At 38.6% G+C, this 225576-nt stretch carries 194 protein-coding genes, 1 tRNA gene, 4 pseudogenes, 2 CRISPR repeat arrays and 1 riboswitch (1 of these 202 cut by a window edge); of the genes and pseudogenes, 57 read left to right on the forward strand and 142 right to left on the reverse strand.

Annotated features, from left to right (window positions below):
• The 28 genes from ACLRYO_RS05030 to ACLRYO_RS05165 all read right to left on the reverse strand — a co-directional run.
• Positions 1-639: the 5' portion of a DUF3969 family protein gene (locus ACLRYO_RS05030; protein ID WP_101928549.1), read on the reverse strand. Its footprint begins 120 nt before the window's first position; only the first 639 of its 759 coding nucleotides appear in the window; the start codon lies at positions 637-639; its stop codon lies off the left edge, out of view.
• Positions 640-976: 337 nt separating this feature from the next.
• On the reverse strand, positions 977-2335 hold the full coding sequence (gene dnaB, locus ACLRYO_RS05035; RefSeq protein WP_004694701.1) for a replicative DNA helicase: 1359 nt from the start codon (positions 2333-2335) through the stop codon (positions 977-979).
• A gap of 69 nt (positions 2336-2404) precedes the next feature.
• Positions 2405-2851, reverse strand: a complete 447-nt coding sequence (rplI, locus tag ACLRYO_RS05040; RefSeq protein WP_004694699.1) for a 50S ribosomal protein L9 — start codon at positions 2849-2851, stop codon at positions 2405-2407.
• 2 nt (positions 2852-2853) lie between these two features.
• Positions 2854-4875, reverse strand: coding sequence for a DHH family phosphoesterase (locus tag ACLRYO_RS05045; RefSeq protein WP_155085848.1), 2022 nt, complete (start codon positions 4873-4875; stop codon positions 2854-2856).
• Between the two features lie 19 nt (positions 4876-4894).
• Positions 4895-5851, reverse strand: coding sequence for a DUF2232 domain-containing protein (locus tag ACLRYO_RS05050; RefSeq protein ID WP_156697311.1), 957 nt, complete (start codon positions 5849-5851; stop codon positions 4895-4897).
• Positions 5852-6028: 177 nt separating this feature from the next.
• Positions 6029-6508, reverse strand: coding sequence for a DUF4411 family protein (locus ACLRYO_RS05055; RefSeq protein ID WP_101928550.1), 480 nt, complete (start codon positions 6506-6508; stop codon positions 6029-6031).
• Between the two features lie 11 nt (positions 6509-6519).
• The gene (locus ACLRYO_RS05060; protein WP_156697312.1) at positions 6520-7635 is read right to left on the reverse strand and encodes an ImmA/IrrE family metallo-endopeptidase; all 1116 of its coding nucleotides are present in this window, start codon (positions 7633-7635) and stop codon (positions 6520-6522) included.
• A 160-nt stretch (positions 7636-7795) separates the two neighbouring features.
• Positions 7796-9964 (reverse strand): ribonuclease J, encoded by a 2169-nt coding sequence (locus ACLRYO_RS05065; RefSeq protein WP_083791382.1) that lies wholly within the window; start codon positions 9962-9964, stop codon positions 7796-7798.
• Positions 9965-10359: 395 nt separating this feature from the next.
• The gene (locus tag ACLRYO_RS05070; protein ID WP_156697313.1) at positions 10360-11436 is read right to left on the reverse strand and encodes a DUF805 domain-containing protein; all 1077 of its coding nucleotides are present in this window, start codon (positions 11434-11436) and stop codon (positions 10360-10362) included.
• A 12-nt stretch (positions 11437-11448) separates the two neighbouring features.
• The gene (locus tag ACLRYO_RS05075; protein WP_156697314.1) at positions 11449-12246 is read right to left on the reverse strand and encodes a uracil-DNA glycosylase; all 798 of its coding nucleotides are present in this window, start codon (positions 12244-12246) and stop codon (positions 11449-11451) included.
• 416 nt (positions 12247-12662) lie between these two features.
• On the reverse strand, positions 12663-13436 hold the full coding sequence (locus tag ACLRYO_RS05080; protein WP_287510659.1) for an ABC transporter ATP-binding protein: 774 nt from the start codon (positions 13434-13436) through the stop codon (positions 12663-12665).
• An 11-nt stretch (positions 13437-13447) separates the two neighbouring features.
• Positions 13448-14200, reverse strand: a complete 753-nt coding sequence (locus ACLRYO_RS05085) for an ABC transporter permease (protein WP_287501219.1) — start codon at positions 14198-14200, stop codon at positions 13448-13450.
• Positions 14201-14210: 10 nt separating this feature from the next.
• Complete coding sequence (locus tag ACLRYO_RS05090) at positions 14211-15164, reverse strand: ABC transporter substrate-binding protein (protein ID WP_287510663.1); 954 nt, start codon at positions 15162-15164, stop codon at positions 14211-14213.
• A 322-nt stretch (positions 15165-15486) separates the two neighbouring features.
• Positions 15487-17118: an ArnT family glycosyltransferase gene (locus tag ACLRYO_RS05095; RefSeq protein ID WP_287526070.1), complete on the reverse strand. Its 1632-nt coding sequence runs from the start codon at positions 17116-17118 to the stop codon at positions 15487-15489.
• A gap of 10 nt (positions 17119-17128) precedes the next feature.
• Positions 17129-17716, reverse strand: a complete 588-nt coding sequence (locus ACLRYO_RS05100) for a DedA family protein (protein WP_004698193.1) — start codon at positions 17714-17716, stop codon at positions 17129-17131.
• 251 nt (positions 17717-17967) lie between these two features.
• Positions 17968-18756 (reverse strand): ABC transporter ATP-binding protein, encoded by a 789-nt coding sequence (locus ACLRYO_RS05105; protein ID WP_004698266.1) that lies wholly within the window; start codon positions 18754-18756, stop codon positions 17968-17970.
• Positions 18753-19754 carry a FecCD family ABC transporter permease gene (locus ACLRYO_RS05110; RefSeq protein WP_008602154.1) on the reverse strand — a complete coding sequence of 334 codons (1002 nt, stop codon included), beginning with the start codon at positions 19752-19754 and terminating at the stop codon, positions 18753-18755. The genes ACLRYO_RS05105 and ACLRYO_RS05110 overlap by 4 nt, the downstream gene beginning before the upstream one ends.
• Entirely contained in the window at positions 19738-20721 is a 984-nt protein-coding gene (locus tag ACLRYO_RS05115) for an ABC transporter substrate-binding protein (RefSeq protein ID WP_413084697.1), read from the reverse strand. Before ACLRYO_RS05115 ends, ACLRYO_RS05110 begins: the two co-directional genes overlap by 17 nt.
• Before the next feature lie 123 nt (positions 20722-20844).
• Complete coding sequence (locus tag ACLRYO_RS05120; RefSeq protein ID WP_278457356.1) at positions 20845-22908, reverse strand: TonB-dependent receptor plug domain-containing protein; 2064 nt, start codon at positions 22906-22908, stop codon at positions 20845-20847.
• A 166-nt stretch (positions 22909-23074) separates the two neighbouring features.
• Positions 23075-23878 (reverse strand): TonB family protein, encoded by an 804-nt coding sequence (locus ACLRYO_RS05125; RefSeq protein WP_278457357.1) that lies wholly within the window; start codon positions 23876-23878, stop codon positions 23075-23077.
• Between the two features lie 8 nt (positions 23879-23886).
• Positions 23887-24291, reverse strand: coding sequence for an ExbD/TolR family protein (locus tag ACLRYO_RS05130; RefSeq protein ID WP_021148712.1), 405 nt, complete (start codon positions 24289-24291; stop codon positions 23887-23889).
• The gene (locus ACLRYO_RS05135; RefSeq protein ID WP_156697323.1) at positions 24288-24899 is read right to left on the reverse strand and encodes a MotA/TolQ/ExbB proton channel family protein; all 612 of its coding nucleotides are present in this window, start codon (positions 24897-24899) and stop codon (positions 24288-24290) included. The genes ACLRYO_RS05130 and ACLRYO_RS05135 overlap by 4 nt, the downstream gene beginning before the upstream one ends.
• A 313-nt stretch (positions 24900-25212) precedes the next feature.
• Positions 25213-25434 carry a DUF2922 domain-containing protein gene (locus ACLRYO_RS05140; RefSeq protein WP_021148713.1) on the reverse strand — a complete coding sequence of 74 codons (222 nt, stop codon included), beginning with the start codon at positions 25432-25434 and terminating at the stop codon, positions 25213-25215.
• 221 nt (positions 25435-25655) lie between these two features.
• Entirely contained in the window at positions 25656-25862 is a 207-nt protein-coding gene (locus ACLRYO_RS05145; protein ID WP_009352393.1) for a DUF1659 domain-containing protein, read from the reverse strand.
• A gap of 225 nt (positions 25863-26087) precedes the next feature.
• Positions 26088-26834, reverse strand: coding sequence for a serine/threonine protein kinase (locus ACLRYO_RS05150; RefSeq protein ID WP_021148714.1), 747 nt, complete (start codon positions 26832-26834; stop codon positions 26088-26090).
• Between the two features lie 495 nt (positions 26835-27329).
• Positions 27330-28205 (reverse strand): CoB--CoM heterodisulfide reductase iron-sulfur subunit B family protein, encoded by an 876-nt coding sequence (locus tag ACLRYO_RS05155; RefSeq protein ID WP_008602138.1) that lies wholly within the window; start codon positions 28203-28205, stop codon positions 27330-27332.
• Positions 28205-29167, reverse strand: coding sequence for a succinate dehydrogenase/fumarate reductase iron-sulfur subunit (locus ACLRYO_RS05160; protein ID WP_004698188.1), 963 nt, complete (start codon positions 29165-29167; stop codon positions 28205-28207). The genes ACLRYO_RS05155 and ACLRYO_RS05160 overlap by 1 nt, the downstream gene beginning before the upstream one ends.
• Before the next feature lies 1 nt (position 29168).
• Positions 29169-30887 carry an FAD-binding protein gene (locus ACLRYO_RS05165; protein ID WP_128114460.1) on the reverse strand — a complete coding sequence of 573 codons (1719 nt, stop codon included), beginning with the start codon at positions 30885-30887 and terminating at the stop codon, positions 29169-29171.
• Between the two features lie 887 nt (positions 30888-31774).
• Here ACLRYO_RS05165 and ACLRYO_RS05170 point away from each other — a divergent pair.
• Both ACLRYO_RS05170 and ACLRYO_RS05175 read left to right on the forward strand, forming a co-directional pair.
• Positions 31775-32449, forward strand: coding sequence for a response regulator transcription factor (locus ACLRYO_RS05170; protein WP_004698139.1), 675 nt, complete (start codon positions 31775-31777; stop codon positions 32447-32449).
• Entirely contained in the window at positions 32427-33842 is a 1416-nt protein-coding gene (locus ACLRYO_RS05175; protein ID WP_038150483.1) for a sensor histidine kinase, read from the forward strand. Before ACLRYO_RS05170 ends, ACLRYO_RS05175 begins: the two co-directional genes overlap by 23 nt.
• A gap of 184 nt (positions 33843-34026) precedes the next feature.
• Here the strand turns inward: ACLRYO_RS05175 and ACLRYO_RS05180 are convergent, their stop codons facing one another.
• The 4 genes from ACLRYO_RS05180 to ACLRYO_RS05195 all read right to left on the reverse strand — a co-directional run bounded on the left by ACLRYO_RS05180 (position 34027) and on the right by ACLRYO_RS05195 (position 37856).
• A complete protein-coding gene (locus tag ACLRYO_RS05180; RefSeq protein WP_413084698.1) occupies positions 34027-35325 on the reverse strand; it encodes a DUF445 domain-containing protein in 1299 nt (432 codons plus the stop codon).
• On the reverse strand, positions 35322-36557 hold the full coding sequence (locus ACLRYO_RS05185) for a DUF445 family protein (protein ID WP_413084699.1): 1236 nt from the start codon (positions 36555-36557) through the stop codon (positions 35322-35324). The genes ACLRYO_RS05180 and ACLRYO_RS05185 overlap by 4 nt, the downstream gene beginning before the upstream one ends.
• A gap of 96 nt (positions 36558-36653) precedes the next feature.
• The gene (locus ACLRYO_RS05190; protein WP_024061520.1) at positions 36654-37355 is read right to left on the reverse strand and encodes an MBL fold metallo-hydrolase; all 702 of its coding nucleotides are present in this window, start codon (positions 37353-37355) and stop codon (positions 36654-36656) included.
• Positions 37356-37499: 144 nt separating this feature from the next.
• The gene (locus ACLRYO_RS05195; protein WP_413084700.1) at positions 37500-37856 is read right to left on the reverse strand and encodes a winged helix-turn-helix transcriptional regulator; all 357 of its coding nucleotides are present in this window, start codon (positions 37854-37856) and stop codon (positions 37500-37502) included.
• A gap of 570 nt (positions 37857-38426) precedes the next feature.
• Here ACLRYO_RS05195 and ygiD point away from each other — a divergent pair.
• The gene (ygiD, locus tag ACLRYO_RS05200) at positions 38427-39221 is read left to right on the forward strand and encodes a 4,5-DOPA dioxygenase extradiol (protein ID WP_413084701.1); all 795 of its coding nucleotides are present in this window, start codon (positions 38427-38429) and stop codon (positions 39219-39221) included.
• Between the two features lie 174 nt (positions 39222-39395).
• Here ygiD and ACLRYO_RS05205 read toward each other — a convergent pair whose 3' ends face one another.
• The 5 genes from ACLRYO_RS05205 to ACLRYO_RS05225 all read right to left on the reverse strand — a co-directional run bounded on the left by ACLRYO_RS05205 (position 39396) and on the right by ACLRYO_RS05225 (position 44245).
• Entirely contained in the window at positions 39396-39938 is a 543-nt protein-coding gene (locus ACLRYO_RS05205) for a glutathione peroxidase (RefSeq protein WP_413084702.1), read from the reverse strand.
• 18 nt (positions 39939-39956) lie between these two features.
• Positions 39957-40760, reverse strand: a complete 804-nt coding sequence (locus ACLRYO_RS05210) for a hypothetical protein (protein WP_413084703.1) — start codon at positions 40758-40760, stop codon at positions 39957-39959.
• Positions 40761-41051: 291 nt separating this feature from the next.
• The gene (locus tag ACLRYO_RS05215; RefSeq protein WP_413084704.1) at positions 41052-41711 is read right to left on the reverse strand and encodes a DUF542 domain-containing protein; all 660 of its coding nucleotides are present in this window, start codon (positions 41709-41711) and stop codon (positions 41052-41054) included.
• A 263-nt stretch (positions 41712-41974) separates the two neighbouring features.
• On the reverse strand, positions 41975-42973 hold the full coding sequence (pta, locus tag ACLRYO_RS05220) for a phosphate acetyltransferase (protein WP_012864922.1): 999 nt from the start codon (positions 42971-42973) through the stop codon (positions 41975-41977).
• A 57-nt stretch (positions 42974-43030) separates the two neighbouring features.
• Positions 43031-44245 carry an ATP-binding protein gene (locus ACLRYO_RS05225; RefSeq protein ID WP_105087230.1) on the reverse strand — a complete coding sequence of 405 codons (1215 nt, stop codon included), beginning with the start codon at positions 44243-44245 and terminating at the stop codon, positions 43031-43033.
• A 345-nt stretch (positions 44246-44590) separates the two neighbouring features.
• Between ACLRYO_RS05225 and ACLRYO_RS05230 the strand changes: the two genes are divergently transcribed.
• Positions 44591-45268: a lactate utilization protein gene (locus ACLRYO_RS05230; protein WP_077707780.1), complete on the forward strand. Its 678-nt coding sequence runs from the start codon at positions 44591-44593 to the stop codon at positions 45266-45268.
• Here ACLRYO_RS05230 and ACLRYO_RS05235 read toward each other — a convergent pair.
• Together ACLRYO_RS05235 and ACLRYO_RS05240 are read right to left on the reverse strand one after the other, a co-directional pair.
• Entirely contained in the window at positions 45246-45521 is a 276-nt protein-coding gene (locus ACLRYO_RS05235; RefSeq protein ID WP_120055025.1) for a helix-turn-helix domain-containing protein, read from the reverse strand. The genes ACLRYO_RS05230 and ACLRYO_RS05235 overlap by 23 nt on opposite strands.
• 478 nt (positions 45522-45999) lie before the next feature.
• The gene (locus ACLRYO_RS05240; RefSeq protein WP_413084705.1) at positions 46000-47352 is read right to left on the reverse strand and encodes an FAD-dependent oxidoreductase; all 1353 of its coding nucleotides are present in this window, start codon (positions 47350-47352) and stop codon (positions 46000-46002) included.
• A 435-nt stretch (positions 47353-47787) separates the two neighbouring features.
• Here ACLRYO_RS05240 and ACLRYO_RS05245 point away from each other — a divergent pair, with 435 nt between their 5' ends.
• On the forward strand, positions 47788-48975 hold the full coding sequence (locus tag ACLRYO_RS05245; RefSeq protein ID WP_024061511.1) for a MalY/PatB family protein: 1188 nt from the start codon (positions 47788-47790) through the stop codon (positions 48973-48975).
• A gap of 217 nt (positions 48976-49192) precedes the next feature.
• Here ACLRYO_RS05245 and ACLRYO_RS05250 read toward each other — a convergent pair whose 3' ends face one another.
• The 7 genes from ACLRYO_RS05250 to ACLRYO_RS05280 form a co-directional block, all read right to left on the reverse strand.
• Complete coding sequence (locus ACLRYO_RS05250; RefSeq protein WP_413084706.1) at positions 49193-50839, reverse strand: DUF438 domain-containing protein; 1647 nt, start codon at positions 50837-50839, stop codon at positions 49193-49195.
• Between the two features lie 328 nt (positions 50840-51167).
• On the reverse strand, positions 51168-51797 hold the full coding sequence (locus ACLRYO_RS05255; protein WP_058948276.1) for a superoxide dismutase: 630 nt from the start codon (positions 51795-51797) through the stop codon (positions 51168-51170).
• Positions 51798-52156: 359 nt separating this feature from the next.
• Positions 52157-52696: a cysteine hydrolase family protein gene (locus ACLRYO_RS05260; protein WP_227037257.1), complete on the reverse strand. Its 540-nt coding sequence runs from the start codon at positions 52694-52696 to the stop codon at positions 52157-52159.
• Positions 52697-52909: 213 nt separating this feature from the next.
• A complete protein-coding gene (locus ACLRYO_RS05265; protein ID WP_316066530.1) occupies positions 52910-53422 on the reverse strand; it encodes a phosphatidylglycerophosphatase A in 513 nt (170 codons plus the stop codon).
• 13 nt (positions 53423-53435) lie between these two features.
• On the reverse strand, positions 53436-53828 hold the full coding sequence (locus tag ACLRYO_RS05270; protein ID WP_315308515.1) for a hypothetical protein: 393 nt from the start codon (positions 53826-53828) through the stop codon (positions 53436-53438).
• Between the two features lie 100 nt (positions 53829-53928).
• Complete coding sequence (locus ACLRYO_RS05275) at positions 53929-54273, reverse strand: zinc ribbon domain-containing protein YjdM (RefSeq protein WP_004698208.1); 345 nt, start codon at positions 54271-54273, stop codon at positions 53929-53931.
• A gap of 209 nt (positions 54274-54482) precedes the next feature.
• Positions 54483-54842 carry a MerR family transcriptional regulator gene (locus ACLRYO_RS05280; RefSeq protein WP_316066529.1) on the reverse strand — a complete coding sequence of 120 codons (360 nt, stop codon included), beginning with the start codon at positions 54840-54842 and terminating at the stop codon, positions 54483-54485.
• Between the two features lie 66 nt (positions 54843-54908).
• On the opposite strand from ACLRYO_RS05280, the gene ACLRYO_RS05285 reads away from it, so the two are divergent.
• Positions 54909-55286 (forward strand): carboxymuconolactone decarboxylase family protein, encoded by a 378-nt coding sequence (locus tag ACLRYO_RS05285; protein WP_316066527.1) that lies wholly within the window; start codon positions 54909-54911, stop codon positions 55284-55286.
• Positions 55287-55898: 612 nt separating this feature from the next.
• Positions 55899-55970, forward strand: a complete 72-nt coding sequence (locus ACLRYO_RS05290) for a putative holin-like toxin (protein WP_219565824.1) — start codon at positions 55899-55901, stop codon at positions 55968-55970.
• 167 nt (positions 55971-56137) lie between these two features.
• Here the strand turns inward: ACLRYO_RS05290 and ACLRYO_RS05295 are convergent, their stop codons facing one another.
• Together ACLRYO_RS05295 and ACLRYO_RS05300 are read right to left on the reverse strand one after the other, a co-directional pair.
• The gene (locus ACLRYO_RS05295) at positions 56138-56524 is read right to left on the reverse strand and encodes a succinylarginine dihydrolase (RefSeq protein WP_227037256.1); all 387 of its coding nucleotides are present in this window, start codon (positions 56522-56524) and stop codon (positions 56138-56140) included.
• 243 nt (positions 56525-56767) lie between these two features.
• The gene (locus ACLRYO_RS05300; RefSeq protein ID WP_316066525.1) at positions 56768-57265 is read right to left on the reverse strand and encodes an ECF transporter S component; all 498 of its coding nucleotides are present in this window, start codon (positions 57263-57265) and stop codon (positions 56768-56770) included.
• Positions 57266-57498: 233 nt separating this feature from the next.
• On the opposite strand from ACLRYO_RS05300, the gene ACLRYO_RS05305 reads away from it, so the two are divergent.
• Positions 57499-58065: an NAD(P)H-dependent oxidoreductase gene (locus ACLRYO_RS05305; protein ID WP_316066523.1), complete on the forward strand. Its 567-nt coding sequence runs from the start codon at positions 57499-57501 to the stop codon at positions 58063-58065.
• Positions 58066-58202: 137 nt separating this feature from the next.
• Here the strand turns inward: ACLRYO_RS05305 and ACLRYO_RS05310 are convergent.
• From ACLRYO_RS05310 to ACLRYO_RS05360, 11 genes and pseudogenes are all read right to left on the reverse strand, one after another.
• Positions 58203-58489 (reverse strand): annotated as a pseudogene (locus ACLRYO_RS05310) (DUF2695 domain-containing protein).
• A gap of 13 nt (positions 58490-58502) precedes the next feature.
• On the reverse strand, positions 58503-59009 hold the full coding sequence (locus tag ACLRYO_RS05315; RefSeq protein WP_316066522.1) for a YfbM family protein: 507 nt from the start codon (positions 59007-59009) through the stop codon (positions 58503-58505).
• Positions 59010-59112: 103 nt separating this feature from the next.
• Positions 59113-59700: pseudogene (locus ACLRYO_RS05320) on the reverse strand (hypothetical protein).
• Positions 59701-59729: 29 nt separating this feature from the next.
• Positions 59730-60536, reverse strand: coding sequence for a hypothetical protein (locus tag ACLRYO_RS05325; protein WP_077707791.1), 807 nt, complete (start codon positions 60534-60536; stop codon positions 59730-59732).
• Between the two features lie 25 nt (positions 60537-60561).
• The gene (locus ACLRYO_RS05330; protein ID WP_077707792.1) at positions 60562-61104 is read right to left on the reverse strand and encodes a hypothetical protein; all 543 of its coding nucleotides are present in this window, start codon (positions 61102-61104) and stop codon (positions 60562-60564) included.
• Between the two features lie 36 nt (positions 61105-61140).
• A complete protein-coding gene (locus tag ACLRYO_RS05335) occupies positions 61141-61647 on the reverse strand; it encodes a hypothetical protein (RefSeq protein ID WP_278605104.1) in 507 nt (168 codons plus the stop codon).
• 85 nt (positions 61648-61732) lie between these two features.
• Entirely contained in the window at positions 61733-62164 is a 432-nt protein-coding gene (locus ACLRYO_RS05340; protein WP_278605103.1) for a hypothetical protein, read from the reverse strand.
• Between the two features lie 20 nt (positions 62165-62184).
• The gene (locus tag ACLRYO_RS05345; RefSeq protein WP_278605102.1) at positions 62185-63000 is read right to left on the reverse strand and encodes a DUF2262 domain-containing protein; all 816 of its coding nucleotides are present in this window, start codon (positions 62998-63000) and stop codon (positions 62185-62187) included.
• Positions 63001-63119: 119 nt separating this feature from the next.
• On the reverse strand, positions 63120-63950 hold the full coding sequence (locus tag ACLRYO_RS05350; protein WP_413084707.1) for a DUF6630 family protein: 831 nt from the start codon (positions 63948-63950) through the stop codon (positions 63120-63122).
• Positions 63951-64199: 249 nt separating this feature from the next.
• Positions 64200-64276, reverse strand: a tRNA-Arg gene (locus tag ACLRYO_RS05355).
• Between the two features lie 48 nt (positions 64277-64324).
• Positions 64325-65317, reverse strand: a complete 993-nt coding sequence (locus tag ACLRYO_RS05360) for a 5'-nucleotidase, lipoprotein e(P4) family (protein WP_413084708.1) — start codon at positions 65315-65317, stop codon at positions 64325-64327.
• A 269-nt stretch (positions 65318-65586) separates the two neighbouring features.
• On the opposite strand from ACLRYO_RS05360, the gene ACLRYO_RS05365 reads away from it, so the two are divergent.
• Complete coding sequence (locus tag ACLRYO_RS05365) at positions 65587-66468, forward strand: hypothetical protein (RefSeq protein WP_413084709.1); 882 nt, start codon at positions 65587-65589, stop codon at positions 66466-66468.
• Positions 66469-66621: 153 nt separating this feature from the next.
• Here ACLRYO_RS05365 and ACLRYO_RS05370 read toward each other — a convergent pair whose 3' ends face one another.
• The 9 genes from ACLRYO_RS05370 to ACLRYO_RS05410 form a co-directional block, all read right to left on the reverse strand.
• Entirely contained in the window at positions 66622-68085 is a 1464-nt protein-coding gene (locus tag ACLRYO_RS05370) for a catalase (protein WP_012864949.1), read from the reverse strand.
• A 316-nt stretch (positions 68086-68401) separates the two neighbouring features.
• Positions 68402-68686 carry a hypothetical protein gene (locus tag ACLRYO_RS05375; RefSeq protein WP_004694573.1) on the reverse strand — a complete coding sequence of 95 codons (285 nt, stop codon included), beginning with the start codon at positions 68684-68686 and terminating at the stop codon, positions 68402-68404.
• Positions 68687-68774: 88 nt separating this feature from the next.
• The gene (gene dinB / locus ACLRYO_RS05380; protein ID WP_413084710.1) at positions 68775-70307 is read right to left on the reverse strand and encodes a DNA polymerase IV; all 1533 of its coding nucleotides are present in this window, start codon (positions 70305-70307) and stop codon (positions 68775-68777) included.
• Between the two features lie 2 nt (positions 70308-70309).
• Positions 70310-70654: an ArsR/SmtB family transcription factor gene (locus ACLRYO_RS05385; protein ID WP_004694570.1), complete on the reverse strand. Its 345-nt coding sequence runs from the start codon at positions 70652-70654 to the stop codon at positions 70310-70312.
• Positions 70655-71193: 539 nt separating this feature from the next.
• The gene (locus ACLRYO_RS05390) at positions 71194-72477 is read right to left on the reverse strand and encodes an adenylosuccinate synthase (RefSeq protein WP_278457822.1); all 1284 of its coding nucleotides are present in this window, start codon (positions 72475-72477) and stop codon (positions 71194-71196) included.
• A 74-nt stretch (positions 72478-72551) separates the two neighbouring features.
• Positions 72552-72824, reverse strand: coding sequence for a helix-turn-helix domain-containing protein (locus ACLRYO_RS05395; protein WP_012864952.1), 273 nt, complete (start codon positions 72822-72824; stop codon positions 72552-72554).
• Between the two features lies 1 nt (position 72825).
• Complete coding sequence (locus ACLRYO_RS05400) at positions 72826-73176, reverse strand: type II toxin-antitoxin system RelE/ParE family toxin (protein WP_278457824.1); 351 nt, start codon at positions 73174-73176, stop codon at positions 72826-72828.
• A gap of 267 nt (positions 73177-73443) precedes the next feature.
• Positions 73444-74607 (reverse strand): MFS transporter, encoded by a 1164-nt coding sequence (locus ACLRYO_RS05405; RefSeq protein WP_316708858.1) that lies wholly within the window; start codon positions 74605-74607, stop codon positions 73444-73446.
• A gap of 322 nt (positions 74608-74929) precedes the next feature.
• Positions 74930-75244: a winged helix-turn-helix transcriptional regulator gene (locus ACLRYO_RS05410; protein WP_119563262.1), complete on the reverse strand. Its 315-nt coding sequence runs from the start codon at positions 75242-75244 to the stop codon at positions 74930-74932.
• A 128-nt stretch (positions 75245-75372) separates the two neighbouring features.
• Here ACLRYO_RS05410 and ACLRYO_RS05415 point away from each other — a divergent pair, with 128 nt between their 5' ends.
• Positions 75373-76308 (forward strand): tRNA-dihydrouridine synthase, encoded by a 936-nt coding sequence (locus ACLRYO_RS05415; RefSeq protein WP_119563263.1) that lies wholly within the window; start codon positions 75373-75375, stop codon positions 76306-76308.
• Positions 76309-76452: 144 nt separating this feature from the next.
• Here ACLRYO_RS05415 and purB read toward each other — a convergent pair whose 3' ends face one another.
• Positions 76453-77748 (reverse strand): adenylosuccinate lyase, encoded by a 1296-nt coding sequence (purB, locus tag ACLRYO_RS05420; RefSeq protein ID WP_278606564.1) that lies wholly within the window; start codon positions 77746-77748, stop codon positions 76453-76455.
• A 293-nt stretch (positions 77749-78041) separates the two neighbouring features.
• Between purB and ACLRYO_RS05425 the strand changes: the two genes are divergently transcribed.
• Complete coding sequence (locus ACLRYO_RS05425; protein ID WP_278606565.1) at positions 78042-78452, forward strand: CAAX protease; 411 nt, start codon at positions 78042-78044, stop codon at positions 78450-78452.
• Between the two features lie 86 nt (positions 78453-78538).
• Here ACLRYO_RS05425 and ACLRYO_RS05430 read toward each other — a convergent pair.
• The 9 genes and pseudogenes from ACLRYO_RS05430 to ACLRYO_RS05470 form a co-directional block, all read right to left on the reverse strand.
• Positions 78539-80170 (reverse strand): annotated as a pseudogene (locus ACLRYO_RS05430) (malolactic enzyme); the annotation flags it as partial.
• A gap of 129 nt (positions 80171-80299) precedes the next feature.
• Positions 80300-81130 (reverse strand): hypothetical protein, encoded by an 831-nt coding sequence (locus ACLRYO_RS05435; protein WP_413084712.1) that lies wholly within the window; start codon positions 81128-81130, stop codon positions 80300-80302.
• A gap of 4 nt (positions 81131-81134) precedes the next feature.
• Positions 81135-81539 (reverse strand): ExbD/TolR family protein, encoded by a 405-nt coding sequence (locus tag ACLRYO_RS05440; protein WP_012864957.1) that lies wholly within the window; start codon positions 81537-81539, stop codon positions 81135-81137.
• The gene (locus tag ACLRYO_RS05445) at positions 81536-82141 is read right to left on the reverse strand and encodes a MotA/TolQ/ExbB proton channel family protein (protein WP_298715390.1); all 606 of its coding nucleotides are present in this window, start codon (positions 82139-82141) and stop codon (positions 81536-81538) included. Before ACLRYO_RS05445 ends, ACLRYO_RS05440 begins: the two co-directional genes overlap by 4 nt.
• A 253-nt stretch (positions 82142-82394) precedes the next feature.
• Positions 82395-82652, reverse strand: a complete 258-nt coding sequence (locus ACLRYO_RS05450) for a hypothetical protein (RefSeq protein WP_012864960.1) — start codon at positions 82650-82652, stop codon at positions 82395-82397.
• A 50-nt stretch (positions 82653-82702) separates the two neighbouring features.
• Positions 82703-83593: a DUF3829 domain-containing protein gene (locus ACLRYO_RS05455; protein WP_315307793.1), complete on the reverse strand. Its 891-nt coding sequence runs from the start codon at positions 83591-83593 to the stop codon at positions 82703-82705.
• Between the two features lie 330 nt (positions 83594-83923).
• Positions 83924-85177 (reverse strand): methylmalonyl Co-A mutase-associated GTPase MeaB, encoded by a 1254-nt coding sequence (gene meaB, locus ACLRYO_RS05460; RefSeq protein WP_004694551.1) that lies wholly within the window; start codon positions 85175-85177, stop codon positions 83924-83926.
• Positions 85170-87359: a methylmalonyl-CoA mutase gene (scpA, locus tag ACLRYO_RS05465; RefSeq protein ID WP_060919469.1), complete on the reverse strand. Its 2190-nt coding sequence runs from the start codon at positions 87357-87359 to the stop codon at positions 85170-85172. Before scpA ends, meaB begins: the two co-directional genes overlap by 8 nt.
• Positions 87360-87363: 4 nt before the next feature.
• On the reverse strand, positions 87364-89526 hold the full coding sequence (locus tag ACLRYO_RS05470; RefSeq protein WP_413084713.1) for a methylmalonyl-CoA mutase family protein: 2163 nt from the start codon (positions 89524-89526) through the stop codon (positions 87364-87366).
• 290 nt (positions 89527-89816) lie between these two features.
• Positions 89817-89993, reverse strand: a riboswitch (cobalamin riboswitch).
• A 160-nt stretch (positions 89994-90153) separates the two neighbouring features.
• On the opposite strand from ACLRYO_RS05470, the gene rarD reads away from it, so the two are divergent.
• Complete coding sequence (rarD, locus tag ACLRYO_RS05475; protein WP_008602040.1) at positions 90154-91050, forward strand: EamA family transporter RarD; 897 nt, start codon at positions 90154-90156, stop codon at positions 91048-91050.
• Between the two features lie 96 nt (positions 91051-91146).
• Here the strand turns inward: rarD and ACLRYO_RS05480 are convergent, their stop codons facing one another.
• Positions 91147-92046 (reverse strand): DUF3829 domain-containing protein, encoded by a 900-nt coding sequence (locus ACLRYO_RS05480; protein WP_287526002.1) that lies wholly within the window; start codon positions 92044-92046, stop codon positions 91147-91149.
• Positions 92047-92227: 181 nt separating this feature from the next.
• A complete protein-coding gene (locus ACLRYO_RS05485) occupies positions 92228-92875 on the reverse strand; it encodes a tetratricopeptide repeat protein (RefSeq protein WP_413084714.1) in 648 nt (215 codons plus the stop codon).
• Between the two features lie 118 nt (positions 92876-92993).
• Between ACLRYO_RS05485 and ACLRYO_RS05490 the strand changes: the two genes are divergently transcribed.
• A complete protein-coding gene (locus ACLRYO_RS05490; protein WP_229039624.1) occupies positions 92994-93068 on the forward strand; it encodes a type I toxin-antitoxin system Fst family toxin in 75 nt (24 codons plus the stop codon).
• Between the two features lie 263 nt (positions 93069-93331).
• Here the strand turns inward: ACLRYO_RS05490 and ACLRYO_RS05495 are convergent, their stop codons facing one another.
• The 10 genes from ACLRYO_RS05495 to ACLRYO_RS05540 form a co-directional block, all read right to left on the reverse strand.
• Complete coding sequence (locus tag ACLRYO_RS05495) at positions 93332-96154, reverse strand: FAD-binding and (Fe-S)-binding domain-containing protein (RefSeq protein WP_413084715.1); 2823 nt, start codon at positions 96152-96154, stop codon at positions 93332-93334.
• A gap of 498 nt (positions 96155-96652) precedes the next feature.
• Positions 96653-97447: a sulfite exporter TauE/SafE family protein gene (locus ACLRYO_RS05500; RefSeq protein WP_413084716.1), complete on the reverse strand. Its 795-nt coding sequence runs from the start codon at positions 97445-97447 to the stop codon at positions 96653-96655.
• A gap of 78 nt (positions 97448-97525) precedes the next feature.
• Positions 97526-99070, reverse strand: coding sequence for a ClC family H(+)/Cl(-) exchange transporter (locus ACLRYO_RS05505; RefSeq protein WP_413084717.1), 1545 nt, complete (start codon positions 99068-99070; stop codon positions 97526-97528).
• Between the two features lie 298 nt (positions 99071-99368).
• Entirely contained in the window at positions 99369-100520 is a 1152-nt protein-coding gene (gene fucO, locus ACLRYO_RS05510; RefSeq protein ID WP_413084718.1) for a lactaldehyde reductase, read from the reverse strand.
• Between the two features lie 253 nt (positions 100521-100773).
• Positions 100774-101922: a glycoside hydrolase family 3 N-terminal domain-containing protein gene (locus ACLRYO_RS05515; RefSeq protein WP_413084719.1), complete on the reverse strand. Its 1149-nt coding sequence runs from the start codon at positions 101920-101922 to the stop codon at positions 100774-100776.
• A gap of 284 nt (positions 101923-102206) precedes the next feature.
• Entirely contained in the window at positions 102207-102440 is a 234-nt protein-coding gene (locus ACLRYO_RS05520) for a (2Fe-2S)-binding protein (RefSeq protein ID WP_004694527.1), read from the reverse strand.
• A gap of 392 nt (positions 102441-102832) precedes the next feature.
• Positions 102833-103459 (reverse strand): site-2 protease family protein, encoded by a 627-nt coding sequence (locus ACLRYO_RS05525; protein ID WP_004698228.1) that lies wholly within the window; start codon positions 103457-103459, stop codon positions 102833-102835.
• Between the two features lie 9 nt (positions 103460-103468).
• A complete protein-coding gene (locus ACLRYO_RS05530) occupies positions 103469-104239 on the reverse strand; it encodes a carboxymuconolactone decarboxylase family protein (protein ID WP_413084720.1) in 771 nt (256 codons plus the stop codon).
• Positions 104240-104328: 89 nt separating this feature from the next.
• A complete protein-coding gene (locus tag ACLRYO_RS05535; protein ID WP_038125650.1) occupies positions 104329-104727 on the reverse strand; it encodes a hypothetical protein in 399 nt (132 codons plus the stop codon).
• A gap of 154 nt (positions 104728-104881) precedes the next feature.
• Positions 104882-105400, reverse strand: a complete 519-nt coding sequence (locus ACLRYO_RS05540; protein WP_024061573.1) for a MarR family winged helix-turn-helix transcriptional regulator — start codon at positions 105398-105400, stop codon at positions 104882-104884.
• A gap of 380 nt (positions 105401-105780) precedes the next feature.
• On the opposite strand from ACLRYO_RS05540, the gene ACLRYO_RS05545 reads away from it, so the two are divergent.
• Positions 105781-106371: a nitroreductase gene (locus tag ACLRYO_RS05545; protein ID WP_413084721.1), complete on the forward strand. Its 591-nt coding sequence runs from the start codon at positions 105781-105783 to the stop codon at positions 106369-106371.
• Positions 106372-106538: 167 nt separating this feature from the next.
• On the opposite strand, the gene ACLRYO_RS05550 is transcribed toward ACLRYO_RS05545, so the two are convergent.
• The gene (locus ACLRYO_RS05550) at positions 106539-108476 is read right to left on the reverse strand and encodes a heavy metal translocating P-type ATPase (protein ID WP_413084722.1); all 1938 of its coding nucleotides are present in this window, start codon (positions 108474-108476) and stop codon (positions 106539-106541) included.
• 514 nt (positions 108477-108990) lie between these two features.
• Between ACLRYO_RS05550 and pgtP the strand changes: the two genes are divergently transcribed.
• Positions 108991-110313 carry a phosphoglycerate transporter protein PgtP gene (gene pgtP, locus ACLRYO_RS05555; protein ID WP_123138213.1) on the forward strand — a complete coding sequence of 441 codons (1323 nt, stop codon included), beginning with the start codon at positions 108991-108993 and terminating at the stop codon, positions 110311-110313.
• A gap of 139 nt (positions 110314-110452) precedes the next feature.
• Here the strand turns inward: pgtP and ACLRYO_RS05560 are convergent, their stop codons facing one another.
• The 6 genes from ACLRYO_RS05560 to ACLRYO_RS05585 form a co-directional block, all read right to left on the reverse strand.
• Positions 110453-111226 carry a hypothetical protein gene (locus tag ACLRYO_RS05560; protein ID WP_413084723.1) on the reverse strand — a complete coding sequence of 258 codons (774 nt, stop codon included), beginning with the start codon at positions 111224-111226 and terminating at the stop codon, positions 110453-110455.
• Positions 111227-111634: 408 nt separating this feature from the next.
• The gene (locus tag ACLRYO_RS05565) at positions 111635-111988 is read right to left on the reverse strand and encodes a Spx/MgsR family RNA polymerase-binding regulatory protein (RefSeq protein WP_005384960.1); all 354 of its coding nucleotides are present in this window, start codon (positions 111986-111988) and stop codon (positions 111635-111637) included.
• An 86-nt stretch (positions 111989-112074) separates the two neighbouring features.
• Complete coding sequence (locus ACLRYO_RS05570; RefSeq protein WP_058948305.1) at positions 112075-112395, reverse strand: HigA family addiction module antitoxin; 321 nt, start codon at positions 112393-112395, stop codon at positions 112075-112077.
• Positions 112396-112797: 402 nt separating this feature from the next.
• Positions 112798-113514, reverse strand: a complete 717-nt coding sequence (locus tag ACLRYO_RS05575) for a DUF554 domain-containing protein (RefSeq protein ID WP_227037228.1) — start codon at positions 113512-113514, stop codon at positions 112798-112800.
• Between the two features lie 452 nt (positions 113515-113966).
• Positions 113967-114566, reverse strand: a complete 600-nt coding sequence (locus ACLRYO_RS05580) for a DNA-3-methyladenine glycosylase I (protein ID WP_227037227.1) — start codon at positions 114564-114566, stop codon at positions 113967-113969.
• A complete protein-coding gene (locus ACLRYO_RS05585) occupies positions 114566-115009 on the reverse strand; it encodes a hypothetical protein (protein ID WP_174892421.1) in 444 nt (147 codons plus the stop codon). The genes ACLRYO_RS05580 and ACLRYO_RS05585 overlap by 1 nt, the downstream gene beginning before the upstream one ends.
• Before the next feature lie 449 nt (positions 115010-115458).
• On the opposite strand from ACLRYO_RS05585, the gene ACLRYO_RS05590 reads away from it, so the two are divergent.
• Positions 115459-116793, forward strand: a complete 1335-nt coding sequence (locus ACLRYO_RS05590) for a hypothetical protein (RefSeq protein ID WP_278457854.1) — start codon at positions 115459-115461, stop codon at positions 116791-116793.
• A 205-nt stretch (positions 116794-116998) separates the two neighbouring features.
• Here ACLRYO_RS05590 and ACLRYO_RS05595 read toward each other — a convergent pair whose 3' ends face one another.
• Together ACLRYO_RS05595 and ACLRYO_RS05600 are read right to left on the reverse strand one after the other, a co-directional pair.
• Positions 116999-117535 carry a flavin reductase gene (locus ACLRYO_RS05595; protein WP_278457856.1) on the reverse strand — a complete coding sequence of 179 codons (537 nt, stop codon included), beginning with the start codon at positions 117533-117535 and terminating at the stop codon, positions 116999-117001.
• 899 nt (positions 117536-118434) lie between these two features.
• On the reverse strand, positions 118435-119694 hold the full coding sequence (locus ACLRYO_RS05600) for a hypothetical protein (protein ID WP_278618323.1): 1260 nt from the start codon (positions 119692-119694) through the stop codon (positions 118435-118437).
• 523 nt (positions 119695-120217) lie between these two features.
• Here ACLRYO_RS05600 and ACLRYO_RS05605 point away from each other — a divergent pair.
• On the forward strand, positions 120218-121636 hold the full coding sequence (locus ACLRYO_RS05605; protein WP_278618324.1) for a sodium:solute symporter family protein: 1419 nt from the start codon (positions 120218-120220) through the stop codon (positions 121634-121636).
• Between the two features lie 381 nt (positions 121637-122017).
• On the opposite strand, the gene ACLRYO_RS05610 is transcribed toward ACLRYO_RS05605, so the two are convergent.
• On the reverse strand, positions 122018-122749 hold the full coding sequence (locus tag ACLRYO_RS05610; protein ID WP_278618325.1) for a hypothetical protein: 732 nt from the start codon (positions 122747-122749) through the stop codon (positions 122018-122020).
• Between the two features lie 382 nt (positions 122750-123131).
• Here ACLRYO_RS05610 and ACLRYO_RS05615 point away from each other — a divergent pair, with 382 nt between their 5' ends.
• Both ACLRYO_RS05615 and ACLRYO_RS05620 read left to right on the forward strand, forming a co-directional pair.
• The gene (locus ACLRYO_RS05615) at positions 123132-124436 is read left to right on the forward strand and encodes a cytosine permease (RefSeq protein ID WP_278618326.1); all 1305 of its coding nucleotides are present in this window, start codon (positions 123132-123134) and stop codon (positions 124434-124436) included.
• A gap of 5 nt (positions 124437-124441) precedes the next feature.
• Entirely contained in the window at positions 124442-124606 is a 165-nt protein-coding gene (locus ACLRYO_RS05620) for a hypothetical protein (protein ID WP_278618327.1), read from the forward strand.
• Positions 124607-124739: 133 nt separating this feature from the next.
• Positions 124740-125624: direct repeats of the CRISPR family, unit length 36 nt; unit sequence GTTTCCGTCCCCTAATGGGGATTATTTAATTTAACT.
• A 316-nt stretch (positions 125625-125940) separates the two neighbouring features.
• Here ACLRYO_RS05620 and cas2 read toward each other — a convergent pair.
• The 17 genes from cas2 to ACLRYO_RS05705 all read right to left on the reverse strand — a co-directional run bounded on the left by cas2 (position 125941) and on the right by ACLRYO_RS05705 (position 149722).
• Positions 125941-126216: a CRISPR-associated endonuclease Cas2 gene (cas2, locus tag ACLRYO_RS05625; RefSeq protein ID WP_060919607.1), complete on the reverse strand. Its 276-nt coding sequence runs from the start codon at positions 126214-126216 to the stop codon at positions 125941-125943.
• 1 nt (position 126217) lies between these two features.
• A complete protein-coding gene (gene cas1 / locus ACLRYO_RS05630) occupies positions 126218-127213 on the reverse strand; it encodes a CRISPR-associated endonuclease Cas1 (protein WP_278618329.1) in 996 nt (331 codons plus the stop codon).
• A gap of 96 nt (positions 127214-127309) precedes the next feature.
• On the reverse strand, positions 127310-128629 hold the full coding sequence (csm6, locus tag ACLRYO_RS05635; RefSeq protein WP_278618331.1) for a type III-A CRISPR-associated CARF protein Csm6: 1320 nt from the start codon (positions 128627-128629) through the stop codon (positions 127310-127312).
• Positions 128626-129396: a CRISPR system precrRNA processing endoribonuclease RAMP protein Cas6 gene (cas6, locus tag ACLRYO_RS05640; RefSeq protein WP_278618333.1), complete on the reverse strand. Its 771-nt coding sequence runs from the start codon at positions 129394-129396 to the stop codon at positions 128626-128628. The genes csm6 and cas6 overlap by 4 nt, the downstream gene beginning before the upstream one ends.
• Complete coding sequence (gene csm5, locus ACLRYO_RS05645) at positions 129386-130576, reverse strand: type III-A CRISPR-associated RAMP protein Csm5 (protein WP_278618344.1); 1191 nt, start codon at positions 130574-130576, stop codon at positions 129386-129388. Before csm5 ends, cas6 begins: the two co-directional genes overlap by 11 nt.
• On the reverse strand, positions 130569-131567 hold the full coding sequence (gene csm4 / locus ACLRYO_RS05650; protein WP_278618346.1) for a type III-A CRISPR-associated RAMP protein Csm4: 999 nt from the start codon (positions 131565-131567) through the stop codon (positions 130569-130571). The genes csm5 and csm4 overlap by 8 nt, the downstream gene beginning before the upstream one ends.
• A gap of 9 nt (positions 131568-131576) precedes the next feature.
• Positions 131577-132260: a type III-A CRISPR-associated RAMP protein Csm3 gene (gene csm3, locus ACLRYO_RS05655; protein WP_060919601.1), complete on the reverse strand. Its 684-nt coding sequence runs from the start codon at positions 132258-132260 to the stop codon at positions 131577-131579.
• Between the two features lie 15 nt (positions 132261-132275).
• Complete coding sequence (csm2, locus tag ACLRYO_RS05660) at positions 132276-132800, reverse strand: type III-A CRISPR-associated protein Csm2 (protein WP_413084725.1); 525 nt, start codon at positions 132798-132800, stop codon at positions 132276-132278.
• Positions 132787-135342 carry a type III-A CRISPR-associated protein Cas10/Csm1 gene (cas10, locus tag ACLRYO_RS05665; RefSeq protein WP_278618348.1) on the reverse strand — a complete coding sequence of 852 codons (2556 nt, stop codon included), beginning with the start codon at positions 135340-135342 and terminating at the stop codon, positions 132787-132789. The genes csm2 and cas10 overlap by 14 nt, the downstream gene beginning before the upstream one ends.
• Before the next feature lie 1327 nt (positions 135343-136669).
• Positions 136670-138511, reverse strand: coding sequence for a DUF262 domain-containing protein (locus tag ACLRYO_RS05670; RefSeq protein WP_278618349.1), 1842 nt, complete (start codon positions 138509-138511; stop codon positions 136670-136672).
• A gap of 1654 nt (positions 138512-140165) precedes the next feature.
• Positions 140166-140821: direct repeats of the CRISPR family, unit length 35 nt; unit sequence GTTTCCGTCCCCTAATGGGGATCATTTAATTTAAC.
• Between the two features lie 364 nt (positions 140822-141185).
• Positions 141186-141794, reverse strand: a complete 609-nt coding sequence (locus ACLRYO_RS05675) for a hypothetical protein (protein WP_004694448.1) — start codon at positions 141792-141794, stop codon at positions 141186-141188.
• A gap of 319 nt (positions 141795-142113) precedes the next feature.
• Complete coding sequence (locus ACLRYO_RS05680) at positions 142114-142980, reverse strand: sigma-70 family RNA polymerase sigma factor (protein WP_278467397.1); 867 nt, start codon at positions 142978-142980, stop codon at positions 142114-142116.
• Between the two features lie 293 nt (positions 142981-143273).
• Positions 143274-144338 (reverse strand): AAA family ATPase, encoded by a 1065-nt coding sequence (locus ACLRYO_RS05685; protein WP_278467396.1) that lies wholly within the window; start codon positions 144336-144338, stop codon positions 143274-143276.
• Between the two features lie 406 nt (positions 144339-144744).
• Positions 144745-145893, reverse strand: coding sequence for a glycoside hydrolase family 3 N-terminal domain-containing protein (locus ACLRYO_RS05690; protein WP_278467394.1), 1149 nt, complete (start codon positions 145891-145893; stop codon positions 144745-144747).
• A gap of 489 nt (positions 145894-146382) precedes the next feature.
• Complete coding sequence (locus ACLRYO_RS05695; protein ID WP_156697369.1) at positions 146383-147813, reverse strand: [FeFe] hydrogenase, group A; 1431 nt, start codon at positions 147811-147813, stop codon at positions 146383-146385.
• 324 nt (positions 147814-148137) lie between these two features.
• Positions 148138-148512: a hypothetical protein gene (locus ACLRYO_RS05700; RefSeq protein WP_156697370.1), complete on the reverse strand. Its 375-nt coding sequence runs from the start codon at positions 148510-148512 to the stop codon at positions 148138-148140.
• 112 nt (positions 148513-148624) lie between these two features.
• Complete coding sequence (locus ACLRYO_RS05705) at positions 148625-149722, reverse strand: ArsR/SmtB family transcription factor (protein WP_123138232.1); 1098 nt, start codon at positions 149720-149722, stop codon at positions 148625-148627.
• 102 nt (positions 149723-149824) lie between these two features.
• Here ACLRYO_RS05705 and ACLRYO_RS05710 point away from each other — a divergent pair, with 102 nt between their 5' ends.
• The gene (locus ACLRYO_RS05710; protein WP_278467392.1) at positions 149825-151180 is read left to right on the forward strand and encodes an MFS transporter; all 1356 of its coding nucleotides are present in this window, start codon (positions 149825-149827) and stop codon (positions 151178-151180) included.
• A gap of 314 nt (positions 151181-151494) precedes the next feature.
• On the opposite strand, the gene ACLRYO_RS05715 is transcribed toward ACLRYO_RS05710, so the two are convergent.
• The 4 genes from ACLRYO_RS05715 to sfsA all read right to left on the reverse strand — a co-directional run bounded on the left by ACLRYO_RS05715 (position 151495) and on the right by sfsA (position 157024).
• The gene (locus ACLRYO_RS05715) at positions 151495-151866 is read right to left on the reverse strand and encodes a hypothetical protein (protein WP_038125617.1); all 372 of its coding nucleotides are present in this window, start codon (positions 151864-151866) and stop codon (positions 151495-151497) included.
• A gap of 79 nt (positions 151867-151945) precedes the next feature.
• Positions 151946-154414 carry a DNA gyrase subunit A gene (gyrA, locus tag ACLRYO_RS05720; protein ID WP_413084726.1) on the reverse strand — a complete coding sequence of 823 codons (2469 nt, stop codon included), beginning with the start codon at positions 154412-154414 and terminating at the stop codon, positions 151946-151948.
• Between the two features lie 170 nt (positions 154415-154584).
• On the reverse strand, positions 154585-155391 hold the full coding sequence (locus tag ACLRYO_RS05725) for a hypothetical protein (protein WP_413084727.1): 807 nt from the start codon (positions 155389-155391) through the stop codon (positions 154585-154587).
• Positions 155392-155761: 370 nt separating this feature from the next.
• Positions 155762-157024 (reverse strand): DNA/RNA nuclease SfsA, encoded by a 1263-nt coding sequence (gene sfsA / locus ACLRYO_RS05730; RefSeq protein WP_413084728.1) that lies wholly within the window; start codon positions 157022-157024, stop codon positions 155762-155764.
• Positions 157025-157416: 392 nt separating this feature from the next.
• On the opposite strand from sfsA, the gene ACLRYO_RS05735 reads away from it, so the two are divergent.
• The 3 genes from ACLRYO_RS05735 (at position 157417) to ACLRYO_RS05745 (ending at position 159698) form a co-directional block, all read left to right on the forward strand.
• A complete protein-coding gene (locus tag ACLRYO_RS05735; RefSeq protein ID WP_413084729.1) occupies positions 157417-158373 on the forward strand; it encodes a DUF1858 domain-containing protein in 957 nt (318 codons plus the stop codon).
• 1 nt (position 158374) lies between these two features.
• Complete coding sequence (locus ACLRYO_RS05740) at positions 158375-159040, forward strand: hypothetical protein (protein ID WP_295817300.1); 666 nt, start codon at positions 158375-158377, stop codon at positions 159038-159040.
• A gap of 370 nt (positions 159041-159410) precedes the next feature.
• A complete protein-coding gene (locus tag ACLRYO_RS05745; RefSeq protein ID WP_316691973.1) occupies positions 159411-159698 on the forward strand; it encodes a DUF1637 domain-containing protein in 288 nt (95 codons plus the stop codon).
• Positions 159699-159860: 162 nt separating this feature from the next.
• Here the strand turns inward: ACLRYO_RS05745 and ACLRYO_RS05750 are convergent, their stop codons facing one another.
• The 10 genes from ACLRYO_RS05750 to ACLRYO_RS05795 all read right to left on the reverse strand — a co-directional run bounded on the left by ACLRYO_RS05750 (position 159861) and on the right by ACLRYO_RS05795 (position 168689).
• Positions 159861-160382, reverse strand: coding sequence for a nitroreductase family protein (locus ACLRYO_RS05750; protein WP_413084731.1), 522 nt, complete (start codon positions 160380-160382; stop codon positions 159861-159863).
• Between the two features lie 88 nt (positions 160383-160470).
• Positions 160471-160929: an OmpH family outer membrane protein gene (locus ACLRYO_RS05755; RefSeq protein ID WP_004698051.1), complete on the reverse strand. Its 459-nt coding sequence runs from the start codon at positions 160927-160929 to the stop codon at positions 160471-160473.
• A gap of 280 nt (positions 160930-161209) precedes the next feature.
• Positions 161210-161587, reverse strand: a complete 378-nt coding sequence (locus ACLRYO_RS05760; RefSeq protein WP_004698027.1) for a GerW family sporulation protein — start codon at positions 161585-161587, stop codon at positions 161210-161212.
• An 83-nt stretch (positions 161588-161670) separates the two neighbouring features.
• Positions 161671-162810: a hypothetical protein gene (locus ACLRYO_RS05765; protein WP_316604328.1), complete on the reverse strand. Its 1140-nt coding sequence runs from the start codon at positions 162808-162810 to the stop codon at positions 161671-161673.
• A gap of 29 nt (positions 162811-162839) precedes the next feature.
• Positions 162840-163418, reverse strand: coding sequence for a cob(I)yrinic acid a,c-diamide adenosyltransferase (locus ACLRYO_RS05770; protein WP_004694402.1), 579 nt, complete (start codon positions 163416-163418; stop codon positions 162840-162842).
• 129 nt (positions 163419-163547) lie between these two features.
• Entirely contained in the window at positions 163548-164504 is a 957-nt protein-coding gene (locus ACLRYO_RS05775) for a peptidoglycan DD-metalloendopeptidase family protein (protein ID WP_413084732.1), read from the reverse strand.
• A gap of 9 nt (positions 164505-164513) precedes the next feature.
• Positions 164514-165035, reverse strand: a complete 522-nt coding sequence (locus ACLRYO_RS05780; RefSeq protein ID WP_004694397.1) for a DUF4446 family protein — start codon at positions 165033-165035, stop codon at positions 164514-164516.
• 207 nt (positions 165036-165242) lie between these two features.
• Positions 165243-166508 carry a [FeFe] hydrogenase H-cluster maturation GTPase HydF gene (hydF, locus tag ACLRYO_RS05785; protein ID WP_195213403.1) on the reverse strand — a complete coding sequence of 422 codons (1266 nt, stop codon included), beginning with the start codon at positions 166506-166508 and terminating at the stop codon, positions 165243-165245.
• Positions 166509-166809: 301 nt separating this feature from the next.
• The gene (locus ACLRYO_RS05790; protein WP_118091170.1) at positions 166810-167739 is read right to left on the reverse strand and encodes a ParB/RepB/Spo0J family partition protein; all 930 of its coding nucleotides are present in this window, start codon (positions 167737-167739) and stop codon (positions 166810-166812) included.
• A 179-nt stretch (positions 167740-167918) separates the two neighbouring features.
• Complete coding sequence (locus ACLRYO_RS05795; protein WP_004698040.1) at positions 167919-168689, reverse strand: ParA family protein; 771 nt, start codon at positions 168687-168689, stop codon at positions 167919-167921.
• A gap of 928 nt (positions 168690-169617) precedes the next feature.
• On the opposite strand from ACLRYO_RS05795, the gene ACLRYO_RS05800 reads away from it, so the two are divergent.
• From ACLRYO_RS05800 to ACLRYO_RS05810, 3 genes are read left to right on the forward strand one after another with little or no spacing between them, the layout of a single operon-like run.
• The gene (locus ACLRYO_RS05800) at positions 169618-170385 is read left to right on the forward strand and encodes a hypothetical protein (RefSeq protein ID WP_004698043.1); all 768 of its coding nucleotides are present in this window, start codon (positions 169618-169620) and stop codon (positions 170383-170385) included.
• A 47-nt stretch (positions 170386-170432) separates the two neighbouring features.
• Entirely contained in the window at positions 170433-172868 is a 2436-nt protein-coding gene (locus ACLRYO_RS05805; RefSeq protein WP_316596978.1) for a homocysteine S-methyltransferase family protein, read from the forward strand.
• Positions 172869-172889: 21 nt separating this feature from the next.
• Entirely contained in the window at positions 172890-173747 is an 858-nt protein-coding gene (locus tag ACLRYO_RS05810; RefSeq protein WP_004698072.1) for a methylenetetrahydrofolate reductase, read from the forward strand.
• A 298-nt stretch (positions 173748-174045) separates the two neighbouring features.
• Here ACLRYO_RS05810 and rsmG read toward each other — a convergent pair whose 3' ends face one another.
• The 8 genes from rsmG to rpmH all read right to left on the reverse strand — a co-directional run bounded on the left by rsmG (position 174046) and on the right by rpmH (position 180897).
• Complete coding sequence (gene rsmG / locus ACLRYO_RS05815; RefSeq protein WP_287529208.1) at positions 174046-174798, reverse strand: 16S rRNA (guanine(527)-N(7))-methyltransferase RsmG; 753 nt, start codon at positions 174796-174798, stop codon at positions 174046-174048.
• Positions 174799-174922: 124 nt separating this feature from the next.
• Complete coding sequence (gene mnmG, locus ACLRYO_RS05820) at positions 174923-176794, reverse strand: tRNA uridine-5-carboxymethylaminomethyl(34) synthesis enzyme MnmG (protein ID WP_278604943.1); 1872 nt, start codon at positions 176792-176794, stop codon at positions 174923-174925.
• Between the two features lie 50 nt (positions 176795-176844).
• Complete coding sequence (gene mnmE / locus ACLRYO_RS05825; protein ID WP_413084733.1) at positions 176845-178230, reverse strand: tRNA uridine-5-carboxymethylaminomethyl(34) synthesis GTPase MnmE; 1386 nt, start codon at positions 178228-178230, stop codon at positions 176845-176847.
• Positions 178231-178411: 181 nt separating this feature from the next.
• Entirely contained in the window at positions 178412-179209 is a 798-nt protein-coding gene (gene jag, locus ACLRYO_RS05830; protein WP_413084734.1) for an RNA-binding cell elongation regulator Jag/EloR, read from the reverse strand.
• Between the two features lie 9 nt (positions 179210-179218).
• Complete coding sequence (locus tag ACLRYO_RS05835) at positions 179219-179884, reverse strand: YidC/Oxa1 family membrane protein insertase (RefSeq protein ID WP_413084735.1); 666 nt, start codon at positions 179882-179884, stop codon at positions 179219-179221.
• 168 nt (positions 179885-180052) lie between these two features.
• Positions 180053-180274, reverse strand: coding sequence for a membrane protein insertion efficiency factor YidD (gene yidD / locus ACLRYO_RS05840; RefSeq protein ID WP_012865047.1), 222 nt, complete (start codon positions 180272-180274; stop codon positions 180053-180055).
• Positions 180275-180323: 49 nt separating this feature from the next.
• Complete coding sequence (gene rnpA / locus ACLRYO_RS05845) at positions 180324-180683, reverse strand: ribonuclease P protein component (protein ID WP_008601880.1); 360 nt, start codon at positions 180681-180683, stop codon at positions 180324-180326.
• 79 nt (positions 180684-180762) lie between these two features.
• Entirely contained in the window at positions 180763-180897 is a 135-nt protein-coding gene (gene rpmH / locus ACLRYO_RS05850) for a 50S ribosomal protein L34 (RefSeq protein WP_004692946.1), read from the reverse strand.
• Positions 180898-181943: 1046 nt separating this feature from the next.
• On the opposite strand from rpmH, the gene dnaA reads away from it, so the two are divergent.
• The 9 genes from dnaA (at position 181944) to ACLRYO_RS05895 (ending at position 191695) form a co-directional block, all read left to right on the forward strand.
• Positions 181944-183518, forward strand: coding sequence for a chromosomal replication initiator protein DnaA (gene dnaA / locus ACLRYO_RS05855; protein WP_021148805.1), 1575 nt, complete (start codon positions 181944-181946; stop codon positions 183516-183518).
• Between the two features lie 326 nt (positions 183519-183844).
• Positions 183845-184957, forward strand: coding sequence for a DNA polymerase III subunit beta (gene dnaN, locus ACLRYO_RS05860; RefSeq protein WP_413084736.1), 1113 nt, complete (start codon positions 183845-183847; stop codon positions 184955-184957).
• 251 nt (positions 184958-185208) lie between these two features.
• A complete protein-coding gene (locus tag ACLRYO_RS05865) occupies positions 185209-185442 on the forward strand; it encodes an RNA-binding S4 domain-containing protein (protein WP_205112587.1) in 234 nt (77 codons plus the stop codon).
• Positions 185443-185445: 3 nt separating this feature from the next.
• The gene (gene recF / locus ACLRYO_RS05870) at positions 185446-186546 is read left to right on the forward strand and encodes a DNA replication/repair protein RecF (RefSeq protein ID WP_302683019.1); all 1101 of its coding nucleotides are present in this window, start codon (positions 185446-185448) and stop codon (positions 186544-186546) included.
• Positions 186533-187435 carry a DUF721 domain-containing protein gene (locus tag ACLRYO_RS05875; protein ID WP_012863617.1) on the forward strand — a complete coding sequence of 301 codons (903 nt, stop codon included), beginning with the start codon at positions 186533-186535 and terminating at the stop codon, positions 187433-187435. Before recF ends, ACLRYO_RS05875 begins: the two co-directional genes overlap by 14 nt.
• Before the next feature lie 13 nt (positions 187436-187448).
• Positions 187449-187697: a hypothetical protein gene (locus tag ACLRYO_RS05880; RefSeq protein WP_058948347.1), complete on the forward strand. Its 249-nt coding sequence runs from the start codon at positions 187449-187451 to the stop codon at positions 187695-187697.
• A gap of 77 nt (positions 187698-187774) precedes the next feature.
• Positions 187775-189676 carry a DNA topoisomerase (ATP-hydrolyzing) subunit B gene (gyrB, locus tag ACLRYO_RS05885; RefSeq protein WP_302683018.1) on the forward strand — a complete coding sequence of 634 codons (1902 nt, stop codon included), beginning with the start codon at positions 187775-187777 and terminating at the stop codon, positions 189674-189676.
• Between the two features lie 10 nt (positions 189677-189686).
• Positions 189687-191168 (forward strand): amino acid permease, encoded by a 1482-nt coding sequence (locus ACLRYO_RS05890; protein WP_004698078.1) that lies wholly within the window; start codon positions 189687-189689, stop codon positions 191166-191168.
• Positions 191169-191377: 209 nt separating this feature from the next.
• Entirely contained in the window at positions 191378-191695 is a 318-nt protein-coding gene (locus ACLRYO_RS05895) for a YbjQ family protein (protein WP_004692937.1), read from the forward strand.
• 237 nt (positions 191696-191932) lie between these two features.
• Here the strand turns inward: ACLRYO_RS05895 and ACLRYO_RS05900 are convergent, their stop codons facing one another.
• The 3 genes from ACLRYO_RS05900 to ACLRYO_RS05910 all read right to left on the reverse strand — a co-directional run bounded on the left by ACLRYO_RS05900 (position 191933) and on the right by ACLRYO_RS05910 (position 197850).
• Complete coding sequence (locus ACLRYO_RS05900) at positions 191933-194995, reverse strand: efflux RND transporter permease subunit (protein WP_413084737.1); 3063 nt, start codon at positions 194993-194995, stop codon at positions 191933-191935.
• Entirely contained in the window at positions 194992-196056 is a 1065-nt protein-coding gene (locus tag ACLRYO_RS05905) for an efflux RND transporter periplasmic adaptor subunit (protein ID WP_413084738.1), read from the reverse strand. Before ACLRYO_RS05905 ends, ACLRYO_RS05900 begins: the two co-directional genes overlap by 4 nt.
• A 438-nt stretch (positions 196057-196494) precedes the next feature.
• Complete coding sequence (locus tag ACLRYO_RS05910; protein ID WP_004698061.1) at positions 196495-197850, reverse strand: hemolysin family protein; 1356 nt, start codon at positions 197848-197850, stop codon at positions 196495-196497.
• A gap of 306 nt (positions 197851-198156) precedes the next feature.
• Here ACLRYO_RS05910 and ACLRYO_RS05915 point away from each other — a divergent pair, with 306 nt between their 5' ends.
• The 22 genes and pseudogenes from ACLRYO_RS05915 to ACLRYO_RS06020 all read left to right on the forward strand — a co-directional run.
• Entirely contained in the window at positions 198157-198756 is a 600-nt protein-coding gene (locus tag ACLRYO_RS05915) for a class I SAM-dependent methyltransferase (protein ID WP_004698058.1), read from the forward strand.
• A 441-nt stretch (positions 198757-199197) separates the two neighbouring features.
• Positions 199198-200376: a hypothetical protein gene (locus ACLRYO_RS05920; protein ID WP_004698054.1), complete on the forward strand. Its 1179-nt coding sequence runs from the start codon at positions 199198-199200 to the stop codon at positions 200374-200376.
• A 354-nt stretch (positions 200377-200730) separates the two neighbouring features.
• Positions 200731-202764 carry an LTA synthase family protein gene (locus tag ACLRYO_RS05925; protein WP_004698035.1) on the forward strand — a complete coding sequence of 678 codons (2034 nt, stop codon included), beginning with the start codon at positions 200731-200733 and terminating at the stop codon, positions 202762-202764.
• A gap of 98 nt (positions 202765-202862) precedes the next feature.
• Entirely contained in the window at positions 202863-203831 is a 969-nt protein-coding gene (locus tag ACLRYO_RS05930; RefSeq protein WP_004698048.1) for a glycosyltransferase family 2 protein, read from the forward strand.
• Positions 203832-203846: 15 nt separating this feature from the next.
• The gene (locus tag ACLRYO_RS05935) at positions 203847-204605 is read left to right on the forward strand and encodes a glycosyltransferase family 2 protein (protein WP_004698090.1); all 759 of its coding nucleotides are present in this window, start codon (positions 203847-203849) and stop codon (positions 204603-204605) included.
• Positions 204606-204618: 13 nt separating this feature from the next.
• Positions 204619-205557, forward strand: a complete 939-nt coding sequence (locus ACLRYO_RS05940) for a VirK/YbjX family protein (RefSeq protein WP_413084739.1) — start codon at positions 204619-204621, stop codon at positions 205555-205557.
• A gap of 9 nt (positions 205558-205566) precedes the next feature.
• Complete coding sequence (locus ACLRYO_RS05945; RefSeq protein ID WP_004698020.1) at positions 205567-206787, forward strand: glycosyltransferase; 1221 nt, start codon at positions 205567-205569, stop codon at positions 206785-206787.
• Between the two features lie 46 nt (positions 206788-206833).
• Complete coding sequence (locus ACLRYO_RS05950) at positions 206834-208012, forward strand: O-antigen ligase family protein (RefSeq protein WP_004698081.1); 1179 nt, start codon at positions 206834-206836, stop codon at positions 208010-208012.
• Positions 208013-208261: 249 nt separating this feature from the next.
• A complete protein-coding gene (wbaP, locus tag ACLRYO_RS05955; RefSeq protein WP_004698041.1) occupies positions 208262-209701 on the forward strand; it encodes an undecaprenyl-phosphate galactose phosphotransferase WbaP in 1440 nt (479 codons plus the stop codon).
• A complete protein-coding gene (gene glf / locus ACLRYO_RS05960) occupies positions 209701-210798 on the forward strand; it encodes a UDP-galactopyranose mutase (RefSeq protein WP_004698093.1) in 1098 nt (365 codons plus the stop codon). Before wbaP ends, glf begins: the two co-directional genes overlap by 1 nt.
• A 57-nt stretch (positions 210799-210855) precedes the next feature.
• Positions 210856-211611, forward strand: a complete 756-nt coding sequence (locus tag ACLRYO_RS05965) for a DUF4422 domain-containing protein (RefSeq protein ID WP_004698019.1) — start codon at positions 210856-210858, stop codon at positions 211609-211611.
• Positions 211604-212512, forward strand: a complete 909-nt coding sequence (locus ACLRYO_RS05970) for a glycosyltransferase family 2 protein (protein ID WP_004698023.1) — start codon at positions 211604-211606, stop codon at positions 212510-212512. Before ACLRYO_RS05965 ends, ACLRYO_RS05970 begins: the two co-directional genes overlap by 8 nt.
• Complete coding sequence (locus ACLRYO_RS05975) at positions 212509-213681, forward strand: glycosyltransferase (protein ID WP_004698039.1); 1173 nt, start codon at positions 212509-212511, stop codon at positions 213679-213681. The genes ACLRYO_RS05970 and ACLRYO_RS05975 overlap by 4 nt, the downstream gene beginning before the upstream one ends.
• The gene (locus tag ACLRYO_RS05980) at positions 213674-214657 is read left to right on the forward strand and encodes a glycosyltransferase family 2 protein (RefSeq protein ID WP_004698029.1); all 984 of its coding nucleotides are present in this window, start codon (positions 213674-213676) and stop codon (positions 214655-214657) included. Before ACLRYO_RS05975 ends, ACLRYO_RS05980 begins: the two co-directional genes overlap by 8 nt.
• Positions 214658-214683: 26 nt before the next feature.
• The gene (locus ACLRYO_RS05985) at positions 214684-216597 is read left to right on the forward strand and encodes a hypothetical protein (protein WP_004698053.1); all 1914 of its coding nucleotides are present in this window, start codon (positions 214684-214686) and stop codon (positions 216595-216597) included.
• A gap of 87 nt (positions 216598-216684) precedes the next feature.
• The gene (locus ACLRYO_RS05990) at positions 216685-217935 is read left to right on the forward strand and encodes an oligosaccharide flippase family protein (RefSeq protein ID WP_004698015.1); all 1251 of its coding nucleotides are present in this window, start codon (positions 216685-216687) and stop codon (positions 217933-217935) included.
• 321 nt (positions 217936-218256) lie between these two features.
• Positions 218257-218664 (forward strand): hypothetical protein, encoded by a 408-nt coding sequence (locus ACLRYO_RS05995; RefSeq protein WP_038150457.1) that lies wholly within the window; start codon positions 218257-218259, stop codon positions 218662-218664.
• A 144-nt stretch (positions 218665-218808) separates the two neighbouring features.
• Positions 218809-219861 carry an acyltransferase family protein gene (locus tag ACLRYO_RS06000; RefSeq protein WP_021148821.1) on the forward strand — a complete coding sequence of 351 codons (1053 nt, stop codon included), beginning with the start codon at positions 218809-218811 and terminating at the stop codon, positions 219859-219861.
• Positions 219862-220461: 600 nt separating this feature from the next.
• A complete protein-coding gene (locus ACLRYO_RS06005; RefSeq protein ID WP_278604390.1) occupies positions 220462-221979 on the forward strand; it encodes a capsule assembly Wzi family protein in 1518 nt (505 codons plus the stop codon).
• Between the two features lie 305 nt (positions 221980-222284).
• Positions 222285-223361, forward strand: coding sequence for an acyltransferase (locus tag ACLRYO_RS06010; protein ID WP_316584407.1), 1077 nt, complete (start codon positions 222285-222287; stop codon positions 223359-223361).
• Positions 223362-223427: 66 nt separating this feature from the next.
• Entirely contained in the window at positions 223428-223754 is a 327-nt protein-coding gene (locus ACLRYO_RS06015) for a hypothetical protein (protein WP_021148824.1), read from the forward strand.
• A gap of 432 nt (positions 223755-224186) precedes the next feature.
• Positions 224187-225576, forward strand: a pseudogene (locus ACLRYO_RS06020) (autotransporter outer membrane beta-barrel domain-containing protein); the annotation flags it as partial.

Here is a 225576-nt window from a genome sequence, read left to right on the forward strand (position 1 = left end):
TAACCACAATTGTTGTCGTTTATTGCTCAAAAAATCTTTTCCGTTATCACAAGAATCAAATAATTCAAGAGCTTCACTAAAAACCTCGGACTCACCACAGTTTATAGCTCGAAGATTAGTAAGGTAGTTACGCTTAAAAGCATCAAAGGCATCAACGCAATACTCACCTAACTCAATCAAAAACACGGTATACCCTAGCATAAAAATCATCATGATTTGCTCAAAACTATGATGAGATACAAAAGAAATATAGAGATGATCAATACTATCCGTATTAGGTACATCAAACAAATTAAAATCATTAATACAAGTATGATATGAGGACTCCATTAATCTAGATACACAATCCAGTTCCAAGGAATCTATCGCATCACGCAAATGACCTTCCCAATCAAAGTCTTCAAACCACTCTGCTGCATCAACAATATCTTCCATTCCCATACCTTGGAAAACAATCTCCCTTAAGTCCTTTGACAACCGGTATTCATCAATTAAATCTATCATAGACAAATGATAATGTAGACTCTCAAATACGCCTAGACTAATACGCTTGTATTTATAAGCCTCTGCAGCACCTAATCCAACCAGCAACAAATAAAACTCAATATTTTGTTTTCCACTAATAGTTAAATTCATCATACAAAGGATGGAAACCTTATATTCCACCTCACAATACTTACGTATTGTACGACACTATAAAATCTATCTAGTACTATTATACACTTGAATACGATTTATTTTCTACTAGTATAACGCCAAAACTTCTATTATCTTCTCTCCCAACAATACAACGAAAACTATCGAGTGCCACTATATTGATGGGACACCTTCATATGTACAGTGATAAAAAGAAAGGACTATACTTATGCAGCGACATCAGGTCACGAGGAGCAAAGAAGTATAGTCCTTTCTTTTTAATTAAAATGTAGCTATGTCACGGGGCCCCATCAATATAGGCACGCCCCGATAGTTTTCATTATTGTTCCGGCCCTAGGTCTCGGAATTCTACGTCTCTAAATTGTGTTAATTCTCCAACGAATTGGAGTTCCACGGTACCGACGGAGCCATTACGGTGTTTACGAATGAGGACTTCTGCATTGTCCCCTTTTTCGGAGTTTTCATCGTAATATTTATCGCGGTACAAGAAGATAACGATATCTGCATCCTGCTCGAGGGAGCCAGATTCACGAAGGTCCGAAAGCACAGGCCGTTTATCTGGTCTGCTTTCAACACTACGAGACAACTGCGACAAAGCGATAACCGGCACGTTAAATTCACGAGCAATCAATTTAAGATTACGAGAGATTTCGGACACCTCTTGTTGACGGTTTTCGCTACCCTTACCAGCATTTCGACCTTGCATCAACTGAATATAATCGACGATAACGAGATCAAGGCCATGTTCCACCTTGAGACGGCGCAACTTAGAACGCATATCTTGTACAGTAAGGCCCGGTGTATCATCGATAAAAAGCTTGGATTTGCTCATGCGGTCCGCTGCGGCAATCACCTTTTCCCAGTCAGCAGGATCCATATTCGCACGGCGCAATTTTTCAGAGCTCACACCTGCCACGGAGGACAAAATACGGCCCACAAGCTGTTCCTTGCCCATTTCTAGGGAAAAGAACGCCACCGTCTTGTCGTACAACATCGTTACATTTTGAGCAATGTTCAAGGTGAAAGCTGTTTTCCCCATGGCAGGACGAGCTGCTACGAGGATGAGGTCAGATTTTTGTAAGCCGTTAAAAATGTGGTCCACATCTTTAAAGCCTGTTGGCACGCCTGTAATAGCGCCATCATGCTGTTGCAATGCATTAAGTTTATCTAGATTAGATAAAACCACTTCCCCAATGGCAGCAAAGGATGATTCAGACTGGGTTTGACCGCTTACATCTAATACCATTTGCTCTGCCTTGTTAAGGATAGCCGTCGGCTCATCTTCGCCAGCATACGTCATGCCAACAATTTTATTTCCTGCATCGATGAGGCGCCGCAACTGAGCTTTCTCGCTAATGATTTTCGCATGTTCCTCAACATTGTATGACACCGATTCATTCGCAAGAGATGTAATATAAGCAAGACCTCCTACCGCATCGAGGCGCTTACGACGATCTAGCTCTTCACCAACGGTAATAAAGTCAGCTGTCTTATTGGCATGCACGATTTCTAAAATGGCATCGTAAATAATACGATGTGCATCGCGGTAAAAATCTTCAGATTTAAGAATACTTGTCACCGTATCTACAACGGCGCCCATATTGGATCCATTAGTTAATAAAGCCCCCAAAACGGCCTTTTCCGCATCTAAATTATGCGGCGGAATGCGTACATCCATGATAATCCCCTTCACACAACCACTATGGATAAAAGAATTCACCATACTCCAAGAGCATGGTGAATACTATTATTCGGCTACCACATTAACCTTGATAGTACTTGTAATTTCAGGATGAACACGCACTAGTACGTCATGTACGCCCAATGTTTTCAATGGTTCTTTAATTTCGATTTTCTTTTTATCAATATCTACTTTATATTGAGCTTTAGCAGCATCGGAAATATCTTTAGCAGTAACGGAACCGAATACGCGACCTTCTTCGCCCATGCGAACTTTTACAGTCACTTCAACCTTAGTCAATTGAGCGGCCAAGATCTTAGCTTCGTCATTTGCAACGGCTTTATTATGAGCAATGGATTCTTGTTTTTGTTTCGCATTATTTACGTTAGTTGCTGTACCTTCAAGGCCGAGGCCTTTCTTGATCAACACGTTACGGCCATATGCGTCACTAACTTCAACGATTTCGCCTTTTTTACCAACTTTTTTAACGTCTTCTAACAATACTACTTTCATTGTTATTCCTCCTCTTGTTCTGCGGAATGAAGCGCCTTAAGAGCATGCTCCAAAATGGCCTGCTTCGCTTCCTCTATGGTCATACCTTGTAATTGAGCACCAGCCACAGTTCTATGACCGCCACCACCCAAGGCTTCCATTACAACTTGTACATTTACCTTACCTTTGGATCGAGCACTAACGCCGATACCGCCATCATTTAGGGAATATAGTACAAAGGCAGCTTCAATATCTTCATTACTGATGAGCATGTCCGCACTTTGTGCAGCCAACGCCATCATATCCTTCAAGCCTTCAGGCGCTACGGAAATAGCAATCCCCTCAGTACGACTTGCTTCAAATACCATTTTAGCACGCAATTGGATAGAATCGAAAGTTTCAATAAACAATTGTTTAACTCTGTCGATATCCGCCCCTGCACGGCGCAAGAATGCTGCGGCCTCAAAGGTGCGTGCCCCAGTTTGTTGGATAAAGTTCTTCGTATCTAATACGATACCTGCATAAATACCTGTGGCTTCCGCTTTTGAAAGTTTTACAGGAACGCCTGCATATTGTACAAGCTCTGTTACGAGCTCAGATGTGGACGATGCAGTTGGTTCCAAATAGGTAAGCAATGGATTTTCCACAAAGTCCGCTGCGCGGCGATGATGGTCGATAACGATGCGTCGTTCAGAAATTTCAAGCGCCTCTTGAGCCGCCACCATTTCCTGACGATGCGTATCACACACGACAGTGAGCGTATTCGCATCTACCCATACTCTTGCAGCTTCTGCAGTAATAATATTCTCTTTCCAGAACTCTGACTCATTAAGAACATTCACCATTTTATCGATGGCACTAGTTTCTTTTGAAAGCGCAATGCGCACGTCTTTACCAAGTGCTCGAGCAATGGCGGCTACACCGATAATACCACCTAATGCATCGTAGTCTTCACGTTGATGCCCCATGATAAGAATCTTATCAGAATCAATCATAAGCTCATGTATTGCTTGAGATACAACACGAGCACGAACGCGCGTATTCTTCTCAACGCCTGCCGTATTGCCACCAAAGAAGCGGGTACTTTCACCATCCATAATGCACACTTGGTCACCACCACGACCTAAGGCGATATCTAAGGCTGCACGAGCACGACCAGATACATCTTTCACAGAACCTACATTTTCACTAATACCAATAGAAATCGTAGCTGGAACTTGACGCGGAGATGGTACTTTACGGATTCGTTCGAGCACTTTAAAACCATCTTCCTCCATCTCATGAAGCGCACCACGAGAAATGGCAAAGGTATACATATCATCTTGGAAGTTACGAATAAAGCCTTCGTAGCGATCGATTTCATCCATGATGATATTATTTATATCTGTCCAAATACTAGTATACTCACGATCACTAAGGCCTTTTGTCAATTCTTCGAGATTATCGATTTGAATCATACCCCATACAGGCTGTCCCTCTTCGGCTTTAATACGGGCTTTTTCTAGGTCCGTAATATCCTTGAAGTACAGCGCCATCACTGCATGTTCCGCCAGTTCATCTTCACTATCAATATCTGATCGGGTATCCCGAGGATCGATAAATTTATAAATAATTTGGAAGTATCGATTTTCATATTTTTCCGTCATATATCCGGACTTACCCCAGATTTTATCGATACGGAAACCAGGCAACAAAGCAGACATTTTTTGGAGCTTATTCCAATCCACCTTAACCCAGTCGGCGAAAACACTATTATTCCACACCAATGTGCCTTGCTTATTAACAAGAACAATCCCCATTGGCAAATTTTGTAAAGCAAAATTAGAAGCTTGTGTGACGTTTTTCATCATCGCACTAAACTGTTCTCTTGCTAAACGACGCCGGTTATGAAGGGTATTATAATTAACCAAATACGCCGCTACTACAATGATTAATGCTAAAATCGCAATAGCCCAATTTAAATAGGCCAGCAATAATAGCAATAATACGAGAACGGCAACAATGGTAATTTCTAAACCTTTCCATCTCCGTTGAAAGGATTTCATAACGGCCTCCTTTCTATTACTATTGACGCGCTTTGTAACGTGTCCGCAAATCTAAAAACATATCTATAACACCAAATATCGCTAGTGCTTGTCCAAAGAAGAAGGCATACACACCAAGCAATATCCACTTCAATTTATTACTCATGCGATAACTACTCATTAAGTCTGCTAAAGCTGCAAAGCCATGAACAGAACACATAGAGCTACCGAGGAGTAATACATTAGTACTAATGGCTGTGACCCATGAAGAGTCCATACTAATATGTGGAGCACCATATATACCAATAATGCCTAACGCATATAAACCGGCACTCCAGATAGGCATTCTCCACTCTTCAATCGGTAAAAATCGAGGTATGGAGATATGTAACCGCTTGCCTAACCATATAGATATCTGAATAGTTATATAACTATATGATACGGCAGCTATAGCTACAGCTACAAAAAACGCATCCTTCAAACCGGTAGCTAACTTATCTACATTTTTCACAAATAAATCCGCTTGTTCCTGTGTAATATTAGAATTCGTTTGTAATGCTTGGTCAGCAATCATACGAGCTTGCTCTGTCATCTGTATATCTATCATTGATAAGTCAATACCAGATATATACGCTTGTGCAATGAAAGTTACTAATACAGCAACAAACATAGCAATACTAGGGAGTAGTAACCGTTTAATCGTTCCCAATGAAAGACGATTACCCTCTCCTACTCCTACACCTACCGCAGCAAATAAGCCAACAGGTATACCATTCCATGGTCCAAATAAAATTACTGCTAAGAAAGTAGTAACAATAGCTGCCGATATACTATATTTACGGCCCCATTTTGTTCCAATTATGCCAATGGCCGCAGGTGTAACAAAAAATGATAAAAAGGCGAAAGCTGGTATATAAACACTGATAGCACTAAGGATAACACCTATAGCACTAACAAAGGCAGTTTCAACCATCGCTCTTGTATTTGTTTTATTCATAAATCACCATTCTTACATAAGAAGATATATTAATTGGTATCTTTTAATTATAACAGTTTAAAAAGGTAACTTCAAATACCCCATATAGTAGACAATTGCGATAGTGGTGCTATTTATAGTACTGGCAATACATATAAATAACGAAAAATAGGGAGCCACCTAAAGTAGCTCCTCATCTCATATTACCATATGTAATTGACGCATCATTTCAAATACATTCACATATGAAACATCAAAATGCTCACATATATCCGGTATTTTGACTTTCGTAGTGCTTGGTCCCGCTAAGGTTTCGTGGGTTACAACCACACCTCTGCGGACACTCGCATAAGCTATAAGCCAAGGATCCGCTTTAGCCAAAAAGCGATGTTTTTCTGCATCCTTATATTGTTGATTTGACATCACATATTCAGCGATATCTACATATGAATTTTGTATCTCATCATCATTTGTCGCTTCAGTAAATGTCAAATAATGAGTGTTAAACCAAGTAGATAACTCATCATTACCGCTCATAATTTCATTTTTAATGTGATCAATAGTTAAAATATTACCTCTACTGCGAGATATCAACTCATTCCAGAACGATGGAACAATATCAAACCCATAATAGCGGTTCTTTGCATCTATAAAGGTATTACTATCAAGAACATACATAGTTTTTTCTCCTAAAAACTATACTCATTCACATATTTTGTAAAAGTACTACCACGTAAGCCTAACAACTCATACGCATCTCGATACGCCAATTCACCTGCTCGAGCAGCTTTGACAACAGTACGACTAAAACTTTCACCCAACCGAGCGTGAGCAGTGACATAAAAATCCCCACCACCTCTTGTCTCTCGTTCAGGTAAGCTTTGTAATCGCTGATTAAAACGTTCCACTAGTCTATGATATTGAATTCGAGTAATATATCCATGCTCTAATGCTATACGATAGATAACATATTCACTCACCTTAAAACGCTTAGCTACGGTCTCATAATCCTCCAAATGTTCATTCCACACTGGAATAAATCGAGATTCCGGCACAAGAAATTCACCTGCAAAGCTGTTACAATACGGCTCAGAAGAGCTATCAGTAACGCCTTCCTCACCTAATAATATATGACAAAACTCATGAATAATCGTAAACAGCCTCCCATGATTCGAATCAGCTCCATTGATAAAAATAACAGGTGCATAAGAATCAATTAATGTAAACCCTCTAAACTCATCGACAGATAATTTACGTCTAGTGTTAGAGCCCACAATACCGTTAACAAATACAGTAACACCGATAGCCTCGATGCGTTCACGTATATATGTAAACGGATCTGCTATACCTATTTGCCAACCAGCCTCTATATTTAATAACGAATAAGCTTGATGCACAAGACTTCTGCTATCCATGTGTTTAGAAAAACCCCCTACATAAGATAACGCATCTATTCCTAAATTAAGCTTTCGATATTGACTCAACCAATCTTGGCGAATCTGCATATCATAAATAGTATCTCTTAACTCAGGACTATATGGCCTATCAGGGATTTCACCATTTAGTCTTCTAAAATCAGTAATCTCTTTATCCGATAACTGTGGAGGATTCTTTAAATAAATATACCCTAACGGTACATTGGAAAAAGTAGCTAATGCCTGTATTTGGCAAATTGTCGGATGCACACTGCCGGCAATCCACTCTCCATACTTTGGAAACCGCTTATAAAAAGCTTCATAACCTTTACCACTATATTTAGGTAACCAGTTTAAAATAGCTCCACTCACCGGAAACCGTCCGGACATACCCTCACCTCCCTTTCCCCTTTATTACTCTTCTACTAAATAATATTCGCTACTTATTATAAAATTCCTACTTTGATTACATTAATTTTACAATCATATACCAATGAAAAACAAGCAGTTGTTAAATAAATATTTTAACAACTGCTTGTCTTAATTATATCTATACGTCTTGAATAATTGGCAAGATCATAGGGCGACGACGAGTTTTATCATAGAAGAATTTACCCAATGCGTCACGTACGTTTTGCTTAATGGTTGTCCAGTCTTTGATGCGTTGCATTTCGCAATCTTCAAGAACTTGTTCTACACGGCGCTCCGCAGCAAGCATGAGTTCTTCTGCGTCACGAACATATACGAAACCACGAGATACGAGGTCTGGACCAGCTACGATAGTACCGGAAGCTTTATCCATCGCCATAACGACGATAACCATACCTTCTTGTGCCAATTGTTGACGGTCACGGATAACGATATTACCTACGTCACCAACACCAAGGCCATCAACGAAGATAGCGCCAGCTTGTACGCGGCCACCTTTGCGACCACCATCTTTATCGAATTCAAAGATTTGACCATTATCACCGATAAGGACTTTCTTAGGATCTACGCCCATGGCCACACCAAGTTCACCATGACGGCGCAACATGCGATACTCACCATGAACTGGGATAAAGTATTCCGGACGAACAAGGTTAAGCATTGTTTTAAGCTCTTCTTGGCTCGCATGACCAGATACGTGAATACCACGGTCTTTACCGTATACCACATTACAACCTAAACGAAGCAAGTTATCGATAGTTCTACCTACAGCACCTTCGTTGCCTGGAATTGGTGTTGCAGAAATGATAACAGTATCATTCGGTGCCAATTCTACAGTGCGATGGTTGCTTGTTGCCATACGGGACAAGCCTGCCATCGGTTCACCTTGAGAACCAGTCGTTAAGATCATGATTTGGTCATCTGTGTAGTTGTGCATTACATCAACGTCGATGATTGTATTTGGTGGAATATTCAAGTATCCACGCTCTTGGGCAATTTCTGTAACATTGACCATGCTACGGCCCATAACTACAACCTTACGGTTGAACATAACCGCCGCATCAATAGCTTGTTGAATACGGGATACGTTAGATGCAAATGTCGCCAAAACAACGCGGCCTTTTGCTTCTCCAACAGCTTGTTTAATCGCAGGGCCTACGGAACTTTCAGAACCGGTAGTACCTGGTTTTTCTACATTTGTAGAGTCCGACAAGAGCGCTAATACGCCTTTGTTACCTAACTCAGCAAATTTGTGCATATCCATCAAACGGCCATCAACTGGGGTTTGGTCAATTTTAAAGTCCCCTGTATGAAGAACCGTCCCGATTGGTGTATTAAAGTATACAGCGCAGGAGTCAGGAATGGAGTGATTTGTTTGGATGAAACCAACAGTCACTTGACCAATTTGAACTTCATCGCCGGCAGCAATCGTACGCAGACATTTTGGAGATACCTTATGTTCTTTAAACTTGCCTTCGATTAATCCACAAACGAGGTTTGTTGCGTATACTGGGCAACTAATTTCTTTCATAAGGTATGCCAAAGAACCGATATGATCCTCATGACCATGAGTAATTACGACAGCTTTCACGCGGTCTTTATTCTCGATGATATAGCTCATATCAGGAATAACGATATCTACGCCAAGCATATCTTCACTAGGGAATGCAAGCCCAGAGTCAAGAACGATGATTTCGTCCTCGTATTGGAAGATAGTCATATTTTTACCAATTTCACCAAGACCACCTAATGGAATGATTTGGAATTTTCCCTTGTTGGCGCCATTTGGTGTGCGACCGACTAATTCCACTTGTTCCTCTTGATTGTTCCAACCTGTAGAACGATTATTTGAGCGGTTATTATTGCGGTTCTGACCATTTTGACCATTGCGACCATTATTAGTACGCGTATTACGTGTATTTTCACCACGCGGTGCACGAGTTTGACGAGTTTTGCGTTCTTGACCTTCACCTTGTTCGGCATTGCGACGTGTATTTGTACGGCGAGTCGTATTAGTACGGCCACCATTCGCACTTGTGCGAGTATTTGTAGAACGGCGTTGGCGTGTTGCACCTTCACCTTCACCAGCTGTTTGTTGGCGCGTACGACCTTCGCCAGCAGGGCGGCGTGTATTTGTACGGCGACGCGTTTGTTTTTGCTCGCCTTCAGCCGCAGCTGTAAGAGTAGCAGTTTTTGCTACTGTTGGTTCTGCTTTCACTTGCGCAGTAACCTGATTATCTGTTGTATTCACAGTTCCTCCTAAAATTTTGTTCATTAATTTATTTAACATAGTTTTTCTCACCTATCACTTGAATTGATCTATGCCACGAGGAAATGTCACACAAAGAAAAAGGCGCTATTATACTAGCGTCTCGTCAAATGGGCGCAAAAATGCGCTATCAAATTTTGCCGTTCCTAGTTTGTGTGCCATTTGCCGTAGCAAATGAGTATAGTGCACTATCAGATGCTTCAACCGCAAGAGACTTCTGTTTTTATCTCAATCCGATACGCAGTGCAATATAGTCCGATCTGTTTTGATGAAAGCCTCACTTTCATACGTTGTGCTCATTATAACATAAAAACAACATAAACAAAAGAGTTCTACGCTTGATTCATTAAAAGTAACATAAAATTTTACTACTACTTAAAAGGGCGGCTCAAACTGAACCGCCCCAAAGCATTTTATTATTTATCATCTGGCATATTTTTATAAAAGCCTTCAATATGCCACTCACCATGTTCTTCGACGAGAGATATGTAGCGTGTCATGTGCGCAGCCTCAACCGCGCCATCTCCGGGTTTAGTGACTTGCAGATCCGCTTCGTAAATAATGCGTTTCATGCCATTTATACGACTGATACGACTCGTGCCTAAGGACCCGACAACCACCTTCGGCGCCGACATCATAGCTTCCATCCATTTCTGCTTTTCTACGGGATTTGTCTTAGCCTGATCGGTAACATAGGTGAAAGCCTTATCATAGTTCTTTTCATTGACGGCGTCAAAATAACCGTGAACAACATCCCGTGCAGCTTCATCACTGCCTTGACCGACGATGATATTCGTAAACCATCCGCCCGGATCCAGTTCATTTTCCGGTCCCATATAACGAGACGAAACACTGCATACGCAGATAGCACTCACCAGCAATGCAACGAGAATTCGAGTAGTGAAAGCGCTGCTCGTAGGCGATACTTTCATAATAGATGCCAACCGTTTGCCGATAATGATGTTCCTCAACGCCTCACCATATTGATTAGCCTTCGGTTCACCTTTCTTACACAGTAGAACAAATAGAATAATCGGTCCGATGAAAGGAATTAAGATTAAAAACAGATGATCACTACTTTTACCGGTATCATGAAGGCGACGGATACATAGAGAGCCCAACGGAATCAGCGAGACAAGACCGATGATTGTCAGTAACATCCATGCCAACAGGATTAAATAAATACCTGTATGAAGCACCACCATAAGCCCATAAGAAAGGGCCAGAATTCCAGCGATAACTAAAATCCACATCAAAAAGAACCGCAAAAATTCCCCTCTGGACGCACGGCCATCTGAATTCATAAATTTGCGGCCCACCACATAGAGAAATGTATCCTTGTAACTCAACTGATAATGCGCCAGCGGATAGATAATATCCCCTTCCGGTGCGATGCTCTCAACCTCCACCGCAGTCGTATACTGCCCGCAATGCGGACAGAACATGGCAGCCTCGTCACAATACTGACGGCAGGATTCACAATATCGTTTCATATGTAATACCTTCTATCTCAAAACTCTCTCTACAGCTTCAGCAAAACCTTCACGGTATAAATTAGCCCCACCGTTAGCCGGATGTCTAAGACCGATGGCTGAAAGGCCGAATCGCCCCATCGTGTCCGCCGATTTTTGACCGACAGCGAGCACGAGTGGCTCCGGTCCACCTAATTCGGTGTGCAATGCCAACAGTCTTTTCGTATATTCCCAACCCAGCTGCTGCTCCGACTCAGTCGGCGTCCGATTAGTGAGCGGTTCGTCCGCCTTATGAGGATGAAAGGGGAATATATTCCAGAACAGTGCATCGTATGGATCAATTTCCTGTTCGATAATGGCACTCCATACTACTGTATCCGTAGGTTCATTGAATCCCTGTTCCCGTTGGGTCCGTTTCAGCATGGAACTCACAGGGGAGCTAGTTCTTTGTAATGTAACAGGCGTTATTTGATGCGCCCGAATTGTTTTATGCTTATTCAACAACATGCGCTCACAGGTAATGGCAATGCCCGAAAAGCGCCCGCCTTGATATCCGACAGCCTCCGCCACCACAAAGATCTTGGAGCGTCCCAACCGCGGCAGCAAATACGCCATCAAATTGTTACGACGCACCTGAGCCGCATCAAAATCAGGCCGAACAATTTCGAGGTCAGGATTCACCTCGCCCCATGGATTGTGAACAAGCTCGCCCCTATATTGACCGAGCCAGTCTATAAACTGCTGTACTTTTGCAATCTGATTCGTACCAAACGAAGTCATATATTCATCAAAAGACAGCGTTTTCTCTTCCTCTGATGTAAATAAGGACATTGGCTCTCCCCCAATTTATACTACCGAACCATATAATAAATAATGCTGTATATCATGATTATCAATCCTTTATATACTGTATTTATACACTAAATCCCATAATAATACAATTCATATATTACGATATCCAATCATGATATGTGATAATATATCTGATAATCACGCACTACATAAAATGTATACCGTTACTATATTATAATAGCATCCATTTCTGAAAGTTTGATGCGAAATTAATATTCAAAATATCCACATGCAACAAAATATAAAAAACTGTAATTTCAAAGCGACTTTAGATTCTCTACCATCAAAACGACAGGCCTCATTTAACAGCCTTGATGGTAATGAACGATCCTACTATCTTTGAAACTACAGTTTTTGTTGGGCTTCTGTTGCTACTAATATATACAATATCACATTTATATATAAAACTCGATTTTGTCTTCTTTGGCGAGTTGGAATTGTTCAAATATGTGGTTTCGAATATTGACGAAGGACGCCGAGGTCCTGTCCGTCCTATCGATGAGATTGACGGGGATAATGGTTTGCACCCGTCCCGGATTAGCAGCGAGCACTACGACGCGATCCGCAAGAACCACCGCCTCTTCGATATCATGCGTAACGAATACGACCGTTTTACCCTCTTCACGGCAGATACGGGAGATTTCATCCTGTAAATTGATGCGTGTCAACGCATCGAGGGCCCCTAGCGGTTCATCCATGAAGATAATGTCCGGATCGACCGCCAACGCCCGCGCAATGGATACACGTTGCTGCATCCCACCGGACAACTCCGCCGGATAGCGATTGTGCGCATGGTCGAGCCCCACCATTTTCACGTATTTGTCGATGATAGCAGGTCTCTCTTCCTTAGGCACATTCTTACTTTCAAGGCCCAGTTCAATATTGCTTTCCACCGTTCGCCACGGCAACAGTCCGTAATTTTGAAAGACCGTTACATACCGCAGTTGAGGTGCTTTCACCTCCGCGCCGTCGATGGTAACGGAGCCCGAAGTAACGAGCTCAAAGCCTGCCATAGCATTTAAAAGCGTACTTTTACCTGACCCGGAAGGACCTAAGAGACAAATAAATTCACCTCGTTCAATGTCCAGATTAATATTTTCAAGGATGGTGAGCGGTTCTCCATCTTTCATAAATTCCTTGTGTGCATTGCGCACCGAAATGTAACCCATGCGTCCACCTCCTATTCCTCAATGCCCCAACGTCTATAAATCCATTTTTCGATGAGGGATACGCCCCAATCGAGTAAAAGTCCCACAAAGCCAATCGTCAGAATCGCCACCATCAAAAGGTCGTTGCGCAAATTGTTCCGCATATCGATGATGAGGAATCCGAGCCCCGTCTGGGAACCTACCATTTCCCCCGTCACCAGGAATATCCACGCCGTACCAAGCGCGATGTGAAGTCCTGATGCAATACCAGGAAACACCGCGGGCAATACAATTTTAAATAACAACTCCGGCTGCTTGATACCAAAATTTCGAGCCACCTTGATGTATACGGGATCGATATTCTGAATCGCGGACACCGTGGACAATAGAACCGGGAAAAACGCCGCGATAAAGATGATAACGATAGCAGGCGCTTGACCGATACCGAAAAACAGAACGATAAACGGCAACCATGCTACCGGTGAAATAGGACGAATCACCTGAACGATAGGATTAATATAATTCCAAATGCCCTTATACCAACCTAAAATAAGGCCTAAAAACACACCGGCTACGACGGAAATGATATAGCCGATGAAAAAGCGCACCAAACTGTCCGCAATATCCTTGAACAATACGCCGTCCCCGATGAGTTCCCCGAAGCCGAGCAGCACCTTGTACGGCGTCGGCAACAAGGCTTCGTTAAATCCGCCGATGCGGACAACCAGCTCCCAAATCAGCCAGACCGCGATGAACGCGCCCGGCACATATGTGTATTTTTTCATGGTCTACCCCCTATGGCAATAGCGATGTATCTACAAACTCCGAATAACTCGGCACCTTTTTAATCAAATCGACATGAGTCATGTGATGCACGAGCGCATTATAACGATCCTCGGTGAGGGCCAAATCTCCAAAACCAATTACTTGCAAGGAACGCTCGATAACAGGATCCTTAAATTTCATATATTTCAAGGCAATCTCCTTTTGCGCCTTCGGATGCTCATCTAAATATGTACCTGCATCGAGATAGGCTTTTGTGAAAGCCTTCGCCAAGTCGTGGTGTTCATCGACAAATTGACCGTTGAACACGAGGGCGCAGCAGATATTGTCATGCCATAAGTGATCAGGGTCTTCAAAGACCTTCCCGGCGCCCATTTCTATGGCAAGAGAACCGAAAGGCTCAGCCACACTATACCCAGCGATTTGACCGACCGACAATGCGGACGGCATTTCAGGAGGACTCATCTCCACTATCTGTACATCCTTCTCACTAAGGCCTGCCCGTTCAAGCATAAGGTCTACGAGAATCTTTTGTGTAGATTGCTTATGAGGGATAGCAAAGGATTTGCCTTTCAAATCCTGTACAGAATTAATGTCGTTATTTACAACGATAATGTTGCCTTCCGTATGGCCTAATGCCGCTGCGCGCACATCAATTCCCTGTTCACGAGCCTTTACTCCGAGTTCAACGAGAACGGCTGCAGCGTCTACTTTACCGGTATTGAGCGCATCCATAAGTTCCGGCCAGGAACCATATTTAACAAGCTCTACATGGACTGGACCATCTGCTGTCTCCAGTTCCTTCGTAGCAAATACGGGTAGCGCATGAGTAATCGGCAAATACGCTACGCGTACAGTTTTTAATTCTTGGGCGGTCTTTGGTTTACTGTGTTCATGATAACCATACGCCAACCCACTTACTATCAACAGCACGATAGCAATGATTAGATACCAAGTTTTTTTCATAGTGTCCCCTCTTTCTACCTTACAACAAGGGACGTTTATGACTCATGTCACTTTTTCGCATTTTTCTAAACCTTAGATGAAATAAGGCTTTAGAACACCTCGTCTTTTAAACTTAATATAACCTACTATATCAATATGTATTAATTATGTCAATAAATCATATTAATATTATAGGTGTTATTATTTATGTACGAAAAATATCAATATACACAGAACCATATTCTCTTTAAACAAGCATTTAACTAAGAATGACAAACATAACAAAAAGCAGGTAGCATCCGTTGAATACTACCTGCTTTTAATGTTTATTAAATTTTCACAATTATTTGAATAGAGTCTTTTTATTTAATATGTAAACTTCTGATGTACCCGCTTCACTAGACTCAGATACATGTGGATAAATGGAGGACTGACGGAAATGCTTAACCTCCCCTTTAGGAACGATTAACATAAGTGGCTTACCAGATTCGATAGTCTTATTAAATTCCTCTTCACTTACTTGTTCCATAAGATATTTCTTCTGCCATTCAGCGCTACGTTTTTTCAATTTATCTCGATCATCCCAGCGACTTTCATCACCATTAATCTTGATAACCTTATGACCCGTATAATACACAACAGCCGTACTATAGCCATTATAGTAATAGACATCTCCTTCATAGGAATCCACTACTGGAACAACATCAATATTACTTCGCTGCTTAACAAATGGCTCTAAGCCTTCCATAACAACTATAGAAGATATAACCATCGTACCAAGTACAATAATTGTAACTAAACGATATCCTCTTCTCGTATACCACGCATAGAACATAAACAATATCGCCATAGCAACCACGACATAGAGCAAGCAATAAAAACCCCATGGTGCAAAGAAAGAACCTGCTACATAAGCAATCCACAAAAGCAATGTGGGCCCCATAATAATCCATTTTAAGGCTCTAGATTTGCCTTTGCGAATAAGCTTCATAACGCCCAAAGCACCAATAGCACTAAAAGGGACCAAGCTAACAAAGGTATATAGAGGATATTTTGTTGCCATCAAGGTGTAAAATAGCACAATTCCAACACCCCAGGTCATATTATAGATAAACCCTGTATGACGTTGTTTGAAACCATCGATTATGCCGTAAATAACAGCACCTGTCCACGGCATAGAGGCGCCAAGGAAGATAGCGAGGTAATACCACCATACGTTATCTTCCGGATGTTCCGATTGAGTAGCACGAGTCACATTGTGAAGTCCCAAGAAGCCATTGATAAAGTCTTGATCATGAACACTGTACATGTACACATACCACGGCAAACAAACTACACAAAAGGCTAAAATGCCACGCCAATCGAAGATGGCTTTCACCATAGACCAAGAACGATTAATACCTGCAAAGACAAGCAGAATCATACCAGGCAACACAATGGCTACCGGACCTTTAGTGAGTACGCCTAACGCAGCAAATACATAGGCTACAATCATGGCATACGGTTTCTGTTCCACTAATCCCTTGTAGGAGTAAATCATGACCATCAATGTCGTATAAAGGAGCACCATATCTGTAATAACGCCATGAGCTACGGTCCAGAACATAAGAGATGTGCCTAGAACGGATGCCCCAATGAGACCAAGCGCCCACTTACCGCTCATGGTACGCGTAGATTGATACATGGTCGCCACCGACAAAGCACCAAAAATAGCACTCGGTAGGCGCACCACCCAATCAGCAGTTCCAAAGATTTTAAAGCCAAGAGCAATGAGCCAATAAATCATGATTGGTTTATCGTACCAATAAGTACCATAAATCTGCGGAGATAGCCAATCACCGGAAAGAACCATTTCCTTTGCCGTTAACGCATAATTAGATTCAACGGGATCTGTAACAGGCAACATATTATTGCCAAACATATAAAACACTAGCCATACAATAAATACGACTGGTGTTAATCGAGAGAGTTTCATAAGGGCCTCCTTATCGACGATTACGATAGTATCTAAAGCCCAGTACTACAGCTATAATGACAAATACAACGATCATAACAATCAAGAACTCATGATTGTACTCGATAAGGTCTTGCCAATTTTCACCAAGTACCTTACCTAAGTAAACGAGCAAAATCGTCCAAGGAATCGTACCGAGTACCGTCCAGATGATGAAATGCCACATGGGATAGCGTGCCATTCCTGCAGGGAAGGAGATAAAGGTACGAACACCAGGTAAAAGTCGACCCAAAAATACAGCTACACCGCCATATTTATTAAACATCTTTTCTGCCAGTTCAAATTTATGTTCATTAAAGAATATATATTTACCATATTTTAATAATAAAGGGCGCCCACCATGCTCACCCATCCAGTAGGATACTATAGAACCAACAATACCTGCTAAGATACCTACCACCATTGTTGTATGCATATCAAATATGCCTTGAGCTATCAAATACCCCGCAAAACCAAGTACGATTTCACTTGGAATAGGCACGTTAGCATTTTCTAGAACCATTGCAATAAACATGGCCGTATAGCCATATGTTTCCATAAACGAAATAATATATTCCACTATTTTACCTCATTAAAATCCCCATCCGGGTTCTATAATGTACTTATTCTTGTACATCATTTCGTGAAAGTTTCACCCAACCATTTGGTACACCATATATTTTACCATAATAAAGAGACCCTCACCACAGGTGGGGCCTCTTTAAGGTATAAACAGTATGCGATTTTCGCAATAGCTTTTTTGGCTATTGTGTACATCTCAGTAAAAACAGCTAACAATTAACTGGCTATACGGCACCTAACCTCCTCTGTTTAAGCAAGACCATATGGTACACATATAGGACATGTTTCTTCACTGCGAGGACTTTGTAAAATATCCGCTTTAATGCCGAACCAATTTGCTAGATTCTCTGCAGTCATCATCATATGCGGAGCTCCATCACCGACGATAGCCCCCTCTTTGATGGCAATAATGCGGTCACTATAGCGCAAAGCTAGATTCAAATCATGTAGCACCATAACGACCATAATATTTCGTTCCCGCTGTATACGTTTAACCAGTTCCATCAATTCAATTTGATGACGACTGTCGAGATAAGTAGTCGGTTCATCGAGGAGTAAAATATTTGGTTCTTGAGCCAAACTTAATGAAAGCCATACGCGTTGCCGTTCACCGCCGGATAGTTCCCCTATATGACGATACCGATATTTCCATACATCTGTGCATTTCATCGCCTGCTCCACAGCAGCTAAATCCGCATCAGATAGTTCCTTAAAAATCGATACATACGGATTTCGTCCGGATCGAACCAACTGCTCAACTAACATTCCTTCAGGAGCTGTCGTAATTTGCGGTAACAAAGCTATATGACGCGCTAATTCCTTCGTATTCCACGAATGTAAAGATTTTTCATTCAGCGATATGGTGCCTTGTTTTAGCTTAATAAGTCGGGCCAAAGCTTTCAAAAACGTTGATTTTCCCGAACCATTGGGACCGATGATAGATATTATTTCCGATTTATCAAAGACGATGGATTGATTTTCCAGTATCAATCGTTTTCCATAGCCTACCGTTATATTATCGACTGTTAACACACTCATCTTCGCCCCACCCCTTTCAATAGATACAAGAAGAATGGAGCACCCAAAAAGCTCATCAGTACGCCTACAGGGATTTCACCAGGCGCAATCATCATGCGCGCCAAAGTATCGGCATAAACAATTAATATGCCACCAAAAACCATAGACGTAGGAATCAAATAACGATAATCCACACCTACAATGAGACGCGCCACATGAGGCACGATAAGGCCTACAAAGCCCAACATTCCCGACACGCTCACCGCTGATGCGGCTAATAAAGAAGCTAATACGAGTAAGGACAATCGACATCTTTCAACATGCACACCTAAAGTGCGCGCCGTATCATCGCCTAAACTAAGCAATGTAAGCCATCTGATAGATATCATAGATCCAATAATTCCTATAGCCGTATAAGGCCAGATCATCATTACATCGTCCCAGCTGCGCCCTACAAAACCACCTGCCATCCAGCTCACCGTTCCTTGAACACGATCCGGATAAAACACGGATAGAATCGTATTAAATCCGCCGAAGAAAGCAGCTACCGCCACACCGGCCAAGATAAGGCGCAACGGATTGAGCCCACCTTGCCAAGAAATCCCGTAAACCAAAAACGATGCCACTAATGCACCAACAAAAGCACCAATAGGAACAAGCATAACGTAAGTAGGCATGAGAATCATGATAATCATAGCCGCCAAAGCACCGCCAGAGGTAATGCCGATAATTCCGGGGTCTGCCAAAGGATTTCGCAAGATACCTTGTAAAATCACACCGGCTAAGGCAAGATTCATGCCGGCTAAAAAGCCCACTACAACGCGTGGTAAGCGTATAGTCATGATAATTTGACCAATTTTCGATGTGTCGCCCCCCGTTATGATTTGGTATAATTCGCCCCAAGTTAATGGAACGGCGCCCAGTTTCATACTCAGCAACACCCCTGCTATTAACAGAATCAGCGCAGCCACAAAAACGCGTAAGCCACGACGTTCCTGCACATTAATGAGATTGTCCATATAACACCTTTTCCGCATATAATAACACTTGATCCATTCGAGCGGTCGGCACCGACGCAAACAAAGGACCCGGCAAGACCTCTATATTCCCATTAGCAACAGCAGGTACATTCTGCCATGCCGGCGTTTTAAAAGCCTTTTTAAAAGCTGCTATATCTTTCTCACCGCTACTACCATGATTAATCAAGATAACCTTGTCGCAGTCAAGAACGGCCATCGTCTCCAGATTAAGCGGAATATATCCATCCAAAGCATTCTCCGACACATCCTGCGGCAAATATACATCAGCCACATTTTTTGCCCCTAATCGTTGGAAAATATCTCCCACATATGTTTTACTGGAGGCTAGTTGATAACTCGTAGGCGTCCCAAAAACGATAAGGACACGCGGCGCAGACTCATCTTTATGCCGCTGTATGATTTCCGTTAGGATATCATTATATTTCTGGACCAATGCAGCCGCCTCCCTATCATGACCAGTCATAGCGCCCACATGCCGAATATGGTCCATGATGTCATCATAATTGGAGGATAGATGGTAAAAGCTAGGAATATGATTCGCATTAAATGCTTTGCGCAACGCCGTTTGAAACGGCATGGCAATGCCGATAACGAGATTCGGATCGGACATAATAATTCGTTCAATACTTGGAGATACAGCACTATTCATATTTGGATACTGTGCAATTTTAGCCTGCACATCTGCCGGTAACTCCCTTGAATTTACTACGCCTACCGGGCTAACACCTAAAGCGATGAGTAATTCGCTATCTGCCGAAGAAATAGATACTACACGACTTGCCACACTCGGCAACGACACAATTTGCTTCGTATCATCTTCAATCTGAATAGCACCTGCCTCACTGAATACCTCTCGCTTGCCTTCAAAACTTATACCCGTAGTGAAAGCCCCCACAACGGCAACAATACCCAATAAACATAATAATGGCTTATTGATAATGATCACCTCGCAGATAACTTATGCAAGCTAAACCTCATAGATTATAATTTCAAATTAATGCCACTATATTATGTATGAAATACATGCATTAAAGCCTCAGCATTTCATACATACATTAATATCTCACTATTACATACGCAGGTTAAGGCCCATGCGATAAGTGGCGCCATGAATATCTCGTAAGTCTTGTTTTTCACCAAATATATTTTCAACCCCTACATACATGGATGCATTGTCATTCAACTGACGAGTAACCATGACGTTCCAAGTTTGAATATTTTTCTTCTTCGGAATGCTGAGACGTGGGTTAACAACGATAGCATCGATGCCATCAAGGTAGTTAATATAATAATTACCCCAGAACGCACCAGTCCATCGACCTTGATGATAATTAACACCACCACTGAATACATGGCGACCACGGTTTAACAGACGGTCGTGAGTCACGTCATTTTTGGCATCCAAATATGTATAGTTGCCGAATACATCCCATTTATTATTGAGTCTATGATTTACAGATAATTCCAGACCTTGCAATACAGCACGGGGTAAATTGGAATACGAAACATAAATACGGCGATTTGCCATATCAATACGATTGGCACCACTTTCAATATAATTTTTAATAACATTGTGGAAATAGGACGCCTTAACATTTGTCCGTTTCCAATCTTTTTCTACAGAGAAATCAAAGTTATAAGAGCTTTCAGGTTTCAAATTAGGATTACCTTGCAAATATATATCGAAAGCCCCTAATCGCCCTCTCGGCACATTAGATGCCATAAGCCAATGATGATACATTTCCGTCATACCAGGTGTGGAGTAGCCTGCACCGTAATTCATTTTAAAACGGAGACTATCATTTGCTTTATAGGTAACACCAATCTTAGGCGACCAATGGCTATCAAATGCATTTGACGTATCGTAGCGAACAGCAGGAATAATTACCCATTTACGACTAGGTTTCCATTGATGTTGTACAAAGTAACTACCGTAATTAATGATTGCCTTACCTGCGGTATCTGTAATGCCTTCTCGAGTTCTTGACCATGCTATGGATCCATTATTAATACGCGTACTAATCGCTTCCTGACGGCGGAATTGAACGCCATACGTCAAGAGATTCTTCTTATCAATTGCCGTGTTAACCTGTGCGTCTGTAATCCACTCTTTATTATAATATTCATCCCAAATGGATAGTTTTTTTATGCCACCCGTGCGCTTATATTGATCATAAGTGTCTTTGTAATGATTGTAGTAAGACTGCACCATAAGCGATGACCGGCCGCGACGGCCATTCCAACGAAGACCTGTGCTTGTAGTAGTCGTATTTTTATCAACCGATTGAGTTAATGCGCTACCCTTTTTCGTATTCATATCCAAATCTTCAGTTTCTCGATCTATAAAGAAGGAAAATTTATCCCTTTTTCCCGCTTGATAAGATACGTCAAAATGAAGCGGTATCCGGTCACCATGATAGTTATTATCCGAGCCAGAATCATTATTTTCCGCTATATTCCTACGAATTCCAGCACCAATCGATCCGTTCCACTTCCCTTTTTGTCCGCTACGAGCCAATACATTGAAGTTATACCCTGTCGCACTCGATGCATCACGACGAGAGATTTCAGTATTAACCTCTACACTTGGCTTTCTGGATTGCTTTGTAATAATATTAATAACCCCACCATTCGCCTCAGAACCATAAAGGGCACTCGACGGACCACGCGTTATTTCGATGCGTTCCACATTATCCATGCCTTGACGAAGCCAGCCCATGGCATTAGCTCTCGTTTTCGTCAACTCTCCCGTAACACGTCGTCCATCAATAAGAATTAATGTATGACGAGATTCGGCGCCACGCATCGTAATATTTTGTCCACCGTGGGCATCGGTGCTGAAAGCAACGCCTGGCACACTTTGTAAGGCTTGCTCTAAATTACGATATTGGCGACTTTTAATTTCTTCTTGTGAAATAATCGTTGTCGCAATTGGTACATCCCGAACTAAAGCCTCCGTACGAGTAGCGGTAACCGTAATATCTTTCATACGTCTTGACTGCTCATCGCTTGCATTATTTTGAGATTCATTCACACTAACTACACTTGTAGAACTATTATTTTCTGCACCTACCACACCTACAGCAGATGTTAGATACACAACACATAACAGTGCTGCCCATGATTTTTTCATCACACACCTCCAGAAAATATATTAGGGCTCTAATAGTATAAAACGATATCTAATCTCAATTATATATTCATTAAGAATAACTATCAATATTATTTTATGTTATCAAAGTAATATATATACATATAAAAAAACTAGTATCTATAAAGATACTAGTTTTTCATTATACTTATAAATTATAGTGAATTATAATATCTGCATATTGCTGTGTACCTGTAGAATTTTCAGCACCACCCACACTATAAGCATATTCCCTAGCATGTTCTGATAACATAGGATCATCAGAATTAAGAAGTTCCACACTGGCAACACTGCCACCTGGGGCAAAATAAATTCTTAGTGTCACATCACCTTGAATCCCCATAGTATATGCATCTGTAGGGTAATTACTATTAATTGCACTTTGTAAATTACTCCAATACCCATCATAACTAAATGTGCCGCCACCACCGACATCAACTTCAGTACCTCCGGTACCTTCACGATCGCTACGCCCTTCTCCTCCACCTGTTGATGCATACCCGATTCCAGAACCTTCAGTTCCGACAAGTCCACTCCCCGTATTGCTACCAACAGAAGATTGTTTAACCGTTCCTATTTCACCAGCACTCGCTTGTTGACTAGACGGACTTACATCACTTTTTGTAGGAACAGCAGAGTTTCCATTTTGTCCTCCATGACCGGCTCCTCCGTTATCAAGTTGAACATTATTATTTTCCAATTCTTTTGAGTGTTGGATCTCATGAGCTTTTTCTTCTTTAATTTGCTCTTTAATTTCCTCTACTTGTTTCTCTGCTTCCTGTTCCGTTAGAAAATTAATTTGTAACGATCCAGCCATCTGAGATTCGATATAATCAGAAAAAGAAATAAAAGCAACACCCACCGTAATAATACTTATAATGGTAGCAATAACAAAGGCTTTTTTATAGGTCATATGTGGATATTTCCACACATCTACATATTGTTTCGCCATAACATCACCTATTTATTAACAGTGGCAATACTAATACTTGCAGCGCCGGCTAATTTCATATCATCCATTAATTCTACGACCTTGCCATAACTCAAATCCTTGTCAGCACGAATAAGGAAGTTTTGATTTTTATTCTCTCCAATTTTGGCTTTCACAGAGCTAATTAGCTGTTCTTTCGTCACATATCCATCATCAATCATCAACTGCCCAGATTTTTCAAAATCAATTAAAACCGGGCGCAACTCAGCGGACTGCTGTGTTTTCGTTTTTGGTAGCATAATAGACAAGGATTGTTGTGGAATCGTATATATGGTGCTAATCATAAAAAATACGAGCAAGAAAAAGATGATATCAATCATAGGGATAATCATCAAAGTAGGCTTTTCTCCCTCCATACGGCTCATTCGTTTCATGCAGCATGCCCCCGATCATAAGAATCTAAGACACGAGAAAATGAATCTTCTAAACGAGATATTGTCATACGTACATGATGAGTAAACCCGGCATGAAAACACAATGCCACAATAGCCACGCAAAGACCAGAAGCAGTTGCGACAAGGGCTTCCCCCACACCACCGGTAATAGCAGTAGGTATCGCACCGTCAGCACCGAACACCTGAAAGGCACCGATCATCCCCGTTACAGTACCAAGCAATCCTAATAATGGTGCTATCGTAACAATGGTAGAGAGCCAATCAAGACCACGGGAAGCGTGCGTATAAACATGGGCCACCATATCCTCCATTTTGGATTGCAATACATTGCGATCATGACACTGTCCAAGCACGCGAGTCAGATTATACGAAATATTAGCTGTATATTTAGATTCTAAGCTAGTTAATAAGGATTGCCAATTTATTTCGCTCTCTTCTAATGCATCATTCAAAGCAAACATTTCCCGCTTCAATTGTCGATAATAAGCTATACGTTCTATCGCTATAGCTACGGTTATGATAAGTGCCACTAGTAGCGGCCACATAACAAATCCACCATGTAAGAATAATTCCCACGCCTCTTTCATCGTAAACCTCCTTTATAAGTAGCTTAATTCTATATACTAATTTCCTACACTAACAAACTGATTATAAATAGACTACCCTATTATAAATTGATAAATAAAATCACTTAATAAGTCTATCACATCATACTACATTTTCCAATCTTATATGTATAACAAGCACTTTAGAGAACATTATAATCTATGAATCTGAAATAATTTTGAATTTATATCTCAATTAATGCGCAAAAAAAGCGACCAGGATTTCTCCATGATCGCTTTTATACTACCTTTAGATTATATTTGTACCTTTCTAGACTACAGCATAGAAGCAGTACTATTGCAATTCAGTAGTTTGTGTCTTTACTTCACGAGCTGTAGTAAATGCTGCTAATTCTGCATCACCAGAACCAAGAATTACTTTATTAGCCACTAACGCATTAGCCGCTGTTTTAGCATCTTGTAAAGTAATTCCAGCACGAGGAGCACTAATTGTGACTGATGTGCTTTTACCACCGACCGTAGAAAATGTAAGATATACAACGCGTTTTTCCGCCATGTGGGCGCCTCCTTTCACGTTTCATAAACAAGTTCATCGAATCTAGATAGGCTGTAAACATGTTAGATTACAAGTATACATATCTTCGATTCATATCAATAAGGATGGGAATGTGTGGACTTGCTATTTCTACACCTCTTTACGACTATCTGAGAATGTACGAATCTAGCAATAAAATGTGTTTGGAGCACCTAAAACAAGAATGAGTAGAAACTCTACCCTTAATGCCCTAAGGATACTTCATTGACGCGGACCACGTCGGACAAGCTGTGGTCATACAAGGCTGCCAGCGCATTACCAACGGTTTTCACATTATCGTCAGACGCTTCTTCTGCAACACGAGTATAAGTTACGTCTTTGTACTTCGGCGCATCTTCGGTACCGATGTTAAAACGCAACACCAATTTAGTGCGTTTAATGTTAGCCATCGTATCACCTCCTTTCACCCTCTTATATTCCTGAGGGCCTTGTTCGACAACCCCCTTGCCGTTATTTAAGGTACTTATGGTGAAAGTAGCTGAACTCTGACTGTAATACTATAAATTGAAATAGAAAAAGACCTCTACCTAATGATATCTAGAAGATTAATATTCTAGATATCACCAGTAAAGGTCTATAAAGTGCTCTTATTACGAGTACTATTCAAATACATATTATTCGGTTTTCAACGCCAATATAAAGTCATATGCTTTAACAGCAGCTTCAGTGTCCACAAAATGTAGAGGATTTAACATACGACAGAATTTAAAAAGATATTCATGTTTACGCAAAATGTCTTTTATATGTAGCACTGTCTCACGGGCTGTACAGGCTGAGCTATAGCCATTCATCATAGCATATAGGTAAGAAATAGGTAAATTATCCTCCCGAAGGAAGCTGTGAACGAAGACGAGTAAATCCCAGCCTTGCGGTGTTAACTCAGGCCAACGACGGCTATTCTCCCAATCGAGCAATGTGATCTTATCTAGTTCAGGCTCATAGGTAATGTCGCGCATAGCAGGACGGCCATGACTCAAGCCATAATCATGCAACTGACCTAATGTCTTGCCAAACATATAAAAAATATGACTTAACATATCCTGCAAACTATCATCCTCTGGATGTTGAGCGGGCAATTGGCTATAATATGTTAACGTTTTACCACAAGCTTCTGTAACAAAATAATGTTCTCTAAAACCAACAATAACAGGAGCTACTGGCAATTGCGTATTCACAAAAGAAATCTTGTAAAACTCATAATCAAAAGAAGCTCTAGGTGCGGGCTTAATCCAACTAGAGCGATGGTTACTTATATCCTGTTTTACAAAGTACTGTTTGTTGTTAAAATCCACAGAAAAAACACGATGTTCTGTCTCTTGATCAATCATTCGATCAATATATTCTAATAGCATATCATTCATTATTTCCCCCCGTATATACACTCTATAATGCTAATCGCCCTCTCAAAGCATAATGACTAGCATGTCCAATATAATATCTCCCAAAATTATATTGTATAGTCTAGTATATATATAGCATTATAATAATTTATGAATTACAACATATTAGCTATTACTCATATAAGTGTATACAATTTGTATACTTATTATACTACAATTATCAATCGATATCAAAATCAAATTAATTTATAAAACCTATATATCACTGCATCTATCTCATTGTATTTATTTTCTTGTATCTTTTTCATTGTTTTTATTTCATTGTATCTTTTTCCCTCCCATAATTTATAATCGCAATACTAGACTAAGAGAATCATATTCCATTAGAAAGGTTTCAAACTGACCAAAAGAAGAACCCCCTAGCCTAAGCTAGGGGGTTCTTCTGGTAATTATGATAATAGGTTTAGATTCAGACTACTATATAGACCAACTCTGATCATGTCTAAATCAAACGAATTAACCTACGAATTTTGTCACTGCTGCAGTGTCAGTTAAGTGACGTTTAGGCATGCCCATTTCAGCAGGGGAAATGCCAAGAGCAAGACCTACTAATTGGGACATGTGCAAGATTGGCATATCTTTGCCGCCGCCTACAACTTCTTTAGCTTCTTTTTGGAACATATCAAGTTGCATTTGGCAAAGTGGGCAAGGAGTAACTACGCAATCTGCGCCTTCTGTAGCCGCATCTTTATTGATAGAGCCAGTCATTTGCATTACGGAATCATGTGCAGGGTATACTGCATGGAAACCGCAGCAGTCAAGTTTACGGGAGAAGTCAATTGGTGTAGCACCGATAGCGGAGATCAAATCTGCTAAGGATGTAGGCATTTGATAATCTTCGAAGCCCAATTCAGTTTGAGGACGAAGAATATGGCAACCATAGTATTCAGCTACACGTAAACCAGTTAAAGGTTTAACAACTTTAGCTTTCAATTTATCCAAACCGTAATCGCGGATCAATACCCATAAGAAATGAGTAATATCAGTTGTACCGCGGTATTGTTTACCGATTTGAGCTAATTTTTTGTTAACTTCGTTCTTTTCTTTTTCGTTATTGTCTAATTCATTTTTAGCTTCACGAAGCATCAAAGTACAAGTGTTACATACAGTTAAAAGGTTCAAACCTTTTTCTTCTGCCAATGCAATATTACGAGCATTTGTAGCAAGTGTAATTTCTGGAGCGATGTCTTGAACGTGGGACGCGCCGCAGCAAGTCCAACCGTCAAGTTCTTCCAACTCGATGCCTAATTTTTTAGCTACAGCAACTGTTGCTAAGTAGTCTTCTTTGGCAGCGCTTTCAAGAACGCAACCTGGGAAAAATGCGTATTTCATTATTTGCTTACCTCCTCAGCTGCTTTCATAAGTCTGCGAACACCATCAATACCGTTTACAGGTTTTTGAGGTACTACAAGTTCGAATGGATTGATTTTGCTGTGTTTCCACAAACGCAATGCATAGAATGCTTGTTTAGCGGAATCTACAACACCATCAGATTTCAAGCTCATAGAAACTTCTTTCAAGCGACCAGTTTTGTAAAGGTCCTCTTTGAAAGCAACTGCATGGCGAACGCCTTTGCTGTTAGTAAGACCAGCTTTTGTAGCTTCTTTACGCAAGTTGGAAATATCTTGAGCAGGTTTTAAGTGTTTAGGGCAACGGGAGATACAGTTCATGCAGTGAACGCATTTCCAAAGGCCATTGTCGAATGCAGGTTGAATGTGAGCCATAGGTGCATCATCACGGCTATCCAATACGAAACGGTTAGCTTTTGTGAATACATATGGTTCTAAGAAGTCATCTTGACGTGCAGTCAATTTGTTACATTCAGATGCGCAGCAACCGCAAAGAATACATTCTGTACCAGCAACGAATTTTTTGAAGTCAGCTGGAGTTTGGCGAACGATTTTGTCCCCTTCGTTGAATTCAGCTTTAAGGAAAATCCAAGGAGCAACTGTTTTCAAGCGATCAACTTTGGATTCCCAGTCAACAACTAAGTCACGGATAACACGGAAGTTACCAATTGGAGCGATTGTCAATTCGTCTGTGCCATAACGTTCTGTTAATTCATCGATTTTAGATTCACAGCCGAGCATCGCTTCGCCGTTTACACGAATGGAGCAAGCGCCGCAAACTGCGGAACGGCAAGCTGCCAAGAATGTCAATGTTGGATCTTGAGTATCTTTAATTTTTTGAAGGCCCCAGAGGATTGTACGGTCAGGTTCGTAATCGAATTTGAAAGTCTGTACAAACGCGCGACCTTGTTGGTAACGGTGAATATGGTAGGTGATTTGTCTCATCTTAGTACTTCCTTTCTTGTGGTTCGTATTTAGTGAACACTACGTCGCGTTCTGTTAATTCGTATTGACCGTCAGCACCTAATTTGATCAAAGAATGTTTTAAGTATCTTTCATCATTACGTTTAGGATGGTCTTCACGAATATGAGCACCACGAGATTCACGGCGGTGTAAAGCGCCCATAGCAATAGCTTTTGCTACTGTTAACATGGAGCCGATTTCACAATAGTTTACGAATGCCATGTTGTAAGTACGTTCAGGGTCACCTACATAGCAAGTTTTATAATCTTCAATCAATTGTTCGATTTCTTTTAAGGCTTCAGTAATACCTTCTTCATTACGAAAGATACCTACTTTATTCCACATTGCATCAGCCAATGCATCGCGGATTTCTACAACCGGACGACCGCCTTCACGGGATGTTACTTCTGTGAAACGAGCTTCCCAAGCTTTTGCAGCTGCAGCAAGTTCCGCATCTACGTTAGGTTGTTCATGTGTTTCAGCATAATCAGCTGCGCCAGCACCGGATACTTTACCGAATACTACGCCGTCTGCCAAGGAGTTACCACCCAAGCGGTTCGCACCGTGGATGGAGATACAAGATGCTTCGCCAGAAGCGAACAAACCAGGCAATTCACATGCACAAGTTTTGTAATCCACTACGTCGATACCGCCCATTGTATAGTGACATGTAGGACGAATAGGTACCGGTTGAGTCAATGGATCGCAATGTTCGAAGCACATAGCTAAGTCGCGGATACCATGAAGTTTTTCGATAATAACTTCAGGGCCCAAGTGACGAAGGTCAGCTACTACATATGCGTTAAGGCCAGAACCGAAACCACGACCTGCAGCGATTTCATCTTCGATGGCTTTCGCTACAACGTCACGAGATGCCAATTCCATTTTGTTAGGCGCATATTTTTTCATGAAACGTTCGCCTTCAGCGTTAAGAAGGTAACCACCTTCACCACGAACCGCTTCGGACATCAAGATACCAGTACGACCAAGACCAGTTGGATGGAATTGGATCATTTCCATATCTTTCAAGCCGTTACCAGCGCGGAATGCTGCTGCCATACCATCGCCTGTGGAAAGGAATGGGTTTGTAGTACGAGTCCAGAAGATACGGCCTGCACCACCAGTAGACAAGATAATAGCTTTCGCTTTAATTTGTTCTACTTTACCTTCTTTCATGTTCCAAACTACAGCGCCACCAACGTGACCTTCTGCAGATTTAACAAGATCTAAAAGATACCATTCTTGTAAGAAGTGTACGCCTTCTTTCAAGCATTGTTCGTAAGTTGTGTGCAAAATAACGTGACCAGTTTTATCCGCAGAGTAGCAAGTACGTGGATAGGATTGACCACCGAAGTTACGTTGCGCAATTTTATTCTCTTCAGTACGGGAGAATGGAGCACCCATGTGGTCCATTTCAAGTACGCCTTCTGGACAACGAGAGCAGAAGAATTCGATTGCATCTTGGTCGCCAAGATAGTCAGAACCTTTTACAGTATCGAAAGTATGAGTTTCAACTGTATCTTCAGCTGCAACGTTGTTCAAACATGCATTTACACCGCCTTGCGCCATTGCTGTTGCAGAGCGAGTTGGGAAAATTTTAGTAATAAGAGCTACTTTTAAGCCTTTGCGACGACCTACTTCAAGAGCCGCACGCATGCCGGCGCCACCGCTACCTACTACTAGAACATCAAACTGTTCCATAATGACCTCCTCATAACTACCTATTAATAAGAAACCTGTTAGACTATCTCATTTCAAAAACTTATAAAAATTTTTGATAACCTAATCATTTTTCTTTCAAGAAAAACCCCATACTTATGCGATTTTTCTTATTTCTTTACCTATAATTATAGAGAGCATTTCAGGTCATGTCTAAACCCTATTATGCATAATTAATTTTGATTAATCTAATTGATAATTTATTTCACTTAGCATTTTTAAGGTAAAAAGAGGAGTCAAAAAATTACCTATATGAATAATTTTTACAAGAAGTTAAGGATTTTACGAAAGTAGTTCGGTTCCGAAATTTTTCTATGTTTTTATTTCCTTTGGTATCTATAGAATTCGCATAAACACTAGCTTTTTAATTATTGCTAACCATTCCTAATAATTAATATCCATTAAATTCCTACTAAATTTACCTCGAATTTAATCATCGAAAATTATCGTATTTCTCCGTTCATAACAAGCATTTATTTCTGTGATAATAATTATCATAAGTTTTTTTAGTGATTTATCGCACATCATCTAAAATCGATAAAATCACCCTCATCTATGCGCATACGGCAATCTTCGATATAGTTAGATTTTATTCATTAGCAGAATTCATTAAGTTTCAGTCTTTCACCATTTTTAAGGCTTTCAAAAATGAAGAAACGTCTTGTAAACTCGCATGTACATTCATCTTTTGCTCATTACTATTGTATAAGGTATGATAATAGATAAATAAGTTATATAATATTATATATATAGTCACCTTATATGGTGTTGTGGCTTTCAAAAAAAGAAAGTTTATATATATATATAATGACTATAATTAATGTAGTTGGAGAGCTATATTTTTAAATCATACATAAGGAGAACAGAGAATGAAAATTTTACTTGTAGAAGACGAAGAAATGCTGAATGGTATCACGGCTAAATATTTACGTGCAGAAAATATGACAGTTGATACATGCTTCAATGGGCAACAAGCGATCGATTACGTTAACACATCTAGCTATGACGTTATCGTAATGGATATTATGATGCCAATCCTCGATGGTATCAGTGCTCTTGCACAAATGCGTAACGACGGTAATACAACACCTGTATTGCTTTTAACAGCAAAGGATTCCTTGCAAGATAAAGTTACAGGCCTTAACACTGGTGCAGATGATTATCTTGTAAAGCCTTTCGATCTTGAAGAGTTAACTGCTCGTATTTATGCATTAGCTCGTCGTAATGCGCGTCATGCACAAAACGATATCCATGTAGGTCCACTTACCATCAATGTTCCTCAACGTACTGTTAAACGCGACGGCGAAACAATTACATTGACTGCAAAAGAATTCGACCTATTATTCTATTTAGCAAGTAACGAAAATATCGTATTATCTCGTCAACAAATCCTTGACCATGTTTGGGAATACGATTATGAAAGCTACTCTAACCTTATCGACGTATACATTAAAGATTTGCGCAAGAAAATTGATACTGATGAGAATGTAAAACTCATTCAAACGGTTCGTGGAGTAGGGTATGTCCTCAAAACAGAAAACTAATGATCCTCACCGAGATCTAGATACCATGTCTGGGGCAGCCACCGATTTATTTAATCGGCTGCCCCTAACCTTTAAAATTATGTCTTGGTATACCATCTTTTTGCTTATCATTTTGATGGTTGCATCCGCATGGATTTACGCATATACACATGAATCCGACAATAAAGAAGTGCGCGAACGCTTACAACAACAAGCGATGATTATGGCTACAGATATCCGCAAGTTTAAACCGTACCAAGATAATACATTCTTCTTTGTATCAACTCAAGACGGCTATATTATTAAAGGCGCCTTGCCAGATGGATTCCCAAACCAAACAATTCTTTCCTTAGGCCAAGTTGGTGAAATTGCTGCAGGTGATGATACCTTCTACTACTACGATACGCCGGTCAATGAACCAAACTATCGTGGTATTTTGCGTGCTGTTACAAAAGTAAAAACAGCCTCTAAAAAGACGGAAAACCTTTTATACAGCCTATTATTAGGAAATATCATTTTCTTACTAATTTCCTCCCTAGGTGGTTATCTTTTTATCAAAAAAGGACTTAAGCCCGTCCGAACTTTGACGAAAACAGCTAAAGTCATCGGTAAAAACAACGACTTGAGCCGTCGTATCGACATTCCTGCTCGCACGGCAAGAGATGAAATCTACGAACTGACCACAACGTTTAACCGTATGATTTCAGGTCTTGAGGATTCTTCCAATCGTGAAAGACAGTTTAGTTCTGACGTATCTCATGAATTGAGAACACCAATTGCTGTTATTAAAGCAGAAAGTGAATTTGCTTTAAAATACGGTCGTACGGAAGCAGATTTACGGGAAGGTTTAACACATATCTTAGAGCAAGCCAAGTTCATGACTAATCTTGTAAGCCAACTGCTTGATGTAGCCCGCCTTGAAAATGCACAAGGTCTAAGCTTTGCACCTGTCAATGTATCATTGATGTTATCCAATATGGTGCACGACTATACAAGACTTTGTACAGAAAATACAGATAAACAGATTACGATTACATCTCACATTGAGCCTAATTTACATATGAATGCTCACGAAGTATCATTACGTCGAGCTATCACAAACCTAGTGGACAATGCCATTAAGTTTACAAACTCTACTATTGATATTTCGGCTAAACTCGTAGGCAGAGACTTAGTCATTACCGTAACAGATAATGGTATTGGCATCGAACCTGAAGCCCTGGATCATATTTGGGATCGTATGTATCAGACGGAACAATCGCGAAACAAAAAATCTAATCACGGTATAGGTCTAGGTCTATACTTTGTAAATAAAGTTATTAACTTACACCATGGCACAGTAACGGCCACGAGTGAACCACAAGTAAAGACTACATTTACAGTGCGATTGCCGTACAACACAACGGAAGAATAACATAAAAGGGACTGACCAATGGTCAGTCCCTTTTCTATATCAATTTTAATCCAAAAAGCCCATAATGTAGCAATTAATTAAACCATAAAAAACTAGCATATAGAAGCTCCTTCTATATGCTAGTTTTTATGTATTTAGTTTTAAAGCAACTTATTATAGATAATTAACTTTAGCCTACAAATTGTTACCAAAACGGCATATATACATATTCTAAGAAGGTCCATACAAGCAGACCCGCTACAGCACCAACGATAGCGCCATTAATACGAATCCAGCTGAGATCATCCTCCACCTTAGATTCAATAAAGTAAATAAATTTATCTGTACTGAGGCCACCTAATACTTGACGTATGATAGTTTCAATGAGGTCATATCCTTGTTCAAGTACGTAGTCGCCAATATCGTGTAAGGTTTTTTCAATACGATTTCTAAGATCTTCTGATTGACCGTATACATTCCATAATTCAAGAGCAATATTGACTAAAACCTGAGCTGGCGTCTCCCCATTTTCATCCCCTATGAGCAATAATTCTTCTATATAAGGGCATAAATGGTTTTCGATAACAGATTCCCAATCTTGTTCGCGAATCCAACGTTCCCACGCTTCATCAAGAGCATCGCAGACTTCATGGTTCTCTTCAATATTACGAATTGGTTCTACCCATTGTCGCAACCAAGCTGTTCGTTCAGGGCTATTGGGTCGTTTCCAACTTTCCAACATAGCATAGGCCTCTTGGACAATAGCCTCTGCCATTTCTTGATAGTTTACTACATCGGTAGCTTCGGACATAGAAATAAGGAAATCAGACCAGAAGCCTTTTCGCTTTTTCTTATGTGCCTCTTCTGCTACGACAGCGGTAAGCCAGGTAACCATAGCTGGATGATTAATCCGTTCTTGAATCACGTTTAAAACTTGCACAACCATACTTTCATAGCGATTATGCTCACATAAATCGAGTAATACGTGTTTCAAAACAGGCACGAGAGAATGTTGTTGAAGCAACCCGCGAATGCGTTTTGCCCCCCATTGTGCCCATTCTTCATTAGTTTGAGATTTCCATAAAAGGTGTAGTCCTTGATGAATCACAAGGCGCGCTGCTCTCTGCCCCTCAGGAGACAACAAGAACTTTTCAAACAATGGCACAAATTGCACATTTTTCAATAATACCTTACAACGCTCCTTGGTAAGCATCTTCGTCTCTACAAGTTTAATGACACCATTAATGAGGCGATCTTTATTGCGAGGAATTAGCGCTGTATGATATGGGAAGCCTAGTGGCTTGCGAAATAAAGCCGTTACAGCAAACCAGTCAGCCACACTGCCGATGAGGGCAGATTGAACAGCCCAGTACAACGGTTGATACCAACTTTCATAGCCAAAGAAAAATTGTCCTACAAAAGCAAAACAATACAATACGGCAGTCAAGCCTAGAATGCCATTAGCACGCTGTTTCAAGGTAAGGGATTTCAAATAACTAATCATTTGAGCACCCCCTCTACAATGATGGTCAAACCGTATAAGATGCCGCCAAGGACAGCGCCTATAAGGGAACCATTAATACGCACCATTTGAAGGTCATAGTACATTTTGCCGCGCACGATTTGTGTGATCTCATCAGGCGAGTAACGAGATAATTCCTGACCTACCACACTGTCGATGAGCGGGTTCAACTTCTGCAACCACGGAATACTACGCAACAAGAAGAACCGTTCAAACGGCGCCTGCTTGTCTGGATTCAATAAAATTTCGGTGCCAAGCACATTAAAGCGATCGATAACGATGTCCATAAGGCGTTTCCAGTCCAATGTATCCCCATCGATAAGTTTGCCTTCCCATTCTTCAAGAACCATTCTAATCCACTGATTTTTATGTTCTTCGATGAAAGCTTGCCATTCTGTATTGGTTTCTAGGTTATTGAAGAATCGAATTGCTTGGCCCCATACATAGCGCCCCAATGCAGAATCGATAGATTCATTTTCCTTCAAGAACTGAACGGCTTTTTTCTGTACCGTCTCTACCAATCGTTCTGGTGAAAGTCCATCTCCACCAAAGGCGATAGCCAATTCACGAAAGAAAGAATCCTTTGTATAAGTTTTCATAATGTCTAGCATGACGCGATACAAATACGGGTATACCTGATTTGATGCGATAACACGCTGACATGTGCGGTTAAAATAAAGCCAAAACACGCTTGCTGTGTGACGTTCTAGCATACAACGACCAAAGAGAATAACAAGGGGTGTTGCTTTCCAGTTTGTAACCCCCTTATAAATGGCCTTATTAATCTCTTGGCGCATCGGTTCAATATCCATATGAGATAAAACTTGATCGCCCACACCGTACAAGAGATTTCGAATTTGAACTTGTCCCACATCGCTCATGCCGTATTCAACGATACGGACCATAACGCGTTCTTTTTTGATAGCATAATACATCTGTGGCACGCGCAATAGCTCTTCGCTGAGCATAGTGCGACCTATCTGAATTAATCGTTCCTTACTGCGCGGCAAGATTGCCGTTTTGAAAGGAATGCCTAAAGGCTTCGTAAAGAGAGCCGTTACTGCATACCAATCCGCGAGGCCACCTATCATAGCTGCTCCAGAGATATGCATGATAAAGGCCCAAAATGTATCATGTCGTTGCGGATATGAAATTAAAAATATAATAGCCATGACAACCAATAGGGTGGTTGCCACTGGTTTGGTTTTCATCATCACTTGATCCTAACTTACTCAATTACGCATATAGACTATCCCTATATAACGTAGTGACCTCGAGGCCTACAGACTTTCACAAATTATATCTACAATCTAAAAAGTAGCCTCATCGCCATCTTTTTGAGGTTCCCAAATCGGCACCTCCCCAAAGAGAGCTTTAAAGTATACAGACGGTGCCCATAATGGACCATTTAAATGCATTGGAATAAAGGCTTTATTCACCTGTACACGGCGCAAAAACTCAATACTACCCCACTCCATAGCGTCTTCGAGACGATTATCTACTGGGAACATCGCTACATCTACGGATAAGCCGTCTAATTCCTTGAACTCACGCCAAGCCATACGCTTTGCATCCGCATTGTTTTCTGGCGTATCGCCAAGCCAATGCCACCAATTAAGGTCGCCTGCATGGAAGATAGAGTCAGAGTCGATATTCGCCGTATTTGTCTTTACGTAAAAAGAACCGCCTTCATCGGTGCTGCCATACATATGGATGCCTACATCATCTAATATCGCATCTTGGCCAGGACGCATGGTAATACATTTTTTTACCTTGCCTTCTAATGGCACATCTTGATGGCAAATATAGCGCGTTTGAGGACCATCAAATTCCGTAATGGACGGATTAAAGTGATCTCCATGAGTGTGGCTCACGAAGAACCAAAGTTCACGACCTCGTTTTGCCAATTGCCAAACAATATTATTAGGATCCTTATAATAATCAAACACATAGCAACGCTTACCATCCTCTACGAGGAATCCGCTATGCGCCAAAAAAGTAACATGTAACATTATTATCAATACCTCTAATTTATTGAGAATTTATATCATTCGTATTTTTTATTATACCATATTTTTCATGCCTACGCTTAGGTATAGAACGGGCTAATACAATTTAATAATAGCAAATTTGATAAGAAATGCCGCTGGCATTTCTCAGATGCGGCCAGCGGCTTTCATATAGTCGATATATTGGTTGCCCCAATTTTCAAGGGATGCGAGAACTGTTTTAAAACCGGCCCCCACTTCGGTAAGGCTATATTCAACCTTAGGTGGAATTGTACCATATACTTCACGATGTACAAGGACATCATCCTCCATTTGACGCAACGCTCTTGTAAGAGTTGCTTGCGTGATTGGATATAATCTTCGCTCTAGTTCACGGAACCGCACAGGACCTTCAGATAATTCATGCATAATCAACAAAGACCACTTGCCAGCTAATAACTTTTGGCTCGTTGCAAAAGGACAGCGGCCCACTAAATCATGAACATTTACGAGTTGCTCTGCCATAGTAATTCTCCTTTTCTTTCTAATGTAGTTCAAATCATATCACAATTTTTTAGTATTGCAAGTATTTTATAGTATCTTTTTTTAGGGTACTAAACTTTTTGAAAAAAATTTAATCAGTAAATATCATAATTCTATCAATTTTGATAGTACCTATCTTAAATAATTCTACTATTCAAAATATTTGCACATCTATATAATGGGGTCATCAGGTGAGCACAGTATTAACTGTAGAGTAAGGCTTAAAGATCGCTAGTAGTGATAATAATTTACTCAATCACATTTAAAGAACTACTCTTTCAACAAAAGAGATACTTTCAGAATAAGGAGAATCCTCATGAATATTTTAGTAATCGGTGCAAATGGTAAGGCAGGTCGCCAACATTTTACTGCAGTGCAAAACTAATATCTCAATCTCTTTTCATGTCTCTATATGCAATCCCCTCCCAACACAAAACAACATATATAAAAATATTGAGGGCTATTGACTGCAACCAATCGCCCTCGCTTATAATTAAAACAATACTTTTAAACAAATATTATTTTCTATATTTATATACAGTAGGTGATATTATGAAACGCATGCCAACATTATTCGTAGGTCATGGCAGTCCCATGATGGCCTTAGAGCATACAGAAACAACAAATACTTTCACAAGTATAGGACAAAATATTATCAACAACTATGGCAAACCAAAGGCTATACTCGCCATCTCCGCTCATTGGTATGCAGATGGTACCTATGTTCAAAGTGCAGAGAATCCAAAACAAATTTACGATATGTATGGATTCCCTCAAGATCTCTACGAGGTTGTCTATCCTGCCAAAGGAGACAGCAATTTAACGAAAGAAGTACAAAAATTACTGGGTAACTCCGTTTCTATAAATGACACTTGGGGCGTTGATCACGGCATGTGGACCGTGTTAGTTCACATGTTCCCTGATGCATCAATTCCAGTTGTCCAACTATCTATCAACAAATACCTGAGCCCAAAAGAAGCCTATCAACTAGGAACAAAGCTTCAGTCATTACGCGATGAAGGCTATCTTATCATGGGCAGCGGTAATATCGTTCATAATCTAAGGCGCATAGAATGGGACAGTCCATCCGGCACCTCCGCCACAATTGAGTTTGATCAATACATTTCTAAGGCAGTCTTAGAAAACGATATAAATGCTATTGTTAATTACACTCGACACCCTCATGCTAGCTACGCAGTACCTACACCAGATCACTATCTCCCATTAATTTATATTATGGGTGCTAGTAAAAGTGCAAAACCGACTGTATTTAATCAAACCTATAGTTTGGGCTCCCTATCGATGACGGGATTTATCTTTGAGGATGAGCCTCAAAACATACTTTAAGCCCATAAAGATACCCAAAAATCTCCTAGGAAATTTTTATTTCCTATTCACATAATAACCTTACATTACTATATATAAACAAATATATATATATATATTTATTTATTATATACGCAAAAGAACCGCTAGGTACAAAAACTAGCGGTTCTTTTCTTTACCATATTAATGACTCTACTAAACGAGTTTTTTAATGAAAGCTTCCATTTCCATCGGTTTTACAACAGGCTCGAAGCGCCCTACCACATTACCTTTACGATCTATAACAAACTTAGTAAAATTCCACTTTACCTCATCGTCCTTTAAATAATTAGGATCGATACCATTGAGATAATCTGTAAGCATTTCAGTTTTATCACTAGGTGGGAAGCCTTGGAACGGTTGTTCTCGTATCATGTATTTAAAAAGGTCTAATGCACTTTCATCGCGTACATCTGCTTTCCCCATAACTGTAAAAGTGACACCGTAATTCAATTTGCAGAAGGATTGGATTTCGTTATTAGAACCAGGTTCTTCCTCTCCAAATTGATTGGAAGGAACCGCAATAATTTCTAATCCTTGCTCTTTATATTGCTTATAAAGAGCCTCTAGTCCCTCATATTGGTGAGTAAACCCACATTTACTCGCCGTATTAACAATGATAAGAACTTTATCTTCATAAGTTTGTAAGGATTGTAATTCCCCAGACTTAGTAGGCAGAGAAAATTGATATACAGACATAGAATCTCCTAATTTAAATTAAAGATCTCTATTATATTTATAACGCACATCATAATCAAAGGCAGCTGTTCTATCAGCAGCAGTTTGCTGCCATTCTGTAGGTGCCGTACCATCCTTATCAAGAAAGAATCCAGAATCAAGATAGCGAATAATAATATAGTTAGAATCCTTTTGATCAAAGCCATTACCGCGGGAGAAGTCGATACCATGTCCGGTATTACGCGTTACGATAGCTTCCAACAAAGGCAATGTAATGGCATTCAACGTAATTTTCATATCACATTTGTCGAAAATCTTTTTAAAGAAGGAACTAGGTTTTTCTTCTTTATACACTAATAGTTTACTAATTGTACCATTAGATGCACACACTACGCGACGAATTTCATTAATAGGAATATCTACCTTACCATTCGAGATAACACCGTTTTTAATGGTAATTTCTCGTTTACCCATGTAGGAGTAATCTAGTGGCAATTGAAGGGTTTCTAAATTCGCAGGGAAGTCCGCTGTCAATTTATGGCGAGCAAAGGCAGCAATGATTGCTTTAGTTTCACGAATATTATGACCAGTATTATAATCTGTACGGTCAGTATCTAAATCTTGACCTTCTATATTTTTCCAATTATGGTCTCTAAATATAATCGAATAGTTACTATTTGAATTTAAATATCTTGTAAGATAAAGCTCATTTACATCATCAAAATCAATGTCAGTTATCACCTGACCATTTGCATCTTTGCAGAGTACACCATTGTAACTAACCGTCAATATACGATCCGTACTTTCAAAAACAACAGGATTTGTGTCGAATACAGAAATCATAGCCCTCTCCTTTTCATGACTTCAAACATAACTACACCTGTATATATCAAGTGCATTTACTCAATATATTGATTAAATATATTAATCAAATATATTTAATTTAATCATACACCTTCTATATGTATTTACGCAAACCGCATATTTCACCATAATATAGCTACAAACTAATATAGCTACAAACTCATAATTTTTAAGAAAACAAAAGACACCAACCATTCGATTGGTGTCTTTACTACATACAAGGAGCCATTTTGCAATAGAGCCTTGTCGTTATACAGATGATATTATAATCTATTTCATGTCAAACAAAACAGAATTTTCTAAGAAAATATGTTCATGCAGGCCTTCTTCTAAGGCTTTCATGGTCTTAAATACATAGACATAAGTAGCACAGCCATCTGCTGGTGCTGTGTACTGGTTGGTCAATGCACTTAAGGATTCCAAAAGTACACCTGCAGCTTCGTGTTCAGCCCGAAGTTCATCAAAGTCTATTGGTTTACCCGCTTTAAACTCAGGAAAGCCTACATGTTCTTCATGCCGGAAATGAGGTACAAGAGCGGATTTGAGTTGCAAAAAGGTTTGATAAATCTTTGTCAATTCCTCACCATGATGGTCATAATGTACATTTAGTAGTTTTGCCAAGCCTTGGTCAATTTCATCAATCATATTCAATTGTTCTCGATGATAGGTATGAACGATGTAGTCAATCAATTGATCTTTAGAATAACTAAGCACCTCTGCACGAGAAGATTTCTGAGCAACTTGTACATCATTTAACATAGCAATGTATGCATCCACATCTTTACCTGTTTCTGCAATAGCCTCTGCTAAAGGATGTCCACCACCACAGCAAAAATCAATTCCATCTTTTGCTAATACATCCATTAACTCTGGATTTACTTTAACCGCATCAGCTACGGTCATGGATTTATTAATAGTTCCAAAACTCATAAGATACACCTCCAATGGTTTACGCCGATCTATATTCTTATAGTGATACTATACGATTAACCATGGATTCTGTCTGTCGCAGTGGCTACGAATTTGAAAGTAACATGACAATAATGGTAATGCCGTAGAAAATAACATAAAGTAATGAATATAAAAATACATAGATATATATTGAACATACAAAAAGCTGGCCCCATAGAGCCAGCTTTCAGCATATCAAAACATGTACGACATATGTTTATATATAATTGTGTGAGTAACTATTAGATGCTTTCAACAGCAGCGATAGCGGCAACGTCTACAACGTCTTGAGCGGAGCAACCACGGGAAAGGTCATGAACTGGTTTAGCCAAACCTTGAATCAATGGTCCAAGAGCATCAGCGCCGGAGAAGCGTTGTACCAATTTGTAACCGATGTTAGCAGCTTGAAGATCAGGGAAGATCAAGATGTTAGCTTTACCAGCTACATTGGAGCCAGGAGCTTTCTTTTCTGCTACGGAAGGAACGATGGAAGCGTCCAATTGTAATTCGCCGTCGAATTTGAAGTCAACATTGCGTTCTTTCAAGATATTAACAGCTTCAACCACTTTATCTACTTCAGGAGTGGAAGCAGAACCTTTTGTGGAGAAGGACAACATGGATACGCGAGGATCAGCCATGCCAACAACTTTGCGAGCTTTTTCTACAGTGGATTCTGCAATATCAGCCAATTGTTCGCTAGTTGGGTTAGGCAATACGCCGCAATCGGAGAATACAAGCATACCGTCGTCGCCATATTCTTTTTTGCTTGTGAACATGAACATGGAAGAAGATACAGTTTTAAGACCTGGTTTAGTACCTACAACTTGTAATGCAGCGCGCAATACGTTTGCAGTTGGGCAAGCAGAGCCAGCAACCATGCCGTCTACTGCACCAAGGCGAACAAGCATAGCACCGAAGAACAAGCAATCACCTTTCATAGTTGCATCAGCCTTTTCAGGAGTCATACCTTTTTTAGCGCGCAATTCTACGAATGTATCAACCATTTCTTGATAACGATCGTAGTTAGCAGGATCGATGATTTCAGCACCTTCAATGGATACACCAACAGCTTTAGCAGCTTCAGCGATTTCAGCAGGGCTACCAACGAGTACAGGTGTTACGAAACCTTCTTTCAAAATAATTTCAGTTGCTTTCAATACGCGTTCATCTTTGTATTCTGGCAACACGATTTTTTTACCTAATGGTTTTACTTGGTCTTTTAATTTTTGAATTAAATCCACGATTTTTGCCTCCTTAACATTGGCTTTACGCCATATCAATACTATTATTATAGCAAGTTAACGACTCTCTAACAACCATTCTAAAACATTTCGTTGTTGAATTCCGTCGTAGTTGGCATTTTTATTTAGTTCATCTAAGGTGAGCAAAAACTTAGAGTATTGGTCTTGTACCGCCTCAAGCGGTGCTAGTTCTTGGCTCAAAGTATTAGAGTCAAGTACGGTCTCACTAACTTGATAATATTCGGTAATCCCCCCTTTTTGTGCTACAAAATCTATTTCACCCTTAGCAAGTTGCCCTACATATACAGTGTATCCTCGTCTAATGAGCTCTAGAAAAACGATATTTTCTAGAATATGACCTGTATCACGACTCGCATTCCCCACTAGCAAATTTCGTAATGTTACATCAACACTATAATACTTTGCATTGATACGTAGTAATTCTTTACCTCGTACGTCATAGCGATTTACCTTATATAACAACAAGCTATCCTGTAATCCTTGTAAATACCGTTCTACAGTTTTATTATCGATTTTTCGACCTGCACTAACGAGAGAGTTGGCTATTTTATTTGGTGAAAGTAAACTACCAACATTCGCCATAATATACCGCACTATATCTTGTAAAATTGTGACATCATTAATTTTCAATCGAGCCACAACATCATGCAATAACAAAGTATTATATAATCCACGTAAATATTCTTGAATATCAAAGTCTTCGCCCCCTAATTGCTGAGTATAAGGGAAGGAACTTTCACGAAGATAGGCCTCATAGGCAGGAATCAAAGAATACTGATTACCCTCATACTTGCTATGGTAAAACTCACTGAAGGACAATGGCAACATCTGAATTTCCACATATCGTCCAGTCAATAATGTGGCGATATCAGAAGACATAAAGTATGCATTGGAGCCCGTAATATATAAATCTGTGTTCTCTTTTACAAACAAGCTATCTACGACACGATGAAATTGATCTACATGCTGAATTTCATCAAGAAAAATGTAATTCGTTTCATTAGGCTGCATACGTTCTAAAATATATTGATACAACGCATGGTAATCTCGCAAATGCTCGTATTCCAATTCTTCAAAATTAATGGAAATAATCTGTTCAGGCTTCACATTATCTGCCAATAACTTATCTTTAAACAGCCTAAACAATGTAGATTTACCACAACGGCGTATGCCTGAAACGACCTTAATAATAGGCCGCTCTCGATTACGCCGTAAAAAATCTAGATATCCTTGGCGCTGAATTAACTTCATAAGGGCCTCCTCATCTATGTACCTTCTCATAGATGGAACCCATGTATTAGTAATATCAGATATCATATCACTTACCTAATAAATTTGGATTCCATTCCAACTTCATATTAATTTTATCATAAAGTTGGATTTCACTCCAAATTTTTATTATTTTAAGCATAAAATTGGATTAGATTCCTAAAGTTTTACTTTAAATTTAAACATACAGCACTTCAATTAATGTTTATCTATGAACTACATACCAATAATTGAACTCTTTACACATAATACGCTACAATAATAAAAACAAAATACGGATAGCCAAATGCCAATTTATATTCCTTATACACTCATTTAGGAGGGCTTATGGCAAATACTGAGACAACAATCAACGCCGTTATAAATCCAGAAAATAACGAAACGCCTATAGACATAGAGAAAACGATTAAAGCCTTGGAGCGAAATAAATTTGTAGTTCATTATTTTGAAACAGGCGCAGAAGCTATTTCCTATTTAAAAGGTCGTATTCAAAATAAACGTGTAGCCATCGGTGATTCTCACACCTTATTGGAGCTCAAGGTTCATGATGTCTTAGCCCAGGTCAACGATGATATAACAGATATTCAACGTCCCCTTCCTGGTGAAAGTTTTCGCGACACCGCATTGCGCACCATGGGCCGTGATGTATTCCTCACCTCTGTAAACGCTCTAGCTCAAACGGGAGAGATGGTTAATATTGATGGTACGGGTAATCGTGTTGCAGCCTCTTTATTCGGCTCTCAAGAGGTATTTTTTGTGCTAGGCATCAACAAAATCACGCCAGATTTAGCTTCCGCCATCTATCGCGCACGCAATGTAGCCGCTCCGCTCAACAGTAAAAAGAATAAAAAGAGCTCTCTCAATCCATGTGCTACATTAGAAGAAAAATGCTACGATTGTGGTTCTCCGGACCGTATATGCAATGCATTAACGATTTACTATAAAAAGATGCGCAATATGCAAACCATGGAAGTCATCATCATTAATGAATCTTTAGGCTTCTAATTGTTTGCGGCCCATTCAAAAAATCTTGTATGTTCATTTCTCCAAGTCCATATATGACTCTATAAATTGTAGACCACCGAGGATCTACGGCACCACTTTCAAGGTCACTAATATAAGATTGGGCTAAACCCGATTTATCTGCCAATTGATATTGAGTCATTCCCAATTGTCTACGCCAAAGTAAAATCAATACACCAAGCTTGTGAACTTCTTGTCGAACTTGTAGATCTTGACAACATACGATAGGATTCATGGCAACCTCTATCTACTTTCTCCCTCAACACATATTTATGCCTTTACTATAAATCTAGGCTCAATCATTTCCTAGTAATGGTTGAAAAGTGATAACACAAAAGCCTTAACAAAACCAATGTACAAATCAGTTTAGTTAAGGCTTTTTTCTTATGTGTATTATATTGCGTAGAGTTTCATCATTTCGTGGAATTTTAGTATATATAAAAGTTATTATCATTAAAAATACAGATAGTAAATCAGAAATACAGGTATTATCTATATATTGCAATTTTTATACAGTATTCATACATTATGCATACACTTGATTTATAAAATTACCTGACGCTATTTAGCACTATTAATACTACAAGAAGACTATACGATATATAGTAAATACGCAATATTGTTAAAATACATTTAGGAATAATAAGTCTATTCATAATATAAAAGGACTATACAGTTCAACTGTATAGTCCTTTCTATGTCTTTATATAAAATTATTGATTTACGCTTTCTTGTGCTTTTTTGATTTCCATGTATTTAACCATGCCATCAACAGCTTTTTTAGCTTCACGCATAGCCAATACTACGGTAGCAGGTTTGTGAACAACGTCACCACCTGCAAATACGCCTTCACGACTAGTCATACCATATGGATCTTCAGATGTAATAATATAACCTTTTTCATCTACTTTTAAGTTATTACCTTCACCTACAAGACGAGCATTTGGTTTATGACCTGCGGCGATAATGATTTTATCAACAGGCATTACTTGGAAGTTACCAGTGCCGTGGATACCTGCACCATCTTCGTTAAGTGCCATCACTTCGTATTTGAAGCCTTCTACCTTATCTGTACCTTCTACGCCTACTGGAGAAGCAAACCATTGGAACTGAACGCCTTCAGCACGAGCTTCTTCGTATTCAGACAACAAGGCTGGCATTTGTTCTTGGCTACGACGATATGCTACAGTTACCGCTTCGCAGCCTAAACGGACGCATGTACGAGCCGCATCCATCGCTACGTTGCCACCGCCGATGATGATAACACGATCGCCTTTTTTAACAGGAATTTGATCTTCATCAAGTTCTCCATTTTCTACCAATTGTACGTTAGTCAACAAGTACATCGCTTGGAATACACCATGCACTTCATCGTTTCCCATGCGCACTTCTTGAGGAATATGTGTACCAGTACCGATAAAGATAGAGTCAAAACCTTCAGTAAAGAGATCATCCAAAGTTTTATCTTGACCAATAAATGTATTACATACGAATTTAACACCTAAACCTTCAAGACGAGCGATTTCACGACGTACAACGGCTTTGGACAAGCGGAATTCCGGAATACCAAATAAGAGTACGCCCCCTGGTTCAGATTGACCTTCAAATACGGTTACTTCATAACCGAGTTTAGCCACATCACCTGCTACGGACAAACCTGCAGGACCAGACCCTACTACCGCTACCTTACCAAGATCTTGTTTAATCTTCTTAGGTTTGCGAAGTTCATTGATGCTTTCAAAGTCAGCAGCGAAGCGTTCCAATTTACCGATGTTAATAGGCGGTTTTTTCGCCTTATTCATGATACAGTTGCCTTCGCATTGATTTTCTCGTGGGCACACACGACCGCAGATAGACGGTAAATTTGTTCGTTCCGCCAAGATATCATTAGCTTCACCAAAATTACCACGTGCGATAGCTTGGATGAAACGAGGTATTTCGTTTTCAATAGGACAACCCATACGGCACAATGGCTTTGGACAGTTTAGACAACGTTTCGCCTCCGCGAGCGCTTCCTCCATCGTATAATCCGCATCAAAATGTAGTGGTTTTAATTCGTTACTCATGGCACATGCCTCCTAACAAGGATCCAGTATACTATACTTACAGCGTTGCATGCACCTAAGCATTCCGATGAGCCCTCTCACATAGGGACGCCGCCACATGCTGCTAACATTTATCTTTTGTAACCATTCGATAGACGTGTGGTCACTGGTCAGACTCACACTATTCTATAGTATATTCTAAATTGTGAAAGTCCCAACAGTCAAGCAAATATAACACCTTTTGTATACGAATATAGCCCCTATTCATGCAAGGATTGCATAGATTTTATACAAGTCCATTTACATATAATAGGATGCATGTATACTGATAATAGATACAGTAATAAGAATTAGAGATACACCTTACGGAATAGAAATATCTATTTTGTAATTGAATATATACATATAAGAATTAAAGACATACAACTCAAGGTATATCCTTATATGAGGTTTCTTATGAACACAGCAGAATTCACTAGCAAATACTATATAGACCGCCGCGGTTCTCATTCCCGAAAATGGGACGGTCAGCATTTAAAATTCAGTCGCACCGACCTATTACCATTATGGGTTGCAGATATGGACTTTATGCCACCGCAGTGTATTCAAGAGGCCATCTGTAACTATGTGAAAGCCAATCCTCTAGGTTATACTATGACAAATCCAAATTATATAGAGGCCGTCATAAATTGGTACAAACGACGTCACAACTGCGGTATTGAACAGGACTGCCTCGCTAGCGCCCCCAATGTCATTACCGGTATTATGTGGTGTATTGGGGCTTTCACAAAACCAAACGATTCCATCGCCGTTCTAAGTCCTGTATACGGCGCCTTTGATACGAGCGCTAGCGATGCACACCGTCACATCATCGCAGTTCCGATGAAACGGAACGAAGATAATCGCTATACTGTCGATTATGAGACCTTTGAAATAGCAATTATCGAGCACGATGTGAAGCTGTTCATTCACTGCAACCCACACAACCCTGTGGGCCATGTGTGGACGGAAGAGGAGATGGGCCGATTATTTGGCATCTGTAAGCGCCACCATGTGCTCATCATAAGCGACGAAATCCATCAAGACCTTATTACAGGCCCAACAGCCTTTACATCATCCTTAACCGTAAAGAGCGGAGCCTATACAGATAACATGATTGCCATGTCCTCCTTGTCCAAGTCGTTCAATATGGCTAGCTTGCACCACGCAGAGGTTATCATTCCTAACGAAAAGCTACGAAGCCAATTCAACGCCTATAAAGCTCATGTATACCATACGGACTCAGACGTTATTGCCGAAACTGCCATCACAGCAGCCTACACTCACCCAGAGGCCGAAGCATGGTTAACAGATGTACTGGCCATGGTTCGTGAAAACTATGAATATCTATGCCGAGAGCTTTGTACGGCATTACCAAAAATCCGCATCAGCCCTATGGATGGCACCTATTTAGCGTGGATTGACTTTAGTGCCTATGTAAAGCCCGAAGATATGCACGACCTATTTGAAAACAAATGCCACCTCGCACCAAGCTTTGGCGAATGGTTCGGAGGCGAAAACTACGCAACCTTTGTACGTCTGAACTTGGCTACAAGCCTAGAAAACATAAAAACCGCTACCCACAGCATTATTAGAAATATTTAACATATCAGTCATATTAAGCATAGTAATTGTATCCAATCATACTATCCCCTACACAACCTTAGTACATACAGAAATGTATGTGCGGTAAACTATAAGGCATACAAAAAGGCTGCTCTACCATCAAATCGTGTAGAGCAGCCTCTTTTCTATATATGTCTTACTTTTCTATATATGTCTCATATATGTTACCTATTCAGGTTACCACATATATAGGGTCTTATTTAGTTCTAGCGAAATGATCTTTTGCAAATTGCATGTCTTGTACGAGTTCCAATGTACCAATATAGTTATTGTTTTGGTCACGAACAGCCATGTAATTAACATAGAATGGACGACCTTGCTTTTCAAGCCATACTGCTACATTATCGCGATCACCTTTACGGAAGGAATCAATGATACCACGTACGATTGGTTCTACCTTTGGCGGATGGCAGGAATACACATCGCGACCGATAGCTGTCGTAGGGCGTTTGAAGACCTTTTCACCATCGTTGAAGTAACGGTTAATGTCTTCGTGATCAACGAAGGTTACTTCCATTGGCATTGTATTAAGCATGGCATTTAATTGATCCACAGTCAAGCTACCACCGATTAGAGCAATGGTATTATCATCGCCACTTGCTTTTGTTGTTTGTGTTGCTAATGCGGTTTCAGCCTCTGGCCAAGCAGTGCGTTTTACCCCAAAGATTTCTTCATACTGTGCTGTATCTTTGTAGATTTGGTACCACTCTTCAGTACTGAAGTTTTCTGCACAGATTGGGAACAAAATATTTTGTTCTTTATAAATCATTTCTTGCGCACGTGTAAGAAGCTCATCAAAACGTCTATACCAATCATCTACGCTTTGGCTAGACTTAGCTAAATCACCTAGTTGGTCCCGAATATCACCATCAACAGTCCACATAACCATAGATGGACCAGAAATATCATAGGCTACTTTCAAATGCGGATACAAAAGGTCACCCTTCTTAGCATAGTGAACAGATACTTGACGCACTGCATTTACATCATCAACGGTTGCCGTTTTATCTGCCACCTTAGGTCGAATGGATTCAATTAACGCATCAAGAGCCTTGTTTTCTTCTGTTAATTGATGGAGTGGATGTCCTACAGTTTCAATCAAGGACACCACACTTTTGCTCTTCTCTTGAGCCTCTAACACAGCCTCAACCTTAGCATGTTCCGACTCCATTTGTTCATGAATAGTAGAACCGTGGAACAAGGCAGAGTGAAGGTCACATAATTGTTGCACCTCAGCTAATGGTGTACCTTCACGCATAAGACCTTGCTCAGCTTTCATAATTTCACTAGCCTCAACATGGGCAAATTGACTAGCAAAATCTTCACGAACGGCACCAAGCTCTTCGCCTGTACCTAACCGTTTCAGGAATCCTTTAAGTTGCTCTACACGTTCGCTATCTTGAACAGCATCTTCAGCCTTAGCTTCGGAATTTTCTTCCGTGTTAGCTTTCGCTGTAGTAGATGCTGCTGCATTTGTTTCTACTGCATTTGCTGCAACTGTACTAGAAGCTACCTTAGCAGATACATCCGTAACATTAGACTTTGTAGCCACTTCAGTAGGTTCCACGCCAGAATGACCCGCAGATTCCGCATCATCACCCGATAGGTTTGGCATGTCACCTTCTAAGGTAAAACCAGCTTTCATAAAAGCACCCACGATATCAATCATGGATACACCTTTCATCTTAGCCCCTTTTGGGATAGTCATGATTTTGCCAACAGAATTCAACATCACCTTATTTGTGATTTCGCTGAATCCTAATTCCTTCATAATATCTGTTACTTCAGGATATTCTTTTACCAAATCATATACAGATTTGGATAAATCTAATTTCTTTTCCATTTTGTTCCCCTCGTGTCAAAAATTTCTATACTATACTTATAAAATAGTATCATTCCTCTATATGCGTATATTACACATATGAAGCTATTTATTTACGGTAAAAGGTCTATATGTAATGACCTATGGTTCTATGATAAACGATATCGATTAGAAAATCTGTATCCGTGGCTATACTTTTGAAAGTTATTTATAAGATGAAATAACAGTAATAAAACACCGGATAATCGATCATGTAGACCAACTATCCGGTATTTACGTTACATTATATTATTATTCTCGTTTCTGTTTCTGTTTCTGTTTCTGTTTCTGTTTCTAACAAGTATACCACTTAATCATGATGTGGTTTCAATGCTTTTTCGTAGTTTTCAGAAACTTTGTCCCAGTTAATAACGCGGAAGAATTCCTTGATATAGTCTGGGCGACGGTTTTGGTAGTGCAAATAGTATGCATGTTCCCAAACGTCCAAACATAAAATTGCTTTTTTACCTTCCAATAGAGGGTTGTCTTGGTTCGCAGAGGATGTCACTTCTAGCTTGCCATCTTTGTTAACTACAAGCCAAGCCCAACCGGAGCCAAAACGTGTAGCTGCCGCAGTAGAGAAGCTTTCAACAAAAGCATCGTATCCACCAAGTTCAGCATCGATAGCCTCTTTCAAAGAACCTTGCAATTTAGAAGTATCTGGTTTTGTCATGATGTCCCAGAACATGGTATGGTTCTTGTGACCGCCACCATTGTTGATAACTGCTTGACGGATATCTTCAGGCACATTAGCAATATCGCCGAGAATACAGTCTACACAACCATACGGAAGATCAGGATATTTCGCGATAGCAGCGTTCAAATTATTAACATAGGCTTGATGATGCTTGTCATGATGCAATTTCATTGTTTCAGCATCGATAACAGGTTCAAGGTAATCATACGCATACGGTAATGGTGCGAGTTCGAAAGGTTTCATAGTAGTCCTCCTTAAATTTAGGGCATAGAACAATTCTAACTGTTTCGTATCATCGTTCTTGTGAAAGCGATTCGATGCACCTGCATCGGTAATATAGAATCAATCTACTAGCATAGCATATATACTTTAAGAAGAGACTGATTATCCTAACGTAACCAGAAGTTAGGATATAATCTTTTAGCTAACAAATTGATATGAATTATCATTCTTTATCTAATTGTACACATTATATAGAAAAACGTCAATATAAAAGACGAACATAAAAGGCCATAGGAACTCCTACAGCCTTTAATTAGTTAATTATTATGTGACTTTTGATCAACAATATCACATAACTTTATATAAATTTGATCCACAAGTTAGTCAATGATGCACTGACACATTTTCATCGTTGTTAATGCCGCTTGATGAGACTCCTCTGTTACGCCAGCACAACAGCTCGAATCAATGTGAATAGGAATCTCTGGCAAGCCTGCTTTCAACAGGATCGCATTGGACACAACGCAAATATCTGTGCATAAGCCGATGAGCGTAATAGACTCAATAGGATTTACCCTATCCATGCCCTCTAAGCGACTTACTAGCTCAAAAGAGGCAAAGTTTGGCTTATCTACAAAGGATACGGGGCTCATGATTGAACGACCTTCTGCAGCCTCGATCAATCCCTCCACAATATGCCAGCCCTCGGTATTTTTCACGCAGTGAGACACTGGTAAAAGCTTTCCTTCTTGACGTTCCAAGTAATCCCTATCATGCGTATCGCGAGTAAAAATAATAGGACCATCAAAGCTTTCAATTTTCTTACGCACATTATCTACGATTAACTGTGCTTGCGATGAGCCAAGTGCACCATCTACAAAATCATTTTGCATATCGATTACTACCAGAACCTTTTGCATAGCTCCTCCTGTATATAGCTACAAAACCAAGTACTTATTTCCAATCAATATTATTTATACTCTTTATTCTTTATAACATCAATAGTATCTACCAACTCTATAAATTGTTATCAAGTTGTTGTGAAAGTGTCATCAAATTGTTGTGAAAGTGTTATCAATTAGTCATCGAAGCCCACCTCATACTTTATCGACAAGTAGATATATGACGGACTTCTATTCTTCTACTATAGCATGTTGCACGCGATTTGGTTCATTATGTGCTAGTTTCCCTGCCGCTGCTGCCGCTACGGCACCTACCAAATCATCGAGAAATGTATTACAATGCCCGCCCTCTTCACTATCTAATTTTCTGATAATACCTGGCTTCACCTTATCTAAATATCCATAATTTGTAAAACCAATGGATCCATACAAATTAACGATGGAAAAAGCCAAAATTTCATCAATACCATATAGGCTTTCATCATTAGCAACAATGCGTTGCAATGGCTGAGATAATTTATTCTGCTCTGTCAACTTATCAAGCTCTATGCCCGTAATAATTGCATTATGTACCTCCCGTTTAGATAGTACAGACGCCACGCTATCTCTACACTCTTCAAGTTTTAAATTCGGCATATATGGTTTTTGTACATAAAAAACAAGCTCTGCAATGTCCTCTAATGTGACACCCCGTTCAGCGAGAAGCTCGTAAGTATATCTCTCTAAATCTTTTGTAGCCTCCATAAGTCCTCCTTTATCATTTCTTTAGATTATTATCAGATAACATGACAATACTAACGGGAATCGTTACAACGAGCGCTTCATCAGTATCAACATGCTTAGTATTCCAAGCCGCCTCTTTAGCAGCCTCCTCAAAAATTGGGTACGCTTCACGATCTAGCTTCCAATTATTAGGACCCGCTTCAACAGCTACAATATTACCCTTATCGTCCGTCTTAATCTCTATAGGAACGATTAATGTTCCGTCTGCACTCGTTTCAAAAGCCTCTGGTGGAATGATTACGTTATAAGAAATCTGTTGTTGCAATTCATAATTACGCTTGTCCGCAGGCTTTAAATCTGCAGCTAGAGAACTAATAGGACTCATCATAGATACTAATAAGGCCAATAAAATAACACGGTTAACCATAGTTTCCTCTCATCTAAAAACTCTCTTACTATATGCATTATAAGTTGATTATACCACGAAAAAATCCCTACCGAATTTTTATCGGTAGGGATTCCTTAGATTAGATTTTCTTAACCATTTCAGATTTCAATGCCATCGCACCGAAGCCATCAATTTTACAATCGATATCGTGACCGTCGCTTGCATCGGTGATGAGACGAATATTTTTTACGCGCGTACCTTGTTTTAATACGCCCGCACCTTTTACTTTGAGGTCTTTTACAACAACGACTGTATCGCCATCAGCAAGCTCGTTGCCGTTAGCATCGCGAATGATACCCGCTTCAGCTGCAGCTTGTGCGTCAGCCGCCGTCCATTCGTTGCCACACATAGGGCAGATAAACATATGACCGTCTTCGTATGTGTATTCATCGCCACACTTAGGGCAGTTAGGTAAATTTGCCATTTAGATCTCCTTTTTCACTACATAATGAAAGTATTATATCATATGAAAACTTTACTTAACTACCTAAAGAATAAGTCAAAAGTTAATTAATATTACTTACATGAGTTATAATCTAATCTATAAATTTTAAATTTAACTCCACCATTTTATCTTGATAGGGGGCTATTTAAGCCCCGCTTGCTTCAAGATTGATTTAATACGTATATCAATTATTTGTAATCTTGATTCAAAAGGTTTTCATACAACTCTAACTTATCTTCTAGATTATTCTTATAGCCTTCCAATCGTTTAATTTCGGCCTCAATAAATCGATAGTGTTCCTGCAACAGTGTCATTCTTTCACGGGCCGTATGAGCTCCGGCATACCGCAAGTCCGCATATCGCTTGATATTCGCAAGCGGCATTCCCATGTCTTTCAAGCGTTTGATAAACTGCACAAAGCCCACATCCTCCGCATGGTAATTGCGAATACCGTTCTGTCGCTCAATGTGAAGGAACCCTTGATCCTCATAATATCGCAATGTAGAAATAGGCAATCCTACCAATTTTGAAAACTCACCGATTTTCATACTTTCACCACCTTGACCTCAAGTATACTCGAGCATATATCATACGTCTAGACGGAGGTACTAATTATGAAAGAAACACGTTTTAACATCGGTATGAACACATTGAAACAGATTGACGGGCTGCACGGCGAGGAGGTATATAACACAATTCAAGAGATTTCACCAGCCATCGCTGATTTATTGGTCGAACTGTTCGGTGATATCTACACGCGCCCTAACTTGAATTTCAAGGAACGGGAACTGATTACGCTCGCGTCCTTGTTAACGCTGGGCGGTTGCGAGGCTCAGCTGAAAGTACATACCAATGCGGCACTCAACGTCGGTATCGCGCCCGAGCAAATCGTAGAGGTCTGCACCCACTGCATCCCCTATGCGGGATTTCCACGCGTGCTGAACGCACTGTTTGCGGTGAAAGCAGTCTTTGAAGAACGAAACGTACTATAATTAAAGAACGACGGCAACAAAAATAGAGGATCCCGACGGACCCTCTCAACAGCATTATTATATTATGTACATTACACGGCGCATCCAGATTGACGATATACGCCAATTTCATTATAATGTAATAAAGAGATAGTCGACGAGTGGTTCCGTCAGGCTCATCCCAAAACATTATAAAACATGCAGAAATGGCCTTTCGTTTTCAGCTACCAGTTGGTAACGAAGGGCTATTTGTCGTTATTACGACAAATCAGCACTATCAATGCGCCAAAGGAAATAACGACAGTTAAAATCCCGAGGACAATCATAATGACTTCATAAGCATTCATAGGCTTTCACCCCCTTCAAAGAAAAAGGGTGTCCCAACCTCGTTCGACTATCTTACGTTTATTATAAACCGAACTTATGTTCTATGCAATAAAAAATCTATTAATAAATATTAGTCTATTTATAACTAACAAAGGGAGACTCTTCATAGAGTCTCCCTTTTATTCGTGTACAAGTTGTACGAAATTAATCCATATTTTTCAATCAATAATTTCTGCTATATACTAATAACGAAAGAGCCATTAACGTGAGTTGGGTTCATCTCCGTCTTTTGAGGGAGGTGACATTATGACTGTATACGAAGCATTATCATTAATGATTTTATTCGCTACCCTCGTAGTGTTAATTCTTAAAAAATAATCAATATATTGATTATAAAATAAGATAAACCTAACGTTTAAGACTAAGTACGGCAATACTTAGACACGTTAGGTTTATCAAATTCCAATTTGTTTGATGAGCCTAACGCCAAGAACACGTTAACTGGCTCTTTTGTACTTATAGTATAGTCTGAATTCTAAAGACTGTCAATTTACATCATCCTTAGAGGAGATTATAAAATTAAATGGAATATAAATAACAAGCTCTTCTTTAACATCAATATCCCCTATATTCCAAACTGTATCTTTTGCAGACTGTACTAATTTTGAATATATCTCATCATTAGATATATACTCATTTGGATCTAACTCAACAGAAGTAATACGTCCTTGAGAATCCGTTCTTACCTGTAATGCAAAACTATAATCTTTATCATTCTTCGTTCTAAGGACTTCAGCCGGAATCTTTAACTGAGACTGTATCTGCTCATTAAGAGAGAGTTCTATATCAAGCGTGTCCCTCTGATAATCAGCAAAAGCATTAATAGGACTCAAAACAACTAGCAATAAAAATAAATATAAAACTCTAACCATAAAATTTCACCAATCATAACACACAACATAAAATTATTATTGAGTTTTATATTAACAAAACAAATAAAATATGTCCATTTATCTAAGCATCAATACTTTAAGGAAAATAATGACAATTAAAAGTTCATGGATAATTATAATAAAAACAAAGAAAGCACAGCGCTACTAGCGCTGTACTTTCTTGAGTGTCATCATTAACTATACTAACATCTTTTTCTACATCGTATACCAATAAGTATACTATTACGCAAGTCGTCTCCGTAATATAGCATATAAAATCATACTAATAATAACGCTCATAACAGCTTGAATAGTATTAGTTAAAATACTGGCAATGGCTACGCCTGGGTCGAATACAAAGTATTCGGCGATAAAGTAGCCAGCTACGATAACAATACCGCCTACGATAGTTGCTACCAAGGCAGAGGTAGTTGTCTTATGGTTATAGACAGTACCGACAAGATAGCCTTCAATGCCTTTCACCACGAAGGTGATGGGTACAAAGACTGCATAGCCGAGGAATAAATCAGCTAGTGCCGGGCCGATAGCACCAATATAGGCGCTATATTTTCGACCTAATAATAGAGCTGACGTCATAATAACGACATCTCCTACATTGAAATAGCCGCGAATGCCAGGTACTGGAATTTTCGTGTACATGGTAAACAATGTTGCGAGGGCAATCAATACGGCTGTGAGTACTAACGCGGACGTAGTACTGCGGGTTTGAACGTGTTGCATAGCGTCCTCCTTATAAAAAAATAGACATGTGACTATATCCATCACATGTCTATACTATATACCTTTATAGTAACACCTGCAAATAAAAGAAATTAACAATACTTCCTTAGCAAATTCTATCGTCATTTACTTTCAGAATAAATACTCTTCACTAGACTTTAACTTAATATAGATACCATTTTACTATACAAATTCCTTCAACCTGACGATGATTAAATAGAAAGGAACTAGCCATGAATATTTTAATCATTTACACCTATCCTAATCATCAAAGTTTTAATAATGCTATTCTGAAAGTAGTGCAACAGAATCTTTCAAAGGATCACAATGTGAACACCTTGGATCTATATGAGGAGCAATTCGATCCTATATTGCGATTTGATAATACGCACAAACGTCGAGATTTAAGTACTGTGCCAGACATGGAAAAGTATCGCAATATGATTACTTGGGCAGACCATATCATCTTTATCTACCCAATTTGGTGGAGCGGTATGCCCGCAATGCTCAAAGGCTTTATCGATCGCGTATTTACAGCAGGCTTTGCCTATTCATACGGTAAAAGAGGCCTTATAGGTCATTTACAAGGGAAATCAGCCTGGATTATCACCACACATAACACTCCCGCCTTTGTAACGCCGTTTATTCAGGACTATGGCAAGATATTAAAAAATCAGATTCTGAAATCCTGCGGCATTAAACCTGTTACACATACCCAGTTGGCGGGCACAGAAAACAGTTCGGACAAAAAACGTCGGCGTTTCTTAGACAAAATTGCTAATATCGCCAGCAGTATTTAACATTTCTAGTATACTATGATTTTTTACCAAAGATTACTTGGTTACCAAAATCACAAATAAATTTACATTAGACTGCTTACAGTTTGCTCTAAGTCAAAAACAAACTGTATACGAAAACCTCCCCAATTACATAGATATTACTCTTCAAATCTCTCTTCTACATTATAGAGAACCTCACAATCACACCCGCCACCTTCGTTAATAATCCAGGCTAGTACACTTTCAACATCTACGCTTGCTTTTCCAAAAATTCTCTTGTGAAAGTCAAACTATGATCGCAACCATCATTTGTCTCTAATTTCTCATCTACATAGTCAAAGAGATTCCAAAATAGCTCTTCATCCATAGGCAGACTATCATTAAAAGATTGCCTTTGCTCATCAGCATAAGCCTTTAGCAATTCCTTTTTACGCGCTTTGTCCATTATAACCACCTTTTTAACAAATCGAAACTACTGCGTGGCCCTTCGCTTCTAGCACTTTTTTATAGAACACCTTCATCTGCTCGAAGTCATGGAGAAGCTCATCTATGATTTCCTCCTCTTCTTCGTCATAGTCCCAAATATTTGGGTATAACTCAGCCTCTTTACAGGCTTTCATATCGAAAGATTCGAGTGCTTGATCCATATCAAACTGCTCTAGAGCCGCTACGATATCAGCTATTTGAGAATGTTCCGTATAGGCCATATAGTCTGATAAATCCTCTATAGACGTTACACCAAGCACAGCTTGACTAAGTGGATTATCATCTATTCTATGATCAGTACTCACACCAGTAAGCACGAAGTGAAGGACATCCCACATCTTATCGATGTCGAACAATAACTCGTCCTCATCGCTCCACTCTTCAACGGTTTCAAAAAGATCCTTCTTTGATGAGCCTAACCCTTTGAGTTCTTTTAAGCTTTCATCACTTATACAATTATAATTTGCAATGAGTCCCATACTCTAAAACCTCCCTAGATACTCAGTAATCTAAAACTTACATAGTTACTTAGGAATCTATAATCTTCATAAATGCCGAATAATTCGAAGCCTCCACTAATAGTTAGTTCTCTATCTCTGTCAACAATTCTAGCAACGTAACCTCATATTTGTTATTTTTGTCTAACAATGGCTTACATAATAGAAGCACTTGTAAAGAATAGTAGTAGAAGCTAAAGAACAGATCATCCGGAAATACCTCTTCTTCCTCATATCTAAGAACATCTTCATCATATTCTTCAGACCAAAGATACTCTTCGTTGAGCATATCCTCAAAGTTCGATAATTAATCTACATGTTCTAGCATAAGACCATCTCTAATACACTCAGCAATAATGATGAATAATTCAGCTAATTCTTTTACTAAATATCTTGCGATCTGATTATGGCCTTGTTCTTCAACGGCTTTTTTAAAAATACGTAATAGAAAAATCAACGCAAAGGGCGTAGCATGCCATAAAGTCGATTGATGCTCAATGTTTTGGGCCAGCTCTTCACCTGCCGCATCAATGGCATCAACGTCCTTCATATCCCACAACACCTCAAGATGAGCAGGAAAATCTGTAGCACGGCCGTAAGTTGTGGTCAAACGATGCCAGGGTATATCACTGACTTTCACAGTTTCTATATATGTTTGAGTTGTTGCATTCATCACATCTACTCCCTTTTTTAGCGCAATAATTATTGGTGAACAATATCTTTCACCAATTCATTAGTATCTATCAGGCGAATTCTACCTCTTCTAGGCTCATCTGTAATCTCGGTGTAGATATCGTCCAATGTGCCTGCCGGTGCTAGTTTCCACAGCTTGCACGGATACAGTTCAACAGCCCCAATGATTTCTAAATGGTCTAGCAATAGGCCTAGATCTTTATGATTAAACCAACAGTCGGTATCGATACCGAAATTTGTATTATCTTTACGACAGGAAATTTGACTATTTAAAAAATCATCCATACTAGGTTTGTGCGCTTGTAAAAGTCTTGTACAGGCCAAATGGTACTCGATTTTCCGCGGTGATTGATCCACGTCAGATACAAAAATAGCTCCATACTCGTTTTCAAACTTAACAGCTAATACGTCGCCCACCTTAAAATGAGGTTCTCGCTTTGTTTTAGATTTACGAACCTTTAGAGGCTTTGGATTTTCACTTTGTAGTTGTACGGCTAATGTATCTAACACCTTTTGCCGTTGTTTGAGCGCCTTACTATCAATTTCTAGCCAAAACTCATGAGCGCCCTTCGCGATTATGTCTAATGCATTCTCTTTGATATCCTGCGGCAGATGACCTATCTTCCACAGCGAATAGGCTACGGCAGTCCAATAAATTTCTGTATAGAATTCGTCAGTACAAAAATTCTGCTCTTCAGCCAGAATTTCTGAAACAATGGTATCAATACTGATACCATCTCTATAGCGCTCAACAATCAAATTATAAATATCATGGCCATCATCACTATCTATGATTTTTACTCCATCAATAGCCATATAATTCTCCTTTTAAACAATACGTCTAGAAAAACAGATTATGTGATTCTGTAACGGTTCCATCATCTTCATGGAAATAACAAATATATAAAGGAACTCGATGTGCAGCGTCATAGAATTTTTGTAATTCAGCAGCCACATTTGCTTCTAAAGGCATGCCTAGCACCTGAACAACGGTTTCCCATACATCCATTTCTGTATAAGAAGCGATTTGATCATGTCGCTCATTGGCATAGGCTTCAAGAGTAGATATGTCCGTATATTGGCTGGCGTCACAATAATCATGCCAGCAAATGCTATACACCAACAAATGGATTAAATCATCTACACTTTCAGCTATACGACCACATTCCCCCTCGCTACTCATATATCCGATAGAGCCATCCTCTAATTGATGATATTCGCCACCGGCACCATCACGAGCAAAAGCTACTCCGTCCACGGAAAAGGTACATCGCCCCTCTACCTCATCACGTTTTGTAGGTTCATCGAGTAAAAAGAAATCAAATAGAGCATCAAAATTTGCTGCCAAGTTAGAATCTTCACACAATAGTTTTAAATAATCCATATTCTTCCCTCTTATTGATTCTCTCATCTCTCTATTTCATCTATTATTTTCTCGTAATGCCAATAATGCAGAAACTTCATCCATGTCGAGATTAAACATATTACTTTCAAGATCAATTGGCTCAAAATAGTAGCGAACCGTATCCGCCCCAAATTCATCGTCTAATTTGGACCATTCTGTCCCTGAAAGCACGGTAAATCCGAGCGTATCGTTTCCAAGGCTTTCAGCAAACCAACGCACCTCATAATCAGGCTTAACAAAGTCGTTGAAGTATTTGATGGTCACATCCCGATCTTTCTCATCACCGTAGGGAATTAGCAATTTTTTATCGCCCTTTTGTAACACAATATCGTCACCATAGGGCTTTCCATTACTAACGGGTTGAATGTCGATAGGCTCATCCATTATGTCATTAAAATAGTTCACCACATCTTCGTCATCCTCGCGCCAGTCAATCCAGCTGATAGCTTCGGAATCAAATAAACCATATACATCAATGTCATTGGCAAAGAAACTTCTTACTTGATTATATATATCTTCCATTATCTCTCCTGTATATCGTTTATATCTTAAGCTAGGCTACTACACCCATATCGCCACTTTAAAATAACTCTATAATATTTCAACTTTATAATGCTTCATAAATCACATCTTGTTGAGCCGTAAAGTTTTCATCAAAAGAAACCAAAACATATAGATGTCCTGCTGGGGATTCACCTATATCATAACCTAGTGCAAATGCATCGTAACAACCTGACTTATCCAGCATTATATCCGTTAGTGTTAGCACTTTATCCTCTTTTGGCGATATATCCTTTAGTATGACTTCCTGAGCCAATCGATCTAATTCATCTAATTGAACATATAATTGTCCCCACATTGGTAGTGAAAGCACCTCAGCCTCAGTATAATCGGTACAACTAATATTGAGATTTTGAAAGGCTTGTCCTATATTCTCTAAGCGATTAGTACCAAATCGGCGAGATACAAAGTAAACCCCATACGGTTCTACAGACCAGCTTTCAATATTCCATAATGTCATTAATTCCGATTTTCTCATTAGGATGCTCCATTAATTGATTATCCTGCAATATCTGCATCAACAGGGTTCCCATCCGCATCAATATGGGCTATGATACAGTGTCCCCAGAAGATATCATCGTCGTCATAATAGACCTCTATGGTGCCATCATTACGAAACGCCAATTCGCCCATAGTAATACGCTTGGCAAATACGTCCGCTGTAATCGGGTCTTGGTCATCGTTATCTAGCCAGTCATTAGCAAGATCTAGCAATGTCTCACTAATATATGCACTAATTCGTTGTTCAAATGCTTTGAAATTCTCGATTGTATTGAAAGCCGCCAATGCTACGGTACAGCTTTCATCAGAACCCTCATCCACATCAAGGGTGAAAGCATAATCATCAATTCTAGATGTATAGTATTGATACTCTCGATTTAACAGGAAATCGCCCCTGTCAGTATGAAGGTATTTAGGGGTTTTCAAATAAGCTGACAACACCTCCAACTCGCTATGTTTAGCATGTTCCTCTAACACCGCAAGCACATAATAGCGATTATTCCAAGAAGGGCGCATATAGCCTAAATCCTCTATAGGTTTTGCTTTCTTAACTAACAATTTGTAGACCCCATGAGGCTCAAAAGAATAACCCCATCTATCTTCAAGACCATCAATAATCCACGTCAAAATACCTTCGCTGCGGTCAAGTACTCCAGTTCGTGTATCTAGGATAGCATCGGTGGATACTAATGGTCTATGGTACTTATCCAAATAAGGACTAGCCCCATTCGCATCACTGCGCGGCAATGCATAAATTTCAAACTCTTCCGATTCAAACTCTGCTTCATATTCTGGTAGACGTACAACACTCATATGACTCTCTCCTATTCATTACATTTATACGGTGCAAATTGTTTACAGTTAAGAATTACAACCTTTTTATAGATACTGCCACATTATAATCGTGCTACTACATCATAATTCTCGTTACATCACAAACGTTCTGCTACATCGATTCTATGTAACAGCTCTTTTGCTAGTTCTTGGGCCGTTTCGAATTTCTCATTTGAAAGCACCATAAGTACAAAGCTATCGGTTCCGATATCCATACCTACTAACTTATGGGCTTCCCATGTGGCATTAAGATCCGCACTCCAGTCCGTAATGCATTGGTCTTCATCTAATGCTGCTGTATCAATAGTTAGATTTTCGCTAGTATCTAAAGACTTGTTACGTATTAATTTCTGCACATTATGAACAAAATCCTCTAGTTCACACTTACAGCTTAGCTCTACGGCATATCCTTTAGATACTAGTTTCTCATAAAGGTTCCACCAACTATCTTCTAATTCTTCCATGGAGCGCAACTTAGCCTCGGTCATAAAAGATTTAGCTTGTTTAGCATCGCCTAGTAATAACGTTGCTAGCTCTGTAAATGTCAGTTTCATCTGCTCTATATCTAGATACGCTACTTCTACACACAAACTACAATCAGGTACTCTGCGTTTTTTCACAAAAGCCCGCATCATCTTCACAGCGTTAGGATAACTTACATCAGCCATACGATAGGTCTTGCCATCTATATCTAAGAATAAATCTACTGCATCCTGCGTTTTACCTACACGTGCTTTCATGGCTGTACATCCATCGATGGCATGAGGTGGGTATACCTCCACGTACATAGAAAATCCATCATGCATAGCCTTTAAGGTATTATCTATTCCTACTATGTTAAAACCATTTCGATTATAATTAGGGTTCTTCATGTGCCACTCTTCGTAATTGTCAAAAAGCTTTTCTTGAATCCAATTGTAAAAGCTCATATACACTCTCCACTATACACTGCCGTTTACATACAATAATTATCTTAATTATATCATTATAAAGAGATACTTATCATAAAACTTATGTTTAATTAGCATAAGAATAATTTCTGATAAAATAAGTTTTCAAATCGATTCTGCTCTATGAGACAGTGTTTTAGGTCTCAAAACCTAAAAAGAGCCAAGATTTAAGTCTTGGCTCCTAAAAAGACATAATACTAAAAAACATATGCCCATTAATTATTTTATTGGTGCGCCTAACCGGAATCGAACCAGTGACACGCAGTTTAGGAAACTGCTGCTCTATCCTACTGAGCTATAGACGCATGTACACTTTATTATATCGTTTTTAATAAAGTATACGCAAGGCGTCTTTATTGTTGTAGGTATTGGTTATTTACTTGTTTTTGTTCTTCTGGGCTGAGGTTTTGGTAGCCTTTAGCTAATGCACTTACCCAAGATCCGTAAGCAGGGTTTGGGAATACCACAAAGGTAGTACCAAAGTCCTCTTTATGATTGTCGATGATGGCATTTCTTTCAGCTAGTGTCTTGCCTTTTGTGCCGATTGGGAAATCACCGGCGTTATCGCCCATATATACAATGACATAATATTTTTTAGCAATCATATCAAAGCGAGGTTGTTTATCAGAGTCTTTTTCGAATAGTAGTACATGGTCTTTATCGACAGATGGGAACCCTAATGCCTTAAAGTTTTGTACTGTTGCATCGTAGTTAACGGGTGCGTATCGATTTGAAACATAGAAGATTTCTACCCCTTGTTTATGTACTTCATTTAGAAATTCAACGGCTCCAGGCATGGCTTGCGATTTTCCTTGATGTACGGCTTGACGCCACCAAGGAGCATCAAAACGACCATTACCATTTACAATGCTTTCACCCATCAACTTGGTATTATCCACTACGGTTTCGTCCGCATCAAGAACGATAGCTAAAGGTTTTCGTTGATGAGATGGATCAGTAACGGCCATCTTAACGGCATTCATTGCCACATTATACCCTTGATACGCCAACGCTCTGTACTCTGCAGAGGTACGCATCCATAGCAAGCCCATCGTTTCAGTTTCGGCTTGGTACTGTTGCTTTTGCTTGAGGGCTTCCTGTGCCGCTACATCATTAGCTACTACATTATTAGTTACTGTATTATTTGTTGTAACACTAACTCCATCATTCTTAACTGCTGTAACAGTAACAGGCTGAACTGGTTGAGCCTGCGTTACAACAGCAGCAGAAACAGGGCTATTTGTTTTTACCTTAGTCGGAGAATCCGCTTGTACCACAGGCCCTATACAAAGGCTTCCTCCCATGCAAGCCACCATCACATACCATGCCAAACTACTAGATTTCATAACTGCCTCCTATTCACATGTAACATTTCGTACAAATTCAACACATCATATAATTCTACATAGTTATACTAAAATCCTTTTAAAATTTGTATATTTCTGAAAGTAAAAAAGAGCCTATACACCATACCATAAATCGATTCGATTCAGATAGTTGCTTAGGCTCTTTTAGAAGTTAATAAATACGGTTTTAAATTTATCTATGTAAAAACTATGCTATAATACAGCTATTGATGGTATTAGAGATTTCTTACTAAAGAGAGGTATATGTAATGAAACTATGTAAACGATCAATTATTGCCAGTTCACTATTAGCTATATTAGCTATATCATCTGCATATGGTGCTACCCCTATGCGATCTACTGAAAGCACAGATACTGCTATAGTTGATATGGATTACTCCAATCTTCCAGAGCTAAAAAGATCTATCGAAAGTGCAACACCAGCTATGGTACAATCTACTCTTGCTGCTTCTAAGGGAAAACCTACTAAAGATAAGCCCGTCTATTCAACAGTCACTATGACCGGTAATCGTGTTGTATCCGTAAAGACCTACAAAACTAAAGAAGAACAAGAAAAGGCCATGTTAAAGGAGCGTGAACGCTTAGACAAGGTCAGTGCGAAACGTCGTGCTAAGCGGAAAAATGAAACTCGCGCGGATATGCTAAAAGGTTTAAAAGCAATACCTATGTATCCACCTGTTAATGAAACACGAGCATTACAAAGCGAAATGTTCTCTCAACCATTTGGGAGACAACTCGATTTGCGTTTAGTAGAGGCCTACACACAAGATTATGACAAGGCCAAACCCGGCGATATTTATGTCTATGCAGATTATGTGGACTATACATCTAAGCAGCTATTAGGTGAAAAAGATGGTACTACTGCTATTTCAGCCATGATTCTACGTACAATCATGAGAAAAGACGAAAACAAAGCTTTCAGCATCGATGTAAATGCGTACTTCATAAATCCAACAACACATACGATTTCCATAAGTCGTTCTGAAGATGTAAAGGGCATCGATATCAAGAAAAGTGAAATAGCTGAAACCGTATTTAAACTACCGACACACCAGCTACAACCGGGTGATCCACAATATGAAATTGCTAAGCTCATGTATCAAGACTTAACAAGTAAAAAATTTGATTAGTAATATTTAAATACACTCTCCACAACAAAAGCCCCTCCTTACTATGAGCTACATAGCAAGGAGGGGCTTCGTGTTAGTTTAAGGAAGTTCTTTTATCGCATTAGTATTGTTTAGATAAACTATTTTAATATTGTTTAAATAGTATCATTAATCTTATTTTACATCGCTGAAATCAATATTCATACCCAATGCTTTAGCAACGCCTTCACCATAAGCTGGATCACATTGGTAGCAATGTTTTGCATGACGTTCTTTGATAAAATCAGGTACGCCATTCATAGCTGCTGCGGTGTTATCAAATAAGACTTGTTGTTGTTCAGGGCTCATGAGGCGGAACAGTTTACCTGGTTGTGTAAAGAAGTCAGAGTCGTCTTCATAGAAGTCATATTGGTAGGCTGGGCCAGATACGTCGAGAGGAGGATTTTTAAATTCTGGTTGTTCAGCCCATTCACCAAAGCTATTTGGTGCGTAGCCAATTGTAGACCCATGATTTCCATCTATACGACCTTGCCCATCTCGGTGATAGATATTTACAGGGCATTTAGCGGCATTAACAGGGATTTGATAATAATTTGCCCCTAGACGATAGCGTTGCGCATCCGCATAGGAGAACAAACGACCTTGAAGCATTCTATCAGGAGAGAAAGAGATACCAGGAACGATAGTAGTCGGTGCAAATGCAGCTTGTTCTACATCTTGGAAATAATTTTCTGGGTTGCGATTAAGTTCCATTACACCAACTTCAATCAATGGGAATTCGTCATGATACCATACTTTAGTTAAATCGAATGGATTGTACGGCATATTGTTAGCTTGTTCTTCGGTCATCACTTGGATGCATAATTTCCATTTAGGGAAATCGCCTTTTTCAATAGCCTCAAAGAGGTCACGTTGGTGGCTTTCACGGTCACTAGCTACCACATTAGCCGCCTCAGCGTCGGAAAGATTTTCAATCGGCTGTTGGCAAACCCAGTGGAATTTAACCCATACGCGCTCATCGTTTTCGTTAATAAGACTGTATGTATGACTGCCGAAACCATGCATCGTGCGATAGGATTTAGGAATACCACGGTCACTCATGACGATAGTTACTTGGTGGATTGCCTCTGGCAAGCTAGTCCAGAAATCCCAGTTTGCTGTCGCATCGCGAAGATTTGTTTTCGGATTCCGTTTTACAGCGCGGTTCAAATCAGGGAATTGCAATGGATCGCGGATAAAGAATACCGGTGTATTGTTACCTACGAGGTCCCAGTTTCCTTCTTCCGTATAAAATTTTACGGCAAAGCCACGAATGTCGCGTTCTGCATCGGCCGCACCACGCTCACCGGCAACGGTGGAGAAACGTACGAATAACGGCGTTTGCTTGCCTACTTCAGAGAAAATTTTTGCTTTCGTATATTTTGTAATATCGTTAGTTACTGTGAAAGTACCAAATGCACCGGATCCTTTAGCATGCATGCGGCGTTCAGGAATCACTTCGCGCTCAAAATGCGCTAATTTCTCCATGAGCCAAACATCTTGCATCAATACAGGACCACGTTTACCTGCTGTAGCAGAGTTGCGATTATCTGGTACGGGAGCGCCAAAGGCGGTTGTTAGTTTCTTTTCATTATTCATGTTACAAACTCCTACTTAGAAATCAAAATTAAAGTAATTTACTTTACATAATTTTTAAATCATATATCTCAATTACGATAAAAATTATTAACTGATAATTATTATCCATTAATATGTAATTAGAATAGCACAAATTTTTTAACAGAACAACCCTAAACCTTTATAAATTTTGTATACACGATATCATTTATAATTTTAAAATGAGAATTTCAATGCTATATATTTAAATGCTGTTAAGATGTACCTACAAAAATACGCAAAACAAAAAACACCTTGTTTCTACTAACTTGTAGATCACAAGGTGTTTTCATTCAATTTATGCCGGACGACTCCAATCAACTTGTACGTCGATTGCTTCCCACATACGTGTTAAAGCTAACTTAAGATTATCCAAAGATTCTAATGGTTTTACGGTCAATCGTTCATACGTATCAAGACCTGTAGCATGCTCAATAGCATGTTCATTATTCAAGTAAGCAATTACCTTATCCACCCACTCTTGTTCAGGTAAATCTACGGACACTGTTTTTGTTTCTGTATCATAGGACAAGAAACCATTGCTGTTTACGCCATAATGAATGGCCACACGAAATAAACTCATATCTATACCTCTCTTGCGGTAATTTATTAACACTACACCCATATTGTAACACGAACAATTATATTAGCGAAAGTATTCAATATAATCTTTATAAGTCCTTTTTGACGGTCTTTTTAGGTCCTTCAATAGATGGGTGTGTGTCTGCAATTGTAGACCGATTAGCCTCTTTAGTTGAGACTACATCAACATTAATAGACTCCCCATCCTCTTGATCAGGCTGTGCATCCACTGCCGCTTTCAACTCTGACCGTTTTCTGCGTATTCCATTGTCTCCGTGAAAGCGTTGCCATAACGCCCCACTCATGACAGCGGTTTCACCAAATTTAGACTCTAAGGAGTCTAACACACTAGATAGCTTATCCTCTGTTTTATCCTGTGGGGATTCAAAGAGACTGTCCTGCATAGGAACCTCCTCATCGAGGCCACTCACAGTAAGGCCTAATAAACGGATAGGACCAGGCGGATCCATAAAAGTAATCTCACTAGAACTACTATATTTAGAAGTACTATAATTAGAACCAATATGGTTAGAACGATTATCTTTAGAACTACTATATCTAAAATCAGTAGATTTCACTTTCATAGTTGCCCCTAGTGCTTCTACGTCTTTCTTTGTACCTTTCGGGTTCTTACTCGTTTTATCTTGCATGAGCTTATTCCACAAGAGCAGCGCAGTTTCAAAAAATACATGTTCATGATCTGACGGCGTATCTAGCCGCTTCTGCCGTGATACGGTAGTGAAATCATCATACCGAACCTTGATAGATACAGTATGTCCATAAAGGCTACGTCTACGAAGCCGTTTCGATAAACGGTTTGCAAAGTACCTAAATTCTAATTCAATAGCACGGCCTTCTGTGAGATCTTCTTCGTAGGTTTCCTCAGCGCCAATCGATTGTATCTTTCGGTCTGTTTCAACAGGTCTATCGTCGATACCATTCGCAAGTTCCCATATGCGCTTTGCCTGATTTCCCACAAGAGGAATTAAAGTGCTTTCATCAGGCAAAGACTGAATATGACGTATCAGATGAAAGCCACCAGCTTTCAAAATTTTCTCTGTCCGAGGGCCAACACCCCAAATACGTTTAATAGGCAAAGGAGCTAGCACCTCTTTTTCACGACCGTATGGGATGACCACAAGACCATCTGGCTTATCTAAATCAGAGGCTAATTTAGCAAGAAATTTATTGGGTGCTAAGCCTGCAGAGATAATAAGTCCTGTTTTCTTGAATACACGATCTTTAATGGCTTGTCCTAGCGCTTTAGGACCACTATACATGGTAGACATGCCGCTCACTTCAAGAAAGGCTTCATCAATAGATAGAGGCTCAATATAAGGAGTGAATTCTTTCATGATGGAAAAAATTTGGTTCGACACTTCTTTATATCGATCCATCCGAGGATATACATAGATGCCATCAGGACAGAGTTTCTTAGCTCTCGAGATTGGCATCGCAGAGTGAACACCACATTTTCGAGCCTCATAGGAACAGGTAGCTACAACACCACGTGAAGAAAGACCACCCACGATTACGGGGTGGCCTTTATACTCTGGATGATCCAGTTGTTCTATGGACGCGAAGAATGCATCCATGTCAACATGCATAATCCAACGTCTCATTGTTATGCTTCTTTTTCGTGCTCAGAAATGCGGCAGTATTTAATCTGCGCACAAATGCACTCATCTTTAGTTTTATATAATTGAGGGAGAATATCTAAAATATCAGCAAATGTAGCTTCATTAATGGAGTAACGCGTCCATAAACCATTACGTTGAGAGTTGACTACACCTGCATCAATTAAGATTTTCATGTGGTAACTCAACGTAGATTGAGACAAATTGAAGCTCGCTAAAATATCGGCTGCACATAATTCATTGCAAGACAACATATCGATGATGTGTAATCTTGTTTCATCACTTAATGCCTTAAAAATCGTCGCTAAACGTTCGTAAGAAACTTCAACCATATCTTTAACTCCTCAGATCCTTATCAAAAAATATCAATCTACTTCTTGGTATTATTATATACTATTTCTTAATGTAAATCTATTTTTTTCTTTATATTTGTATCTTAATAATTTATTATGAATACAAAAAAATTATAGATAAGTAAATTTCGTCTCATTATAAACTAATTTAATCACGTATTTCTTTGTATAAAATGAATATTTTAAACAAATTTTTATTTTATAGATTTATCTGAATATACATTTTTCTGTATATATAACAATTGTGCTCTATTATTTATTATATATTTCTCGATATACTCACACTTTAATAACTATATAGCATACTTCGATATACCGCACCACTGTAGCAACCTAAAGGATTAGATATAGAGTACCCACGTTTATATTCTACATCTATTCAACACAAAAGACCCCTCTACGAGGGGTCATATCTGTATAATTCTATAAATCGATTGCATAGCAAAAAATATTAAAATGTATAATATTATATCAATGCTACCAAATACAAATTTCCTATTATATCAAATTAGTATAGCTTAAAATACATTTACTAAGTCGATAGTTTGGCTACGGTTAGGGCCAACGGATACGATACCCAAAGGTACACCTGTTACTTCAGCAATGCGTTCTACATATTTACGAGCATTTTCAGGCAATTTATCGTATTCACGAATACCAGAGATATCAGTTTCCCAACCTGGCAATGTTTCGTACACTGCTTCGCATGCTTCAAGATCTTTCAAGTTAGCTGGGAAGCCTTCTACGTCTTTACCATTTAATTTGTAGCCTACGCAGATTTTCAATTCTTTGAAAGTATCAAGAATATCCAAGCGAGTAATAGCCAAATAATCAAGGCTGTTAAGACCTGCTGCGTATTTTACAACCATGAGGTCTAACCAACCACAACGACGAGGACGACCCGTTACAGTGCCGAACTCATGACCAAGTTCACGAAGGTTATCGCCAGTTTCGTTAAGAAGCTCTGTAGGGAACGGACCTGCACCAACGCGCGTAGCGTAAGCTTTTACTACACCGAAGATGTTTTTCAAGTAGTTAGGACCCACACCAGCGCCTGTGGAAGCACCACCTGCAATTGGATGAGAGGATGTTACAAATGGATATGTACCATGATCAAGGTCGAGCATAGTAGCTTGAGCACCTTCGAACAATACCTTTTTATCCTCTTTTACAGCTTTAAGAACAGCCGCATTAGTATCTGTTACATAAGGTTTCAAGGCTTCAGCGTATTTGATGTAATCCGCTAAGATTTCATCATAGCTAACAGGTTCAGCATCGTATACCTTAGTAAGCATTTTATTTTTGAACTCTACATTGTACGCTAATTTTTGTTTAAATGTTTCCATATCATACAAATCACAGATACGGATGCCGATACGATTGATTTTATCAGCGTAGCAAGGACCAATACCATTTTTAGTAGTACCGATTTTAGCATCCCCTTTAGATGCTTCTTCCGCAGTATCTAGAGCGATATGGTATGGCATAATGACATGTGCACGGTCAGAAACTTGAAGGGTTTTAGCAGATCTGCCTTGCTTTTCAAGGCCTTCAATTTCTTGTAACAAAACTTTAGGATCGATAACAACACCAGTACCCACAATATTTTGTTTATTATCGTATAAGATACCACTTGGCAAAAGGCGAAGTGCAAACGCTTTATCATCAACTACAACAGTATGACCCGCGTTATTACCACCTTGACTGCGCACCACAACATCCGCACGTTCTGCGATCCAGTCAACAATTTTACCTTTCCCCTCGTCACCCCATTGAGTGCCGATAACCATACTAGTTGCCATATCTATATCCTCCATATAACAGTCGAAACAATTCATTTTTATTATACAACAATGTTCGGATTCTGTGAAAGTATTTATACAAATTCAATCTTTAGTTTCTTCCCAAACGCATGGGCTATTTTCTGCAATGTTTTCAAAGATGGATTTCCATTGCCATTTTCAATCTTGCTAATATCAGACTGTGTAATACCTGTTAACTCAGATAATTGCATTTGCGTCATATGTGCTGCTAATCGCGCCTCAACTATATTCTGAATAATTTGGTATTCATCATCTAAAGCATCCCACTCTTTTTTAAACTTCGGATTTTCTAATTGCTTTTCTAAATATTGATCTAACGTTTCCATATTATCTATACCTCTCAATATAATTATTTTTATATTTAATAGCTAGTTCAATTGCACTTTTAGGTGTTTTCATAGATTTCTTTACAAAACCATTAGTTAATACAATTCGCCTTCCCACAAAGAAGAAATACAATATTCTTGAGATATTTGAACCTTGCTTCGTTCGCAACTCATAAATACCATCCTCTAAATATTTAGACTGCGGTTCCCTTAAACGATTGCCATATAATTCAAGTATCTTTAAATCTCGAATTGTTTTAGCCCGTTGTTTATCTGAAAGTTCATTTAAGAATACTTTTGCTGGCTTATCTCCACTTAGGGTTTCATAAAAAACAACAGAAAATGTATCCATGTCATTCCTCCTAATACTAGAAGAAATCTTTACTTAATTATATGTTAAAACATATATCAAGTAAAGATATTGAGATATAGAAAATCAAAGTCTTACTATATCCAATATAGATAACTGGTTTGTTAAAGTAAACAAATGGGAGGTGACCAATGGTCACCTCCCATGTATTGACATTTTATCGAATCAAAATATTCTATTTTAGTTCTTTTATACGATTTTGCTACTTACATGTTATTATGTCTTTAATATGACCCTATTGCATTGATGTTATTTTGGTTCTTTTAACCAGAAGCTCATAAGCAAGCCTATAACCCCTACAGGGATCAGTGTCATCAATGCCGTTTGTACGTCATAGATATCTGCCAAGTGTCCAATATAAGGTGCCACAAGGCCACCTAAGGTAATGCCAAGGCCTAGCGTAATACCAGATGCAAAGCCCGCATTTTTAGCAAGATATTTTTGACCTAACACCGTAATTGGCCCGTATTGTGAGAACACACCAAAGGCCATCGGTATCATGGCGCCAAAGAAGCCCCAAATATTAGACACAAATATAAATACTAAAACAGAAGGCAAGAAAATCAGATTACCTAAGCGCACCGTTTTAAGAAATCCAAGTCTATCAGATAAAGCCCCTCCCATATAGGTAAGAACGGCCCCCATCGCAAAGTACGCAGTAAGGGCCAAACTAGATGCACTAGCTTCACCATTAATAACGGTAATATACAAAATAGGAATAAAAATAGCCAATACAGAGAAGAGTATAGATCGAGAGGCAATCACAAAAAATAACTTACCAAAGCTCGCCCAATCATTTGTAGCAGTACTAAGAACCTTAGAACGACTTTCACGGTTACCAGTATCAGCAGTATCAGCGGTATCAGCTTCACCCTCGCCCATAAAGGCATAGAGATATAGCAATACGCCAAGTAGCGCGATAATCGTAAATACCCAAAGGAATTGTCCCCCAAAGACATATACACCCCCAGCGAGGAGAGGTCCAAGTGCAAAGCCAGCGCTACCACCGACTGCAAAGCGCCCCATAGCATTACCAAGCTCATGAGATTGCGTACGATTTACCAGTAGAGCTGCCTCAGGATGGAATAATGCGGCTCCTACCCCGGCCAAGAGCGACAAAGCAAGAATCATTTCGTAACTCGTAGCAATCGCTATAGCACTAATGGATACCAGTGTAACCGAAAAGCCTACAGGAATGAACCACGGCACGCGCCAACGATCCGCTACATAGCCCAATACGGGTTGAGCGACGGAGGCCACGACGGTATTACAGAAAATAACGGTCGCCGCCTGATAATAATTAAGGCCGAAATTCGCGATAAAGAACGGAATCAGCGCGGCCAGGGAGCCCTGTCCGAAGTCATTGATGCAGTGAAAAATGGGAGGACTATAACGCCTTATAAGCTCTTTCATATAAGCACCTATTAATAATAAGTATATCTGGAAATACGGAATATGTTCCCATTAATCACCCATGTGACCAATAGTGTCGTTATTTATATTTACAAGGATATAAATTACGCATATAGTGTAACCGGAGGCCTCTGAATGGCCGGTTCTTGCCAATTTTTCGAGAGTTGGCGGTGATAGAAATGAAAAAGAACCCAGTCGTCGACCAGGCCACATCTTCACATATTAATCGAGTGTGAGACCTGGCGCGATCAAACATCCAAGCCTCTCTTTTATGAGTATATCATAAGAGACATAAAAAGCCTATACATATCAATGTAAGGCTTTAATTTATTTTTCCCCAATCACACATAGCATTTATGATTGGAATAAAAGATATCCCTTTTTCTGAAAGAAAGTATTCTACTTTTGGTGGAACTTGTGGATACTCTTTTCTAATTATAATACCATCTTCTTCTAACTCTTTTAATTGAGCACTTAACATTTTATGTGTTATGGGCATTAAATTTCTTTTTAATTCACTATACCGTAAAATTTTTTCACAAGCTAATTCATATAATATTCTCAATTTCCATTTTCCGTTTATCATGGAAAATGTTTTTAAAAATGGTGCTTCTTTACTTCTACATATATTTTCCATCTTACTTCTCTCCTTTTAGATAGTATCTTTCAAAAAAGTGCGTTCTTACCTTAATAAATATAAAACAGTATAATGAAAAATATCTAAATAATATACCTAAATAATCAAATAAAATAAGGAGTGATATTATGTCAAATATATTTAGTCAGATTAAAGTAAAAGATGTCAACTTTTCTAATAGAATTGTGATGGCACCTATGGTACATTTCGGTTATAAAAATAAAAATGGAAATATGGAAGAAAAATTACTTAATACATATCTAAACTATGCAGATAAAGGAATAGGTTTAATAATTAGTCAAGCACTTATAGTTGCAAATAAAGAAGAAATAGTTGGAGATGTTTCAGACTGGGCAGGAATATATTCCAATGAACATATTAAATATTTAAGGAAAATTTCTGATACTTACCATAAATATGGCACTAAATTTATAGCACAGTTAAATACTTTGAATTTTAAATTTCTTGAAAAGAATTCAAATAATATTAATAACCTCTCAAAAGATAATTTAATTTATCTTAGAGATTGTTTTATAAAAAGTGCTAAATTTTGTCAAGAAGCAGGACTTGATGGCATTGAATTACATGGTGCTCATGAATATTTTTTTAATATGTTATCATCAAAAATTTCTAATAAAAGAAAAGATAATTATGGGGGGAATCTAATTGAACGATTAAATTTAGTAAAAGAAATTATAGAAGGTATTAAAAATTTCTCAAAAGATAACTTTATTATTTCTTACAGAATGGGCTGGACTGAAAATATAAACACTGATATTGAAACAGCAAAAGCTCTTGAAAAAATAGGAGTTGATATATTACATATATCCAGTGGAATACCAGAAAATAGAAAAATAAAATTGCCTGATGGATTTGAATATAATGATTTTATTTACACAGGTATTCAAGTTAAAAAAAATGTCAATATTCCTGTTATCATTGTAAATGACATAAGAACTTTAAGCAGAGGTAATAAGTTAATTGAAGATGGAGATTGTGATTTTGTTGCTTATGGAAGACCCTTCTTATCTGATTCTAATTTTGTCCTACACTCACTAAAATAAGGACTATTGCAAACCTATGAAATAAAAATAATTCAATTACTAACTAAACGTCTTAATTACCTCTTATTTCAATAATTTAATTTACAACAGCCTTTTTTATACATCCTAACCACTAAATATTCTACCAATGTATAGCAGCAATTTTTATAATCCGAACCGCGCCATGATGGTATCCACGTGTTTCAAGAGTTTGTACGGATCGAAGCATGCGTCGATTTCTTCATCGGTCATATATTTCCTGATGTTTTCATCGGATTTGAGACCTGTTGCGAAATCTTTACCTTCAAGCCAGCGTTCCATAGCATGTTTTTGAACCCAACGGTACGCTTCATCGCGAACGGCGCCTTTATCGACAAGGTGCGTTAAAATCGTTTGACTGAACACGAGTCCGCCTGTAAGGTTCAGGTTCTTGAGCATCGTTTCAGGGTATACCAATAATTTATCGATGGTACGGGTCGTCAAATGAAGCATATAATTTAATGTAATCGTCGCATCCGGCAAAATAACGCGTTCTACAGAGCTGTGGGAAATGTCGCGTTCATGCCACAACGCCTGGTCTTCATAGGCGGATTGAGCATATCCGCGAAGCAAACGGGCCATACCGCAAATTCTTTCACATGTGATAGGGTTGCGTTTATGAGGCATCGCAGAGGAACCCTTTTGTTTAGGGCTGAAATATTCTTCTGCTTCGCGTACCTCTGTACGTTGTAAGTGACGGATTTCCAATGCGATTTTGTCTAATGTACCGCCTACAACAGCGATGGTAGACAACAACTCAGCATGGCGGTCACGTTGCACCACTTGCGTAGCAATTTTAACAGGTTCAAGGCCTAATTTTTCACACACATATTGTTCTACGAATGGATCGATATTGGAGTATGTACCAACAGCGCCAGACAATTTACCAACGGCAACGCTTTTACGCGCATGCTCCATGCGTTCAATATCACGTTCTACCTCTGCCATCCACAACGCCAATTTCAAACCGAATGTAGTTGGTTCGCCGTGGATGCCGTGGGTACGGCCAATCATAGGAGTATATTTGAACTCAGCTGCACGACGACGCAATACTTCGTGCAAACGCTTTAAGTCATCAATTAAGATATCGCAGGCTTGTTTCATCATATACCCAAGCGCCGTATCTTTCACATCTGTAGAGGTAAGGCCAAGATGGATGTATTTAGCCGCTTCAGGACCTACGTATTCCCCCACTGCTGTTACGAAGGAAATGATATCATGGTTCGTTTCCTTTTCGATTTCATGAATGCGCTCAACGTCGAAATTTCCCTTTTCCCGGATTGTTTTCGCCGCTTCTTTAGGAATAACGCCCAACTCAGCTTGTGCCTCAGATGCGAGGGTCTCCACCAATAACATTGTGTCGAATTCGTTGCGTTCGCTCCAAATATGGCCCATTTCTTCTCGTGTATAACGTGGTATCATGATGTCTCCTTTGCATGATAAAAGCTAGATTTATAGGATTATTGTACCATATGTGAAAGCTCCATTCAACGAAAGCGCCTAAATTTTCCGAATGATAATTATATTAATTTTACTTATTGTTCGTGTTTGTTGGTGATTTCGTATTTGTTTGTAATCAATTATTTATAACAGATACAGTAACTATCAAAATTCAGTTATATTAATGCTGTCTCTATGTATTTACCCGAATAAAATGATATACTAGAATCATCTGAAATATACATGGACTTGTATATCATTACTGGGAGGCTTTCATGGCAACTTTAAATCGTAAAGAACGCCGCGCACAGCGCAACGAATCTAATACTATAGGTATTCTATTACGTCTATTCTTTGGGCTCAGCTTTATCGGCTTGGCGGTAGTCCTTTTGGGCGAGTTTGATTATAACTTCATCTTCCCCATCTTTACCGCAGATATTGTGGTGTCTTTAATTTATGTAATGATGAATAAATCCCGCATTACTACATCTCTAGCGGTACATACTAACGTACGCGTTATCATTGCATTTCTCATCATGTTGATTACCATGTTCTTCTACGCTTTTGCATTGTGGCGAGCTGATCAATTCAGCCCCCCTATGCAAGTCACATTATTCATCGGCGGCGCCATCGTATATCTAGCCGTCTTCAACTCTACGAAAACGATGCTTACAAATCAAGACTAATTGATAACATAAAAGAGGCATATCTTACATACATGCGTATGTGAGGTATGCCTCTTTTTGTTATTTATCTATCTGTTGATAAACAGTTATTGATTATTTTTATATTCTGGTTTCCACAAGATGGCATCAATCGCAGCATCAACATCTTGTTCAGGTGCTAAGCCTTCTTTGATGGCACATTCGGCAACAGCTTTAGCAACTGTACGAGAGAATTGCGTTAGTTTTTCTACCGGTGGTAACGTAGCTGCACCTGGTTTTGTAGTATCTACAATGCCTTGTAAGGAATGAGCTGCTGCGGAAATCATAGCATCACTTAAGCGAGTTGCATTGACCGCTAATACACCAAGACCTACCCCTGGATAAATGAGTGCATTATTAGCTTGTCCAATATCATATGTTACCCCTTTAAGTTCGATAGGTGAATATGGTACGCCTGTTGCGATGAGCGCCTTTCCATCTGTCCACGTTAACAGATCTTGTGCACTTGCTTCTGCTAATTTTGTCGGGTTAGATAATGGGAAAATAATAGGTCTTTCCACATGACTAGCCATTTCTTGGACAACCTCTTTTGTGAAAGTGCCTGGTGCTGTCGATGTACCAACGAGGATTCCTGGTTGTACAGCTTTAATGACAGCATGTAGATTAGTTAATTCATTAGCATTAGTGAATTCAGAACGTTTGCGAGCGAACGACTTTTGCTCGATTGTTAAGTCTGTCATGTCATCGAATAGGAGACCTTGTTTATCTACGAGATAGAAACGACTTCTAGCCTCCTCCTTGGATAGACCTTGCGCTACCATTTCAGACATTACGAGGTTGGCGATACCTACACCTGCTGTGCCAGCGCCAAAGCACACATATTTCTTATCAGTTAATGTGTCACCGCTAATTTTGAGTGCTCCTAAGATGCCTGCAAGGGAAATGATACCAGTACCTTGGACATCATCGTTGAAGGTAGCAATTTGAGGACGATATACTTTTAAAATTTCAGTAGCATGGTCGCGACCAAAATCTTCCCAATGTAGGTATAATTTAGGAAATTTAGATTCTACGTGACGAACAAAAGTTTCAATAAATTTGTTGTATGCATCTCCTGTGATGCGATTTTTACGAACCCCTAGATATAAAGGATCGTCAAGAAGCTCTTTTCTATTTGTACCTACATCAAGTACAACTGGTAGTACCCATTCAGGATTTACGCCTGCTGCTGCAGTGTAGACCATTAACTTGCCTACGGAAATATCTACGCCGTTAGTACCCCAGTCGCCAATCCCCAAGATCTCTTCTGCGTCAGTAACTACAATTAAGCGAATGTCACGACCATCTGCAGCTTGATCTAAAATAGTATCAAGTTGATCTATATTTTCTTCTGTAATATAAGCTGCATATTCTGGATCAATGAATTCGTGGCTAAAACGTTCTATACTTTCAGATATGACAGGATCATAAACGATTGGCATCATTTCAACAACATGATCGCTAAATACTTTGAAGAATAGAGTGCGATTTGTGGAGAAAATGCGCATTAAGAATTCACGTTTTTGTAATAGAGAATCTTTGCAACTAAATAATTCATAAGTTTGAGCTGCTTGCTGTTCTAACGTTTGTACAACGGGAGGCAATAAACCTTCAAGACCAAGGTTTTTACGTTCTTCCTTTGTAAAGGCGGTACCTTTATTTAGGAAGGGATTATTCAAAATTTCATAAGCTTTCATATAAACCTCCTGATAGGAACTACTTAGTACGACTTACTACTATACCTACTTTAATCATACACTAACTGTCAAGAGTTTTTATGAATATAAAAAGAGGCATATCTTACATACTCTGGTATGTGATATGCCTCTTTATTGTCCTAAAACGACAGGAACTGCTAGATATACGGGTTCTCCTCTTCGATTGATAATAGAACCACTGCTTTTAACGATGCGCATTGCTTCCTCTTTTACAGGTTGCGGCACATCTTCTGCGATGAGCGGTGTATGTTCTCCCACGATGACATGTCCATCAACATCAAAGTTAACGCGCACTACAACCCTACCTGTTACGATTGACCCCTTCCCCTGTTCTTGTACAGTTCTTAAATATTCTTGGGGGTTGATATCTGGCTTTTGTAAAAGCGCTTGTTGTCCCGGATTCAATAAACTCCAAGCGAGATCAGAGAGAAAGGATAAATCACTAGCTTCGGCAAAGCCGTTTCCATTGGCATTCGGATCAGATGTTATATCCTTACCCATAGGAGCATTGTCAGGCTTAGAAAATTTACCATCTTTAGAATCATTTCCACCCGTAACTACAGCTTGTTCATTATTAGTTGTTTCCGATTCTATGGCCTTTGGAACGGCCCATTCGCGACGAGCATTAGATGTAGTCTTATTGGCATTTAAATTGTGAATGCTTTCATCACCTGTATTTTCCGTTACAAGGGGATCCGCCTTAGGCGCAGGCCCTTCCGGAGTTGGAGGTTCAACCGATGGCTTATCCTTAGATGTAGGCTCAATAGCGGTAGTTTCCGCATCACTTTCACTATCCTCAGGCAGATGAAAGCTAACCTCTGCTGCATCATAAGCCACACCTGTTCCAACGATACCACGTAAGGAAAGCCCCATGCCAGAGATAAGCATGATTGTAATGCCTAAAGACACAATAAAAGGTTTCAGATAATGTGATTCAAACATGGAATCACTTCCGTTCCGTAGCGACGCTAATGTATTTAGCACCGTTCACCTTGAGCATATCCAAAAGTTCAATAACCTCGTTATAATACACATCTTTTGAGGCGCGGATAACAAAAGCTTGTTGAGGCGCTTGTGTAACGATAGATTTGACCTCTTGCGCCAAACGATCCGAAGAAATTTCCTGATTATCAATATATAGCGTGTGCGTTGTAGTCAAGGTGATGGTGATAGGTTCGATAGACTTCGCCGTAGACGTCGATGCAGATGGTAAATTTAGCGGAATTTGTTGCTCTGTATTCATATACAGCGTGCCTACCATGAAGAATACGAGTAAGAAAAATACAATATCAATCATGGGAATAATCATGATGGTAGGCTCTTTTTTAACCCCTAATGTGCGTCGTCTCATATATCATGTTCCTCATTGTACGCATCAAGGATATTACCGCACTCATGTTCTAATGTCGCCACAGAATCGTTAACCTTTGCCGCACAGTAACTATGAAAGCCAAGCGCAATAATGGCCACGGTCAAACCTGTAGCCGTTGCCACTAAGGCCTCAGAAACACCACCTGTAATAATAGTTGGAGCCCCAATATCGCCACCTACCACAGCAAACGCACGAATCATGCCGAGGACCGTCCCCAACAAACCTAACAACGGAGCCATTGTTACAACCATACTGAGCCAACTAAGGCCTCGTTTTAAACGTTCATCGGCGTACGACACTACATCTTGAAGGCGGTTTTCCAAGCCATTATAATTCTTTGCACTGCGGATAGCACGGGCAAATAAAGAACCAAGTTCCTCTGTATCACGTTCCAAAACACTTGGTAACATAATCCAAGATTGGTTCTTTTCTAAGACCTTATTAAAACGGCGCAAGTCCTTTGTAAACTTGCGATATAAAAAGATACGTTCAATGCCAATCATCAAGGTAAACAGTAAAAAAATCACTAGCGGATACATAACAAATCCACCAGCTGCAAATAAATGCGCTATACTACTCATACTAACCTCCAAAAGCCACATACCTTTAGGCTCTATCCGGGTTAATTATACCACGTTTTATCCCACCGAAAACAGATATAGAGCGTAAAACCACAACATAAATAGATATAGGATGACTTGCAAGATAAATATAGACTAATTCGCTAGATAGACATAAGCTAGCTAAAGTCCACAGGATAAAATTAAAATACAAAAAGGCTGCACTAGAAATGATATACATTCTAGTACAGCCTTTTATGCGTTCCTAAATAGATTAGTCTTTTTTAATAAAGCCTACAATGAAGCCACCTACTGACAGTGCAATTCCTAAACCGCTACAGAACATGCCGATAGAATACCACAATGTGTAAGATTGGTTATTCTCAGAAATCGCCTTTGCTGCCGCTTGAGCATTTGTAGCATTTCTCGCAATTTCCAAATTAGCCGCCGATGGATCTGGATTTAATAATAGAATCACAATACCAATAATTAGAACAACTACACCTACAGGTAATAATAATTTTTTGTTCATTTGAATGCCCCTCTCTTATCATTATATGAAATGGTATATAAAATTAGATATTATTTATCAAGTTTGTTCATATCCAAACGATTCATACTGCCAATGAAGCGATTATAGGATTCAACCATATCATTATAATGATCATTTGTTTGGTCACCTAAGAATGTACGAATTCTACCAATAGCTGTATTTAATGAATCCTTAGCACTTTTATATTCCGAACTAGTAATACTATTAGATACGTCCATGATACCTTGTAACTCTTGGTTAGCTGCATTTACATCAATTTGTTTACCGTCTTCAAAGCCATCCAATAAAGCAGTTAAACGTAAATGAACTTCTTGAGCTGCCGCTGCATTTTTCTTGCCAGACTCTTTAAGTTCTTTCAACTGTTCTTGTTGGTTTTCCGTGTTGTGTTTGTGAACTACTGCGTCTAGTTGATTATACGCTGCATAGAACTGATCATATAATTGAACGTATTTAGGTCCTAATTGTTGTTCCTTAGCATAATTATCTGCTTGATATGAATTAGTTTGGTAGTACGTATCCAATTCACTGGCTACTGGTACAATATCCTTTAATACAGCCAATACGTTATCTAGAGGTTCTTTCATATCATCATATGGCACGCCAGCATCTTTAGCGGCTTGTAATTTCTCTTGTAAAGAATCAAAATGTGGTGCCATAAAGCTTGTTAAATGTTGACCTTCTCTTAGTTTTTGAATGTCTGGGCCGATAGCATAGCCAAAGCTCACTGTATGACTGTTAAAATCGCCAATGGCTTGAATGTAGTTGTTAAACACTTTAACGTCTTCTTGTGATGTCTTTTGAACACCTTGTTGTACGCTATTGGCAACCTTAGAAACACTACATCCTGTCAAGAATAATGGCGCTGTTAGAGTTGATGCGCACAATACTACTGTTAGCATTTTCTTTACTAGTGGTTTCATAATGACCCTCTCTTTTTAATCACACACAAGTAACAATCTATAATTAAATTATATATTATATATGATATATATGAAAGTATTAAGTATAAATATATGAAATTTATTTCATGAATACGCTTTCATAGGCATAGAAAAAGGCACAGTATCTTACTACTTGTTTCACCAACAGCAGTTTTAATACTATGCCTTTTACAAATACATCTTTAATTATATCGAAATACATACGATTACTAACAGAGTTCGTATTAAGATAAGTTATGCCGGCTTATCTAATATATATTTAGCAATACCATATATATTTAACAATACAATATGTATTTACCGATCTAATTATTGTAAGGACTTATCGAAAACGCCAATAAGTTCTTCAACGGCTTGGGATTCACTCATTTCACCGTCTAAGACAGCGGCTTCGACTTCGCCCATGCGACCTTGAATGACTACATTATTAAAGAATAGGTTGTGCAAGTGTTCGTCAATCATATCGCGTACCCAACGGAGGGATTGTTCTTGACGGCGTTTTAAGAAGACCCCATTTTCTTTGCCTTGTTCAGTGAATTCTTGGATAACATCCCACAATTCATCGAGGCCATCCTTTGTGACAGCTGAACATGTATAGGCTTGAGTCTTCCATTTTTCCGTAGCTGGACGAATGTAATGTAACATCCGATCATAGTCGCTACGAGCAATGAGAGCTCGTTTGAGGTTATCCCCATCAGCCTTGTTGACCACAATAGCATCAGCAAGTTCCATAACGCCTTTTTTGATGCCTTGCAATTCATCGCCTGCCCCCGTTAAAACGATGAGCATAAAGAAGTCTACCATGGAACGCACGGTAACTTCGCTTTGCCCAACCCCAACGGTTTCAACGAGAATAATATCGTACCCAGCAGCCTCGCAAAGTAGCATAGTTTCTCTACTTTTACGAGCCACACCGCCTAGCGTACCACCAGCCGGCGATGGACGAATATAAGCCTCTGGATGTTTCGTCAACGTTTCCATCCGCGTTTTATCACCCAAGATACTGCCTTTTGTGACTTGGCTCGTAGGGTCTACAGCCAGTACGGCAACCTTGTAACCCGCTTCAATGAGCATGTTACCGAAGGCTTCAATAAACGTACTTTTACCGGCCCCAGGCACACCAGTAATACCGATGCGCAATGCCTTGCCCGTGCGAGGCAATACGGCTTGCAACACCTGTTGAGCTAGTTTGAAATGGTCCTTATTATTACTTTCTACTAATGTGATAGCCCGTGAAAGTATAACGCGGTCCCCCTGCTCGATACCGCGTACATAATCAGCGACAGTTAATTTCTTTCGCCGCTGTACGGGACGTACCGCTGGAGCCAGATGAGCAGAGCTAGATAAGAGGCCGTCATGCATTTCCTTGACGCCTTTCATTACGTGACACGCGTAAGTGTCATCTTTCTTCGCTTCTTCTGGCACCCAGTCGGGACGATAGGTACTACCCTCGGTGCTTGCGTTTTTTACACCTAATTCAGGGGCTTTGCCTTCACCAGTGGTGAAAGTTGCGTCCTGTGTATTGCGCAATTCATCCGGAGTAGGCCGTTTGTTATCAGTCATGAGACTCGTCTTGAACGTGACTAGTCAATGTTTCTAGTAATTTTTTCGCCGCTACTGGCAAAACTGTACCAGGGCCAAAGATAGCCACTGCGCCATGTTCGCGTAGGAATTCATAGTCCTGAGCAGGGATTACGCCGCCGATGGCAACTAAAATATCTCCACGGCCCCGCTTGTTGAGTTCCTCTACAAGTTGAGGCAATAATGTCTTATGCCCCGCCGCAAGAGAACTAAATCCGACAATATGAACGTCATTATCCACCGCATCTTGTGCTGTTTCTTCTGGAGTTTGGAACAAAGGTCCGATATCCACGTCAAAGCCCATATCCGCGAAGGATGTAGCGATAACTTTGGCACCACGGTCATGACCGTCTTGGCCCATCTTCGCAATCATGATACGAGGACGACGACCTTCGAGTTCTTCAAAGTTATCTGCCATTTGGCGTACTTCTTTGATTACATCGTCATCTTCAAATTCGCTGGAGTATACACCGGAAATAGAGCGAATAACCGCTTTATGACGACCGCATACCTTTTCAACAGCAAAGGAAATTTCACCCAAGGATGCACGAGCACGAGCCGCTTCAAGTGCAAGAGCAAGTAAGTTGCCTTCACCCGATTCTGTAGCCTTTGTGATCGCTTCAAGACAGGATTGAACCTTTTCTTCATCCCGGTTAGCACGCAATTGTTCGAGACGACGAATTTGCGCTTCCCGTACAGCTGTGTTATCTACGTCGAGGATATCCAATGGATCTTCTTTATCTAGACGATATTTATTGATACCAATAATCGCTTCACGACCAGAGTCGATACGAGCTTGGCGACGTGCAGCAGCTTCTTCAATACGCATCTTAGGAAGCCCTGTATCGATAGCTTTCGCCATACCGCCAAGGGATTCGATTTCTTGGATATGACCCCAAGCGCGACGAATCAATTCGTCTGTCAACGCTTCTACATAGTAGGAACCGCCCCATGGATCGATAACCTTACATACCTTAGTTTCATCTTGGATGTAAAGCTGAGTATTACGCGCAATACGTGCAGAGAAGTCCGTAGGCAACGCAATGGCTTCGTCAAGCGCATTGGTATGTAGAGATTGCGTATGACCTAACGCAGCACCCATCGCTTCCATACATGTACGAGCCACGTTGTTGAATGGATCTTGTTCTGTAAGAGACCAACCAGATGTTTGGCTATGTGTACGGAGTGCCATGGATTTAGGATTTTCAGAGCCGAAGCTATTGATAATCTTAGCCCACAACATACGAGCCGCACGCATTTTTGCCACTTCCATGAAGTAGTTTTTACCGATTGCCCAGAAGAAGGACAACCGTGGTGCGAACTGGTCAACGTGAAGGCCTGCATTAACACCGGTACGGATATATTCGAGACCATCGGCCAATGTGTAACCTAATTCGATATCTGCAGTAGCGCCCGCTTCTTGCATATGGTAACCAGAAATGGAAATACTGTTGAATTTAGGCATGTACTGGGATGTATACGCAAAGATATCACCGATAATACGCATAGATGTAGCTGGAGGGTAAATATAGGTATTACGTACCATGAACTCTTTCAAGATATCATTTTGGATTGTACCAGCCATAACCTTTTTATCAACGCCTTGTTCTTCACCAGCCAAGATGTAGAAGGCCATTACTGGCAATACGGCGCCGTTCATTGTCATGGATACGGACATTTGATCAAGAGGGATACCGGAGAATAGAATTTCCATGTCGAGGATGGAGTCTACCGCAACACCCGCTTTACCAACGTCACCTACTACACGAGGATGATCGGAGTCATAACCACGGTGAGTAGCAAGGTCAAAGGCGATAGACAAACCTTTTTGGCCCGCTGCCAAGTTACGACGATAGAACGCATTGGATTCTTCCGCTGTGGAGAAACCAGCGTACTGACGTACTGTCCAAGGACGAGTAACATACATTGTGGAATAAGGTCCACGCAAGAATGGAGGTACACCAGCCATATAGTCAAGGTGTGTCATCCCTTCATAATCCATCTCTGTATAGAGAGGTTTTAGTTGGATTTGCTCCATTGTTGTATTATATAAATCTTCAAAGCTTTTTCCTGTTTCTTTTTGAAGTTCAGCAAGCCATGCATCGCGAGATGTTGCTTTCTGAGATTCCAAGCCAAGAGAGGAGAAGTCTGGATTTTTGAACATGAGCTCACATCCCTTTCTTATCTTGTAACGTATTCAAGATTTCGTAACAATTTGCACGAACAGAAATGAAGTCGTCCACGCCAGCTTCACGGTACACAGGTTCTAAGTCCTTAGGCGGTGCCCCTGCTAAAATAACCGTTACATGCGGCATAGTTTCTTTCAATTCCTTAGCGAGTGGTGGCACCAATTCTGGATAGGTATCATCTGTAGAACAGATAACGACAACATCAGCACCACTTTCACGAGCAGCTTTCGCAGCATCAGCCGTTGTTTCATGGCCATCATTTTTAATAACTTCAAAAGCACCTACTTCGAAGAAGCCTGTGGAGAAGTCCGCACGAGGTTTATGTTGAGGGATTGGGCCCATATTAGCCAAGAATACCTTCACATTATCTTTCGTACGTTGTTTATAATTCTCGGTGCGCATGCGAAGTTCTTCAAACCGTTCAGTCCAACGATGAGCTGAAATGGATTCAATCGTTTCAGAAGCAATATCACCAGCGTCTAAAGCCTTCCGGATTTGACGTATTGTTAATTTATGTAATGCACCGAGTTCAATAAGGCCAATCAAAGCGCCTGGTTCCGTAGTACCTGCTTCTAGGGTAGCCTGTGCTTTCACAACCGCATCTGGCTCCGCACTCGCCAAGTACTCTTCGATTTGAGCAACCCGTTTTTGACGCAATGTTTCTTGATTTTCTGGTTTTGGATCAAGCAATTCTTCAGTCATGTTCGCATACATGTTGTTACCTACAGCCACATCTTTGCGGAATGCAAGGTTTTTGAAGCGTTCATCAAGAACTGCTTTAACTTGAGCTTGTGGATAGCCTTCTTTCAAAGCTGCTATGATGCCACCTTTAGACTCAATAGTTTGGAACTCAGCCCAAATTTTTTCGCATAATTCAGCTGCCAATGTTTCCACATACCAGGAACCGCCTACAGGGTCCACCGGTTGACGCAACTCGAACTCAGTTTGCAACATAACTTGGATGTTACGGGCAATACGACGAGAGAAATCGTCAGCCTTGCGAATTGGTTGGTCGAATGGGGACACTTCAAGACTGTTCAAACCGCCTACAACACCAGAGAATGCTTGTGTTGTATTACGCAACAAGTTTACATATGGGTCGTATACAGTTTTTGTGAAAGCCGATGTTCTGCCGTGTACATGAACGGCACGGTCAGCTTCTTCAGCACCGAACGCTTCCATGATGCGCGCCCAAAGTACGCGCAATGCACGCAATTTAGCAATTTCCATAAAGAAGTTTGCACCCAAGGAGAATGTAAACATCATGCTGTTAGCAATAGTATGAATATCGATGTTCCGTTGTGCTAATTGACGCACGTAGCAAACGGCTGTTGCCAATGTATACGCAACCTCTTGCACATCATTAGCGCCGCCATTAGCATATACATCGCCAGATACGAGTACAGTTTTAAGCTCTGGAGCTTGTTCTTTAGCCCATACAACAGTATGTGCCATTTCATCAAAGGCTGTATCTAAAGACATATGCAATGTGCCATCTTTAGCCCAAACACCAATAGGGTCTGCACCAACGAGACCTTTCAAGTCAGAAGTCTGTTTTTTAGAGCCTTTCACCGTAGCCGCTAACATACCGAGCAAGATAGCTGCAGAAGCACCTGTTTCAATGTATAAAGGATTTTCCTTCAAATTAAAACGCTCAATCAATTGTCTACAATCATCCATAGTAGACAGAGATGTACCGCCGATACCAACAGCTGCGCCTACTTGCACATCTTGATCATGGCGTGTTGCTTCATCAAGGCGAATATTGTGAATGGTGCCACCTTTTACAATTTCGTATAAACTTGCATGATTAGCATCCTTAGGAAAGGATTCGTCTACATATTGGGATACGCCCCAAGAGTCTTTAATATAACCACTTGCCTTTGTGCCACGTAGGAACTCACCTGCTCCAGGATATACACCCTTTGGAATTTTTTCTCCATGCAATGCAGGCGTGTAAATTGGTTGTAACGTAATTCCCTCATAGGTTTTAGTGAACATCTTCTTATGGAAGTCGCCACCCTTTAACGCTTTTTCAACCTCGGTCTGCCATTGTTCATACGTAGGTTTCTTAAACTCATCAAAGGATACAGGTGCTAATAAATCGCGTTCAGCATCCTTTGAAGTCTTTTTGTCAGACATATATGTGCCTCCTTTTCAACTCGAAACCATACCGAGAAACAGCGCACCGTACCTGCGAATTGTTAGATATATGAATCAATCGAGCTTTATCTTATTGGACCACATCAACCTCAAAATGTGTCCATCTGTTTGATATCTATAAAACCTGATTCCTATACTCAACATCCACTCTAAGGGCAATAAAAAACGTGCCACCTAAAAGTGACACGTAAGGTTTCTTATTGAAAGGTACACTAAAAAATACTGTAGCCAGCATACCCCAATCCCCTTCCTATCGCTCGTAGGTACATAACGGTGATTATCAAATAGGCAGTTCTCCTGGCTCGGGATCGTCACCTCGCTTTCGCCTTCCCAGATTACTCCAGTGACATGTATAAAAGCAGGCTCATCCTTACAGTGGCGGGACCGCATCGGCTTATACCGATTTCTCTATTAAGTCTTGCGACACCTATTCTCTATATTCGTTGTTCTAAGTCCAATATAGTGTAACAATATGCACAAAGTCAATGAACATAACATTTAATCATAAGTACCAAAACTAAAGTTATAACTGAAAATCATATGCAATAATTAAAACGCATGATTTGAGAATTAGTGATATAATAAATACTATCATGAGGAGGCATTATGGAGCATACAAGTAAAAAAGGGTTAATCACAGCCCTTAGTTGTTATATAATTTGGGGCTTACTCCCTCTATATTGGGCATTATTAAACCATGTTTCACCGTATAATATACTGGCACAGCGCATTATCTGGTCAGGTGTTTGCATGGCTATCGTTGTATTTGGCTTACACTTTAAACAATTCAAAAAGGACTTTCAATTACTAAAAGAACAACGTTCACAACTATTCCTACTGTTAATTGCGGCAGTCATCATCAGTGTAAACTGGTTCACCTACATTTGGGCCATCGCCAATAATCAAGTTATGAATACGAGCCTTGGCTATTACATCAACCCACTCTTCAATGTAGTATTAGGTGTCATCCTATTTAAAGAGGTTCTATCCATACCGAAAAAGCTGAGTGTCCTCATCGCTACCATCGGCATCGCCTTACTCACCTATCAAGTGGGATCCTTGCCATTAGTGTCGATGATTCTCGCCATTTCCTTCGGCCTCTATGGAGCCGTAAAAAAGAAACTACTCATCTCTCCCTTTACGAGCATCGCCTTTGAGGCCTGGCTATTAACACCGCTAGCCTTACTATATACGACCATGGTCGATAATACCGTGTGGTCCTATTTCGGCACAAACTGGTATACAACCATGTTGCTCATAGCCTGCGGTCTAACTACATCTGTCCCATTGGTTCTATTCTCCTATGGTGCACAGCTATTGCCGCTTAACCTACTAGGCTTCTTGCAATATGTATCCCCTACCATTGCCTTATTGCTAGCCATCTTCTACTTTGGTGAAAGCTTTGGCACACCACAGATGATCGCCTTCGGTTGTATCTGGATAGCCTTAGTATTATTCTCCTTATCGAGCCAAATTACAACACGCATTAGCCTAAAAAAGTAAGGTATATCCTATATATCAACTAAAAAAAAGCTGTATCAAATGATACTCTCATTTGATACAGCTTTCTTTTATATAGACGTATTAATCTAACTTATTTTAATCTAACTCATTCATATTGGTCGTATTCAGATTAGAAATGTAATGGTTATAGGCCTCAATCATACGATTATAGTCATTATCTTGTTTCGAACCCATATAGGTACGGATTGCACCAATCGTAGAGTTTACAGAGGTCTTAACAGAATCATACTTAGGACTAGTAATACCATTTGATACATCACCAATAGATTGCAACTCTTGATTGATAGCATTTACATCTAGTTGTTTTTCACTATCGATCTTTTCTAGGACCGCAGTAAGTCGCAAATGAACCTCTTGTGCTGCAGCGGCATTTTTCTTGCCTGCATCACGCAATTGTTGCAACCGTTGTTGCAAGCGGTCTGTATTAATTTTATGCATAACATTATCAAAGTCAGCATAAATAGGAACAAATTGTTCATATAATTGAACATATTTAGGGCCTAATTGTTGCTCCTTAGCATAGTTGTCTGTGGTATACCCTTTAGATTTATAATATGCATCGAGCTCTTCCGCTACCGGTGTAATTTCGTTCAATTTTGAAAGCAGCTTATCTAAAGGCTCCTTCATTTCATCATACGGAATACCTGCTTGCTTAGCCTCTTCTAATTCTTTTTGTAACTGCTTAAAGTTCGGTGCACTAAATACAGTTAAATGCTGCCCCGCTTTTAACTCATTAAGAGTTGGCGTATTCGCATAATCAAACATGACAGCCATGCGATTGTATCGGCTTACAGCTTTCACATATTGATTAAATAACTGCACCTGATCCTGCTCAGACCGCTGCGCAATTTCCTTACGGCTCTGTTCAGTCCCCTGCCATAATTCTGACATACTACAACCGCTCAAAAAAAATGGGGATGTCAATGTCGCCGCACACAACACAGCCATTGCTACCCTTTTACCGAATAGTTTCATGATGAATCCTCTCCTTCCATCAATACACAACCTAATTTATATATATTAATTATATACTAATATGATTTTTATGAATAGAATTAATATATAAAGGTCATTTATCAATTTTGTCAAGTGACTAATAGAATCAGGAAACATCATTTCTACTCTAATAATATTATTGTACTCAATAGAATTAAAACTATAATCCTACCAATGTTTTAAATCGCCTATTATTGTGAAAGCGTTCAAAATGGTCTTGTTCGGCTGCAACAGCTTTTACAGAAGGATCAATTTTTATAGCCTTTTCTAGCCAATCAAGAGCCTTAGTATCTTCCCCTTGGTCTGCATAAATAGTAGCAATACCATACACAGACCAAGTGTTACTAGGGTCCTTTTCCAATACCTTTTCAAACCATTGTTTAGAATCGTTTAACTGACCTTGCAATTTATAGACCATGGCCATGTTATAGTAATTAGCCACATTGCTAGGATCTAAATCATAAGCCTTTTTAGTATCTGTCAACCCTTTAGCCGCATCACCATTTAATGCTGTTGCAAAGCCGCGTACAGAATAGGCTTCTCCGTTGTTAGCATCTTGTTTAATAGACGCAGTGGCTTCCTCTATGGCTTTCGAATACTCACCAGCAGATAAGGCTTGCTTTGCTGTAATTAGATGGTCATCTTGCTTGGTAGTCGCTTGGCTGTTTCCCGCAGCAGATGTAGAGGAACCAGTTGCAGTAGCAGAACTAGTTACATTTGATTCTGTTTTATTACTATTCGTATTTTGATTCAATCCACATCCCGTAAGAGCTATTATTAAAAGAAAGAAAAGCACAAATTTCTTCATTAAGAATTCTCCGATCATTAATTATATACAAGACTCCTTAGCATGATGATATAATATAAAATACCTCCCGAAAGGAGGTGGTATATTGCAGGAGCTGTTTTATGCACTCTGGGGCACCTTGCTTGCCCCTATTATTGTTGCCTTAGTTGTAACTACCTACAGCTACTGGCTTAACAATAAAAACAAAAAATAAGCAAGAAAAAGGACGAGCTGCCACTCGTCCTTTTTTTTGGTTATATTGCAGGTAATTTCATACACTCTACTACCTACGTTTAGTATACCACATTTCTTAGAAAAATAAAGAATTAGAAATAAATCTCATAAAACCCCTAAAAAACTATTACTAGTTTTAACATAATTTGCGAGCAATATTAAAGCAACATTAATATAAACTACCAGTTACTTTAACATAAACTACTAGCAACGTTAACGTAAATAGCAATAGATATACAAGACTTATTTCTTAGCCTTAGAACAACGATCTAATAGGAATGCAACGCCAACGAATGGGATGCCACCGCTTTCACCAAGACCGATTTCACAGGTAGAGCTGGAGCTTACGCCTAGTGTTGCACCGTATTCAGCGATTTCAGCAGCAAGGTCTTTGGTAGCAGATTTATTAAGTTCTGGTGTGAAGAACCCTTTTTGACCAGCAAAGCCATCGCATGCAAAAGATTTAATGTTAAATACATGGTCTGTGCATAGACGAACCAAATCTTCAATATATTGAGATTTATTCAAGGATTTAATCTTACATTGTTTGTGTACGATGACCCGTTCATCACATTTTTCAATATCGAGATGAGGTACAACGTATTTACACAAGAATTCAGAAATATCATTGATTTCTAAGTCTGGCATGTGTTTGAAAGCATGGTTGAAACATGCACTATGATCGATCACGATTGGATATTTACCGTTTTGAGATGCTTGCATCAATGCATCGTGTAAGTCCTTAACAGCGCGCTCATGAACGTCATCATAGTTTTCAAAACTCAAGCCACAGCAGAGGTTTTCGATATGTTGAGGGTAGATAATATCGATATGGGCCTTGTTGCAAAGGCTTTCCACTACTTGTTGCAAGCTGCGTTCATCGTCGTAACCTTGATTAGGTTTGAAGGCGCGGTTCGCACAAGTACTAAAGTATACAACCTTTTCAAAATTAGTCGGTTTAATACGGCTTCTCAATCTGTAACGATTGGCCTTAGGTGTAGTCTTAGGAATGTACGGAGTAATACCTGTTACACCATGTAAGCCTTCTGTAATCTTGGAAATCGCTTTTTGTGTAACGATAGAACCTGCAATACCTTCGAGACTTACGCCGGCACGAGCCATTTGAAGTGTAGTAGGGAAATTATCGTAAATCTTCTTAGCTAATTCCGGTGCTGGAGGATCGATGCGGCGCATAGATAATGCAATTTGAGCAGTATCGATGCTGAGCGGGCAAAGGCCTTTACACATGGAGCACGCAGCACAGGTATCTACACCAAAATATTCATAGCCTTTTTTAAGTTCCGCAGCCAATGTGAAATTGCCTTCGTTTTCAAGGCGTTTTGTTTCACGCAACAATGCAATACGTTGACGAGGAGTCAATGTTAAATTGCGGCTTGGACAATGTTTTTCACAGAAACCACATTCCATACAGATTGTAAAAGCATCATCGATAACACATTGAGCTTTAAGGTTTTTCTTATACACATCTGGGTCATCAGTGATGATAACATCAGGATTCAAGATGCGTTCAGGGTCAAAGATAGCTTTGATGCGACGGTTAATTTCGTACGCTTTACGGCCCCATTCCATTTCAATGAAAGGTGCCACCATGCGGCCTGTACCATGTTCAGCTTTCAAAGAACCACCGAAGCCAGAGACGCGTTCGGACATTTCTTTTACCAAATCGCCAAAGTTCTTAGTATCTTTAGGATCGCTGAAGTCAGGTGTAATGTTAAAGTGAACATTACCAGATAACGCATGGCCAAAGATTACGCCACCATCTACGAAATCGTATTTGTGGAATAATTCGGTAAGCATTTCGATGCCCTTAGTGAAGTCTTCGATTTGGAAACATACGTCTTCTGTAATAACAGTGGTGCCTTTTCTACGTTGACCACCAACGATTGGCAAAATGCCTTTACGGATTGCCCACCAGGAATCGTATTCTTTAGCATCTTGAGAGTAAAGACTTGGAATAGCTGTTGGAATATCTTTCAATTTGTCTTTAATGAAAGCTAAGTTTTCATCGACAGTTTCTTTGGAGTAGCTTTCAGTTTGGAACAGGATAGCACTTGTACCTTCAGGCACTTCACGAACAAATTCAGGCACATTATCTAGCGATTGAACGGCCTTAAGGGATTGATAGTCCATCATTTCCGCAGCAACAACCTTGTCACGACCCATATTAGCCAAGGCTACAACAGCAAGAGATGCATCGTTCAATGTTTTAAAGAACATGAGACCGCAGCCTTTATACGGTACGTCCTCAACAGTGTTATATACGATTTCAGACACGAAACCTAATGTACCTTCAGAACCAATGAACAAGTGGTTGATGATATCAATAATATCTTCAAAATCAACAAGGGAGTTCAAGCCGTAACCTGTGGTGTTTTTGATTTTGTACTTATGGTGAATCAAGTGTGTCAATTCTTCATCGGCCAAAATATCCTTACGCAATTGTAAGATATCCTCTACCATTTGAGGTTTTTCTTTAAGGAATTGATTAATACTCTTTTGGTCAGACGTATCAAGGATGGAGCCATCTAATAATACAACGCGAATGGACCGAATTGTTTTATAAGAGTTTTGCGCCGTACCACAGCACATACCAGAGGAGTTATTATTCAAGATACCACCTACTAATGCTGTGGCAAGCGTTGCAGGATCTGGACCAATTTTACGATTGTACGGTTTCAATAAATCATTCGCATCGGAACCGATAACACCGCATTCACATTTCAAGGCTTTCCCATCATCGATAACTTCCATTTTCTTGAAGCCATCATTACATACGATGAGCACATCTTCACTGGAGCATTGACCAGACAAGGAGGAGCCGGCCGCACGGAATGTAAATGGTGTCCCACATTGTTGACACAAACGAATAAGCCGTCTTACTTCTCGTTCATCTTCAGCTTTAACAACTACCTTTGGTAAATAGCTATAGCAAGACGCATCAACGCCATATGCATAACGACGTAAATGATCGGTGTATACGCGACCTTTACAAATCTCATTTGCCTCCTTGGCAAAACGTTCATAATCTCTAATAAGTGTACTCACTTCTATTTCCTCCTATCCTTTCTTAAGGAATCTATTACTTTTAGTATACGCCGTTCTCATTCTCCTCACTATAATTATGCATAATTTATATCTCTTCTAATAAAAATCGATATGCATTACCCTTTTATTCCCTCAGTTGAAAGTACATCTCATTAGCATTATCATGTACCCATTTTTCCTCATATACAATCAAGAATCCTTATTTATTAAGCATGTATAGATATAGTCAGTAATTATATGCTAAAACCTCTCTAAACAACGATTCGTACTACCTATAATTCTATAGTAAATACATTACCAACATTATGCATAAAAATAGTATGATTTATATATTTTAAATTTTTCATTCTCATTTATAGTTCTCTATGACTTTTAGTTATACCCTTTTATAAAATGCTGAAAATACAGAAAGCTCTCTAATGATAAACGCTTACGAATCACCATTAGAGAGCTTTACTAAATTATGCTTATTAAAGATAGATTAATTATAAAACCATATTATCCCAAAATACCAGATTTAAGAATGAGGCGTACCGCCAATGCAAAGACAGCTATGCTCATGAGGACGAGGATAGCTTTTGCTTTGAGACGTTTTGCAATACGAGCACCTACTTGAGCACCAAAGATAGCGCCAATACTAGTAGGGATAGCAATACTAAAAATGATGTGGCTTTCAATTAAATGTGTAATAACCCCCACCGTTGTTGATACGGCGAGAATAGATTGACTTGTAGCCGTTGCCATATGGGTAGGAAAGCCCATGAGATAAATCAAAGCCGGCACATGGATGAGGCCACCACCGATACCAAAGATACTCGAAATAAAGCCAACAAAAAAGCTAATACTAATACCGATAGATTTACTATAGCTCAACTGCTCAAGAGTAAGGCTTTCTTCCTTTCTTTCCCCTTTTCTAAAATTTTTAAAACCAATCAATACGGATGCACACAGCATAAAGCATCCAAAGGCAAACATAAAGCCTTTACCAGAGAACCATCCAGACATTTGGGCACCTAAAATAGCCCCCGGAAAGGTAGCAAGACTAAAGATGATAGCAGCGTTAATGTATACCTTTTTTTGCTTAAGATACGCTATAGATCCAGAAATGGCGTTACACATAACAGAAAAAAGCGATGTTCCTACAACCATAGATGGAGACCACTCTGGGAACCAGTACATAAAGAGAGGCACAAACACAAGGCCCCCACCGGCACCGATGATGGTACCAATCATAGCTGCTAAAAAGCCAACTATGGTAAAGAATATATAGAATACCACTATATTATCAATCACATTAACCCCTCCCATGCCGTTTGAATTATTGTTTCTCCATATATACAAAGGATAATCCCGTGTCATCTACTAACACTCCTAATTAGATTGAAAATACGCCTTCGCGGCTTTCAATCGGCCACGCTCACAAGAGACTTGTAATTCATCCCCTGGTTCGAGTTTTACATCGCCTAATGGCACAATGTAGGTACCATTACGGCGAATACTTACGATCAATGTACCATCTGGTAATGCCAAGTCTTGTAACTGTACATCCGTATAGTTTGCCACCACAGGCACCTTCGTTTGAAAGAAGGTTTGTACAGATTCTAGATTGCTTTGACCACTCATGGCTTGCAACAAGGAATCGTAAATCGGCGGTTCTTTTAAAAGATCCGCCACAAGATAAGCCACTAGCGTAACGGTACCGATAGCATAAATATTAGAGAAACTATTCGTCATTTCAAGGACGAGCAAAATCGCCAAGATGGGAGTACGCATAGCTGCGGCCAACATCCCTCCCATGGCACAGATAACGAACTGTGGTACAAAATCAGGAGAAATAAGTCCTAAGGTTGAAAGTAAGCTTTCACAAAAAGCACCTGTTGCAGCACCAATTACGAGCATGGGCAAAAATATGCCCCCTTGAGCACCACTGCCATAGCAGAAGGTGGTAAGTAAAATCTTGCCTAATACGATGCCACCTAAGAGCAATACGCCATGAGATTGAAAGGCAAGCTGACCCACAAGGTCATTGCCCCCACCCAAGAGGAGCTGCGAATCAAAGCCAATGGCTGCCACCGCCACAAAGGTAAGGGCTAATTTCAAGAATCGAGAACATTTGAGCCAGTCAAAGAACCTCTTGAAAGCAAAAATCATACGGCAAAATAACACGCCACATAGCCCCATGATAACACCAACCATGAGCAGTATCGGGAAATATTCAAGAGGAACCCCTGAGGTCACCGTAAAGCCCAGCGCTGGTGTAAGTCCAAAGATACTAACTGTAATATAGTTAGAAATCAAAGTTGCCACGAAGGTTGGTACAACGAGATACGGATAAAAGCTTTTATGTACCTCTTCAAAGACGAACATCGCCCCCGATACGGGCGCACTAAAGGCAGCTGTTAAGCCTGCCCCAGCACCTGCGGATGTCAAAATACGCTGTTCTCGTAGTCCCGAATTCATCCAGTAGGACACAATCTTCCCAGCAGAGCCGCCAATCTGTACGGCTGGCCCTTCACGACCTACGGAAAATCCTGCAAAGCCGGTCAGTACGCCACCAATCATTTTAGATACTAGTGTCCGATAGGGCTTCATATCAAAGAGTCCAAGCATTTCCCCTTCAATTTGCGGGATACCAGAACCACCAGACAATGGGGCCCATGCGAGCAATCGATCTACAATAAACGCAAAAATGACCATTACCACAAGCCAACCCATGGCCCATTCCATAGTAATATCATCCATCAAATGCCACCTGATATGCTCTGATTCAAGTATCAAATAGCGGTATGATGCCCCAAAAAAACCTGCAATCACCCCAACAAGAGCACCCTTTGCAATGAGTTCCGTTAAGAGCACTCGATTCATGGACATATCTGCCAAGGTAGAACTACGCTTATTAAATTTCCATAATTTCATAACATCCTCCTTAGCAGTGACCAAAACCAACCGTTCCTCTGCCGACATAGGTCTACACGAACTATGCATTCATATCCTTAGTATACTTATGTAAACCACCATTTTCAAGAAAGGATTACGTATAAAAATAGCTTTCTCACGGAACATGAGATAAAAGGTCCGAGTCACAAAACAATAGGTAACTCTTTAAACACAAAGCAAGCCACCTCTAAAAAGAGATGGCTAGTTTTATTAAGCAAGTGTGTAAATGTATTTTCTTTACACATTCGGAGGCATTTGAAATATGTAAAGACGCTAATTAGAATATGGAATCATAGATGCCGATTATTTCTTCTAAGGATGCGTCCCGTGGGTTACCAGGTGTACATGCATCGTTGAAAGCAGATTCAGCGAGGAATGGAATGTCTTCTCGTTTCACGCCCGCTTCGCTAAGGGATTTAGGAATGCCTACATCATCAGCTAGCTTTTGGATGACATCGATTGCTGCTTGACGATAGGTTTCTTGATTCATGCTATCTACATCAGGAACGCCCATAACACGAGCGATTTCACGGTATTTTTCACCTGTAGCAGGGGCATTGAATTTCAATACTGCTGTTAACAGCATGGCACAAGCCTTGCCATGAGGAATATCGTACACAGCACTCAATGGATGAGCCATGGAGTGAACAATGCCGAGGCCTACGTTGGAGAAGCCCATGCCCGCGATGTATTGACCTAAAGACATGGCTTCACGACCTGCATAATCACCAGCCACAGCGCTGCGCAAGGAACGACCGATGATTTCGATAGCTTTCAAATGGAGCATATCAGTTAGCTCCCACGCACCTTTTGTGATATAACCTTCTACGGCGTGTACGAGGGCATCCATACCTGTGGCAGCGCAAAGACCTGTTGGCATAGATGCGGACATATCAGGATCCACGATGGCAACGATTGGAATGTCATGAGGATCAACACAAACGAATTTGCGGTTCTTTTCAACATCCGTAATAACATAGTTAATAGTAACCTCTGCTGCCGTACCAGATGTAGTAGTAACAGCGATGATTGGCAAGCACGGATTCTTAGTAGGCGCTAAACCTTCAAGGCTGCGTACATCGGCGAACTCAGGGTTCGTAATAATAGTAGCAATCGCTTTACTTGTATCGATTGGACTACCACCGCCAACGGCAACGATAACATCAGCGCCAGCCGCTTTACAAGACTCAACACCAGCCGTTACGTTTTCGATGGTAGGATTTGGTTTGATACCGTCGTAGACTTCATAAGCAATACCTGCCGCATTAAGCAACTCCGTAACCTTTGTAGCCACTTTAAATTCAAATAAATCTGGCGTAGATGTAACGAGGGCTTTTTTGAAATGGCGATTCTTAATTTCGTTCACAATCTCCTGAATCGCGCCTTGTCCAAAATAGGACGTACCGTTCAACATTATTCTGCGAGCCATATACTTCACTCCTAACAAAACAAACTATACAATAAAAAATAAACCGACAGAGAATCACTTTACTTATTAATTCTCTATCGGTTTAATAAAATCCTTGAAAGCTCGTTATGTATACACTATATATTTTTCTATTGTAACGATTCTAAAGTTTGTCTCCATTAAGTGTCAACTCAGATGCGATTTCAATGAATAGTACTTCCACTTTCTATATTCGTTATACGCTTAATTAATTCCTACCAATAAAATAAATAGCCTAAGAAATTTTGCTCATTTTCATAAGCAAGATACGTTTCACCGATTCATCGAGTCGTTCTTTCGAGATACGACCGTCTTTCACGGCTTTCATAAGGCCATTATAAGCCTCTTGCATGTGTTCGTATTCGTGACATACGAGCAAGATATCGCTACCTGCTAGGATAGATTGCACCGCCATATCACCAAAGGTATAGTGTTTTGCGAGGGCCCCCATGTCCATGTCATCCGTTACGACAACGCCATTATAGCCTATGTCCTTGCGCAACCAATCCGTAATAATCGCTTTCGATAAACTAGCAGGATGATCTGGATCGATTTGTGGGTACATCGCATGAGACACCATGATTGTATAGGTATTCGGTTTAGACTGTTTGATAAGGTCTATAAATACCTTTGTGTCCTCTGAAAGCAATGTTTCTTTAGATACAGGAACGATGCTTGTATCCGCGTGCAAGTCTACATCGGTCTTACCAATGCCTGGAAAATGCTTATAGGAATACCACAAGCCCGCTTCATCGTAAGCCTTGCCAACGGCACCTGCATAGCGAACGACCTCATCAGGGTTCGTACTAAAGGAACGGCCATAGGTTAATCCCAAATCCGCCACAGGAGCAAAGTTAATATTGAATCCCAAGTCTTTTAGTTCCACACCAGACTGTTTTGCTAAGGATACCGCTTGCTCAACAGATGTCTTGCCCAATTCTTCTGCAGGAGGAACCTTGATGAGCTGATCCTCCATGCGCGCTACCGCACCACCCTCTTGGTCGATGCCGAGGAACAATGGCGTTAAACCGACGCTTTTACCAGCCTTATTAATATCTGCAATGAGCGTTTTAACTTGATCCTTGGACTCCATATTACGGTCGAACAAGATGATACCGCCCACACGGTACTCGTTGAGCATAAATTTAGCGTCATCGTTTAGCGTTGTGCCGTGAATGCCAATCATCAACAATTGCCCCACCTTGTCTGCATCGGACATATTAGCCACTAACTTGTCCACCTTTTGCTCTGGTGAAAGCTCGCTTTGTGCCACGGACTCATAGGTCACAGGCTCTGCCTTTGAAGTAAATGGATTATGTAAACCGCAGCCCGTTGTGAGTGCTAATGCACCAATCATAGTGGCTGCTACGAAACGTCGAAACATGCATACCTCCCTTAAATCTCTAAAAAGTAATATGTATAGTATATCAAAAAATATAAACGAGCCCAACATAATCAATACACGACAAGCAGCAGTATAGTACATGCATCTTACAAAACAAAAAGATTGTTACTCGAAAACCCAACGTGTATATCCATTGAGAGAATCAAATAACAATCTTTATATGTTTCATTTTTGTTGTGTAAACATTATAGTTTACATTTTGGAGTGTAAACTATGTATCTTACATTTTGGATGTGTAAAATGTGTATGTCACATTTCGCAAATTAAATTTTTCCTTGCTCTTTCATTTCCGCTAAGAGCTTTACGATACGAGGCCCACAGCCTTTGCCACCGCAAGCGCCCGTGCCAGCACGAGTTGCTTCTTTTACTTGTGGAAATGTATGAGCACCATCTAAAATGGCTTCTTTAATCGTTTTGCGCGTAATACTACGGCATGTGCACACCTTTGTAAGCTTGTCCAGAATCGCCTCTGGCACTTGGTTTTCTTCAAAATTCATATGTAATTCCTCATTTATTCACTTGAATATCTATATACTGTATCAATTTAATATATCGATTTAATATATCGATTTACGTGTCAATTTAGTGTATTGATTTACATATCGATGTAACAGATCAATTTACTCTATTGATAGTATCTAATAATACACTGTAATATTAATATATCGAAAATTTACGATTTCTGTATTTATTATAACACAATTGAGGAACTACATCGATAGTTTTTAATATAAAATCCAAAGAACAGTCAAAAGTAAAATTGTTACTATAAAAAACGAAAAAAATTTACAAATACATTATATGTAAAGATAAGCTAAATCTATCTATAAACTATAAAAAACTACCATAAAGATATTATCTTTATGGTAGAAACTTTCACAAAATATAATTATAGTATGAGCCCAATAATGGCAAAGTAGATTTTAAATATCGTTTGTTGTAATGGACGAATCACCATAGAAATAATGGGTGTATTAATAAGGATGATAAAGAATAATAAATTAAGCATCCCTAATTGGTAATATCTCATCTGCCACTCTGTAGGCAACCACGGCAAGATGATATTAAATCCAGGCAATGGTGGGAACGGAATCAAACAGAAGATTGATAAGCCAATACTATATAAAATAATATATTGCATAACCATGGCAAGACCTTGGGACTCCATGAGGCCTAATTTTCCAAGAAGCATATATATAAAGGTGAATATGAAGCCTGCTATAAGACCTGCCACAGGCCCTGCAAAGGCAAGCAAGCTTATATCACGTCGTGGATCTTTAAAGTAAGATGGATTAATTGACATAGGTTTTGCCCAACCGAAGCCAACAAGAATAATACAGATGGTACCAATTAGATCAAGGTGCGCCATTGGTGACAATGTGAGGCGTCCCGCCAAACGCGGCGTTGGATCACCAAACCAAGTTGCAACCTTCGCCTCTGCATATCCAAAAATAGAAAAAACGATCATAATAGCAGGAATACTTGCTAATATCTGAACCGGATTTAAATCAAACATAGAACTCCTTTATTGTTTAGCTTCCCATGCGGTGTAGCCTTCTTGAATGCAACGAAGGGCATTTAAGGTACGAGGATAGCCGATATACGGCACGCATTGGGATGCGATGTTAATCAAATATTGTTTGCTGTTCCCTACGTTTAAATTGCCTTCTACATGAGCCTTGAGTTGAGCTTCACAGCCACCTTGAGCCGCAAGGAAACAGAAAGTAATCATTTCACGATGAGCCACGCTAAGGCCTTTACGCGTATAGTAATCGCCGAACATATTGGCAAGCCATTTGTTGATATGACGAATATCTTCTGGCCCTTCTTGGTAAGAATTACGCATAGACTCGCCAAAGATTTCCACTTGTTTTTCTACACCTTTTTCAAGACGGGACTCTCCAGTGATTGTGCTGCGAGAGGGATCAACAATGGTTTCTCCTCGATAGTCAAAAATCTTATTGGTCACCTTAAAGAATGGGCGCACACGTCCGATGCCAAGATAGGGCACCGCTTGATAAATGAGCTCTACCACTTCATCAGGAATAAGACCAAAGTTTAATGCTGCCGGTAGCATTAATGCATATTCATCAACAGCGGAGGCGCCTACTAATGTAGCAAGAATGGCTAAGAAGCGATCCTTTGCCGATACATTACGGCCTTCTTCGGTGATGACTTCATCAAAGGCAAAATTATCAAACAATATTTCAAACTCTGGATCAATATAACCTGCTGGGGCTGCAATATCAGGGAACATACGCTCCGTATAGGCTTGAGCAAATTCAGATTTAGACATAAAAAACCTCCATAAACAACACTGGTGAAAGCCCAAAAGGAGCTTTCACCAGCAATAGTTATGTAATTATTACGGCACGGGCCATCAGATTATAACGCTGGGAATTCGAAAGTTGTGCCGTATACTTCTTTCCAAGCAGCCATGAACATATTGAACTCATTTGTTCCAGGTTGAATTTGGTAAACTTGACCATCTGGAGCGTAACGATATACAGTATGTAAGCTTGGATTAACAAGATATTTGAACAATGTAGCTTCCCCGTATTGGTTATTATGCATGTTAATTACATTAACACCAAATACGTTGTTACGGCTGCTATCGATACCTTTAAACTCAGATGCTTTATCAAAGAAATACGTTTCTGTACCATTTGCACTATTTGGAACCTCTGGGTAGTTAGCTAACCCATTCCAGTTTGCTGCGTTTGCAACACCACCTACTAATAATGTACCGGCTAATACAAATGCACCTAATAAATTTTTATTCATAATGATCTCCTTTGTGCCACGAGAGCAAATCACGAATCAGTCATACTCTCACATGACTTGAATACAATACGCTATATGTATAGTATATCACATTTTTAATAAAATTTTTAGATTTCCAAAGTTACAGAATATATGCATATGAGGTTGTATCAAATTAGCCCTTCATGTTCTCTGCTGTTTTTGCATTTGCGTTATCGATTGCTTCTAGCAATTTATTAAGCAACATACGCAATTGACGTGTCTCTTCTACGTCAAATATAGGACCTGACGATTCAGCCAAGCGGCGTGGTATATGAACCGCTACATCACGTAATGCTTTGCCCGTATCAGTAAGGGTTACCATAACTACGCGTTCATCTTGACGACTGCGTTTGCGTTTCAAGAATGCTTTGGCTTCTAATTTCTTTAAAAGCGGTGTTAATGTACCGGAATCAAGGCGCAATACTTGTCCCAATTCCTTAACGGATAAATCACCATATTGCCACAATGCCATCATTACGATGTATTGAGTATATGTCAAATTTAAAGGATCTAAGTGATTACGATATGCATTAACAATTTCCTTTGCCACTACATAGAGTGGAAAGCTCAATTGATTTTCCAATCTTAAATATTCTGAATCAGGAACATCTTCTTTATGTTTGTACCCTTCAAGTACACCAATTTCTGCCATATTCTACCTCCATATGCACACAATTATCTGCTAATTAATTGTACACAATTTTACGGTAAACAGTCAACGCAAAAAGCCCACTTTGAACAGATATTTTTAAATTTGTCAATTAATTAATATTTATTTTCTTATTCGTTAAGAATTAGGCGCTTCTATAGAATTTATGGGTAAAAATCATACCATAAAGTTGTTACTTTATTTATAAATTAATTTGATATTAAATTAGAAAGTTATAACTTCTGTTTTCAATGAAATCTTCTTTCGTTGCAGGCCCGTCTCCTAATAAATGACTTAGTAAAAATACGCCCCCTACTAGGTCCTTCCTTGTAGTATAATAAAAGAAATTCTATATCAAAGCTAACTTATAATAGGAGGCCTATATGAACACCTTAGAGTGCATCAAAACTCGTCATAGTACACGTAAATTTAAAGCAGATCAAGTATCTCGAGAACTTATCGATCAAGTCCTCGACGCTGGTCGTCGTGCTCCATCTGGCGGTAATACGCAATTAACACATTTCATGGTCATTACAAACCAAGATGTGCTTCAAGAACTAGTAACACTCATTCAAGAAGAATACGGCAAAATGCCGATTACAGAAAATACTTTACCTTACATGGTGAATATCATTAAGATGTCCGCCGAAGGCAAATTTATATTCCACTATAATGCACCTGTGCTCATCGTATTAGCTAGTAAAGCAAACTATGCTAATAACTTTGCTGATGTATCTTGTGCTATGCAAAACATGATGCTTGCTTGCAATGAACTCGACCTTGGCAGTTGCTGGGTTAACCAAATCCGTCATCTTCAAGATAATAAACGCATCCAAACCAAAATGCGTGAACTAGGTCTTAGCGAAGACGAAAAAGTCTACGCTAGCCTCGCTATCGGCTACCCAGATCTACCAAATGGTCTTAACCGTCGTGAAATCGAAGCAAGAGGCTATCCTGTAACATACATTGATTAATCAAGGCTAAGAATATATAAAACAAAAGCGCTATCTATCCTACAACTCTATTTGAGTTTCGTTAGGAATAGATAGCACTTTTTATTGACTATATTATTTTTTAACGCTTACCGATTTAGTAATCAAATCGATGCACACTCCATACTTATATGTATAATGAACTATCATTAAGCCTCAAACACGCGTTTACGAGCTGCTTTCACAAGAACGGAATGGTCATCATCTACTACGTGGTTAGATTTATAAGCCCAACGCAACAATAGTGCAGAGTTTGCCACTACGAGAAGGCTACCGCCGTTGTGAACAAGGGCGCCCCACACGGGGGATAAGGTACCAACCATTGCCAAGATGATAGCCACAAAGTTCAAGATTAAGGAGAAGGAAAGGTTTACCTTAATTGTGGTCATCATGCGTTTAGATAAGGCCACGAGATGAGGAATTTCTGTAATATTGTCGTTTACGAGAACGATATCTGCTGCCTCTACCGCGATATCGCTACCAACACCGCCCATAGCGATGCCAACGTCGGATTTTTTAAGAGCTGGTGCATCGTTTACACCATCGCCAACCATGGCTACAATATTGCCGTCTTGTTGTAATTGAGCCACTGTATCCATTTTGTCTTCTGGCAAACAGTCTGCAATCACATTGGATACGTTCAATCGTTTACCAATCGTTTTTGCTGTTGCCACATGGTCACCTGTTAAAAGTACAGGCATTACATCAAGATCGTTTAAAGACTCTACTACGGCGCGACTTTCACGGCGAACACGGTCAGCCAAAGCCACATAGCCAGCCAATACGCCATCAACGGCAACATATACAATGGATGCACCTCGGTTCAAATGCTCATGAACAGCCGCTTTCACAGAGTCAGCAATAGAAATATTAGACAAGGTCATCATCGCTTCGTTACCAGCCAAAACGGCTTTATCTTGTACAGTCGCCTCTAAGCCTTTACCAGGAACCATGCGGAAGGAATCTACGGAATTAAAGCTTTCACCATAATGAGACATAAATCCATTCACGATAGCCTTGCCCAATGGATGCTCAGATTTAGTTTCTACAGAAGCCACCAAGCGATACAACTCATCAGTAGGCATGGAACCCACAGTTTCAACGACAGTGACCTCAGGCGTACCATAGGTCAATGTACCCGTTTTATCGAAGGTCATCGTATCAACCTTCGCCAAGCGTTCCATAATATTGCCACGACGCACGAGGAAACCGTGTTGGCTCGCATTAGAAATAGCTGCCATAATCGCTGCCGGCGTTGCCAATACGAGAGCACAAGGACAGAACACAACGAGGATGGTCACGGCACGAATGATTTCACCGGTTACCACATAGGTGCCAACCGCTGCCAATAACGCAATCACTACAATCCACGTAGCCCAGCGGTCTGCAAGGCTAACGATTTTCGCATTGCCTGGATCTGTAGATTTAACGAGCTTAATCATACGTTGAATAGAACTATCTTCGCCCTCTTTTGTCGCAGTCATATCGAAAGCGCCGAATTGGTTCACCGTACCAGAGAATACTTCGTCACCCGTCGTTTTATCTACCGGCATGGATTCGCCAGTCATAACGGATTGATCAATCGCTGTATCACCAGACAAAATCGTACCATCCACAGGGATAACCTCACCTGGCAACACGCGGATTACGTCGCCTACCATTACAATATCTGCAGGCAATACCTCTTCCTTGCCGTTACGAACAATGCGCGCTGTTGTAGGCGTCAATTTAACGAGACGTTCGATGCCCGCTTGCGCTTTTGATACAGTAAACTCTTCAAGCATGGCCCCCAGTTGCATGATGAAAGCAATTTCTGCGGCCGCAAATACTTCGCCAATAGCAACAGCTGCAATAAGCGCCAAGGACACAAGCAAATCTGCTTTTACGTCGAACTCTTCATACATGGCAACCGCTGCGCCCCACACGATAGGCAACCCACACAATATAATCGTGAACCAAGCCCAGTCGAATGGCAAGCCTAAACGAACGCCTAATAAACTAAATACTACGCCGATACCACCGGCTACTAATGTAATCTTTTCACGATTCAAATCGAACCATTCTGCTATTTTGCTCCACCGTTCCATAATTACCTCCTGTGAAAGCTTATATATAATGATATGTACACATTGATTACGGTCTACATACATGCGTCCATGTATATAACACCTTAAGGGCAAACATGTTATTTATCGTTCTGTTTACCATTTTTATTGTTTTTATACCCATAGGGGTATACCTTATGATTATGTTATACCCATATGGGTATATTTGTGTCAACAACAAAATATGTACAAATATTCATATATAATCAAAAGCACAGGTAAATACTGGATCTATTGAGATTATATTATTCTTGCATAGCCTCATTACACAAATGCATGAACAGTTATTCATATATGTATTTGCAAATCTAATAATTTTTACATAGAAGATATTTTGATAATTCTCAATCCATTCAATACTATTTCACCCTAATCAATACTATCCATAATGCAATTTTCTAATAACTATTTATTATAATAAAAAATTAAGTATAGTCGACTACATACCCTACATGGTATTATTACAAATGACATGTTGTAGAAAGGATGTGTAACGATGTCAATTTTCTCTCCTGCTCCTCATATTGAACGTTTACCAGAGGCGCAAATCGATTCCACCTACAAACGTCTTCGTCGCGAAGTCTTTGCAGGTACATTTATTGGTTATGCTACATTCTATTTGATCCGCCAAAACTTTAGCTTGGCTGTTCCGTACATGATTGCTGAGTACGGCTACACCAAAGCGGATCTTGGTATAGTTATGACCATCTTATCCGTAGCTTACGGCGTAAGTAAATTTGTTATGGGTAATGCGTCTGACCGCTCTAACCCAAAATACTTCTCCACAGTAGGTCTATTGCTGAGTGCTTTAGTTATGTTATTATTCGGCACCTTACCAGGTGTTATGAGCAGTATTCCTATCATGTGCGTTCTTGCCTTATTAAACGGTTGGTTCCAAGGTATGGGCTACCCTCCATATGCAAAAAACATGGTAACTTGGTTCTCCCGTTCCGAACGCGGTGCTTGGTGGTCCTGGTGGAACGTTTCCCACAACCTAGGTGGCGGCATCATCGCTCCTCTTGCTACGCTTGGCATCTACCTATTCGGTACATGGCATAGTATCTTCTTCTTCCCTGCCCTTATCTCTATCGTGTTAGCGATTATTACCTTTGTATTGTTGAAAGATACGCCTCAATCCTGTGGCTTACCTCCTATCGAAGAATACAAACATGAAGTCGTTCATACACATACAGCAAATGAAGAAAAAAGTACTTTCAAAGAAATCTTCTACAAATATATTTTGCATAATAAATACTTATGGTATCTTGCGATTGCAAATATCTTTGTATACTTCATCCGTTACGGCGTAGTTAGCTGGGCTCCGACCTATTTAACCGCTGTGAAAGGCTTCACAAAAGAAGGTTCCCGTTGGGCTTACTTCTTATACGAATGGGCTGGTATTCCAGGCATGCTCGTAAGTGGCTACTTGAGTGACCGCGTATTCCGCGGCCGCCGTGCTCCAGCTACGATTTGCTTCATGTTATTCGTTATCTTGGCGATCCTCGTATACTGGTTTAACCCTGCCGGCAATGTCCTCATCGATAACTTAGCACTCATTGCTATCGGCTTCCTCATCTACGGTCCTGTTATGATGATTGGCCTTCAAGCTGCAGACATGGTACCACGCGTAGCAACAGGTGGTGCTACTGGTCTTACAGGCCTTCTTGGTTACCTCATCGGTTCTGCTGGTGCTGGTGCTTTCATGGGTCTCATGGTTGACCTCTACGGTTGGGATGGTGGTTTCATTGCCCTCGTTGGTGCATGTATCCTATCCATCGTATTCCTACTCCTCACACTTGGAGACAAAGGACAACAATAGAATACGTACTGTATAATACGTACCATATAATACGTTACGTACTATATAATACGTAATGTAAAATACATACTGTGCAACTCACTGTTGTATATACAAAACTCCCCTAGTAATCTTAGGATTACTAGGGGAGTTTAATTTTTTATGCGACGCACAAGGAGCCGTTTAATACTTTCAAATTATACACGAGACCGAGTCGCGCCAAGCCGTGCAATGCAGCAGCTGTTACAGGATTAATAGATCCTAACACGCCAGCACCGATGATGGCAACGTGGAACAAAATGGACACGATAAGTAGGCCCAAATGGCATTGTTTCGCCTCTTTTGAAAGTCCCGCTGTCGGAGAGTTTTCATCTACAAGGGACCCCATCATGAGTGCTACAAGAACGAGTTCCAAAGAGCATGGACAAAGGATAACTAGCAATGTAATGGTATGCATAAAGTTCTGTGTCAATGCATAGGAACCCATGGAAAGTAACATAACGGCCACAACGATGACGGATGAATAATTGTTGATGCCCTGACGCAAGGCTACAAGCTGTGTAGGCATGGTCGGCAACATGTCATCATCCAATGTATAGTGTGCGTCGCCCGTAATAAGCTGCTCTAAGAAAAAGCCACCATGTACGATGAGACCTACATAAGCCGCCGTATGATAATCTCCAATCGCAATGAGCGCGACCATGGCTATCACGATGAGAAAATTAGCGTGAATCTCTAAATGATCCAAAATACTTTGCACGCTGTTGATGAGCAATGGCAAGCCACAAATGATGACCGTTACCCACGCCAAATCAATAGCTGGGTTCATAGGCTCCGTAAGCGCATCTAATATGATAAATAACAAGCCGAGTGCCAAAATAGCCCCCTGCGTACGCAGAGACACCTGCGCTGATAAAGACTGTAAAAACTTCATATAGACCTCTCTATAAATGAGATACCAACCTTACTTAATCCGGAAATACCTTTTACTTCTATAAATAATACTATTAACACCCAAAATACCCATAGGGGTATTGCTATGGTGTAATTATTATACAAAACATAAAAGAAATATACAAATCAAATTTTTTAATAAATGAAAACCCCTATCTTTAAAAATGGCTTAGCCGGTAAAAGGTCCTAGTTGTGAGCTCTAATTTCTTTATTAAAACGTAGAAAGAACAAGTCCCTAAAAACGACTTAGCTCGCTATGGAGCTCATTTTAATAGGCACTAGTTGAAGATCCTAATTTCATATAAAAGGAAAAGCCCCTATCTCTAAAAATGACTTAGCTCGCTATGGAGGCTTTTAGAGATAGGGGCTTTGACCCAAGGTTATGAAATTAGAGCTTCAACGCCTCAATCCATTCTGCTTCTTTAAATCCAACGAGTACTTTGTCTTCAAGAACCAAGATAGGACGTTTTACAAGCATGCCATTAGATGCTAATAAAGCTAGTTTTTCTTCTTCACTAAGGTTCGGCAATTTATCCTTTAATTGTTGTTCACGGTAAATCATACCAGAAGTATTAAAGAATGCTTTCAAATCCTTGCCAGATTGTGGATACCAAGCAGCAATTTCCTCTGCTGTAGGATTTTCGGACTTGATGTCACGATCTGTGTACTTAATGTTATGATCATCTAAGAATTTCTTTGCTTTTTTGCATGTTGTGCATTTAGGATATTCAACGAATAACATAGGTTCTCCTTATATCAATATTCACTGTTGTAACAACTTACTAATTTAAGATAATTGTACCAAATACATCGAAAACTATCAATCTCTTATTGACAATCTACGGGTTCTAATGAAGCACAATGTGCAATAGAGGATAATACTTCATCCATCCCCTCACTAAGTTTTGCTGTACGCAAATCAACATCCATCTGTAAACGCAAGAAATACCCTTCCGAAACATCAAAGTATTTCGCTAAACGCAACGATGTATCTGCTGAAATAGATCGTGTACCATTCAATATTTCTTGAATCCGTGAAACAGGCACATGTATATCCTTAGCCAATCGATATGCAGATAGTCCTAATGGATCCATAAACTCTTCTTTTAATATTTCACTAATGGTAGGTGTAGGAATAAACTTTTCCATATTAATTTCCTCTCTATTAATGATAATCTACAAATCCGATAATCATAGAATCTCTCCTTTGATTATACCTGTTTAACAGGTATAATTCAATAACATATACTTGAATAATAACTATACATAAAATTAAAATTATTCTACAAACAATTTTGGTAAAAAGATTCTATAAAACATTATCTAAATCCTACACTCGCGATGACTCTATTGGCCACCTATTTCGGAATATAATCAATTTACCCTATCGTCATAATTGAATTAAAACTATCATTAATTCCCACTTCAACTAAATTAATTTTAAAAAGTAAAAAGACCTACATCCTCGACCGTATCATGTATAAAATACATATTAAAGGTTGAGAGAATATAGGTCTCTTATAAAAATCTATGTATTATTTATAATACTAGTTATAGCAAAAATGTAAGTCCCATTGCCACGAAGATGGCTGGCAGAAGGTTTGCAATACGTACTTTACCAGGCCAGATGAGGTCGATACCAACGCAGAAAATTAGAATAGATCCGACATAGGATAAATTATCGATAGCACTAGGTGTCATCAACGGCGCCGCAATATGTGCCATAGCCGTAATGAGCCATTGCGTAATACCTACTGGAATAAAGGAGAACAGCGCCCCTTTCCCCATAGAGGATACCATAACCATAACGATGATGCCGTCGAGGATGCCTTTTAAAAGTAATGTCTGATAATTTCCAGTAAGGCCATCTTGAATGGAACCAAGTACACCCATAGCACCTACGGTAAACGTCAAAGATGCCGTGATAAAGGCGTGCGTAAACTTTGGATCACCCGCATTGCCAGTGCGAGCTTTCACCCAGTCACCAAATACAGTAATCCAATGATTAAGGTCGATAATTTCGCCAATAACGGCACCTACAACCATGCTAATAATCATCAATAGAGGGCCCGTTGTTTGTAGAGATCTATTGACAATGACGAGCATATACTGCATGGCCCCGCTCATACCGAGGAGAAGCACGATAATACCGCTCACAATCATGAGCGTTTGCTTTAAATTTTCTTTCATAAAGCGACCAAACGCGAGGCCACATAGGCTGCCAGCTATAATGAGGCCAACATTAATGGCCGTTCCCAAACCAATCATATATTTCCCTTCTTTAATTGTGAAAGTAACACTATCAATTTACTTCAGTATAACAACTATATCGAAACAAATCAATTTATATGGTATAAAATATATAGTTGAAAATGGATTAATTAAAGTTTTTTTTAGGCCCATACATATAGCCTGATTAATGCTACTATAGGTCTCCATAATACAGCATTGCTCCTCTTATAGCATTATATACAGCAAAAAGCCTCTATCCAATAAAGATAGAGGCTCTGTATAGTTTATAGCGTTGAGAGAGAACTAATGATAGACCCGCTTAGGAGAGAGAGAGTATATGTGTTTATATATAAAGCGGGCCGACATGAGATGAGTCGCTATCGCCTCATCGACTTTAGTGTACACCCAATTCCACATAACAACAAATTCAATTATGTAAACACAAGTATGCACAAAAACTATTGTTAACTAATTTATACTTATCTCCCTTATGCTTCATCGTCTACAGGTAACCGTACGATATCTGCTGTTTTATTAATCTCCTTAAAGCAAGGGCAGTCTTTACCGTGATCATTGATGAGGCCACTAGCTTGTAGATGCGAATAAATCGTAACAGGACCTACAAACTTAAAGCCCCGCTGCTTTAAGTCTTTACTAATCCGCGTAGATAAACCATTCTTTGTAGGAAAATGACCTTCTGGATGATTTTCATAAATAATCGTTTTATGATTGGTAAATCCCCAAATATAGTTACAAAACGAACCAAATTCAGATTGAATACGTTTAAAAGCAGCAGCATTATTGATAATAGCTTCAATTTTAGGACGATGCTTAAGCATCCCCTTCGTCTGCATGATGCGTTTAATATCGCTTTCACCATAAGCAGCCACCGCATCAATATCAAAATGATCAAAGCATTCTCGAATGATGTTTCGTTTATTCAAAATCGTAAGCCAACTGAGACCACATTGGAGACTTTCAAGACAAAGATGTTCAAATTGATGTTGGTCATCATGAATTGGTCGGCCCCACTCGTAATCGTGGTAATCCTGATATAAAGGCGTCGTCGGCCATTCACAAGTCGTCATCACACACCTCCATGCGCCCAGACGAGGACGTCATACATGAGCGCTACTACGAGGCCCATTACGAGATGCCCCCCCACATAAAATGGCACTAAATAATAAATGAATAAAAGCAAGGAATGCAAAGCTTTACGAAGCCATACAATCGGTGTAGATGTGTCGCCACCTACTTTACTATCAAGCCAATTATGGACGGTGTAAATAGGCGTTCCTAAACGGCGAATCCAGTCTGGAACACGTACCCCAGGATTCAAACCAGGGCAATAGAAGATCACCAAGGGCAACGCCACCACATCAATGACGAGCAATAGGGTTAGCATAAAAGCAAACCAATCTAATTCGCCTTCCCACGTGAAGGGTTGTGCCATGAAACGGGCCCCCCACAAATAGGCCTTGTATACGATATACGGTTCTAATAGCCATAATAAGGGCTTCACTACACTCATGGGACTACCTACACCAAACAAAAAATAATAAAAACTACGCATTTGCGTAGTCATTTCATATATACAACATTCCGATTATATCGACTGAATACTAAGGATATAGTGATTTTCTAGGCCAGAAAATCACTTCATACACACCATTTTTTTGTCCTTACATACATCGATTTTCATACTAATATTATATCAGATTTTGCAGTTTTTGTGGGATTATATTTTATAAAAATTTTATCAATTTACACTATTTATAGTGCTGATCAACAAAAGAAGTCACTATATAAGCCATTCATTACACTTAGCTTTTGTATACTTATTTTTCATCGATTTTATGATATATTTTGATGAATACTTGAATCAATATAGCCATTTAGTTATATAATTATACTTAATAACATAACCTACAGATTACTACAATACCAATAAATACGAAAATGTAAGCGGGAGATACCACCATGACTAAACTACCACTATTAGCGTGTGCTTTCATCATGAGCACTATATTATCACCAATAGGCGCCATCGATGTTAATATTCCTGGTGCAGATTCGAAGATTCCAAAGGATGCCTACGTAAACTACCAAGCCACAAACCCTGATATTGAAAAGGATGTAGCAAACTATGTGAAAACATTAAAGTTAACGGACAAGGCTAACGGTATTAGTAAAAACGAAATTGAGTATATTAAAGCAGCCTCTATATATCGCGGTCAACATTACCATAATACAATAATATCCATTCACGATAATTACAACCAAATTCGGCTTTCATTCCCTGTAGCGGGTATAAAAAGTGATTATCATATAGGGCGTTACAAAAATCCGAGTCGAACCATTGAGGACTATCGAGTGTTAACCGATAACGGAAGTCTCAATTTAGAAATTGACTACGCAGATTTTAAAGATTACGACTGGCGCAACACCAAAATAGCTTATGAAAAGCTAACAGACAAAGACGTCCGTAATTTCTTGCAAGCCAATGCGAAACGAAAGTCCTCAAAACAGATTTCTGATATAAAGGGTACTGTATTTTCATATCCTACTGTTACCTACAGCACTTGGGATAGCATGAAGATGCCACACCTTAAAAACGGTAAAAAAACAACGCTCACCATCGACACGATTAATTTTAAATTTAAGGGCTATAACATGCGTTATCCTTTATATCACGCAGGGTTTGTCTATTATGATAATAACCCCGTTCTGAACAAGGTTCCTACAGATAAATTATTGGCTAATTATGTGCTTCCCTCTGTACAAAACCTAAATGAATTAAATCAATATTCACGCATAGAAAGCTTAAACGGTGTACAATACCGCGTACCAAAAGATGCCATATACGAAGGTGAAAGTAAGGGCACCGACCACCAAGATATTAGATACTACAAAAAAGGAGACATAACATTCTTTATTTCTACTGACAATGTTCCTAAAAACCCATATGCGCATGAACTTGTTATAAATGGTCATTACAATTTTAAAACTGATTTAAATACGTTCTGGGATATTTACCGTTACCATCCATCAGCATCAGACTATATCAATTACTCAGTTGTATGGAACAATAACATCCCTGGTCTATCCATACACAGCTATGAACCTAATAAGAACGATCACATTCTAAACTTTAACTCCTATGATGGCATATATAGTTTTACTTATACTATCTTTTATCCAAGTTTTTTAAGTGCTGAGGAAGTTCAAAAATTACGGAATATGATTGAGTTCTTTGATTCTACCAATAATCCTAATTTTAAAATGCAAGAACACGTTCTATTTCCAGAAGCATAGACGATCTATATCAACACCATTATAAAATAGCTTTCATAAGCATTATATTATACAAATATATAAATTAACTAACAAAAGTCGAGCAACTAAACGATAGAAGCTCGACTTTTTTAGTACTAGAAAACTAAAATATACTTAGTTAAGATACAGCATTCACGGTATCCCAAAGAATTGTATGTATGTCTTCATTTGTTATGTGGACAGACTAGTCCTCTATGGCATCAACTACTTCACCAATGTACATATAATGTGGTTCCCAACGATCATGCCCAGCTTGTGTATATACAGCAGGATTAGATGCGTAATAGTCTTTTACCTTTTCTGCCAAATGGGCTTCATCGAATTGGTGTTCATATAGCTTTTTACATACAAATGTTAACTCTGCTTCTTTGAAAGTCACCCCATCACCTACCGCAACTGGTATTAGGCCAGAATTTGCCACCTTATTTTCGTCGCGACCAGAATGAGAACCTAAATAACCAAGAGCCTTGCGATAGCTTTCAGGGAAGAAACTAACTGTAAAGGTATCATATTTAGCCATAAACTCTTGAGTGTAACGCGCTGGATGAATGTACACTGTCACCGTGGATATATCGCCACCATTAGGGCCCCATATGTTGCCCATACTGCCCCAGCTAACTGTACACGTATTAAAATCATCAAGCGTTCCAGCCGTAACAAGAGCCCAACGATTCTCAAACATAGCAAAAGCTTTATAATCCTTTGTTTCAAATGCTTTCATAAGGACCTCCAGTTTATCTCAATTTGACGATATAAATCTTTACCCCTATAATATAGGTAGATAGTCAGACGAGTAGTTGCGTCAGGCTCATCTCTAGTAACATATAAACATGTAGAAATGGCCTTTTCGTTTTATCTAATTTCCGGAGAAACGAAGGGCTATTTTGCTATTTCTAGACAAATAAGCGCCACAAGTGCTCCAAAGGATATCATGACTGATAAAATCCCAAGGATAACCATAATGATTTTATACCCACTCATAAGCACCCCTCCCTTCAAAAACGAAGAGAGGCCCAACCTCGTCTAACTATCCTAAGTCTATTATAGAGCAAACTAATATACGATACAATAAAGACCATATTATATAAATATATGAATAAACCAATAAAAGCCGAGCTAATTCTAATGATTAAAAGCTCGGCTTTTAGTTTATTTAACTTTTGAAAGAATACTAAAGGTTTACCAATGGAATACTTAAAATAATGGAGGCTGTAATTAAGATATACACTACAAGACATAACTTTAGCAAAAGCAGTAAACTGCCAAATAGGACCTTATAGATAGGTGCTTCTTCTTTCTTAGATCGTATCCATTCTTTAGTCTTATAATATATTTTCGGCTTGTTAAAAGCTGGCGACAATCGCTTACACCATAAAACGAGCCACAGAATACAGCATATATTCCCAAAGAGAAAGAATAGAAATAGGCAGAAATACTCCAATGAATATAATTTCAATACATAGATATTATAGAGTAGATGAGTAAACGCCCCTACAAAGTTGACCCATAGATAAATGAGATAAGATTTAAGCAAAAGCACTAATATAATTTTAATGTATTTGAGTTTACTCATTGCCTCTCTCTATCTAATATTATACAAGCTAAAAAAAGCAAAGTTTTTTATTGAGTCAACAGTTTAACCCATTCCATATACCAAGGGATAAATACTGGGCTATTTTCGAGTCTCTCTTTATATGACCCTTTCTCTCGCCATTGTGGCTCTTTTCGTAATCTTGCCGCATCATCAAATCCCACATATTCAATCATATCTCTTAGCTGTTTATGTGTATAAGACGTTTTACTTTCATCATAATTAATACGATAACTGTAATAGTATATAGAATCTTTCACAACATGACGAAGATAGGATTCACGATTGGGCTTATAGGCATCAACTAAAGAACCAGGAATACCGTTATTCCACACTACGGCGTACTGTGTAGGCGTCTCCAAATCATTATATTTATGTAAATAATATATTATTGGAACCTTAATCAGCGTGTTATCTGTCTCTTTACTCCTGATTGCGCTACGTATTACCCGTATTTTAACCCCTGTATCCTCATAGGTTCTCACCTCATGTCTCTCATTTTCTACGGCTTCACTGACTAACTTAGCCGTCTTAGGAATGCGATAGTGAAAGTTCCCCCAATGCTCAATCTGGCTATAACTATCTAATCCAGCTAAGGATTCTATGGATGGAATAATATAATTACTCATCACCACTTCAGGTGCTTGATCTTGATATGGATCTTCTGTATTAACCCAACCACCATAGGTAATGCCATAGGCATTTTTTGTATCATTCAGTGTGAATTCCGTATACATCACACGAGCATTGTTCGACATAAATTTCCAAGATGTATTCCGTAAACCTGGATACATATATTTTCCTTTACTTTCAGAATATGTATCAAGTGCTTTGCCATGCGGTGGTCCTACCACTAAAAACGCACTCAAGCTTCTAACAGCAAAAAAAGAACCTTCTTTTCCAGATGGAATCTCTACAACATCACCGCGAAAGCTGACATTTGGTACAGATAGCCTGATATTCTTATCCCCTTCATGAATCAATACAACCGTTGATTGAGAATAATCTGCAAGCTCCAAAGCCTTAGAAAAATCAGGATGTTCCAGATTTAGCTTATCAGGCGTAGATGGCGGATTTTTAGGATTCGATTTTGCAAATTGACTATATAACTCTGCTTCTTGCTCCGCAACTTTATTAATATGCCGATAATTCTCATACGCATTAGCAGGAATACTCGCATCGGCCCCAGGCACAGGTGGCTGTTCTTTCGGCACTTCGATCTGTACAGCGCTTACATTCATGGTGAAAGCAGCTATCGCCGTCATCAGTAGTAAACTTTTACGTAACATAAAAACCTCTCTTCTTCGCGTCTCTCATATTTATAAAACAAATAAGCACAACCTTATTAGCATAAGTATACTATGCAAATAAGATCGTGCCTATTATTTATAACTTTATATTTCACTATGCATGAGGTTTGTTTCTATTTAATATATGAGGTTCATCTCAATTTGACGATATAACATAACCTTACTATAATATAAATAGATAGTCAGACGAATAGTGCCGTCAGGCTCATCTCTAAATCAGTAAAACATTAGGAAATGGCCTTTCAGTTATCTAGTTACACTAGGCAACGGAGGGCTATTTGCTTCTTGTAAGGCAAATAAGGGCTATTAAAGCTCCAAAAATCCCGTTAATAACGGGATTTTTTTATTCCCAATGTATATATTTTCTCCAACAAGCAATAAAACTCCTCTTTGTAATTTCCCCAGTTTTTATGGATAATTAAACTATACTTGATATATGCACCACAAGTAGTAAGGGTGATTTAGTATGTAACTCTAAAGTTTAAAGTTTTGGAGGTGTCATATGGAGGCTTTAACTATTATTTGGGTTATTGTTTGCGCCTATTTATTACTGAATTTATTAGTCGGCGTATATTGTCATATTCGTGTAAAAGATAGTACTGACTATTTACTCGCAGGTCGTCGTATTGGGGTTCTTATGACGGCAGGCACATTAGCAGCTACGGAAATTGGTGGTGGGAGCACCGTAGGTGTAGCAGCAAAAGCATATGGTTCTTGGGGTTTATCTGCAGGTTGGTACGTAGTATCTGCAGGGATTGGTGTTATCCTCGTTGCGTTGATTGCACCGCTCTTACGGCGTGCCATGGCAACAACAGTACCAGAGATCATCGGCCGTCGTTTCGGCGCGTCTAGCCATCTCATTACTTCTATTCTGTCCATGCTGGCAACGATTACACTTGCAGGCGTACAGATTACAGCAACTGCAACCATTATTAGCGTTCTCACAGGGCTTTCAACAGAGATTGCCATCCTCATCTGCGGCACGGTACTCGTACTTTATACCATGTCCGGCGGTATGTGGAGCGTTACGATGACGGACGTTATCCATTTCTTCGTCCTCGTTGGGGGCTTCTCCCTCGCTGTACCATTCGTACTACACAATGTGGGCGGCTGGGAATCGGTAGTGGCGAAATTGCCTCCTGAACAATTAGGATTTACGAAGGTTGGTTGGAAAACCATCATTGGCCTCATCATTATGTACTTCATGACCTTCTCCACCGGCCAAGAATCCGTTCAACGGTACTTTGCTGCGAAGGATGAAAGAACGGCCGTTCTCGGCTCTATCATCTGTGGTATTATCATGGCTCTATTCGCCTTTGTTCCTGCGATTTTAGGCCTCGTAGCATTGGCTGAATTTCCGAATATCGAAGCGAACAATACGGTGGCAACGGTAGCGCTTAACCTCATGCCTCCAATTATGGCAGGCTTTGTTATGGCTGCGGTCGTGTCGGCTACGCTTTCATCAGGTGCAGGCGACCTCTTAGGCGCCGCAACTGTATTTACCAAGGATATTGTGGAACATCATTTTGGTAAAAGCCTCACCGATGCTCAGCTCACTAGATATAGCCGTCTATGCGTGCTATTCCTTGGCATCATCGCTATCGTTATCTCCCTTGTAAGCAAAGCCATCATTCCAATGCTCGTATTTGCTTTCACAATGAGATCCGCTGGCCCATTCGCTGCATTCCTACTTGGTCTCACTTGGAAAAATGCAACAGCTGGCGCTGGCATTTGGTCCATCGTGCTCGGCTCCATCGCAGGCGTATACTGGGAATTCGTTGGCAATCCATATGGCATCATGTCCATCATCTTTGGTTCCATCGTCAGCCTCATCGTCTTTGTGGCTGTGGTGTTCATTGAACGATCCATGGGTAAACCACCGGCTCCACCGGCTATACCTGATGATGTAAAAGAAATATAATCAGTTTGTTATAATCTGTGACTTAATAATAGACCTAAAAGTACTATAAAATTACAATTATAAAACCAAAAACTCCTATCGGTGAAAGCCAATAGGAGTTTTTCTTATTTTACAACGACATCATCAAACTGTATGCCATACACGTGTTCATCATAATTTGACGATATATAATAACCTTATTATAATATAAGAAGATAGTCAGACGAGTCGTACCGTCAGGCTCATCTCTAGTTACATAAAAACATGAAGAAATGGCCTTTCAGTTATCTAGTTACACTAGGCAACGGAGGGCTATTTGCTTTTTGTAAGACTTTTTTAGTTATCCTATACAACGGGGCTGTGGTTTTACCACAGCCCCGTTGCTAATTGTAGCTTATATTATTATGTATTATAAACAGTCAATGAAACCTCGTTACCATCAAAGAATATATATTCACCATGACCAATGGAGAATGGTCCTTGGTATTTATCTTTTGAAAGCTCCGATGGCATTCTATTAAATTGATAGAAGTTGTAATAATCTAGCATTGATGAATCAATACTCAATCCAGATTTTGCAAAATGAGCATTTTTACCAGTAAGAGTAATAACTGTAACCATATAATGCTCAGTCACTACTTTAAGTCCTAAATTTGAATATTTTAATGTTTCACGACTATGTATCTTTTCACTGGAGCTTGGCGTACCTAGTAAATCAATAACTGCTTGTCGATTCATCCCCAAATAAACTCCATTAACAGATTCATAATGCTCTTTTTGTAACTTATTGGTTAGTTGATCTTTTTTATTCATGATTAAGGTTTTATGATCACCATTACCTAACCATTGTAAATGAATAGCTTTTCTACCTTGAGCCTCTTGAATAATAAAAACGCCTGCACCAGGATAGCCACCAACAAAATCAGCACCATCAACAATACGACAGCCATTAATATACCCATTGGAAATACTCAATACCTTATTACCACTAGCATCATACCAATCGCCTGCAACCTTTTGAGATGTACGGATAACACTATCTAATGGCACTTGAGCTGCTTCAATAATTAATGCGGAAACTAAGCACACAATACTAAAACACATACAAACAAATAACTTCAATTTTTCTTTCATTTTTAATCTCCCTAATACACCTTACACACTAAATAATAAATATAGTTACTTAATATATTACAATTATAAGTTTCACTTATTTTTATTTCAACGGTATGTCTATTACATTCTCCTTTAAAACTTAATGTATCCAACCAATATCAATAGCAAAGAAACGATCATTCTCAACATTGCTCAATATGCATAGTATACATATTGAATATTCATTTCCCGTATGTTTTAATGAAGACAAATACCATTCGTTTATGACAAATTAAATATGTATCCTTTATTAGAGAAATCCACTATATTTACACTACATAATAGGTCTTTACTACCATGCTTATATAAATCTCAAAACGCATCATGGTAGCTTTTTTATTACGTAAAGGAGTATAGATGTATGAGTAAGGAGAAATTAGAGTTTGTTGAACCAGTTGATACAAACACAGATAATGAGTACTCTAGAGAGCCTGTCCCGTTAGGGGCAAGGAAGTCCTGCTTTTCTCTCACCATCGTTTGGACTGGGTTCGTTTTTCTTGTTACTAGTATGATGGCTGGAGGCGGATTAGCGGCGGGGCTGACTTTCAACGAATTACTATTGGCCATGATTCTAGGCAACATTTTCTTATGTATCATCGCAGGGCTAGTGAGTGTAATCGCCTATAAAACAGGTCTTACCTTTGCCCTTTTGACGCGATACAGCTTCGGTCAGGAAGGATCTAGAATTGCCTCTCTCTTCGTACCTATCGTCAATCTAGGTTGGTACACGATTCAAGCGGCTTTATATGGACATTTTATTGCTCAAGTATTCAACCTTTCCTACACAGGCGAAATTATTGCTATGATGCTCAGCGCCGTTATCATGGGTATCTTTGCAGTTCTCGGTATTAAATCACTTGCCGTATTCGGCTATATTGCGATTCCATCTATCGTATTCCTTTCACTAGGTACAGCGGCTCGCTCCGTTCAAACAATCGGTGGCTGGCAAGAATTATTTAACTATGTGCCATTACAACCTATCGATTTACTGTCAGGCATTACCATCGTTATCGGTACATGGATTTTGTCTACTGCTACATGTATCGCCGATATTATGCGCTATGGTAAAAGCAAGAAAGACGTTATTACAGCTAGCACAATTGGTCTATTAGGCGGTAACACTTTAATGATCAGCTGCGGTGCTATCGCAGGCGTTGCTATGAATGATGGTGACTTAATCAACGTACTATTAAGTTTTGGGCTAGTTTTCCCAAGCTTACTATTATTGACTACAAATATCTTCACCACAAATGGTGCGAACCTCTATTCCACATCATTGAACCTAGCAAACTCTTTCAAACTGAACAGAAATATTATGCTAGCCGTGCTCATTGCTATCTCTGCATTAGCAACAATGACACAGCCATATAAAATCGACTCCCTCTTTGTATTCTTAAGTACACTAGGCATCATCGTTCCGCCACTATGCGGTATTATCTTAGCGGACTTTTACCTGGTTCATCGCGGAAAATATATCAATTACAACAAAGCGACTTTCAAAAAATGGAATCTAGTTCCATGGATCACATGGGCTATCGCATTGGTCTGTGTTAAATTCATACCATTCGGACTGGCTTCGCTGAACGGGATTGTAATCGGTGCCCTACTGTACGCAGTCATTACGTATATTGTTAAACCTAATGTTGTTAGTGAAAGCAAAGGGTGATTATCATGGCAATTTATAAACTATCTGCTATACTAGGCACAATCATTATGGGCATCGGATCCTTTATTACCTGTCTAGCCACAAGTGAAAGCGCCATTACCCTTGGTAACGGCATGCTCGTAGTGAGCATTATAATGATGGGATTTGGATATTCGAAATGGCAACCGTAAAAAATTAATGTTTATATAAAATAAGAAAAAGCACTATCTAGAAATAATAAGATAGTGCTTTTCTGACCCCATTGGGGATTATTTAATTTAATGCTCAAACGGTTACTGTAAATAACTTAGTTGACGAAGCTCAGTTTCCGTCCCCTAATGGGGATTATTTTATTTAACCCTTTATATGAAAGTGCGTCTTATGATTTTGATTTTGATGAGGGGTTTCCGTCCCCTAATGGGGATTATTTAATTTAACTAAACGTACTCAGTTATCATTAACACCGCAACAGCGGTAGAAAGGTTTCCGTCCCCTAATGGGGATTATTTAATTTAACTCTTCTTCTTTTAGCCGATGAAACTTTATCCACAAAAGAGTTTCCGTCCCCTAATGGGGATTATTTAATTTAACTAAAGTTATTGAAAGCGTTGAAGATTATTCTAGTAATGAGGTTTCCGTCCCCTAATGGGGATTATTTAATTTAACTGGAAAGACTTAATTGAAATCATTGGTGTTAGAACACATGTTTCCGTCCCCTAATGGGGATTATTTAATTTAACTAGATGTCTCATAGAATATCTATATAAAACTATACTCCTATAAGTTTCCGTCCCCTAATGGGGATTATTTAATTTAACTCTTTTTACCCCGCAAGTTGATTGTAGTAAATTGTATTGTGTAGTTTCCGTCCCCTAATGGGGATTATTTAATTTAACTATCTTTATTTTGTTAGTTGTATTAGGGCAAGTTTGTCTTAAATGTTTCCGTCCCCTAATGGGGATTATTTAATTTAACTATGAAGGGGAATTAATAAACAAGACTCCACACGAAATTACTAGTTTCCGTCCCCTAATGGGGATTATTTAATTTAACATCAGCGGTCAAAAGATGAACATTGGATATACTTATGTTGCGTTTCCGTCCCCTAATGGGGATTATTTAATTTAACTACTATATTATCTTGATTGTGTAAGGGGGGGTAGATAATATATGGTTTCCGTCCCCTAATGGGGATTATTTAATTTAACCCTGTCTTTGAAACAACAGATATTTACTGGTTCCAAAATGCAAAAAACGGCGGAGATTGCAAATTGATCCTAAAAGGTACTTTAGCAAACTAAAACAATGCCTTTTAACCGCACCACTATCATAACGGCGCAGATTTAATTTCTCAGAAGTTAAATGCTAGACCCATTATATCATATAAGAAAATAGATAATACAATAATAGAATCATCAATACAAAACATCAAGCCTTGAAATATTTTTACCAATATTAATGATTCTATTATTGTTAATTACACTTCTACATCGTAACAGTATTAATCGAGAGTAACTGTTTATATTTAAAGAATGATGCAGTCTTGTTCCTTACGTTCTCCAATACCCCAAGTATAGATATTTATAATGTCATCAAGGACATAGACTCGTAAGGAGTCCTCTATAGGGTTAATCATCTTACTAGCTCGCCGCATCATAGCATCATATTGCTTCCTATTAAGCAAAGCTTCAAACGCAGACTTTTGGACACGAACGCCATAACGTTCCAAGCATTTAACAAGACGGTTACGCGTTTTGTTATCTACCACATCATAGATAACTAGGACGATAAACTTTTTCATATCAGTGAATCTCCAATGGCGTATACAAATCTACATCTTCGTGTATAATTGCACTAGCAAATTGCTTACACTGTTTATAGATAGATTCACGATAGCTTTTACAATCATCAATATATTGATTTTCAGAACGAATTTTCTTATTATAGGCCATTAAAAATGCCTTACGTCCCTCTGCTGTCAGGTAGCAACCTTTATCAGAATTATCAAATTCGGATAAATCTACCATATTACGGCTCACCATAGATAGCACCATAGAATCTATAATTGGCGCCCGCCATTCTTCAATTAAGTCAGATGCGAGGGCTGGATGGCCTTTAGCTAGGCTATGCATGACTCCTACGAATGGATGGAGACCAGCATTAATAACACCAGCTAAAATTTCATTAAACAGCATGCTGTAACCTAATCCGAGCATAGCATTAAACGGATCTCGAGGCGGTTGTTTTGTTCGTTTTGTAAAAGCAAAGGCAGATGGCACAATTTTACCGAGTGCTTCAAAATAAAGACGACTTATCAGTCCTTCATAGCCCATGAGTTCAGATACACGCATACATTCACCAATATGGCTACGTACAGATTTAATATTCGCAATTTGCACATCTATATTGATATCCTCTTCTAGATTTCGTGCGTAGCGACGAAGAATAGTCAGCTGATTACGCACCTTTGCCCGAATAATTTTACGTGACATAGCCACTCTAAATGTATTATCATCTAATAAATCAAATTGCTTCTTATGTTTGTTAATGTCAATAGTATTAGTATTGATTATAGTACCAAAATACTTTCCATAACCAGATAGCCATGTAATAGGTACGCCACGTTCAATAAAATCAGTTACCAATGAGCTTGTTATAGATACTGAGTCAAAAACAGTAATATCTTCAATTCGCTCTAAAGGAACCTCGAACAATACCTCATTATTACGACCAACTACAACATGACCACCGTCACGCTTGATAAACGATCCTGCTTCTGTAACATATAAGGATGACATATAGTCGCCTCCTTTTATACAAATGAATACGCTAAGGAATCAATTTGGGTCTAAAGATGATGATCTATAAAATGATTTAAAATATAATCTACTATTCTATTGGATTTGCTCTAAAATATGCTTATTAATAACATCATAAATTAGTTTATTCTGTTTTTGTTGTCCAGTAATAACAAAGAATACATCTTTAATCTGATGTAAGAAAGATTGTAATGATTGAATGTCTGCAGCACTACAGATATCTTGTTCTGTAAATACAACAACTTCATGAGCCATTTTATTGCGAATTTTTTTCTCAATTCTACGTATCTCTTTTAATTGCTTCAATAAAGAACTATCAACTGTATCATAGTCTTCTAACATATGTAACATATGATAAAAAGATACTTGAAGTTCTTTTAGATACGGAGTATCAGAGTTCTCCTTCCATGATTCATAAAGTTTAGGATACTGATTTTTAAACGCTACCATGTCAAGTCGCACTCCCTTAGATGTTTTTTTCTCAACTTGACCCCAGTTTACACGGATCTCTTTAGTAAAGTAATAACGCATCAACTCATACATAAATGGAGTAGTTTTTAAAACAAAGTCCTCAATTTGACCTTGTTTTAAGCGCACTTCCATAAGCATTAAAAACTCATGTAATTTGCGTAGCACCTTATCGGTAAATATAGAAGATAAGTTTATAGAGCCTACTTTACGAGACTTTTGTAAAGCACTATCATAATCTAAACCCAATCGCAATTGAGCATGTTCTAAGAGTGGTAATACATCAATAACAACACCATCTTTAAAGGTTCTTTTATAGCCATGATAAAGACTTATAGCCTCTTTATATTTATAGCTATTAATAAGTGTATGAAGAGATTGTTTAAGATTGTTACGCTTAATATATCCCATTTGAGGTTCATGACATCGATTTTCTGCATCTTCTTGATCATCAAAGTTATTTTCAATAACAATTTCAATATCTTCGTCATCATTAACGGCAGCCTCAGAACGATTAGAGCCTCGTTGAGGGGTATCAACTTGAATACCAAGTACCGCATCATGTTCAACACTAAGATGGGACATAATCATCTTCATTTGAGGTGTTCCAGAACTTAAATTAATAAGTATCTCTGCATCTGGATATTCGGAAAGCATCTCATAGAAATGGTTAATAAATGGTTGTAAAGCATCAATATGATGCACATCTTTAAGACCAGTACGTACGAGCTTAATATGTAAATCGGGTTTCACATGCTTTAAAGCCTTAGAAAAACGACTATCAGAGGCTTCCTTTTGCTCCATTTCCTTACTCAATACCAGAATTGCCATATCTGGGTTATAATGCCTTACAATATGAAGCATCCCTCCATCATAGCACCCACGAATAGGATCTGTATCCCCTACTGGGGTATAAAGAATTCTCATTGTACTACCTCACTTTGTACGCCACCCATACCTAATGCGGTCTTAATTCCGAGCCCTGTGAATTGGCTATAGTAGGTCAATAGAGATAAGATGCGTTGCATCACTAAATTTCGCTTAAATTGCATAACAATCTCTCCGCGGAAACCACGGATTTTAACCCCTTCTAAACCATACATACCCATGCGCAAATTATAGTCACGAATGAAAGCTGCCGATTCAAGCGCAGCTAATAAATCATCGGAATCCATCATTTCAAATGTAGTGAACTGATTCCATTGGCGCAACAAATAGCGATATATACGAAATGCTTCAGGGAATATTGTATATTGTTGGTCTACCTTAAAGCTTGTTGTAGTCACACACCGTAATTTAGCTTGCGTATATTCTGCTTCACCACTCCAGAACTTGGACATTAAAGCTTCATAAGAGGTTTCCTCTAAAATGGTTCTATCTTGAATATAAATATGCCCTCGTTTTTGTTTCAAAAAAATCTTTTCAGGCATGTCTAGTGCTGGTCGTAATATACGCTCAACAGCCTCTGCTGTTACAGCAGAAAGGCGCCAAATATATTGACCTTTTTCTTTATCAAAATAGATATATTGGCTATAAGGACGCAGGCCCGTTTCATGCAACTGACCTGCATATTCTGTCCCCACTAACTCCATTAAGACGCCATGTAGCACGCTACCTATGGACTGTACAATTTTAATCGATGGATCTGCTGTTATTGCTAACTCAATGGCCATAATTTCAACATTATCTGCCAATATGAATGCCCCCCATTTCATAATAATTGCCATTCCACTTCACTAATTTAATCGCTCGTGGTGCCATAATTTTATCCTTACTATCATGTTTAGCCTTTTGAAAATTTACATCTAAAATAGCTCTAATAATATCAATTCCTGTTTTTTCATCATCTGTAAAAGCAGCCATGATAATTGTCTTTTGAATAAACCCTGTATTACTGCCAATATAAGCATTAGCTGATTCTAGAGCTTTAAAAATAGATGGACTAACTTTCTTAAATTTAGAGGCTAATAACTTATGAGTAGCATCAAAGTCTTCCTGTAAAATATCTAACACTTGATCAATACTAGTAATCCCTATTTCTTTAGTCATAGCTGTATCAAGGGTTAATGTAAAAGAAAACTGTTGATTTGGTAAAATGCATTCACGATGTACAGAAATATCATGAGTTCCATCTTCTTCAACACAAGAATCCTCTTTCTTTAAAACCTCTGTTTGAATCACACTCATAGGCATAGCATCAGAAACAGAGATACCTCGGAAAGCACTGGCTAAAATACCATTGACTCTCTTTTCTGAATTCTTAAATAGAACTTGTATATTACGATCAATCAACTTATTAACTTCACGTAAAACGGAGCTAATTTCACGCTTACAACGACGCTTATCATATTGAAAATTACTATATTTCTGTAAAATTTCCTTTAGCCTTTGTTGTACCGCAATTCTAAACCTGGCATCTCTACGGAGCATATGTGAAACAATAGCACTATCAATAACACCTTTAATAGAGCTGCCGGGAATATAGACATCCCCATTTGCTCCACGAATCTGAGGAGTAATATCATTCAATGAGTTCTTATGCCCTTTATTATATATCGATGATTTCATAATAGATGCAATAGCAGGACCTAATACATCCTTTGTTAGTTGAGCTGCTCCAATAGCATTTTTAGCCCAATCATACATAGTTCGACTATTTGGTCTCACCATTTCATCCTGCATATATACTTCAAATTCGGCTAATTTATTATGTCGTGCTAAAAAGCGAAACCACTCATAGTTATTAAGTAGATATACTTCACCAGCATCGTAATTATACATATAGTCCTTAGTCGTCAGCTTTTCAGGGCCACCAATATTCGTAGGGCTCACAATAGTGAGCGATAGTTGTGCATGATCTATACGATTACTCATAATCCACCCCAATCCATAAGCCCATACCATTACGATATACTGGATGAGGCAAAGTATCCCCAGTAATAGTAAGCATTTGTCCTACTAACGCTTTTGGACAAACAGAGCCTTCCTTAACAACATAATAGGAATTACGTTTTACTTGAGTCGTACTTCCAGCAGATCCTACAAAGCCACCACGCTTTTGTAATTTATAGGAACCTTGTTTTAAAGTAGCCACTTCATCACTAGTAGGAACACAAGCACTAATGCACATCATGTTTCCTTGCTTATTATGAATCAACGCATATAAAGCAGAGATATCTTCAAAAATACCTTGAACTTCTAGTTTAATAGGATTGTCAGCTAATTCAAATTTCCCATAACCACCACTGCGTTTACCACCGATACCAGATAGTCCTAAAACTTCAAATATGCCTTCAAATAACTCCCGGCTTGCATCGTCATTAAAACCAGCAATAAAGTATAACCCCGTATGTGACATGAATTGATAGTTGCCCACATAATATGGTCGGCTCATTTCTCCACGCATATTTACCTGCGCAGATGTTTGTTTAGCACCAAAGGTAGGCATATATTTTTGTGAAATATCGGCCTCTATATACTGACTAAAATTTTGTAACTGTAATACACGAATATACTCAATTTTCTTAATCTTCTTTTGCTCTGTAGCTACCCGTTTTGTCTCTGCAAAACTTGTAATAGGCAGCTCTTTTGAATCAATTTGCATGATAGGTGTAGGTACATACAATTGATACTCGCCATTATCTATGCAGTATGGAAACAAACTAGATAGTACAATATGTTGATCTTTTACAGAGTCGATAAAAGATTGTAATAAACCTGTATCATGGCAGATTTCATGACAACATGCACCAAATAGTGCATCAGAGCCTAATGTAAGAGAAATAGTTTCTAAACTACCTCCTTCTGAGGTATCCCCGAAATGTACCGGTGTAAGAAAACGCAATGGATATAGATAGTAGTTCATAATAACAACCTACTTTCTTAATATATCTAATAAATCCTGCGTATTAATAGCACTATTACCTACTGGCTTCACATCATCAATAGAAATATTTACACGACCGTAGCCACGAGACCCATGACCACCCAAATAGTCGATACCTAGTAATGCAAGACCTTCTTGTAAAATCTTCATATCTTCAGTAACTTCGGCTTCATTTTCAATGTTATATGCGACTTTAAATGTAAATACAGTACCTGCTGGAACACGTTCAATTTGACGAGGGTTAGCACTACCATCAATACGATTAATGGTGTTTTCAAACTTGATTTCACCCATATAAGTATCTGTCTCTATATTAGCAAACAGTTGACGAGTTTCATCTGTGATAAATAAATCATAAAACTGTAAACGAGCTGGTTTTACAGGATTTACGGAGCCAAATAAACGTTTAATTTCTTCTTTATCCTCTTTAATATCATTCATTATATAATCGTCACAATGGCTTTTAGCTAGTAAGGTACGCAATTTGCCTTTAATAGAACTACCAGGGATAATTGGCTCTTGAGTAACTACATCACGAATGAATGGTGTATCAACGGATCCAATAGGTGCAAAGTCATTACTAGCCCCAATATGCATACCCGTTTCTAGTTTAATAGTACCTGTAATTAGTAATTTACCACGTAAGGATTTTAATTTATCATTACTCTCCATGTTAAGCTCCTCCTATTATCGATTACCAACTGATGGACGATTATTTTGATTAGTATTAAATGTCGGTTCTGGTGATTGAGATAGCTCTACAGAACGATATTTATAGAACGCCACTAAAGCCTCTACATATTTACAAAGTAAATCAAAACGCTTAATATCTGTTCCAATATCTTCAATCATGTTTAAAAGCTTACTAATATCAATCAATTGCTTTACTGGATAAACTTTTTTACCACGACCAACAGACTCTTCAATACGACCAGCTTGGTACAAAAGTGTAGTTTTTAAAAAACGTACATCCATTGCAATATCATCAGGTAACTTATCAAAAGCTTTGCTTCTTCGTTGAGCAACACTCAGTTTATTTTTAATTGCTACTACGCTAGACAAAATTTTACGTAACTGTGCATATTTTAATAAAAAAGCACTACCACTTTTATTCTTATCTAACTTATTAATAACGGCCTCAGCCACCTTAACAAGGTCTAAACTCCAATTAAATGTATCTTGTGCCATATAATTATCCTCACTTCGTCTCACGCATATAGTAAACAATGAGGTTGCAAGCTGTTAATAACGCTTTACAATCTGCTTCTGTTTGAATCCAAGTATGAATTGCCGTAACAAAATTTTTATATGATCCATATGTAGGGTCATGTTTCTTAGGTTCTAGACGGACCAATAAATAAAGAATACGAGCGACATTAATATGATTTCCTTGTACTCTATCATTCAAAATACCTTGTAATAAATCCATCAACTTATAGACTAAACCTTTCCCTAATTTCAGTTTTGATGGTTGAGCCTCATTAATCCCCGGAATAACAAACAATTGATCTAGTGTATAAATTTTATCTTCTATTACATTATCAATGAGTTCATCCCATTTATATACATGACGACATATACGTTCTTCGCCACTCGCATTTTTATTTGTTTCAAATCCAAACAAGGCAATACTATCTTTGCCCTCATTATCTTTAGCTACACTTTCAAGTAAACCTGTAATTGCAGCCATTTGGCTAATTGGATAGGATGGAGAAAATAAAGCTAATCCAGCAGACATAGTAATTTTATTATCTGTAACCTCTGCCAGTTTTTCACGAATATCAATTGCTAATTCTAACAATTCGTCCCATGCACCAACAACGAATACATCGTCACCACCGGAGTAAATAACGTGAATTTTTCTAGTCGTAACTTTTTTATTAGCCCAAATAGTAAATGGTGTAACAGATCTACCAAAACCTTGCACATCACCTTGAGCCATTTTATTAACGGCAACCTTAAAGAATATTGCCAAATCACGAGATAAGTCAGCATATCGTGATAAAGTACCATATTTAAATTTATCAGAGCCCTCAGAAATAAAGCCTCCGATAAAGGCAGCACCAAGGTTATCTACGTCTGCTCGTAATACACCAAGTCGCTTAATACCTTTATCATCCCCTAAGCCACTAGATGCGGCAAGTTCTTCGAATTCATAAACTTGACCATTATCCTTGCGTGCTACATAATCTGCTAACCAAATACGATTAAATACATTATGCCCTGTTTTAGCTGTATTCTTAGAGTAAATTCTAAAAATCTCATGACTAGATTCAAACTTCTGTAATGATGCTTCAGGGACCACATAAAGATATAACCTCAAATTATCCGCATCACTATTCAAATTATTAACATATACTTCAACCTTAGGGATACTTTCACTATCATCACTCGTATTAGGGCTGGCTAATACAAAGACCGTATCTCGACTGTCAACAATCTGTTCCCCTAAGCGATACAAGCCATTACAAATTGGACACACCTCAGCATCTGTATCCTTACCATAAGGCGATAATGTTGCTGTTGAAGTATGGCAAATGGAACATTCTCGCTCACCATGAAGAACTGTATTATACGTACTATTTGGATTAAATAGATCTGTTAGGTGTTGTTCAGAATATCGTTTAGCCTTAGCCTCACTAATAGATTGGCTCACCTTACGGAATAATGTACGTTGCGATTGAATTAACTCGGCAGCTGTTGCTGTAGCGGAACCAAGTGCTAAATACAATTTAGTACCAAATACGGTTAAGAACCATTCGTTAATGGATTTTTCCATAGATTCAATAGCAGTACAAGTTTTTGTTGTATTAGGAGCCAATACATAAAAATGACCGCCACCATTGTAAATAAGATTTGCCCGAGTTAACTGCAATGCATCTAATAGCTCATCTACAATTTGTTCCATCAAAATTTCTAAATAGAATGAGCGACCACGTAATGATTTCAATGCACCTTTAGACGGAATCGTATAAATAAAGTTCTGAATGCCAGAAATATCTCCAGATATTAATCGAAATGCTGACATTTCACGAAACTTTTTAGAGTTCTGATAACAGTATTCTTTATAATCAGTAATACCTTGTTCCTCAAAATAATGCACCATACTATGTGCCACGGCAGCTGTTATCTTTGAGTGCATATACAAAGAAATATCATTAGCTTGATCTGTTGCCGTACTAGAAGGCATATAGGATACAGTGTCTTCATAAATTCTCAACAACTCATTAACGGACATCTTATCTATTGGTTGTTGCTGAAAGTTCTGTACTAACACATCATATAGTGCCTTATATTTATCACTCGATGCACGTATCGTTTTATCACTTTCAGGATAATTAAAATGGTCAGACACATCAATGCCACGTAAGTAATACTGTAAGGACTGAGTACTAGTTTTACCGCCAAATACACGGAAGATTGATTGGAGCGGTAACTCTTTATCAAACTTCTGTGTAGAGGTATTTTCACCTTCCTCAAGATCTCGACGATCTACAGCTGCAGCAATATTATCCGCTTCGTACACAATGTATGCATAATCATCACTTTTTAGTTGAGCCGCATTAAGCTCTTTCCCATGATGATACTTCAAACAATGAGTAATACTTTGCTTTAAGCCCATATCGGAAAAATAGGGCTCAATGAAAGCAGCGCCGCGCTTAGAATGTGCATCGGTTCCCTGATTAGCTCGATACACGACTTTGCCGATATCATGAAGCAATGCACCCTTTACCAGTGCATCCCATTTACCCATCACATCGCCTCCAAACTCTACTTAAGAAATAAAAAACCTATTGACTTCATTATATATTCATTTCTGTTTAAAACCAATAGAAAACCCATCCGATTTATACAAAAAAGCCAGTATATTCACTAAAAAGAATATACTGGCTATATTTTTGTACTTATATGAGTTTTTGACATAAGAACCGGCCCCATAAGGGGATCATTTTATTTAACTAGATTAAATCCACTACAACGATTAGAATTGACTATCAATTCAAGTTTCCGGCCCCATCAGGGGATTATTTATTTTAACTGGATAGACCGCATTTGATCGAAATTAAGTATAGTCAAAAGAAGTTTCCGTCCCCATTTGGGGATTATTTAATTTAACAAGAAGCCAGAAAAAAACAAGTTTTACACTGTATTAATGGTTTTCCGTCCCCTAAAGGGAAATTATTTAATCTAACAGGAATACGGCGAGCGTGTAACCAATAAAACATATATTTTGTTTTCGCCCCCTAGTGGAGATCATTTAATTTAACTCAAAGACCTATATCAATCTATCGTAGGTTCTTCTATACATAAGTTTCCGCCCCCATCGGAGAATTATTTATTTTAACGAATGATTAAAAAAGTAATCTCAGTAAGCCAAATGGCGATGGTGTTTCCGTCCCCTAATGGGGATTATTTAATTTAACTTGTTATGTTGGTATGATTGAACAACTTGAAGAAGAAGAGTTTCCGTCCCCTAATGGGGATCATTTAATTTAACACGATGTGGATAAATCTCACTTTGAAATTATCGAATATCTTAAGTTTCCGTCCCCATCAGGGAATCATTTAATTTAACTATTTTTTATAGGCAGAAAGGAATATCACACAATGAACCTAATTGTTTCCGTCCCTTAATGGGGATTAATTAATTTAACTGCGGTGACATGTAATGAGTAAACACTGCAGCATATGTGATGAGTTTCCGTCCCCTAATGGAGATCATTTAATTTAACTTTGGTACTGGTGATATGGTAATCGTAGCTGATGGCATCCTGATTTCCGTCCCCTGATGGGGATTATTTAATTTAACTCTGTCTTTGAAACAACAGATATTTACTGGTTCTAAAATGCTAAAAACGGCGGAGATTGTAAATCTACTCCAAAAGACACTTTCGCGAGATAAAATAATGTCGTTTAACCGCGCCACTATAACAACAGCGCAGATTTAGTTTTCTGAGAGTTAAATCTAGGTCTATTATAGCACATAAAACCTATTACAATATAACAATAGAACCATTCGTATTATAGCAAATATAACACAAATGGTTCTATTCATTGTAACAGGAATATCCTTTATTAGATTATGGGATTTGTTTTAATAGTAGTTTTTCCAAAACTTCTACAAGTTTTTGACCTCGTTCATCAATTTGAGTTTTATCCCAATATGTTATTTGTTCAGGGTTATCCACTGTAAAATATGTATTTTGGAAGTTAATTAAAGGTTGTTGATTTTGAACAGGGCTGTCTATTTCTTCTGCCAAAGCTCTTGTAATAACAAATTCACAGGCTTTATAATGATCTAATTTATCAGCAAAATTACCATTCTTAACAGAGGCATTTAAACTCTTATCTAAAAGCGTCAAATTACCTAGATGATTCAGATATTCCTTTCGAGTGTCTTCATCATCAAAGGAATAATCTTCATTATCTGCAGCTTGCGGCATGATATGCTCTAACTCAATCTTTTTGCTTGTTTTAATACTGTCTTTTTGGTTCAAGTATAACTCGATAAATTTAAGAATTTGGAACGCTTTTGGTGCTTTTTTCTTATTTTTGGAACCAAAATCTTTCACAGGCAATAAAGCACGAATCAAGTCGACATATGGTTTTGTTCGTAACTCTAACTCTGTTACTGCAACCTCTAGTCTGCGTGCTAGATCAGATTCATGCAAAATCTTTTCTATAATTTCAGGCAATTCCGCTTCAATAGCATTCGTCTGTGTATACGAAAATATTACTGCTGCTACATATCTCACAGCCGCATCAACGAGTCGCACCTTATCTACACGCGGAGCATTATAGAACGGCATTAACAACGGATGAATTTGAACGGTATTAAACAATGTAAATAACGTATACATCCCATCATCATTAGACAAGAAATCGTTAGATAGTGGATCTTTATTAATACTAGCATAGACCTTACTGATGGAATTGATATCTGATGAAAGTTGCAAAATATCATTAGCTACGAGTTCATTGTCTTTAAAATGCTCAAATAAATCTTTCTTCTTTACATTAATAGCTTTTGTACCAATAATAAAATGTTTAATGAAAGTAGATGTTTCAATCGCTTTTGATTTACCTGTATCTTTCAGATTTTTTAAGAACTGACTCCAGCTATCGGAAAAATCTTTAATTTGATTCTGTGTAATGCCAGGTGCAGAAGTAAGATTCTTCAACAAGTAATTTTTTAAAAGATCTAATGGCTCTAATGACTGCCCACGATTATTTAAGATTTCAAACAACTGGAATGCACGTTCAATCGATGGTGCTGTAGTTTCTATTAGCTTAACTTTAGTTGTTAAGTACTGCAAGAAATACAGTAATTTCTGAGGTTCATCATCATAAATACTTCTTAAGTGCTGAAGAATAGATTCATAGACAGCCTCTAAGTTATTGGCACTTGTGTTGTCCTCATCACTCACTAAAGCACCTTGCTTAATGATACTTTTATAAGTTTCTTTAAACTCTAAATCCTGCGTATGAAGAATTTTATAATCCACAAACTGTAAATTATTATCTAATATTCTAAAATACTCTTTAAAACTAAAAGTATGCCCCATCCACATATCTGCATTAGCACCTAGATTTCGACGAGTCTCTTCTGCAATATCTTTAAACAAATTATTTAATGCACAGAAAATGAGCGTCAATGTTGTAAGCCTTTGCTGACCATCGATCACATCAAATCTGGTTGGATTATTCTCATTGCTAATCAAAACAATATTACCTAATAAATACCCAGGCAATGTATCAAGCCTATCCGTGTAATTATCTGTATCTTCCTTGAAATCAGAAAAAAGTGTCTCTACCTCTTTCTCAGTCCATACGAAACTCCGTTGAAAGTCTGGTATAACAAATTGATTTTTATTATCTAATATTCCCTTTATATCCTTCATTAAGGACGTAATTTCAGCCATGATATCCTCCCCATATCAAAATTTAGGTTAACTTATCTCTATTAGATCATAAAAATAAGATGAAGATCAACACTTTAAATATATTAGCTTAACCAAATAAGGAAAATCTTCACTACATAAAATAACCACCCTATAAATAAGAGTGGTTATTTTTGTCTTTAAAACTTTACACTAATTTTGCTCTCTCCCTTAATGGGGGGTATTTAATTTAACACTGAGCAGCTGGCATTCCTAAACGCTACTATGACATGAGCTTGTTTCCGTCCCCATCAGGGGATTATTTAATTTAACGCAAGGATGTGTAACCATACAATATAATTTCACTATCCGAAAGATTCCGTCCCCTAATGGGGATCATTTAGTTTAACAAATTAAAATGCTAACACTTAAAGACTTAAACACAACTCAAACGTTTCCGTTCCCTAATGGGGATCATTTAATTTAACTTACAAAGAAATCAAGCGCAATGAGGAAGTCATTCAAGCAATGTTTCCGTCCCCATTAGGGGATCATTTAATTTAACTGATGCAATTGAAATCTTGGAAGAAATAGTAGTTGACTTTGGTCTTAAGTTTCCGTCCCCATTAGGAGAGCATTTAATTTAACAATATAATGTACCATGTCCACATTGCGGAGGGTCGCAGACCTTGTTTCCGTCCCCTAATGGGGATTATTTAATTTAACAAAAGTGCTAAGGGTAAGAATTATATTATTCCTGTGGCTAATACGTTTCCGTCCCCTAATAAGGATCATTTAATTTAACGAAAAACATCCATTTAAAGTATAACATATCGTTAACCCGAAGTTACCGTCCCCATTAGAGGATTATTTAATTTAACAAGGCGATTGTTTGATTCGATGAAGATGATGAATCCGAAAACTTTCCGTCTCTATTAGGGGATTATTTAATTTAACTATCTCGTCCAGCGAAACATATCAAACAAGTGGACGACTACTGGTTTCCGTCCCCTAATGGAGATTATTTAATTTAACTTGCCACTAAAAAAATATAAATTCGTTGCTCTAGATAATGAATTATTTCCGTCCCCATCAGGGGAGCAGTTAATTTAACATGAGGGCGAGTTAGAGTATAAAAACCGCCTGCTTGATAAGTTATCTCCGTCCCCATCAGGGGATTATTTAATTTAACAGTCACGTATAGATGAGTTAAAGGAGAAGTTTCATGAACATACGTTTCCGTCCCCTAATGGGGATCATTTAATTTAACTAGAGTTAGCAGCAGCAGAACGAAAATATAGAGTTGAAAAGTTTCCGTCCCCTAATGGGGATCATTTAATTTAACACAACTGGCAAACTCTAAAAGCTAGAGCCACACAAGGTGGCATGTTTCCGTCCCCTAATGGGGATCATTTAATTTAACCAAATCTCAACAACATCTGTATACAACCTAAGAAATGATGGAAATGTTTCCGTCCCCTAATGGGGATCATTTAATTTAACATGTTGTAGTAAATCCTTGGTATCAAGATGAAGTTGAATTAATGTTTCCGTCCCCTAATGGGGATCATTTAATTTAACAGTTTGCAAACTTGCCAAATTTCAATAAAACGCTCGATAGCATCGTTTTTAATTCTAATGGGGATCATTTAATTTAACAGTTTGCAAACGCTAGTTTATCAAATAACGGCGGTGGGTTTCCGTCCCCTAATGGGGATCATTTAATTTAACGGCACATACATATATAGCTTAAGATATGAAGATAATTTATATTGTTTCCGTCCCCTAATGGGGATCATTTAATTTAACTCAAGAAAACAATTGACACAACAAACAAAACTACTAAAAAGGTTTCCGTCCCCTAATGGGGATCATTTAATTTAACTTGCTATTGGTGTACATATGAATGCTTTAAAAATTAATAATTAGTTTCCGTCCCCTAATGGGGATCATTTAATTTAACAACACATATAACAGAATATGTGAGACATTTAAGAAAAAGCGTGTTTCCGTCCCCTAATGGGGATCATTTAATTTAACAAAATAACTAATGACATATTATTATTCCTTGTTTTTGACTAATTGTTTCCGTCCCCTAATGGGGATCATTTAATTTAACAGTTCCCTGAGTACTAATACATAAGCATGTCATCAAAAGGGGCGTTTCCGTCCCCTAATGGGGATCATTTAATTTAACACAAACAACCCTCTTAACTATTGTTCTATGTTTTGGACTACAGTTTCCGTCCCCTAATGGGGATCATTTAATTTAACAATCAATTAGAAGAGTGTTATGAGTTCAATATTCCTGATTGGTGTTTCCGTCCCCTAATGGGGATCATTTAATTTAACTCTGTCTTTGAAACAACAGATATTTACTGGTTTCAAAATGCCAAAAACGGCGGAGATTGTAAATCCACCCCAAAAGGCACTTTAGCGAGCTAAAATAATGTCGTTTAACCGCGCCACTATCACAACGGCGCAGATTTATTTTTCCAAAGATTAAATCTAGGTCTATTATAGCACATCACTAGCATTAATGAAAAATATATGAAAATAGAGCCACCTTATATAAGGTAGCTCTATTGAGGTGTCATATGTAACTTGTTTTTAATAGTTCATCTGATTCCGCAGTTTCGTTTATTTTCTTATACGCCTATCCTCCTTTTCCAGATTTCTCTCCACCCTCCTACTTGTACTTTCACCGTCCAACGAATTATCTCGTTAGGTCTCTCCATGCGATAAATAGTTCGGCCACGACTTGAGGGTTTTGGCTGAGTTTGATGCGAGCTAGCATTTTTCGCACATAGTTGCAGTGTTCTAGCATCGCTTCATTCAGTTTGTGTTTGACATGACGCGGGGATTGGTACACCAGGATCGGTGCAAAGTCCGCCACATGAATATAGCTCGTATCCGGTTCCGGACCTTCCGTAACGATATATTCATAGGGTATAGCCACGTTAAAGAGGCCGTACACCACGTCCTTGCCGATAGGGCGGCGACATTTAATATGAGCAAAGGTTAAATGCGGACCATAGGTTTTAGGCGCGGTATAGCTGCTGCGTCGACCATCGCTGGTCATGATGTAGTTGGGTCTCAGCCCTTCCTGCATCGCCAGCTCTCGCGTAATCGTTCGCATCGGCAGATGGACCATTTCTTCGCGTCCATCCACAAAATAACACTTCGTACTGTCTCCACCACTAGGTTGATAGGTAGGAATAAAACAAACAATGTGATTCTTTGGATTCGTATAGATCAAATCCAAATCTTCTCCCTTAGATAGCCGAGCGGCCATCAAATCTGTTAGTTTATCATCTATTGCCATGGAATCCTCTCCAATCTAATCAGGAACATTCCTTTCAACAATACAATGAACACGTGTTCTGTGAAAGCAGATTAGCATGCTTTAATCTGCTGCTGACTTAATTGTATATCAGCCTGTATAATTTGTAAATATATATACAAAACTATAGAAATTTACGTATATTTAATGACTTTATGATCTTGTAAAAGTTATATATACCTTGATGTGTCATTATTTTCTCATTTAAATTGAGAATTGCATATTTTATGTATATTTGTTAATCGAAATTAAAAGAAATATGCAATATATAGGATATAAATAAGAAATTAAATTATAATAACTAATGTACACGCACATCTGTAAAGTCCGTACTCAAATACCTGCGCAGCTTCCGAATGGCTCGTTCGTGGCGCCGTTGGATGGCTTGGCGACTGCAGTTCAGTTCTTCACTAACCGATACCAAGCTTTGGCACTCACCGTAGACACGGCGTAGTAGGTCTCGTTGATCAGGAGACAATCTACCTAAGGCCCATACGAGGCGGGCTCGCAGCCTATGCTCTTCATCGGCACTCATCACCATATCCGCTACATTCTCGCCAGATGCGAAGATATCCATGCCAAAGGCGACTTCTCCATCATCGGTGGTGCGATCTGGGATGTGTATTTCACGGCGATAACGCAATCGCTCACGTTTCCAGTACCGCATGTAACCGTACATAATGCCAGCTTTCACAAAGCCTGGGAACGGTACGGTCCCATTCAAATCAAAGCTATAAATCGATTCTATGAGGATGGCCCAAAGATAGCTCTCTACGTCCTCGCGGAACTCGCGGTTTCCCATGCGATTCGTATAGTGCAAGATGAGCGGTCGATACCTGCGACAAAGCTCAATTTGTGCCGCATCATGACGAAGTTCATCAACGGACCACGGCTGATACCCTACCGTCTGAATCCGCATATTCGGCTTTTGACAGATGGACACGAGGCTCTTGTCCGACAAAGATGATAAGACTTGATGACCACAGACGAGGGTCTGTAATTTCAATTCCTCTGGAATACTTTCCCTAGACTCATTAGCTTTCGATAGTAAAGAATGAGATGGTAATGCCTGTGTTTCTAACGTTTCTGACTGATAGTTGTCATGTTGTAAGTTTGCAGTTTTAATACATATTTTTTGTACTAAAGGTTCTTCGTTTGTGTATAACATAAATCCCCTTTCCTGCCATGGCATAGCGCTTATGTACACAATACCGCGGAAAGAGTGTTTTGACAAATTGGCAATTCCTCGGAATTTCCCTATATTCTGTTATATTTGAACCTTAATTTCTATCCATAGTACACCGTACCTATGCGATTCAAAGGGTAATTGCTGAAAATAGATAATTACCAAAAATGACACCACATACATAATGTGGTGTCATTTTTTAGAGGAAATATATACTATCATTGGGTAATAGTATTCAATCTTTAGGTAATAGTATTCAATCTGAAATTGTCTGATTAAATCGCAATACACGCGGCTTGGACAAAGTCCTTTAGCTGCGGTTTTACATGATTATAATATACATCAGCGCCATAACCGCGCACGATATCGCCCCAGTATTTATATACATAGCGGTACCAGAAATGGAACATACTATTCGTGAAATGGTAATCCGCGTACTTCGCGTTCCCACGGTTACTTGCCTGAATGCGGCCCACGAGTCCCATAGACATGAGATCGTTCAAACGAGATGTGAACGTGCCACTTTTAATTTGGCTTTCTTGTAAAAGCTCCACGTAATACGGTCTTTCCAAGCTAGCAAGACCCGTTAAAATGGCATTGGCGCCGGTTATATTTTTCATATCTCGATGCAAAATATACTGTGTTTCTTCAAAGAGAGCTCCCGTTACTGAGAAGAACAAGTTAATAATATTCGTATCGATGCTTTCACCATTATCAAAGTATTGCACATAGGCAGGCAAGCCACCTGTTACGGCAAAGACGGTGCGCAAATCGTCCTTTGCATAGTGAAGGCCCAAGGATTTCATATCAACCAAGGAAAATGGTTTCACCTCGAGGTATTCGGACACGAAAGGTCCAATAAGGCTGCGATCGCCAATGATGCGGCCATCGAGCTGTTCCATGCCATTCGCCATCAAAATGATGTTTAATCGGCTCGTATCTTTATAGGTATCTAACAAGTCACGCAAGTGAATTGGGAACTGAGGAACAGCCTCTACCAAGGCAGGATAATCATCAATCACCACAGTTTGAGGTGTTTTCACACTACTTTCAAAGAGCCTTACAAAGGCCTGCTGCAAACTCTCTACAGGCTCGAATGTATCTTGAGCATCAGCAGGAACAAAACGTGCCTCAAGAGCTCTATTTATATCAGCCACATGGACTGATTCATTAGCCATGCGCCCCGCCAAGTATACCGCCTTATGACGGCGTACAAGCTGCGAAGCCACATAGGATTTACCACTGCGATGAGGGCCATATACAACACATAAACTCATTCGGCCCAATGCAATACGGGACTGGATACGCTCTATAATCTCAGCACGTCCCACAAAATTCATATACTCACCTCCAACTATTTACGGAAATTATTATATCATAATTTTAAATCATTATTAAACTTTTTTTCATATAGTTAACATAGCTTTTTATTATGTTAATTTTTTTACGCATCAAATCAGAGCTTTCATGCGATACGTGTTGCCTTACCATCATAAAAGGCCTTATGATTACTTTATTCTCATATACGTTTGATATCAACATATCCTATAAAGCATGGTTATATAAGATATACATATTAAACTATATATTTTATATTTTAATCTATATATGTTAAAAATGACGTGCTTACCAAAAGGTATAGCACGTCATTTGCATATAAAGTATATTAAATTGTTACTGAATGTTCTTATACTAAGCTTCTTAATAATAAATATCTAATTACATAATCTGATATATCTACATATTTTATGGTTCAATTTGAGTTTGCATTTTCATCAATAAAATGCGCTTAACTGATTCGTTGAGGCGCTCGGTCGTAATCGTTCCATCCGCCACCGCCTGGGTCAGCGCACGATGGACTTCATCGATATGAATCGTATCCGCATCAACAAGGATGAGATCACTGCCCGCCAAGATAGAGGCCACAGCGTAATCGCCTATCTTTTGATTAGATTGCAACGCACCCACATCGATACGGTCTGTCATAACGATACCTTTATAGCCAAGCTCCTTGCGAAGCCAACCATCAATAATCGCCTTAGAGGAGCTCGCCAAATTCTCGTTATCGATAGCAGGAATTTGAATATGGCTCATCACGAGCATATAGCTATTCGCCGTCGTCTGTGCAATGAGACGTTTAAAGACGGCTACATCATTATTGCTGAGATACGCTTTCGCCTCATTAGCAGATCCAAAGGACGCATCCCCTAAGGTCACCGCCGGAAAGTAGTTATAAGCGAACCACATATGATTAATTTGGTAACGCTCCACCATGGCAAGGTTTATATGGCCTGCCCACGTGGGATCAGATGTATAGGACATATTAGGTACACCAAGATTAGCATTAGGCCCAATAACTAGGTTAAAACCCATATCCCGCATTTCAATAGCAGATCGCGTGGCCAAGTTGATGATACGATCCATAGGCAATTGCCCCCACCGATTGGGCTTCGGCAACCGCAAGAAACTTTCATTCCCATGCAATATGCGATCACGATGTACCCCGATATAGGGTGTCACCATGCTAGAGGTTATCGCCGTTTGCATAATATCACTGGTGAAAGTTTTCACTTGGTTCTTATTAATAAGATTTTCATTCGTTAGCATAACACCACTGACACGGTATTTTCGGATCACATCCTTTTGGGATTGTCCTATCGTACTGCCATGAAGGCTGATCATCATCAGCTGCCCCACCTTATCCTCTTGAGACATAGCCGCAAGCCAAGTGTCCACCTTTTCAGAAACCGGCTTGTCGGACTCCATGACGGCACGGTACGATACGGTTCGTACCGTTTCTTGTTCTGCCTGACTCTCATGTTGGCATCCAGTTGTACCAACGACAGCAACTAGTAAGGCGATGCCACTCAGGACCCGCCGAAAAAACTGGTTCATCTCTCCTAAAAGCTCCTTAATGCTTACGCAATATTATGAATATTATGGACTTTCTATGTTGCTCTCCCAATGCAACACCCATAAGTCCCCTCTTAATCCGTACAGTATATTTTTATATTATACACTAAATGATTCATCTTTTCCTCATAATAAAATAATTTTTTTATACTGGATTATTATAATAAAGTTATACAGTAAAAATATGTGAATTTTGAATAATTATATAAAAAAATCCTACGAATCGTTTAAAAAGTGACCGCACTGTAACAAAAGGCTACGTGAGTATCAAGTCACTCATGACCCGTAGGATTTTCTATTTTATGTTGCTATACCCTAAATGGCTAACGCTACTATGAGTGTATAAACATTTGATTACTTTATAACAGCCTGCTGTTTGAGTAATCGACTATTATTAACCTTTAAATTTTTCTTTCTTTACTGGCACATAGTCAACACCTTCTTGCACCATATTCAAGCAATCGGCTATCATTAGCCTTTGAATTTAGGGGATGTTGGGCATGTTTCAGGTGTTACATCTTTACGAGTACCAAGAACTGCACTACGATTTGTGTAGTGTGTATGTAAAAGTTCGTGTGCCTTATGGCCCAATGGTTCGCCTAAGAAATCTTTGTACAATGTTTGGATTTCTTCATTTTCATAGGACGCAACCCATTTATAGTTTTCGTCAGCTTCGTAAAGACCGCCGATACGGGCTTCCTTAGTTTTAACTGCTTGAGGCAATTTAGTGCGCGGTTGACCACCGCCACCAATACAGCCACCTGGGCACGCCATAACTTCGATGAAGTCGTAGTGTTTGCCACTGTCTTTCAATGCATTCAAGAAGTCACGTGTATTTTTACCGCCATGAACAACAGCAACCGACAATGTTACATCATCACCCAATTGAACAGTTGCCTCTTTTACACCTTCCATACCGCGAACGTCTTCGAGGTGAGTCAACGCATATGGAGGTGGCTCTTTATCAGTGATGAGCTTGTAAGCCGTACGCATCGCCGCTTCCATAACCCCACCAGTGTTACCGAAGATGATGGATGCGCCAGTTTCCATACCGATTAAGTCATCAAATTGGGAATCTTCAACGGCATTGAAGTCGAGGTTTTCCTCTTGGATCCAACGGATGAACTCACGAGTTGTGATGGAAATATCTGTATCCATGCCAAGGGATTCATCATTATGGTAACGAGCCGCCGCATTTTCTTCTTCCCGTTTCGTTTCTGCTTTTTTAGCCGTACAAGGGTTTACAGATACGGATACGATATTACGAGGATCGATGCCTTTTTTCTCTGCAAAGTACGTTTTAATCATGGCCGCTTCCATAGCGATACAAGAACGTGTGGAAGACAAGTTAGGAATCAATTCAGGGAAGTAGATTTCCGCAAAGCGAACCCACGCTGGGCAGCAGCTTGTAAACTGAGGAATTTGACCACCGTTTTTAAGGCGTTCTACAAGCTCGGATGCTTCCTCCATAATGGTTAAGTCCGCACCAAAGTTAGTATCTACTACATAATCTGCACCAAGTGCACGCAAGGCACCGACCATTTTACCTTCCAAGAATGTGCCAGGTTCATAACCGAAGCCTTCACCAATGGCTACACGAACAGCCGGAGCCGTTTGGATAACGACGATTTTTTCAGGATCTGCAAGGGCTGCTTTTACCTTTTCAAGCTCGGATTTAGCATGCATAGAGTCGAATGGGCATGCTGCCGCACATTGACCGCAATGGATACATACAGGCACATCGCCGTTTGCATCAAGGTCGTAGTAATCAAGTACGCTCATTACATCCGCACAAGCGCGACGGCATAACGTACAGTTTTTACACTTGGAAATGTCGTGATAAATGGATGGATTGTCTAGTGCAATCGGCACGCGTTTATCGATAAATTCGTATTGAGACATGAGGACCTCCTCTAATAAACTATAACTACCAAACCTATTGGGGCGAAATATGCCAAATTACGGTGCACTGCGCCCAAGCCATACTTCTGCATCTTACCTATAGTATACGCTATAGTGAAAGTTTATACTATGTAGAATTGTTACACTTTTGCACAAAATCTCCGAAAAGTGTAATTTAAATCACATTTTACCATGAAACAATAAATAATTCACATAAAAAACGCACGCCCTCCATAGGAGAACGTGCGCAAGTGAAGCTTTCACAAAATCATTCAATCTAGACAAGCCTGTACTGATCAAGAGTGTCTTGTCTGTAGGATTCAATTATTTACCGCCCCAAATAAGTTGGAATACAGCGTACGCAGGCGTACCTGGCTCAACTTTACGGCTATCTTTATTAACTTGTTCCTCTTTCACAACATAACCTTGTGGGTTATAAAGAGTCACCTTAAGATCCTTAACTTCCCGTTTTTTGTGATTGAACTCTTCAGTCACGATGTAGTGATAACCTTCGTAGTCCATAGCCTTAATGTCCATTACCGCTTTTTTATCGTCTTTTTTAACAGAATCATTGTCGATAGACCAAGTAACACCATTGCTATCAGTGCCTACTGTATACCAATTAGCCGCATCAACACTACCAATACCGCCGATTAATAATGCGCCTGCTGCCAAAACAGCTGCCAATGTTTTTTTCATATTAATACCTCTCAAAGAAAATACAAAAATATACAAATTAGTATATAAGGGAAAACTAAATGTTATATGAAAACTATCTCTATCAACCCACAACATGGTAATTCATCTTCTCTTAATTTCGAAAGAAGCGATAGAAATTTGGCATAAGTTGAGTAACTAACTCTGTCGGTTCATATAAAACAAACTTCTTCACTTTTCTTGCTTTCAATAACTTTGCATCTTTTAAAATTTGTAAGTGTCTCGATACACTTGAATCAGTCATTAATAAAATTTGTGCTAAAGACTGCGTCGTACATGGTTTCTCCAAAATATAGTTCATAATTTGTAGCCGCACTGAATCACTCAAAGCTTTAAAAATAGTAACTAATTCCTCCGGCGTGGAGTTATAGTAACTTGGTTGCTCCATAATATCATAAGTAATAGCAATTCCTTGATTAAAAGGTTCAACAAACAGATGTGGCCAAATAAAATAGCTTGGTAACAACATAATAGAATCGCTATCCTTTAAATGAATCTCTTGGTCAAAAGGTTTAATAATGGATAAGGCATCTTTTTCCCAATGGATTCGATCAATTTGTAAATGATTAAACATCTCTATAAAACCTTTTTCCCTCAAAAATGAAGATTGCTTTTGTATTTCAATTAAAAGCTTTTGCTCAATTGATTTTTCTTTCCAAGTATCATCAAAAATTGATTTTCTATACCAATCAATAAAAGAAAAAAGTCTCCTGTAAACACTTGTAGCATTTCGTCTCAAATCTTTAAGCAATTGATCATTTTCATTTAAAGAAAAATCTTTCCACTCTAGTCCTTTAGCTAATGTTGGAATAAAGGCATTTTCTCTATCATCTACTATTCTCTCCAAATACTCAATTAATCGAATAGTTGAATAATTAGCAAGAAATTCCTTTAAATTTTGTATTTCCTCTTCAATCGTTGTCATATGAGAGCGAAAATTACAAAGCAAAATAGGAGAGACCCCAAGTTCATAAAAAAGTTGGAAATAATGAAGATTCTCATAAAATTCTTCAGTAAGTTTATCTTGTATCTCAATCACCCAGTCAATATTAGTTCCATGATGGCGAGGATTTAGAAGAACATGTAAACTTCTAAAAAGTTCATTTAGAGGGGAATACACAAATTGTATTCTTTGTATCAACGTTTCATTTGTTTTCAAAGCATAATCGCTAAACCGAATTCTAATAGCCATAAACATCCTCCTGAACGATTCGATATTTTTTGAATCGTTTGATTATAGACTTTAGACTTATTATATTATACTTAATAGTTTTAAAGAAAAGGAGAAATCTTTATGAATAAACAATTGCAAGATTTACTCATAACAATTGTTGCAGGTATGGGAATGTTATTATCCACTCTTGATACAGGAATTATCAATATAGCATTACCCTTTTTAAAAGAACAGTTTCAAACTTCAACTGATATTGCAGCCTTCACAATAACTGGTTATACTTTAGCTTTAGCTATCTCTATCCTACCTTTAGGCGTATTAAGCGATAAATTTGGAAAATTAAAAATTTCTTATTTAGGATTCATGCTTTTTGGTCTGAGTTCTCTATTTTGTGGCTTAATTAACAATATTAATTTATTGATTATTGGACGAATTTTTCAAGGCATAGGAGCCGCTGCTTTACAAGCTACTTCTGCCGCACTAATTACAACTTTAGTGTCTGAAAAACGTAAAAATAGCTCTATTGGTATTCTAGGAATTATGATTGGTCTAGGCCCCATCCTAGGGCCTTCTTTAGGTGGGATTATACTTTCTTTAAGTTTCTGGCAACTTATTTTTTTGATAAATATTCCTTTTGTAATTCTCGGAATTGCATGTAATAATTTTCTTCTCAATAAACTCTCCGAAAAAAACAACAAACGACAATTAGATATGCTTGGAATTACTATAAACACTCTCATGTTAGTTTCTCTCTTATTAGGATTATCTTTATTAAACAAATCACATCTATTTGTAATTGGTATAATCCTGATACTATCCAGCTTGTTGCTCGGAATTATATTTTACTATGTGGAACTTAATAACAAACACGCACTTATCGATATCAAAGGATTAAAAAATAATCCTCAAGTAATCTCTTACCTTTTTCAAACAGTTACTTTTGGCTTTGCCTCTGCAATGATCTTTTTACTTCCCCCCTTCATTTTTGAACAATCATATCATCTAGAAGTTGGGCAAACTGGATTTCTTGTTCTAGGAGCTCCTACAGGGCTGGTGCTTTTTTCAAGAATATCCAGTAAAATCAATAACGGCAATAAAAATAAGCTATTCAGCCATATTGGTCTAAGTATTATTCTCATATCCTTGATTTTTCTCTTACTAATCAATCCTAACTGGCCTTATCAACTCTTAACATTAGGATTATTCATCTACGGTATTGGTGGAGGATACTTTCAACCTGCTAATATTGCCAGTATTATGCAAGCCAGTCCTATGGAAATCCAAGGAAGTACAGGAGCTTTGCAGCGAATGCTGCAAAATGTTACGATTTCAATCGGTTCAGCTGTTGGTGCAACTTGCTTAAATCTTTGGTCAAATGATTTATTATTAGCAACTCGAATTGGTTGGGGAATTACACTAATTCTGGTTATTATAAGCTTAAAAGAAGTAATTAAATTTTCCCATCATAATAGTTAATACAATCTAATCCAGAGGCTGTAATTAAAACTTAGTTTTAATTACAGCCTCTTTGTCATATCTATTCAATAACACACCTACCTAAAACAAAAGCACACTCACCTTGGAATATTCCCTCTGTATGGGAAAAATGAATCTGACACGATTTAATATGGATATTCACCCTGTAAGAACACTAATAATATAGAAAGCCCCGAACTATTCTGAAAACGACTTAGGTCACTATGGAGGCTTTCAGGATAGTTCGGGGCTATTTATACATTCTGAGTATCTAAATAGACAGAGCGAATATCAGCTTCTATTAAATTGTTGGATTATTTACCCCATAGGGCCTGCATAACTTCCGCCCCCATGGTGTCCGGTTCAATTTTCGTAGGTTTTTGTGTTTCTTTACTGGATAGCAATGCTATACCGGCATTGCTATATACTGTTGTATCAAGTTCTGTCCATGTTTTTTCTTTGCGATCGATCCGTACTGTGTAGATATATGTAAAGCCTTCTACATTGTTAATTTTAACAAGTACTGTAGCCGCATCATCTGTTTTATATACAGAAGAGTTGTCAATAAACCATGCCGCATCGTCAGCATCAGCATCGATATAGTACCAGTCAGCAGCACTAGCTTGACCAAAGCCACCTACAAAGAAAACTCCTGCTGCAAACATAGCAGCTAGCCATTTTTTCATTTTTAAACTCCCCAACACTAGAGGCGACCATCTTAGATGGTCGCCCATGGTTACTCAATAGTTAATATAGTGTTTTATATTATTCTACTTCTTCTTCGATTTCAGCGCCTGGAATAACAGCAATACTAGCTACCTTATCGCCTTCGTCGAGATTTTGTGTTTTCACACCAGAAATAGCTTTGCCTTTCTTCACAGCGATATCGTTCATGTTGAAGCGGATGATTTTGCCTTGCTCAGAAATAAGCATAACTTCATCATCATTATGAACAACCTCTACAGCCACTACGTCGCCTGTTTTGTTCGTAATCTTGAAGTTCTTAGAGCCTTTACCACCGCGTTTTTGCAATGTATAAGCTTCCGCATCATTGCGTTTACCAAAACCTTCTTCAGAGATAGTAAACACTTGTGCTTCACTTTCATCAGTATTAAGAACACCAGCGCCTACAACTACGTCGCCTGCATTCAATTTAATGCCACGCACACCGTGAGCTGCCCGTTTCATAAGGCGCACATCATGCTCGCTAAAGCGAATAGCGATACCCAACTTAGTACCAATCAAGATGTCTTGATTGCCAGTCGTTACGTTAACGGAAATCAAACGATCGCCTTCGTCGAGGTTAATCGCATTGAGACCAGAACGACGGATATTACGGTATTCTTCAATAGCCGTACGTTTTACAACGCCAAATTCAGTGACCATAAATAAATTTACATCTTCATGGACACGTTCAAGGTCGATCATAGTCGTAACGGATTCGCCTACCGCGAGTGGCAATACGTTAACCATGGCGGTACCGCGAGAGTTGCGGGAACCTGCTTCCGGCACTTCGTATGCCTTGAGGCGATATGCACGGCCTGTAGATGTGAAGAATAACAATGTATTATGGGTCCGCACATGCATAATTTGCGTTACATAATCGTCTTCCTTCGTCTTCATGCCGATAACGCCAGCGCCGCCTTTATGTTGGTTGCGATATACGTTCGCGTTCATTCGTTTGATGTAACCTTGTTTAGTCAAGGTAATAACCATCTCTTCGTCAGCGATGAGATCTTCTACATCAAGGTCGGACGTATCGATCGTGATTTCAGAACGACGAGGGTCGCCGTATTTTTTCTTCATATCATCGAGTTCGTCTTTGATGATTTGACGTTGACGCGCTTCGCTAGCCAAGATAGCTTTCAAGTCTTCAATCAATGCCAACAATTCCTTGTATTCGTCTTCGATTTTCTCGCGTTCCAAGCCTGTTAAACGGCGTAAACGCATGTCGAGGATGGCTACCGCTTGTTTTTCTGAAAGCCCGAATTTTTGCATCAATGCGTTACGTGCGATTTCGTCAGTTTGAGAACTGCGAATTGTAGCGATAACTTCATCGATGTGGTCGAGAGCGATTAATAAGCCTTCCAAGATGTGTGCACGCGCTTCGGCTTTGTTAAGCTCGAATTGAGTGCGGCGTACGATTACATCTAGACGGTGATCTAAGTAGTAACCCAATACTTCTTTCAAATTCAATACGCGAGGATGTCCGTCCACAAGGGCTAGCATAATCACGCCGAAAGATTCTTGTAATTGAGTGTGTTTATACAATTTGTTGAGTACGATGTCTGGTTGCACATCAGCGCGCAATTCGATAACGATGCGCATACCTTGACGGTCAGATTCATCGCGAAGTGCTGTGATACCATCGATAACCTTGTCACGGCTCAAGTTCGCAATGGTTTCGATAACGCGAGCCTTATTAACTTGGTACGGAATCTCAGTCACTACGATTTTATGCTTGCCCTTGGACATCTCTTCGATGGTTGCACGAGCACGCATCTTAACGCTACCACGACCTGTGGAGTACGCTTTTTTGATGCCTTCCCGGCCCAAAATGAGAGCCCCAGTCGGGAAGTCTGGACCTTTGATTTGCGTCATCAATTCTTCCACAGTTATCTCTGGATTATCGATGAGCATAGTAAGACCATTACACACCTCGTTGAGGTTATGTGGTGGAATATTTGTCGCCATCCCTACGGCGATACCGCTGGAACCATTGATGAGAAGATTTGGAATCTTCGCTGGCAATACTGTTGGTTCTTGCAAGCTTTCATCATAGTTCGGCATGAAATTAACAGTTTCCTTGTCGATATCGGCAAGCATTTCTGTTGTAATCTTCGCCATACGTACTTCGGTATATCGCATCGCAGCGGCACTATCGCCGTCGATGGAACCAAAGTTACCGTGACCGTCTACCAAAAGGTAGCGCGTATTAAAATCCTGCGCCAAACGAACCGTCGCGTCATAAACGGAGCTATCACCATGTGGATGATACTTACCGAGTACGTCACCGACGATACGAGCGGATTTCTTATACGGTTTATTTGGCGTCATGCCTGTTTCGTGCATCGCGTACAAAATACGGCGATGTACTGGTTTCAAGCCATCGCGCACATCTGGAAGAGCACGCATAACGATTACGGACATTGCATAATCGATGTACGCATTCTTCATTTCTTTATCAATCTGAACGGGATGAATATTCCCGTGGGACCATTGTTGGTCTGCCACAATCTCACCTCATTTTACTAACACTGATACTAATTCATCATATAATTATAGCATTTTTGCGTATATAACGCTATATTTTGTAAAAGTTCCTTCCCATTACATGGCCCAATTGTACAACTGTTGCCCAACTGTAATTAATTCTATAAAATATAGTAACCTCTATCTCTTATTTAATGAGCCGCATGTTGTATCATATGATCTAAAATGCTAACAAAATCTCGTTCTACAGCCGAAGTGTCATTACCAGTACTACCAATGCCTGTTAGCATGGTTTCTTTCCAATCATTTTTTGCCATAAATCGAAAGGCGATCAAATACTTAGCTTTTGTTTTGTCCGCTTCTCCTTTTGGTAGATAATAAAAGCCTACGCTTCTATCAGAAGGAGGGTGCAATAACGCTGGATTGTCTTGCGGTTTATACAAACTATATATAGATTTCATAAAGGTTAGAATATCTTTACCCTTTACAGATTCGTCTACAAAGATAATCTCATCATATGTGAATAGAGATATCTTATTAGTACCTGCCACACGTGTCGCTTTAGACTTAGCTAACTCCAAGGCTTCCTCGTGCGTCGCCATCCGCATGCCATACTGCTTAGCACGCTCCACTAACGAACCATTCAAATGAACTAAATACGCTTGTGAATACGTAAAATTCGCATCATTTTTTCGCTCACCACCAGGGGCCGGCAAGGTTGGCCACTTCACTACAGAATTTGTGGTAAAGGAAAAACCATTACTTTCATCATAAAACACATACACATTTCGCTGGAATGGCTTCTCCTTCTCTACCACAGACGACTGGAGAACAAGATTCGGATGCACAACCGAAAACTCCTTCTCCACACTAGACTTGATATCCTCTGGTGTAGCAGGATCACCATTCTCCGTCGTCCAAATGAAAGAACAACCACTCAACACAACACTACAAACACACACCAAAACCAACAACACAAACCTAACAAACAAAGGCATACACAACCACACCTCTCTCCAAATATTCCATGTGTATCAAAGAATTCTATCAAATATATAGCCACAATTATTGATAAAATCAGCTGATTGTTGATACTCTACTTCACTGCCTTTTCCCAATCAGGGGCCTCGCCCCATGCGAAAGGAAAAGGGCTTTTGTTGTTAATGGTCGAAGCAACTAGTTAATAGAAAACATAGGTATGGATGGGACGAATTCACATATAACGTTATAAAAAAGGGATTCCCTTATTGATGAGCGACTTAGCTCGCTTTGGAGCGAAGAGATAAGGGAACCCCTTTTTTAATAATCTCGCATGCTTGTATTCGGGCCCCATCCATACTATTTTTAGTTATGCTCCATTAACAACAATCACTTAACTAGCGCATCCAATTTATTCATACGAAAATCTTCTATCACATTCATAAATTTTTTATTATGTATCGGGTTCTCGCTCATTCCGAATAGATGACTGTTGCAGTCACAATCGCTGCACCCAAAGTTCGGTACATTCCATTCCGCAATAGCTCGCACCGCATCAGCGAGAGCACATTCTACGTCAATTTTAGTTAAATCTACATCTGCGATTTCACGAGCAGCCGAGTCATCGTCAGAGAATTTACCTTTACGCCGTTCCTGAGCAGAAATTGTCATAGCCTGCGGCCGTCCACTGGTACGTATTGGTAAGCCCGCTATCATTTCACAGTGACCTCGGAAGTAATCAAGATGCCAGTGCATTTTCTTCCGTTTTCGTTTATGACGTTCAATACGTTTTGTTAAATTTGCCTTCGCAGAACCAACGTACATATAATAACCAGATTTGAAATGCATTATCCCTTTAGAACCGATTTCGAGATCTACATCGTGATCGAGGTGCATGACCATCACATACACGCCACTATCATGAGCCTCTATATCGAGAATACTACTAGGATAGGAACATTCATGTGTCACCGTAGGCATGGTGAAAGTCTCATTCCACGCCACAGCAACGGCTTTCCAATCTAAAAAAGGTGCTACCTCTTTAAAAGTACGGGCAAATTTCAAATCCGTATGATAATCTGGCAAGAACCACTGTGCTTGGTCCCATTGCACGAGAAATAGAACGCCTGTGTGGTAGCCTTCATTTTGCAATTCTTTCAGATGCAATAAATGCTTGCGGCCTCGCTCTGTAATCGCATCAGGGAACATGGCTCCCGTCTTGGAGAACAAAGTACAGGACTTAACCTCTAGTAAGAACTCATCGCCCTTATCATTGGTGAGGAGCAAGTCAAAGCGAGATGATGTGCCGTGTAGTTTAACCGTATACTCCCGTCTCACTACGCGCCACTCCTCCCAACCAGGGATCAGTTTATTTTCGATTAAATGTTGCGCCACATCGTTGCTGTAGTTTGTATCGAGCATGATAACAACGCCATCACGTTCTATACCTATCACGCGGTATTTCGTCTTTGCATCCGACTTGTCGTGAGGCACGATGTACATCGTTATCCCCGTAAACAAGAGCTCCCACATACGCCCTGGGTTAGGCAAATGAGCAAGTATGCTTTCACCATTCAAATCTAAAGTCACCACAAAACGATTCGGGCGACCTATATATGTTACTTTTAAAATAGTATCGTAAAGGACTTTCATCGTTTCTCCTACATCAAAACATTCTATATGTCTATTATACGATATGTTACCCTTGGGTTTCATCTATAAACAGTATCATATATAATTATAGTTAGTAACAATCAATAATTAATATTAAAAAGTTCTATTTTTGTAGCTTGGGTTACATTATTGTTTGTTAAAATGGTTTATACTAAGAGCGTCGGGTCAGTATTCTAAATACCCATACTGATCATTACGTCGGGTTTTGTTGAGGCATCGCCTAGTTGATCTCATCCCACTTGTCCGTATATATGTGCGAAGCTTTCACAAAACCCTAGGGCGTAAATAATTAATATATAAAGAGTTTTATAGATTAACTAAGTAGTTTTAGCCACTATTCTCCGCAGAGAGGGCTCGAGAAAGGATTTATCATGGCACAAATTGCAGCAAATTTACAACGCATTAAAAACGGCCAACGCCGTTATGCAATTACACCTCGCATTCCAGGAGGTTTCATTCAACCTGATCAATTACAAAAATATATCGACGTAGCGAATGAGTTCGGCGCCGTTCTTAAATTAACTGGCAGCCAACGCATTATGATTACAAATTTGAAAGCAGAAGACGTAGATAAAGCATGGGAGATGCTTGGCATGGAGCCAGCGTACACTGTATCCAACCGCGTACGCAGCGTAAAAATCTGCCCAGGTACTACCTTCTGTAAACGCGCTAAACAAGACAGCGTACATCTTGGCATGCAAATCGAACGCAAGTACTTGTCCCTTGAAATGCCAAGCAAAATGAAAATCGGCGTGTCCGGTTGTCCAAATTCTTGTACTGAAAGCCGCATGAAAGATGTGGGCGTTATCGGTACTGTAGAAGGTTGGAATGTATACGCTGGCGGTAGCGGCGGCGCGCATCCTCGCATCGGCGACCTCATCGCAGAAGTTAAAACAGAAAAAGAAGCTCTTGCATTAGTTGATCGAATCATCGCATACTATAAAGAAAACGCACAAATCGAACGCATGGGCGAATTCATCGACCGCATTGGTTTAGAGGCTTTCAAAGCAGCTGTATTGGACGACCTCGAAGGGGCTCCAGCTGAAAGCAAGTCCGAAGAACCAGCTGTGTTCTTACCAGGTCAAGGTAACGATCCTGAAGTGGAAGCACCACGCCTCGAAGCAGGTGCCCCTATCACTCCAGACACAATTATTCGCGACATCGTTGAAACCTATCCAAATGTTGTACCTGTATTACAAGGTATTGGTATGGGTTGCCTAGGTTGCCCATCTGCAACAGCTGAGCCATTATGGCAAGCCGCAGAAATCCACGGTTTTAATGTATACGATTTAGTAGAGAAATTAGAAACAGCACGAAAAGGAGCTTAATATGTCCGCATTCTTAGGTCACATCCATTACTGGTTATATCGCAAAATTCAATTGCTTGTTGAGCGTGAAAATTTGATTTTAGAAAAAACTTCTAAAGTTGTTGATGATTTGGCGGAGGAACTACACTCCATCTCCGTAGATACATACGGCGAACCAATCAATCCAAGCATTCCTTTGGAAAACATCATCGACCACGGCAATATTCACGGCTGGTTAGCTAACCAAATCAACATTGCTTCCGTTCGCGAAGCGGCTTTCATCAAAGACATGCTCGACACAAATTCTGGCGATGAAGCAGTACACGTAGTAACCGCTATCCTCGATGCCTTTGCAGTACAAGGCCAAGCATGTGGCGTTGTGGCTCAAGACAGCCTTGAAGAACACACTGCACCAGCGATTTACAATGCATTACAAAACTTCTACGTAAATGGCATGCCTTGCGATGGTGGTGACCAAGTGGTTTCTGAAAGTCCAGACGAGTTTACATGGGTTGGTGACCACAGATTACAAGCAGGCTACTGGCGTACAGCGGGCGTTGACCCTAAGTTCATGGCATTAGCTTACCAAACATGGTTCGAAGCTTTTGTGAAAGCTATCGATCCAGCCTTTGAACTTGTAACGACTGAAGAAAACGGCACACGTTTATATACAATTAAGAAAAAATAAATAATAAATACATAACATTTCGTTTGTTTAGGGACTATAAACGAACGAAAACGGGCAAAAAAGCGAACGTAACACTTTACGTTCGTTTTTTATATAGTAAATGTATCATTGTATATTCAATTGATCTTTATATATTCAATTGTTCTTTATATATTCAATCTACCAGCATTTACTTCACCCTATTTTGCTCAATATAGGTAAAAAAGCATACAATGTTGAATGATACATATTTTTTTCAAAACTGTAGCTATAGGTACAGCATTGATAAACAATATCATTTATAATATAATCATAAGGTAATTACACAATGTAAAATTAAGTGTTAGCGTAAGCTTTCAGAACATAAAAAGCTAGAATTAGGAGGTCTATTATGGCAGGCACAGTTAATCAAGAATTAGGCTTATTATTCCAAGGCCCTAACTATGTAATCGTAAAAAAAGGCGGCAAGACTGGTGAAAAGGTGGAAAAACATAACCACCCTGAAGCTAATGTCATTTTTACAGTTGTAAAAGGTAAAGTACAAGTGTTCCTTAATGAAACTGAAGAGCATGTACTTGTACCAGGCCAAGTATTGGAATTCAATGGCGACAACTACATCCAAGCTACACTCGTAGAAGACAGCGAATTCGTTGTAAACCTCATTCATAAACCAGAATAAAATACCAAAGGACAGTTGATACAAGCAACTGTCCTTTTTATATGGAGTATGTATTAAAGAGAAATCATATAGTTATTAAGTTTTATATAACTGTTCAATAGTTCAGTTATATCCATAGTTATTAAATACTTATAGAGTAATACATAGTCTAAAAACATTCTTTTAAAAGGAATTATAGATTGTAAATTCACTCACATCAAAGCGTTTTGTATGGCCTGGTGCAGGAACACAGTCTGGATGAGGGTAACCAATTGGGAAGATAGCTACAGGGATGATAGTATCAGGCAAGTTATATGCCTTGCGTACTTTAGCAGGATCAAAGTGAGCAATCCACGTTGTACCTAGACCGATATCGGCTACGGTAAACATAATGTGGGAGCCCACAATGCTAGCATCTACAACACCCATATCGGCATCATCGTATTCTCGCTTCCAGCTCACCGTATTATCGTAACAAACGATAATTGCTAACGGTGCATTAAAATGACCATTTGTACAATCTTTTAGTTTCTTTAAGCTATCTTCAGTATTTAACACAAGCAGTCTTTGCGGCTGATAATTGTGCGCCGTAGGTGCTAATCGAGCGACTGCTAGTAACATATCTACCTTCTCCTGCTCCACTGGACGAGTATCGAATTTTCGAACCGAATACCGCTCTGTGGCTAATGCTTTAAAATCTTTCATTAAATCTCACTCCTTTATCGGATTTATTAAAATGTATTTTAATAAATAACCCCCTAGCTGATGCCTCAGTTAGGGGGTTTCGTGCTTATTATTTTTTAAGACGGCTAATTACTTCGTTAGTAATGTTTTCGATTTTGCTGTTAGCGTCAGCAGCACGAATTGTGTATGGATCATCCAATACTACGTCCATTTGTTTTTCAACGCGGATAGCTTCAACAGTATTGTGAATTGCTTGCATCATAGGTTGAGCAATTTTATTGATTTCTTCGTTTTCTTTTTGAAGCAATGGAGCTACAGTTTTGTTGAATTCTGCTTCTGCTTGTGCAGAGTCTTTAATTTTTTCAATTTCTTGTACTTTTTTTTCAATTTGTGGACGGTATTGAGCGTCTACTTGTTGCATTTTCATATCTAATGCACCGTAGCCAGGGTAGCTATTTACTACTTGGCTCATATTTACTAAGCCAATGTTAGCAGCACTTGCTACTGCAGCAGTAGCAGACATAGCACCAACGATAGCTAAGGTAGTCAATTTTTTAGATAATTTCATCTGAAATCCTCCTCGATTAAAAGTGTCACTATACAATCCAATAGTGTACTATTTTTACTATAGCAAATCTTGCTAACTTTCACAAGACTATGATAAATAGCATAATAAAGCCCTATGAACTACTTATGAAAGTTATTAGAACTTAAAATAATACCCACAAGCATACTCTGAGACCCTTAAAGTAGTCGATACAGACATATTCAGAACACACATGTGGGCATTTCGACTTTCACCAATTATTTATAATTTGTCATCAAATAATGGTTTATTATTCACCGAATTATTGTTCATCATTTAAATAGATGTATTTATCGGATTTCAATTTAGATACAAGATCAGGTACCAAACCGATAAGACGATCAAAGCTGCTGCTGTAAGGATTGCCCTTAATGTTGAACAATTCGATGCGGTCACCTTTAATAACAAGGATCGCACTTGGTTCCATCTTGGCACCACCGCCACCGCCGCCAGATTCTTGGCTTTTATTGGCTGTACAGTGGTTTGTACCAGTACCGAAGCCAAAGGTTACATCAACAAATGGAACGAGTGTAGTATCGCCGATTTGCACAGCTTCACCAACTACAGTTTCCACTTTAATCATATTTTTAAACTTCTCGAATAGGACTTCCAAATTCTCTTTTACATTACTGTTCTCCATCACAGTACCTCCGCTTTTTGTGAAAGTATTATTATTATAGCTATAATAATACAGCTCATATACTCAATTGACATTATATATCCTTACGCTGTTTGCCCCTGTTCGGCTTTTAGCTTTTCTAGCTGCTTTGCTTCCTTCCGTTTAACCCAGAAGACACGAGCACTTTCACCCAATAGGGAACGCATAGGTTTAGATACCAAGAATCTAGTACCATACCACGCCAATACGGCAAGAATCATACGACCTTTAATATGGCCGCTGCCTTCAGCTACCCAGTTCACATAATCTATTTCAATAGACTCTGCTTGCTCAGGCCAAATGCTATACAACATAGATGCAATAAGCCCCATCCGATACGGATCGCCAATGCCAAATCGGCCCTCTATAGCCATATCACGTGGTTTAGAGTGATTATAGCATCGTTTCGACACAAGGAATATCTGACGCCACAACTCTGTATTTCTCAAGTGTTTCATGAACCAGAATGTAGGAATTTCAGACTTGAATGATGCTACCGGATCATTGGGATCAGGCTTTCCAAAACGTTGTTTCACAGTCGTTTTAATATCATTTACCTTTGTAAATACCTTTTCCTTGATAGATCCGTCACTATTGAAAGTAACATGACTTACTACTTCATCATCATCTTGAATATGAGCCGTTGGATCTTGTTGTATCGAATCATACCGCTCAGCACGAGCTTGTGCATCCATATCCTTAGAAGCCGCATCAGGTCGCTCAATGCGCTCCTTTGCCCTAGGTGCGCTCCCCGCCCCTGGTGATTCGTCATCATCAAAGATTGTATTGGAGCCTTGGGCGCTCTTCAAATCATCAAAGCTTGTGCCGCTAGAGCTTGCAGTCGGACCTTGTCCACCTCCTTGCATAGCCTTTGCAAAAGCTTCTGCTTGTGACATGTCGCCGTCATCATCCATTACCTTTTGATATTCTTCATCTACACGATTTTCAAGCCATTGTTCATAGTCTTTCACAGGACCGATCTTAAGTACACCTAAAACGTATAGTTCCTTAAAAAATGGTTTATTTTGAATGTACGCTAAGTGGAGTGAAAATACGCGCCACAGCCATTTGATGCGCAGTTCGCCACGATATGGCGTCCGTCCATCAATTTCGATACTATATGTGATTGGTGCCAGTAGGATAGTCAAGATGAGTGCTACAATGATGGCCACAATAACGAGGGCCACAATAGCCACTGTACTCAACCACATCACCTCCTTAGGTGTTCCTATGATTAGTTTTCAATGCCTTTTCGAGCCATTACGCCTTGTAGGTAGTAATGTTTAATCTCTTTCATCTCCGTTACGAGATCGGCCTCATCAATTAATTCTTGAGGAGCCCCGCGGCCCGTAAATACGAGTTCCGTTTCTGGATGACGAGCATCGAGTAAAGCTTTAGTTTTATCCCATGTAATGAGTTCAAAGAAGAGAGCCATATTGTACTCATCAAGTACAACGAGGTCGTACTCACCACTGCTGATCGCAGCGAGTGCACGTTCATAGCCTTTTTCAATGAGAGCCACATAATCCTTCGGAGGATTACCAGACTCAAAGACAACGACTTCATCGCCCCATTTAGCAAGTTCATCCTTACTCTTCATGCCTTCTTTGATGATAAAGAATGGCTTGCCCACAGTTTCTAAGGTTAAATTTGTTAAGGTAGGTAAAATAGTATGCTCACTATATACTTTAGATTTCATAAATTGTAAGAAGAGGACTTTCTTGCCAGCGCCGATGGCACGAATGGCTAGGCCAATTGCGGCAGTTGTTTTGCCCTTGCCTTCGCCGGTATAAACTTGTACATAGGCCTTCATAGATATACCTCCGTTCATATACTTTTATTTTACAATATATATATACAAAAGGAAAGAAAAAGAACTTGCTATGAGCGCATATGCACGCATAACAAGTTCTTTTTAGGTCTTATATAAGCTTTTATATTTTTAATTGCTAATTGGTAAGAAGATCATAGGGTCTACAGGCGTATTGTTAAGGCGTACCTCGTAGTGAACGTGAGCACCCGTACTTTTACCAGTACTACCCATCAAAGCAATGGTTTGACCTTGTTTCACGCTCATCCCTACCGTTACCAATACGGCACTATTATGGCCATAACGGGTAACAAAGCCATTGCCATGATCGATTTCAACGAGGTTACCATAACCGCCGCTTGTATACCCCGCAAAGGTTACCACCCCTGCCGCAGTAGCCACGATTTGGGAACCATAGTCATCAGCAATATCGATACCTTCATGGAATGCACCAATAGCACCCGTAACAGGGTCAACACGACTACCAAATGGAGATGTAATAACGCCCTTACTTGGCCAAATACTAGGGGTCGTACTATTCACAGCACCACCAGAACCAGCGGAGAAATTGATGGATTGTAATGCCATCAAATCTTGTGCGCCACCATCACGAAGGATATTGCGCATCGTATAGAAACTAACAAGCAATTTTTGTGCTTCCTTATCCATTTTGGATAGTCGAGCCGATAATTGTGCCGCTGTTAACGTCTGTGCTTCACTATTATCAGCGGCTTCCTGCTTTGGGTCGCTACCATCCCCGCCACCTTGAGCTGATGTGCCAGATTCAGCGCCCTTCAACATTTTCTTATTTTCTTCACTAATTTGATTTAAGTTTTGAATTTTCTTATCCAAAACCTCTGTTTTTTGTTGTAACAATTTCAACTGTTCCGATTGCAATTGCGTTTGTTGACGTAATTGCACAACCTCAGCTTGACGCACAATGCCCCAAATACCGAGTACCAATGCCAAGACCAATACTACAGAACCAATAATGGCAACGAGTTTCGCTTGCTTGGTAGTTAATGTCAATATGCAGTTGTCACCATTTCTTTCAACTTTGTTTGAAATAAATACCGGTATTTTCAACATAAAACTTCCTTATTTCGAGACGATAGCGCTCGTCAACGCTTCCTCATTGGTACGCTCACCCAACGCTTCGTTCAAACTTTCTAATTCTTCTTGTGAAAGACTTACTAAACTTTTACCTTTCACAATAGGTTTACTAAAAATACGAGATTCGCTACGACCGTAAATACTAGAGATACAGATACCATTATTGTTGCCATCTAGCAAGGTAAGCGCAAAGGACAAATCATTTCCGATATTTTCAAAGGCATTATACTTAATAAAGCCAATTTTTTGTATCGTATTACTCTGAATATTGCGGATTGCCACTTGCTCGGATAACAAGGACTCAAGGCCTTTCGCAGCATCGCGAATTTCACTGACCTCTACAGATAATTTACGCTCTAGGCTCGCACCATGCTCCCCTTGCATAAAGAAATCGTATTTCTTTTTCAAGCTACCTAAACGAATGTGTAAGATTACACAATATACGAATAACACTATAACAAGAACGATGGTAACCATGCCTATCCACGGTTGAATCGATTCGAACATGTATTTTCCTTCCTATACAATCATCAAAACTCCAACAGTTAATTATACCACTCCTATTGTGAAAGTTAAATGACTGCATGCAATTTAATTTAATATATCTAATATAGATAAACGATATCTATATAACAATTTATATAGCAAGTATGTAATGTATATCTAAATGTATGTGTTACATACATATTACAATGCTATTTATTAGGCTATTTATCAGCCCTCTAGTTCGTCAACAAATGGGCTTATTGCTCGTTCTAGTATACCATGTAGAGCTGCTATGAGTACACCGTAATTTACAATGGGTGTACCTTGTACAACAGCGCATTCTATACGACGTAACACCTCACGGCGTGTTAACATACAAGCACCACAGTGGATGATCAAATCATACTGTGATACATCCTTAGGGAATGCTCCCCCACTAGTGAATTCTAACTGTAAATCTGTATAGCCTTGCTTTTTTAAAAGATTAGGTATTTTTACAGTCCCAATATCATCGCATTGACGACGATGTGTACAACCTTCACTGATAAGTACCTTGGAACCAGCTTTCAAATTCTTAATAGCCTTAACACCAGTTACTAAATCCTGTAATTTTCCCTTGAACCGCGCCATCAAAATAGAAAAGGATGTCAATGGAATCGAATCGGGTGTCAACTCATCAACCCGATCAAATGCTTGGGAATCACAGATTACCATTTTAGGGGGATTCTTAAGCGAGTGAATCATAGCCGGTAATTCTTCTGTTTGGCAGACTAAAGCTAAGCCTTTATGATCGAGAATTTCTCGGATAGTCTGTACCTGTGGCAAGATGAGTCGCCCCTTTGGTGCGGCACTGTCGATAGGACATACAAGAATGATTGTATCCCCCTCTTCAACTAAACCTTGTAAAAGAGTTTGCTCCCCTTCTACATCAAGTGGTGTTAGCCCACCGAGTAGATCAAGCAACTCTAATCGTTTCGCATCAGATGTGAAGTCAGCAGAGCCAATGACAGTAACCAATTCAGATAAACCCGTATGATCTGCTATATAACGCTCTCCCAGTATATCTCTGCCTATACTAGCTTTAGACTCCGTTAAATTGTTTGGCACCGCATTAATCTCATTAATGAAAAGTGCAACAGGTACATTATTTTGTTTCAAAAGACCTAACCAGTGCATATCGTCGGAGGTTGGCTCTTCATCGGTGCGAAGCACATAAACAGCCAAGTTAATCTTTTTCACGACCTCTTCGGTTTTCTCCATGCGCAATGCACCTAATTCAGTTGTATCATCTATACCAGCAGTATCAGTAATCACCACAGGGCCAAGTGGTAAGATTTCCATAGCTTTGCTTACAGGATCTGTTGTAGTCCCTGCCACATCGGATACTAACGATACAGGCTGATCAGTTAACATATTGATCAATGTAGACTTACCAGCATTACAACGGCCAAAAAAGGCAATATGTATGCGGTTTGCCTTAGGTGTTTGTTCCATAACCTATCCTTGTTACTTAACCTTCACATATATTACAAAATATATTATAAAGCTTCTGATAAATTATCTAATAACTTATCATATTATTTATTATAATCTCTTTAGAATACAGTAAAAGCGCAGCCCGTAGACTACACTTTTACTGCAGATTGTTATTATTACTATTACGACTATTGCAATTGCTATAGCTGTTATTATTGTTATTGTTGTTACTATTATCGTTACTATTATTGTTGGTGTTACGGCTATTGCTATTGCTTTTGCTTTTGCTTTTGCTTTTGCTTTTGCTTTTGCTAGCCAATTATACTCTAAACTCTATTGTTTCCGCATCTTCTGTTTGATCTTGCCCATCCATATATGCAATAAGTCTTTCTAATTCAGCTTCAGAGGAGAAAGCAATTTCAATTTTTCCTTGTACTTTTTTGCCTGCACGGAATTTAATATTCACAGGGGACCCTAAGCTTAGTTTTAAACGGTCCATTAGGGCACGAACCTCTGCCGTATTTTGAGGTTTACCAGTCTTTGCTTTAGACGATTTATTTTGCATAGACTTAACAAGGGCCTCTGCTTGTCTAGCACTTAGCTCACCCTCTTTAATACGTTCAGCTGCTTCTATTTGTTGAGCTGCACTTCTTAACGCTAATAATGGACGAGCTTGACCAACCGTTAAATCACCTTCGATAAGATCCTTTTGTACAGAATCACATAATTTTAAAAGACGAACCATATTAGCAATATATGAACGGCTACGGCCAAGACGAGCAGAAATCATTTCTTGCGTTTGCTTATAAGTATCCATCAATCCTTGATAAGCCAATGCTTCTTCAATGGGATCTAATCCTTCACGTTGTAGGTTCTCTACAAGAGCAACCTCTGTCATTTCTTCGGTATTATATTTTTTAACAATAACTGGTACTGTTTTCAATCCAGCAATCATAGCAGCACGATAACGGCGCTCACCAGCTACAATTTGATATTTATTCTTTTGTTTACGAACTACAATCGGTTGGAAAATACCAAGATTCTTGATTGATTCAGCCAATGTAGCTAGACTATCTTCATCAAAACTTTTACGCGGTTGATCTACATTTGGAACTAACTCAGAAATTGGCAGTTCATGTATCTCCTTTTCAGGCAATACAGACTCTACAGAGTCAACCTTCATTAAATTCTCAAGGCCCTTCCCCAATCCAGACGCTTTGCTTTTTTTGCTTTTAATTTCTCTTGGCATACAACTAACCTCTCTCGGCCTTACAAATATTTACAAATTTAAAATATGTAAATCACGCAAACCACCAAAAACTAATATTCTTAGCATTAGATACATACATATAACAGATACTTATTACCTTTAGGTACTTACTTCGCTTTTGTGTTTATTGAGCTTTAATACTTATTTATCTCTAGTGCTTATTTAGTTTTAGATGCTTTAATTACCTCTTTAGCTAATTTCGTATATACATCAGCACCTTTGGATTTTGGATCATATACAATGATTGGCTCCCCATAACTAGGTGCCTCACTTAAACGTACATTACGAGGAATAATTGTTTTATATACTTTATTGCCAAAGAATTTTTTTACTTCATCGGCTACTTGAATCGATAAATTTGTGCGGCCATCAAACATAGTCAATAGCACGCCTTCAATTTCAAGATCCTTATTTGATGTTTGTTGTACAATTGTTATCGTTTTAACTAATTGACTAACCCCTTCCAATGCGTAAAATTCACTTTGAATCGGAATCAATACACTATCAGCAGCAGTGAAGGCATTTAATGTTAATAACCCGAGAGATGGTGGACAGTCAATAACGATAAAATCATATGTATCTCTTACTGACGCTAATGCTTTTTTCAACATTGTTTCACGTGAAACAACGGAAACTAGTTCTACTTCAGCACCAGCTAGTTGAATTGTTGCAGGCGCCACAAATAGGTTTTCAAGCATTGTAGGTTGTACAATATCAGCAATTGGTTCTCCATCAATTAGAACATCATGCACACAGAGCTCTAAATCATCCTTTTCAATACCTAACCCAGAACTAGCATTACCTTGTGGATCCAAATCAACCAGTAATACTTTTTTACCTGCATCAGCTAAACAAGCACTCAAATTTACTGATGTTGTAGTTTTACCAACACCGCCTTTTTGATTAGTAATAGCTATAACTTTGCCCACTTAATTCACCTCACATCTTCGTTCAAAATATTTCTTTTCCATTATAACATAAAACAATGCTAATTACGGTATTTATAAATCAAATTCTCATTAATTTTTTATCTACTATATTATTTTATTTATCTACTACATTTTTCCCACTTACATTTATATTACGCACATAAACTTATAGGTAAATAACTTCATTAATATAATTACAACACTTATTTTTTATTGTTTCACGTGAAACATAGCAATTTATTCCTTTACTATATAGTACAACACAAAATAAGAAAAATTACATCAAATGTTTTATAAGTTTTACGATTAAATGTTTCACGTGAAACATTTAAGGATTAAAATCTAACGCAAAAATTAAGTTATAAAATTAATAAAAAATTTTACAGTAAAAAATTATCATATTAATATAAATCTATACCAATAGACAAATATACACAAAATTATTTTATATCATCTTTTTTATTTATAGAACAACACCATTAGCGAAAGGTATAAAGTAATCAACTTTTGATCGGTAACATTATATATAACAATAATATACGAAATGTAATTTACTATACTAATATTAATATACTTATATACTCATCACAAACTATTAGATTATATTTAACAAATTGTTTCACGTGAAACATTAAGATTAACATTAAGTACATAAAAACTTCATCGACAATAACTTTTACGATCAAAAAATCATTTTGATATAACTTTAAACTATACCTATATACTACTAAATTATATGAGAATACAGACCCCATATACTTTGACAGGTATTATTCATATCTATATACTATTAGTTAGATAGTAATTAGATTGATAATCTTAAGAGTCTAGAAAAATCACTCTATAAGATTTATATATACAATTAATAACAGTAAGCACACGCTCTACGGACACGCAGAGCTTTTTATTTTGAAGAGGAGGCGTTTCTATGCCCATCTATAACGGAATGCTTCCTGCCATCGATAAAGCAGAAGTAAAACGATACGCAGGACTTCGTCACGCTGAGGATTTCCCACAAAACTATGTTGACGAAGCATGTAAGGAAATCCAATTATTGGCTACACCTAGGGGTGTATATCAAGAATATGATTACGATGCAGAAACAAAAACAATTTTAAGCAATCCACCGCTTAAAATTGAAGGGTCTATCATTGAAAAACATCTAGAAAAATCTACTAAAGTATACGTATTAGGTGTAACAGTTGGAGAAGATGTAGAAATTCGTAGTGAGCAGTTATTTAAACAAGGTAACTATACGGTAGGCTTATTACTTGATGCAGCAGCCACAACTGCTGTAGAACAGGTAGCTGATCAGGTAAACGAAGTAATCAATACAATTGCTAAAAAACAAGGCTATAAGCCAACTTGGCGTTTTAGCCCTGGTTATGGCAACTGGCCACTAGAAATTCAACCACAATTAGCTAAAATTATCAAAACAGAGATGATTGGCTTACAAGTAACAGAGAACTATTTATTATTCCCACGTAAGTCTGTAACGGCTATCATCGGTTTAATGCCAGCAAACGAAGATATTAAAACTAAACGAGGCTGTACATCTTGTTCACAACAAAACTGTGCATCTCGAAAATTACCAGAGAAGGCAACAGTCAACACCCAAGATGGGGGAGAAGAGGAAGGTAGTAAAACTACTGCCGACATTTCTGGTATTGCCATGAAGGGGCAACCAATACAATAGTGTTTCACGTGAAACATTGTAATTTAGGATGTTAAAGGAAGATGTTTATGTATATATTTGACGGTGCTATGGGCACAATGCTTCAAGCGGCAGGCTTAGAAGAGGGCTATTGTCCAGAGCTATTTAATATTGAAAGACCAGAAGTAGTAAAGGATATTCATGTTCAATACTTACAACATGGCAGTGATGTAATCACTACCAATACATTCGGTGCTTGTGGTCTTAAATTAGAAGATTATGACTTGCAGGATCGCGTAAGAGAAATCAATATTGCAGCTGTGAAGGTAGCAAAAGAAGCCATTGCAGAGAATAAACCAACTGCTCGTGTAGCAGGTTCTATGGGTCCTACAGGTCGTTTTTTACAACCATTAGGCAATATGAGCTTTGACTCCATCTATGATACATATCGTGAACAAGCCGAAGCATTAATCGAAGGTGGCGTTGATTTTATTATCATTGAAACTATCATCGACGTACAGGAAATGCGTGCCGCTTTATTAGCTTCTTTAGATGCTCGTGAAGCAGCAGGAAAGACAAAGGATGATGTACAAATCATTTGTCAATTTTCTTTCAGTGAAGACGGTCGTACTATTACAGGTACACCGCCAGCAGTAGCAACTACTATTGTAGAAGCTATGGGGGCTGATATCATTGGTATCAACTGTTCCCTTGGGCCTGAGCAAATCACACCTCTTATCGAAGAGATTGCAAGCGTTACAAATTTACCAATAAGCTGTCAGCCAAATGCCGGTATGCCTCAATTAATAAATAAACAAACTGTATTCCCACTTTCAGCTGAAGAGATGGGGCCTTTGATGCTTCCAATTGTTGACGCTGGTGCAAGCTATGTTGGCGGCTGCTGTGGTACAACACCAGCTCATATTCAATCTATTTCCGATGCTGTGAAAGCTCATACGCCAAAAGAACGCGCCCACATTGCACCTAAAACAATTATTACAAGCCGTACTAAACTTTTAGAATTAGGCCATCATACAAAACCACTTATCATTGGCGAACGTATTAATCCAACTGGCCGTAAAGTCCTCGCTCAAGAATTGCGCGATGGCTCTTTCATCCGTGTTAAACGTGATGCGTTGGATCAAGTAGAAGCTGGCGCAGATATCCTCGATGTAAACATGGGCGTAGCTGGCATGGATCAATCGCCCTTAATGGAACGTGCCATTTTTGAGTTATCCATGCTCGTAGAAACACCATTATCCATTGATACATTAGACCCAGTAGCTATGGAAATAGCTCTTAAAAACTATCCAGGTCGTGCCCTCATCAACTCCGTAAATGGGGAGGAGGAGTCTATTACGCACGTAATGCCTTTGGCTAAACGGTATGGTGCAGCATTACTTTGCTTGCCAATCTGTAGTGGTGACTTACCTGAAAAAGCAGAGGACCGCGTTGCTTTAGCTGAAAGTATCGTAAATCGCGCTTACGGTTATGGTCTTCACCCACATGATTTATTACTCGATCCATTAGTATTAACACTTGCCAGTGGTGAAGATAGTGCACGCCAAACATTGCGTACGCTACAGTTATATAAAGAAAAATTTGGCTTCCCAACAGTAATGGGCTTGTCCAATATCTCCTTCGGTATGCCTCAGCGTCCATATTTGAACGGCCAATTCTTAACAATGGCCCTTGCATGTGGCTTAACAACACCGATTATGAATCCACTCAATTATCCAGCAAAAAAAGCATTTGTATCTAGTACTACCTTACTAGGATGGGACCCAGGTTCTGCTGAATTTATTAAAGAATACGGCTATGAAGACGAAACGACTGCTCCTGGTAACTCTGCTCCTAAAGGGCCAGAAAAAAAATCATTCGATAGTAATGATCCTTTAGCCAATATTCGCGCATGTGTAGAACAAGGCGAAAAAGAAGCTATCATTGATCTTGTAAAAAAAGCCTTAGCAGATGGTATCGACCCATTAGATCTTACGAAAAAAGGCTTATCCGAAGCAATGAACGTAGTAGGGGATAAGTTTGGTTCTGGTAAATTATTCTTACCACAAGTAATGCTTGCTGCTGAAACAATGCAGGCTGCTTTCAACACGATTAAAGAAATTATTCCTGCTAGTGAAAGCCTAGATAAAGGCACTGTTGTCGTGGCTACAGTTAAAGGCGACATTCACGATTTAGGTAAAAATATCGTAGCGGCGTTGCTCGAAAACAACGGTTACAAAATCGTCGACCTTGGCAAAGACGTTGACCCAGAAGTTATCGTACAAGCCATTAAAGATAACAAAGCCGCTCTAGTAGGTATTTGTTCCTTGATGACGACTACAATGCCACAAATCGACAATACTATCGCTGCTATCCGTGCAGCAGGCCTTAAAACTAAGGTCATGGTTGGTGGCGCCGTAGTATCTCAAGACTACGCAGACCAAGCAGGCGCGGATATCTACGCTAAGGACGGCATCGCTGCTGTTAACCATGCTAACGATTTCTTTGAAACACTAGAAAAATAATGTATAGTAACGAGGTACATGATGACATTACGAGAAAAACATCAACAAGGGCAGTTCACCATTACTGTTGAATTGGATCCTCCTAAAAGCAGTTCTGCAGAAAAGACCTTCGAACAAGCAGCCCGTTTGAAAGGGAAGGTGGATGCTATCAACATCGCTGATAGCCCTATGTCCAAAATGCGCATGAGCCCAATTTCTCTTTCTTATTTATTACAACATAACAAAGAAATTGAAACTATTTTCCACCTTACATGCCGCGACCGTAATATTATCGGATTGCAATCTGAATTACTCGGTGCAGCAGCTTTGGGCGTGCATAATATTTTAACACTCACTGGTGATAAACCAGATAATGGGGACCATCCATTTGCACAATCCGTATTTGAAGTCGACTGTATGGGACTACTCAACATCGCTAAGACATTAAATGCAGGCAAAGACCTTGCAGGTAATGACCTAGACGCACCTACAAACTTCTACATCGGTGCAACTGGTAATCCTGGTGCTCCAGATTTAGAGATTGAACGCCAAAAATTAGCTGCTAAAATTCAAAATGGCGCTCACTTTGTACAAACACAACCAATTTACGATTTAGAACAGGCAAAACGCTACATTGACAAGATGTCTGAATTCGATGTACCTATCATGCTTGGTTTGATTCCACTTAAAAGCTTTAAAATGGCTACATACCTCCATGAAAAAGTGCCTGGAATCAATCTTACTCAAGAAATCTTGGACCGCATGGAAAAAGGTGGTAAAGAGGCGGGTACAGAAATTGCAATCGAAACACTTGAACAAATCAAGAAAATGGCAGCAGGCGTACATATTATGCCTTTAAATGATATCGATACAACATTATATATTATTGACCACGTATAAAGTCATTCTAAGATTAACATATAACACCTTTCCCACGACCTCCATAGTGAACTAAGTCGTTCTTAGGGAAAGGTGTTATATGTATCTTTATCTCCGCCTCATATAGTGAACAAAATATATAATTTTGTTGTAAACGATATCATTTAATAGATATAGGGTAGGGGAGGGAATGCGAACTAATTCGTTACTAAGAAAGAAAAAGAGGATGCAGATCTAAGATTTGCATCCTCTTTTTCTTTATGTAGCAATATAGCATAGAGTTTATTTATATTAGTTTCTACGCCTAAATCATTAACTGCTATACTAACGGTTTGTCTTTGATTTCTTTTGGTTTTCGTGGATATTGTTTTGGTGTTTTTCCAATTTTCTTTATATACACGATTGCTCGTTTATCCTCTAAGGTTGGCAAAGTAACGGTCCTTACTTCTTCGATAGTAGCTTTTAGTGTGCTAAGGGCTTTATTAGATTCTTTCACTTCTTCTTCGTAGATAGCTCCTTTTAAAGCAACTATGTATCCACCTTCTTTTACGTATGGCACAGTCCATTCTAAAAGAATCGGCAAGCGTGCCACGGCACGGCTCGTAGCAATATCAAAGCTTTCACGGTAATCTTGATGACTCAAATCCTCCGCACGTCCGTGTAAGGTAGTACAGTTCGTCAGTTTTAGTTCATCTATAACCGATTCCAAAAAGGTAAGCCGCTTTTTCAAAGAATCAAACAGGGTAACCTTGAGGCTACGGTCATAGATAGCCAATGGAATACCAGGGAAACCTGCACCGGTACCAACATCGATAATCGTCATGTCAGATTTGATAATTTCAGAATCATAACAGGAGAGGGAGTCAATCATGTGCTTAACCACGACCTCTTTCATATCCGTAATACCCGTTAGATTGAGATATTTATTTGTTTCAATCATATGCGCATAATACATGTAAAAGTCTTTGGCTTGCTCTTCCGTACAAGGCAAGCCAAAATGGCTCATTTGCTCCATCATGTACGAAACAAATTCAGACTGAGGTGCTATAGGCACATCATATTTTTCTTTCATAAGTACACCTAATGAATTGTCTAATATGTATAGGACAATAAGATCTATAGGAAATATCTTTTAAAATCTATAAGAAATAGCTTCTAAAAAGTTCATATAAAATGCATGTTATTACATGCTATTTTTATTTACTTCTATTGTATTGTTCGAGTTGGATCAACAGAACAGATACGTCCGCAGGTGATACACCAGAGATACGGCTTGCTTGGCCGATGGAGTGAGGACGAATTTTGTTGAGCTTTTGTTGAGCTTCAAGGGAAATACCCTTTATTTGTGTATAGTCCCATTCTTTTGGAAGAATTTTTTCTTCTAGTTTACGAACCTTATCGACTTGCTCCATTTGCTTTTTGATGTAACCTTCGTAGGTAATGGAAATATCGACAGCTTCCTCTACATCAGGTGTATAGCGTTTCAAACCAAATGCATCGGCTACGACGGCATAAGAGAGTTCGTTACGTTTTACTAAATCATAAGCGTGAATACCTGTTCTAATAGGTGCTGTACCTAAACTTTCAAGCAAAGCTTGTGTTTCTTTGGATGGATTGACAGGTGTATTTCGTAACATGTCCATTGCTTCTTCGATAGCAGCTTTTTTAGCTGTAAATTTATCCCAACGATCATCTTTTACAAGACCGATTGCACGGCCTTTTTCCGTAAGACGCATGTCTGCATTATCTTGACGAAGCAATAAGCGGTATTCACTGCGGCTTGTCATCATGCGGTACGGTTCATTTGTACCTTTTGTTACAAGATCATCGATGAGAACACCGATGTACGCTTCAGAACGAGCAAGGATAAACGGTTCTTTACCTTCAAGCCACAATGCTGCGTTGATACCAGCCATGAGGCCTTGAGCAGCCGCTTCTTCATAGCCAGATGTACCATTGGCTTGACCCGCAGAGTAGAGACCTTCAATATGTTTCACTTGAAGTGCTGGTGTCAATTGCGTTGGATTCAAGCAATCGTATTCGATAGCATAGGCAGGGCGCATAATTTCTACATTTTCAAGGCCTGGAATAGTACGCAAGAATGCATATTGTACGTCCATAGGAAGGGATGTACTCATGCCTTGAACGTACATTTCATTTGTACCCGTACCTTCTGGTTCTACGAATAATTGATGGCGTTCTTTATCGGCAAAGCGCACTACTTTATCTTCGATGGAAGGGCAGTAACGAGGGCCTACGCCTTCGATTTTGCCACTATACATAGGAGCGCGGTGAATATTGCTATGAATGATTTCGTGCGTTTCTTTGTTAGTATAGGTCAACCAACATACATCTTCATTACGGTTAATCCATTCATCCATAAAGGAAAATGCGTGATGATGTGCATCGCCTTCTTGAACTACCATATTTTCGAGGTTTAAAGTACGTTTATCTACACGTGCTGGTGTACCCGTCTTAAAGCGCATCAATTCAACACCATTATCGAGTAAAGATTGAGAGAAATGTTCCGCTACGCGTTGGCCATTTGGACCGCCCACATAATCGATATCGCCGATGAGGATTTTACCTTTCAAATAGGTACCTGTACAAAGAATTACCGCCTTAGCGCCATAAAATTCACCAAGCTCCGTAACGATACCTGTGACCTTGCCATCCTCAACCTTAAGCTCTGTCACCATGATTTGCTTAACATTGAGATTATCTGTATTCTCCAATGTTTGTTTCATCAAATGTTGGTATTTAATCTTGTCGGATTGACAACGCAAAGAATGAACGGCAGGTCCTTTGCCCATATTGAGCATACGCATTTGGATAGCTGTAGCATCCGCATTAATACCCATTTGACCGCCTAATGCGTCAACTTCGTAAACAAGATGGCTTTTACCAGGACCACCCACGGCAGGGTTGCACGGCATAAGCGCAATATTATCTAAACTGATGGTCGCCAGCAACGTGCGATGACCCATGCGGGCAGTAGCGAGAGCCGCCTCACAACCAGCATGACCGCCGCCGATGACAATGACATCATAATTATCTACTGTGTACATATCAATTAAATTCCTTATATTTGTTACTTATCTTATTGTAAAAGTTTAAATCACTTACCAAGGCAAAAACGACTAAACAATTCATCTATCATGCTTTCTCGGATGGTATCGCCCGTGATGTCGCCTAGTAGTTCCCAAGCGCTACGCAAGTCGGTGGCCACAAAGTCTACAGGCATGCCCATGTCGATAGAGGAGAGGGCTTGTTCTACTTGAGCCTTCGCTTGTTCCATGAGGCTGATGTGGCGCACATTACTGATCATGGCGCTATTGTCTTGTTTTACGCGACCGCCGTAGACGAGTTCTTGCACCCATTTGGAGAGAACCGCAGAGCCTTCGCCTTCTTTAGCACTGATCTGTTCGATAGCCGTGAAGGTTCCGTGTTCTTTAATATTTTCATCTGTAACGACTTGTGCCACATCGGACTTATTAAGGAGTACGATGGTATTTAAACCGCTCACAGAGGTCAAAATTTCGATTTCTTCAGGGTTTAACGGAGTAGATCCGTCAATAACGCAGAACACGATGTCTGCTTTATTGATATAATCACGAGCACGCTCCACACCAAGGGCTTCTACCGTATCTTGTGTGTCCCGAATACCTGCTGTATCGATGAGGCGCAAGGAAATACCTTCTACAGTCATATATTCTTCAATACTATCCCGCGTCGTCCCTGGAATATCCGTTACGATAGCGCGGTTTTCGCGCAAAAGAGCGTTCATAAGGCTCGATTTACCTGCATTTGGACGACCTACAATAACCGTCGTAATACCGTCCCGAATGAGGCGACCTGTATTCGCTGTGGACAAGAGATCATCCATGGCTTGCAAAATAGGCTGCAACTGTTCGCGAACCTCTTGGCTCGTTACGTCTTCTATATCCTCCTCAGGATAGTCGATGGTTACCTCTAAATGAGCAATCATGGCGATGAGCTGTTCACGCACATCTTTTACAAATGAAGAAACAGTCCCGTCAAGCTGAGCCACAGCGAGGGAGAGGGAGTCCTCCGTTTTTGCTTCAATAATATCAATGATTGCCTCCGCTTGCGTGAGGTCGATACGTCCGTTCATAAAGGCGCGCTTCGTAAATTCACCGGCATCAGCCATGCGCACATCGTGATTTACGAGCAATTTCAATATTTGTCGAACCGGCACAATACCGCCGTGACACTGGATTTCTACCACATCTTCCGCCGTGTAAGAATGAGGGCCTTTCATTAATAATACAAGAACCTCGTCGATGGTCTTGTTCGTTGTAGGATCCACAATGGTCCCATATTGTATCGTTCTATTTTGGCGATCCATCAAAGGAACGGTGCCAGTGCTCTTGAACAGGCTATTTACAATAGGAAAACTATCCTTGCCGCTAACACGAATAATACCAACCCCACCGATGCCGGGCGGTGTCGCAATGGCCGCTATTGTATCATCTATATACATACATATCTCCGTATTTCGATTATTATCTTTTATATGTTCTTCGCCTGTGAAAGTTAAACTAAACCAATCTTACCCGCGCGAAGATTAACTTAGGTTAGCTTTCACCATAACCTAAAGAATAAAGGGAACAGCCCTCAAGTAACGGAGAATACCAGTTACCTGAAAGCTGCACCATTATATTTTATTTTTTGTACGAAATCACAACGTGACGGAATGGTTCATCCCCTTCACTGTTGGTAATAACATTTTTATCCCCTTGAAGGGCGGTATGAATGATTTTACGTTCAAAAGCATTCATCGGTTCTAAAGAAACCTTTTGACGATTGCGTTTCACCTTAGAAGCCAAGCGTTTCGCGAGATTCACCAATGTTTCTTCTCGACGAGAACGATAATTTTCCACATCTACCATGATATGGCAATGTCCAGATACATCCTTGTGAGCCACGAGATTTGTTAAGTATTGAATAGCATCCAATGTTTGACCATGTTTACCAATCAAAATACCTAGCTCTTCGCCGTGTACTTGGAATGTAATTTTATCTTTCGTCATCATTTTTTCGATAACAACAGTGAGGCCCATTTGTGTAAACATATCATCGAGGAATTGTTTACCTTTTTCAGCAATTTCTTGTTGATCCTCTTTTGAAAGTTCCTTTTTAGAAGGTTTTTCTTCTACAGTACCTTCAGAAGTTTCAACTGCCGTATCTTGTACTTCTATTTCGCTTGTTGCCACCGGCTCGGAAGCAACAGCCACAGATTGTTCTTCCGCGTTAGTTGCTTCTTCTGCAGTAGCAGATTTAGCTAAAGCGGTGAAGAATAAGCGAACAACTGCTGGTTTACGACCAATGCCTAAAAATCCACTAGAAGGTTGTTCTAAGACCTTAGTTTCTACCAATTCTTGGCCTTCAGAGGCCAATTGAGCTACACCTTTAGCAATGGCATCTTCAATGGTTTTAGCAGATACATCGATAAATTCCATAATTGCCTCCTACTTAGCGTTCAAATTTTTGTAAATGAAATGCTGTTGAATCAATTGGAATACGTTAGAAACTACCCAGTAGATAACGAGACCAGATGGGAAGCTCAAAGAAATGTAACCAATGAATAAAGGCATAAAGATTGTCATAATCTTTTGTTGTTGCGCAGCTGCACCAGTTGCACCACTACTAGTTTGACGAGACATAACCCATGTGGATAATGCACTCAAAATAGGTAAGATGTACATTGGATCTGGATCGCCAAGGCTAGGCAACCACAAGAATTGTACAAAGTTTGGATCATATGGGTAATCTTTCAAAGCCCAGTAAATCGCGATCAAGAATGGCATTTGTACCAATAATGGCAAGCAACCAGCCAATGGGTTAACGCCCATTTCTTTGTACAATGCACCCATTTCCGCTTGCAGTTTTGCAGGATCGTTTTTATATTTATCTTGCAATTCTTTCATGCGAGGCTGCAATTCTTGCATAGCCTTCATGGATTTGATTTGCTTAACAGTAAGTGGTGCCAAAATCGCTTTAATAACGATTGTTAAAAGGATAATAGCCACACCATAGCTTGGATAACCTATCATTTGAGTCAATTGGAACGCATAGGTTACCAATGTGCTCATTAAATCAACGATAGGTTGGAAAATACCACTTAAAAAGTCCATTGTTTCTCCTTTTTCATACAGTCCGAAATCGTCCTTTGCGCATCTATATATCGTTATGGTATGGTCTAAATTTCATCCATACAGATGCTCAGGTATTTCCAAAACTATGCTCAATGGTTTTTGTGAAAGTAACTTTCACAGAACACATACAGCCTAATCCCACGTGGATTAGGGAACTGGATCGTAGCCACCCTTATGGAAAGGATGACAGCGAAGAATGCGTTTTAAACCCATCCAGCTACCTTTCAAAGGACCATATTTTTCGATGGCCTGCAGAGTATATGTGGAACATGTCGGATAATAACGGCAACATCCAGGTTTTAAGGGAGATATGGCGAGCTGATAAAACCTAATTAAAAGTCGTAAAAGCATGGTTATACAGCGTTTCATGGAAACCTCCATATACACAAAAAGGACCAAAGCCTTCTAACTTGTGGTCCTATTTATCATTTTGTATCAATAATTTGCTTTTTCGCAAGAGATACAAAATCTCCTTTTCCGCTTTTTCGTAGGTAGCGTTTTTCAGAGGGCCACGTCCAACAATTACGATATGATACCCTTCGCGAATGGAGTGCTGATTGAGGCGATATACCTCTTTCATCAGGCGTCTAGCTCGGTTGCGCTCCACTGCACAACCAACCTTTTTACCTGTTACAAAACCAATGCGCGTAGGTTGCTTTGCCACGGGCATACGATACAGTACACACATACGGCCTACTTCGTATTTTCCGTGCTTATACACAAGGCGATATTCATTATTGTGCGTCAGTCGTCTTGCTTTATCAAGGCAATAATCCATATGCATTGTCCTTAAGTCCTAAGAATAGAAAAACTTGGCAGCAGCGCCAAGTTTTTTCTCCTGCCTAACAGCTATTATATTATGCAGATAAGCGTTTTCTGCCTTTTGCACGTCTTCTTTTCAAAACGAGACGGCCACCAATAGTTTTCATGCGTTCACGGAAACCATGGGTACGTTTTCTCCAAAGAGTATTTGGTTGGTAAGTACGTTTCATTAGTAAAACACCTCCTCGTCATTTTGTATTGTTTTACTTATACCATAACAGGGTAATTATAGAGGTAAAACGTAAATTTGTCAATCATTTAGGGCTATTCTGAAAGACTTTCATGTGGATTTTACTTAAATCCGATAGAACTTAAAACTGATACTACTTTTATAGGGGGAGGAATATAGGGCTCCTTCATCGCTCCATACTCATCGTAAAGTCGCTCAAAAGGACCCTAATTCCCTCCCTAAGACAACCCTAATGTCACCTTCAACACCACTACACGATGTAAACGTAACATCAATTTATCAGCATACAAGAACTCACAACCTTAATTTTTTTATATTAGACAAATTTACATTTTAATCTCCAGTTGAAGAGAGGGGAGGAATAGATGTGGTTTTCTCCCTCCATACTCATCGTTTCGGTCAAAAATCCACATCTATTCCTGCTCCTAACACTCCCTTTTAGAAAAATCACTAGTTTGTCATTTTTATCTATCATTTATTTTTGATTATCTGAAGGTTGATGTTGTTATGTTCATCAATTACTTTTCCATCTATGTGTATAATAATCATAAAAATTATCTTATTGGAGGAGGGGAATGAAAACTACTTTTTGAGCGACTTGCGTTAGAATGGAGCGATAAAAGTAGTTTTCATTCCTTCCCCAAAAGTAATTGATGAACAAATAATGAGATAATTATTGATTTATTAACACATTTCCTTCAGATAACCAAAAGTTATCCACAGAATAAATGACAAACTAGTGATTTTTTGGTACAATCATAACTGAAATTAGGAAAAATTATATATTTTTATAGGTTTTTGATGGATAACTTTCGAGGTTATCCACATTTTTTCTCTTTTAGTTTATAAAAACTGAAAAGTCAGTAATTATCTATATAAAATAGACTTTTATTTTTACTTATTCACAGGTTATACACAAGTTATTCACAGGAATAATAGTTTTTTCCACAGCTTTTACAATAGTTATGCACATTATTCCTAAAGTTATGCACATTTATTGCAATAGTTATTCACAAGAGGCACGTCATGCAATCATTTGATTTAAATAATATATGGGAACATATATTGCAAGAGGCGAAAAAGAATATGCAGCATTTACCTGACGCATTGTATTTGCGCGTCACGTCATCGTTGATTCCCATGTCTCTCGAAAGTCATTCGATCCATATTGGGGTCATGCAAACATTTGTAAAAAACTTAATCGACCAGCAGCCGCAGATTAGCAAGGCTTTGCAGGATGCGATTACTACGGTCATCGGTTCCCATCGGGATATGGTATTATTCGATTTCAATCAAGAGAGTGTAGATACTACCTTTGTTGATGAAAGTCTCATCGATACGCCAGTTGTAGCACCGCCAATGCCTTTACCTCCTATAGTAGAGGAAAAGGCTCATCAAGAGGAGTTTTACACACCGGTCTATCAAGATCCTGTTTACATCGATCGAGCTCCAGCGCCTGTGGATATTCCAGACGAGCCAATGATAGCGACACCAAAGAAACCATCAGAAATATTGCCAACATTACAGTCTGACAATGTACCTGTGGATTTATCACTATCTAATCTCAATCCGGCGTACCGTTTTGATAATTATGTAACAGGCAATGCCAATCGCATTCCTTTTGGAGCCGCTCAAAATGTAGCTGAATTCCCAGGCGGCGACTATAATCCACTCTTTATCTATGGTCCATCGGGCCTCGGCAAAACACACTTGATGCACGCCATCGGTAATGCTATCAAGGAAAATCATCCACATATGAAGGTCATGTCCATTACGAGCGAAAACTTTATGAATATTTTCGTTGAAACATTGCAGCGCAATCAAGGTAAATTATTCCGCAACACGTTCCGCAATATCGATGTGCTCATGATTGACGATATTCAATTTCTTGAAAGCCGTGAAAGTACGAAAACTGAACTGTTTAATACATTCAATGAATTATTAAATAACAACAAGCAAATTGTACTTACCTCTGATACGATGCCAAACGATATGGAACAGTTCGAAGATCGTCTTCGCTCTCGTTTCCAAGCTGGTTACATTGCCACAATGGAAAATCCAGATTTAGAAACGCGCATTGCCATCTTCAGATCATTGCTCGAACGAGAATATAAAAAGAATCGCATTATTCGTATCGATAATGATTCAATTAACTACGTAGCATTGCAATTTAGCGAAAACGTCCGCGTATTGCAAGGTGCTTTCACCAAGCTCATCGGTACAGCATCCATCGATCAACGTCTCGAATCTATCGACCTAGAATACACAAAACACGCCTTGGCGGGCCTCGTTCATACCGAAGAGGTGAATATGGTTAATATTGAAAGCATCCAGAATTTTGTGAGTTCTTATTTCAATATTAAAAAGCAAGACCTACTCGGCAAGAAACGAAAAGCCCAATTCGCATTTCCACGGCAAATCGCCATGTATCTATGCCGCGATATGATTAATGAAAGCTATCCTCAAATCGCAGCAGCTTTTTCTCGTGACCATACGACAATTCTCCATGCGTACGATAAAATAACGAAGGAAATTGAAAAAAATGAAGAAACTAAACGAATGGTTGCAGAAATCAAACAGAAATTAACAACCTGTGGATAACTCTGTGGATATACGGTGAATAACTTTGTGGATATCCTAAAACTCATACTTTGATGTTAATATGTGGATAAGTAGGTACAAACTATCAACATAGTTATACACAACTCATAATTCACACAATTAGTGGCGCCAAATCACTTTTACACATATAAACAGGCCCCTACTATTACTACTACTAAAACTAACAAACAATCAAAAAACCAGTAGAAATAGATCTACCGCAGAATATCTATAGAACATCTACGATAGTAAACATACAATATTAAAAACAAATCAAGTAATTATTAGTGCTTTTACAATATATAAAAATCATAAAGGAGTAACATATGCATATTACATTCCCAAAAGCAAATCTCCAAAAAGCAATCAACGTATTGCAAAAGGTATCTCAAAATAAAACAAGTTCCAACTTACCAGGTGCTATTTACATAACTACAAAAAATGGTCAAGTAGAATTGCAAGGTAACGACTTTGAACTTGGTATCCGTTTAACAATTGACGGAGACATTAAAGAACCTGGTACTTTAGTAGTAGGTTCCCGTTATTTCCAAGAATTAATTCGTAAATTACCTGGCGATACTATCGAACTTTACAAACCAGAAAACGGAAATTCTTTGACAATCACATCTGGATCTTCCGAATTTAATCTTGTTACATTACACCCAGATGATTTCTCCTTGGTTGAACAAATTCACGACCAAGATCATGTAAACATCGATAGCTTTGCTATGAAAGAACTCATCGATTTAACAAACTACGCAGCTGCTACTGATGAAGATCGTCCTGTATTTACCGGTGCTCTTCTCGAAATCAAAGAAAACGAAGTGACTATGGTTGCTACCGATACACACCGTATGGCTGTTAAAAAAATTACAATTGATGAACCAGCAACGACTCCAATGCGTGCTATCATTCCTACAAAAACGTTAGCTGAAGTATCTCGTTTATTACCAACAGATAATCCAGCCATGATCAATATCATTTGGAATCGTACACAAATTGTATTTAATTTTGAATCTATTTATATTATTTCTCGCTTAATCGAAGGAACGTATCCTGAATATGAAAAGGTAATTCCTTCCCAATTCGATTCTAGTGCTGTTATCGACCGCCGCGAATTCGCTGGTGCTGTTGATCGCGTATCCTTATTGGCTAAAGACATCAGCTATAACGTAATTCGTTATGATTGGTCTGAAAGCAATGTCACATTATCTACTCAAAATACTGAAATCGGTATGGCTAAAGAAGACGTAGCTGTTGAATTTAAAGGTACACCTTTCACAATCTCCTTCAATGGTCGTTACATCTCTGATATCTTGCGTCACAGCACAGGAGATAATATTCACTTGTTCTTAAAACAAAATGGTCCTGTTGTCATTCGCCAAGACAATAATCCGAACTATACATACGTAGTAACACCAGTTCGCACGAATGCATAAAAGTAAAAGCAGGGCAGTAGTCAATGGAGGAGCTTGCGACGACAGAGACACTGCATCGCTTTGTTCTGAACGTAAGATTTTCTAGATAACAAAGTTATCTAAGAAAATCCACAGTGAAGAACTGTGCTTTGGGCTCCAACCAAATATAACTTTGGTCGGAACGTGCAATTTTTCGAAAAAAATGCTCAGAGAGCGACCTGGACTCAGTATGATATATATTATTATGCAAATTGTCCAAATAGGAGGACGTTATGAAAGAGAAACAGCAGGTACCCATTCATACGGAGTACATTCAAATTGATCAGTTGTTGAAGTTAGAAGGCATCATTGAAACAGGTGGTCAAATTAAATCTTTCATCGATGAAGGTATCCTTACCTTAAATGGTCAAGTTGTAACGGAAAAACGCAAGAAATGCCGCGTTGGTGATGTGATTTCTTGTGAAGGTCTTGATGTAGACCTCGTGATTACACAAGAGGAGGCATAATCGGTGAGAATTGACTCACTTCAGTTATTTCAGTTTCGTAATTATAAGGATGTACAGATACAGTTTAATCCTGAGATTATTGTTCTATATGGCACTAATGGGGCTGGTAAGACGAATATCCTCGAATCGATTTATGTTGGTACCATTGGTAAAAGCCATCGTACGAATGATACGTCAGATATGCTCATGTTTAATGCTGAAGAAGCAGGCATAGTTGTAAAATTCGAGAAAAAAGATACGCCTCAAAAGGTAAATATTAAATTATTCCGCCAAGGGGCCAAGGATATTCGTTTAAACGACACAAAAATATCTCAAAAAGAACTGATTGGTACATTAAATACAGTTATCTTTTGTCCTGAAGACTTACAGCTCATTAAGGGAACTCCGTCTGGTCGTAGGCGTTTCCTAGATATGGAAATATCTCAGACCAGCGCTACTTACTATCATCAATTGATGCAGTATAATCGGTTGTTACAGCAACGAAATGCAGTCCTAAAAGAATATAGGGGAAAGAATAATATTCCTCTTGAAGAATGGGATTTGCAGCTAGCAGATATGGCGAGCTTTATCGTAAAGAAACGATTAGAAAGTTTGAAAAAAATTAATCTGCTCATCGATTTGATGAATCGTAAATTGACGGGTGGACTCGAGAATTTAACCATCGGTTATGAACAGCCGTATATGGACAATGGTTCATTAGAATATACAAGGGAAGGCTTTTACGAACGCATCAAAGCAGCGTTGCCGCAAGATCGTCATCGTTTGAGCACTAGTGTAGGTCCTCATCGCGATGATTTAAGATTCTTTTCCGATGCTATGGATTTAAAGAAATTTGGATCGCAAGGTCAGCAACGAACCGCTGTATTGTCCTTAAAGTTGAGTGAACTTGAGTTTATCAAGTCAGAGGTAGGAGAATATCCAGTTCTTCTCTTGGATGATGTATTGAGCGAACTTGATGAGTCGAGACGAGTGAATTTATTGCAGTTTATTCATAAACGAATTCAAACATTTATTACCACTACAGATATTCACGATTTTAAAGATTTGAAATCCGTTCAATTTATTTCTTGTGAAGGGGGAAATGTTCAGTATGGACAGCCTTGATCTTTGTTTACCAAAGGCCTTAGCAGAACTGAATTTACTGGAACAATATAAATTAAATACCCTCGTTCACAAGTGGCGTGATGTAGTAGGCGATGTTATTGCTGATCATACGAAAATTGTGTCTATCAAGCCTCCAGACATGGTTATCAGTGCAGATAATTCCATGTGGATGCAGGAATTACAGATGCAAAAACGACGTATCATCGAGGCTATCAACAAGTATTACCGCCAAGAGGTAATTACCGATATTCGATTCATCATGAAACGTCAGAGCTATGTGAAAGTAGAAATTAATACGTCTCTAACGATTCCTGATGAACAGATTATTACAAAACGTATTAATTTTGCTAATATCGTGCTTTCAAAAGAAGATGTAGATGCCATCGATAAATCCTTAGAACAAACGGATAACGAAGAATTACGAGCTGCTTTCAGAAAAGTACAAATTACGGCTCGAAAGCGTGAAATATATTTAGAGCAGCATGGGTATCATCGTTGTAAGCGATGTGGCATGCACATGGAATCTAAAAAAGAAATCTGTCCGACTTGTGAATATGAATTGCATCGAAAACATATTAAGGACATTAAGTCTGTTATTAGAAAGTATCCATACTTTAAATACAGCGACTGTCAGCAATTTATACAGTGTACCTTCCCAGACTTTGCAGAAGCGATGCGGGAATCCATATACTTTTACCTGGATAAGATTTATAAAGGATCTATCAATCGCCGTCATATGTTTATGGTGGCCATGCTCATCACTCATAAGAAACCTGATGAGCTAACGGATCAGCATGTTATCAATTTGTGTAATAAATATCGATCAAAGTTCCTCGCTGAAGAAGAACAGCGCAAAATTGATGCTCTTAATGGGACATTAGAAAAGTAGAGGGGGCATTCTTATGTACGTTCATATTGGAGATACCATTTCCGTGCCTATAGAATCCATCATTACGATGGTGCATGCCAAGGGCGGAAAGTCCCATAAAAGTCCTATTCATCACTATGAAACGCTAGAATATATCGCCATGGTGCCAGAGGAGCAAATTAAGACATACGTGGTCACTGATGCTTGTGTGTATGGATCTGGTATCAGTATTAAGACTTTAATGAGACGGATTGATGAGTTTTATAGTATAATAAAGAGATAAAGTTTAATCCTGTACATGTTTTGTCACTTTATTTCAATCAAGTACAGTATGATAGATTGTTAGGAGGAGTTTGTTTCATGCCTGAACAAAATTATAGCGCTCAGAATATTCAGGTTCTTGAGGGTCTAGACGCAGTGCGTAAACGCCCAGGGATGTATATTGGTAGTACGTCTGCTCGTGGTTTGCATCACCTCGTATACGAAGTTGTAGATAACTCTGTAGACGAAGCGCTTGCTGGTTACGCTACACATATCGAAGTATCCATCAATCCAGATAACAGTGTTACTGTTGTCGATGATGGTCGTGGTATTCCAACAGGGATGCATGAATCTGGTATGTCTGCGGTAGAGTTAGTATTAACGAAATTGCATGCAGGTGGTAAATTCGGCGGTGGCGGTTACAAGGTATCTGGTGGTCTTCATGGCGTAGGTATTTCCGTAGTTAATGCGTTGAGTGAATGGACTAAGGTTCAAGTATCTCAAAATGGCATTGTTCAAGAGATTTCCTTTGCTCGTGGTCATAAAACTTCCGAGTTGCACGAAATCGGCAAGGCTTCAGGAACTGGTACTACAGTTATTTTCAAGCCAGATGCAGAAATCTTTGAAACTACCGTATTCAGCTTTGATACATTGAAAATGCGTTTACAAGAATTGGCATTTCTTAACAAAGGCCTTCGTATTACATTGAGCGATTTGCGCCTAGAGGAACCTCGTGTTGAAAGTTTCCACTATGAAGGTGGTTTGATTTCTTTCATTACCTTCTTGAACGAAAATAAAGAAGCAATTAATCCAACTGTTATCAACATTGAAAATACAAAAGATGACGTTGTGGTAGATGTGGCATTGCAATATAACGATAGCTATAGCGAAAACTTGTTGTCCTTTGTAAATAATATCAATACTATTGACGGTGGTACACATCTATCTGGTTTCCGTGCTGCTTTGACTCGTACCCTCAATGATTATGGCCGTAAATCTGGTTTGATCAAGGAAAATGAGTCTAATCTTTCAGGTGAAGACGTGCGTGAAGGTTTGACAGCTGTCGTATCTGTAAAAGTGTTGGAACCTCAATTTGAGGGTCAAACAAAAACTAAACTTGGCAATAGCGAAGTTAAAGGTATTACAGATGTTATCGTTACAGAAGGTCTTAAAACATTCTTTGAAGAACATCCTCAAGATGCGAAGAAAATCATCGAAAAAGCAACGATGGCAAGCCGTGCTCGTGAGGCTGCTCGTAAAGCCCGCGACTTAACTCGCCGTAAAAATGCTTTGGAGGTATCTAGCCTTCCTGGTAAATTGGCGGATTGCTCCGAAAAAGACACATCTATGACTGAAATTTATCTTGTGGAAGGTGATTCTGCGGGCGGTTCTGCAAAACAAGGTCGCGATCGTCGTTACCAAGCGATTTTGCCATTGCGCGGTAAGATTCTTAACGTAGAAAAGGCACGCCTTGATAAGATTTTGGCTAATAACGAAATTCGCTCCATGATTACCGCTTTCGGAACTGGTATTGGGGAAGAATTCGATATTACAAAATCCCGTTACAACAAGATTATTATCATGACAGATGCGGACGTTGACGGTGCTCATATCCGTACATTGTTATTAACATTTTTCTACCGTTATATGAAACCATTGGTAGAGGAAGGTCATATCTATATTGCCCAACCACCTTTGTACCAAATCAAGAAGGGCAAGTCTCACTGGTATGTATACTCTGATGCAGAGTTAACTGCTAAACTTGATGAAGTAGGCCGCGATGGTACTACAATTCAACGTTATAAAGGTTTAGGTGAAATGAATCCTGAACAATTATGGGAAACTACAATGAACCCTGATAATCGTACGATTTTACAAGTTAGCTTAGAAGATTCTATCGAAGCTGACAAAATCTTTACGGTTCTCATGGGTGATAAGGTAGAGCCTCGTCGTAAATTTATTGAAGATAACGCGAAATACGTGCGTAATCTAGATTTGTAAGAGGTGACCCATGTCTGAAAATCATAATAGTAACGTAGAGTTTACGTCTAACAAAGATCAACACCTAAAACGGTCCCTAAAAGCTCGTCATATGAATATGATTGCTTTAGGTGGTGCTATCGGTACAGGTTTATTCGTTGCTGGTGGTGAAGTGGTAAGTACAGCTGGCCCTGGTGGTGCTCTTGTAGCTTACGGCCTCATTGGTATCATGGTTTATTTCCTCATGACATCTCTTGGGGAAATGGCTACATACTTGCCAATTCCAGGTTCCTTCGGGACTTATGCAAAACGCTATGTAGACCCTGCTTTTGGTTTTGCCTTAGGTTGGAATTACTGGTTTAATTGGGCTATTACCTTGGCTGCTGAAGTATTAGCAGGGGCGCTTATCATGAAATATTGGTTCCCTGATGTGCCTGCCATCGTATGGTCTGCTCTGTTCTTGCTCATTTTATTTGGCTTGAACTATTTATCTACTCGTTCCTTTGGTGAAAGTGAATATGTGTTCTCTAGCATCAAAGTTATTACAGTATTCGTATTTCTATTCTGTGGCTTTATGCTCATCTTTGGTATCGGTGGTACATCTCCAGGATTTGCAAACTGGACTGTAGGAGAAGCTCCATTTGTAGGTGGCTGGGAATCTATTCTAGCTATCTTTATGGTGGCAGGATTCTCCTTCCAAGGTACTGAACTGATCGGTGTAGCCGCTGGTGAAGCGGAAGACCCTGAAAAGAACGTGCCAAAAGCGATTAATACAATCTTCTGGCGTATTCTATTATTCTATATCGGTGCTTTCACGGTTATCGGTTTCTTGATTCCGTACACAGATCCAAATTTGTTGAACTCTAGTGTAGAGAACGTATCTATTTCTCCATTTACACTCGTATTTGATCGTTTTGGTTTTGCCTTTGCTGCTAGCTTTATCAATGCTATCATCTTAACAGCTGTATTGAGTGCTGGTAACTCTGGTTTGTACTCTTCTACGCGTATGCTGTACGCACTCGCTAAGGAAGGTCAAGCACCTCAAATTTTTGCTAAGTTAAATAAACGCGGCGTTCCAGTGCCTGCGTTAATCTTAACGACAGCAATCGGTTTATTTGCGTTCCTAACAAGCTTTATCGGCGAAGGTACAGCCTATACATGGATTGTTAATATTTCTGGTCTATGCGGTTTCATCGCTTGGGTTGGTATCGCAGTATCTCACTATCGTTTCCGTCGTGCTTTCATTGCACAAGGCAGAGATCTTAGTGAATTGCCATACAAAGCGTGGTTATTCCCAGTTGGCCCAATCTTGGCGTTCATTCTTTGCGTCATCATCATTTGTGGTCAAAACTACTCCGCTTTCACAGGCGATACTATCGACTGGTACGGCGTATCCGTTGCCTACATTGGCTTACCAATCTTCTTCGCAGTGTACCTTGGTTACAAATACATCAACAAAACTAAAGTTGTGCCGTTGAAAGAAGTTAACTTAGACCGCGATTTTGATAGATAAAAATATAAAATTAGACCTGTTCATTATGAAAGTAGTGAACAGGTCTTTTTTTGATGTATAATATGTAAATTTTTGATATATAGTATGTAATTTTTGGAGATACAATATGTAATTGTTTTATGTGAAAGCTATATTTATATTTGTTTTTCTCTAAAAGTCTTGTTATAATAAATCAAAATATATTGTAGTCAATTAGAAAGGATACAATTATGATTATTACTACAACTATGCATATTGAAAACAAACCTGTACAAGAGTACAAAGGTATTGTATTTGGTGAAGTCGTAGAAGGCCGTAACTTTGTAAAAGATTTCATGTCCGGTATTCGTGACATTGTTGGTGGTCGTAGCGGTAGCTATGAAGATTCTTTGATGAATGCGCGCAAAGCAGCTCTCGACGAAATGTCTCAACGAGCTTCTAAATTGGGTGCTAATGCTATTATTGGCGTATCCTTCCAATACAGCACAGTAGGTGCACAAAATGGCATGCTTATGATTACATGCAATGGTACAGCCGTTGTAGTTTAATAAATAATAGACTAAGTCAGATATAATTATTAATATAATCCTAAGGGAAATAAGTAAGTCGTAATGTATTATTGTGACTAAAAAAACAGCAGGGGAAAGCCCTGCTGTTTTTTTATATGATATTTATTAAAAAACCCCCTATAAAAAGTATTAGAAACTTTTATAGGGGGTTTTTTGTATTGTGGTTTATCTATATATCTTATAGATAATAAAAAAGCAGAAATAGTTACTGCTTTTTTATTTTACCTTATACCAGCTTGCATACATGACTGGTAATACGATGAGTGTTAGAACCGTTGCCACTAGTAAGCCGCCGCTAAAGGCGATGGCCAATGGGCTCCAGAATACAGATCCCATGAGAGGAATCATGCCTAAAATCGCTGCGATAGCGGTAAGCATGATAGGTCGGAAACGAAGTGTAGCGGAGTTGATAATCGCTTCACGAGGTTCTTGTCCTTCTGCCTTGTGGATTTCGATTTGGTCTAACAAGATAATAGAGTTACGGATGATCATACCTGAGAGGGCGATGATCCCTAGAATAGCCATAAAGCCTAACGGCGTTCTCGTAATATTGAGTGCTAATACAACACCGATTAGTCCCAATGGAGCAGTGAGTAGAGCCATTACCATGAGGGCGATACGCTTTAATTGGAACATGAGGATTGTCATGATTACAAAGAGCATAATTGGCATTGGCGTTAATAGCTTTTGAACGGCTGTTTCACTCTTTTCAGCGGCGCCGTCTAGGTCAATAGAATAGCCTGTAGGCAAGGAATCGCGAATGTCTTGTAAGGATTTGTAAACCTCTTTTGTTTTCGCATTACCCAATACACCTGCTTTTACATTCGCATGCACACTAATGGTTGGCATCATATTGCGATGCCAGATAATACCATTCTCTTGTGTCATGGTAATGGTTGCAATTTGGCTAAGTGGTACATAGGAGCCATTTCCTGTTTGAATTGGCAAGGATGAAAGAGCACTTAAGTTATGTTGCTCGTTGTCACCTAAACGGAAGGTAACAGGAATGGTTTGGTTCCCTTCGTAGTATTCACCAGATTTAGTACCAGACAATAGACTTTGCAAGTGCAAGGATACAGCATAGCTATCGATGCCGAGTAAACGTGCCTTGTTTGGATCGATGTGAATATTGGCTACAGGTTCTGTATCTGGCCAGTCAAAGGCGATATTTTGTAAGTCTTTATCGTCTTGCATTTTAGCTTTTACTTGATTTGCAATTTCTTTTACCACCTTTTGATCAGGGCCAGCAACGCGAAGCATGACTGGAAATTTGGATGGTGGACCGATTTGTAAGAATTGCGTATTTACAAGGGCCGATGGGAATTGCTCGTTTAAATACGGAGTCAATTCAGCATAAAGTTTATCGCGATCCTCTAAGGATTTTGTGACAATTACATATTGCAAGAAGTTGTTCCGTTGCAATTCCGGTTCCAAGGTGAGGACGAAACGTGGAGAACCTTGCCCAATGTAGGAGGTGAAGGTTGCAATGCGTTCGTCGTCTTTCAAATGTTCATCGATGAGTTTTGCTTGGTTAGCAGTATATTCGATGGACGAACTTTGAGGGAATTGCATGGATACGATGATTTCATTACGCGTTGATGATGGGAAAAATTCCTGTTTGATCAATGGTAGTGAAAGCAAGGATAAAACGAAAGCTCCTAATGTGGCCAGTAGGACTATCTTGTGATGTCCTAGAGCCCAATGTAATAGTTTTTCAAATTTATCATAGAAGGTTACATTGAGCTTATGCATGATACGGTCTCGTTTAGTCCATTCCGATTCTGGCTTGGGAGCCTTGTTTTCGATGATTTTATAACCCAATACAGGGCTGACGAGAACAGAGGCAAACCAAGATAGGATGAGCGCCATAAATACGACGATGGATAGGGATTTTGTAAACTCTGCTACCATACCTTGTGCCAATGCTAATGGCAAGAAGCCTGCACAGGTAATGAGCGTACCCGATAGCATTGGGAATGCTGTAGATTGGTAAGCGAAGGTAGCCGATTTAAAGTGACCCCACCCTTCTTCGAGTTTAACACTCATCATTTCTACAACGATGATGGCATCGTCTACGAGGAGGCCTAAAGCTAGGATTAAGGCACCTAAACTAACCTTATGTAGATAGATGCCGCTTTCATACATCAAGATGAACGTCGTAGACACAACAACTGGAATGGTGAGGGCTACAACGATACCGGTTCGTAAGCCGAGAGATGCAAAGCTTACGAGCAATACGATGGCGATGGCTTCAAATAAGGATTGAGAGAAATCGCCGATGGATTCCTTAACGATATGCGGTTGATTCGATACTTGATTGAGTTCGAGGCCGGCAGGAATCGTTTTTTGTAATTCCCCGAGTTTTTTGTCGATGGCTTCGCCGAATTCGATATTATTAGCCCCTGCATCCATGGAGATGGCGATGCCAATGGCTGGCTTGCCTTTGTAATAGAACTGTGGATCGCTAGGGTCTTGGTAGGTCATGGTTACATCAGCCATGTCACCGAGGCGCAAGGTTTGGTTATTGATGCGGATTGGCATATCTCGCACCGCTTGAGGACTATCGAATAGGCCATTGACGCGGAGATATACATTGTTTGTATCCGTTGTAATCACACCAGCCGGAACCATCATACTTTGCTGTTTAAGCGCTGTTAACAGCTGTTGTGTACTGACTTTATAGGATGCGAGTTTATCCTTGTTTATAGTTACATTGAGGGTTTGTTGTTGCACCCCAATGAGGCTGATTTTTTTAACATTAGGCACAGATAAAAGCTGACGTTTTAGGTCTTCTGCTTGTTGTCGTTTTTCTTCATACGAATACTCATCACCACTGATGGCATAGATAATGCCATATACATCGTCGAACCTGTCGTTGATGGTCGGTCCTTGAACGCCTGCAGGCAATGATTTCCATTCGTCGTTGATCATATTCCGCGCTTCTTCCCAAGCGGGACGAATCTTATCGGATGGCAAATCCTCTCTTAAATTGATATAAATAACGGATTTGTTGCCATCTGTGAAAGATTTTGTATAATCTACACCAGGAAGGTCGCGTAGTTTTTCTTCGAGTTTGTCCGTTACCTGATCCGACATTTCTTGTGGAGAAGCCCCCGGCCAAGCAACACCGACCACCATGGTTCGCATCGTAAAATCAGGATCTTCCATGCGTCCCATATGGGTGAATGAGAAGATACCGAAGGTGAGGAGCACAGCCATGAAGTAGTAGATAATGGACTTGTGTTTAAGAGCCCATTCGGCTAAGTTAAATTGTTTCATTGACTAACCGCCGTCCCTTCTTGTAATTGTTGGGTACCTGCGGTGATGACAATGTCACCTTTAGCTAAACCAGATGTGACGATGACGGAGTTCTTACCGAACTCACCAGTCTTGATAGGCACGAGATGAGCCTTCTTATCGCGGATGATATAGACCGCATTATTGCCGTTAGAGTCTTTTACAAGAGCCGTTAACGGAATAGAAATATTGGTACTATCTGTGGTAGATAGATTAGCATTGACCGTCATGCCTAGTTGTACCTCTTTAGGCGCATTTTGTAAGGTAATTTTTACGGTATACGTTCTGGCTACAGGGTCAGGAACTGGTGAAATTTCACGTACTACGCCTTGTACTGTTACATCTGGTAAGGCCCAGAAGGTAATAGTAGCAGGGCTTCCTACATGAATTTTACTTAACTCTTGTTCAGGAAGGGCAATGACTGCTTCTGGATCGTGACCAGCCGCTAAGGTACCAACGCTTTGACCGGCTGCTACGACTTGTCCTGCTTCAATATTGAAAGCTGTAATAATACCTGTATCAGGAGCCGTTAAATTAGTATAGCTATTTTGATTGCTGCTCAAATTAAGGCTTGCTTGTGCTTGTTGTAATTGAGCAGATGTGGCATTCAATTGATTTTCAGCTTGGTCTAATTGCAATTTACTAATCGCTTGTTGTGCATAGAGTTCGCGGTATCGTTTAGCATTGGTTTCTGCCAATTCGTAGGCCGATTGAGCAGCTTTTACAGCACCTTCAGCATTTTGCAACTGAGCTGATGTATCTGAACCATTGATTTGAGCAATGACTTGGCCTGCTTGCACTACATCACCAACATTTACAAATTTATTGATGATACGCCCTCCAATTTGAAAGGCTAAATTTGTTTCTGTTTTATTATGAATGGTGCCTGCATAGCCAGCACCAGTAGTTCCAGACTCTTCACCTATAGTGATGGTGCGCACCTTGAGACTTGTATCTTCAGGGGGCTTTTCTGATCCACAACCACTTATGATGGCGGTTCCTATTAATAGGGCGCCTATGGTTGCTATGATTCGTTGATTCATAGAATCTCTCCTTTTACTACCACATATAAGTCCTATGAAATACACTATACAAAATGATCATAGGACTTTATATTTTATTGAACTTATTTTAGGATAGCAATTATTTCTAAATTAGCTATTATTTCTATATTAGGTTTAATTATATATTTTATACAATTTAATAATACTATATTTATGTTGAAAGTTCTAGCCTTTATGCAGAAAATAAAAGAATTATATAATTAATGTATATAATTGGTGATAATTTTTTAAAGTAATCTATATATTTTGATAGTATATGTATTACTTATTTTATGGATACAAAAATGTATCAAAAAAGTGAGTCCTCTATTGATTGAGCTGTATCCAAAAATATGTATAATTTTTGGGGTACAGTTCATAGGAAGAGAACTCACTTCTTTAGCTTTTGTCAGCTTTTGTTTATGTATAGTTTGAATTTTATTTTTCTTCTTCTTGTTCTACAATAGGTTCTTCATAGGTTACAAGAATTTTATCAATACGAGTATGATCCATATCGATGACTTCAAAGGTGTAGCCGTCCCATTTTGTCTTGTCTAGTTCTTTTGGAATGCGACCGAAGAGGACGTTTAAGAGACCGCCCATAGTTTTGTACAAATCGTCTTCTTCACCTGGTAATTCTTGATCGATGTGAAAGAATTCTTTAAATTCATCTACGTCGAGTAGACCGTCTACGAGCCATGCACCATCACGTTCGATGATTTTATTTTCTTCTTCTTTGATTTCGTCTTCACCAGAAGGCATAAGGCCTACGATTTCTTCCATAATATCATGCAAGGTTACGAGACCTGTAAAACCGCCGTACTCATCGAGGATAATGGATTCGTGAACGCCTTCAGTACGAAGGACGTTCAATAATTTCATGAGTGAAATGGATTCAGGAACGAGAACAGGTTCTTTCAAACAAGCTTTGATGATATCGTGAATGGAACTTTTACTAGGACGTTGCATAATTTGAACTAATACATCGGATACGGTAACGAGGCCTTTTAATTCATCCAAGGAATCAGTACCTACAGGAATGCGGTAATGATTGGCATTCTTGAGGACCTCCATGATTTCGTCTTCCGTACCGTTAAGATCAATCCATTTGAGCTGTGTACGAGGCGTCATTATATCACCTGCGTTCATATCTGCGAGATGGAAGATATTTTCTACGAGGATAGGTTCTTCCTCTTCGTAAGCACCCATGGCAACGCCTTCGGTAAGCATTTTATTAATTTCAGATTCTGTAACAGGAGCTTCTTCTTTTACAGTAACGCCTAATATTTTTAACAGAAATTCTGTGGAAATGCCGAGGAAGCTAACGATTGGTTTTAACGCTACAGATAGCCAGTAAATTGGTTTTGCTACTACAACGGCAATGCTTTCAGGGCTATTTAAGGCCAAGCGTTTAGGCACGAGTTCGCCGATAACGAGGGATAAATAGGTAATGATGGCAACGATAATGAAGGAGCTCACAGAGGCTGCGTATGGTTCGATGCTTGGAATATTTGATACTAAAATTTCTTCTAATGGACCAGAGAAGGTGGCACCAGAATACAAACCAGTTAAAATACCAACGAGGGTAATGCCAATTTGAATCGTGGAGAACATATCATTTGGGTTCTCTGCCAATTCAAAGGCCTTTTTCGCGCGTTCATTACCTGCTTCAGCCAACTCTTCAAGTTTACGTTTTTTCGCATTCACGATGGCTAACTCCGTCATAGAGAATAAACCATTCGCGATGATTAATACGATGATAATTATAAAATCTAAGGTCAGATCACTGTCCATGTAAGTAAATACTCCTTTTTAATGACATACAATTCTGCACGTGAGAATAATAGAAATATTACTCCTAGTATACCATATCGGCATTAATAAGTGTTTTTAGCACAGAAAAAGGAGGGTTGCTGCTTTCATTTTTCCTTTTGTATGCATTAAATACTACAAAAATATGTATTTCCTTTGTTGTCTACTATAATATGATTGATTTTAATTTGTAACTAGTACCCTAATAAGGGTATAGTATGTATAGAAATTAAAATTAGTATTAAATTTTAGGTCATATAATTGAGGCTTCATGATAGGATTACATAGATGGCAATAGAGCAAGAATGGGAAAATGTATTACAAATTAGAACAGCAGGCCGCGACGATAGTCGTTCCGATACGGAGCATCATCCGTATGAGCCGACGGATTATTGCGTGCTGGAGCGTTTGGCAAATAGTGGTCATATTCGCAAGAAACATACTCTCATTGACTATGGCAGTGGCAAGGGGAGAGTTAGTATTTTCATTGCTTACCAAACGGGCTGTCATTCTATAGGCATCGAATATGATGAACGGCTATATAAAAAGGCTTTGATTAATGGTGAAAGTCCAGCAGCGCGCAATCGCGTGTCTTTTGTCCTCGGTGATGCGGCTCTCTACGAGTTACCGGATCAGGCGGATCGATGCTTTTTCTTTAATCCCTTTGCACTCCATACGATTAAGCGGGTACTAGGAAATATCTTTGATTCGCTATATCATAATCCTCGGGAGATTAAGTTATTTTTCTACTATGTTAATGAAGAGGTGGAGAACTTTTTAAATAACCATGTGCGCTTGGAACAAGAGGAACCTATTGATTGTAGTGATCTCTTTGAAGCAAGCGATGCAAAAGAACGAATTCTCGTCTATTCAGTTAACTTGTTTTAGTACAGTAATTTAAGACCTTTATGTAACAATTTGATATATTTTGATGTAACAGTTAAAAATCCGATGGATGCAATAAATATTAGACTGATGCGATAAATATTAAACTAATTAATAAATATTGGATTAATGTAACATATAAATATCAGACTTTAATATAGTAAGTTTGTATATGAATATAATGTATATAAATTTGATTAAATAACCTCGATTTGAATAGTGCTTTAGTAGTATGAAATGCATACTATTTGGAACGTATTCAAATTGAGGTTTTATTCTATTTTAAGGAACTTTTACACATATTATTAAGGAAAAAGCAGATAAATTCTGCTATAATAATATATTAGAGATTATAAAATCAATTTATTTTTATGGTTCTATACATTGATTCGTATACGCTAATGTAGCGGATAGGACTGAGTGTATTGAATACAGGAGGTGCATATGGAACTCATTGATACAATGTTGATTGAACGCATTCGTAAAGCTTTAATTAAACGATATGACCGAGATCAACAGATTCAACAAATGATTGAAGAAATTGGTGCAGAGGAAGGTCTTAATGAGTCCGAATTGGCTATCGTTTACCAAGCTTATTTAGAGGTAAAGGAACGGGTGTATTATACATCTTCTCTCGTTGATTTGTGGAATCAAATTGAAGATGTTCAAAAACGTATGGCCTTATTGCATTCTTACGAATCTTTAGAAGAAGATTTATTTGGCGATGTGCTAGGCGACGATAAGGAAGATATTGTCATTTCTAATACGTCTGGACTTGGCAAGGGTGCTAGTCACAGTGATGACGCATATGCTATGGAACAGGTACAATTATCTGACGTTCCTGTGCATCATGATTCTACGGTGGGTATGAATCATATTAAATTGAATGAATTAAAATCTATAGGTGGTCTCTTTACTGGTTTCGGTGAAAGTTCTGGTAAGGAAATGGCAGATTTTGAAGATACTGCGATTGAGCACCTTGATGTAAAACCATTAGAAGGCGTTGAAAGCTTAGCAATTCATCATTTAAATGAAAATGAAGAGTTAAATGTAGATGGTCTTGATGAATTTTCGAAAGATAAGAAATCAGAGGAAGCTAAAGTGGATGATGAGGATATGTCGTCTATCGATCCATACACGGCGGTGAATGCTTTGTTATTTGGTAAAGCCGGTTTAGAATCTGATAAAACAAATAAGAAGATGGAAAAGCTTCTTAAAAAGAAGTTAAAACGCGTTGACGATGAATGGGCGCGTATCAACGGTTCTGAGGACAAGAAATCTAAGGACGATAAAAAATCCAAGGAAGACAAAAAAGTTAAAGAGGATAAGAAATCTAAAGAAGACAAAAATTCCAAGGAAGAGAAGAAATCTAAGAAAGATAAGAAGTCTAAAGAAGATAAGAAAGATAAAAAACACAAGAAGCATAAAGAAGATAAGCTTTATAAAGCCGAAGAAAAGTTAAAGAAAAAGAAAGACAAGGCTGAAAAGAAGCTTAAAATCTTAAACGATAAGTTAAAAACAGTCTTCTTAGCGTATACTTTCAAGAAAAAAGATAAGAAGAAAGACAAGAAAAAGGATCAAAAATCCAAAAAAGATGAATCCGCAAAAAAGCAGAATCGATAGTTTCCGTATGGAATAGTAAGGCCTCTGAAAAGATGGTCAAGGAGAGTGCTAGTGCAAAGAAATCAGCAGGTGCTGAGACTATCGACCGTGGATGCGGTAAATGCAAACGATGTAAAGGTCCTAAATGTAAGAAATATCCGAAATAATTATAGTTATGTAATTAGTAGAATATTACGTACATATTACGTAGGATATATGTAGTATATTACGTAGCATATATATAGCATATATATAGTTTATAAATTTTATTACTCATTTAGGCAGTATAGTTATGTAGTTTTGTTACGTTTGTAACAATATAGTTGGATTATGTGATATACCAATTAGGTTATAAGATTCAACAGTTAGGGGTTAATGATGAACCGATGGCAGCGATTATTTGAAGGCATACGAACAGAGATTAAGGTATTTATCTTTTTCTCTGCTTTGTTGACTGCATTTAGAATCGTGTTTCTTGCAGTATTTCAATCACAACTAGCTTCTGTGACGATGGAGAATATCCTCACGTCCTTATGGCTAGGATTTAGATTGAGTCTCAAGACCGTCGGTTCTTTGTGTTTACTAGGCTTTTTAGGGGGGACGTTGGTACATACCTTTGCACCAAAATGGCCGTCCTTGCGCATTAAACAGGTGATCTATTCTATTGCGACTATATTGTTGACTTTCCTATTTTTGGGACGCATTCCATTCTATAAAATTTTCAACTCTTCCTACAACGCGATGCTCATCAATGGTAAAAACGATGATATCGGCGCCATTGTAAATACAGCTATCAACGAATATAATGCCCTCATGTACATTATTGGGGCCGTTGTATTGAGTGCAGCTCTTTGTTGGTTCCTAGTTCGTTTTTTAGCGTGGAACACGAAGAAATATAGTGACTACGTTGTTGACCTAAGGAATGGTGATGATGCGGATAATCTAAGAAATAGTGATTCTGCAGATCATCAACGACTTTGTACTACTTGGTATCCTAAGACGAAGAAAACACAATGGATGACGGGCATTGGATTGACTGTCGCTATTGGCGTATTAGGTCTATTCTTTAGATTTGGCGGTGCTTTCAGTTATACAAATTCTATCAACTGGGAAAGTGCGGCCCGTCTTAGTTCCAATCTGTTAAACGAAAATATCCTCGATGATGTACAGGCTCTCTATCGTGTTAAAAGCATTGCGAAACGGACGGCTGAGCTTGAGGTCATTAACTTAACGCCTCAAGAGTTAAATGAAAAAATCACTGCCGTTGGTGGTAAGTTTAACGGTACAAATTTTGACGGTTCTTTCACGAGAACCATTACGACACAACGATTAGCGGATCAACCGCAGTCCATAAATCTCGTTCTTGGAGAATCCTATGGCTTGTGGCCGTTCCTCGCTGAATATAACGATCCTGGTGCGTACCTCGTTGAGCAAGGTCGTAAATACGCTGCCAGCCCTCATGCGATGAGCACGCAGCTAGCCCTTGCCCAAGGCACAGGCACGATGCCGGCCATCAATGGTTTGTTGACAGGGATGCCTGATACAGGGCTATATCCTAACTATGAAGGTGAAAGTTTCAAAGAACCTTACGGTTTAGGCATTGGTCCTGTTATGAAAAAGCTAGGCTACAAGACTGTATTCTGGTATGGTGGTTTTAACACATGGCAAAATGTTAAAAACTTTGTTTTATCTCAAGGTTTCGATGAATTCCACGATGCCTCCGAAATGCCAAGCGAAGACGGCAATGCTTGGGGCGTAGGCGATAAAGACTTGTTTAAAGCTATTTCTGCCTACATGGATCAGCATAGAGGGGAAAAAATCCTCAATGTGATTATGACTACCTCTAATCATCCGCCGTATAGCATCAATGTGGCTAAGGAAGGCTACGATGTGAATAAGGTAAAAGGCCATTTGCCAGATTCTATCGAAGAAAACGATAAGCAATTGAACGAAATGGGCCATATTTGGTACGCAGACCATGTAATGGGTAATTTTATCGCTCGCGAAGAAACAGCAGATCCGTCTGCACTCTTCGTCATTACAGGTGACCATAGCGAACGCTTTAACTTTGCTCGTGAAGTAGGTCCTAATGTGGCATCTACTATTCCGATTATTTTTTATGGTCACGGCATTCATAAAGATTGGCTTGCACCTAATGCGTTCGGTATGAGCATTCAAATCATTCCAACCTTGGCGGAATTGGTAGGCCGACCTGGTCAAACCTATGAAGCGATGGTACCAAGCTTGTTTACACAAGAGGAATTTGTATTTAATCATAGACTATATCTCGATAAAAGTGGCAAAGTGTTAGAACAAAGTGCGAGCATGCCTCAATCCTATGGGGATATGATTAAAAACATGCGTGAACTTGCGGCATGGCGCATTAAACATGGAAATAACATTAAGTGAGGAACATTTTAGCTAATGATATGTAGCTAAAACGAACTATATAAGTTTGAGAGTTTGTAAAACTAGTTTGGCTAGTACATGTGTAAGAGGAGCATGGAATGGAGTTAATTTCGGTCATTGTACCCGTCTATAATGTGGAATCTTATGTTGCAGAATGTATTGAATCCATTCAAAACCAAACCTATATGAATTTAGAAATCATCTTAGTGGATGATGGCTCTAAAGATATGAGCGGTGATATTTGCGATCAATATGCAGCCTATGATGAACGCATCAAGGTTATCCATCAAGAAAATGGTGGTCTCAGTGCAGCTCGCAATACGGGGATAGAAGCGGCTAATGGTGACTATATTTCCTTTGTAGACTCCGATGATTACATTGGGCTTACCCTCTATGAAGATATGTTACAGCTCCTAAAAGAATATGATCTTGATATTATCGAGTTTACTGCTTTCAGAGATAAAAGTGGCGATATTATCGAAGGTTGTAATGATGGACAATTAGAAATTTATAATAAAGAGGATGCCTTGCGATTAGCCATGCATGATTGTTTTGTGGCTGCTTGGAGTAAGTTATATAAACGCAGTGCTATTGGCGATGTGCGGTTTCCTGTAGGTCGAAAATTTGAGGATACTGCTACATCCTATCTCTATGTGGCCAATGCTAGTCGGGTGGGTCATATCAATCGTTGTTACTATTACTATCGACTCAATCCAAATTCCATAACTCAAACCTCTTTTGATGCTAAATCTCGATGGGATTTTGTGCTTGGTTACGAGGAACGTTTGCAATACGCTATAGATCATCAATTACCATATGTTGATGATTGTAATAGCTTATTGATGAAAGCTGTATTATCCTGTTTAACGGCTTATTATGCAAAACCAATGGGTAATCAAGTGTATTACGATAAGTGCAAAAAAATGATTGAAACTTATCGTAATGATGCATCCTACAAACTATTAAATTCTAAATATAAGCTTTTTTTATGGTCTTTTGGTCGTGCCGATTGGATTCATAAAATAGGGGCTCATTTATCGTATTTAGCAAAACAAGTACGTTCGTAAGTGAAAGGTAAATCTATGGCAACTGTATCTGTAATAATCTTAGCGAGAAATGAAGAACACAATATTCATGACTGCATTGAGTCAGTGCAGTTTGCCGATGAAGTTTTAGTTATCGATGATTTCAGCACCGATGATACCATAAAAATTGCCGAAGAAATGGGTGCTCGTGTTGTGCAACACGCCATGAATGGCGATTGGGGTGCGCAGCAGACATTTGGCATTGAACAAGCTACATCCGATTGGATCTTATTTCTTGATGCGGATGAGCGCATTTCTGAGCCTCTAGCAAAAGAAATTCAAGCTATCGTTGTAAATGAACCTAATAAAGCGTATTGGATTCAACGACGTAATAAATTCCATCATAACCACGCCACGCACGGCGTATTACGTCCGGACTATGTACTTCGCCTCATGCCTAAAGAGGGCAGCTATGTAGAAGGCTATGTGCATCCTGCTATAATTACGCCGTATCCAACAGAAAAATTACAACATCCCATGTACCATTACACCTACGATAATTGGCATCAATATTTCAATAAATTCAACAACTATACCACATTATCTGCTGAAAAATATCGTGATAATGGTAAAAGCTGTTCTTTTATCAAGGATATAATTTTGCGTCCTACCTGGGCTTTCATCAAGGTGTACTTCTTACAAGGTGGTATTCTCGATGGGAAGATGGGCTTTATTTTGTCCGTTAATCACTACTTTTACACAATGACTAAATATGTGAAGTTTTACTATTTACTAAAATCCAAGGGAAAATTGTAATAGAGGGAGCATTATGTTAGGCAATTTTGGAAAACATTGGCACATAGGCCGTACTATATATGGTAAACGCACATGGCGTGAAACGAGACGCACCTTCTTACATACAATGCGCTCTTGTCGTCATGACTCAACGGTTACTGAATTTGAAAATTTCTTTAAGTCCTATACGGCAGATCCAAAGCTGTTGCAAAAACATCCAAGTCTTTATGAATTGATGAGCCGTATGTTTTTGATTAAAAATTCTACACCTCAGTGGCGCTTGGAAGCCCTCTGTCAGCATTTCACCATCTTACAAGAGGTGTTTACGGATGAAGCGATTCAGCTCATGTATGTAGACGAAGCAGAGTTTGATTATTTCGATAAAAAACGGGGTATTACCCTTTGGAGTTCCGATGAGCTCGATATGTCTGCTTATCTCTATTACGAGCCAGGACAACGTAAGGAAGGCTTCTTGACGGTTATGCTCTTGCTCGAAAATAAGGGTGTGTATCATGCAAATATTCGCTTTGCTAAGGGCCCTAATGGAGAGAGAACTCTTGTTATCGGTACGATTCAAGGTTATAAAGATGGGCTTGAGCGAGCTAAGAAGATTACGAAAAAGATGTATGGTTACCGTCCGAAGAACTTCATTACCTTCTTGATTCGTGAAATCGGTCGTGCTGCGCAAGTAGAATCCATACTTGCCGTATCTGATGAAGGTTTCTATGCAAATTCACATATGGTGCGCGGTAATAAAGCAAAGGTGGCCATATTAGATACTTTGTGGGAGGATATCGGCGGTACCGTATTGGAATCCGATCCAAATTACTTCACCATTCCACTTGAAGAAGAACGCAAACCTATGGAAGAGATTAAATCACAAAAACGTAGCCAATATCGCAATCGCTATGCCCTTTTAGATGAGTATGAAGCTATGATTCAAGAAAACATAAAACCGTACGTAAGGGCCTAGAGGTGTGCTATGCGCGTAGCAATTTTAGAAAGTATTGTCATGCCTGCTGGTCATGAGGTGGAGTTTGATCGGATCCTCATCAATGAACTGAAGCGTCAAGGTCATGAGCCAGTACTATTCGTACCGGAGAACTTTCCTTTCAAAGTAGACTATGGAGTAGATATAGTGTACTTAGAAGGGGGAGAAGTAGTGACCTATGCGGGAGCGTCTAAGTGGAAGAAGCCGTTTTTATCCATTTTACGAGAACGCCGTCGCCGCAGTTGGTTCACATCAGCAGCAGAAAAAATTAAAGAACATAATATAGATGCTTTAATCATTCCCACAGGGACATATCGTTATATTAAAGCTTTGTTAGACACGCCATTAAAGGACAGTAAGGCAGCAGTACATGTTATCTTTCATGGCATTGGCAAGAAAGAGATGGATCGCTTTATTAAGCAAGCTCATCGTGCTAATGCGTATAAAAACGTGTACCTCGATGTTATCTCTTTGCGCGATGATATGTTGCGCCCTGATTTACCGAGAGTTCGTAAAATCTTGCCTCCTGTGTTCTTGCCATCTAGTGAATTGAGTGGAGAACAAGGAAATTGTGCTACACAAGGCAATACTAGTATACAAGACAAAAAAGATGAGAACTCTACAACTTGTATAGGTACTAATTTGGAGTCTCCTATATCAACGAATAAACCGATAAAATTAGGCTTCTTTGGTCAGTTTAGAAAAGAGAAAAACATTGAGCGCTTTATAGATGCCTTTGTATCGCTTAATTATGATGACTCGGTACAACTCGTTGTTCAAGGGGCAACGGTAAAGCCTGAAGATGGGATATTATTTGAGTCTATCATCAAGAAATATAACCAGTATAGTAATATTAAATTCATCCATGCCAGTCTGATAGGGAAAGACTGGGATACAGCCTTAATGAGTGTAGATGCTCTATTATTGCCCTATGGGGCTGAGCGATATCGGTATCACTGGGCAGCTATGCTATTTACGGCTATTGGCTTTCACAAACCTGTTCTTATATCTCCAGAAATTAATCCCGAGGTATTAGAACAGTATTCCATTGGGGAATTTTTAAATTTAGATGATGTACATTCCATCAGACAGGGGATTCAAACGTTTGTAGAGAATTTACAGCATCATAAAGAGCAATATAATCAGGGTTTAATGAATGCAAATGAGGATTACAGTCATCGTGCATTGATTCAATCTATCATACATGTATAAGGGGTGCTATGTAAGGTTTGTAGTTTATATGTAAGGGAGAATGAACATGGGGGTATTATCAAGTGTAAGATTAGAGTCGTGGATTGCCATTATGATTACGTTGATGGCATGCTTTACAAGGCTATCCATGGCAGCTGGTCAAGTATTTTATGTTATTGCCATTTTGTTAAGTATTTTCTATATTTGGAAACATAGGCATGACCTATATGTTCCGTCCTATGTTAAAAAATATAGTAAAACGTTTGCTCTAATGTTGTTATTGTTATTGCCTTCCGCAGTACTAACGAACAATATAGCTGTAGGATTACCTGAATTTATCAATGTTTGGCTGTGGCGGATTCCTGTATTTTTCGTTATCGCCCTGTGTATTCGTGATAAGAAAACATTATTTACAATGCTTGCCGTATTTTTTGTGGATTTTGGTATCGATAATTTAGTAGCCTTTTATCAACACGTTTCAGGAATGACCGATAGAGGCTGGGGATTTGGCAGTAGCGTGTTGACCATATCAGGCCTCATGGTTATGCTAGTACCAATTTTCTGCGTCATTTTATTAGATTCGGCCTTTCCTAGCTATGTGAAAGCATCCGCTTTATGGGCACTAGGCTGTGTTGGCTTTGGTATGTATGGCAATCAAAGTAGGGGTTCCTGGCTCTTTAATATGATTATGGTGCCTATCGTATCCTTGCCATATATACTAAAACGATTTGGGTGTGTAGTTGCTGTTCTTGTTGTATTAGGTGGAGTTGTATGGGGATTTAGCACTCAACCACAATATGTAGCCAGATTTGAGTCCATTACCAATACGACCACAGATGCTTCTAACTTAGGTCGTTTTGATGTGTGGATATCATCCATTAATATGTTTAAAGATCATCCTGTGACAGGTGTAGGTATAGGACAATGGCGAACTATATATGAAGCATCCTATCGATTACCAACGGAAAATCAGCATTTATATCATGCACACAATAATTTTATTCAACTTTTAGGTGAAGTAGGCCTGTTAGGTCTATTAGGGGTTCTCATCTTTTATGGATCTATTGTTGTTGATAATTTTGTGGTTTGGTTTAAGAACCGAGATCCTTATAGTCTCTGTGCTATGATTGCTGTTATTTGTTATGTATTTGTATTTGGCCAAGTGGAGTATACTTTAGATAATTCATCAGGAATACGCATTATGTATTTTATGTTAGCTACGATGCTTCAATTGCGGGATAATTGAGAATCGTATATCTGTATTGGAAAGCATTTAACTACCATTTAATAGACAATTAAGTAGGAGTCAAATAGACTTAAAGAATAAATAACTACATAAAAGATAGGTGAAATCTATGTTTTTTATAGTTTTACATATTTAAATATGATACAATATATGTAAATATTGGTACATTGTATTCGTATGATAGAGAGGTTGTTTTCTTAATATTTTGAGATTGAGAAAACAACCTTTTCTTATAATTGGAGTATTAGTATGAATCGTTCTATTTGTAATAACAATAATAAAAAGTTATTTATAAGTAAGCTCATAGTACTTATAGCAGATTATATTGCTATTGTTTTGGGGACATTAGCAGCCTATTATTTGCGTTTAAACTTATCGATTTTACCGGTAAGTTCAAATTTTAAGGTAGAAGAAATTTACGTATATGGTATTGTGCCTATCGTATTTTTAACTATATTATTGCTTAATAATGCTTATTCTGTGGTAACACCTTATTGGGATACGATGAAAAACTTATTTCGCAGCATTACCATAGGGGTTGTCGTATCGATTGTTCTAATGTACACAGGCCATGTAATTAATGATGTGTCTCGTCTATTTGTTGCCTTTGCTTATATATGTATGTTCGTATTTATCTTTAGCGAGCGTTTTATTGTAGGAAAAATACTTTCAAAAACAGGATATTTAACAATTCCAATTCTTCTCGTTGGGGCGGGGAAGACTGCGGAACTTGTAAAGAGGGCTTTAGATCGTATGCCGATCACTACCTATAAGATTATTGGTTATGTAGATGATAATCCTAAATCATCATCCATTGCTAAAGAATACCCATGCCTTGGAGCTTTTAAAGATGTAGAAAGCGTTATTAAAGATACAGGAGTCCAAACAGTGCTTATTTGTGCTCCCGGACTTGAGTCCAAAAAATTAGTATCCCTAATTAATCGATTACAAGTATTAGTAAAACGTGTGGCCTTTGTTCCTGAATTATTCGGTTTACCAGCCAGTAATATTACAGCACGTGGCATGATGGAAGAACAAGCCGTCGTATTGCGTGTGCAAAATAACCTAGCACGCAAGTCTAATCGTGTTTTTAAACGTATTTTTGATATTGTAGCTACTGTATGTGGTGGCATTTTGATTTTACCGATTCTCGCTATCATTGCTATATTGATTTACTTGGACTCTCCAGGACCCATCGTATTTGGTCATAAACGTGTTGGACAGGGTGGGAAATCATTTTCTTGTTACAAATTCCGATCCATGGTGCCCAATGCACAAGAGGCTTTGGAGCAATATTTAAAGGATAATCCTGCTGCTCGTGAAGAATGGGAACGAGATTTTAAATTGAAAGATGATCCTCGCGTTACAAGAATCGGAAAATTCCTTCGAAAGACAAGTCTTGATGAATTGCCACAGTTGTGGAATGTTCTTGTTGGGGACATGAGCCTCGTAGGTCCACGACCTATTGTTCGAGATGAAATTGTAAAATACGGCGATTATATTAATGACTTTTACCTTGTACCACCAGGGATTACTGGTGTTTGGCAAGTAAGTGGTCGCAGTGATACCACTTATGAAGAACGAGTTCTCATGGATTCTTGGTATGTGCATAATTGGTCTGTATGGATCGATATTGTATATCTGTTGAAAACTGTATTGGCTGTTGCTAAATCGAAAGGGGCCTATTAATGAAATACGATTATTTAGTAGTTGGGGCAGGCCCATTTGGTGCTGTATTTGCTCATGAAGCGCACAAGCGTGGTAAATCTGTACTTGTCATCGACCGTCGCAATCACATAGCAGGTAATCTATATTGTGAAAGCAAAGATGATGTCAATATTCACGTCTATGGTGCTCATATTTTCCACACATCCTTGAAACATGTGTGGGATTATGTCAATCAATTTGCTGAGTTTAATCATTATGTAAATAGTCCTGTGGCAAACTATAAAGGCGAGATGTACAATTTGCCGTTCAATATGAATACATTCTCTAAAATGTGGAATATTCGAACTCCAAAAGAGGCACAAGATATTATTACTAAACAACGAGCTGCCATCTCAGGGGAACCTAAGAATTTGGAGGAGCAAGCCATCAGCCTCGTAGGTACTGATATTTACGAAAAGCTCATTAAAGGGTATACGGAAAAACAATGGGGCCGTAAATGTACAGAGTTACCAGCTTTCATTATTAAACGATTACCTGTGCGTTATACATATGATAATAACTATTTTAATGATCGCTTCCAAGGTATTCCTATGGGTGGTTATACCAAGATGATTGAACGTATGTTAGAAGGCATTGAAGTCCGCTTAGGTGTAGACTTCCTTAAACATCGGAACGAATACGAATCTTTGGCAGATAAGATTATCTACACAGGCCCTATAGATGAATACTTTGGTTATTCTGAAGGGGTATTAGAATATCGTGGTCTTCACTTTGAAACAGAACGTCTCGAAGAAGAAAACCATCAAGGCGTTGCGGTGGTGAATTATACGGAAGGAGAGATTCCGTATACTCGTATCATTGAACATAAGCATTTTGAATTTGGTACACAGCCTGTTACATATGTAACAAAAGAATATCCAAAAGACTGGAAAATCGGTGAAGAAGCGTATTATCCAGTAAATGACGTGAAGAATTTAGATCTTTACGCTAAATACGTTAAAAAGGCCGAAACGATTTCCAATGTTATCTTTGGTGGTCGTTTAGGGGAATATAAATATTACGATATGGATAAGGTCATTGCTAGTGCTTTAGCATTGGTTGAAAAAGAATTAGCATAATCGCTGTTTCTATCGTAGGTATAGATTTGAGAATCAACATTCATGTAGGAGAGTACTGTGAACATTAAGATTTTAGTAGCCACCCATAAAAAATATTGGATGCCAGAGGATTCTGTATATATACCTATTCATGTAGGTCGAGAAGGTAAAGAAGATCTAGGGTATATTGGTGATAATACGGGGAATAATATATCCTTAAAAAATCCTAATTATTGTGAACTAACAGCATTATACTGGGCTTGGAAAAATCTTGATGCGGATTATATAGGGTTATGCCATTATCGTAGATATTTTATGTCTAGAAATAAACCTTTTTTTATTCAAGGTAATCGTAAAGATATCTTTTCATACAAAGATTATAAAGATATTCTGTCTAAAACGGATATTATTGTATCTCAAAAACGGCATTATTATATTGAGACTATATGGAATCAATATATTCATGCTCATAATGAGCATGACTTAATTGAATTAGAAATGATTATACGAAATGAATATCCCAGTTATTATGATGCTTTTGAAAATTTGAAAAAAAGAAAATGGGCACATATGTTTAATATGTTTGTTATGAAACGAGACAAATATGATGCATATTGTGAGTGGTTATTCTCTGTATTATTTAGTTTAGAGTCTAAATTAGATTGTATAGAGCCAAGATTATTTGGCTTTTTAAGTGAACGTTTATTAGATGTCTGGTTAGAAACTCATAATTATTCTTATAGTGAAGTGCCTGTTTCATTTATGGAAAGGCAGGATTGGTTAGGTAAAATATTAAACTTTATAAAGAGAAAGTTTGGGGGTCATAATGGATAAATTAGTAGCTGCTATTGTTGTCACATACAATCGAAAAAACTTATTATTAGAAAATATAGAGTGTTTAAAGCAACAGAGTGAGTCGGATAAACTAGATATTATTATTATAGATAATGCTAGTACAGATGGAACTGAATCTGCATTACAACCATATATCTTGGATAAATCTATTATTTATATTAATACTGGTTCTAATTTGGGTGGTGCAGGAGGCTTTAATTTTGGGATAAGCTATGCTGCAAAAAAACAATATAAATATTTATGGATAATGGACGATGATTGTATGCCCGAACACTCAGCGTTAAAAGAGTTCTTTGATGCTGATACGACTTTACATGAAAATTATGGGTTCTTAAGTAGCAAGGTACTTTGGAAGGATTATTCGATTTGTACAATGAATGTACAAAGGAAAACTATGTTTGAAAATATTAAAGATTTTTCAACTCCACTAGTTCCTTGTGTTATGGCATCATTTGTTTCTTTATTTATTCCTGTAGAGGTAGTAAAGAAATTTGGTTTACCTATAAAAGATTTCTTCATTTGGACAGATGATTGGGAATATACACGAAGAATATCAAGACATATTCCATGTTATGTAGTAAATAATAGCGTGGTTATTCATAAATCAAATAGTAATATAGGTGCACATATTTCAACAGAGGTAGAAGAAAGACTAGATCGGTATAAATATTTATATCGAAATGATGTGTACTTGTATAAACGAGAAGGAATAAAAGGGTTCCTTTATGAATGTGTTAGATTATTATTTCATTCTTTAAAGGTTATTAAAGATGCAAAGAATAATAAATATAAAAGATTATCATTAATTTGGAAATCAACTATTCAGGGCTTTTCATTTAGACCATCTATTGAATACATCTCTAATGGAGAGAATAGATGAATATATTATTAGTATCATCGGATAATAACAAAACATCTGGAGCTTTTCTTAGTTTAGTTGAATTGGCTGTGAATTTAGAAACTATATATGGTTATAACGTATTTGTAATTTTACCAAAATATGGTGATGGAATATCTTTATTAGAGGAGCATCAAATTAATTATAAGATTATTCCAACATTGAGCTGGATTGTTTACAATAATTTATCAATTAAATTTATAGTTAAATATTGTATAAAGGGGATAGGGTTACTATTAAATGTTATATCGGTTTTGTATTTATGCTTTTATATTTATAAACATAAGATTGATATAGTTCATAATAATACTATCTTTACTTATGTTGGTGCGGTGGCTAGCAAAATTATGAAAAAGTCGCTAGTTTGGCACATAAGGGAAGATATTGAACATGCTTTTTCATCTAAACTATTTAATAATAGATTGGGATATAAATTGATTAATAGTAGTAACCGTATAATTTTTGTGTCCAATTATATACAATCAATGTATACAAAATATATTGATACAACGAGATGTGTAGTCATATACGATGGTATTGATACCAGTTTTTATAAAGTTCGCCCTATATTAACTAATGATTTAGTAAATATTGCTATTGTAGGACATTTAAATCGAAATAAAAATCAGATTGAATTGATAGAAACTTTACATAATTTACTTAGAAAAAGAGTTACCAATTTTCACCTTCATATAATTGGGGATGGTGAATTGAGGTCAGAATTAGAGGAATATGTTAAATATCATAATATGGGTTCATATGTATCCTTTTATGGTAGAAGATCTGATTTACATGTAATCTTAGATACGGTCGATGTTGTGGTTTCTTGTTCTAAATCGGAAGCATTTGGGAGAACTTTAATTGAAGCAATGCTTCATGGATGTTTAGTTATTAGTTCAGTTAGTGAGAATAATGCGTCTAATGAAATAATTGAATCTGGTGTAACTGGTTTATTATATCCTTTGGGCCATATGAGTAAGCTAGAATATTTATTAGAATCTATTTTAAGTAATTCTCACAATCAAGTATATACTTCATATGCTAAAAAAGGACAGAAAATTGCATTTTCTAGATTTACCACGAATAAAACTGTAGAAAATATTCAATTAGTTTATAGTCAAGTGATAAGGGATATTAGTAAATATGAGTGAGAAAATTTTATCCATTTCTATAGCAGCATATAATGTTGAAAATGTTATAAAGAAATGCTTAGATTCGCTTTGTGAATGTAGATATTTTGATAAATTAGATATCATTGTAGTTGACGATGGGTCATCTGATCAAACTGTTGATTTAGTTACATCTTATGTACAAAAGTTTCCAAATATAATTACACTTATTGCTAAAGAAAATGGTGGGCATGGATCTACTATTAACGCATCGTTAAAGGTTGCAAAAGGTAAGTATTATAAAGTTCTTGATGGTGATGATTGGGTAAATCCAAATGCATTAGATCAATTAGTTACGTATCTAGAAAATGCTGATGTTGATTTAGTTATTAATCCATATAATGAGGTTTATAATGATCGAATAAGTCTTATAAATGTAAGGCGTAATTTAAAATTTAATACTTTATATACTATAAATGATTTAAGTGAATTTGATTATATGCCTATGCATTCTATATGTGTAAAGCTAGAGCAATATAAAAAGGTAAATCAATCAATTTCTGAACATTGTTTCTATGTTGATACAGAATTTGTGTATTTTATATTTAGCATAATTGATTCTGTAGTATTCTTAGAAGATGTAGTATATCAATATCGTTTAGATCAACTGACTCAAAGTGTTAGTTGGAATGGCATTTATAAACATATAGAGGATTATATTTGTATATTAAAGCGTCTTTTTAAATTGTATAATGATACTCATTATACTAATGGTTATAGACAAAACTTACTTTTTAGATTGTTGAGTAGTCGTTATAAATTATTATTTTATTGGTATTCTAATTTTACTAATACAGATAAAGATTATTTATTAATAGATATAGATAAAGATTTAAGAAAATTATACCCACAATTATTAGCATCAATTAATTTGGGTGTATATAGCCTATTAAGAATTAGGTATAAATTAGGGTTATTATTTATACGTTTATTAAGACGTTTATTAAGACGTTTATAGATATACTATTATAGACGGAGGATTGAATGAGAGGCATAAATTGTATAAATAATATTAGTTTAGGTAAGTTCGAACTATTTTGTTTTATGCTAGCCATTGTATTTATTCCATTTCATGTTATTCATAAGTTTATGACAGTTCCTGTTTTGGATATGGGTAGTAAATTATCTATATATCCGATTATATTGGGAATCGGATGTTATTTTTACCAGGCATTTAAAAAGAGAACAACATGGATTCCTAAAAAATATGTATATTTTGTTATTTCTTTATTTGTTGTACAATTTTTCTCTACTGTTAATGGGCTTTTGGTATTTCCATATTGGAGTAGCATTAACATTGATCAATTTGAAAAGTTAGTAAAACTTGTATCATTAATTCCTAATAGTGATAGTATTTTGAATCAAGATAGTAATATTATAGGAATAATTTGGCTTTCAATTAAAATTATTATCAAATTAATGTTTAATTTTTTGACCACTTATGGGTGTTCTTTATGGATTATATCTTTATATATACGATGTAAAGAGAATGTTTTTAAATATTTTTATAAAGGCATTATTGGTGGAGCCTTATTATGTACCATATATTCCATAGTCGAATATGTACATCTATTTGGTGGGATATGGGCATCAATTATATTGACTAAAATAAATCCATTGTTTTATGATGTTGCATCGTCCCACAATTGGTGGCCGCCTTTATTTTATGGTAATAGAGTTCGCTCTCTATTTGCGGAACCAGCGTATTTATCTACCTATTTATCGATTGCTATACCAGTTTCTATATATTATGCAATGGTTAAAAAAACATCGAATTGGTTATGGAAATTATTACCTGTTATATTAATCATTATGATGTTAACAACTAACTCAAAAACGGCGATTGGTATTTTAATAGCTGAATGTGCCCTTGCCAGTTTATTATTGCTTATTCAATTTAGAAAGTTAACTTCTAAAACATATTTTAAGAAAGTAATTAAGAATGGTATCTGGATTTTATGTGCTGTTATAATTGGATTAGGCTGTAATTCAGTTTTAAGAGATCGATATAGTATAGATTATGATGTTACTAATATTCAAGATAATCATATTATCACTTTAAAAATTGAAAATACGGGTTGGATGACTTGGAATGATGTTGAGAACTATCAATTAACAGCAGCTTGGTATGATAAACAATGGAATAGTTTTGGGCGCGTTAATGTCACAATTCCTCAAACTATGAGAAAAGGTGATACAGCCGTTTTAACTATTGATCTACCTAAATTAAGTGACTATGAGAAATATTCTAATGTAGTTATTGAGTTACAAAAGTTTGGACCTTATGAAACGGGAGAATTAGCAGGTCAAGGTGCAAATAAATTAACTTTAAATATAGAAGATGGTCACTTAATTCCGTTGAAAGATTTACAAAATGAAGTAGTTGATATGTCTGCTATAGCATCCACAAGTAATGGTAGTAATCAGCAGAGATTTGGAATGATGCGTGTAGACTATAATATTGGTAAAGAATATCCTATTTTAGGTGTTGGTGGAAACGATTTAAAACAGGCGTATGTTATTTCTAATATTCCAGATAGTCTAAAACATAATGCTGAAGTAAAATTATGGATACAATCTCAAAATGAGAATGGAATTTTTAAATCTAGCTTCCCCGTAATTAGTGAGTATCCGCATCAATTTGCTGTTTATGGAACTCTAGGTTTAATAGGGTTTTTAATACCTTCTGGTTATATAATTTGTCAGCTTTTAGGTTTATATAAGAAATGGTTACATATTGATCAAGAGTTATTTTGGAAGGTATTTTCCTTAGTTGTCGGATATTTTGGTTTAATGGTATCCTTTATAGCTGGTACGACAATGCAATTGTATTTATATTGGATTATGTTAGGTACAATGATTAGCTTACTACTCTCTATAAAAAATGAAATTTTATAATTGTTAGTCTATATTTTAATTAAAACGACGGGAATTACCAACTATCTTTTATTAATGATAGTTGGTAATTATTTTAGGTAAGGGTCTATGGTTTTTAATCAATCAAAATTAGTGGAAAATATTTTTTCTATGGTATCATTACGTGCCTTAGAATATGTTTTGTCTTTTATACTAGTACCTTATTTGTTAATCGTATTAGGTCCAGAAAAAATGGGCGCTATTGTTTTTTCTCAGAGTGTAATGGTTTATCTTGTACTCATTTCTAGTTATGGATTTAATTTAACAGCACCGAGAGCATTAGCTAGTTCAGATAGTAGTGATTATGCACATATATTTTCATTGTATATGTATGGATCTATATTTTTAGGAGTAGTATCTACGATTGTATTGATACTTGGGGGCATATTGTATCAATATTTTGGACATGACTTAGATTTACCTTTATATATAGCAACATATACTGCTGTTATAGGAAATATAATATTTCCAATATGGTTTTTCCAAGGTATTCAAGAAATGAGATATATAACAATACTTAATTTAATAGGTCGATTTATATGTCTATTTGGAATTTTTATTTTAGTAAAAGGCCCTAATGATTATGTTTTGGCCGCATTATTTCAATCTTGTACACCATGTATTGCTGGAATTATATCACTTATTATTTTGACAAGACGTTTTACATCTTTATGGACGATACCATCTTTTGGTAGTTTGTTAAAAATCTATAAAGAAGGTTGGCTTATTTTTTTATCAACGATTACGATTAACCTCTATACTACTACATCAATTATTATTTTAGGTACATTAACTAATCATACAGTTGTTGGATATTATAGTGCAGCTGATAAACTGTTAGGCTGTATACGTAGAATGGTAAGTGCAGTTAACGATGCAGTGTATCCACATGTGAATATATTGTTAAAAAAATCATATACACAAGGTATTATATTTCTAAAAAAACAATTATATATATATATATTGTTTGGATTCTGTGGCGGTCTAATTTTATTGTTATGGGGAGATAAGATTTTACTCCCTTTATTAGGTGAATCTTATTATGACTCTATTATATTATTTAAGATTATGTCCTTTATTCCTATGATAGTTGCCATGAGTAATGTTTTAGGTTATGAAACAATGCTTTCATTACATATGGAATCCATATATAGCAAAATTTTAATATCAGCAGCTATTGTTAGTTTAATTATTATATGGCCGTTAACGTATTATTATGGTGGTATTGGTACGGCAATAACTACAGTTATTACTGAATTATTTGTTACTATTTCTATGGGATACGTAATATATCGTAATAAAATTTATAGTATTAAATAGGGTTTATTATATATGAGGAGATAGGTTAATAGGGAGTAAAAGCATTTTTCTAATAAGGAATGCTCATATTGTATTTCTTATGAGATTAAAGGTAATAGCTATTCTTTTACTATTTTGGTGGTATAGTAATATTCTAAATTCAGTAATTGATTTAGAGGCAAGAACTTGTGTGTTTTTGCTGTAGCTTATTGATTATAAAATGAAAAGAAGATGAAGTTTTGATGCATTGTATATATATTTTTTTATGTTTATGAAGTATACTATCATTATAAAAGTTGTTTATGGAAACTAAAGGGGTTAGTTGAAATTGAGGGGAGCTTTATGAGTACTTGTTTTATGTTAATGGATAATCCAATAGATTTAGTAATGGATTTAGTAGTAGAGCCTATAGATACATCACATAGAACTTCATTAGAAGGTCCTATAGAGAAATATAAAGTTGATTTTGATGCTGAATTAAATCAAGCCATTTTTACTTTTAAAATGTATGGTGAGTCTAAATTTTATAAGTTACATATGATTGCAGATGCGGGTGATAATTTAGAAGGATTCACTTCTACTGAGCATTTTTTTCGGACTATAAAAATTCTTGGACTTACTATTAATATAGCTAAGTCTAAAAAGAAATCCTTATCTATAAAAGTAGATGAGGAAAAATCTTATGTATACCTTGTAGACTTAGGGTCTAATAATACTGTACATAAATTTCATGGTTGGTTAGAACACTAAATAAGAGTTTATGTTAGTTCATAGAAATAACCATATAGGACTATGTTCTATATGGTTATTTTTATAATGATATTAGACCTAAATTAAATAATGGCATTAGGGAATTATTTTAACTTGTATTGTAGGTTATATAGGGGATAGTTAATGAAAAATGCACATATAGAATTGTGTCGCTTTATAGGCGCAATAATAATTTTATGTCATCATACTTATTTATTTGAAAATAGAACCTATTTTGTTACAGGGTGGCTTTTCGTAGAATTTTATTTCATGCTTACTGGATATTTTACTGCTATGCATTTTTTTAAGACCCCATATCTTGGAGATAATATATATAAAGATGCATTTAAGTATATGCTTGATAAAATTTATCGTATTTTACCTTATGCTTGGAGTGGCATAACTCTGTTATTTATTTATTACATTGTAAGTGGTCATGAAGGGCCTGTTAGGCATACCTTCATATCATTACCGACTAATCTACTTTTATTAATGGGTTCTCCTTTAAATAAGGGGTTACTGGATTTTAACCCTCCACTATGGTTTATAGGTCAAATTATAGTTTTCTTACCATTAATTATATGTGTAATGATTAAATTTACGAATGTATATAAATATCTTCTATCTTGGTTATTACCTTTTGTATTATATCTTTTTAATATAGAGGCTATGGGCCATGCTATTCATTGGAATAGTAATATTTATCTATATGCACGTGGTTTATCTGCACTTGTTTTAGGAACAACATTATATTTTCTTGTGACTTATGTAGAGTCAAATTATAATCATATAATCAAACGACTACAGCGGAATATTAATAATACATTTTACTTGTTATTTGTTGTTTATATAATAATGATTTGTAGAAGTAAAACAGATAATTTAGAAATAGCAATACCATTAATTATTGGAACATTTTGCTTATTGAGTATAACTCTTTTCACAACATTTAATATGAACAAACATTACCAATTATATAAGATATTTTCTTATATTGGTAAATTATCATTACCTATTTATTGCTTACATATGCCAGTTTTATATTGGATTCAATTTTTAATACCTCATACAACTTATTCAGTCAAATTACTATTAGCTATAATGGTGTCCTGTTTGATTGCAGGTTTATTGGTATCCTTAGTGAATCGAATTACTCCTATAATAAAAAGAAAGTTATTTTACTTAATTGTAGAATGAAATTGAACAAATAAAAAAATCCATAGTGAACCCTGTATTATGATTTAGGTGTCAAATCAAAATATAATCAAGGTAATTCTCAACTTGTATATTTAGCTGATTCTGGAGAGGCATCATATGAAAAACAATGTGTGCCTCCTTTAATATCATGAGAGTTGGTGCTATAGAATCTTTTATAAATTGGATTGAAAGTAAGGTTCTAAATGATCATTGGTCCTTTGATGCTGCTGTTGAGTATGTTAAACATAATGATTTATCTCGTAGATGTATTCCGAAAGGACTGCTAATAAATATAGTTTCATAGGAAAGAATTCAATAAATATTTCAATAGTGTAATACTTTGTCACGCAAGATTATAAATTATAAAATACTTTTGAACGTCTTTCTTAAAGAAGTTATTAAAATTGTAGGTATGTTTGTAGTTGGTTCTTTTGGACTATTTCTATCAAATATAGATATTCAAAAGCTGCACAAGATTTGCATGTGTATATGGTAAAATAAAAATAGGTTATTTCCTAGTTTTTACTATTATATTTTGAGAGTGATAGTATATTTTGATTATGTACAAATTGTATTTATTATATCGAGGAGAGTTATTACGTGAAAAGTATTAAATTATTAGTTACAAGCGCCCTTATGGCAATGGCTATTGCTCCAGTTTATGGCGCACAAATTGTATCACCAAATGTAAATTTAAATTCTACAACCTATGACATGATCGATTCCTTACATGCTCAAGGCTATATTGATACATTGCCAACATCTAAGCCGTACAGCCGTTTACAAGTGGCTGAATGGGTACAAGAAGCAAATGGCAAAGTGGATGTTAATACGCCACAATTCGTTCGATCTATGATTCAAAATCTTGAAACTGAATATGCTGAGGATATTCAAACCTTGTCGACAGGCAAACAAGAGTCTAAAGTAGTAGTTGATTCTGCTACTGTGTCTGTAACTTCTACGAATTCTCCAGAGTACAACCAAAATCGTGGGGGATGGGTTCGTACAGCGAGCACGTACCAGCCATTGAACGGCAATAACAATGGTTATAAGTACAATCGTGGCACTACTGTGAGCGGAGAAATGCACATCCGCGGTACGGCAGGCAACCATGTGGCGTACGCGATTACACCGCGTGCTGACCTATTTGCTGGCGATAGCACTGCACGCCTAGTAAACGGCTACGTGAAAACACACATTGGTGCCGTAGAGGTACAAGCTGGTAAAGATGAGCTTTGGTGGGGACCTATGCACAAATCCTCCCTTAATCTTTCCAATAATATGAACGCTTTAACAGGTGTGAAAGTAACGACTATTAACCCTGTAAAAGTGGGCGGTACGTTCCGCTTCTTGCGTTCCATTAAGCCAACCTTCGTATATGCGAAATTATCTGATGATCGCAACGACGTGAAACATCCAGACTTTGTAGGTGCTCGCATTGAAGTGTCTCCTACAAAACGTCTTGTATTAGGTGCTAGCATGACATCTATTATGGGTGGTAAAGGGCGTCATTTAAGTCTTTTGGATTATGGTCGTTTCTTAATTGGAAAAAATGCTGATTCAGCATCAAAAGATAAGTGGAACAGTATTGCTGGTTACGATATTAAATGGACATTACCATCCATGGAAGTCTACGGTATGGTATATGGTGAAGACCAAGCTACAGGTCTTGGCTTTATTCCAAGCCCGTCTAAAATTGCTTGGACTGCAGGTATGTACTTGCCAAAACTTGGTAATCACGAAGATTGGAACCTTCGTTTAGAAGGCGGTAGAACAAGCAATTGGTGGTATTCTCATTGGTCTTACAATGATGGTTATGTACATAAAGGCAATATCATTGGTGATTATATGGGCAACAGTAGTAATCGTTTATATGCTCGTCTTGGTCACTGGGATAAAAAAGCAAATTTAACAGGCTTTAATGTTGAGTATTTACGCCTAAACCGTGAACTTAATACGCATGCAAAAGCGCTTAACGTTTGGGTTGACCATAGCCGTAAATTATCTAATGATTGGTTCTTAACTGCGAAGGTAGGCGCGTCTAAACTTCACAACATGACCGATAAAAAAGATAAAACTGCATACCTAGTGGGCGTAGACGTAAAACGTACATTCTAAGAAGGAATTTATTATAAGTCGGTATTATAAACGTATGTTTAAGATTTGCTGCTTTTGAACAACAGTCTTCTAAACATTAGATTTGGTATATCATATTAATATTGTGAGCGTTAATTAGTATTATAAATAAGTATAGCTTAATAAAAAGGCAGCTGGTGTATAATCAGCTGTCTTTTTTATGTGTAAAAATTGTCACAACATTCTCATATATTTCATGTATTTTATGATGTATACAAGTCATCTAGGTAGTTACCAGTTGGCGTAGTATTCATATAGTTTGAGAGGAAGAATATGAGGTATAGAGAATGAGAGCGAGCAATATTGAATTGTTGCGTATCATTTCGATGATACTAATTATTATGCATCATTTTAGCGTGCACGGTTGTTTCCCCTTTACACCAGATTTAACGTTTAATAAGGTGTTTCTCCAAGTATTTGGACTTGGAGGCAAGGCTGGTGTAGTTGCCTTTGTTATGATAACAGGCTATTTTATGGTTGCTAGTAGTTTTAAGCTACACAAGTTTGCCAAATTAGTTGAGCAAATATGGTTTTACAGCATTGCCATGCTGGGTGTAGCTATGGGTTTAGGACTCGATACGGTGACGTCAAGGAATATGATGCTCGCTTTATTGCCCATTGGTGCCATGAGTTGGTTCGCCCAGAACTTTTTAGTACTCTATTTATTAACGCCTGTTATTAATCGAGTACTTCATTGGCTGCAGCATACATACTACGTTATACTCCTAGTGGTTTCCACGGTAATTTGGTTCTTAATGCCGACGGTGCTGAATTTGTGGCCTAATGTACCGCATACCACCTTTGGATTTAAACATATCTTTTCATTTATCGTATTCTATTCGCTAGGGGCGTACATCAAACTGTACGGCTCACATATAACAAAGAAAATAGGTATTATTTTTACCGCCATAGGCTTTGTAGGGGCCTTTCTAGGGGATATCCTCGTTGATGTACTAGCCATGACGGATCCAGCGTATATGAAACAGATTTTCTACTTTACGCAAAATGATTATGGTTTCTTTCAATTGCTATTAGGCATTGGCTTATTTATTATTTTTTTGAAAGCAAAGATCACTTATCGCCCTTGGATCAATGTGGTAGCATCTACTATCTTTGGCATATACCTATTGCATGATAATAAGCTATTCCTTCATTACATGTGGGATAATGTATTGGCAACGTATCAGTACTATGATTCAATGCTATTACCTCTGTATGCAGTTCTTATAGTGGTGCTTATTTTTGTCATCGGTATGATTGTAGACTATGTGCGGTTAGCTTTCATAGAAAAACCTGTGATGAAAGCAATCACGCCGAGCCTCGAGCGAATTCAGTCAAGGGTTGAGAAAGTACTGCCATTATAATGCGATTATCGGCGTTTTTTGGTATAATATATAAGTATTCTTACCATAAAACGGGAGGTAATTATAATGCGTAAATTCTTATATATGATAGCGGCGTTGCTTGTATTAATTGGCATTAGCACAAATGATGTAGAAGCTCGTCAAGATGTGTATGCTACGACGTATCTCGGTAATAGCTGGTATGTAGATCAAGACTCTGTAAAGCGAGTGGGAGATATACTCAACTTTACGGTGTACACAACAGCAGGTCTTAGTTACAAAGTGACATCTAGTGATGACAACTATTACAATGCAGACGTATTTTACGATAATAATAAACTCGTATCGGATAATGGCCAATCTGTATGGAAGTCGCCAGGCATGATGGCAGCCATGCGCGTGGCCCGTAGATAAACAAAAAAGGCAGGAATTATTGATATGTCCTCCATTACTGAACATCTAGTAATGGAGGACATGTTACATAATCTCTGCCTTTTCTTTTGCTTTGGAAAAAGAAAATAGCTCTTCGTTACCAGTAACTGGATAACTGAAAGGCCATTTCATCATATTCTTTATTCTTTTGAGATGAGCCCGACGGTTCTACTCGCTTGGCTATCTACCTATATTAAAGGGATAAAGATATATATCGTCAAATTCGAATAAATGATAATATAGCTTTCAATAGATTTTTTTATAATTATGAGCAGCACTTAGGTGCCGCCTTTTTTTTGTTATTTATTATTTTTTGATGATGAAATAGTTTTCTTATGTTTACAATAATAGCCTTATAAATTATAATTAAAAATGTTTAATTATAATTTATAGTGTGAATAAGAGAGGGTTATTATGAAACGCATGTGTAAAGCGAATTTATCCTTAGCGATTGCCCTGACGATTGCTAGCTCTGTAGTGCCGTATGTAATGGCAGAATATCCTGTTGTTAGTGCTGTTAAAGGTGAAACTTTAAACTTGGGAAAGGTACAAGGGACACTGTTTGGAATTGATGCAGATAATAAGAGTACTATTAATGCAGATTATGTATCTGGTAGACTAATGGATGGACGAAAGACTATCATTACTAGTCAAAATGGAAGTACTGTGAATATTAAAAATGGCGATCTTCAAGTTGGTCGTGACAGTAATCCACTTGTTATTGCTAAAGGCGGTACTGTAAATCTCGGCGTAGATGGTAATAAGGGTAATTTTACTGGCCATGATATGTCCATTGAAGGCGATGTACGTATCGATGGTAGCAATACACATCCATCTGAAATTAATATCGGTGTAGATAGTGATGAAGTACTATGGACTGGCTTTGCTCTCAACTTAGCAGATAAGAATGCAAAACAGCCAAACCATATCAATGTATTTCTTGGTGATCGTGGTTATTGGGACCATATGTATCAAGGCGGTTTGAATGGTACTAGTTATAGCACAATGACAACTCCAAGCCGTGTACATCGTTTGGTCGGTTCAAAAAATCGTAATTTTGAATCCATAGTAACTCAAAGTGAGCATAATGAAATTCACATTGATAAATTAGAAGGCCATGTAAATTTTGTGTATGATCCAAATGGTGAGTATGATGATAAAGAGGATCCAAGTTATAAAGAGCGTGAAAATATTGTAAATGGATTGACTCCAGAATCATTCTGGGGTGGTGATGTTCATATTACAAGTGCGGCACCTAATTCCGGTGCTCATATGTACACGAGTCGTAAGGGCTTAGACTTGTCTACTGAGGACAATGTAAATAAAGTTTTGGATAATTTGGCGCATAAGGTGTACTACCATAATTATGTAAATGGTGAAAGAAATCTTCAAGGCACGGTTGCTATTGCTTCTGAAGGTGCTGAATCTGCGCGTTTTAAAGTATTAACCGAAGGTTATGCTAAGGAAGGTGCTGTTACGTGGCAGGCCGATAAAAATGGTCAGGGTAAATATGAGTATGGTAAGGTGCAACCGACTCCGAAGCCTGAGGTGAAACCGGCTCCGGTACCAACGCCTAAGCCTGAGGTAAAGCCAGCACCGCAACCGACTCCGAAGCCTGAGGTAAAACCGGCTCCAGTTCCAACGCCTAAGCCGGAAGTGAAACCAACACCGCAACCAACTCCGAAGCCTGAGGTAAAACCGGCTCCGGTTCCAACACCTAAGCCGGAAGTGAAACCAGCACCGCAACCGACTCCGAAGCCTGAGGTAAAACCGGCTCCGGTTCCAACACCTAAGCCGGAAGTGA

The organism is Veillonella parvula, from assembly GCF_047241225.1.
In the GTDB taxonomy this organism is placed as follows: domain Bacteria; phylum Bacillota; class Negativicutes; order Veillonellales; family Veillonellaceae; genus Veillonella; species Veillonella parvula_O.

Coding starts and splice junctions, on each gene's coding strand:
- ACLRYO_RS05195 (WP_413084700.1), bottom strand. CDS start 37,856: ATGGCAGAGCAACTCGTAAATGTTCATGATTTAGTGGGCCGCTGTCCT.
- ACLRYO_RS05240 (WP_413084705.1), bottom strand. CDS start 47,352: ATGAGTAACGAATTAAAACCACTACATTTTGATGCGGATTATACGATG.
- ACLRYO_RS05865 (WP_205112587.1), top strand. CDS start 185,209: ATGAAAGAGAAACAGCAGGTACCCATTCATACGGAGTACATTCAAATT.
- ACLRYO_RS05315 (WP_316066522.1), bottom strand. CDS start 59,009: ATGGGACTCATTGCAAATTATAATTGTATAAGTGATGAAAGCTTAAAA.
- ACLRYO_RS05980 (WP_004698029.1), top strand. CDS start 213,674: ATGAGTGAGAAAATTTTATCCATTTCTATAGCAGCATATAATGTTGAA.
- ACLRYO_RS05405 (WP_316708858.1), bottom strand. CDS start 74,607: ATGAAAGAGCTTATAAGGCGTTATAGTCCTCCCATTTTTCACTGCATC.
- ACLRYO_RS05215 (WP_413084704.1), bottom strand. CDS start 41,711: ATGAGTTTTGGAACTATTAATAAATCCATGACCGTAGCTGATGCGGTT.
- ACLRYO_RS05950 (WP_004698081.1), top strand. CDS start 206,834: ATGGGGGTATTATCAAGTGTAAGATTAGAGTCGTGGATTGCCATTATG.
- ACLRYO_RS05070 (WP_156697313.1), bottom strand. CDS start 11,436: ATGAAACGATATTGTGAATCCTGCCGTCAGTATTGTGACGAGGCTGCC.
- ACLRYO_RS05055 (WP_101928550.1), bottom strand. CDS start 6,508: ATGTATGTTCTTGATAGTAATACCTTTATAGATGCAAAGAACCGCTAT.
- hydF (WP_195213403.1), bottom strand. CDS start 166,508: ATGGAACAAACACCTAAGGCAAACCGCATACATATTGCCTTTTTTGGC.
- cas10 (WP_278618348.1), bottom strand. CDS start 135,342: ATGGGTAAATGGGATGCACTGGTAAAGGGTGCATTGCTTCATGATATC.
- ACLRYO_RS05400 (WP_278457824.1), bottom strand. CDS start 73,176: ATGGATACATTTTCTGTTGTTTTTTATGAAACCCTAAGTGGAGATAAG.
- ACLRYO_RS05165 (WP_128114460.1), bottom strand. CDS start 30,887: ATGGAACAGTTTGATGTTCTAGTAGTAGGTAGCGGTGGCGCCGGCATG.
- ACLRYO_RS05945 (WP_004698020.1), top strand. CDS start 205,567: ATGCGCGTAGCAATTTTAGAAAGTATTGTCATGCCTGCTGGTCATGAG.
- ACLRYO_RS05330 (WP_077707792.1), bottom strand. CDS start 61,104: ATGGATTATTTAAAACTATTGTGTGAAGATTCTAACTTGGCAGCAAAT.
- ACLRYO_RS05205 (WP_413084702.1), bottom strand. CDS start 39,938: ATGTCTGTATATCAATTTTCTCTGCCTACTAAGTCTGGGGAATTACAA.
- ACLRYO_RS05175 (WP_038150483.1), top strand. CDS start 32,427: ATGTCCTCAAAACAGAAAACTAATGATCCTCACCGAGATCTAGATACC.
- ACLRYO_RS05975 (WP_004698039.1), top strand. CDS start 212,509: ATGAATATATTATTAGTATCATCGGATAATAACAAAACATCTGGAGCT.
- ACLRYO_RS05440 (WP_012864957.1), bottom strand. CDS start 81,539: ATGAGACGACGCACATTAGGGGTTAAAAAAGAGCCTACCATCATGATT.
- rsmG (WP_287529208.1), bottom strand. CDS start 174,798: ATGAAAGAAAAATATGATGTGCCTATAGCACCTCAGTCTGAATTTGTT.
- ACLRYO_RS05335 (WP_278605104.1), bottom strand. CDS start 61,647: ATGGAAGATATATATAATCAAGTAAGAAGTTTCTTTGCCAATGACATT.
- ACLRYO_RS05750 (WP_413084731.1), bottom strand. CDS start 160,382: ATGAAAGATTTTAAAGCATTAGCCACAGAGCGGTATTCGGTTCGAAAA.
- ACLRYO_RS05455 (WP_315307793.1), bottom strand. CDS start 83,593: ATGAAACCACTAGTAAAGAAAATGCTAACAGTAGTATTGTGCGCATCA.
- ACLRYO_RS05880 (WP_058948347.1), top strand. CDS start 187,449: ATGTACGTTCATATTGGAGATACCATTTCCGTGCCTATAGAATCCATC.
- ACLRYO_RS05090 (WP_287510663.1), bottom strand. CDS start 15,164: ATGAAAAAAACTTGGTATCTAATCATTGCTATCGTGCTGTTGATAGTA.
- ACLRYO_RS05125 (WP_278457357.1), bottom strand. CDS start 23,878: ATGGCGAAACAATATGTAGATGTGTGGAAATATCCACATATGACCTAT.
- ACLRYO_RS05800 (WP_004698043.1), top strand. CDS start 169,618: ATGCCCATCTATAACGGAATGCTTCCTGCCATCGATAAAGCAGAAGTA.
- ACLRYO_RS05545 (WP_413084721.1), top strand. CDS start 105,781: ATGAACACCTTAGAGTGCATCAAAACTCGTCATAGTACACGTAAATTT.
- dnaA (WP_021148805.1), top strand. CDS start 181,944: ATGCAATCATTTGATTTAAATAATATATGGGAACATATATTGCAAGAG.
- cas1 (WP_278618329.1), bottom strand. CDS start 127,213: ATGTCATCCTTATATGTTACAGAAGCAGGATCGTTTATCAAGCGTGAC.
- ACLRYO_RS05570 (WP_058948305.1), bottom strand. CDS start 112,395: ATGGAAAAGTTTATTCCTACACCTACCATTAGTGAAATATTAAAAGAA.
- ACLRYO_RS05985 (WP_004698053.1), top strand. CDS start 214,684: ATGAGAGGCATAAATTGTATAAATAATATTAGTTTAGGTAAGTTCGAA.
- ACLRYO_RS05255 (WP_058948276.1), bottom strand. CDS start 51,797: ATGAAACCTTTCGAACTCGCACCATTACCGTATGCGTATGATTACCTT.
- ACLRYO_RS05110 (WP_008602154.1), bottom strand. CDS start 19,754: ATGGACAATCTCATTAATGTGCAGGAACGTCGTGGCTTACGCGTTTTT.
- rarD (WP_008602040.1), top strand. CDS start 90,154: ATGGAGCATACAAGTAAAAAAGGGTTAATCACAGCCCTTAGTTGTTAT.
- ACLRYO_RS05925 (WP_004698035.1), top strand. CDS start 200,731: ATGATGAACCGATGGCAGCGATTATTTGAAGGCATACGAACAGAGATT.
- ACLRYO_RS05245 (WP_024061511.1), top strand. CDS start 47,788: ATGAACACAGCAGAATTCACTAGCAAATACTATATAGACCGCCGCGGT.
- ACLRYO_RS05470 (WP_413084713.1), bottom strand. CDS start 89,526: ATGTCTGACAAAAAGACTTCAAAGGATGCTGAACGCGATTTATTAGCA.
- ACLRYO_RS05530 (WP_413084720.1), bottom strand. CDS start 104,239: ATGTCTAAATCTGAATTTGCTCAAGCCTATACGGAGCGTATGTTCCCT.
- ACLRYO_RS05280 (WP_316066529.1), bottom strand. CDS start 54,842: ATGAAAATCGGTGAGTTTTCAAAATTGGTAGGATTGCCTATTTCTACA.
- sfsA (WP_413084728.1), bottom strand. CDS start 157,024: ATGAAAGTCCTTTACGATACTATTTTAAAAGTAACATATATAGGTCGC.
- ACLRYO_RS05705 (WP_123138232.1), bottom strand. CDS start 149,722: ATGGCTATTAGAATTCGGTTTAGCGATTATGCTTTGAAAACAAATGAA.
- ACLRYO_RS05540 (WP_024061573.1), bottom strand. CDS start 105,400: ATGGCAGAAATTGGTGTACTTGAAGGGTACAAACATAAAGAAGATGTT.
- ACLRYO_RS05895 (WP_004692937.1), top strand. CDS start 191,378: ATGATTATTACTACAACTATGCATATTGAAAACAAACCTGTACAAGAG.
- ACLRYO_RS05835 (WP_413084735.1), bottom strand. CDS start 179,884: ATGGACTTTTTAAGTGGTATTTTCCAACCTATCGTTGATTTAATGAGC.
- ACLRYO_RS05995 (WP_038150457.1), top strand. CDS start 218,257: ATGAGTACTTGTTTTATGTTAATGGATAATCCAATAGATTTAGTAATG.
- ACLRYO_RS05065 (WP_083791382.1), bottom strand. CDS start 9,964: ATGTTAAATAAATTAATGAACAAAATTTTAGGAGGAACTGTGAATACA.
- ACLRYO_RS05905 (WP_413084738.1), bottom strand. CDS start 196,056: ATGAATCAACGAATCATAGCAACCATAGGCGCCCTATTAATAGGAACC.
- purB (WP_278606564.1), bottom strand. CDS start 77,748: ATGATACCACGTTATACACGAGAAGAAATGGGCCATATTTGGAGCGAA.
- ygiD (WP_413084701.1), top strand. CDS start 38,427: ATGAAACGCATGCCAACATTATTCGTAGGTCATGGCAGTCCCATGATG.
- wbaP (WP_004698041.1), top strand. CDS start 208,262: ATGAATCGTTCTATTTGTAATAACAATAATAAAAAGTTATTTATAAGT.
- pgtP (WP_123138213.1), top strand. CDS start 108,991: ATGTCAATTTTCTCTCCTGCTCCTCATATTGAACGTTTACCAGAGGCG.
- ACLRYO_RS05755 (WP_004698051.1), bottom strand. CDS start 160,929: ATGAAATTATCTAAAAAATTGACTACCTTAGCTATCGTTGGTGCTATG.
- ACLRYO_RS05600 (WP_278618323.1), bottom strand. CDS start 119,694: ATGTTACGTAAAAGTTTACTACTGATGACGGCGATAGCTGCTTTCACC.
- ACLRYO_RS06010 (WP_316584407.1), top strand. CDS start 222,285: ATGAGAGCGAGCAATATTGAATTGTTGCGTATCATTTCGATGATACTA.
- ACLRYO_RS05565 (WP_005384960.1), bottom strand. CDS start 111,988: ATGTTATTCGTTGAATATCCTAAATGCACAACATGCAAAAAAGCAAAG.
- ACLRYO_RS05990 (WP_004698015.1), top strand. CDS start 216,685: ATGGTTTTTAATCAATCAAAATTAGTGGAAAATATTTTTTCTATGGTA.
- rpmH (WP_004692946.1), bottom strand. CDS start 180,897: ATGAAACGTACTTACCAACCAAATACTCTTTGGAGAAAACGTACCCAT.
- ACLRYO_RS05760 (WP_004698027.1), bottom strand. CDS start 161,587: ATGGAGAACAGTAATGTAAAAGAGAATTTGGAAGTCCTATTCGAGAAG.
- ACLRYO_RS05075 (WP_156697314.1), bottom strand. CDS start 12,246: ATGTCCTTATTTACATCAGAGGAAGAGAAAACGCTGTCTTTTGATGAA.
- ACLRYO_RS05410 (WP_119563262.1), bottom strand. CDS start 75,244: ATGGAAAATATATGTAGAAGTAAAGAAGCACCATTTTTAAAAACATTT.
- ACLRYO_RS05875 (WP_012863617.1), top strand. CDS start 186,533: ATGGACAGCCTTGATCTTTGTTTACCAAAGGCCTTAGCAGAACTGAAT.
- ACLRYO_RS05745 (WP_316691973.1), top strand. CDS start 159,411: ATGGCAGGCACAGTTAATCAAGAATTAGGCTTATTATTCCAAGGCCCT.
- ACLRYO_RS05575 (WP_227037228.1), bottom strand. CDS start 113,514: ATGATTGGTTTGGGAACGGCCATTAATGTTGGCCTCATTATAGCTGGC.
- ACLRYO_RS05695 (WP_156697369.1), bottom strand. CDS start 147,813: ATGTCTCAATACGAATTTATCGATAAACGCGTGCCGATTGCACTAGAC.
- ACLRYO_RS05680 (WP_278467397.1), bottom strand. CDS start 142,980: ATGTTATACACAAACGAAGAACCTTTAGTACAAAAAATATGTATTAAA.
- ACLRYO_RS05080 (WP_287510659.1), bottom strand. CDS start 13,436: ATGGGTTACATTTCGGTGCGCAATGCACACAAGGAATTTATGAAAGAT.
- ACLRYO_RS05445 (WP_298715390.1), bottom strand. CDS start 82,141: ATGAGTAGTATAGCGCATTTATTTGCAGCTGGTGGATTTGTTATGTAT.
- ACLRYO_RS05605 (WP_278618324.1), top strand. CDS start 120,218: ATGGAGGCTTTAACTATTATTTGGGTTATTGTTTGCGCCTATTTATTA.
- ACLRYO_RS05285 (WP_316066527.1), top strand. CDS start 54,909: ATGAAAGAAACACGTTTTAACATCGGTATGAACACATTGAAACAGATT.
- ACLRYO_RS05735 (WP_413084729.1), top strand. CDS start 157,417: ATGGCACAAATTGCAGCAAATTTACAACGCATTAAAAACGGCCAACGC.
- ACLRYO_RS05725 (WP_413084727.1), bottom strand. CDS start 155,391: ATGCCTTTGTTTGTTAGGTTTGTGTTGTTGGTTTTGGTGTGTGTTTGT.
- ACLRYO_RS05155 (WP_008602138.1), bottom strand. CDS start 28,205: ATGAAATACGCATTTTTCCCAGGTTGCGTTCTTGAAAGCGCTGCCAAA.
- ACLRYO_RS05935 (WP_004698090.1), top strand. CDS start 203,847: ATGGCAACTGTATCTGTAATAATCTTAGCGAGAAATGAAGAACACAAT.
- ACLRYO_RS05710 (WP_278467392.1), top strand. CDS start 149,825: ATGAATAAACAATTGCAAGATTTACTCATAACAATTGTTGCAGGTATG.
- ACLRYO_RS05775 (WP_413084732.1), bottom strand. CDS start 164,504: ATGTTGAAAATACCGGTATTTATTTCAAACAAAGTTGAAAGAAATGGT.
- ACLRYO_RS05550 (WP_413084722.1), bottom strand. CDS start 108,476: ATGGAACGGTGGAGCAAAATAGCAGAATGGTTCGATTTGAATCGTGAA.
- ACLRYO_RS05930 (WP_004698048.1), top strand. CDS start 202,863: ATGGAGTTAATTTCGGTCATTGTACCCGTCTATAATGTGGAATCTTAT.
- ACLRYO_RS05715 (WP_038125617.1), bottom strand. CDS start 151,866: ATGAAAAAATGGCTAGCTGCTATGTTTGCAGCAGGAGTTTTCTTTGTA.
- jag (WP_413084734.1), bottom strand. CDS start 179,209: ATGGAATTTATCGATGTATCTGCTAAAACCATTGAAGATGCCATTGCT.
- ACLRYO_RS05275 (WP_004698208.1), bottom strand. CDS start 54,273: ATGGCAAATTTACCTAACTGCCCTAAGTGTGGCGATGAATACACATAC.
- csm3 (WP_060919601.1), bottom strand. CDS start 132,260: ATGGAGAGTAATGATAAATTAAAATCCTTACGTGGTAAATTACTAATT.
- ACLRYO_RS05150 (WP_021148714.1), bottom strand. CDS start 26,834: ATGAATGATATGCTATTAGAATATATTGATCGAATGATTGATCAAGAG.
- ACLRYO_RS05140 (WP_021148713.1), bottom strand. CDS start 25,434: ATGGCGGAAAAACGCGTTGTATATCTTACATTTTCTACGGTCGGTGGT.
- ACLRYO_RS05370 (WP_012864949.1), bottom strand. CDS start 68,085: ATGAATAATGAAAAGAAACTAACAACCGCCTTTGGCGCTCCCGTACCA.
- ACLRYO_RS05145 (WP_009352393.1), bottom strand. CDS start 25,862: ATGGCTAACATTAAACGCACTAAATTGGTGTTGCGTTTTAACATCGGT.
- ACLRYO_RS05210 (WP_413084703.1), bottom strand. CDS start 40,760: ATGATTTCTGTATTCGACACAAATCCTGTTGTTTTTGAAAGTACGGAT.
- ACLRYO_RS05590 (WP_278457854.1), top strand. CDS start 115,459: ATGACTAAACTACCACTATTAGCGTGTGCTTTCATCATGAGCACTATA.
- csm6 (WP_278618331.1), bottom strand. CDS start 128,629: ATGAGAATTCTTTATACCCCAGTAGGGGATACAGATCCTATTCGTGGG.
- ACLRYO_RS05790 (WP_118091170.1), bottom strand. CDS start 167,739: ATGCCAAGAGAAATTAAAAGCAAAAAAAGCAAAGCGTCTGGATTGGGG.
- ACLRYO_RS05615 (WP_278618326.1), top strand. CDS start 123,132: ATGAGTAAGGAGAAATTAGAGTTTGTTGAACCAGTTGATACAAACACA.
- ACLRYO_RS05415 (WP_119563263.1), top strand. CDS start 75,373: ATGTCAAATATATTTAGTCAGATTAAAGTAAAAGATGTCAACTTTTCT.
- ACLRYO_RS05480 (WP_287526002.1), bottom strand. CDS start 92,046: ATGAAACTATTCGGTAAAAGGGTAGCAATGGCTGTGTTGTGTGCGGCG.
- ACLRYO_RS06015 (WP_021148824.1), top strand. CDS start 223,428: ATGCGTAAATTCTTATATATGATAGCGGCGTTGCTTGTATTAATTGGC.
- yidD (WP_012865047.1), bottom strand. CDS start 180,274: ATGAAACGCTGTATAACCATGCTTTTACGACTTTTAATTAGGTTTTAT.
- dnaN (WP_413084736.1), top strand. CDS start 183,845: ATGCATATTACATTCCCAAAAGCAAATCTCCAAAAAGCAATCAACGTA.
- ACLRYO_RS05265 (WP_316066530.1), bottom strand. CDS start 53,422: ATGGAGGCTACAAAAGATTTAGAGAGATATACTTACGAGCTTCTCGCT.
- csm4 (WP_278618346.1), bottom strand. CDS start 131,567: ATGAACTACTATCTATATCCATTGCGTTTTCTTACACCGGTACATTTC.
- ACLRYO_RS05740 (WP_295817300.1), top strand. CDS start 158,375: ATGTCCGCATTCTTAGGTCACATCCATTACTGGTTATATCGCAAAATT.
- ACLRYO_RS05105 (WP_004698266.1), bottom strand. CDS start 18,756: ATGAGTGTGTTAACAGTCGATAATATAACGGTAGGCTATGGAAAACGA.
- ACLRYO_RS05130 (WP_021148712.1), bottom strand. CDS start 24,291: ATGAAACGAATGAGCCGTATGGAGGGAGAAAAGCCTACTTTGATGATT.
- meaB (WP_004694551.1), bottom strand. CDS start 85,177: ATGACTGATAACAAACGGCCTACTCCGGATGAATTGCGCAATACACAG.
- ACLRYO_RS05915 (WP_004698058.1), top strand. CDS start 198,157: ATGGCAATAGAGCAAGAATGGGAAAATGTATTACAAATTAGAACAGCA.
- ACLRYO_RS05385 (WP_004694570.1), bottom strand. CDS start 70,654: ATGGTTGAAGTTTCTTACGAACGTTTAGCGACGATTTTTAAGGCATTA.
- fucO (WP_413084718.1), bottom strand. CDS start 100,520: ATGGCTCGCAGAATAATGTTGAACGGTACGTCCTATTTTGGACAAGGC.
- ACLRYO_RS05360 (WP_413084708.1), bottom strand. CDS start 65,317: ATGAAATCTAGTAGTTTGGCATGGTATGTGATGGTGGCTTGCATGGGA.
- rnpA (WP_008601880.1), bottom strand. CDS start 180,683: ATGGATTATTGCCTTGATAAAGCAAGACGACTGACGCACAATAATGAA.
- ACLRYO_RS05920 (WP_004698054.1), top strand. CDS start 199,198: ATGGAACTCATTGATACAATGTTGATTGAACGCATTCGTAAAGCTTTA.
- dinB (WP_413084710.1), bottom strand. CDS start 70,307: ATGAGACGTTGGATTATGCATGTTGACATGGATGCATTCTTCGCGTCC.
- ACLRYO_RS05050 (WP_156697311.1), bottom strand. CDS start 5,851: ATGAATAAAACAAATACAAGAGCGATGGTTGAAACTGCCTTTGTTAGT.
- ACLRYO_RS05580 (WP_227037227.1), bottom strand. CDS start 114,566: ATGACGACTTGTGAATGGCCGACGACGCCTTTATATCAGGATTACCAC.
- mnmE (WP_413084733.1), bottom strand. CDS start 178,230: ATGTATATAGATGATACAATAGCGGCCATTGCGACACCGCCCGGCATC.
- ACLRYO_RS05230 (WP_077707780.1), top strand. CDS start 44,591: ATGGCAAATACTGAGACAACAATCAACGCCGTTATAAATCCAGAAAAT.
- scpA (WP_060919469.1), bottom strand. CDS start 87,359: ATGTTCAAAAATCCAGACTTCTCCTCTCTTGGCTTGGAATCTCAGAAA.
- ACLRYO_RS05690 (WP_278467394.1), bottom strand. CDS start 145,893: ATGAACCAGTTTTTTCGGCGGGTCCTGAGTGGCATCGCCTTACTAGTT.
- ACLRYO_RS05685 (WP_278467396.1), bottom strand. CDS start 144,338: ATGAATTTTGTGGGACGTGCTGAGATTATAGAGCGTATCCAGTCCCGT.
- ACLRYO_RS05970 (WP_004698023.1), top strand. CDS start 211,604: ATGGATAAATTAGTAGCTGCTATTGTTGTCACATACAATCGAAAAAAC.
- ACLRYO_RS05700 (WP_156697370.1), bottom strand. CDS start 148,512: ATGAAAAAAACATTGGCAGCTGTTTTGGCAGCAGGCGCATTATTAATC.
- ACLRYO_RS05160 (WP_004698188.1), bottom strand. CDS start 29,167: ATGAGACAAATCACCTACCATATTCACCGTTACCAACAAGGTCGCGCG.
- ACLRYO_RS05325 (WP_077707791.1), bottom strand. CDS start 60,536: ATGGCTATTGATGGAGTAAAAATCATAGATAGTGATGATGGCCATGAT.
- ACLRYO_RS05295 (WP_227037256.1), bottom strand. CDS start 56,524: ATGGTTAGAGTTTTATATTTATTTTTATTGCTAGTTGTTTTGAGTCCT.
- ACLRYO_RS05675 (WP_004694448.1), bottom strand. CDS start 141,794: ATGGCAATAGATGATAAACTAACAGATTTGATGGCCGCTCGGCTATCT.
- ACLRYO_RS05095 (WP_287526070.1), bottom strand. CDS start 17,118: ATGAAACTCTCTCGATTAACACCAGTCGTATTTATTGTATGGCTAGTG.
- ACLRYO_RS05190 (WP_024061520.1), bottom strand. CDS start 37,355: ATGTTACATGTTACTTTTTTGGCGCATAGCGGATTCCTCGTAGAGGAT.
- ACLRYO_RS05560 (WP_413084723.1), bottom strand. CDS start 111,226: ATGAAGTTTTTACAGTCTTTATCAGCGCAGGTGTCTCTGCGTACGCAG.
- ACLRYO_RS05770 (WP_004694402.1), bottom strand. CDS start 163,418: ATGAAGGCCTATGTACAAGTTTATACCGGCGAAGGCAAGGGCAAAACA.
- ACLRYO_RS06000 (WP_021148821.1), top strand. CDS start 218,809: ATGAAAAATGCACATATAGAATTGTGTCGCTTTATAGGCGCAATAATA.
- ACLRYO_RS05515 (WP_413084719.1), bottom strand. CDS start 101,922: ATGTTTCGACGTTTCGTAGCAGCCACTATGATTGGTGCATTAGCACTC.
- ACLRYO_RS05620 (WP_278618327.1), top strand. CDS start 124,442: ATGGCAATTTATAAACTATCTGCTATACTAGGCACAATCATTATGGGC.
- ACLRYO_RS05805 (WP_316596978.1), top strand. CDS start 170,433: ATGTATATATTTGACGGTGCTATGGGCACAATGCTTCAAGCGGCAGGC.
- ACLRYO_RS05610 (WP_278618325.1), bottom strand. CDS start 122,749: ATGAAAGAAAAATTGAAGTTATTTGTTTGTATGTGTTTTAGTATTGTG.
- ACLRYO_RS05045 (WP_155085848.1), bottom strand. CDS start 4,875: ATGAAATCCTTTCAACGGAGATGGAAAGGTTTAGAAATTACCATTGTT.
- ACLRYO_RS05810 (WP_004698072.1), top strand. CDS start 172,890: ATGACATTACGAGAAAAACATCAACAAGGGCAGTTCACCATTACTGTT.
- glf (WP_004698093.1), top strand. CDS start 209,701: ATGAAATACGATTATTTAGTAGTTGGGGCAGGCCCATTTGGTGCTGTA.
- ACLRYO_RS05340 (WP_278605103.1), bottom strand. CDS start 62,164: ATGAGAAAATCGGAATTAATGACATTATGGAATATTGAAAGCTGGTCT.
- ACLRYO_RS05390 (WP_278457822.1), bottom strand. CDS start 72,477: ATGGCAACTAGTATGGTTATCGGCACTCAATGGGGTGACGAGGGGAAA.
- ACLRYO_RS05250 (WP_413084706.1), bottom strand. CDS start 50,839: ATGGAAAAGAAATTAGATTTATCCAAATCTGTATATGATTTGGTAAAA.
- ACLRYO_RS05780 (WP_004694397.1), bottom strand. CDS start 165,035: ATGTTCGAATCGATTCAACCGTGGATAGGCATGGTTACCATCGTTCTT.
- ACLRYO_RS05435 (WP_413084712.1), bottom strand. CDS start 81,130: ATGTTTGAATCACATTATCTGAAACCTTTTATTGTGTCTTTAGGCATT.
- ACLRYO_RS05585 (WP_174892421.1), bottom strand. CDS start 115,009: ATGAGTGTAGTGAAGCCCTTATTATGGCTATTAGAACCGTATATCGTA.
- ACLRYO_RS05365 (WP_413084709.1), top strand. CDS start 65,587: ATGAAACTATGTAAACGATCAATTATTGCCAGTTCACTATTAGCTATA.
- ACLRYO_RS05350 (WP_413084707.1), bottom strand. CDS start 63,950: ATGAGCTTTTACAATTGGATTCAAGAAAAGCTTTTTGACAATTACGAA.
- mnmG (WP_278604943.1), bottom strand. CDS start 176,794: ATGTACACAGTAGATAATTATGATGTCATTGTCATCGGCGGCGGTCAT.
- ACLRYO_RS05395 (WP_012864952.1), bottom strand. CDS start 72,824: ATGGAAACGTTAGATCAATATTTAGAAAAGCAATTAGAAAATCCGAAG.
- ACLRYO_RS05305 (WP_316066523.1), top strand. CDS start 57,499: ATGAATATTTTAATCATTTACACCTATCCTAATCATCAAAGTTTTAAT.
- dnaB (WP_004694701.1), bottom strand. CDS start 2,335: ATGGATGTACGCATTCCGCCGCATAATTTAGATGCGGAAAAGGCCGTT.
- ACLRYO_RS05505 (WP_413084717.1), bottom strand. CDS start 99,070: ATGAAATTATGGAAATTTAATAAGCGTAGTTCTACCTTGGCAGATATG.
- ACLRYO_RS05085 (WP_287501219.1), bottom strand. CDS start 14,200: ATGAAAAAATACACATATGTGCCGGGCGCGTTCATCGCGGTCTGGCTG.
- rplI (WP_004694699.1), bottom strand. CDS start 2,851: ATGAAAGTAGTATTGTTAGAAGACGTTAAAAAAGTTGGTAAAAAAGGC.
- ACLRYO_RS05425 (WP_278606565.1), top strand. CDS start 78,042: ATGGCAACTTTAAATCGTAAAGAACGCCGCGCACAGCGCAACGAATCT.
- ACLRYO_RS05910 (WP_004698061.1), bottom strand. CDS start 197,850: ATGGACAGTGATCTGACCTTAGATTTTATAATTATCATCGTATTAATC.
- ACLRYO_RS05595 (WP_278457856.1), bottom strand. CDS start 117,535: ATGAAAGCATTTGAAACAAAGGATTATAAAGCTTTTGCTATGTTTGAG.
- ACLRYO_RS05940 (WP_413084739.1), top strand. CDS start 204,619: ATGTTAGGCAATTTTGGAAAACATTGGCACATAGGCCGTACTATATAT.
- cas2 (WP_060919607.1), bottom strand. CDS start 126,216: ATGAAAAAGTTTATCGTCCTAGTTATCTATGATGTGGTAGATAACAAA.
- ACLRYO_RS05235 (WP_120055025.1), bottom strand. CDS start 45,521: ATGAATCCTATCGTATGTTGTCAAGATCTACAAGTTCGACAAGAAGTT.
- ACLRYO_RS05520 (WP_004694527.1), bottom strand. CDS start 102,440: ATGAATTTTGAAGAAAACCAAGTGCCAGAGGCGATTCTGGACAAGCTT.
- ACLRYO_RS05260 (WP_227037257.1), bottom strand. CDS start 52,696: ATGCAAAAGGTTCTGGTAGTAATCGATATGCAAAATGATTTTGTAGAT.
- ACLRYO_RS05180 (WP_413084698.1), bottom strand. CDS start 35,325: ATGATTAGTTATTTGAAATCCCTTACCTTGAAACAGCGTGCTAATGGC.
- csm5 (WP_278618344.1), bottom strand. CDS start 130,576: ATGAGTAATCGTATAGATCATGCACAACTATCGCTCACTATTGTGAGC.
- ACLRYO_RS05060 (WP_156697312.1), bottom strand. CDS start 7,635: ATGTCCGGACGGTTTCCGGTGAGTGGAGCTATTTTAAACTGGTTACCT.
- ACLRYO_RS05670 (WP_278618349.1), bottom strand. CDS start 138,511: ATGGCTGAAATTACGTCCTTAATGAAGGATATAAAGGGAATATTAGAT.
- ACLRYO_RS05270 (WP_315308515.1), bottom strand. CDS start 53,828: ATGGTTAACCGTGTTATTTTATTGGCCTTATTAGTATCTATGATGAGT.
- ACLRYO_RS05345 (WP_278605102.1), bottom strand. CDS start 63,000: ATGAGTGTTGTACGTCTACCAGAATATGAAGCAGAGTTTGAATCGGAA.
- ACLRYO_RS05375 (WP_004694573.1), bottom strand. CDS start 68,686: ATGAGTTTATTTCGTGTGGCCATTCATTATGGCGTAAACAGCAATGGT.
- ACLRYO_RS05525 (WP_004698228.1), bottom strand. CDS start 103,459: ATGTTTGATTTAAATCCGGTTCAGATATTAGCAAGTATTCCTGCTATT.
- ACLRYO_RS05135 (WP_156697323.1), bottom strand. CDS start 24,899: ATGAAAGAGGCGTGGGAATTATTCTTACATGGTGGATTTGTTATGTGG.
- ACLRYO_RS05485 (WP_413084714.1), bottom strand. CDS start 92,875: ATGAAGAAATTTGTGCTTTTCTTTCTTTTAATAATAGCTCTTACGGGA.
- ACLRYO_RS05185 (WP_413084699.1), bottom strand. CDS start 36,557: ATGATGAAAACCAAACCAGTGGCAACCACCCTATTGGTTGTCATGGCT.
- ACLRYO_RS05450 (WP_012864960.1), bottom strand. CDS start 82,652: ATGAACAAAAAATTATTATTACCTGTAGGTGTAGTTGTTCTAATTATT.
- ACLRYO_RS05300 (WP_316066525.1), bottom strand. CDS start 57,265: ATGCAACACGTTCAAACCCGCAGTACTACGTCCGCGTTAGTACTCACA.
- gyrB (WP_302683018.1), top strand. CDS start 187,775: ATGCCTGAACAAAATTATAGCGCTCAGAATATTCAGGTTCTTGAGGGT.
- ACLRYO_RS05535 (WP_038125650.1), bottom strand. CDS start 104,727: ATGAATAAAAATTTATTAGGTGCATTTGTATTAGCCGGTACATTATTA.
- ACLRYO_RS05900 (WP_413084737.1), bottom strand. CDS start 194,995: ATGAAACAATTTAACTTAGCCGAATGGGCTCTTAAACACAAGTCCATT.
- ACLRYO_RS05890 (WP_004698078.1), top strand. CDS start 189,687: ATGTCTGAAAATCATAATAGTAACGTAGAGTTTACGTCTAACAAAGAT.
- ACLRYO_RS05170 (WP_004698139.1), top strand. CDS start 31,775: ATGAAAATTTTACTTGTAGAAGACGAAGAAATGCTGAATGGTATCACG.
- ACLRYO_RS05120 (WP_278457356.1), bottom strand. CDS start 22,908: ATGAAAAAATCATGGGCAGCACTGTTATGTGTTGTGTATCTAACATCT.
- ACLRYO_RS05225 (WP_105087230.1), bottom strand. CDS start 44,245: ATGAAGTTAATTCAGCGCCAAGGATATCTAGATTTTTTACGGCGTAAT.